This is a genomic window from Arthrobacter sp. TJ-254, from assembly GCF_058269175.1.
In genome coordinates, this window is sequence record NZ_JBZCNF010000005.1 from 113,148 (window position 1) to 338,070 (window position 224,923).

At 66.1% G+C, this 224,923-nt stretch carries 220 protein-coding genes, 1 tRNA gene and 4 pseudogenes (1 of these 225 running past the window's edge); 85 read left to right on the forward strand and 140 right to left on the reverse strand.

Annotation, left to right across the window (positions count from 1 at the left end; all coding sequences use genetic code 11):
* Positions 1-646: the 5' end (the start) of an AMP-binding protein gene (locus AC4D14_RS14790; RefSeq protein ID WP_490903417.1), read on the reverse strand. 962 nt of this gene lie to the left of the window's left edge; the window shows 646 of its 1,608 coding nt (coding positions 1-646); its start codon is at positions 644-646; its stop codon lies beyond the left edge, outside the window.
* A 150-nt stretch (positions 647-796) separates the two neighbouring features.
* A complete protein-coding gene (locus tag AC4D14_RS14795) occupies positions 797-1,825 on the reverse strand; it encodes an NAD(P)-dependent alcohol dehydrogenase (RefSeq protein WP_490903418.1) in 1,029 nt (342 codons plus the stop codon).
* Between the two features lie 89 nt (positions 1,826-1,914).
* On the opposite strand from AC4D14_RS14795, the gene AC4D14_RS14800 reads away from it, so the two are divergent.
* On the forward strand, positions 1,915-2,622 hold the full coding sequence (locus AC4D14_RS14800; protein ID WP_490903419.1) for a TetR/AcrR family transcriptional regulator: 708 nt from the start codon (positions 1,915-1,917) through the stop codon (positions 2,620-2,622).
* A 67-nt stretch (positions 2,623-2,689) separates the two neighbouring features.
* Here AC4D14_RS14800 and AC4D14_RS14805 read toward each other — a convergent pair whose 3' ends face one another.
* Genes AC4D14_RS14805 through AC4D14_RS14815 form a run of 3 tightly spaced genes read right to left on the reverse strand, consistent with a single transcriptional unit; the run spans position 2,690 to position 5,800 of the window.
* Positions 2,690-4,174 carry an APC family permease gene (locus tag AC4D14_RS14805; protein WP_490903420.1) on the reverse strand — a complete coding sequence of 495 codons (1,485 nt, stop codon included), beginning with the start codon at positions 4,172-4,174 and terminating at the stop codon, positions 2,690-2,692.
* Complete coding sequence (locus AC4D14_RS14810) at positions 4,171-5,352, reverse strand: glutathionylspermidine synthase family protein (RefSeq protein ID WP_490903692.1); 1,182 nt, start codon at positions 5,350-5,352, stop codon at positions 4,171-4,173. The genes AC4D14_RS14805 and AC4D14_RS14810 overlap by 4 nt, the downstream gene beginning before the upstream one ends.
* Position 5,353: 1 nt before the next feature.
* Entirely contained in the window at positions 5,354-5,800 is a 447-nt protein-coding gene (locus tag AC4D14_RS14815) for a tRNA-dihydrouridine synthase (protein ID WP_490903421.1), read from the reverse strand.
* A 522-nt stretch (positions 5,801-6,322) separates the two neighbouring features.
* Between AC4D14_RS14815 and AC4D14_RS14820 the strand changes: the two genes are divergently transcribed.
* A complete protein-coding gene (locus tag AC4D14_RS14820) occupies positions 6,323-7,636 on the forward strand; it encodes a glycosyltransferase (RefSeq protein ID WP_490903422.1) in 1,314 nt (437 codons plus the stop codon).
* 97 nt (positions 7,637-7,733) lie between these two features.
* Positions 7,734-8,423, forward strand: a complete 690-nt coding sequence (locus AC4D14_RS14825; RefSeq protein WP_490903423.1) for a M23 family metallopeptidase — start codon at positions 7,734-7,736, stop codon at positions 8,421-8,423.
* 16 nt (positions 8,424-8,439) lie between these two features.
* Here the strand turns inward: AC4D14_RS14825 and AC4D14_RS14830 are convergent, their stop codons facing one another.
* A complete protein-coding gene (locus AC4D14_RS14830; RefSeq protein ID WP_490903424.1) occupies positions 8,440-9,231 on the reverse strand; it encodes an HpcH/HpaI aldolase family protein in 792 nt (263 codons plus the stop codon).
* Positions 9,221-10,039: a cation efflux transmembrane domain-containing protein gene (locus AC4D14_RS14835; RefSeq protein ID WP_490903693.1), complete on the reverse strand. Its 819-nt coding sequence runs from the start codon at positions 10,037-10,039 to the stop codon at positions 9,221-9,223. The genes AC4D14_RS14830 and AC4D14_RS14835 overlap by 11 nt, the downstream gene beginning before the upstream one ends.
* A 331-nt stretch (positions 10,040-10,370) precedes the next feature.
* Here AC4D14_RS14835 and AC4D14_RS14840 point away from each other — a divergent pair, with 331 nt between their 5' ends.
* Entirely contained in the window at positions 10,371-10,865 is a 495-nt protein-coding gene (locus AC4D14_RS14840; protein WP_490903425.1) for a hypothetical protein, read from the forward strand.
* A gap of 19 nt (positions 10,866-10,884) precedes the next feature.
* On the opposite strand, the gene AC4D14_RS14845 is transcribed toward AC4D14_RS14840, so the two are convergent.
* Positions 10,885-11,529 carry an NAD(P)-dependent oxidoreductase gene (locus AC4D14_RS14845; protein WP_490903426.1) on the reverse strand — a complete coding sequence of 215 codons (645 nt, stop codon included), beginning with the start codon at positions 11,527-11,529 and terminating at the stop codon, positions 10,885-10,887.
* Positions 11,530-11,636: 107 nt separating this feature from the next.
* Positions 11,637-12,497: an EamA family transporter gene (locus tag AC4D14_RS14850; RefSeq protein WP_490903427.1), complete on the reverse strand. Its 861-nt coding sequence runs from the start codon at positions 12,495-12,497 to the stop codon at positions 11,637-11,639.
* An 85-nt stretch (positions 12,498-12,582) separates the two neighbouring features.
* Between AC4D14_RS14850 and AC4D14_RS14855 the strand changes: the two genes are divergently transcribed.
* Complete coding sequence (locus AC4D14_RS14855) at positions 12,583-13,440, forward strand: LysR family transcriptional regulator (protein ID WP_490903428.1); 858 nt, start codon at positions 12,583-12,585, stop codon at positions 13,438-13,440.
* 102 nt (positions 13,441-13,542) lie between these two features.
* Here AC4D14_RS14855 and AC4D14_RS14860 read toward each other — a convergent pair whose 3' ends face one another.
* Positions 13,543-13,884, reverse strand: a complete 342-nt coding sequence (locus AC4D14_RS14860) for a DUF1048 domain-containing protein (protein WP_490903429.1) — start codon at positions 13,882-13,884, stop codon at positions 13,543-13,545.
* A gap of 2 nt (positions 13,885-13,886) precedes the next feature.
* Positions 13,887-14,216, reverse strand: coding sequence for a PadR family transcriptional regulator (locus AC4D14_RS14865; protein ID WP_490903430.1), 330 nt, complete (start codon positions 14,214-14,216; stop codon positions 13,887-13,889).
* A gap of 200 nt (positions 14,217-14,416) precedes the next feature.
* Between AC4D14_RS14865 and AC4D14_RS14870 the strand changes: the two genes are divergently transcribed.
* The gene (locus tag AC4D14_RS14870; RefSeq protein WP_490903431.1) at positions 14,417-15,025 is read left to right on the forward strand and encodes a hypothetical protein; all 609 of its coding nucleotides are present in this window, start codon (positions 14,417-14,419) and stop codon (positions 15,023-15,025) included.
* A gap of 10 nt (positions 15,026-15,035) precedes the next feature.
* On the opposite strand, the gene AC4D14_RS14875 is transcribed toward AC4D14_RS14870, so the two are convergent.
* The 6 genes from AC4D14_RS14875 to map (AC4D14_RS14900) form a co-directional block, all read right to left on the reverse strand.
* Entirely contained in the window at positions 15,036-15,476 is a 441-nt protein-coding gene (locus AC4D14_RS14875; RefSeq protein ID WP_490903432.1) for an SRPBCC family protein, read from the reverse strand.
* Between the two features lie 158 nt (positions 15,477-15,634).
* Positions 15,635-17,113 carry a D-serine/D-alanine/glycine transporter gene (gene cycA / locus AC4D14_RS14880; protein ID WP_490903433.1) on the reverse strand — a complete coding sequence of 493 codons (1,479 nt, stop codon included), beginning with the start codon at positions 17,111-17,113 and terminating at the stop codon, positions 15,635-15,637.
* A 248-nt stretch (positions 17,114-17,361) separates the two neighbouring features.
* Positions 17,362-18,858 carry an APC family permease gene (locus AC4D14_RS14885; protein WP_490903434.1) on the reverse strand — a complete coding sequence of 499 codons (1,497 nt, stop codon included), beginning with the start codon at positions 18,856-18,858 and terminating at the stop codon, positions 17,362-17,364.
* Between the two features lie 144 nt (positions 18,859-19,002).
* The gene (locus tag AC4D14_RS14890; protein WP_490903435.1) at positions 19,003-19,692 is read right to left on the reverse strand and encodes a DNA alkylation repair protein; all 690 of its coding nucleotides are present in this window, start codon (positions 19,690-19,692) and stop codon (positions 19,003-19,005) included.
* 97 nt (positions 19,693-19,789) lie between these two features.
* Positions 19,790-20,425, reverse strand: coding sequence for a HutD/Ves family protein (locus AC4D14_RS14895; protein ID WP_490903436.1), 636 nt, complete (start codon positions 20,423-20,425; stop codon positions 19,790-19,792).
* Between the two features lie 24 nt (positions 20,426-20,449).
* A complete protein-coding gene (gene map / locus AC4D14_RS14900) occupies positions 20,450-21,238 on the reverse strand; it encodes a type I methionyl aminopeptidase (RefSeq protein WP_490903437.1) in 789 nt (262 codons plus the stop codon).
* A 70-nt stretch (positions 21,239-21,308) separates the two neighbouring features.
* Here map (AC4D14_RS14900) and AC4D14_RS14905 point away from each other — a divergent pair, with 70 nt between their 5' ends.
* The 5 genes from AC4D14_RS14905 (at position 21,309) to AC4D14_RS14925 (ending at position 24,915) form a co-directional block, all read left to right on the forward strand.
* A complete protein-coding gene (locus tag AC4D14_RS14905) occupies positions 21,309-21,578 on the forward strand; it encodes a helix-turn-helix domain-containing protein (RefSeq protein WP_490903438.1) in 270 nt (89 codons plus the stop codon).
* Between the two features lie 70 nt (positions 21,579-21,648).
* Positions 21,649-22,023, forward strand: a complete 375-nt coding sequence (locus AC4D14_RS14910) for a VOC family protein (RefSeq protein WP_490903439.1) — start codon at positions 21,649-21,651, stop codon at positions 22,021-22,023.
* 128 nt (positions 22,024-22,151) lie between these two features.
* On the forward strand, positions 22,152-22,514 hold the full coding sequence (locus AC4D14_RS14915) for a PadR family transcriptional regulator (RefSeq protein ID WP_490903440.1): 363 nt from the start codon (positions 22,152-22,154) through the stop codon (positions 22,512-22,514).
* The gene (locus AC4D14_RS14920) at positions 22,514-23,866 is read left to right on the forward strand and encodes a permease prefix domain 1-containing protein (protein WP_490903694.1); all 1,353 of its coding nucleotides are present in this window, start codon (positions 22,514-22,516) and stop codon (positions 23,864-23,866) included. The genes AC4D14_RS14915 and AC4D14_RS14920 overlap by 1 nt, the downstream gene beginning before the upstream one ends.
* A gap of 191 nt (positions 23,867-24,057) precedes the next feature.
* Positions 24,058-24,915 (forward strand): metal-dependent hydrolase, encoded by an 858-nt coding sequence (locus AC4D14_RS14925; protein ID WP_490903441.1) that lies wholly within the window; start codon positions 24,058-24,060, stop codon positions 24,913-24,915.
* Positions 24,916-24,925: 10 nt separating this feature from the next.
* Here the strand turns inward: AC4D14_RS14925 and AC4D14_RS14930 are convergent, their stop codons facing one another.
* From AC4D14_RS14930 to AC4D14_RS14940, 3 genes are all read right to left on the reverse strand, one after another.
* Positions 24,926-25,252: a GYD domain-containing protein gene (locus AC4D14_RS14930; protein ID WP_490903442.1), complete on the reverse strand. Its 327-nt coding sequence runs from the start codon at positions 25,250-25,252 to the stop codon at positions 24,926-24,928.
* Positions 25,253-25,389: 137 nt separating this feature from the next.
* A complete protein-coding gene (locus AC4D14_RS14935; RefSeq protein WP_490903443.1) occupies positions 25,390-26,370 on the reverse strand; it encodes an arsenic resistance protein in 981 nt (326 codons plus the stop codon).
* Positions 26,371-26,475: 105 nt separating this feature from the next.
* On the reverse strand, positions 26,476-28,347 hold the full coding sequence (locus tag AC4D14_RS14940; RefSeq protein WP_490903444.1) for a glycerophosphoryl diester phosphodiesterase membrane domain-containing protein: 1,872 nt from the start codon (positions 28,345-28,347) through the stop codon (positions 26,476-26,478).
* A 253-nt stretch (positions 28,348-28,600) separates the two neighbouring features.
* Here AC4D14_RS14940 and AC4D14_RS14945 point away from each other — a divergent pair, with 253 nt between their 5' ends.
* Positions 28,601-29,119: a TetR/AcrR family transcriptional regulator gene (locus tag AC4D14_RS14945; protein WP_490903445.1), complete on the forward strand. Its 519-nt coding sequence runs from the start codon at positions 28,601-28,603 to the stop codon at positions 29,117-29,119.
* Positions 29,116-29,778 (forward strand): GAP family protein, encoded by a 663-nt coding sequence (locus AC4D14_RS14950; protein ID WP_490903446.1) that lies wholly within the window; start codon positions 29,116-29,118, stop codon positions 29,776-29,778. The genes AC4D14_RS14945 and AC4D14_RS14950 overlap by 4 nt, the downstream gene beginning before the upstream one ends.
* A 37-nt stretch (positions 29,779-29,815) precedes the next feature.
* Here the strand turns inward: AC4D14_RS14950 and AC4D14_RS14955 are convergent, their stop codons facing one another.
* The gene (locus AC4D14_RS14955; protein WP_490903447.1) at positions 29,816-30,319 is read right to left on the reverse strand and encodes a MarR family winged helix-turn-helix transcriptional regulator; all 504 of its coding nucleotides are present in this window, start codon (positions 30,317-30,319) and stop codon (positions 29,816-29,818) included.
* A gap of 128 nt (positions 30,320-30,447) precedes the next feature.
* Between AC4D14_RS14955 and AC4D14_RS14960 the strand changes: the two genes are divergently transcribed.
* The 3 genes from AC4D14_RS14960 (at position 30,448) to AC4D14_RS14970 (ending at position 32,585) form a co-directional block, all read left to right on the forward strand.
* Positions 30,448-30,936 (forward strand): nuclear transport factor 2 family protein, encoded by a 489-nt coding sequence (locus AC4D14_RS14960; protein WP_490903448.1) that lies wholly within the window; start codon positions 30,448-30,450, stop codon positions 30,934-30,936.
* A gap of 80 nt (positions 30,937-31,016) precedes the next feature.
* The gene (locus tag AC4D14_RS14965) at positions 31,017-31,979 is read left to right on the forward strand and encodes an NADP-dependent oxidoreductase (protein WP_490903449.1); all 963 of its coding nucleotides are present in this window, start codon (positions 31,017-31,019) and stop codon (positions 31,977-31,979) included.
* 78 nt (positions 31,980-32,057) lie between these two features.
* Positions 32,058-32,585, forward strand: a complete 528-nt coding sequence (locus AC4D14_RS14970; protein WP_490903450.1) for a YbhB/YbcL family Raf kinase inhibitor-like protein — start codon at positions 32,058-32,060, stop codon at positions 32,583-32,585.
* Between the two features lie 53 nt (positions 32,586-32,638).
* Here the strand turns inward: AC4D14_RS14970 and AC4D14_RS14975 are convergent, their stop codons facing one another.
* Entirely contained in the window at positions 32,639-33,469 is an 831-nt protein-coding gene (locus AC4D14_RS14975) for an alpha/beta fold hydrolase (protein WP_490903451.1), read from the reverse strand.
* A gap of 275 nt (positions 33,470-33,744) precedes the next feature.
* On the opposite strand from AC4D14_RS14975, the gene AC4D14_RS14980 reads away from it, so the two are divergent.
* Positions 33,745-34,494, forward strand: a complete 750-nt coding sequence (locus AC4D14_RS14980; protein ID WP_490903452.1) for an SDR family NAD(P)-dependent oxidoreductase — start codon at positions 33,745-33,747, stop codon at positions 34,492-34,494.
* 214 nt (positions 34,495-34,708) lie between these two features.
* On the opposite strand, the gene AC4D14_RS14985 is transcribed toward AC4D14_RS14980, so the two are convergent.
* Both AC4D14_RS14985 and AC4D14_RS14990 read right to left on the reverse strand, forming a co-directional pair.
* Positions 34,709-35,179: a nuclear transport factor 2 family protein gene (locus AC4D14_RS14985; protein WP_490903453.1), complete on the reverse strand. Its 471-nt coding sequence runs from the start codon at positions 35,177-35,179 to the stop codon at positions 34,709-34,711.
* A gap of 149 nt (positions 35,180-35,328) precedes the next feature.
* Positions 35,329-36,234 (reverse strand): alpha/beta fold hydrolase, encoded by a 906-nt coding sequence (locus AC4D14_RS14990; protein WP_490903454.1) that lies wholly within the window; start codon positions 36,232-36,234, stop codon positions 35,329-35,331.
* A gap of 247 nt (positions 36,235-36,481) precedes the next feature.
* Here AC4D14_RS14990 and AC4D14_RS14995 point away from each other — a divergent pair, with 247 nt between their 5' ends.
* Positions 36,482-36,889, forward strand: coding sequence for a YciI family protein (locus AC4D14_RS14995; RefSeq protein WP_490903455.1), 408 nt, complete (start codon positions 36,482-36,484; stop codon positions 36,887-36,889).
* A gap of 5 nt (positions 36,890-36,894) precedes the next feature.
* Complete coding sequence (locus AC4D14_RS15000) at positions 36,895-38,037, forward strand: RNA polymerase sigma factor (protein ID WP_490903456.1); 1,143 nt, start codon at positions 36,895-36,897, stop codon at positions 38,035-38,037.
* 21 nt (positions 38,038-38,058) lie between these two features.
* On the opposite strand, the gene AC4D14_RS15005 is transcribed toward AC4D14_RS15000, so the two are convergent.
* Both AC4D14_RS15005 and AC4D14_RS15010 read right to left on the reverse strand, forming a co-directional pair.
* Positions 38,059-38,472 carry an arsenate reductase ArsC gene (locus AC4D14_RS15005; protein ID WP_490903457.1) on the reverse strand — a complete coding sequence of 138 codons (414 nt, stop codon included), beginning with the start codon at positions 38,470-38,472 and terminating at the stop codon, positions 38,059-38,061.
* Positions 38,473-38,544: 72 nt separating this feature from the next.
* Entirely contained in the window at positions 38,545-39,444 is a 900-nt protein-coding gene (locus AC4D14_RS15010; RefSeq protein WP_490903458.1) for a metalloregulator ArsR/SmtB family transcription factor, read from the reverse strand.
* Positions 39,445-39,473: 29 nt separating this feature from the next.
* Here AC4D14_RS15010 and AC4D14_RS15015 point away from each other — a divergent pair, with 29 nt between their 5' ends.
* On the forward strand, positions 39,474-40,181 hold the full coding sequence (locus tag AC4D14_RS15015; RefSeq protein ID WP_490903459.1) for an aquaporin: 708 nt from the start codon (positions 39,474-39,476) through the stop codon (positions 40,179-40,181).
* A gap of 89 nt (positions 40,182-40,270) precedes the next feature.
* On the opposite strand, the gene AC4D14_RS15020 is transcribed toward AC4D14_RS15015, so the two are convergent.
* Entirely contained in the window at positions 40,271-40,882 is a 612-nt protein-coding gene (locus AC4D14_RS15020) for a DNA alkylation repair protein (protein WP_490903460.1), read from the reverse strand.
* Between the two features lie 99 nt (positions 40,883-40,981).
* On the opposite strand from AC4D14_RS15020, the gene AC4D14_RS15025 reads away from it, so the two are divergent.
* On the forward strand, positions 40,982-41,902 hold the full coding sequence (locus AC4D14_RS15025) for a ribonuclease Z (protein WP_490903461.1): 921 nt from the start codon (positions 40,982-40,984) through the stop codon (positions 41,900-41,902).
* 76 nt (positions 41,903-41,978) lie between these two features.
* Here the strand turns inward: AC4D14_RS15025 and AC4D14_RS15030 are convergent, their stop codons facing one another.
* From AC4D14_RS15030 to AC4D14_RS15060, 7 genes are all read right to left on the reverse strand, one after another.
* Positions 41,979-42,872: a potassium channel family protein gene (locus tag AC4D14_RS15030; protein WP_490903462.1), complete on the reverse strand. Its 894-nt coding sequence runs from the start codon at positions 42,870-42,872 to the stop codon at positions 41,979-41,981.
* Positions 42,873-42,963: 91 nt separating this feature from the next.
* Positions 42,964-43,731: a hypothetical protein gene (locus AC4D14_RS15035; protein ID WP_490903463.1), complete on the reverse strand. Its 768-nt coding sequence runs from the start codon at positions 43,729-43,731 to the stop codon at positions 42,964-42,966.
* Positions 43,728-44,327, reverse strand: coding sequence for an RNA polymerase sigma factor (locus AC4D14_RS15040; protein ID WP_490903464.1), 600 nt, complete (start codon positions 44,325-44,327; stop codon positions 43,728-43,730). The genes AC4D14_RS15035 and AC4D14_RS15040 overlap by 4 nt, the downstream gene beginning before the upstream one ends.
* A gap of 280 nt (positions 44,328-44,607) precedes the next feature.
* On the reverse strand, positions 44,608-45,504 hold the full coding sequence (locus AC4D14_RS15045; RefSeq protein WP_490903465.1) for a dihydrodipicolinate synthase family protein: 897 nt from the start codon (positions 45,502-45,504) through the stop codon (positions 44,608-44,610).
* 89 nt (positions 45,505-45,593) lie between these two features.
* On the reverse strand, positions 45,594-46,496 hold the full coding sequence (locus AC4D14_RS15050) for an EamA family transporter (RefSeq protein ID WP_490903466.1): 903 nt from the start codon (positions 46,494-46,496) through the stop codon (positions 45,594-45,596).
* Positions 46,493-47,233 carry a B3/B4 domain-containing protein gene (locus AC4D14_RS15055; RefSeq protein ID WP_490903467.1) on the reverse strand — a complete coding sequence of 247 codons (741 nt, stop codon included), beginning with the start codon at positions 47,231-47,233 and terminating at the stop codon, positions 46,493-46,495. The genes AC4D14_RS15050 and AC4D14_RS15055 overlap by 4 nt, the downstream gene beginning before the upstream one ends.
* Positions 47,226-47,831, reverse strand: coding sequence for a helix-turn-helix domain-containing protein (locus AC4D14_RS15060; RefSeq protein WP_490903468.1), 606 nt, complete (start codon positions 47,829-47,831; stop codon positions 47,226-47,228). Before AC4D14_RS15060 ends, AC4D14_RS15055 begins: the two co-directional genes overlap by 8 nt.
* 229 nt (positions 47,832-48,060) lie before the next feature.
* Between AC4D14_RS15060 and AC4D14_RS15065 the strand changes: the two genes are divergently transcribed.
* The 4 genes from AC4D14_RS15065 to AC4D14_RS15080 all read left to right on the forward strand — a co-directional run bounded on the left by AC4D14_RS15065 (position 48,061) and on the right by AC4D14_RS15080 (position 51,201).
* The gene (locus AC4D14_RS15065; protein WP_490903469.1) at positions 48,061-48,414 is read left to right on the forward strand and encodes a hypothetical protein; all 354 of its coding nucleotides are present in this window, start codon (positions 48,061-48,063) and stop codon (positions 48,412-48,414) included.
* A gap of 2 nt (positions 48,415-48,416) precedes the next feature.
* Entirely contained in the window at positions 48,417-49,610 is a 1,194-nt protein-coding gene (locus tag AC4D14_RS15070; RefSeq protein WP_490903470.1) for a cupin domain-containing protein, read from the forward strand.
* An 8-nt stretch (positions 49,611-49,618) separates the two neighbouring features.
* The gene (locus AC4D14_RS15075) at positions 49,619-50,506 is read left to right on the forward strand and encodes a ferredoxin family protein (protein WP_490903471.1); all 888 of its coding nucleotides are present in this window, start codon (positions 49,619-49,621) and stop codon (positions 50,504-50,506) included.
* 125 nt (positions 50,507-50,631) lie between these two features.
* Complete coding sequence (locus AC4D14_RS15080) at positions 50,632-51,201, forward strand: GIY-YIG nuclease family protein (RefSeq protein ID WP_490903472.1); 570 nt, start codon at positions 50,632-50,634, stop codon at positions 51,199-51,201.
* Between the two features lie 55 nt (positions 51,202-51,256).
* On the opposite strand, the gene AC4D14_RS15085 is transcribed toward AC4D14_RS15080, so the two are convergent.
* The 6 genes from AC4D14_RS15085 to AC4D14_RS15110 form a co-directional block, all read right to left on the reverse strand.
* On the reverse strand, positions 51,257-51,613 hold the full coding sequence (locus tag AC4D14_RS15085; RefSeq protein ID WP_490903473.1) for a cupin domain-containing protein: 357 nt from the start codon (positions 51,611-51,613) through the stop codon (positions 51,257-51,259).
* The gene (locus AC4D14_RS15090) at positions 51,610-51,900 is read right to left on the reverse strand and encodes a DUF4287 domain-containing protein (protein WP_490903474.1); all 291 of its coding nucleotides are present in this window, start codon (positions 51,898-51,900) and stop codon (positions 51,610-51,612) included. Before AC4D14_RS15090 ends, AC4D14_RS15085 begins: the two co-directional genes overlap by 4 nt.
* Positions 51,901-51,980: 80 nt before the next feature.
* On the reverse strand, positions 51,981-52,826 hold the full coding sequence (locus AC4D14_RS15095; protein ID WP_490903475.1) for an aldo/keto reductase: 846 nt from the start codon (positions 52,824-52,826) through the stop codon (positions 51,981-51,983).
* A gap of 53 nt (positions 52,827-52,879) precedes the next feature.
* On the reverse strand, positions 52,880-53,260 hold the full coding sequence (locus tag AC4D14_RS15100; protein WP_490903476.1) for a hypothetical protein: 381 nt from the start codon (positions 53,258-53,260) through the stop codon (positions 52,880-52,882).
* Positions 53,257-53,961: a hypothetical protein gene (locus AC4D14_RS15105; RefSeq protein WP_490903477.1), complete on the reverse strand. Its 705-nt coding sequence runs from the start codon at positions 53,959-53,961 to the stop codon at positions 53,257-53,259. Before AC4D14_RS15105 ends, AC4D14_RS15100 begins: the two co-directional genes overlap by 4 nt.
* A gap of 190 nt (positions 53,962-54,151) precedes the next feature.
* Entirely contained in the window at positions 54,152-54,736 is a 585-nt protein-coding gene (locus AC4D14_RS15110; protein WP_490903478.1) for a TetR/AcrR family transcriptional regulator, read from the reverse strand.
* Between the two features lie 26 nt (positions 54,737-54,762).
* Here AC4D14_RS15110 and AC4D14_RS15115 point away from each other — a divergent pair, with 26 nt between their 5' ends.
* From AC4D14_RS15115 to AC4D14_RS15125, 3 genes and pseudogenes are all read left to right on the forward strand, one after another.
* Positions 54,763-55,992, forward strand: a complete 1,230-nt coding sequence (locus AC4D14_RS15115; RefSeq protein WP_490903479.1) for an MFS transporter — start codon at positions 54,763-54,765, stop codon at positions 55,990-55,992.
* A gap of 249 nt (positions 55,993-56,241) precedes the next feature.
* A pseudogene (locus AC4D14_RS15120) lies at positions 56,242-57,211 on the forward strand (low temperature requirement protein A); the annotation flags it as partial.
* Between the two features lie 219 nt (positions 57,212-57,430).
* Positions 57,431-58,024, forward strand: coding sequence for an HD domain-containing protein (locus AC4D14_RS15125; RefSeq protein ID WP_490903695.1), 594 nt, complete (start codon positions 57,431-57,433; stop codon positions 58,022-58,024).
* Positions 58,025-58,121: 97 nt separating this feature from the next.
* Here AC4D14_RS15125 and AC4D14_RS15130 read toward each other — a convergent pair whose 3' ends face one another.
* On the reverse strand, positions 58,122-59,078 hold the full coding sequence (locus tag AC4D14_RS15130) for an SDR family NAD(P)-dependent oxidoreductase (protein ID WP_490903480.1): 957 nt from the start codon (positions 59,076-59,078) through the stop codon (positions 58,122-58,124).
* Between the two features lie 115 nt (positions 59,079-59,193).
* On the opposite strand from AC4D14_RS15130, the gene AC4D14_RS15135 reads away from it, so the two are divergent.
* The 3 genes from AC4D14_RS15135 to AC4D14_RS15145 all read left to right on the forward strand — a co-directional run bounded on the left by AC4D14_RS15135 (position 59,194) and on the right by AC4D14_RS15145 (position 61,498).
* On the forward strand, positions 59,194-59,541 hold the full coding sequence (locus tag AC4D14_RS15135; protein ID WP_490903481.1) for an ArsR/SmtB family transcription factor: 348 nt from the start codon (positions 59,194-59,196) through the stop codon (positions 59,539-59,541).
* Between the two features lie 73 nt (positions 59,542-59,614).
* Positions 59,615-59,956 (forward strand): mycothiol transferase, encoded by a 342-nt coding sequence (locus AC4D14_RS15140; protein ID WP_490903482.1) that lies wholly within the window; start codon positions 59,615-59,617, stop codon positions 59,954-59,956.
* Positions 59,957-60,073: 117 nt separating this feature from the next.
* The gene (locus tag AC4D14_RS15145) at positions 60,074-61,498 is read left to right on the forward strand and encodes a dihydrolipoyl dehydrogenase family protein (protein ID WP_490903483.1); all 1,425 of its coding nucleotides are present in this window, start codon (positions 60,074-60,076) and stop codon (positions 61,496-61,498) included.
* 115 nt (positions 61,499-61,613) lie between these two features.
* Here AC4D14_RS15145 and AC4D14_RS15150 read toward each other — a convergent pair whose 3' ends face one another.
* The 7 genes from AC4D14_RS15150 to AC4D14_RS15180 form a co-directional block, all read right to left on the reverse strand.
* The gene (locus AC4D14_RS15150) at positions 61,614-62,195 is read right to left on the reverse strand and encodes a dihydrofolate reductase family protein (protein ID WP_490903484.1); all 582 of its coding nucleotides are present in this window, start codon (positions 62,193-62,195) and stop codon (positions 61,614-61,616) included.
* A 64-nt stretch (positions 62,196-62,259) separates the two neighbouring features.
* Complete coding sequence (locus AC4D14_RS15155) at positions 62,260-63,099, reverse strand: helix-turn-helix domain-containing protein (RefSeq protein WP_490903485.1); 840 nt, start codon at positions 63,097-63,099, stop codon at positions 62,260-62,262.
* A 429-nt stretch (positions 63,100-63,528) separates the two neighbouring features.
* Entirely contained in the window at positions 63,529-63,684 is a 156-nt protein-coding gene (locus tag AC4D14_RS15160; RefSeq protein ID WP_490903486.1) for a hypothetical protein, read from the reverse strand.
* A gap of 162 nt (positions 63,685-63,846) precedes the next feature.
* On the reverse strand, positions 63,847-64,134 hold the full coding sequence (locus AC4D14_RS15165; protein ID WP_490903487.1) for a hypothetical protein: 288 nt from the start codon (positions 64,132-64,134) through the stop codon (positions 63,847-63,849).
* Positions 64,135-64,516: 382 nt separating this feature from the next.
* Complete coding sequence (locus AC4D14_RS15170; RefSeq protein WP_490903488.1) at positions 64,517-64,714, reverse strand: hypothetical protein; 198 nt, start codon at positions 64,712-64,714, stop codon at positions 64,517-64,519.
* 112 nt (positions 64,715-64,826) lie between these two features.
* On the reverse strand, positions 64,827-65,228 hold the full coding sequence (locus AC4D14_RS15175) for a hypothetical protein (RefSeq protein WP_490903489.1): 402 nt from the start codon (positions 65,226-65,228) through the stop codon (positions 64,827-64,829).
* Between the two features lie 438 nt (positions 65,229-65,666).
* Positions 65,667-66,413 carry an SDR family oxidoreductase gene (locus tag AC4D14_RS15180; RefSeq protein WP_490903490.1) on the reverse strand — a complete coding sequence of 249 codons (747 nt, stop codon included), beginning with the start codon at positions 66,411-66,413 and terminating at the stop codon, positions 65,667-65,669.
* A 438-nt stretch (positions 66,414-66,851) separates the two neighbouring features.
* Between AC4D14_RS15180 and AC4D14_RS15185 the strand changes: the two genes are divergently transcribed.
* Positions 66,852-67,529, forward strand: coding sequence for a VldE C-terminal domain-containing protein (locus AC4D14_RS15185; protein ID WP_490903491.1), 678 nt, complete (start codon positions 66,852-66,854; stop codon positions 67,527-67,529).
* A 125-nt stretch (positions 67,530-67,654) separates the two neighbouring features.
* Positions 67,655-68,683, forward strand: a complete 1,029-nt coding sequence (locus tag AC4D14_RS15190) for an ion channel (protein ID WP_490903492.1) — start codon at positions 67,655-67,657, stop codon at positions 68,681-68,683.
* Between the two features lie 44 nt (positions 68,684-68,727).
* Here AC4D14_RS15190 and AC4D14_RS15195 read toward each other — a convergent pair whose 3' ends face one another.
* The gene (locus tag AC4D14_RS15195; RefSeq protein ID WP_490903493.1) at positions 68,728-69,774 is read right to left on the reverse strand and encodes an alpha/beta fold hydrolase; all 1,047 of its coding nucleotides are present in this window, start codon (positions 69,772-69,774) and stop codon (positions 68,728-68,730) included.
* 362 nt (positions 69,775-70,136) lie between these two features.
* Here AC4D14_RS15195 and AC4D14_RS15200 point away from each other — a divergent pair, with 362 nt between their 5' ends.
* From AC4D14_RS15200 to AC4D14_RS15230, 7 genes are all read left to right on the forward strand, one after another.
* The gene (locus tag AC4D14_RS15200) at positions 70,137-70,865 is read left to right on the forward strand and encodes a DJ-1/PfpI family protein (protein WP_490903494.1); all 729 of its coding nucleotides are present in this window, start codon (positions 70,137-70,139) and stop codon (positions 70,863-70,865) included.
* A 79-nt stretch (positions 70,866-70,944) separates the two neighbouring features.
* Positions 70,945-71,124 carry a hypothetical protein gene (locus AC4D14_RS15205; RefSeq protein WP_490903696.1) on the forward strand — a complete coding sequence of 60 codons (180 nt, stop codon included), beginning with the start codon at positions 70,945-70,947 and terminating at the stop codon, positions 71,122-71,124.
* Positions 71,125-71,202: 78 nt separating this feature from the next.
* On the forward strand, positions 71,203-72,486 hold the full coding sequence (locus AC4D14_RS15210) for a class I SAM-dependent methyltransferase (protein ID WP_490903495.1): 1,284 nt from the start codon (positions 71,203-71,205) through the stop codon (positions 72,484-72,486).
* Between the two features lie 51 nt (positions 72,487-72,537).
* Positions 72,538-73,230, forward strand: a complete 693-nt coding sequence (locus tag AC4D14_RS15215) for an LmeA family phospholipid-binding protein (RefSeq protein ID WP_490903496.1) — start codon at positions 72,538-72,540, stop codon at positions 73,228-73,230.
* Between the two features lie 161 nt (positions 73,231-73,391).
* Positions 73,392-74,417 (forward strand): DUF808 domain-containing protein, encoded by a 1,026-nt coding sequence (locus AC4D14_RS15220; RefSeq protein WP_490903497.1) that lies wholly within the window; start codon positions 73,392-73,394, stop codon positions 74,415-74,417.
* 54 nt (positions 74,418-74,471) lie between these two features.
* Complete coding sequence (locus AC4D14_RS15225; protein WP_490903498.1) at positions 74,472-75,074, forward strand: hypothetical protein; 603 nt, start codon at positions 74,472-74,474, stop codon at positions 75,072-75,074.
* Between the two features lie 205 nt (positions 75,075-75,279).
* Positions 75,280-75,840: a hypothetical protein gene (locus AC4D14_RS15230; protein WP_490903499.1), complete on the forward strand. Its 561-nt coding sequence runs from the start codon at positions 75,280-75,282 to the stop codon at positions 75,838-75,840.
* Positions 75,841-75,859: 19 nt separating this feature from the next.
* On the opposite strand, the gene AC4D14_RS15235 is transcribed toward AC4D14_RS15230, so the two are convergent.
* Positions 75,860-76,837: an alpha/beta fold hydrolase gene (locus tag AC4D14_RS15235; RefSeq protein WP_490903500.1), complete on the reverse strand. Its 978-nt coding sequence runs from the start codon at positions 76,835-76,837 to the stop codon at positions 75,860-75,862.
* 314 nt (positions 76,838-77,151) lie between these two features.
* Complete coding sequence (locus tag AC4D14_RS15240; RefSeq protein WP_490903501.1) at positions 77,152-77,673, reverse strand: general stress protein; 522 nt, start codon at positions 77,671-77,673, stop codon at positions 77,152-77,154.
* 99 nt (positions 77,674-77,772) lie between these two features.
* On the opposite strand from AC4D14_RS15240, the gene AC4D14_RS15245 reads away from it, so the two are divergent.
* Complete coding sequence (locus AC4D14_RS15245) at positions 77,773-78,315, forward strand: MarR family winged helix-turn-helix transcriptional regulator (RefSeq protein ID WP_490903502.1); 543 nt, start codon at positions 77,773-77,775, stop codon at positions 78,313-78,315.
* A complete protein-coding gene (locus AC4D14_RS15250) occupies positions 78,302-78,820 on the forward strand; it encodes an ester cyclase (RefSeq protein ID WP_490903503.1) in 519 nt (172 codons plus the stop codon). Before AC4D14_RS15245 ends, AC4D14_RS15250 begins: the two co-directional genes overlap by 14 nt.
* 28 nt (positions 78,821-78,848) lie before the next feature.
* Here AC4D14_RS15250 and AC4D14_RS15255 read toward each other — a convergent pair whose 3' ends face one another.
* Genes AC4D14_RS15255 through AC4D14_RS15270 form a run of 4 tightly spaced genes read right to left on the reverse strand, consistent with a single transcriptional unit; the run spans position 78,849 to position 83,717 of the window.
* Positions 78,849-80,102 (reverse strand): AI-2E family transporter, encoded by a 1,254-nt coding sequence (locus AC4D14_RS15255; RefSeq protein WP_490903504.1) that lies wholly within the window; start codon positions 80,100-80,102, stop codon positions 78,849-78,851.
* Positions 80,103-80,153: 51 nt separating this feature from the next.
* Complete coding sequence (locus AC4D14_RS15260) at positions 80,154-81,152, reverse strand: formylglycine-generating enzyme family protein (protein ID WP_490903697.1); 999 nt, start codon at positions 81,150-81,152, stop codon at positions 80,154-80,156.
* The gene (locus AC4D14_RS15265) at positions 81,086-82,807 is read right to left on the reverse strand and encodes a sulfatase-like hydrolase/transferase (RefSeq protein WP_490903505.1); all 1,722 of its coding nucleotides are present in this window, start codon (positions 82,805-82,807) and stop codon (positions 81,086-81,088) included. Before AC4D14_RS15265 ends, AC4D14_RS15260 begins: the two co-directional genes overlap by 67 nt.
* Positions 82,808-82,820: 13 nt before the next feature.
* Positions 82,821-83,717 carry a bile acid:sodium symporter gene (locus AC4D14_RS15270; protein ID WP_490903506.1) on the reverse strand — a complete coding sequence of 299 codons (897 nt, stop codon included), beginning with the start codon at positions 83,715-83,717 and terminating at the stop codon, positions 82,821-82,823.
* Positions 83,718-83,896: 179 nt separating this feature from the next.
* On the opposite strand from AC4D14_RS15270, the gene AC4D14_RS15275 reads away from it, so the two are divergent.
* Complete coding sequence (locus AC4D14_RS15275) at positions 83,897-85,594, forward strand: SulP family inorganic anion transporter (protein WP_490903507.1); 1,698 nt, start codon at positions 83,897-83,899, stop codon at positions 85,592-85,594.
* A gap of 153 nt (positions 85,595-85,747) precedes the next feature.
* Here the strand turns inward: AC4D14_RS15275 and mnhG are convergent, their stop codons facing one another.
* Genes mnhG through mbhE form a run of 6 tightly spaced genes read right to left on the reverse strand, consistent with a single transcriptional unit; the run spans position 85,748 to position 91,313 of the window.
* Positions 85,748-86,116: a monovalent cation/H(+) antiporter subunit G gene (gene mnhG, locus AC4D14_RS15280; RefSeq protein ID WP_490903508.1), complete on the reverse strand. Its 369-nt coding sequence runs from the start codon at positions 86,114-86,116 to the stop codon at positions 85,748-85,750.
* Positions 86,113-86,370: an MrpF/PhaF family protein gene (locus tag AC4D14_RS15285; protein ID WP_490903509.1), complete on the reverse strand. Its 258-nt coding sequence runs from the start codon at positions 86,368-86,370 to the stop codon at positions 86,113-86,115. Before AC4D14_RS15285 ends, mnhG begins: the two co-directional genes overlap by 4 nt.
* Positions 86,364-86,732 (reverse strand): Na+/H+ antiporter subunit E, encoded by a 369-nt coding sequence (locus tag AC4D14_RS15290; protein ID WP_490903510.1) that lies wholly within the window; start codon positions 86,730-86,732, stop codon positions 86,364-86,366. The genes AC4D14_RS15285 and AC4D14_RS15290 overlap by 7 nt, the downstream gene beginning before the upstream one ends.
* Positions 86,729-88,189, reverse strand: a complete 1,461-nt coding sequence (locus tag AC4D14_RS15295) for a monovalent cation/H+ antiporter subunit D family protein (protein WP_490903511.1) — start codon at positions 88,187-88,189, stop codon at positions 86,729-86,731. The genes AC4D14_RS15290 and AC4D14_RS15295 overlap by 4 nt, the downstream gene beginning before the upstream one ends.
* Complete coding sequence (locus AC4D14_RS15300) at positions 88,186-88,602, reverse strand: sodium:proton antiporter (RefSeq protein WP_490903512.1); 417 nt, start codon at positions 88,600-88,602, stop codon at positions 88,186-88,188. The genes AC4D14_RS15295 and AC4D14_RS15300 overlap by 4 nt, the downstream gene beginning before the upstream one ends.
* Positions 88,599-91,313 carry a hydrogen gas-evolving membrane-bound hydrogenase subunit E gene (mbhE, locus tag AC4D14_RS15305; RefSeq protein WP_490903698.1) on the reverse strand — a complete coding sequence of 905 codons (2,715 nt, stop codon included), beginning with the start codon at positions 91,311-91,313 and terminating at the stop codon, positions 88,599-88,601. The genes AC4D14_RS15300 and mbhE overlap by 4 nt, the downstream gene beginning before the upstream one ends.
* A gap of 462 nt (positions 91,314-91,775) precedes the next feature.
* Here mbhE and AC4D14_RS15310 point away from each other — a divergent pair.
* Positions 91,776-92,099: pseudogene (locus AC4D14_RS15310) on the forward strand (hypothetical protein); the annotation flags it as partial.
* Between the two features lie 10 nt (positions 92,100-92,109).
* Here AC4D14_RS15310 and AC4D14_RS15315 read toward each other — a convergent pair.
* Entirely contained in the window at positions 92,110-92,463 is a 354-nt protein-coding gene (locus AC4D14_RS15315; RefSeq protein ID WP_490903513.1) for a DUF202 domain-containing protein, read from the reverse strand.
* A 2-nt stretch (positions 92,464-92,465) separates the two neighbouring features.
* A complete protein-coding gene (locus AC4D14_RS15320; RefSeq protein WP_490903514.1) occupies positions 92,466-92,897 on the reverse strand; it encodes a YidH family protein in 432 nt (143 codons plus the stop codon).
* Positions 92,898-93,052: 155 nt separating this feature from the next.
* Between AC4D14_RS15320 and AC4D14_RS15325 the strand changes: the two genes are divergently transcribed.
* A complete protein-coding gene (locus tag AC4D14_RS15325) occupies positions 93,053-94,303 on the forward strand; it encodes a phospholipase D-like domain-containing protein (protein WP_490903515.1) in 1,251 nt (416 codons plus the stop codon).
* A gap of 29 nt (positions 94,304-94,332) precedes the next feature.
* Here AC4D14_RS15325 and AC4D14_RS15330 read toward each other — a convergent pair whose 3' ends face one another.
* The 3 genes from AC4D14_RS15330 to AC4D14_RS15340 form a co-directional block, all read right to left on the reverse strand.
* Entirely contained in the window at positions 94,333-94,776 is a 444-nt protein-coding gene (locus tag AC4D14_RS15330) for a hypothetical protein (protein WP_490903516.1), read from the reverse strand.
* Between the two features lie 179 nt (positions 94,777-94,955).
* The gene (locus tag AC4D14_RS15335; protein WP_490903517.1) at positions 94,956-96,551 is read right to left on the reverse strand and encodes an SLC13 family permease; all 1,596 of its coding nucleotides are present in this window, start codon (positions 96,549-96,551) and stop codon (positions 94,956-94,958) included.
* Between the two features lie 401 nt (positions 96,552-96,952).
* Positions 96,953-97,111, reverse strand: coding sequence for a hypothetical protein (locus AC4D14_RS15340; RefSeq protein WP_490903518.1), 159 nt, complete (start codon positions 97,109-97,111; stop codon positions 96,953-96,955).
* A 430-nt stretch (positions 97,112-97,541) separates the two neighbouring features.
* On the opposite strand from AC4D14_RS15340, the gene AC4D14_RS15345 reads away from it, so the two are divergent.
* Positions 97,542-98,312: an alpha/beta fold hydrolase gene (locus AC4D14_RS15345; protein ID WP_490903519.1), complete on the forward strand. Its 771-nt coding sequence runs from the start codon at positions 97,542-97,544 to the stop codon at positions 98,310-98,312.
* A 40-nt stretch (positions 98,313-98,352) separates the two neighbouring features.
* On the opposite strand, the gene AC4D14_RS15350 is transcribed toward AC4D14_RS15345, so the two are convergent.
* A complete protein-coding gene (locus tag AC4D14_RS15350) occupies positions 98,353-98,916 on the reverse strand; it encodes a hypothetical protein (protein ID WP_490903520.1) in 564 nt (187 codons plus the stop codon).
* Positions 98,917-98,989: 73 nt separating this feature from the next.
* Here AC4D14_RS15350 and AC4D14_RS15355 point away from each other — a divergent pair, with 73 nt between their 5' ends.
* Positions 98,990-99,601, forward strand: coding sequence for a TetR/AcrR family transcriptional regulator (locus tag AC4D14_RS15355; RefSeq protein ID WP_490903521.1), 612 nt, complete (start codon positions 98,990-98,992; stop codon positions 99,599-99,601).
* 321 nt (positions 99,602-99,922) lie between these two features.
* A complete protein-coding gene (locus tag AC4D14_RS15360) occupies positions 99,923-100,360 on the forward strand; it encodes a VOC family protein (protein WP_490903522.1) in 438 nt (145 codons plus the stop codon).
* Between the two features lie 37 nt (positions 100,361-100,397).
* Here the strand turns inward: AC4D14_RS15360 and AC4D14_RS15365 are convergent, their stop codons facing one another.
* Complete coding sequence (locus tag AC4D14_RS15365) at positions 100,398-101,351, reverse strand: AraC family transcriptional regulator (protein ID WP_490903523.1); 954 nt, start codon at positions 101,349-101,351, stop codon at positions 100,398-100,400.
* Between the two features lie 81 nt (positions 101,352-101,432).
* On the opposite strand from AC4D14_RS15365, the gene AC4D14_RS15370 reads away from it, so the two are divergent.
* Positions 101,433-102,239, forward strand: coding sequence for an SDR family oxidoreductase (locus tag AC4D14_RS15370; protein WP_490903524.1), 807 nt, complete (start codon positions 101,433-101,435; stop codon positions 102,237-102,239).
* Entirely contained in the window at positions 102,236-102,676 is a 441-nt protein-coding gene (locus AC4D14_RS15375; protein ID WP_490903525.1) for an anthrone oxygenase family protein, read from the forward strand. The genes AC4D14_RS15370 and AC4D14_RS15375 overlap by 4 nt, the downstream gene beginning before the upstream one ends.
* A 386-nt stretch (positions 102,677-103,062) precedes the next feature.
* Here AC4D14_RS15375 and AC4D14_RS15380 read toward each other — a convergent pair whose 3' ends face one another.
* Positions 103,063-103,323, reverse strand: coding sequence for a hypothetical protein (locus AC4D14_RS15380; RefSeq protein ID WP_490903526.1), 261 nt, complete (start codon positions 103,321-103,323; stop codon positions 103,063-103,065).
* Between the two features lie 176 nt (positions 103,324-103,499).
* Between AC4D14_RS15380 and AC4D14_RS15385 the strand changes: the two genes are divergently transcribed.
* Positions 103,500-103,955: a GNAT family N-acetyltransferase gene (locus AC4D14_RS15385; RefSeq protein WP_490903527.1), complete on the forward strand. Its 456-nt coding sequence runs from the start codon at positions 103,500-103,502 to the stop codon at positions 103,953-103,955.
* A 230-nt stretch (positions 103,956-104,185) separates the two neighbouring features.
* Here the strand turns inward: AC4D14_RS15385 and AC4D14_RS15390 are convergent, their stop codons facing one another.
* The gene (locus AC4D14_RS15390) at positions 104,186-104,896 is read right to left on the reverse strand and encodes a hypothetical protein (RefSeq protein WP_490903528.1); all 711 of its coding nucleotides are present in this window, start codon (positions 104,894-104,896) and stop codon (positions 104,186-104,188) included.
* Positions 104,897-105,296: 400 nt separating this feature from the next.
* Complete coding sequence (gene ppk2 / locus AC4D14_RS15395) at positions 105,297-106,169, reverse strand: polyphosphate kinase 2 (RefSeq protein ID WP_490903529.1); 873 nt, start codon at positions 106,167-106,169, stop codon at positions 105,297-105,299.
* A 450-nt stretch (positions 106,170-106,619) separates the two neighbouring features.
* Here ppk2 and AC4D14_RS15400 point away from each other — a divergent pair, with 450 nt between their 5' ends.
* Together AC4D14_RS15400 and AC4D14_RS15405 are read left to right on the forward strand one after the other, a co-directional pair.
* On the forward strand, positions 106,620-106,847 hold the full coding sequence (locus AC4D14_RS15400) for a hypothetical protein (protein WP_490903530.1): 228 nt from the start codon (positions 106,620-106,622) through the stop codon (positions 106,845-106,847).
* 100 nt (positions 106,848-106,947) lie between these two features.
* Positions 106,948-107,421, forward strand: a complete 474-nt coding sequence (locus tag AC4D14_RS15405; RefSeq protein ID WP_490903531.1) for a hypothetical protein — start codon at positions 106,948-106,950, stop codon at positions 107,419-107,421.
* Positions 107,422-107,806: 385 nt separating this feature from the next.
* Here the strand turns inward: AC4D14_RS15405 and AC4D14_RS15410 are convergent, their stop codons facing one another.
* The 14 genes and pseudogenes from AC4D14_RS15410 to AC4D14_RS15475 form a co-directional block, all read right to left on the reverse strand.
* A complete protein-coding gene (locus AC4D14_RS15410; RefSeq protein ID WP_490903532.1) occupies positions 107,807-107,992 on the reverse strand; it encodes a hypothetical protein in 186 nt (61 codons plus the stop codon).
* 80 nt (positions 107,993-108,072) lie between these two features.
* Positions 108,073-108,210, reverse strand: a complete 138-nt coding sequence (locus AC4D14_RS15415) for a hypothetical protein (protein ID WP_490903533.1) — start codon at positions 108,208-108,210, stop codon at positions 108,073-108,075.
* A gap of 150 nt (positions 108,211-108,360) precedes the next feature.
* A complete protein-coding gene (locus tag AC4D14_RS15420) occupies positions 108,361-108,597 on the reverse strand; it encodes a hypothetical protein (RefSeq protein ID WP_490903534.1) in 237 nt (78 codons plus the stop codon).
* Between the two features lie 677 nt (positions 108,598-109,274).
* Positions 109,275-109,436: pseudogene (locus AC4D14_RS15425) on the reverse strand (RHS repeat-associated core domain-containing protein); the annotation flags it as partial.
* Between the two features lie 1,636 nt (positions 109,437-111,072).
* Positions 111,073-111,276: a hypothetical protein gene (locus AC4D14_RS15430; RefSeq protein ID WP_490903535.1), complete on the reverse strand. Its 204-nt coding sequence runs from the start codon at positions 111,274-111,276 to the stop codon at positions 111,073-111,075.
* Between the two features lie 161 nt (positions 111,277-111,437).
* Positions 111,438-111,629 (reverse strand): hypothetical protein, encoded by a 192-nt coding sequence (locus AC4D14_RS15435; RefSeq protein ID WP_490903536.1) that lies wholly within the window; start codon positions 111,627-111,629, stop codon positions 111,438-111,440.
* A 708-nt stretch (positions 111,630-112,337) separates the two neighbouring features.
* Complete coding sequence (locus AC4D14_RS15440; RefSeq protein WP_490903537.1) at positions 112,338-112,805, reverse strand: hypothetical protein; 468 nt, start codon at positions 112,803-112,805, stop codon at positions 112,338-112,340.
* 623 nt (positions 112,806-113,428) lie between these two features.
* The gene (locus AC4D14_RS15445; protein ID WP_490903538.1) at positions 113,429-113,791 is read right to left on the reverse strand and encodes a hypothetical protein; all 363 of its coding nucleotides are present in this window, start codon (positions 113,789-113,791) and stop codon (positions 113,429-113,431) included.
* Positions 113,788-113,964 carry a hypothetical protein gene (locus AC4D14_RS15450; protein WP_490903539.1) on the reverse strand — a complete coding sequence of 59 codons (177 nt, stop codon included), beginning with the start codon at positions 113,962-113,964 and terminating at the stop codon, positions 113,788-113,790. Before AC4D14_RS15450 ends, AC4D14_RS15445 begins: the two co-directional genes overlap by 4 nt.
* A gap of 61 nt (positions 113,965-114,025) precedes the next feature.
* Positions 114,026-114,151, reverse strand: coding sequence for a hypothetical protein (locus AC4D14_RS15455; protein ID WP_490903540.1), 126 nt, complete (start codon positions 114,149-114,151; stop codon positions 114,026-114,028).
* 685 nt (positions 114,152-114,836) lie between these two features.
* Positions 114,837-114,950 (reverse strand): annotated as a pseudogene (locus tag AC4D14_RS15460) (RHS repeat-associated core domain-containing protein); the annotation flags it as partial.
* A 278-nt stretch (positions 114,951-115,228) separates the two neighbouring features.
* The gene (locus AC4D14_RS15465; RefSeq protein WP_490903541.1) at positions 115,229-115,426 is read right to left on the reverse strand and encodes a hypothetical protein; all 198 of its coding nucleotides are present in this window, start codon (positions 115,424-115,426) and stop codon (positions 115,229-115,231) included.
* 452 nt (positions 115,427-115,878) lie between these two features.
* Positions 115,879-116,016: a hypothetical protein gene (locus tag AC4D14_RS15470; protein WP_490903533.1), complete on the reverse strand. Its 138-nt coding sequence runs from the start codon at positions 116,014-116,016 to the stop codon at positions 115,879-115,881.
* A gap of 1,909 nt (positions 116,017-117,925) precedes the next feature.
* Positions 117,926-118,360, reverse strand: a complete 435-nt coding sequence (locus tag AC4D14_RS15475; protein WP_490903542.1) for an RHS repeat-associated core domain-containing protein — start codon at positions 118,358-118,360, stop codon at positions 117,926-117,928.
* Between the two features lie 1,056 nt (positions 118,361-119,416).
* Here AC4D14_RS15475 and AC4D14_RS15480 point away from each other — a divergent pair.
* The 3 genes from AC4D14_RS15480 to AC4D14_RS15490 are packed head-to-tail and all read left to right on the forward strand — an operon-like array spanning position 119,417 to position 122,885.
* Positions 119,417-120,556, forward strand: coding sequence for a Gfo/Idh/MocA family protein (locus AC4D14_RS15480; RefSeq protein WP_490903543.1), 1,140 nt, complete (start codon positions 119,417-119,419; stop codon positions 120,554-120,556).
* A complete protein-coding gene (locus AC4D14_RS15485) occupies positions 120,553-121,473 on the forward strand; it encodes a sugar phosphate isomerase/epimerase family protein (protein ID WP_490903544.1) in 921 nt (306 codons plus the stop codon). The genes AC4D14_RS15480 and AC4D14_RS15485 overlap by 4 nt, the downstream gene beginning before the upstream one ends.
* An 8-nt stretch (positions 121,474-121,481) precedes the next feature.
* Entirely contained in the window at positions 121,482-122,885 is a 1,404-nt protein-coding gene (locus tag AC4D14_RS15490; RefSeq protein WP_490903545.1) for a nucleoside permease, read from the forward strand.
* 411 nt (positions 122,886-123,296) lie between these two features.
* Here AC4D14_RS15490 and nrdF read toward each other — a convergent pair whose 3' ends face one another.
* The 6 genes from nrdF to AC4D14_RS15520 form a co-directional block, all read right to left on the reverse strand.
* Positions 123,297-124,271 (reverse strand): class 1b ribonucleoside-diphosphate reductase subunit beta, encoded by a 975-nt coding sequence (nrdF, locus tag AC4D14_RS15495; RefSeq protein ID WP_490903546.1) that lies wholly within the window; start codon positions 124,269-124,271, stop codon positions 123,297-123,299.
* A 142-nt stretch (positions 124,272-124,413) separates the two neighbouring features.
* Positions 124,414-126,579, reverse strand: a complete 2,166-nt coding sequence (gene nrdE, locus AC4D14_RS15500; protein ID WP_490903547.1) for a class 1b ribonucleoside-diphosphate reductase subunit alpha — start codon at positions 126,577-126,579, stop codon at positions 124,414-124,416.
* Positions 126,576-127,034, reverse strand: coding sequence for a class Ib ribonucleoside-diphosphate reductase assembly flavoprotein NrdI (nrdI, locus tag AC4D14_RS15505; protein ID WP_490903548.1), 459 nt, complete (start codon positions 127,032-127,034; stop codon positions 126,576-126,578). The genes nrdE and nrdI overlap by 4 nt, the downstream gene beginning before the upstream one ends.
* A 43-nt stretch (positions 127,035-127,077) precedes the next feature.
* Entirely contained in the window at positions 127,078-127,323 is a 246-nt protein-coding gene (gene nrdH / locus AC4D14_RS15510) for a glutaredoxin-like protein NrdH (RefSeq protein ID WP_490903549.1), read from the reverse strand.
* 367 nt (positions 127,324-127,690) lie between these two features.
* Entirely contained in the window at positions 127,691-128,224 is a 534-nt protein-coding gene (locus AC4D14_RS15515) for a DoxX family protein (RefSeq protein WP_490903550.1), read from the reverse strand.
* A 242-nt stretch (positions 128,225-128,466) separates the two neighbouring features.
* Positions 128,467-129,027, reverse strand: coding sequence for a class I SAM-dependent methyltransferase (locus tag AC4D14_RS15520; protein WP_490903551.1), 561 nt, complete (start codon positions 129,025-129,027; stop codon positions 128,467-128,469).
* A 215-nt stretch (positions 129,028-129,242) separates the two neighbouring features.
* Here AC4D14_RS15520 and AC4D14_RS15525 point away from each other — a divergent pair, with 215 nt between their 5' ends.
* The gene (locus AC4D14_RS15525; RefSeq protein ID WP_490903552.1) at positions 129,243-130,172 is read left to right on the forward strand and encodes a LysR family transcriptional regulator; all 930 of its coding nucleotides are present in this window, start codon (positions 129,243-129,245) and stop codon (positions 130,170-130,172) included.
* Positions 130,173-130,292: 120 nt separating this feature from the next.
* A complete protein-coding gene (locus tag AC4D14_RS15530) occupies positions 130,293-131,276 on the forward strand; it encodes an SDR family oxidoreductase (protein ID WP_490903553.1) in 984 nt (327 codons plus the stop codon).
* A 1-nt stretch (position 131,277) separates the two neighbouring features.
* Here AC4D14_RS15530 and AC4D14_RS15535 read toward each other — a convergent pair whose 3' ends face one another.
* Positions 131,278-131,931 carry a class I SAM-dependent methyltransferase gene (locus AC4D14_RS15535; RefSeq protein WP_490903554.1) on the reverse strand — a complete coding sequence of 218 codons (654 nt, stop codon included), beginning with the start codon at positions 131,929-131,931 and terminating at the stop codon, positions 131,278-131,280.
* 89 nt (positions 131,932-132,020) lie between these two features.
* Between AC4D14_RS15535 and AC4D14_RS15540 the strand changes: the two genes are divergently transcribed.
* Positions 132,021-133,451, forward strand: a complete 1,431-nt coding sequence (locus AC4D14_RS15540) for a dihydrolipoyl dehydrogenase family protein (protein ID WP_490903555.1) — start codon at positions 132,021-132,023, stop codon at positions 133,449-133,451.
* Between the two features lie 11 nt (positions 133,452-133,462).
* Here the strand turns inward: AC4D14_RS15540 and AC4D14_RS15545 are convergent, their stop codons facing one another.
* On the reverse strand, positions 133,463-133,966 hold the full coding sequence (locus tag AC4D14_RS15545; RefSeq protein ID WP_490903699.1) for a GNAT family N-acetyltransferase: 504 nt from the start codon (positions 133,964-133,966) through the stop codon (positions 133,463-133,465).
* Between the two features lie 80 nt (positions 133,967-134,046).
* Here AC4D14_RS15545 and AC4D14_RS15550 point away from each other — a divergent pair, with 80 nt between their 5' ends.
* Positions 134,047-135,144, forward strand: a complete 1,098-nt coding sequence (locus AC4D14_RS15550) for an FUSC family protein (RefSeq protein ID WP_490903556.1) — start codon at positions 134,047-134,049, stop codon at positions 135,142-135,144.
* Here AC4D14_RS15550 and AC4D14_RS15555 read toward each other — a convergent pair.
* The 3 genes from AC4D14_RS15555 to AC4D14_RS15565 all read right to left on the reverse strand — a co-directional run bounded on the left by AC4D14_RS15555 (position 135,141) and on the right by AC4D14_RS15565 (position 138,255).
* Positions 135,141-136,178, reverse strand: a complete 1,038-nt coding sequence (locus AC4D14_RS15555; protein WP_490903700.1) for an App1 family protein phosphatidate phosphatase — start codon at positions 136,176-136,178, stop codon at positions 135,141-135,143. The two genes, AC4D14_RS15550 and AC4D14_RS15555, sit on opposite strands and share 4 nt — an antisense overlap.
* A 188-nt stretch (positions 136,179-136,366) precedes the next feature.
* Complete coding sequence (locus AC4D14_RS15560; RefSeq protein ID WP_490903557.1) at positions 136,367-137,122, reverse strand: hypothetical protein; 756 nt, start codon at positions 137,120-137,122, stop codon at positions 136,367-136,369.
* A gap of 218 nt (positions 137,123-137,340) precedes the next feature.
* On the reverse strand, positions 137,341-138,255 hold the full coding sequence (locus AC4D14_RS15565) for a glycerophosphodiester phosphodiesterase (RefSeq protein ID WP_490903558.1): 915 nt from the start codon (positions 138,253-138,255) through the stop codon (positions 137,341-137,343).
* 550 nt (positions 138,256-138,805) lie between these two features.
* Here AC4D14_RS15565 and AC4D14_RS15570 point away from each other — a divergent pair.
* Both AC4D14_RS15570 and AC4D14_RS15575 read left to right on the forward strand, forming a co-directional pair.
* The gene (locus AC4D14_RS15570) at positions 138,806-139,237 is read left to right on the forward strand and encodes a hypothetical protein (RefSeq protein WP_490903559.1); all 432 of its coding nucleotides are present in this window, start codon (positions 138,806-138,808) and stop codon (positions 139,235-139,237) included.
* 167 nt (positions 139,238-139,404) lie between these two features.
* The gene (locus AC4D14_RS15575; RefSeq protein ID WP_490903560.1) at positions 139,405-140,595 is read left to right on the forward strand and encodes a glycosyltransferase; all 1,191 of its coding nucleotides are present in this window, start codon (positions 139,405-139,407) and stop codon (positions 140,593-140,595) included.
* Between the two features lie 95 nt (positions 140,596-140,690).
* On the opposite strand, the gene AC4D14_RS15580 is transcribed toward AC4D14_RS15575, so the two are convergent.
* The 12 genes from AC4D14_RS15580 to AC4D14_RS15635 all read right to left on the reverse strand — a co-directional run bounded on the left by AC4D14_RS15580 (position 140,691) and on the right by AC4D14_RS15635 (position 153,013).
* Positions 140,691-140,766 (reverse strand) — tRNA-Ala (locus AC4D14_RS15580).
* A 92-nt stretch (positions 140,767-140,858) separates the two neighbouring features.
* Positions 140,859-141,539 carry a histidine phosphatase family protein gene (locus AC4D14_RS15585; protein WP_490903561.1) on the reverse strand — a complete coding sequence of 227 codons (681 nt, stop codon included), beginning with the start codon at positions 141,537-141,539 and terminating at the stop codon, positions 140,859-140,861.
* On the reverse strand, positions 141,536-141,952 hold the full coding sequence (gene rsfS / locus AC4D14_RS15590; RefSeq protein WP_490903562.1) for a ribosome silencing factor: 417 nt from the start codon (positions 141,950-141,952) through the stop codon (positions 141,536-141,538). Before rsfS ends, AC4D14_RS15585 begins: the two co-directional genes overlap by 4 nt.
* Before the next feature lie 18 nt (positions 141,953-141,970).
* Positions 141,971-143,233 (reverse strand): hypothetical protein, encoded by a 1,263-nt coding sequence (locus AC4D14_RS15595; protein ID WP_490903563.1) that lies wholly within the window; start codon positions 143,231-143,233, stop codon positions 141,971-141,973.
* A gap of 7 nt (positions 143,234-143,240) precedes the next feature.
* Positions 143,241-143,891 (reverse strand): nicotinate-nucleotide adenylyltransferase, encoded by a 651-nt coding sequence (nadD, locus tag AC4D14_RS15600; RefSeq protein WP_490903701.1) that lies wholly within the window; start codon positions 143,889-143,891, stop codon positions 143,241-143,243.
* A gap of 92 nt (positions 143,892-143,983) precedes the next feature.
* Positions 143,984-144,217 carry a hypothetical protein gene (locus AC4D14_RS15605; RefSeq protein WP_490903564.1) on the reverse strand — a complete coding sequence of 78 codons (234 nt, stop codon included), beginning with the start codon at positions 144,215-144,217 and terminating at the stop codon, positions 143,984-143,986.
* Positions 144,218-144,319: 102 nt separating this feature from the next.
* The gene (locus tag AC4D14_RS15610) at positions 144,320-145,693 is read right to left on the reverse strand and encodes a glutamate-5-semialdehyde dehydrogenase (protein ID WP_490903565.1); all 1,374 of its coding nucleotides are present in this window, start codon (positions 145,691-145,693) and stop codon (positions 144,320-144,322) included.
* A 96-nt stretch (positions 145,694-145,789) separates the two neighbouring features.
* Positions 145,790-146,920, reverse strand: coding sequence for a glutamate 5-kinase (gene proB / locus AC4D14_RS15615; RefSeq protein WP_490903566.1), 1,131 nt, complete (start codon positions 146,918-146,920; stop codon positions 145,790-145,792).
* Between the two features lie 7 nt (positions 146,921-146,927).
* Entirely contained in the window at positions 146,928-148,511 is a 1,584-nt protein-coding gene (gene obgE / locus AC4D14_RS15620) for a GTPase ObgE (protein ID WP_490903567.1), read from the reverse strand.
* A 120-nt stretch (positions 148,512-148,631) separates the two neighbouring features.
* Entirely contained in the window at positions 148,632-148,892 is a 261-nt protein-coding gene (gene rpmA, locus AC4D14_RS15625; protein ID WP_026545518.1) for a 50S ribosomal protein L27, read from the reverse strand.
* 58 nt (positions 148,893-148,950) lie between these two features.
* On the reverse strand, positions 148,951-149,259 hold the full coding sequence (gene rplU, locus AC4D14_RS15630) for a 50S ribosomal protein L21 (RefSeq protein ID WP_159619839.1): 309 nt from the start codon (positions 149,257-149,259) through the stop codon (positions 148,951-148,953).
* A gap of 286 nt (positions 149,260-149,545) precedes the next feature.
* Complete coding sequence (locus AC4D14_RS15635) at positions 149,546-153,013, reverse strand: Rne/Rng family ribonuclease (protein WP_490903568.1); 3,468 nt, start codon at positions 153,011-153,013, stop codon at positions 149,546-149,548.
* A gap of 433 nt (positions 153,014-153,446) precedes the next feature.
* Between AC4D14_RS15635 and AC4D14_RS15640 the strand changes: the two genes are divergently transcribed.
* On the forward strand, positions 153,447-154,124 hold the full coding sequence (locus AC4D14_RS15640; protein WP_490903569.1) for a vitamin K epoxide reductase family protein: 678 nt from the start codon (positions 153,447-153,449) through the stop codon (positions 154,122-154,124).
* A 93-nt stretch (positions 154,125-154,217) separates the two neighbouring features.
* Here the strand turns inward: AC4D14_RS15640 and dxs are convergent, their stop codons facing one another.
* From dxs to AC4D14_RS15655, 3 genes are all read right to left on the reverse strand, one after another.
* On the reverse strand, positions 154,218-156,224 hold the full coding sequence (dxs, locus tag AC4D14_RS15645; protein WP_490903570.1) for a 1-deoxy-D-xylulose-5-phosphate synthase: 2,007 nt from the start codon (positions 156,222-156,224) through the stop codon (positions 154,218-154,220).
* 163 nt (positions 156,225-156,387) lie between these two features.
* On the reverse strand, positions 156,388-157,710 hold the full coding sequence (locus AC4D14_RS15650) for a class I SAM-dependent RNA methyltransferase (protein WP_490903571.1): 1,323 nt from the start codon (positions 157,708-157,710) through the stop codon (positions 156,388-156,390).
* A complete protein-coding gene (locus tag AC4D14_RS15655) occupies positions 157,707-159,683 on the reverse strand; it encodes an APC family permease (RefSeq protein WP_490903572.1) in 1,977 nt (658 codons plus the stop codon). Before AC4D14_RS15655 ends, AC4D14_RS15650 begins: the two co-directional genes overlap by 4 nt.
* A gap of 204 nt (positions 159,684-159,887) precedes the next feature.
* Between AC4D14_RS15655 and AC4D14_RS15660 the strand changes: the two genes are divergently transcribed.
* Both AC4D14_RS15660 and AC4D14_RS15665 read left to right on the forward strand, forming a co-directional pair.
* On the forward strand, positions 159,888-160,562 hold the full coding sequence (locus AC4D14_RS15660) for a potassium channel family protein (protein WP_490903573.1): 675 nt from the start codon (positions 159,888-159,890) through the stop codon (positions 160,560-160,562).
* Positions 160,559-161,239, forward strand: coding sequence for a potassium channel family protein (locus tag AC4D14_RS15665; RefSeq protein WP_490903574.1), 681 nt, complete (start codon positions 160,559-160,561; stop codon positions 161,237-161,239). Before AC4D14_RS15660 ends, AC4D14_RS15665 begins: the two co-directional genes overlap by 4 nt.
* Positions 161,240-161,263: 24 nt before the next feature.
* Here the strand turns inward: AC4D14_RS15665 and AC4D14_RS15670 are convergent, their stop codons facing one another.
* From AC4D14_RS15670 to dut, 4 genes are all read right to left on the reverse strand, one after another.
* The gene (locus tag AC4D14_RS15670; RefSeq protein ID WP_490903575.1) at positions 161,264-161,986 is read right to left on the reverse strand and encodes a DUF3159 domain-containing protein; all 723 of its coding nucleotides are present in this window, start codon (positions 161,984-161,986) and stop codon (positions 161,264-161,266) included.
* A 16-nt stretch (positions 161,987-162,002) separates the two neighbouring features.
* On the reverse strand, positions 162,003-162,344 hold the full coding sequence (locus AC4D14_RS15675) for a single stranded DNA-binding domain-containing protein (protein ID WP_490903576.1): 342 nt from the start codon (positions 162,342-162,344) through the stop codon (positions 162,003-162,005).
* Complete coding sequence (locus tag AC4D14_RS15680; protein WP_490903577.1) at positions 162,337-163,107, reverse strand: DUF3710 domain-containing protein; 771 nt, start codon at positions 163,105-163,107, stop codon at positions 162,337-162,339. Before AC4D14_RS15680 ends, AC4D14_RS15675 begins: the two co-directional genes overlap by 8 nt.
* A 93-nt stretch (positions 163,108-163,200) precedes the next feature.
* Entirely contained in the window at positions 163,201-163,710 is a 510-nt protein-coding gene (dut, locus tag AC4D14_RS15685) for a dUTP diphosphatase (protein ID WP_490903578.1), read from the reverse strand.
* Between the two features lie 176 nt (positions 163,711-163,886).
* Here dut and AC4D14_RS15690 point away from each other — a divergent pair, with 176 nt between their 5' ends.
* Positions 163,887-164,351: a DUF3093 domain-containing protein gene (locus AC4D14_RS15690; RefSeq protein WP_490903579.1), complete on the forward strand. Its 465-nt coding sequence runs from the start codon at positions 163,887-163,889 to the stop codon at positions 164,349-164,351.
* 37 nt (positions 164,352-164,388) lie between these two features.
* Here AC4D14_RS15690 and AC4D14_RS15695 read toward each other — a convergent pair whose 3' ends face one another.
* Entirely contained in the window at positions 164,389-164,682 is a 294-nt protein-coding gene (locus tag AC4D14_RS15695; RefSeq protein ID WP_490903580.1) for a DUF4193 domain-containing protein, read from the reverse strand.
* A 235-nt stretch (positions 164,683-164,917) separates the two neighbouring features.
* Here AC4D14_RS15695 and sepH point away from each other — a divergent pair, with 235 nt between their 5' ends.
* Positions 164,918-166,180 (forward strand): septation protein SepH, encoded by a 1,263-nt coding sequence (gene sepH / locus AC4D14_RS15700; RefSeq protein ID WP_490903581.1) that lies wholly within the window; start codon positions 164,918-164,920, stop codon positions 166,178-166,180.
* Between the two features lie 212 nt (positions 166,181-166,392).
* Here sepH and AC4D14_RS15705 read toward each other — a convergent pair whose 3' ends face one another.
* From AC4D14_RS15705 to AC4D14_RS15720, 4 genes are read right to left on the reverse strand one after another with little or no spacing between them, the layout of a single operon-like run.
* Positions 166,393-167,118: a thymidine kinase gene (locus AC4D14_RS15705; RefSeq protein ID WP_490903582.1), complete on the reverse strand. Its 726-nt coding sequence runs from the start codon at positions 167,116-167,118 to the stop codon at positions 166,393-166,395.
* Positions 167,111-168,331, reverse strand: a complete 1,221-nt coding sequence (locus AC4D14_RS15710; protein WP_490903583.1) for an alkaline phosphatase family protein — start codon at positions 168,329-168,331, stop codon at positions 167,111-167,113. Before AC4D14_RS15710 ends, AC4D14_RS15705 begins: the two co-directional genes overlap by 8 nt.
* Before the next feature lie 5 nt (positions 168,332-168,336).
* Positions 168,337-169,014 (reverse strand): DUF5998 family protein, encoded by a 678-nt coding sequence (locus tag AC4D14_RS15715; RefSeq protein WP_490903584.1) that lies wholly within the window; start codon positions 169,012-169,014, stop codon positions 168,337-168,339.
* 55 nt (positions 169,015-169,069) lie between these two features.
* A complete protein-coding gene (locus tag AC4D14_RS15720; RefSeq protein WP_490903585.1) occupies positions 169,070-171,835 on the reverse strand; it encodes a bifunctional acetate--CoA ligase family protein/GNAT family N-acetyltransferase in 2,766 nt (921 codons plus the stop codon).
* A 97-nt stretch (positions 171,836-171,932) separates the two neighbouring features.
* On the opposite strand from AC4D14_RS15720, the gene AC4D14_RS15725 reads away from it, so the two are divergent.
* Positions 171,933-174,440: a DNA gyrase/topoisomerase IV subunit A gene (locus AC4D14_RS15725; protein WP_490903586.1), complete on the forward strand. Its 2,508-nt coding sequence runs from the start codon at positions 171,933-171,935 to the stop codon at positions 174,438-174,440.
* Positions 174,441-174,531: 91 nt separating this feature from the next.
* On the opposite strand, the gene AC4D14_RS15730 is transcribed toward AC4D14_RS15725, so the two are convergent.
* From AC4D14_RS15730 to AC4D14_RS15745, 4 genes are all read right to left on the reverse strand, one after another.
* Complete coding sequence (locus tag AC4D14_RS15730) at positions 174,532-175,515, reverse strand: GNAT family N-acetyltransferase (protein ID WP_490903587.1); 984 nt, start codon at positions 175,513-175,515, stop codon at positions 174,532-174,534.
* On the reverse strand, positions 175,502-179,086 hold the full coding sequence (cydC, locus tag AC4D14_RS15735) for a thiol reductant ABC exporter subunit CydC (protein ID WP_490903588.1): 3,585 nt from the start codon (positions 179,084-179,086) through the stop codon (positions 175,502-175,504). The genes AC4D14_RS15730 and cydC overlap by 14 nt, the downstream gene beginning before the upstream one ends.
* A gap of 86 nt (positions 179,087-179,172) precedes the next feature.
* Positions 179,173-180,195 carry a cytochrome d ubiquinol oxidase subunit II gene (gene cydB / locus AC4D14_RS15740; RefSeq protein ID WP_490903589.1) on the reverse strand — a complete coding sequence of 341 codons (1,023 nt, stop codon included), beginning with the start codon at positions 180,193-180,195 and terminating at the stop codon, positions 179,173-179,175.
* A 41-nt stretch (positions 180,196-180,236) separates the two neighbouring features.
* The gene (locus AC4D14_RS15745) at positions 180,237-181,823 is read right to left on the reverse strand and encodes a cytochrome ubiquinol oxidase subunit I (protein WP_490903590.1); all 1,587 of its coding nucleotides are present in this window, start codon (positions 181,821-181,823) and stop codon (positions 180,237-180,239) included.
* Positions 181,824-182,041: 218 nt separating this feature from the next.
* Here AC4D14_RS15745 and AC4D14_RS15750 point away from each other — a divergent pair, with 218 nt between their 5' ends.
* Both AC4D14_RS15750 and AC4D14_RS15755 read left to right on the forward strand, forming a co-directional pair.
* On the forward strand, positions 182,042-182,410 hold the full coding sequence (locus AC4D14_RS15750; RefSeq protein ID WP_490903591.1) for a BlaI/MecI/CopY family transcriptional regulator: 369 nt from the start codon (positions 182,042-182,044) through the stop codon (positions 182,408-182,410).
* A 6-nt stretch (positions 182,411-182,416) separates the two neighbouring features.
* Positions 182,417-183,400 carry a M56 family metallopeptidase gene (locus AC4D14_RS15755; RefSeq protein ID WP_490903592.1) on the forward strand — a complete coding sequence of 328 codons (984 nt, stop codon included), beginning with the start codon at positions 182,417-182,419 and terminating at the stop codon, positions 183,398-183,400.
* A gap of 35 nt (positions 183,401-183,435) precedes the next feature.
* Here AC4D14_RS15755 and AC4D14_RS15760 read toward each other — a convergent pair whose 3' ends face one another.
* Entirely contained in the window at positions 183,436-185,544 is a 2,109-nt protein-coding gene (locus tag AC4D14_RS15760) for a DNA gyrase/topoisomerase IV subunit B (RefSeq protein ID WP_490903593.1), read from the reverse strand.
* Positions 185,545-185,721: 177 nt separating this feature from the next.
* On the opposite strand from AC4D14_RS15760, the gene AC4D14_RS15765 reads away from it, so the two are divergent.
* Both AC4D14_RS15765 and AC4D14_RS15770 read left to right on the forward strand, forming a co-directional pair.
* Positions 185,722-186,084 carry a DUF1622 domain-containing protein gene (locus AC4D14_RS15765; RefSeq protein WP_490903594.1) on the forward strand — a complete coding sequence of 121 codons (363 nt, stop codon included), beginning with the start codon at positions 185,722-185,724 and terminating at the stop codon, positions 186,082-186,084.
* Between the two features lie 121 nt (positions 186,085-186,205).
* Positions 186,206-186,427 carry a DUF7455 domain-containing protein gene (locus AC4D14_RS15770; protein WP_490903595.1) on the forward strand — a complete coding sequence of 74 codons (222 nt, stop codon included), beginning with the start codon at positions 186,206-186,208 and terminating at the stop codon, positions 186,425-186,427.
* A gap of 163 nt (positions 186,428-186,590) precedes the next feature.
* Here AC4D14_RS15770 and AC4D14_RS15775 read toward each other — a convergent pair whose 3' ends face one another.
* On the reverse strand, positions 186,591-187,781 hold the full coding sequence (locus AC4D14_RS15775) for an RNA polymerase sigma factor (RefSeq protein WP_490903702.1): 1,191 nt from the start codon (positions 187,779-187,781) through the stop codon (positions 186,591-186,593).
* Between the two features lie 293 nt (positions 187,782-188,074).
* A complete protein-coding gene (locus AC4D14_RS15780; protein WP_490903596.1) occupies positions 188,075-189,427 on the reverse strand; it encodes a DUF4192 domain-containing protein in 1,353 nt (450 codons plus the stop codon).
* 143 nt (positions 189,428-189,570) lie between these two features.
* Between AC4D14_RS15780 and AC4D14_RS15785 the strand changes: the two genes are divergently transcribed.
* Positions 189,571-190,887 carry an MFS transporter gene (locus AC4D14_RS15785; RefSeq protein ID WP_490903597.1) on the forward strand — a complete coding sequence of 439 codons (1,317 nt, stop codon included), beginning with the start codon at positions 189,571-189,573 and terminating at the stop codon, positions 190,885-190,887.
* Positions 190,888-190,899: 12 nt separating this feature from the next.
* Here AC4D14_RS15785 and AC4D14_RS15790 read toward each other — a convergent pair whose 3' ends face one another.
* Genes AC4D14_RS15790 through AC4D14_RS15800 form a run of 3 tightly spaced genes read right to left on the reverse strand, consistent with a single transcriptional unit; the run spans position 190,900 to position 193,444 of the window.
* Positions 190,900-191,529: a LysE family transporter gene (locus tag AC4D14_RS15790; RefSeq protein WP_490903598.1), complete on the reverse strand. Its 630-nt coding sequence runs from the start codon at positions 191,527-191,529 to the stop codon at positions 190,900-190,902.
* Between the two features lie 4 nt (positions 191,530-191,533).
* A complete protein-coding gene (locus AC4D14_RS15795; protein ID WP_490903599.1) occupies positions 191,534-192,880 on the reverse strand; it encodes an MFS transporter in 1,347 nt (448 codons plus the stop codon).
* Positions 192,881-192,940: 60 nt separating this feature from the next.
* The gene (locus tag AC4D14_RS15800) at positions 192,941-193,444 is read right to left on the reverse strand and encodes a hypothetical protein (RefSeq protein ID WP_490903600.1); all 504 of its coding nucleotides are present in this window, start codon (positions 193,442-193,444) and stop codon (positions 192,941-192,943) included.
* Positions 193,445-193,575: 131 nt separating this feature from the next.
* Here AC4D14_RS15800 and AC4D14_RS15805 point away from each other — a divergent pair, with 131 nt between their 5' ends.
* Positions 193,576-194,883 (forward strand): hypothetical protein, encoded by a 1,308-nt coding sequence (locus AC4D14_RS15805; RefSeq protein ID WP_490903601.1) that lies wholly within the window; start codon positions 193,576-193,578, stop codon positions 194,881-194,883.
* A gap of 21 nt (positions 194,884-194,904) precedes the next feature.
* Here the strand turns inward: AC4D14_RS15805 and AC4D14_RS15810 are convergent, their stop codons facing one another.
* Positions 194,905-195,888 carry a proteasome assembly chaperone family protein gene (locus tag AC4D14_RS15810; protein WP_490903602.1) on the reverse strand — a complete coding sequence of 328 codons (984 nt, stop codon included), beginning with the start codon at positions 195,886-195,888 and terminating at the stop codon, positions 194,905-194,907.
* 213 nt (positions 195,889-196,101) lie between these two features.
* On the opposite strand from AC4D14_RS15810, the gene AC4D14_RS15815 reads away from it, so the two are divergent.
* The 3 genes from AC4D14_RS15815 to sucB all read left to right on the forward strand — a co-directional run bounded on the left by AC4D14_RS15815 (position 196,102) and on the right by sucB (position 201,196).
* Positions 196,102-197,646 carry a leucyl aminopeptidase gene (locus AC4D14_RS15815; RefSeq protein ID WP_490903603.1) on the forward strand — a complete coding sequence of 515 codons (1,545 nt, stop codon included), beginning with the start codon at positions 196,102-196,104 and terminating at the stop codon, positions 197,644-197,646.
* A 192-nt stretch (positions 197,647-197,838) separates the two neighbouring features.
* The gene (gene lpdA, locus AC4D14_RS15820) at positions 197,839-199,221 is read left to right on the forward strand and encodes a dihydrolipoyl dehydrogenase (RefSeq protein ID WP_490903604.1); all 1,383 of its coding nucleotides are present in this window, start codon (positions 197,839-197,841) and stop codon (positions 199,219-199,221) included.
* A 154-nt stretch (positions 199,222-199,375) separates the two neighbouring features.
* Positions 199,376-201,196 carry a 2-oxoglutarate dehydrogenase, E2 component, dihydrolipoamide succinyltransferase gene (sucB, locus tag AC4D14_RS15825; RefSeq protein ID WP_490903605.1) on the forward strand — a complete coding sequence of 607 codons (1,821 nt, stop codon included), beginning with the start codon at positions 199,376-199,378 and terminating at the stop codon, positions 201,194-201,196.
* Positions 201,197-201,477: 281 nt separating this feature from the next.
* Here the strand turns inward: sucB and AC4D14_RS15830 are convergent, their stop codons facing one another.
* Positions 201,478-205,017, reverse strand: a complete 3,540-nt coding sequence (locus AC4D14_RS15830; RefSeq protein WP_490903606.1) for a S41 family peptidase — start codon at positions 205,015-205,017, stop codon at positions 201,478-201,480.
* 93 nt (positions 205,018-205,110) lie between these two features.
* Here AC4D14_RS15830 and AC4D14_RS15835 point away from each other — a divergent pair, with 93 nt between their 5' ends.
* Complete coding sequence (locus AC4D14_RS15835; protein WP_490903607.1) at positions 205,111-205,998, forward strand: TIGR01777 family oxidoreductase; 888 nt, start codon at positions 205,111-205,113, stop codon at positions 205,996-205,998.
* Between the two features lie 3 nt (positions 205,999-206,001).
* Here the strand turns inward: AC4D14_RS15835 and AC4D14_RS15840 are convergent, their stop codons facing one another.
* Positions 206,002-208,026: a serine/threonine-protein kinase gene (locus AC4D14_RS15840; RefSeq protein WP_490903608.1), complete on the reverse strand. Its 2,025-nt coding sequence runs from the start codon at positions 208,024-208,026 to the stop codon at positions 206,002-206,004.
* Between the two features lie 106 nt (positions 208,027-208,132).
* Here AC4D14_RS15840 and lipB point away from each other — a divergent pair, with 106 nt between their 5' ends.
* The 3 genes from lipB (at position 208,133) to AC4D14_RS15855 (ending at position 210,674) form a co-directional block, all read left to right on the forward strand.
* Complete coding sequence (gene lipB / locus AC4D14_RS15845; RefSeq protein ID WP_490903609.1) at positions 208,133-208,855, forward strand: lipoyl(octanoyl) transferase LipB; 723 nt, start codon at positions 208,133-208,135, stop codon at positions 208,853-208,855.
* Positions 208,852-209,853: a lipoyl synthase gene (lipA, locus tag AC4D14_RS15850; protein WP_490903610.1), complete on the forward strand. Its 1,002-nt coding sequence runs from the start codon at positions 208,852-208,854 to the stop codon at positions 209,851-209,853. The genes lipB and lipA overlap by 4 nt, the downstream gene beginning before the upstream one ends.
* 71 nt (positions 209,854-209,924) lie before the next feature.
* Positions 209,925-210,674, forward strand: a complete 750-nt coding sequence (locus AC4D14_RS15855) for a DUF4191 domain-containing protein (protein ID WP_490903611.1) — start codon at positions 209,925-209,927, stop codon at positions 210,672-210,674.
* 184 nt (positions 210,675-210,858) lie between these two features.
* Here the strand turns inward: AC4D14_RS15855 and AC4D14_RS15860 are convergent, their stop codons facing one another.
* Positions 210,859-211,290 carry an RDD family protein gene (locus AC4D14_RS15860; RefSeq protein WP_490903612.1) on the reverse strand — a complete coding sequence of 144 codons (432 nt, stop codon included), beginning with the start codon at positions 211,288-211,290 and terminating at the stop codon, positions 210,859-210,861.
* Positions 211,291-211,619: 329 nt separating this feature from the next.
* On the opposite strand from AC4D14_RS15860, the gene glnA (AC4D14_RS15865) reads away from it, so the two are divergent.
* Positions 211,620-213,044 (forward strand): type I glutamate--ammonia ligase, encoded by a 1,425-nt coding sequence (glnA, locus tag AC4D14_RS15865; RefSeq protein ID WP_490903613.1) that lies wholly within the window; start codon positions 211,620-211,622, stop codon positions 213,042-213,044.
* 84 nt (positions 213,045-213,128) lie between these two features.
* Here the strand turns inward: glnA (AC4D14_RS15865) and AC4D14_RS15870 are convergent, their stop codons facing one another.
* The 3 genes from AC4D14_RS15870 to AC4D14_RS15880 all read right to left on the reverse strand — a co-directional run bounded on the left by AC4D14_RS15870 (position 213,129) and on the right by AC4D14_RS15880 (position 215,538).
* Positions 213,129-213,626 carry an SRPBCC family protein gene (locus AC4D14_RS15870; protein ID WP_490903614.1) on the reverse strand — a complete coding sequence of 166 codons (498 nt, stop codon included), beginning with the start codon at positions 213,624-213,626 and terminating at the stop codon, positions 213,129-213,131.
* A 4-nt stretch (positions 213,627-213,630) separates the two neighbouring features.
* Positions 213,631-213,969 (reverse strand): ArsR/SmtB family transcription factor, encoded by a 339-nt coding sequence (locus tag AC4D14_RS15875; RefSeq protein WP_490903615.1) that lies wholly within the window; start codon positions 213,967-213,969, stop codon positions 213,631-213,633.
* A 372-nt stretch (positions 213,970-214,341) separates the two neighbouring features.
* Positions 214,342-215,538, reverse strand: a complete 1,197-nt coding sequence (locus AC4D14_RS15880) for a hypothetical protein (RefSeq protein WP_490903616.1) — start codon at positions 215,536-215,538, stop codon at positions 214,342-214,344.
* A gap of 481 nt (positions 215,539-216,019) precedes the next feature.
* Here AC4D14_RS15880 and AC4D14_RS15885 point away from each other — a divergent pair, with 481 nt between their 5' ends.
* Complete coding sequence (locus AC4D14_RS15885; RefSeq protein WP_490903617.1) at positions 216,020-218,155, forward strand: acyltransferase family protein; 2,136 nt, start codon at positions 216,020-216,022, stop codon at positions 218,153-218,155.
* Between the two features lie 92 nt (positions 218,156-218,247).
* Here AC4D14_RS15885 and AC4D14_RS15890 read toward each other — a convergent pair whose 3' ends face one another.
* Complete coding sequence (locus AC4D14_RS15890; protein ID WP_490903618.1) at positions 218,248-221,256, reverse strand: bifunctional [glutamine synthetase] adenylyltransferase/[glutamine synthetase]-adenylyl-L-tyrosine phosphorylase; 3,009 nt, start codon at positions 221,254-221,256, stop codon at positions 218,248-218,250.
* 23 nt (positions 221,257-221,279) lie between these two features.
* Entirely contained in the window at positions 221,280-222,620 is a 1,341-nt protein-coding gene (gene glnA / locus AC4D14_RS15895) for a type I glutamate--ammonia ligase (protein WP_490903619.1), read from the reverse strand.
* A 210-nt stretch (positions 222,621-222,830) separates the two neighbouring features.
* Here glnA (AC4D14_RS15895) and panB point away from each other — a divergent pair, with 210 nt between their 5' ends.
* Positions 222,831-223,706 (forward strand): 3-methyl-2-oxobutanoate hydroxymethyltransferase, encoded by an 876-nt coding sequence (gene panB / locus AC4D14_RS15900; RefSeq protein ID WP_490903620.1) that lies wholly within the window; start codon positions 222,831-222,833, stop codon positions 223,704-223,706.
* A gap of 20 nt (positions 223,707-223,726) precedes the next feature.
* On the opposite strand, the gene AC4D14_RS15905 is transcribed toward panB, so the two are convergent.
* Entirely contained in the window at positions 223,727-223,897 is a 171-nt protein-coding gene (locus AC4D14_RS15905) for an SPOR domain-containing protein (RefSeq protein WP_490903703.1), read from the reverse strand.
* Positions 223,898-223,982: 85 nt separating this feature from the next.
* Between AC4D14_RS15905 and map (AC4D14_RS15910) the strand changes: the two genes are divergently transcribed.
* The gene (map, locus tag AC4D14_RS15910) at positions 223,983-224,861 is read left to right on the forward strand and encodes a type I methionyl aminopeptidase (protein ID WP_490903621.1); all 879 of its coding nucleotides are present in this window, start codon (positions 223,983-223,985) and stop codon (positions 224,859-224,861) included.
* Positions 224,862-224,923 lie beyond the last annotated feature (62 nt).

A 224,923-nucleotide genomic window follows, 5' to 3' on the forward strand; every position in this document is an offset into this window, starting at 1 on the left:
CGCTGCTCCGGACATCCAGCCCGAGTTCGATGTAGTGGCGGAATGCGGCAAGTGCCCGGAGGGGTACGGGGACGCCTTTGGGCGTTCCCGTCGTCCCTGAGGTGAAGATGAGGACCAGGGGCCCCTCACCTCCGACAGCTTCAGCAGGGATGCCGGTCGGCTGGGCTTCAAGCAGCGGGGCGAGGGCGAGGTCCGGCGCCTCGGCACGTCCGCCGACGATGACCACGGCGGCGGTCGGTTCCTTGATCTTCTCGCGCTGGTCGGCGTCGGTGATGACAACCTTGGCGTTCGAGGACGCCAGCCGGAATTCGATTGCCGGCCATGCAAACGCGGTGAACAGGGGTACATGGACTGCCCCGCGCCTCCAGATAGCCATCAGCATGACCACAAGATCCGCTGATTTGCCCATGAGGGTAGCGACGGCATCACCCGGGCCGACACCGAGGCCGGCCAGGGCGGCGGCCCCCCGTTCCGAGCGCTCACGAAGCTGACCGTAGGTGATGTCCTCGCTGGAAAGGTCGGCCTCGACAATGGAGAAGGCGATGCCCGCCGGATCATGCGAATCGCACAACAACGACGCCGCACAGGCTTCGGGATCGGAGTACCGGGCGAGGACGGCTTCGACGCTGAGGACGGTTTCGGTCATATGGCTGGTCTCCTCCTGTGGTCACTGCCGCGTCCGGGCGGAGGCACTCCTTGCTCCGATCCCCAGCCGAGGCACTATTGGCCCAGACTCGCAGCAATCCGCTCAAAAAAGAAGAGCAGATCCGAGCGCTGCCGACCGCAGCCGACGGGATCAGATGGTGATTGCCACTTTTCCGCGCGCCTTGCCAGCGTCGAAGTAGCGCATGGCGTCGGGAACCTGCTCCAGCGGGTAGGTCCGGTCCAGGACCGGGGTGAGGGACCCTGCTGCCAGGAGCCCGGCCAAGTGTTCGAGGTCGGCCGTACCCACTTTGCCCATGAGCATCATGAGCCGCTGGCTGATGAATGGGGAGAGGACAAGTGCCCGGAACTGGCGGTCAAGCCCGCCGGTCCAGGACCCGCCTTCCTCGCCGCCGGTGAGCACCGCCGTTCCGGTGCGGGTGAGGGCCCGGCGCAGCCGGGCTGGGGCGGGGTTTCCTGCGATGTCGATGATGACGTCGTAGCGCTCGGCTCCGTCCGCGAAGTCCTCCCTGGCGTAGTCGATGACGCGGTCGACACCGAGAGATCGCACAAGATCCATCTTGCTGGTGCTGCAGACGCCCGTGACATCGGCACCGGAGGCCTTTGCCAGCTGCACGGCAAAGGTGCCGACCCCGCCCGAGGCACCGAGGATCAGTACCTTCTGCCCCGGCAACACGGGTCCGGCCGCGCGGAGGGCCTGCAGCGCGGTGCTTGCCGAGACCGGAACCACTGAGGCCTGTTCGAAACTGAGGTTGGACGGCTTGCGGGCCAGCCTGCGTTCAGCTGCCGCCGCGTATTCGGCGAATGGGCCTTTCCCGACGCCGAAGACTTCATCGCCGACAGCGAATCGCGTGACCGCCGCTCCGACCGCTTCAACCGTTCCGGCCAGATCCAGGCCGGGCACCGGATTCCGGGGGGCGCGGATGCCGTAGGCAAGGCGCAGGGCGTAGGGCAGCCCCGTTGTCACATGCCAGGTTCCCCGGTCCAGTCCTGCGGCATGGACCCTGACCAGCACTTCGTCCTCCCTGACCTTCGGCCGGGGGATCTCCGCCAGATGCAGCACGTGCGCGGGGCCGTAGGCTTCCTGCACGATCGCCCGCATCGGGGCCGCAGGCGTGGCGGTAGGCGCGGTCTTTGCGGAGTGCGTACGGTCAGCTTCCATGGTTGGTTCCTTTCAGGAATCCAAGAGATTCGTACAGTGTACGACACGGTAACGTACAATGTACGAAAGCGCTATAGCCCGGAGGATCAATGACATCGGATACGCAGGACCGCCCCGCCCACCGCGTTCCGCTCAGCCGGGAGACGGTCCTCGGCTGTGCGCGAGACCTTGCCGATGAATCGGGACTCGCCGCACTGACCATCCGCTCCCTTGCCCGGCGCATGGGGACCAAGCCGATGTCGCTCTACCACTATGTCGCCAACAAGGACGCGATCCTGGACGGCATCGTCGACACTGTCTTCAGCGAGATCCAACCGCCCTCCCCGGGGGGCGGTTGGCGGGATGAAATGCACCGCCGGGCACATGCGATGCGCGAGGTGCTCAAGCGCCATCCATGGGCGGCGGGACTGCTCGAATCCCGATCCTCCCCCGGCCCGGCAACACTGCTACACCACGAGGCGACCCTGGCCACCCTGCGGGCGGCGGGCTTTTCGGTGAAGCTGACGGCGCACGCCTATGCCCTGCTCGACAGTTACATCTACGGATTCGCCCTCCAGGAAGCGGCGCTGCCGTTCAACGGGCGGGACACCGCGGCAGAGGTCACAGCACCGATTGTTGAACTCTTCTCGACCGGCGAGTATCCCCACATGGTCGAGATCGCCACCGAACACGTGCTTAAGCCCGGATACGATTTCGGTGATGAGTTCGACTTCGGACTGAGCCTGATCCTCGACGGCCTCGCGCGGCTGATTCCCGGGTCCGGTGGGGAACCGAAAGGAACCCGGCACGAGCACTGACGCCTCGTCGTTGGTTTCCGCGCTGTAAGCCCTGGCAGGCTACCGCACCCGCGCGCCGGAGCGGTGGTCAGCCGGGCGTCGGGCCGTATGCGTCGAGTGCCAGGTCTGCGGCCTTCCGCCGTCCCGCAGAGGCGTACCAGAGGGCCATCAGGCCGACGCCCAGGAGCAGCGCGCCGACACCGATCACGAAGGTTCCCCCGACACCGAGGAAGACGGTGCTTCCGTAGGCGGGGTCGAGCATGTCCACTGCGCTGAGCACGAACGCAGCAGTCATCATCAGCGCCCCCAGCAGCGGAAGGATTCCCTTGTACACGAGGTTCCGGGTGCTCGAGCGCAGCGTTCGCCGGAAATACCAGACGCACGCGAAGCCGGTGAGGCCGTAGTAGAAGGCGATGAACAGTCCGAGGGAGGCGATCGAGTCGGCAAGGAAGTCCTCGCTGATCAGGGTCATCGCCACGTAGTAGGCGGAGGCGGTGACTCCCATCAGCACCGTCGAGAACGTGGGCGTCAGGTATCGCGAATGGACGCGGGCGAAGCGGTCGGGAAGCGCCCTGTGGGCGGCCATCGAGAGGGTGCCGCGCGCGGTGGGCAGGATCGTTGTCTGGGTTGAGGAAACGGCAGAGATCAGCACAGCCAGCACCACCACCCAGGACCAGTCGCCCAGAACGGCCGCGCTGATTGCGTAGAAGACATCGGCTGCATTCGCCTCGTTGCCGAGGCCCAGTCCAACGGATCCGGTGCCTGCGAAGGCCATCACGACCACGCTGACCCCGACATAGGTGAGAAGGAGGACGACCGAGGAGATGAGAGCGGCCCGGCCCGGTGTGGTCCGCGGGTTGCGGGTCTCCTCGTTCAGTGCGAGGCAGGTATCCCAGCCCCAATAGATGAACAGGGCCAGGAGCACCGCATAGGTGAATGACTGCAGGCTGTCCACAGCGAACGGGTTGAACCATTCAAGGGAGACCGGTGTGAGGTCGAAGGCCTGTCCGGCCCCGATGCGGTAAAGGGCGAAGCCGGTGAAGAGGGCGAGGGCCGCGTACTGAAGAATGATCAACGTCCGCTGCATCTTCTCGGAGAGGTCGATGCCGCGGTAGTTGGTCCAGGTCATTGCGGCGATGAAGGCAACGCCGGTGATCGTCACCAGCAGCGTATTGTCTGCCAGCCCGGGATTCACCAGACGCCAAAGATACTGCCCGGCGATCTGCGCGAGGTTGGCGAGAACGACGATCCCTGAGAGGGCCAGGGCCCAGCCACCCATCCAGCCGGTGAACTTTCCGAACGCCCGCGAGGCCCATGTGAAGGTGGTACCGCAGTCCGGAGTGTCATTGTTGAGCTCGCGATAGGCATATGCGGTGAACAGCATGGGAAGAAAGGCGGCGATCAGGACCACAGGTGCCTGCACGCCCACGGCAAGGATGATGAACCCAAGGGTGGCCGCCAGGGAGTAGACCGGCGCGGTCGAAGACAGACCTACGGAAACGCTCCCCGCCAGCCCGAGATCGTCCGCCGACAAACCCTTGCCGCGCACAGAAGGGGTCAGTGGCGCGCTCATTTTCTGCCCAGGTCAGGGGCGGGTGCGTCGATGATGTTGGGCACGAAGCGGCAGAAGTAGTCGGTCACGTAACCGTCGGATTCGCGGATGCCGACGCCGACGGATTCGCCGTCGACGACCCAGGCGCCGAGAACCGGGTGGTTGCCGTCGAAATCCGGAAGGGGGCTCCATGCCTGGTAACACCAGCCTTCGGCACCGTAGTCGCCGGGCTGTTCGATGTCCACGCCCTTGGCATGGATGCGGATATTGTCCCCTTCGCGCCCATGGAGGGGTTTGGCCACCCATTCCTTCAACCCGTTGGGGCTGTCGAGGAAGGACGGAAGGAGGCTCGGGTGCCCCGGGTAGAGGTGCCAGAGTGCGGCAAGGAGTGCCTTGTTCGAGAGGAACATCTTCCAGGCCGGTTCATACCATCGGGTCATCACCGGCCAGTCGCGGATGTTCTTGCCGAAGTCCTCCTTCATCATGTGTTCCCACGGATACAGCTTAAAGATATTGCTGATGACGTTCTCGTCAAGGTCGACGAACCGCTTGGTGCGGGCGTTCCAGCCGATGTCGCTCATGTTGATGCCGACGGTCTCCCACCCTGCCTGGTTGGCGACGTCGAGCATGTACGCCGCGGTCATCCAGTCTTCGCCCGACTCTTCGACTTCGGTGTGCGCCACATGCAGCCGTGCCCCGTCGAGGCCCCCGCGCTGCTTCTCCCACGCACGGACAAGGGCTTCGTGGATGCCGTTCCACTGGTCGTTGCGGGGCATTACATCCTGCAGCCAGTACCACTGCGCAATCGACGCTTCGATCAGTCCGGTGGGGGTATCGGCGTTGTATTCGAGCATCTTCGGCGGGTTCACGCCGTCGTAGGCGAAGTCGAAGCGCCCGTAGACGCCGGGTTCGCCGCGGGCAAGGGACCCTGCTGCGAGCTTCAGGGCTTCCGGGCTGATGCCGATGTTGCCCATTGCCCCGGTCGCCAGGTAACGGGCGGCCTCGATGCACATGCCGTGCAGTTCCTCGGTGACCTTTTCGAGCATCTCGACTTCGGCAAGGTCGAACTGGTAGTAGGCGCTTTCGTTCCAGTACTCGATGGAGGATCCGTCGGGAAGGACCGTCGTCGAAAAGACGAGGCCCTGGCTTTCGATTTTCCGTTTCCAGTCGCGGCGCGGAACGGAGGGGATGCGTTTCACCTCAGCCACCCATGCTTCCGGAGCGGCCGCCGCTGCCCGACTTGGCACTGTCACCGAAGCCGCCCCGGCTGACCGCCGACGACCCCGAGGCAGGCAGACCGCTTCGAGTCGACGCGCCGGCCGGAACCGTGGTGACGCCCCCTGCGAGCTGGGACCCGACGGGAGGAATGGACCTGCTGATGGCAGCGTTGCGCGCCCCCATCGCGAAGAAGTACCAGCCGTACACGCCCGAGGACCGGCCTTCCTCGCTGCACTTGCTGTCCTCGACCCGCTCCTCGGTGGTGCGGTCCTGGCAGACCTGGGCGTAGTCGGCGTCGATTACTTCACCTGAAGGTGAGCATCCGGTGAGGACGGCGCTTGCAAGAAGCGCCGTCACGCCAATGGAAAGGGACGCGCTTCGGCGGCTCCTGCGCGGGTCGGCCGCTGCGGGGCCCTGGATGTCGGTCATGATTGGCTTCCGGTGGCTGGGATGGAGGTCCTGGCGCCGTGGACTCTGGCCCAAACCACCCAGAGGCACATCCCGGACAGGAGCACGCACGCGATTGCCATCGCCGGTACATATCGGGCAATCGAGTTAATCGTGTACACGAACAGGGGCAGGATCAAGACCACCGCCGTGCTCCTGCTGCGAGCGTGGACGGCCGGGGCGCGAACCACCAAGCCGGTGGAACTGGTCCCACGCCATCGGCCATCGTGCAATCGGTGCTCGCCACATATCCCCCTGATTTCAGTGCGCAGTCGACGCGCTCAGTCTGCCATGAGCGGGCAGAATTCCCTGCACTACACGACCCGGAGTCTTGAGCGACGGATCGGACTGCGCATCCAGCACATGGAGGATTGATCGCCGCGTAGACAGACTTGGAGCAACAGTGCGCGGCGGTCCGGGCCACGCGAACCCGGGTGTTCCGGACCCCCTTGCTGCGCAATACTTAGCTACACATCCGAGAAGGTCAAGCGGTCGGAGCACCTCATGGCATCCCTCATCCTCTGTTCCACACCTGTCCACGGCCACGTCACCCCGATGCTTGCTGTGGCGTCCGGCCTGGTGAAGCGCGGACACCGGGTCCGGTTCCTGACGGGGAGCCGCTACCGGGACCGGGTCGGCGCCACAGGGGCAACATTCGTGCCGCTTCCCGCAGAGGCGGACTTCGACGACAGTGATCTCGACGCTGCTTTCCCCGGTCGGCTTGGCCTCAAGGGGCCCAAGGGCATCCGCTTTGACCTCCAGGAAATCTTCATGCGGGCGGGAAAGTTCCAGCATGCGGCCATTACGGGATTGCTGGCTGAAGAATCCGCCGACGCCGTCCTTGCCGAGTCGCTGTTCATGGGGGCCCCACTCCTGGTCGCCGAGCCGAACGCCAACCGGCCCGCCGTCATCAATTGCGGCATCGTACCGCTGAGCCTGGCCAGCCGCGACACCGCTCCCTTCGGGCTCGGCATTCCACCGATGCCCGGGCCGTTGGGGCAGCTGCGGAACCGGATCCTGCGCTCAGTCTCCGAAAAGATTGTCTTCGCGCCCGTCCAGAAATACGCGGACGCCATGTCCCATGAGGTGGTCAACGCCCCCTTCCCTGCGTTCTTCATGGATTGGCCCCGCGCTGCGGACCACGTGGTGCAGTTCACCGTTTCCGAGTTCGAATATCCCCGCTCGGACCTGCCCGACACCGTCCACTTCGTCGGACCGGTGTCCCAGAGCGTGAAGGGAACCTCTTCCCCGGCCGGAGACCGCGGGTTGCCGGACTGGTGGGACGAACTCGAGGCGGGCCGCCCGGTGGTTCACGTGACCCAGGGAACCGTGGCGAACAGGGATTTCAATGACCTGATTCGCCCAACAATCGACGCCCTGGCCCACGACGACGTCCTCGTGGTCGTCAGCACAGGCGGCCGGCCCGCCGAGGATCTGGAACCCCCACTGCCCAGCAATGTGCGCGTCTCCTCTTACCTCCCGTATGACGAACTGCTGCCCAAGGTCGATGTGGTGGTCACCAACGGAGGGTACGGGGGTGTCCAGTTCGCGCTGCGCCACGGCGTACCCCTGGTTGTGGCGGGGGAAACCGAGGACAAGACGGAGGTGTCGGCACGGGTCCAATGGTCAGGAGCGGGCATCAACCTCCGCTCCAACCGCCCAAAACCCGAGGGCATCGCCAAAGCTGTCCGGACCGTGCTGTCCACGCCCAGGTACAAGCAGACAGCCGCCCGGCTGGCCGTCGCAATCAAGGCCTCCCGCGGAGTCGACGCGTTGGCCGACCTCGTGGATGACCTTCCCAAGCCAGCGATGCGCTAGTGCGGATGAGTCCGGAGCAGCGGTCCGTTCCAGGGCCTCGACGGGGATGCGTCCCGTGACCGGAGGGCGGGCCCCACAGGGCCCGGCATCTGGCGGGGTGTTGATTTCGCTGCCGTTCGAAGGCAGGTGGCTGGCGCAGAACAGCCCGGCTAGGCGGGTCCCGAGCCATGGGACGAACCTGCTGGGCGGGCGCTATGCCATCGACTTCGTTGCCGTTGATGACCGCCGTCGGACCTCACCGCGCACAGATTGGCGGACTTTCCTCGCCTCCGAACCACGGGAGCGGTTTTTCGCCTACGGCCTGCCGATCCTGGCCCCCGGCGACGGCACCGTTGTTGGGGTGCACGACGGCGAATTCGACCACGACGGCCGGCGTTCACAGCTGGCCCTGCTGCCATACGCGTTGGGCCAGTCCGGGCGGCTCCGGAAGGGAGCGGCCGCGGTCGCCGGCAACCATGTCATTATCGCACTGCGGCACCCCGGGGCCTATGCGGGTCTGGCCCACCTCCAGGCCGGTTCCATCCGTGTGGCCGTCGGCGAGGAGGTGAGGGCCGGCCAGGCGGTTGCCGCGTGCGGCAACTCCGGCAACTCCACGGAACCGCATGTCCACCTCCAGGTGATGGACAGTCCGAACCTGTCGGTTGCCCGCGGTCTTCCAATCGCGTTCCGGCGCTTCCGCGAGTGGCCGCCGGGCTCCAAGGATTCCCGAATCCGGGATGCCGGCCTGCCCGGCGAGGGAGCCGTCGTCGAACCGTTGCCCGGGCCGGCTGCTGACGCATCCGGCTGAAGGAAAGCGCAGGATATCAGGGCCGTTGCCCGCCGGGGCGGGAATGCGTCGGTGTGAACTCGAGGACGGCGCGGGCTCCTGCCGCGATGACCGCGGCATCCGTCGCCACCGCGATGCGGTCATAACCACGCGCGCGGAGCATGCCCGCGCGCTCCGGAGTGCCGGCGAAAATACCGGCGCCCAGCCCCGCCCGGGCGGCTGCGGCGGCGATCGTGGCCAGGGGGCCACCCTCGTCGGCCAGAAGGGCGTCGACCGTGGTGCCCAGCGAAAGAGAGAGATCGAACGGACCCACGAAGAGAAGGTCGACCCCGGGAACGGCCGCGATGGACTCGATGTTCGCCAGGGCCGCAGCGGATTCGATCATGACTGCAAGTTGGGGTGCCGCCGCGTGGGGCGCTGGCGCCTCACGCCCCCACAGCGGTGCCAGCGGGCCCCAGCTGCGGGAACCCTGCGGCGGGTATCTGCCGGCCTCGACCACCAGGCGGGCTTCGTCGGCGTTGTCGATCTGGGGCACGATGACGGTGGCGGCACCGACGTCGAGGGCCAGGCCGATGCCGGCGGGGTCGGCACCTGCGACACGGACCGCGAAGTTCATGCCGGCACCCTGGAGGGCTCGGCCGTTGTCGATCAGCGAGCGCCGATCAAACTTGCCGTGCTGGGCATCGAGGGCAATCCAGTCGAAACCGGACCGCGCGAGCGCCAGCACGGTGTCGACGTCGTCACCGAAGCACCATACGCCTGAGGAGCCGGGCCCGATCACTCCCTGAGGCGGTGTCGCAGGGGTGCTGGAAGCGGTGTCACTGTCCATCCCGCGGACCTCCCCGAGGCGCGGTCCGCCCGCCGTCAGGTGGGGCGAGCGGCCTGCCGGCGCAGCAGGAACACGACCGCGCTGAAGGGTTACCCGCCATCGGCTCAACGACCAACCCGACAGGAGGAGCCGTGGACGGGCCGGGGATTGCGGCGGTTATCCCCCGCCTGTCCGGGGCGGGCAGGCGTCCGGCATTCTGGACCGGCAACGCGCAGCACGCATCACCCTTCCAGGCCTCGCGGCCCTCCTTCACGGCGACCGCGGCAATGACGAGCGCAGCCACCGGATCGGCCCAGGACCAGCCCAGCGTGGAGTTGAGCAGGAGCCCCGCCAGCAGGACGCCGGAGAGATAGGTGCACAGCAGGGTCTGTTTGGAATCGGCGACGGCGGACCGCGACCCAAGCTCGCGTCCAGCGCGCCGTTGCGCCCACGAGAGGAACGGCATAATGACCAGGCTGGCTCCGGCCAGGGCGATCCCGACAGGCGAGTGCCGGGCTTCGACGACGCCGGTCAGCGCCCGCACTGCATCGACCGCGACAAAGCCTGCCAACCCGAAGAACGAGAACGCGATCAGGCGCAGCGCCCTCTGCTCACGTGCTTCGGGATCGCGTCCTGCGAACTGCCAGGCGACGGCCGCCGCGGACAGCACCTCCACCACGGAGTCAAGTCCGAACGCGATCAGCGCTGCGGATGAAGCGAGCGTCCCGGCACTGATCGCCACCATCGCTTCGACGACGTTGTAGGTGATTGTCGCCGCCACCAGGATCCGGATGCGCCGGGACAGAAGGCGGCGCCGGCCGTCGGCCAGCTGCGGTGCACCCGTCCCGGTTCCCCGCGGGCGGTGTCCAAAGGCGTTGCCGGGCCCCGGGAGGGAACCCGAATGGGTTGGCATCTCCACCCGCCACACGATACCCGTTTCTCGGACAAGGGGCCGGGGTACGGCCCGGGCCCCTAGGCTTTCTCCGCGGGTGCGGTTATGCTTCAGCTCACTTTGGCCGTCCGGAGCGCAGCGCCCACCAGGCCAGGCATCGGGGGAACACATGAGCGCGAAGCACCGATCCGACACTGCCATGGCCGTTGACCCCGTGAACGCTCCACCGGGCGCGCCGCCCAGGCCGTCGCGGAAGGCTGTATGGGCGGTGGTGGCCACTGCAGTCGGCCTCGGCGCCATATGGGTGCTCGACCCCGGCCCGTTGGGAAGGACCTATGCCTCGCACGCCGCGGTGTGCACGCCGCAACCCGCAGCGGGTGACGCGGCAGTCGGCCTAATCCTGACCAATACCTCGCCGCACCCCGTCACCCTTGAAAAGGTTGAACTGCTGGAGCCGCGGGGGCTGAACCTCGTCGATGCCCACCTCATGCTGGTGCCCGACGGTCCCGGCTCCACTTTCGGCGTCGGGTCCACCGTTCCACCCGATGACGAGCAAAGCGGATGGTGGGCTTCAGCCCAGCCGGCGGTTGGAAGCGGGATTCCAGCCGGGACCACCGGCAATATCGTGGTCGTGTTGGCCAACGGCCCCGAGGATGGTGACGGGGTCGCGCGCGGCGCCCTGCTCACCTACTCCACCGGGCTCCGGAGCTACACCCTGAGCTACGAGTACGAAATCACCATCGCCAAGGATAAGTGCTTTTGAGACGCCGCCGTGGTGCTTGTCAGTGGGCGGCGTGGAATCGCTGCCGGCGGTATCTGGGCCGCTCGATCTCGTCGACGATGGCCCGGGCGAAGTCGGCGGCCGAGATTGTCGATTTCCCTTCGGCATCCTTGAGGACGACATCCTCGCTGAGGCGGTAGGTGCCCTTGTCTTCGGCGGGAACCCACGCGCCGAACTCGATGGGTGGACTGACGTAAAACCAGTCAAGGTTCTCGGGAGACGCCTTGAGCATGTCCAGCAGCGCGATACCGGTCTCAACTTCGGGCCGGACCTGGTCCGGAACGTCGCTGATGTCATAAAGCCTCGGGCCGTCCGGTGCCACAAGGAGCGAGGATGCTCCGCCGACTACACCAAGGCGGATGCCGGCGTCGGCCGTCAATCCGATCAGATTTTCAACGAGGCCCTCCTCCTTTCCCACCATGTCCCCTCGCGGCGCGACTGCTTCCAGGATGACATCGCGGTCGGCGACCACCTGGGCAAGGAAATCCGGATCGAGAACCGAGCCGGCGATGTACCTGACACCCTCCAGCTGGTCCGCCGGCGGATTGCGGCTCACCGAGACAACATCATGTCCGCGGCTTTGCGCCTCCTTCACGACTGCGCTTCCTGCATAGCCGGTGCCGCCCAGAACGGTGATGCGTGCCATCTCGTGCTCCTTCGATCGAAACTTCCCGATGTACGGAATTTAACACTCTCGGACCGTTCCGTCGTTTCCTTTCTGTAATGATCGTTCACGGGAGCGCCCGCCGACTCCTAACGCTTTGGGTTGTTGCCGCGGAGGAGCAAAGCGGAAGCGTTTGCGCCGACAATGAGCAGGACTCCTGCCCATTCCATGATCCCCAGTGACTCGCCGAGTGCCACCGCACCGATGGCCGCGGCAAAGACGGGATTGATGCTCATGAGGATCCCGAAGAGGTTCGCGGGCACCCGCCGCAGGGTGACAAGGTCCGCGACGTAGGGCACTACGGAGGCGAGGATTCCGGCGACGACCGCGCACATGACGGCGAAGGCGTCGGGTCGTTGACCGATGAAGACGATGAGGGCGATCGGGATGAACAGCATTGCGGAGACTCCTGTAGCCGCTGCGGTTCCCTGGACGCCGGACACCCGGCTGCCGATCGTTTTGTTGAGCAGGATGTACGCGGCCCAGCTGAAGGCGGCGCACAGGCCGAATCCGATGCCCACGTAGTCTGTTGATGCTTCCGGACGGGTGATTGCAACAACGCCCACCCCGGCAACCCCGGCGCAGATCAGGCTTCCTTTGCTCCGTGGGGTAAGCAGGGCGACGGACAGGGGCCCGAGGAACTCCAGAGTCACTGCCAGGCCGAGCCCAATGCGGTCGATTGCGGCGTAGAGGGAAAGGTTCATCGTTCCGAAGACAACCGCGAGCAAAAGGATGGGCCACCATTGGCGGCGGGTCAGACTGCGGATCCGCGGCCGGATCAGGGGCACGAGCACCGCCGCGGCGATGAACTGGCGTACCGCGACAACACCGATCGGCCCCATGCCTGGAAACGCAAGAGAACCGCTGGCGGCGCCGAGTTGGTTTGAGAGCGCACTCGCCACGAGCGTCGCCGCCGCCCGGCCCCTGCCTCCGGTCTCCACTTTGTCCATTGGTGCATTCTGGATGGCCGCACTGCATCCACATAATGCATAACTGGAGCCATTGATGCACCAAATGTATGAATAGAATCGGCGCATGGACTTCGAGTTGCGGCACCTGCGCTCCTTCATCGGAGTCATTGACACGGGTAGCTTCACCGATGCGGCAATAGAGCTGGGCATCTCCCAGGCTGCCGTGTCCCGTAACGTCGCTGCCCTGGAGCGCGCCGTCGGCGTTCGGCTGATGCGGCGGACCACCCGGAGTGTCGAACTGACTCCTGCGGGCGAGCGCGCGGTTCACCACGCCCGCCGCGCTCTCGCCATTCTTGAGGACCTCCGCCATGAGGCGGTGTCCGGCGGGAAGACGGTCCGGATCGGCTATGCCTGGTCCGCCCTCGGCCGACATACTCCGGACTTTCAGCGCAGATGGGCTGCAGCCTTCCCGGACACGGAACTCCGTCTCATGAGGACAAACACCGCGACGGCGGGACTGGCCGAAGGGACGAGCGATTTCTCAATCCTGCGGCGTCTGCCGGATCCCGCCGTCTTCGAACTCGTGCTCATCGGGGTGGAGAAACGATACTGTGCGATGGCCGCCGAGGATCCCCTCGCAGGCAAGCGAAGCGTCACCCTCGCCCAGGTTGCCGGTTCTACTATCGCCCTCGACCTCCGCACCGGCAGCACCCAGCTCGACCTGTGGCCCGATGGCGGGCGGCCTGCGGACTCCATAGTCACAAACGACGTCGACGACTGGCTGACGGTCATCGGCAGCGGCAAGGCCCGCGGGATTACAGCCGAATCCACGGCCCACCAGTACCGCCGCCGCGGCCTTGTTTATCGTCCCGTCCGCGACGCGCCTCCCGTCCCCGTCTACGCCGCGTGGTCCAGGGCCGATCCGCCCGCGGCGCGCAGAGACGTCGTCGAACTGCTGGTCGGCCTCTACGTCGAGACATGAGTGACGGGACTTCTCGGATCCTCCGGCGAAGGCACACAAATGTCCCGCACACTGATCGCAGGCTCGAAGGTTCGGCCTGCTGCGACCATGCTGCTCATGGGCTTACTCGCCCCCGGTGACGCTCTGAATTGCTTGGGTGAGCCGTTTCCGCTCCTTGATCATCCATTGACCCGCCGGATAGTTCAGACGGAACACCTCGGCAAATTCCACGGGATCTTCACCCACGATCGCTCCCACCGGGGTTCCGCTTGCCGCGCTCTCATCGAAGAGGTCGCCCAGATCCTCCAACATCGTCAGCAGCTCGTCGCTCTTCCCCGGCCCGAAGTACATCAAGTACCGCTCCAACGCCCCGATAGCGGTGCGGTAGCCCGCCGGAAGCTCTTCCGTGCGCGCCTTGTACTTCCTGTACCGCTTTTTCTCATCGATCATCCGTGTGATGAACACTCTCATCCCTCTCGTTCTCGGAGCTGTTCGAGCCGCTCGGACAGGAAGCTCCATGTTGTCCAAAAATCCTCAAGGTACTTCTCACCCTCACTGTTGAGCGAGTACACCTTGCGTGGGGGTCCCTTCTCCGACGGACGCTTCTCGACGTCGACGAGCCCCTTCTGCTCGAGCCTGACGAGCAACGCGTAAACGGTGCCCTCGGCGATATCGGAGAAACCCCTCCCCCGGAGCAGCGTCGTAATCTCGTATCCGTACGCCGGCTGCCCTCTCAGGAGGGCAAGGACGATTCCCTCGAGTGTCCCCTTGAGCATCTCCGTCATCTGCCTGCCCAACGGTCACCTCCTACTCAGTGTTACTAGCTACTAGTCCATAGTAACGCTAAGTAGTGAGGGTGCAAGCCAGAACGGTCGAACTGCGCGCGGCAGCCAGGCCACGGGGAAACGCTTCGGATTGCTTTGAGCAGCCGCTGCCCGCGGTGGCAAGCTCGTTTGTGGCACTAGTGAGCAGGCGCACCGCGGCGGGGTGAGAGAAAATGAACATCCAACAGGCATGGGGCTCGTTGGTGGGCCCCGAGACTACACGCTTCGACACCGTTATGTCTCTCGGACTCGGCACGCTCGGCGCCTTGATCGCTCCGCGCCTCTCGCAGGGACCGCGGTCAGGCTTCCGCAACCTGGTCATTGCCGCTCTTGCGGCCGATTTGTGGGGTGGAGCTTGGGCCAACAACACCCTGGCCTGCGCGCGCTGGTATGAACGGCCAGGGCAGCGGGACACCGATCACCTGAGATTCGCTTCCTTCCATCTTCACCCGTTTGTCCTTGCGGCCCTCGACCCGAACGATGGGGCGGACGTTTCGACATTGCGCCGCGCGGCGGGCCGTTACGGGTTCCTGATCATCGCGACGGCGCTCATCCGGCGCGCGTCGCGCCGCCGCCCGCTGGCGGCCGCCCTGACCCTCCTGGGGATCGCCCTCGATGCCAGGGTTGGCCGATCAGCGTCCGCCCCGTGGTTCGGCCCGGTCTTCTACTCCAAACTGCTGTTGGGCCACGCCGGGGCGGCGCTGTGGCCGGACTCGAAGATCCTTACCGGCCGGGACAGCGACCGGACTGCGGAAGTCGATGTGCCACCGATCGTCCATTGATAATTGCGCCTTACGGGCCCTGGTGCTCGGCGAAGCTCTTGAACGCCTTCATATACCCGTAGCTCTGCCTTGGAAACATGGGCCGAAAGAGCAGCCCGACAACCTTCATTGGCCCCTTGAAGCGGAACTCGTTGTGCGCGACCCAGCGGGTCGCGGCGGGGCCGGCCTCAGAGAACTCATTCCGGGTGAGGTTGTGGACGCCCTTGGCCTCATAGATCCCATCGAAATGGTGGGGAAGATCCCGCCGGGTGATTGTCTCGGTCATCTCCATGGTGCCTTTGCCCTGCCGGAAGATCAGGCGGGAGGTGGCCCCGGGCTGCCCTGGCTCACCCGATACGTGTTCGAAGGACAGCAGCCCCTTTTGCCACTTGGGCAGGTTGGCGGGATCATCGAAAATCTCGATGAAACGGGTCAGGGGAAGGTTGACAAGGATCTCTTGGGTATACCGCATGGTTCAGTATAGGAAGCCCCGGGCGACAAACGCGGCGCCGCCCGCTGCAGCCGGGCTCTTGGTACTCCCCGTAAACAATGAAGGACCGCCCCATGCGGGAGCGGTCCTTCACGGTGTGCGTCCGGGCTACCGGCCGCACGCTCAGAGCGGTGTTCGGCTCAACCTACGGGGTCGAGCTGCCCGGCGCGTAGAGCCTTGTACTCTTCGATCCGCGCCTGCTGCAGGGGCGTCTGCCGGTTGAAGTACCAGGCCACGCCCAGAATCAGGAACCAGATCGGTGCAACGACCAGGGCAAGGCGTGTATCGGCTGCCTGGGCCAGTGCGACAAGCATGAACCCGAAGAAGCCAAGGACGACGTAGGGCATGAACGCGGATCCCGGCATCTTGAATGCAGACGCCTCATGCAGCGCGGGCCTGCGACGGCGGAACACGATGTAGCTGATGAGGATCATCGACCAGACGAACATGGTCAGCACCGAGGCCACCGAGGTGACTACTGTGAACGCTTCGATGACGGAATCGCCCGCGTAGAGCAGGATCAGTCCGGCCAGAAGGAAGATGCAGGAGAAAAGCAGTGCGTTCTGCGGAACCTTGCGGGTGCTCAGCTTGCCGAAAGACTTCGGCGCGTTGCCGTCCTGCGCGAGGCCGTACACCATGCGCGACGTCGAGTAGATTCCGGAGTTCGCGCTTGAGGCGGCAGAGGTCAGGACGACGAGGTTGATGACAATTGCCGCGATCCCGAGCCCGGCGAGCGAGAACATGCCGATGAACGGGCTGGTGGCGGGATCAATGCTGCGCCACGGGTTGACGGCCATGATGACGACGAGCGCGCCGACGTAGAACAGCAGCACCCGGATGGGGATGGAGTTGATCGCCCGGGGCAGGTTCTTTTCGGGATCCTTCGTTTCGGCGGCTGCGGTGCCGACGAGTTCGATGCCCGCGAAGGCGAAGATGGCGATCTGGAAACCAAGGACGAAGCCGAAGATTCCATGGGGGAACATTCCACCGTCGTTCCAGATATTGGCAAGAGCGGCCTCCTGGCCGCTCGGCGACGTGAAGTGGGTGGCGATCATGACGGCGCCGGTGACGATGAGGGCGACAATGGCGACCACCTTGATGATGGCGAACCAAAATTCGGCTTCACCGAAGGCTTTCACTGTGGGGAGGTTCAGGAGGACCAGGACGACCGGCGTGATCAGGGCTGGAATCCAGAGCGGTGTTCCGGGTGCGAGCTCGTCGACGTAGCTGGCGATTGCCACGATGTCGGCGACACCGGTGACCACCCAGAAGAACCAGTAGGACCAGCCGGTGAAGAACCCTGCCCAGGGCCCCAGCAGGTCGCCGGCGAAGTCGCTGAAGGATTTGTAGCTGAGGTTGGACAGCAGGATCTCCCCCATGGCGCGCATGACGAAGAACAACATAAAGCCGATGATCATGTAGACGAAGATGACGGACGGGCCGGCCAGGGAGATCGTCTTGCCTGATCCCATGAAGAGGCCCGTGCCGATCGCTCCGCCGATTGCGAGCAACTGGATGTGCCGGTTGCTCAGCGCCCGGGTGAGATGGGGTTCTCGATCGTTCGAGCCAGCGGTGTGCACCGTGGAAACGGGCACAGCGCTGCTGGTGCGTTCAGACATAAGGGGTGTTTTCCTTCCGCAGGCGGCGCTATGCAGTGCATACCGCCGCGACCGCGCGGGTTGTGACGAACAAGACAGACCTAAAACCCTGCAGCCTGCCCGATCGAGAGTCAAATCCACGGACGGGGGTACCCCCGGCCCAGCCTTGCCCCCGTTCCTCACTCTGGCCAGCGCCGACGCTCACCCCCACGCCCACACCTGCCCTCCGAAAACCTGCGGTGCCGGCTTGCGGCAGGTGCTGTCAGCGCCTAGTGACCGGACTGCGGTGGCGCGGCATCGGAGCCGGGACCGGAATCATGCACGGCGGCGGGCTCACCGCCGCCAGTGTTGGTCCTCTTGTTGACGAACCATGTGATCGCCCACAGAATGACGCCGATCGCCAGCAGTCCGCCGGCAATCTGGTACTGGATCACGTCCCGCCCGACCCAGGGACCGGCGAGGAAGGCACACAGCAGGGCCGCGATCAGGGGTACCGGCCCCGGGGAGGTGAAGAAGACCTTGCGATTGGGATCCCGCTTGCGCCGGAGAATGACGCAGGCCACGTTCACAACGGTGAACACGCACAGCAGCAGGAACGCCGTGGTGCCGGAGAGGTTCGCGACGACGTTGCTCTCCGGGTCGCTTGTGACGTACAAGATGAGCCCGAGCGCGAGGACGGTCGAGAAGAGGATGCCGGCCCACGGCGTCCGGCGTCCCGGCAGCACCTTGCCCAGGGGCCGCGGCAGGACGTTCTGGCGGGCCATACCGTAGATCATGCGGCTGGCCATCAGCATGTTGATCAGGGCGGTGTTCGCGACGGCGAAAACCGCAAGGAACGGGAAGACATTGTCGATCGGGAAGTCCGGGGATCCCTTGTGCACCACTTCAAGGAGTGCGGCCCCTTCGGCCTCCCGGATGCCTTCGAGCTCCGTCGGGGTAAGCACGGTGACCACGGAGACGGCCACCAGCATGTAGAGGATCACGGCGATGCCCAGGCCCGTCAGCATGGTGCGGGGGAAGATACGCTCCGGGTCCTTCACTTCCTCGACCATGTTCACGGAGTCCTCAAAGCCAACCATGGCGAAGAACGCGATGGAGGTGGCTGCGGTGACCGCGAGGAACAGGCCCTTGTCCTGGTAGTCGGAGAACACTGTGACCTGCTGGAGGTTCCCCTCCCCCTGGGCAATGACGTAGAAGCCGACGCCAATCACTATGCACAGGGCGATCATCTCGACAAGCGTGAGCAGAACGTTGAACTTCACGCTCTCCCCCACTCCGCGCAGGTTGATCGCCGCGAGCAGCAGCATGAAGCCCATAGCCACGGCGGTGATGACGCCCTGCCCCGGCACGCCCATCCACCCGTTGATCTCGAGGCCTCCGAAGAAGTTCTGAGCCAGAACGTTGGCGGAGGTCGATGCACTCGTGATGCCGGAACAGACGACGGCGAAGGCGACGAGGAAGGTCACGAAGTGGATTCCGAACGCCTTGTGGCAGTAGAGGGCCGCACCGGCGGCCTGAGGATACTGGGTGACCAGCTCCAAATAGGAAAAGGCCGTCATTGTGGCGACGATGAAGGCGAGGAGGAACGGCAGCCAGACGAGCCCTCCGACGGTTCCGGCCATGGTGCCGGTGACCGCGTAGACGCCGGCGCCAAGTATGTCGCCAACGATGAACAGCAGCAGGAGCTTGGGCCCGAGGACGCGTTTGAGCGCGGGTTCGTCACCTTCGCGGGTTGGATCGGTTACTGGTTCAGAAGTCGTGCTCATGTTGACCTCCACAGCTGGGACGCGGTTCCGTGGGAAACAGCGGCCGGACTCCGGCCCGGGTATGACCTACTTCACTCCTCGCAGACCATCTTGGCAATGGCCAGTGCGGAAAACATCGCGCTTCACGACCTTGCGCGCATGCGATCAGCGTGGCCGGAGGTAGGGGTTGCGGATGGCCTTATCGAGCTTTTCGGTGGCCGCGCGGACTGCTGTTCGTGACATCATGCCGGCATATTCGTCGAGGTGGGCCAGAAGCCGTGGTTGATCGATATCTCCGACATATCGGAGCATCCATGCAACGGCCTTCTGGACGAGTTCCTCGCTGTCGTCGGCGAGGACTGCCGCGATCTTCAGGGTTTCATCCACCTCGCCTCGCTTGAGGAACGCGGCGGTGGCCACGATGGCGCTGCGCCGTTCGGGCCAGAATCCGGACTCGGCGAGGTCATAGAGAGGAGTGCGCGGCTTGTCGAGGAGCCAGCTTCCGAGCACCTGGTGTGCGGCGAGATCAACGAGGTCCCACGAGTTGATGCGGTCGTGCCGGCGAAGGTACAGCTCGTAGAGTTCCTGGTGCCGACCGGTTGTGACCTTCCTGGCCGTGGCCGCCTTACCCATGATTGAGCAGGCACCGGCCCGCACCTCGTGGGTTGGGCTCGCGAGCAATTTCTCCAACTCGGGCACCGGCATGGCCAAGGCGGTCTTGGCGAGATTGAAAACGTCGCCCATCCGCACGCCGATGAACGAATGGTCGCCGGGAAAGTATCGTCCGTATCTGATCCGCTGATCGTCGGTGGCGATCTCGCCAAGCGCACGTTCGAAGGCCGCTGCGGTATCCACTCCCCGCCACCTCCTTCACCCGGCCGTTCCCGGGGTTTGAATGACCCGGCCGCCGCGGCTGGACCGGAGCCGATTCCGGCGGACCCGCGTCCGGCCATTAAAGCCCTGGAATTCCACCGCCGTCACGATATTCGAAGGAAACAACGGCAAGTACACCGCTGCCGGTGATCCCGGCACTGCCGCGATGCGTGCCGCGGACGGTGTCGTAGGTGCTCAACTCCGCGTCGGTGCCGCCGACCCGCACAACCGCCCGGCCGGAAAGCAGGACGGCAAAGGAACCACGGGGCACCTCGTGGGTTGGCCTGTCGAGAAGGTCGAGGATTGCCACCTGTGCCCTTACGGCGTTCGGGCGGGCGATGACGTTGAGGGCACGCACCGGTCCCGCCGGCAGATTCGCCGTGACCGGTGCGCCGCCCGGGAATCCGAACGGGCTGTTCCGCAGCACCTGGTGTTTCCTTCCTTCGACCTGAAGGACAACCCGCTCGCCGTCGACCACCGTGAAGATCCGCTCAGTGTCGGGGAAGAGGGAGAACGCGCCCGGCTGCTCGATCTCGGCCATACTCAGCCGCCAGGTGAAGTGCCCGGTCGCGTCGCCCGCGCTGGCGATTTCCCGGGTGGTGCCGGCCCCGTTGCGCCAGCGGCCGGGACGCAGCCCGGCGAACCGCAGGATGGCATTCGGGGATCTGGAACTGCCGGAGCCTAGGTTGTCGACCTTGGATAAAGGGGCCTTCATTGTCGAAACGTATCAGCTTGGGAGTTACGTCCGGAGCCGGCTGACTTTGCGGTTCCGGGTGAGGACGATCGGGCGCTCCTCGGTGATGGCGATCGTGTGTTCGGAATGGGCACCGCGGCTTCCATCGGCACTGCGCAGCGTCCATCCGTCCGGATCGACGCGGAGCTTATCGGTACCCCGCATGAACCAGGGTTCGATGGCCAGGACCAACCCCGGCTTCAGTGGATAGCCGCGGCCCGGCCGGCCCGCATTGGGCACGTGCGGGTCCCCATGCATGGTGCGCCCGACACCATGGCCGCCAAATTCGAGATTCACCTTGAGGCCGGCCTCGCGTGCGACGCTCCCGATTGCATAGGAAATGTCACCGACCTTGTTTCCTGCCACTGCCGCGGAGATTCCGGCCTCCAGCGCGCGTTCGGTGGTTTCGATCAACTCAAGGTCTTCCGGGCTGGCGTTGCCGACGACGAAGCTGACCGCGGAGTCGGCCACCCAGCCGTCGACGTTCGCCGCGAAGTCGAGGCTGAGCAGGTCGCCGTCTTGGAGATTATAGGAGTGGGGCTTGCCGTGAAGAACGGCGTCGTTCACCGACGTGCACAGGACATACCCAAAGGGCCCGGAGCCGAAGGTGGGCGCGTACTCGAGATAGCACGACTCTGCCCCGCGCTGCCGGATCAGCTCGTGGGCCAGTGCATCAAGTTCAAGCAGATCCGTCCCCACGACGGCGCGGGCTTTCAACGCCTGCAAGGTTGAGGAGACGAACTCCCCGGCGGCAGCCATCTCGGCGACTTCCTTGTCCGTGTGAAGTTCAATCAATTCGCCGCCACCCCTTCAGTCCCAAAATTCCCACTACCGGTATAACTATACCGCCACTAGACTGGACGCCATGGTCCGGATTCCACTTACTGCCGACGAGATCCAGCGCGGTCAGGACCTCGGCTCGGCGCTGCGCGCCGCCCGTGGCCCCCAGACGATGGCCGACGTCGCCGGAAGGGCTCAGATCTCGGTTGAGACGCTCCGCAAAATTGAGACGGGTCGAAGCCCCTCACCGGAATTCTTCACCATTCAAAGAATCTGCTCGGCACTCGGCATCACCATGGATGAACTTGTCTCCAACAGGCCGGAGCCACGACTTCGGATCGCTTCCGCGTCATAGCACCGGTATCTGCCGCACCCGGTTCCACGGTGGAAACGGCGTCAAGGCCCCACGATTTGAAAGGAAAGCGATGATGCTTACCCACAACAAAGCCTTCAGCGGCCTCGCGGTGCGCGACCTGCAGGAGGCCCACCGGTTCTACGGTGAAACGCTTGGTCTCAAGACATCCGAGGAGCATGGCTTCGTGTGGCTGCACCTCGCCGGCGGGCGGGACACCCTCGTGTATCAGCAGCCCAACGCCGTCCCGGCCAGCTTCACGATCCTCAACTTCGAAGTGGAGGACATCGACGCGGCCGTCGACGCGCTGGTGGCTCGAGGAGTGCGTTTCGAGCGCTATGACGAGATGCCCCAAGACGATAAGGCCATCATGCGCGAAGGTGGGCCGTACATCGCCTGGTTCAAGGACCCGTCGGGAAACGTGCTGTCCATCCTGCAGGAACGGTAGCTCCGCCGCTGTGATTCGGTCCTGCTCCCTGGGATCGCGACCCGGCGGCAACCCCTGCGCCGGGACTGTTTGCTATACCTAGAACTCCTATGGTCCAATGCCTAGTAGATCTAGGTATGGGAGGCGTCATGCGCATCGATAAGGACCTGGTCGCCGCCTCGGCAACCCCGCTCGTGCTGGGGATATTGTCGGACGGCGACCTCTACGGCTACGCAATCCTCAAGAGGGTGAGCGAACTGTCGGGCGGAGGCATGCAGTGGACCGACGGAATGCTCTATCCGTTGCTGCACCGGCTGGAGCGTCTCGGCTACGTGTCGTCGTCGTGGGGCACATCCGAGGCCGGGCGCCGGCGCAAGCACTACGCGATCACCCCAACGGGCCGCGAGGCGCTCGCCGACCGGCAGGAGCAGTGGACAGTCGTGGCCGATGCCCTGCGGCAGGTGTGGCAGACCGCGCAGCGGCCGCCGTCAGTTGTTGAGGGGTGGGCGTGATGGAGACGCACGCCGAGCTGGAGGCCCAGATCGACAGGTGGCGCGGGTACGTCCAGCGGCGTCAGGCGATCTCCCCCGCCGACGTCGACGAGTTGGAGGACCACCTGCGCGAACAGGTCGCCGACCGACAGGCGACCGGGCTCGACGACGAGGAGGCCTTCCTCGTCGCCATCAAGCGCCTGGGCAATCTCGACGCAGTCTCCCGGGAGTTCGCCCGCGAGCACTCCGACCGGCTGTGGAAACAGCTGGTGCTCGTACCTGAAGACGCCGAAACCACAAGCACACCGCCGTGGCGCGAGCTGGCAATCGTTCTCGCTCTCGCCGTCGGCGCGGGCGTGGCGGTCAAGGCGGGCCTTGTCCTTTTCGATGGCGAGGGCTCAGTGCTGGCCCGCAATCTCGGTCTCCTCGTCTTTCCCTTCCTCGCCGGCTACTTCGTCTGGAAGCGCCGGCTCGGCGTCCGGGCGGTCCTGCCGCTGCTCGTGCCGTTCGCGGTGCTGGCCATCGTGCTCAACGCCTACCCTTTCGCTCAGGGGGGTTCCACCGAGCTGCTCGCCGTCCTGCACGCCCCGGTGGTTCTGTGGCTGCTGGCCGGTGTGGCGTACGTCGGCGGGAGGTGGCGCTCCGACACCCGACGGATGGACTTTGCACGGTTCACCGGCGAGCTGGCCATCTACTACGCGCTTCTCGCACTGGGCGGCGCCGTCCTGATCGGGCTCACTCTGGCGGTCCTCCAGGTTGTCGGGATCGATCTCGAGCCGGCCCTTGAGGGCTGGATCCTTCCGTTCGCCGTCCCGGGGGCGCTCCTTGTTGCCGCCTGGCTCGTCGAGGCGAAACAGAATGTTGTCGAGAACATTGCCCCCGTCCTCACCCGGGTATTCACGCCGCTGACGATCGTGATGCTGCTCTCCCTCTTGGCTGTGCTGACGGTCTCCGGCGGACTGGTAGACGTCGACCGCAACCTGCTCATCCTCATGGATGCGATTCTCGTGCTTGTCCTGTGCCTGCTGCTCTACTCGATTTCGGCCCGCGACTCGCTCGCCCCTCCCGGCGTGTTCGACGCCCTGCAGTTGGTCCTCGTCGCCGCAGCCATCGCGGTCGATGCGGTGATGCTCACCGCGATGCTGACCCGCATCGCCGAGTTCGGGTTCAGCCCGAACAAGATCGCCGCGCTCGGCCTGAACCTCCTGCTGCTGGTGCACCTGATAAGGGCAGCCTGGCTCACGGTCGGATTCCTGCGCGGCAGGCGCCCCTTCACCGCCCTTGAGCGCTGGCAGACACGGTACCTCCCGGTCTATGGCGCCTGGGCTGCCGTGGTGGTCGCGGTCTTCCCGCCCGTCTTCGGCTTCGCCTAGTCAGCACACCGCACCGCCGGAAGCCCTCCACCTGCCCAGGTGGAGGGCTTCCGGCTGAAACCACGCGTCACCTGAGGGTCAGGAACGAAGGCCAAAAGCAAAATGACGGTGGCAGCGTGAAGGATGGTGAAGCCCTTGTGCCAGCGCACCCTGGGCCGCACGAACATTCTCCAGAGGAAGGACCACCCGCCATGATGGGAGCCCACCACGCCGCCTGCGGCGCAGCTGCCTGGGTTGCTGCCACCACCCAGATCGAGGTGGGCCTTGGGCCGTTGAGCGGAGCAATCGCGATCATGCCCGAGTCCTTCAGCATCGGATTCGGCTTGCTCAACGTCAGCCCGCTCGGTGTCGTCACCGGCGCACTTGTCGCAGCCGGGGCAGCACTCCTCCCCGATGCCGACCACCACAACGCCACCATCGCCAATTCGCTGCCCCCGCTGTCGAACCTTGTGTGCACCGGCATCGGCAAGATCTCCGGCGGACACCGCCGGGGGACACATTCCCTGATCGGCGTCGTCGCTTTCGTGGCCGTCGCCTTCATCGCCGGGCTATGGACGGCGGAGACCGAATCCTTCGGGACCGTCTACCCGGGAGCCGGCCTGCTGACGGTACTCCTCGTCTCCTTCGCCGCCAAGGCCTTGAAGATCATCCCCGACAACCTGCGCAAGTCGCCGTGGGCCGTGGGGCTGGCCGCCGGAGCGTTCATCACTGCCTTCGCGCCCGAGGAACAGTTCTGGTTTCCGATTGCGGTTGGCCTCGGCGTCGTTGTCCACATTGTCGGCGACATGATGACCACCGGCGGCTGCAACCTCCTCTACCCGCTCAGGCTGCGCCCACCCCGGGCAGTGGCATCGCTTCCGGTGGTGAGCTGGATGTGGAGGAGAAACGGGCACTTCTCGGTGCCCGTGCTGGGAAACGCAGGATCAGTCCGTGAGTGGTGTCTTCTCGTGCCGGTCTCTCTCTACGCCCTCGCCGGCGTCGGCGTGTCCATGACCCGCGTCGACGGTGTGGCGCTCCAGGCGCTGGCGGCGGCGGGTGGACTCGCCTGACTGGGCCTCGTCAGGTGCCGGGCGCGCGGTAATTGACCTCCCCTGCCATTCGGAGGGCCTCAATCGTTTCGTCGACGGTCATCAGCACCGTCGTTTCGAACGAGCTGAGGGCGCCTCCCCCGCTGATTGCCATCGCCACGGCGGCCATTGACACGTTGTCGGGGGCCTCCCAGAGGTTGTAACCATCGTGGGCTCCGAAGGCGTACCAAAACCCATGCAGCCTTCCTCCGACCGATTCAATGTACGCCTGGGCGGCTTTCCCGCGGTCCTCTGGGTTGCTCATCAGCCTGGCCCAGGTCTCGGGGGTGTAGCTGAACTTCGAGAGATAGAGCGGCATTGTTCATCCCTTCCTTCGCTGCCAGCGGTGCGGATTTCCCAAGGATGGCAGCCCGAGGTTGGGCCAGCAACGGGCTCCGTCCCCGCTGGGACACTCTTGACCGGTGATCCGAAGTGCCACTTCGCGCACGCCGGGCCTCAGCCGCGCAGCACCCTGGGGTCCGCTCCGGTGATGCGCGGAACGAACCGGACGTAGCAGACCATGCCGATGAGCTCCACGAGGGTCTGCGTTACGACGACGAGGGGAACCAGGCTCAGCGCCTCCGGCAACGCCAGCGCGAGCGGGAGCACCACCAATGAATTTCGGGTGGCACCGCTGAAGATCACGGCCGTTGTACTGGGCGGATCCAGTTTGGCGAGCCGTGCCGCGGCTCTTCCGACGGGCGCCATCACCACCAGATACGCAACATAAACCGGAACAACGGCCAGCAGGGACCGAAGTTCATTCCCAACACCGCCGATCTGCGAGCCGATGACGACGGCGAGGGTCAGCATCATGATCGGCACCATCGAAGCCTGCATCACGGCCATGAGCTGGCGGCCACCGGCTGCCCGCCGCGACCACCACTGGGTAGCAGCAGCGAGCAGGAGCGGGATGATGATCAGGACCACAAGTGCCTCAATGAAGGGCCGGGGGCTGATTGCCAGAACGAGGCCCGGCCCGATGAAGAGCAGAAGATATACGGGCAGCAACAACATCTGCGCCAGCATGAGCAGCGGCGCGGCGGCGAGCAGCCGGTCCCCGGAGCCGCCTGCCAACCCAGAGAACACGATGACGTAGTCAATGCACGGTGTCAGCAGCACCAGCATTACCCCGATGAGAAGCGCCTGATCACCCGCAATGAAGCGGGACAGGGCAAAGACAACGCCCGGGACCAGCAGGAAGTTCAACACGAGCACCGTCACCATGAACCGGAAGTCCCGCACGGCCTTCCCGATCGCCGCGAACGGAATCCCGAGGAACGTGGCGAACAATAACAGCCCTAGCACAGGATTGATCACCAGCTCGAGGGGGCCGGCCGCAGACGGAACCGCCCGTCCGAAAATCCCTCCCATGCCGATGGCCAGCAGGTAGAGGCCGACCTGGCGGCGCTCCATCATCCCTACCAACCGAGTCATGCGCACGCATCCAGCCTAGGGCGAACCAGTGCGGGCCACCGCCGGACGCACGCACGTGCCGGAGAGCTTACCCACCACGCGGGCCGGCCCAAGCGGACGGAGTGCCTAGAAAAGCGTGAACCTGTCGAGGGAATCGCGCAGCCGGGGAGCCGACCCGCGTTCGTCATCGATGCTCTTCCGCTGGCTTCTCACGAGGTCCGGACGATCAGTGATGATGCCGTCCACCGGCACCCGCAGGAAGGATCGTATGGCTTCGGGATCGTTCACGGTCCAGACCCAAAGCTCCTTGCCACTGCCCCTGGCGAGGGCAGCGAGTTCCTCGGTGAAGAAAGACTGCTCGACCACCAGAAAGTCGCCGGGCTCCTCGTCCAGCGCTCCCACGTTGGCCCCAACGGTATAACCAACGCGGAGTTCGGGCCGCTTCTGTTTCAGTTCGTTCACCACCTTGCTGCTCAGCGAGTGGTAGATATGGTTCCCGGTGGCTCCGATCGAATCGAGTTCGGCCAGCAACCTCTCCACCACCATGGGGGACTCGTGCCCGTGCAGCTTCAGTTCGATCAGGAGCGTCACTCCAAGCTCCTCCGCGCGCAGGACGTAATCGATGAGGGAAACCATTGAGTCGGTGAAACCCCCGACGCTCACCGTCATCGACTCGGCCTCATCCAGGGTGAGCTCATAGGTGTTGACGTTCCGGCCGGAGACCAGCCACAGGTTTACGTCGTGGCTAAGGATGAACCGCCCGTCCCGTGTTTCCTGGGCGTCGATCTCGACATAGTCCGGATGGACCGCCCTGGCCGCGGTGAGGGCGCTGAGCGTGTTCTCCACTCCACCGGCCGTGAACCCTCGGTGGGCAACGATGTCGGGGGAGCCTGGGTCGGTGGGCGCGCTGCCCTGCGCGGGGAGGACCGAGACCGACTGCACGGCCGCCGCACCGACAACGAAGAGTGAAACCAGGGCAAGCGCGAACCTCCGTCGGTTGGGCCTGTGCGCCGGATCCTCCACGTCGATCGATGGATCCGGCGGACCAGGGCCTGCGCCAACGTTGTAGGCGGCGGTGAGCGAGTGAAGAACCACGACGAGCGCGAAGTCCAGAATGACGACAGCCCCCACAGTCGCAATGCCGTACCCCGCCGCTGCCACGGCTGCGGCGAACGGTAGATCCAGACGGTCCGCAAGCGCGGCGGCGAGCACCACCGCCTCGGTCAGTGCCGTAGAGAGCGCTGTCGCGGCGGCGGCGATAACGCCGATGGCGGCGGCAAGACGCCACGACTGGCCGCGGGTTGCTGCGAGGCTGCCGGCCGCCGCCCGGCCCGGCGACTTTCCTTCAATGACAAGGAGCGGAAAGGTAAATATCAGGCGGAGGTTCACATAGAGCAGCGCCGCGACGATCGATCCGTACAGTGCCGCACTCACTGGAGCTTTGAGCATCTCGCCGCTGATGAACAGCGGCACGGCGATGCCACGGGTGACCGTTGAAAACAGCCCGAATCCGCCAAGCGGCATGATCAGCAGGACGTAGATGATGAGCAGGGGCGATTGGTAGTGAGCGATCGCCCGGATTGCCCTGGCCACTTCGCCGGCGACGTGCCGTGGGAACAGGGACCGCCCGGCCTGCTGGCGGTGGACGAGGACGAGCAGGGTCACCAGTTGCAGGCTCACCACGGCAAGTGCGACGGCGATCAACAGGAGCATCAATGACAGCGCCACAGGGTTTGCCAGGACTGCGCCGAGGTTCTGGTCGGTGATCCGGGGCAGCCCCGCCGCCGCAAGGGCGAGGCTGAACAGTACCGACAATGCCGGGAGGGCCAGGAGAATGGTCCCCCCGTTGAGAACCAAGGATGCGAGAAGGAGTGGAAGAAACCCTTTCCGCGTTTCGGCAATGGCCTTCTGGAGGCAGGCACGAAGGGGCAACGAGGCGCGCCGAACCCGGACTTCGGGCGCACCGGAGGTGTGGGCGATCCGCTTGGCCATATACATGGTCAATCCCCGCCAGCGTCCACAGGTGCGCCTCTGCCCATGCCCTACTCATCCCCCATTGCCTTGATCACCGACCGCGGCGGCCCGGACGGGCTGTTGTCCTGCGCCGGTCTCCAACTATGGGTTCATCCTGCCTCACTGATCGCACTGACGAGGTTCTCTGGCCACATTTATCTGCGCGGCATGGCGTCGGCGGCGTGACGCGGAACGAACGGTACCGACCGACTAGTCGGTTTGGTGGTAGGATCGCAGCATGTCAACTCGCTCGAAGATCCTGGCGGCGGCCCGCGAACTAACTGCCCGGGACGGCCAGATACCGTCTCTCGACCAGGTGGCCGAGGCCGCCGGCGTTTCCAAGGGCGGGTTGATGCACCACTTCCGCTCGCGTGCTGCACTGGTGGAAGGCCTGGCCGTTGACGCGCTCGAGGAGGTGAACCGGGCAATGGAGGCAGCGGCGGCTAAAGGGGAAGCCGTGAAAACCTGGCTGCGCCTGTCGACCCCGAGCAGTCAGGAGGCGGATGTGTACCGAGCAATGCTGACGGCTTTCAGCGCAGTGGCTCCGGGAGCGGATGCGGTGCTCCGGCGCGCCGGGGAGGCGACGGCTCATTGGCAGGAACTTATTGCTGTCGAACTGGGCAGCCCGATGAAGGCGCTTATCGTCCGTCTGGTCGGTGACGGACTGGTACTGAATTCCGTCGCGGGAACGCCGGTGCAGGATGTTGGGGCCTTGATAGACCTCCTGAGCCGACCGGATTGGAAGGACAACCCGTGAATCCGGCACTGCTGGGAGGAATCGGCGGACTGGCGGCACTCGATTCCCTCAACCCAGCCACGATTGTCGCGATAACGCTGATTCTTTTGACGGTCCGCCAGCGGCCAGTCTTGTCGGCTCTAGCCTTCGCAGCCGGCGCGATGCTCACCGTCTTCCTTCTGGGAGCCGTCATTTTCACCAGTGCCGCCACCGCCGCCGATGCGCTGGCTGATGGTCTTGGCTGGCTGCGCCGCATCGTGTTTCTCGTGGCCGCGGTCGCGATACTTGTTGCCGCCAGCCGCCGTCTGCGCGCCAGGGAGCGCAAAGCCATCGCACTCCCCCGTTGGTTCACGGCCGGGACGGCGCTCCCCCTCGGAGTTGTGATGACCGGAGCGGACTTGCCCAATGCCTTCCCCTACTTCATCGCGATCGAGCGCATGGTTGCAGCCGACACAGCCCTCGGAACCGGGCTCTTGATCCTCGCAGGGTATTCATTCATCTACTGCCTGCCCTGCCTGCTTCTGCTCCTGCTCGGCGTCATGCATGGCGAAAAGGTCCGTCGGCGGCTGAGCCGGATTTATGACAAGCTCTCGACCGGCACGATCCCGCGTTCGATACCCCTGGCCCTCCTCTACTTCGCCCTCGCGTCCGCCGTGGCGGCCTTCGCCATCTGGCCGTAGGCCGCCGAGAAGGCGTATTCCCGGCTGGACCGATGCGTCATAGGGGAACCGGCTGGCTCTCCGGTGGGGATTGCATCGCCGCAGTGGGTCGGGTCAGCAGCTGAAGGGCGGTACGCACCGTTGTCAGTTCGTCGTCTGTCAGCGAACCCAGAACCTCAGCCAGCCACTCGCGGCTCTCGCAGAGGTTCTTTGACATCTCGAAGCCCGCGTCCGTTGCACCGATCAGTTTGATGCGGGCATCGCGGGGATCCGCGAACCGGCGCACCAGCCCCAGTTCAAGAAGCTTGTCGGCCTTGGCTGTGATGTTGGACGGATCGCAGCCGAACTGCTCGGCGATCTCCCGCATGGAGGACGGCTTCAGGGCGGCGAATCCAAGGACCCGCGCCTGGGCCAGTGTCAGGCCGGCGCGCTCGGCGGCGCGCTCGAAATCGAGGAGAAACTGGCCCACAAACTCCAGCATGGCGAATCGCACTTCCGGGAACTGGCCCCGGGCCATGTCTCCACTCAAGGTCTCCGCCGTAAAGGGCCGCTGGGTAGTCATTGAGCAAGTATACATGAGACCTTCAATCGATTACCTGAGAACATCAGGTAAATGCATGATAGTCTCGACCATCTTGGAGAAGGGGCTTGCGTCCTTCCTCCGCCCTCCAACGACTAAAAGGACCCAGCGTGAGCGCAGAACGGCAAGTACAAGAAGTCATGGCCCGCTACACCCGCTCGACCGACCGCCGCGACGGCGCCGGGCAAGGGGCGCTGTTCACCGACGACGCCGTCATTGAGATCTTCGAGAAGACACCATCCAATACCTACTCACCTGTAGGCCCACCAATGGTGGGAGGCTCGGCCGTCGCCTATGCCGTTGAGCACTTCATGGCGCCCCTTGCGCCCGGCGAGTCCAGCCACCATCTGCCCGTCGACCACATCATTGAAGTCTCTGGGGATGAAGCGCACTTCAATGCGCAGTTCGTTGTCTTCAAGGTTCAGGGAGCGGTCCGGCCCCGGGACGGCTGGCCCGCCGGAGTGCTGGGCGCCCAAGGTACAGTCACGCCAATCGAGGCCGGTTACTACGACACGGACCTGCGCCGGATTGACGGTGAATGGAAGATCATCCATCACCGGGTCCTGCTCGACCTGCCGATGGCCTTGCCCGGGGCGTAGCGCACCAGCGGCCCTCCGCGCCTGTGCCCCGGTGCAGGCCACGCCGCACCGAACGGAAATCTGAGGAAAGAATGAAACGAATGGTGTACAGGTCCTTCGGCGGACCCGAAGTGCTCACTCTCGAAGAGGCGCCAACACCGAGGATGGCCCAGGATTCGGTACTCGTCCGGGTCAGGGGCGCGGGCGTGAACCCCGCTGACGTCGCCATACAGCATGGAGCGATGAAGGACTCAATGGACACCGTTTTTCCGGTGACCCCGGGCTGGGACTTCTCCGGAATCGTCGAAGCAGCAGGACCAGGGGCAACAGAATTCGCCCCCGGAGATGAAGTGCTCGGATATACGCGCCAGCCCATCCTCCATCAGGGAACATATGCCGAAATGCTTGCGACACCGGTTGGAACACTCATCCGCAAACCCGCGTGCCTGACCTGGGTCGAGGCGGCCGCACTGCCGCTGGGCGGGCTGACCGCATACCAGTCCATCGTCCACACACTCGGCGTCACGCCATCCGACACCGTGCTCGTCCATGGAGCCAGCGGCGGCGTGGGGTCCCTCGCCAGCCAGATTGCGATCGCCCGGGGTGCGCGCGTCATCGGCACGGCGTCGCAGGGGAATCACGCCTATCTCGCCTCGATCGGCGTGGAGGCCGTTCCCTATGGGCCGCGCGCAGTTCAGGCGATAAGGAACCTCGCACCGGCTGGGGTCGACGCCGTCTTCGACGCAGCGGGGCACGGCTCGCTCGGCATGACCGCCGCCGTCGGCTCGGAGAAGGTGCGCGTGGCGACCATTGCAGACACCGCCCCTGGCGCGACGACCGTCTACGCTCGCCTCGTCCTCCAGGACCTGCTGGACCTGACCGCATTGGCCGAGGACGGCAGGCTCCTGCCGCGCGTGGGGGCAACCTTCCCCCTTGATCAGGCCGCACAGGCGCAGCGCCTCGTCGCCGATGGTTCCGCACGCGGCCGGGTTGTCCTGCTCCCGTCCCCGATCCCCTCACCAGGGGATTCCGCCGGGGCTGCGGATGGGGCTCGAGCCGCCTAAATTATGATCACGACAGCCACCGCCACCCCTGCGCCTGCCCGCCAAGCCATTAACCACCCACCCAATAAGGAGACAGATATGACACGCGATCCCTACGCCGAATTGCCCGCAGTGCCCAACTTCGAGGTGACCAGCAACGACGTCGCACACCTCCAGCCACTCGCCCTACCCCAGGCATCGGGCGTTTTCGGCGCCGGCGGGGAGGACGTTTCTCCGCAGCTGTCCTGGCGGGGATTCCCCGAAGGAACTAAAAGCTTCGCCGTCACCGTCTACGACCCCGATGCGCCGACGGCCAGCGGGTTCTGGCACTGGGGCGTTTTCAACATCCCCACTGATGTCACTTCCCTGCCCAAAGGCGCAGGAACCCAGGATGGCGCGGCGCTGCCGCAGGGCGCGGTCCAGATGAGGAACGATGCTGGGTTCAACGGGTATGTTGGCGCTGCACCTCCCGCCGGCCACGGCCCCCACGAATACCACATCGTGGTTCACGCCATCGATGTTGAGAAGCTCGAGCTGCCCCCGGAGGCCGGAATCGCCCTGCTCGGCTTCACCCTGTTCGGCCACACGCTTGGACGCGCACGCATAATCGGAACCTTCGAACAGTGACCTGCCCTGAGGTGGGAGGACGCCTCCCACCTCAGGCAGCGTGCAGGCCGCCGTCAGCCGACGGTGTTGAGGAAGTCAAGCAGGTCCTGGTTCAGCCGATCCTTGTGCGTGTCCGCCAGACCGTGCGGCGCCCCCTCGTACACCTTGAAAACCGCTCCGTCGATCATGGCCGACGACGCCTTCCCGCCGACCTCGAACGGAACGATCTGATCCTCATCACCATGAATGACGAGGGTCGGCACGTCGAACTTCTTGAGGTCTTCCCTGAAGTCCGTTGCGGAGAACGCGGCAATGCTCTCATAGGCATTCCGGTGTCCCGAGGCAAGGCCCTGGTTCAAAAAGGACGTCTGCACACCCTCGCTGGCCGCCCCGGGAACCCTGTTGTTGCCAAAGAACGGCCCGGCGGCCAGATCCTTGTAGAGCTGTGCCCTGTCGGCGAGCGAGCTCTCCCGCAGCCCGTCGAATGTCTCGATGGGAACACCACCGGGGTTGTCATCTGTCTTGAGCATGAGGGGCGGAACCGCGGAGATGAGCACGGCCTGGGCAAGACGGGACGTGCCGTGCCTGCCAATGTACCGCGTGATCTCCCCTCCCCCGGTCGAGAAGCCCATCAGGGTGACGTTCGTCAGGTCCAGGGAGTCCATCAATGCGGCGAGGTCGTCGGCGTAGGTGTCCATTTCGTTGCCGCCCCATGTCTGGGTCGACCTTCCGTGGCCGCGCCGATCGTGGGCGATCGCCCGGTAGCCGTTGCTGGCAAGGAACAGTTGCTGGGACTCCCAGCTGTCAGAGTTCAGCGGCCAGCCGTGGGCCATGACGACCGGCCTGCCCGTCCCCCAGTCCTTGTAGAAGATTTCGGTCCCGTCTTTGGTGGTGACAAAGCTCATCATTGCGCCTTTCATCGTTGCCCACAGGTGGTTCCAGGTATCCGGTTCAGCCGGCCAAGCTCGATCACTCCGGCACGCCCGGTGAGGCAATGGTGGCAAAGAAGCCACTGCCTCGACACAAGGCGGACTGAATCGGCACAAATGTGACGTGCCCCTAGATGCGGCTCCTCCCGGGAAGGGAAGCGACGGAACGCCGCAGAAGCGGGGAATATTTGGAAGCCCCTGGTTCTTGTCTAAGTCGTACAAAATAATCGTCCAACGCAAGGAATTCCCCCATGTCCGAGAACACCAGCCTCGCCGGCAAGACCGCCCTCGTCACCGGCGGCTCCCGCGGCATCGGAGCCGGCATCGCCCGCTCCCTGGCCGCCCGGGGCGCCACCGTCGCCCTGACCTACTGGAACTCCCCCGGCCCCGCCGAGGCCCTGGTCGCGGAGATCACCGCCGCCGGGGGCAGGGCCGTGGCCGTGCGCGCCAACGCGGCCGACCCCGATGCCGCCCGCCGGGGCGTCCGGGACGCCGTGGATGCCCTGGGCTCCCTTGACATCCTGGTCAACAACGCCGGCGGCGGCTGGTTCGAGGCCTTCACGGAAACCCCGGACGAGCACATCGAGGCCACCATCGACCTCAATATCCGCGGCACCGTGTACACCACCCAGGAAGCCCTCAAGCACCTGCCCGACAACGGCCGGATCATCACCATCGGCTCCATCAACGCCCTCAGCATCCCCTTCACCGGCGGTGCGATCTACGGCATGAGCAAGGCCGCCCTGGTCGGCTTCACCAAGGGCCTGGCCCGGGACCTCGGGGCCCGGGGCATCACCGCCAACCTCCTGCAGCCCGGCCCGATCGACACCGACGGCAACCCCGCCGACGGCGAAGCGGCCCCCATCATGGCCGGCATGACGGCCCTGAAGCGCTTCGGCACCCCCGCCGACGTCGGAGCCCTCGTCGCCTGGATCGCCAGCGACGCGGCGAACTACCTCACCGGAGCCACCATCTCCAACGACGGCGGCTGGACCGCCTGACACCCCACAACCCGGACCAGGGCACCCCGCCCCGGTCCGGGTTGTGAGGAGCCGGCCACACTCACCGCAACCATCGTCTTCGACGACCACGTGCGACGGAAAGCTTAGTTCGAGCGTCGTCGACCCCGACTGATTCCCGACCCTTCAGCATCAGCCGCTTCCCCTTGGAAGTTGCAGGCGGATCGTTTTGGCCGCCCGCGCGTGAGGGTCCTTCCTACAGTCCGAGCCCGGTCAGGTCGGGGTGGTCGGCTGGGCGGCGCCCGGAGCGGTCCCAGTGGAACAGACGGTCGGCTACGTCAATGACCTGATCATTGATGCTGGCATGCCGGTGCCGCATCAATCCCTCGGGCGTGAATTCCCAGTTCTCGTTCCCGTGGGAGCGGAACCACTGTCCCGACGCATCGTGGGATTCGTAGACGAAACGGACGGCGATACGGTTCTCCGTGTAGGCCCACAGTTCCTTGATGAGGCGGTACTCATGCTCGCGGTTCCACTTCGCGGTGAGGAATTTGACGATCTCGTCGCGGCCCTGGAGGAAGGTGTCCCGGTTACGCCACCGGCTGTCCACCGTGTAGGCCAGCGATACCTTTACCGGATCACAGGTGTTCCACGCATCCTCGGCTTTGCGCGCTTTCTCAACAGCGGTCTCAAGAGTGAACGGGGGCAATGGAGGGCGCGTTTCCATGGTTTTCTCCTAAACAAAGGCAAATCTGAGGCATGTGATCGCAGGTATGGCCGGCCTCCATCTCCAGGAATCAATCGGCCGAGCATCGCCGGTGAGGCCTTCAGCGGCGCCCTGTCATCGCCCTCCAGACGGTTAGGTCCTCCGAAGGGTCAGGCCACTTTCCGCCTGAGGAAGTCCCTGATGAGCCCGGCGATCTCGTCTCCATGGGTCTCAAGGGCAAAGTGACCTCCGTCGAGCAGGTGCAGCTCGGCGTCGGGGAGGTCGCGGAGATAGGCCTTGGCCCCCTCGGCCCCGAAGATCGGATCGTTCTTCCCCCAAGTGATCAGGGTCGGCGGAAGATGGGTGCGGAAGTACTCCTGAAACCCCGGGTAGAGATCGAGGTTGAACTGGTAGTCCCAGAACAGCTGCAGCTGGATCTCCGTATTGCCCGGACGCTCCATCAGGGTCTGATCCAAGGTCCAGGTCTCCGGCGAAAGGCGGTCCAGGCGGTCCTCCGGAACCCCGAAGGTGTACTGCCATTTGGTCCGCTCGGGCAGGAAGTACTTCCGCACGCCGGCCTCGTTGGCGGGCCGGTCCTTGGCGTGGGCGAACAGGATGTCCCAGAACGGGGTGAACCCCTCCATGTAGGCGTTCCCGGACTGCACCAGCAGGGCACTCACCCGCTCCGGCTGGTTGCTGGCAATGCTCAGCCCGATGGGCGCGCCGTAATCCATGATGTACACGGCAAACTTTTCCAACTTCAGCTGATCCACGAACTTCACGGTGATCTCGGTCAGGTGCTTGAAGGAGTATTCGAACCCGTCGACCTGCGGCGCATCCGAGAACCCGAAGCCGATCATGTCCGGAGCGACCAGGTGGAAATCCGCTGCCAGGTCCGTGATGAGCCGGCGGAACATGTGCGACGAGGTGGGGAAACCGTGAAGCAGCAGGACGGTGGGGTTGGCAGGGTCTCCTGCCTCACGGTAGAACACCGTGTGCCCGTCGACCCGCGTGGTGTGCGTACGGGTAACGCGCGCGGAGAGGTCCGGTGGAGCCACACCTTCAGTAGTCGTCATCGAAGTTCGTCCTTCCTAGACATCAAGAGACCACCTGAAGTGCAACGCTGGCAGGAACGGATGGGGCAGTCAACGATGTGGCGGCCGCACGGGCTTTATGACACCACGCTCCTTCCGGCGGCCGCACTCGGCTCTTGGGAACTGGCCCGAAAGTTTTCCGTTGCAAATGTCGAGAACCTTCGCGCTGCTTCGTCCTTGGAGTGAATACGGCCACAATGGGCTGTGTCGCAACGTCAAGGAGACCACGATGGCCAAGTACTTGTTGCTAAAGCACTACCGCGGTACACCGGCAACGGTGAACGACGTCCCGATGGACCAGTGGACGCCCGAGGAGATCTCGGCCCACATCCAATACATGGACGACTTCGCCGCCCGGCTACAGGACACCGGAGAGTTTATCGACGGCCAGGCCCTTTCCCCCGAGGGAACCTTCGTCCGCTACGACGGCGAGGGGCGCCCGCCTGTCACCGACGGCCCGTTCGCGGAGACCAAGGACCTCATCGCCGGATGGATGGTGATCGACGTCGACAGCTATGACCGCGCGCTCGCTCTGGCCGGTGAGCTGTCCGCGGCTCCGGGCGCCGGCGGAAAACCGATCCACGAGTGGCTCGAATTGCGCCCTTTCCTGTCCATGCCTCCCACTGTCACGGAGTAGCGCCGATGGATGAGGTCCTCCTGCGGACCCTCACTCCCGAGGTGATCGCGGTCCTTGTCCGCCGAGGAGCTGACTTCGCGTCGGCCGAGGACGCGATGCAGGAGGCCTTGGTCGAAGCCGTCCGGATCTGGGCGGAGCAACCACCGCGGGATCCGAAGGGCTGGTTGGTCACCGTCGCCTGGCGAAAGTTCCTTGATGCTGTCCGTGCAGATACTTCGCGGCGTCAGCGGGAGCAGCGCTTCGGGGCCGATCCCTCCCCCGGACCGGGAGAGGCAGCGGACGACACACTCCAGCTTTACTTCCTATGCGCCCACCCGTCCCTTACCCCGTCCTCGGCGGTCGCACTTACGCTGCGTGCTGTCGGCGGCCTGACGACGGCGCAGATTTCCCGCGCCTACATGGTTGCTGAAGCCACGATGGCGCAACGCATCAGCCGGGCCAAGCGGACCCTCGCAGGCGTCCGGTTCGACCAGCCCGGTGACGTGGGCACGGTGTTGCGGGTCCTCTATCTCGTCTTCAACGAGGGCTACACGGGTGAACTCGATCTCGCTGCCGAAGCGATCCGCCTGACGCGCCAGGTGGCGGCTCGAATCGACCACGAGGAGGTGGCGGGGCTGCTGGCGCTCATGCTGCTCCACCACGCTCGGCGTCCTGCGCGCACCCGCGGCGACGGCAGTCTCGTGCCGCTTGCGGAGCAGGACCGCGGTCTCTGGGATACCAGGCTGATCGCCGAAGGTGTCGACCTTCTGCAGAGGGCCCTGGCCCGTGACCGCCTGGGCGAGTATCAAGCACAGGCGGCGATCGCCGCGCTCCACGCCGACGCGGGGTCGGCCCAGGAGACCGATTGGGTGCAGATTGTCGAGTGGTACGACGAGCTGGTGCGGCTCACGGACAGCCCGGTGGCGCGGCTCAACCGGGCCGTCGCTGTTGGCGAGGCCGACGGGCCGCTGGCAGGCCTGGCCGACCTGGCGCAGCTCGACCCCTCCCTCCCCCGCCACACGGCCGCCGTGGCGTACCTGCACGAGCAGGAGGGTGACTTGGTGACCGCTGCGCAGCTTTATGCGGCGGCAGCCCAGAAGGCGCCGAACCTCCCCGAACGCGACCACTTGACGCGCCAGGCCGCCCGGCTCAACGCTGCAATCCGCTAAGCGGCGCCTATGCGCTTTTTCTCACCGGGACCCGGACGGAAGCAGCTCGGACAGCAGCTTCTGGATGCGGGTCTTAATGTCGTCACGGATTGGGCGGACTTCGTCAAGGGACTTGCCCTTGGGATCGGTGAGCTCCCAGTCTTCGTAGCGTTTCCCCGGGAAGACGGGGCAGACGTCGCCGCATCCCATGGTGATCACGACGTCGGAGTCGCGGACCTGCTCGGTGGTCATCAACTGCGGGACAGCCTTTGAGATATCGATGCCCTCCTCGGCCATCGCCTGAATCGCCATTGGATTGATCTGGTCACCGGGCTCCGAGCCACCGGAGCGGACCTCGACGGCCCCACCGGAGAGCTCGCGCATGTAGCCCGCGGCCATCTGGGAGCGGCCGGCGTTATGGATGCAGACGAAGAGCACCGTCGGTTTGTCGGTCATGGGGGTTCCTTACTCTCGGTTACCCAAAGCATAGATGTACATCTATATATCGGCCAGCAGCGGCGCAGTTTTTCACCGGGGGTTCATCTCGAGCGAGGTCAGTAATTCCCGCACGCGGGCCTCAATGTTTTCCCGGATGCCGCGGACCCGCGCCAGCGGAAGGCCTACAGGATCCTCGAGGTCCCAGTCGAGATAGCGCCGCCCCGGATATACCGGGCAGGCGTCCCCGCACCCCATCGTGATGACGACGTCGGCCGCGCGGACCACCTCATCGGTGAGCGGCTTAGGGAATTCACCCCCTATCGGCACACCGATCTCATCCAAAGCAGTGACGATCACGGAGCGCACGGCGTCCGCCGGGGCCGACCCCGCCGTGCGCACACGCACCCGGTCCCCCGCGAGGTGGCGCAGGATGCCCGCCGCCATCTGTGACCGGCCTGCGTTCTGCACACAGACGAACAACACTTCGGGCACCCGGTCCGGCCCCGGCAGACCCTGCTTCGCCAGCGCCGAGAGCCTGTCGGCGGCGAAGCGCGAGGTGCGTGAGGAAAGGCGGCGGGCGGCCCCGGAGCCACCGGCGAGCAGGGCGTGGCTTTCCCGGACATAGCGGGCGACGGTCTCAGGGGCGAAGGTGCCGGCGAACCGTCCGGCAAGGTCGGTCGAAATGCGATCGAGCACAGCATCGGTCACCGGCGTCTCCTGTTCGCCCTTGAGCACCTCCGCTACGCGGTCCGCCTGGCTTGGGGGAATTGAGTACCAGACACTGCGGCCGTCCGGCTCCCGGTCCAGGAGGCCCTCCTCCAGCAGGACACGAACATGGTGACTGACTGTGGGCTGCCGAAGTTTCAGCTCGGCGGCCAGGCTGCCGACCTGCCGCCTGCCGTCCGGGCTGTCCATGATGAGCGACATGATCCGCGCGCGCGTCGGGTCGGCGAGCAGTCGCAGTTCGGCAGCCGTTCCCGGAATACGCATAGATGGCAGTCTATGCATATGCTTTCCCGGTGACCACTCTTCCCGCAGCCACCTTCCGCCGCGCCTCCGCTGAACTGATCGGTTCCGCCGCCCTCGCGGCGATTGTGGTGGGCTCCGGCATCGCCGCCGCCGGCCTCTCCAACGACGCTGGCCTGCAGCTGCTCATCAACGCTGTCGCAACCGCCTTCGGGCTCTTCGTGCTCATCACCGTGCTCGGCCCGCTCAGCGGCGCCCACCTGAACCCGCTCGTGTCCATCGTTGACTACGCATTCGGACTGCGCGGCCGGCGCGACCTCGCCCAGTACATCGCAGCGCAGGTCATCGGCTGCATCGCCGGCAGCGTCCTCGCGAACCTCATGTTCGACCTTCCGGCCGCTGCGTGGAGCACCACCGGCAGGATCACCCCCGGCCACCTGGTCGCTGAAGTGGTTGCCACCGCGGGGCTGATCTTCGTCATCTTCGCCCTCGCCCGCACGGGCCGCGCGCATTTCGCCGCAGGAGCCGTAGCCGCCTACATCGGTTCCGCCTACTTCTTCACAAGCTCCACCAGCTTCGCCAACCCGGCCATCACCATCGGCCGGATGTTCACAGATACCTTCGCCGGCATTGCCCCCGGCTCCGCGCCCCTGTTCATCGGAGCACAGGTTCTCGGCGCGCTTATCGGGTACACCTGGGTCAGGTTCCTCACCTCCCGCGCCCCCGTTGACACGGCGGAAACCGCTCTGGCGGCTCACTGACACGTCGGCGGCCTCGACCCGGTCGCGGGGCCACCCGATCCTCCCAACGCTGCCCTGCTCGGCGGAATCAACCCACCACGAGAAGTTCGCTAGGTGCCGATAGCTCTCCGGACGAGGTGAATCGCCTCCTCCACCTCCTCGACCCGCCCGTCCTGTGCCCCCGTCACCGGCCGTACGGTGCGCCGAAAGGCGGCCTCGTCGCCGTTCCCCCTCCGGAAGGCGGGCAGGTGGGCAAGCACCGCAGCGCGGCGCAGCCACGCGTCGTTAGACGCCGCCCACCGTTCGAGGACAGCCCGGGCCCGCAGGGCGTCCTGCCCGCCGAGCCGAAGGAGAAGGGGCCCGACGACGTCGACCGCCAACGGATCCGCGACATCGCGCAGGGGTGCCGAGCGCAGAAAGCCCTCGATGCGTGTGAGATCAGAGGAACGGAGCAAGGCAAGGTTCGACTGCAGTAGCACCACCGCCGCGAGCCGGCGCTCAAAGACGGGCCGGGACCAGAGCTCGGATGCGAGGGCCGCGACCTCGTCGTGGGAAAGCCCCGGATAGCGTCGGGCGGCATTGCGGATGGTGCCGCGGACCGCCCCCACTGACGCCCCGTAGTACCCGAGCACGCTCCCGAGGCGCCGTTCGTAATCCTCGGCGCGCTCCCAGGTGCTTTCGTATTGAAGGGACTCGTCGATGAAGTCGGCGGCGTCATTCATGCCTTCAACCCTAGGACGTGCCAGCAATGCCGGCGGCTGCCCCTCCGCTCGGCGGCGAGGACCGTCGCGCCGGCACCCGCACGATGGCAGACTGGGGCGATGCGTGAGCTCGTCGTCCTCGGTACTGCCTCCCAGGTTCCCACCCGGACGCGCAACCACAACGGGTACTTCCTTCGGTGGGAGCGCGAGGGGTTTCTTTTCGACCCGGGCGAGGGAACGCAGCGCCAGATGATCCTCGCGGGAGTATCGGCGAGCCGCATCACACGGATCTGCCTTACGCACGTTCACGGAGACCACTGTTTCGGGCTGCCCGGGGTGCTCTCCCGGATGGTGCTCGACGGCGCCGGGCACCCCGTCCATCTCCATTACCCGGCGTCGGGCGAAGATGTCGTCCGGTCGCTGGTAGCGCTGGCCACCCCGGGACTGGACCTCCGGCTCCATCCCCACGCGGCCGCCGGGCCGGTCGCAGAAAATCTTGAGGTGCGCCCCCTGCTTCACCGCATCGAGGCCTACGGGTACCGGCTGACCGAGCCGGACGGCCGGAGCTTCATTCCGGACCGGCTCGCGGCCGCCGGCATCGCAGGACCCGACGTCGGGCACCTACAACGCGCGGGAAACCTGCGCGGAGTACGGGTGGAGGATGTCAGCGTCCACCGGCCGGGCCGGCGCTTCGCGTTCGTGATGGACACCGCACCGTGCGCGGGCGCGGAGGAGCTGGCGGAAGGCACCGATGTGCTGGTGTCCGAGTCAACCTTCAGCGACAACGATGTCGCTCTCGCGGAGCAGTACCGGCACCTCACGGCCGGTCAGGCCGGCGCCCTAGCGGCCAGCGGCGGCACCGGAACGCTGGTACTGACGCACTTTTCATCCCGGTACGACGACGTCGAGGAGCTGGCCGCGCAGGCCCGCGCCAAGGCGGGGGCCGCGACTGTCATCGCTGCCGCCGACCTCGACCGGATCCCGTTTCCACAACGCCGTGGCCCGGACGTCATCAGTGGATTGGCCAAAGCCCCAAGCTGATCCCTACGGGGTATGGACCCGCCAACGGCTGGTTCAGCCACCTTGGAATCCCACCAGGCAGGGTTCACGCCTGGCGTCAAGCGGTGTGGGAGTCGCGGACCCGACGGTGTCGGTGGTGCGTCGTGTAGCTGTCGAAGACCGCCGACGAGGTATCGCCTGAATGCCCGAATTTTCCGCGAAGGACCTCCGCGAGATCCTCTAGTGCTGCGTGTAGCATCCGTCCGGCGAAACGGAGTTCCCTGTCCTCGCTGCGTTGGGCCTCGCCTGCCAGTTCCTGGGCGTAGGAGATGGTTTCCGGGAGGGATCCCCTCTGTTGCACCTCGTGGAAATAGTAGCTTTCGTAAAAGCTCAGCAGATCAATGCTCACCGAGGCGACGTGTCGGGCCAACGACTCAAGGAGCCCGGCAGCATGACGGGGATCGAGTGGGGACAGTCCTTCCGGACCGGTTGCTTCCCTGAAAAGGTTCAGGTCGTGGGCGAGAACCCGGCGTCGGCTGAGAGCCGGGTACATCTGCAGAATCCAGGACACCGTGGCCGTCAACAGCCCGAAACCGGTTACGGCCTGGAACGCAGTGAGCAGCCGAAGCACTGCACTTCCCGCAACGATTTCACCGAACCCCACGGTGGAGAGCGTAACCATCGAAATGTATGCCGCTTCCGCAAGGCCACCCTGCTGCGGCACGCCGTCGGCATAGATGAATCCTTCGGGCAGGTGCGGCAGGTATAGGAAAGCCCACCCGACAACGGCCAGGCCCGCCCACGCGCCGATGACAGCGGCCATTGCTAAAGGTGCTGCGACGGCGGAGGACTGCCCCCTCACCCTTCGTGAAAAGAGCCAGAATCCACGCATGATGGTCCGGCACACCGGCCCCGACCCGTAAGGGTAAAGGATCGTGTGGAAAACGTCTGCGAGCATCAGCAGGATGAGCCCGGCCCCCGCCACAGTCCAGAGTGCGTCGGAGATGTCCATGCCTCATCTTAGGGACCGTCCTGCCTCGACCCGTATCAGGGCACCGGCGTGCGAGTCCTGGCATACCATCCCAAGAGCGGAGTAGTTCGGGTTACGGATCTCCTAGGGTGCCGTCTCCTATGATGAATTCGCCGATGACGGTTCTCCCATCGGCGTCATACACCGGCACCGAGAAGGTCTCGCCTTGGTGGGCCTCCTGCCAGGCGAGTGCCTCTTCGGGGCTCTTGAAGTCCGGCTGGACGTCGAGGTCCGCCGGGTAGGCATAGCCCTGCTCCCCCGTCGTGGCGATGACCGCCACGAGGTCCGGCGAGCCCTGCTCATTCGCGACGCCGTAGGTCTGACCGTTCTCGTTCACCGCCCATTCCGTGGCGGTCTGGTTCACGTAGGTGGCGTTGAGCCGGTACCGAACGTCCGGGGCGCTGGTGCGGATCTCGGTCGAATGTTGTCCGGGGCTGAGCGGCAGCGCGTATAGGGCCGGCGGCGAATCGACGTCTTTGATGGTGCATCCCATGGACGCCCCGTCCTCCCAGTACAGGGTGCCGGCGCTCAGGCAGGTCAGCTCCGTGGAGATGTGGGTTGCGCCGTCGGGCGCCGGCCCGAGATCCACGGTGTGCGTTCCGGTGTGGACGCCCTCGGCCGGGGCGGCAAGTTCCGTGGTGATGTCCCCGCCGGGGAGGGTGAGGAATCCGGCCGCTGCCGCACCGACCCCGCCGGCCAGGCCTATGCCGGCGAAGATCCCCGCTCCGACCCACCAGCGGTGACGCCGCAGGGCCCGGTTCGGTGCGGCGTCGTTCACGCGGCGCACCAGGACCGCCCGCAGCCCCTGGCTGAAGGTTTCATCCATGGGGTGCGGGCTCATGGTCTTCCCTCCTCGACGAGATGAACTGGGGCGGCAGCGGGCCGTATCGGCAATCCGGCCTTAATCCGGTGCCGGGCCCGGTGAAGCCTGGTCTTCGCCGCTTCCGGCGTCAGCTTCAGGAGCCCGGCGGCCGCGGCTATGCCATATCCCTCCAAAACCACCAGGGTGAACAGCTGTAGATCCAACGGCTTGAGCGCCCGCATGGCAAGGGCCAGCTGCTCGTCGAGGCCCTCCAGCGGGTTCTGGTTCAGGTATTCATCGGCCGGGTCCGCTGCCGACGGCGAGCGCGGGATGGAGTCGATCAGGCGCCGGTACCGCCCCGTGGAGCGGCGCAGGTTCATCGCGCAATGGGTGGTTGTCACCAGAAGCCACGGCAGCACCGACCGCTCGACCAGGGTGACCTTTGCCCTGCGCCGCCATAGCTCAAGGAATGCTGTCGCGCTCACATCCTCGGCATCCGGCCGGCTCCGCGTCATGCGCAGCGCATGCCGGAACACCCGGTCATGGTGCCGGTCGAACAGGACGCCGAAGGCGTCACCGCTGCCCTTCAGGCTCCTCGACCACAGGCCTGCGTCGTCAGGATTCTTGTCCCCCATACCCTGTAGTGTCCGCCCGGCCGTGGGAAGTTACACCCAGCGGCACAAACTTTCGGAAAGAACCGTCGGTTCCGGGCCACAGCTCCGAGTGAGGAGCGAAAGCACGTCCTCTCCTCGGAACGCTCCCTGAAGTCCCACAACCGAGCGTGTGTAGGTAACAACGATGCCTGGTGGGCACGGGCATCAAAGGGGTTCCCGAAGAAAACCCGAGAAACGGCACGCGTTGAGTCAGAGGATTACTAGCCACACTTTCGTTTGGAGCGGTGCCGCCGCCCGTGAGCTACTCGAAGAGCCCGAGTTCATCGAGGACCTCGGAGACGCGCACCCGCTGATTCCTGTTCAATCCCTGAATGGGCAGCGGGAGGCTGTTGTCCGGGGCGAGTCCCAGCAGTTCTGCGATCGCGGCGACGACGCGGATGCTTCCGCCGTATTCGGTGAAGAGCTGCCACAACGGGGTGAGCCGTTCGGACTCGGCAGCGGCGTCGGCGATCCGTCCTTCCTCCACGGCCCGGGAAAGTCGCAGGGCAAGGATCGGCAGGGTTCCTCCAATGACGGAGTACCAGGTGTCGCATCCCGCAGCCAGTCCCGCAACCGCTGCAGCGTCTCCGGACACCCCGATCGTCACATGCGGAGGGATGGCCGACCGGATCTCGTTGATGCGCGCCCGGGCCTGCCCGGGATCCGCTGGAACGGCGGGGATCTTGATCGATGCAATCCCGGGCAACGCCGCAATTCGTCCGTATTGCTCGGTTGTGAAGGTGAAGTGGGTGGTGCCGGGGTTGTCGTAGACGACGACGGGCAGCGGCGAGTATTCGGTGACCGTCCTGAAGAGATTGAACACGTCGTCGTCGGTAAGGGGCTGGTAGGTCATCGGGGCGAGCAGGAGACCGGAGGCTCCTGCCTGCTGCGCCTGGTCGGTGTTCGAGAGTATCTGCGATGTCCGCAGCGCCCCGACGCCGACAATGACCGGGGTCTGCCCGGCGTGCTCGACCGCCAGGTGGGCGACGCGGGCACGCTCCTTGGTGCTCAGGTACGCGTAGGAGCCGGTGGAACCAAGCGCAGTGATCGAATCGACCTTCGCGTCGCTCAGCCGTGCCACCAGGCGGATGAAAGCGGGCTCATCCACCGCATCGTCAGCGAGCGGGGTAAGGGGAAAGGCGCTCAGACCTGTAAACATCTGCTGACTCCATTTCTAATGCCGGCTGCCACAGGCGGTACTCTGCCGGCGGCACTCGTGCCGATGACGGGTATCAGCCACGCCATGGACTACCCAACCGGGTCGGCTTCGTTCGGGATGGATGGGTGCTGGACAGCTCCTCTGCGGCGTCCTCCTCGTTGCGCGGCGGCGCCGGCGAGGACAACGAGGAGGATCCCCAGCAGTTGAACAAGTGAGGGTTGCTGGTGCAGCACAATCAGCCCAAGGAGCAGCCCTATCGCTGGCTCAAGCGCCATCAGGGTTCCGAAGGCGTTGGCCGTCATGCGCCGCAGGGCGAGCATTTCGAGCGCGAACGGCAGCACGGGCAGGAGGAGGGCCAGTCCTGCTGCCACCGCGAGGATCTCGAAGCTCAGGTGTCCTGCCGCCTGGGGAATCCCGACGACGGCAGCGGTTACCGCGGCCACGGGGATGGTCAGGGAGAGGGACGAGATGCCGCTGAAGCGGTCCCCGACGTGTTGGCTGAGCACGATGTATAGCGCCCACCCGATGGCGGCGAGTCCGGCATAGAGAAGGCCGATTGGGTTGACCGTCCCCTGCCAGGGCTCGGTCAGCAGCACCACTCCGCCCAGCGCGATGATTGGCCAGATCAGGGTGCGCGAGCTGTGGCTGCGCACCGCGGCGACGGTCAGAGGACCGAGGAACTCGATGGCGACCGCGGTGCCCAGCGGAATGTATTCGAGCGCGGCGAGGAAACCGACAGTCATGAGCCCGGTCATCACCCCCAGCCCAAGCAGCACGGGTACGTCACGGCGGCGCACCTGGCGCAGCGGCGGACGGGCCAGAACCAGGAAGATCAGCGCTCCCATGCTGAGCCGAAGCCATGCCGTGCCGGCGGGCCCGACCGACCCGATCAGGCCCACGGACAGCGCCGAGCCCAGCTGCACCGAGAGCATCGCCGCCACAGCGAGCCCCCATGGTGGGACGGGAAGCCGTGCGGGAGCGCGGTCGGTCATGGCTCGATCCCGGACCCGATGCCGGGAGCTACCAGTCGGCGGGTGATCTGAACATCCGGGCCCAGCCGGGTCAGATGCGCCGCGAGATTGTCCCCCGCCGCGAGAAGGGCGTCATCGGTGAGGGGTGCGAGGGCATCGAGGATGAACAGCGCCGTTGTGGTTTCGTCGGTGAGTTGAGTGCGCCGTCCCTGCCGCCAGTTCCAGCGCCGGCAAGTCACGCCGGCGTCATCGCGCCACACCACTTCCCCGGGGTCGGGATGCTCGGTGACGGGCTCACCGTTACTGGTGGTGTCGAAGGGTTCCCGTCCGGTTGCGCGGACCAGCGCCGGCGGCCCGGAATAGCGCATCAGGTCCTCGCCGCCGAGCGGGACCTGGTGCAGCACCGAGACGGCGTTGTAGATGTCGGTCAGACGATTCACCCGGGGCAACCCGGACGCCGCCCGGCGCAGGAGTGCCTCCAAGCTGTTGCGGGTGCGGTTCGGTTTCGCCCCGAACCCCTGGTACGCCTCGCGCCACGCTGCAACATGTGGCAGTCTGTCGACGGATCGATCCGTGAGGGCTTGTCGTGCGGTAGTCTCCGCCGTTTCGAGCAACTCCTCGCTGTAAGCATCGCTCGTGCCGGGGACGAGTCCGTCGGCGGCCACCAGCAGCGCCCGGTAATCGGGGCGCAAAGAAAACACGGCGGCATCCACCTGGGCGCCGTCGAGGAATCCTTGAAGTTCTGTCCGCTCAGACATTGACGGTCTCCGGTTTGTGCCCCGACCCGACTCCAGGCTCGAAGACGGCCAGGGAAAACCTGGCGGTTTGCTGGCCCGGATTGGCGTAGGAATGCTCGACGTCGCCCGGGAAGGTCATCGCGTCACCCTCGCCGAGGACAATCGACTGGTCGGCGACCTCGATGGTTATCGAGCCCTGCCGGACCTGAAGTAGCTCCTTGGTGCCAGCCGAGTGGGCCTCGCTTCGGTGTTGCTCCCCTGGCTCCAGTGTCCAGTCCCAAAGCTCAACCACATTCGGCGATTCGGTCCCCGCCACCAGCACCCCGCGGCCACCGGACGCGCCGGCCCACAAGGCAGCACCATCCCCTCTGCGGGTGATCTTCACCGGCTTCGGTCGAGGAGGTTCCACCAGCGCAGGTAACCCAACCCCGAGGGCGTCGCTGATCCGCAGCAACGTGCCTACGCTGGGGTTCACAAGCCCCTGCTCCACGTTGACCACCATCCGGCGGCTCACTCCGGCCGCGACCGCCAATTGGTCTAGCGTCAACCGTCGCAACTGCCGTTCCGTCCTGACGCGGTCCCCGATCGCCGACGCGAGAGACGTTGTACCCTCATCCATGAGTGCAGCATAATGCACTTTCAGTGCAATGTGAACCAAGTACCAATCGCCCGGCACCTCTTTAGCCGCACTGCAGCTCAGCTGGCTGAGCAGGTGAGCACATTCAGCAGCCGAAGGACCTGTTCCCTCGGATCATCTGTACCGATAGTGTGAACACGAGAAGCGTCAACGAAGGGCCGCCCGGGGTAATCAGGTAGGCACGAGGAATATTCAACTCCCAGGAGGAAATATGACTGAACCACAGCAGGATCCCAGCGAACAGGAGATCGCGGCGGACAGTGGCGTGGCCGGTGCCCACGACGGCGGTGCCGACGGCGGAGCAGACAGTGGTGCCGACGGCGGCGCCGACAGTGGTGCCGACGGCGGAGCCGACAGTGGTGCCGACGGCGGCGCCGACAGTGGTGCCGACGGCGGCGCCGACAGTGGTGCCGACGGCGGAGCAGACAGTGGCGCCGACGGCGGAGCAGACAGTGGCGCCGACGGCGGAGCAGACAGTGGCGCCGACGGCGGAGCAGACAGTGGCGCCGACGGCGGAGCAGACAGTGGCGCCGACGGCGGAGCCGACGCGGGAGCGGGCATCTGAGCTTGAGTACTCCTCCTGAGGACCTCACGCGCCCCGGCGCTGGGGTTCTGGAGACACGCCTGATCGACATCGACCGCGAGAGGTTCGCGCGTGACGTCTGGGGGCGGACAGCGTTGCTCACGCGCGGCGCGGGCGACTTTTCCGACCTGTTCTCCGCCGGGGCCGTCGACGAACTGGTCTCCCGCCGGGGACTGCGCACGCCCTTCCTCCGTGTCGCCAAAGGCGGCTCCACATTTCCCGATTCCTCCTTCACCTCCCCGGCCGGCGTCGGTGCCACCATTTCCGACCAACTCGATGACACCGCCCTGTGGCGGAAGTTTGCCGACGGCGCCACCCTCGTCCTGCAGGCACTGCACCGCACGTGGGAACCGATCGCGGACTTCAACGCCCGGCTGAGCACCGAGCTCGGACATCCGGTGCAGGCCAATGCCTACATCACCCCGCCCCAGAACCGGGGGTTCGACGATCACTACGACGTCCACGATGTCTTCGTTCTGCAGATCCAGGGCACCAAGCGCTGGATCATCCACGAGCCGGTCCTCCCCGACCCCCTCCGTGACCAGGTGTGGACCGATCGTCGCTCCGCCGTCGCCGACGCTGCGAAGGGTGAGGCCTACATCGACATCGTGCTCGAGCCGGGCGATGTCCTCTACCTCCCGCGTGGCTGGCTGCATGCCGCCCAGGCGCAGGGCGAGGTCTCCATCCACCTCACGCTCGGCATCCACAGCTGGACCCGCTACGCACTGGCCGAACAACTCGCCCAGGCCGCACTTGCGATGCTCCACGATGATCCCGAGATGCGCCGGACGCTGCCGCTGGGCATCGACGGACCGGCCGGGGACGTCGACATCGTCCGCAAACGCCTGGCCGCCGCCGTCGCCGACGCCGATTCCGCTCCTTTATTTCACCGCACCAGTCGGGGCCAGGGACGCCCGGCACCGCTGGGACCGCTGGCCCAGCTCGCGGCCGTCGAAGGTCTGGGTCCCGAGTCCGTGGTGCGGCTGCGCGGTGCGCTGGAAGCGCGGCTTGAGGGATCGCGCCTGACCACCCGTGTGGGCTGGCTTGATTTCCCAGAGACCGATCTGCCGTCTGTGAGGCGCCTGCTCGACGGCGGGGCTTGCACCGCGAACGATCTCGGCGGCGAATTCGTCGAGAGATTGCTGCGCGCGGGGGTTCTCGTTCCCGCGGGACGGTGACGACCGCCATGGAACGCTTTTTCTGCGCCGACGGTGCCCGGCTGCGGAGCGACCCGATGGCCGGCACAGCGCCGAACGACGTCGTCTGGGTCCTCGTCGAGTATCGCGGCAGGTGGCCGTTCAACAGCTTCGACGGCCTCGCCCTCGAGCCTGAGACGAAAGCCCTCGTGATCTCCGCCGCTCAGGCGGCGCGGGCGCGGGTGCTGCTGGTGCGGCGGACCGGCCGCCGTCGACGCGACGGCCCCAACCGATGGGCCGTCCTGCGCCATGACGGGTCCGGCGCCCATCGTCAGCAATGGGGGTCGTGGACGCGTGACGAGGATCTGGCGGAGATTGCCGCTGCCCTCAGCAGACCGGGCGAGCTCGGCCACCCGCCGGTCCTCCTGGTCTGCACCCATGGCCTGCACGACACCTGCTGCGCGCTGCGGGGGCGGCCCATTGGACGTGCACTGAGTGAACGCTGGCCAGAGCTGGTGTGGGAATGCTCGCACGTGGGCGGTGACCGGTTCGCGGCCAATGTCGTCGTCGCGCCCGACGGCGTCTACTACGGCGGCCTCGACGCCGAGTCGTCAGTCGCAACGGTCGAAGGGCACCTCGCCGACTCCATCCACGCGAAGCACCTGCGCGGCTACACCGATCTCCTCCAGCCCCAGCAGGCCGCTGTCGCGGCTGTGCTCGAACGGTTCGGCCCGGCCGGACGGCGGGACTATACGGTCGCCGGGACCACCCGCCACGGTGATCTCTGGCGGATCCGCCTCACCGCTCCCCCGCCCCACCCCGCACAGACCGACGTCGAGCTGCGGGTCCGCCGCGCCCCACCGAACCAGCTGACCTGCCGCGCGCCGGCACCGGGCTCGGTTATCGTGTACGAGCCGGTTTCGATCCATTCAGGCTGAAGCAGCGGTTCCCGGATTCAGTTGGAACGAGGCGGTCCCACTGCCTCGTGAGGGGCCCAACCTCCGCTCCCCCGTGAGGCTTGCATGAGTCTGAAAGAAGCGGCAGCATCGAATGCGTGTTCGAAATGAAGCAGAGTGACCGCCGATGCGTGCTGCCCGGGGAGGACGGACAGCCGTGCGGCCGGCCCGCCGGTGCCTCACCGTTCGCACTCTGCTCGGCGCACGTGGCCGCCGTCATGGAATGGGCGGACGCTGAAGTAGGCACCACCGACGCGATGCCGGCCCCCTGCCGGGCCTGCGGGTCGCGGATCGGCGTCCGGTATCCCTCCGGCTGGGCATGCGCGGCATGTGAGTGGCGCGTGGGGGACATCGTGGACGAGGGACTGCCGCCCCCGCGTGTGGACGTCGTCTACTACATCCGCTTCCGAAACCGGATCAAGATCGGGACGACCGCGAACCCCCGCCAGCGGCTCGCGCGGCTCTGGCACGACGAGGTACTGGCGTTCGAACGGGGGGATCGGCTCGTGGAGCACCGCCGCCACGAGCAGTTCGCGGCCTCGCGGCTGGACCGCTCGGAGTGGTTCATGCCGTCGCCCGCACTCGAGCGGCACATCGCCGAACTCGCCGCGGGCGTAGATGATCCGTGGGCGCGCTACGCCCGCTGGGTCGGAGAGGCAATCGCGCTGAGGGGATGATCCGCAGCGGGGTTGACGCCGGTTCCGCTGGACGCTCCAGCGATGAGGATGTGGCCTAGGGTCCACTCGGTGCAGGAGATACGAACTCCTGAACAATTTCGGGGGATGCGTGGATGCAGATCATCTCGAGGTTCTCGGTACCGCTGTTGCGGAACCGGTGGCGTGCGCCTGCGTGGACCGTCACAATCGCGCCGGTACCGGCGCGGAGCTCTTCCCCGTCGGATTCAATGACTGCTTCGCCCCGCAGCACCACCCACGTCTCGGTGTAGGGGTGCCAGTGGGTGTCGGGCCCTCTGCCGGGGATGGTGTCCACCCAGAAGAACGAGACGCCGGCACCGTGGTCGGCCCCGACGAACAGGGCCGTTCCGGTGTTGTTCTGGCGGAGCTGCTCGCGGTCGGTAACGGTGGTCATGAGGGTTTGCTCTCCCTTCCGTCAAGCCACAAAGTCTCGGACTCGTCCCGGTGCGAGCCGGTTGTTCCGACGTGTTTCTTGTCGATTACGGCGCCCTTCTTGATCACGTGAACGAGCGCCATGCCGTGGCCGCGTCCCAGGCCATAGTCGGCTTTGAGCCATTCGAGGATCTCGCCGGCTTTGCCGTTGTGCTCGTCGAATCCCTTACTGTTCGCGATGTCGAGTAGCTGGCGGGGCGTGAGTCCCGTCTTGTCTTCAATGGTGTCGAGGTACGCCTGAAATGACATGTCGTCATCCTTCCGTTTCCGCCCGGCTGCTGGCAATGGAAGTGGCAGAAATGATTGGCGGCAGATCGGCCCAGCGAGAATCAGCTGACGCGGACTGATCCCAGCCGCACGGTCATTCCGGGGTCGCGGTGGTCGAAGAACTGGGACGCGCCGGTGTCGAGGGTCGCGATATGGGCCATCTCATCCTCGGTGAGGGTGAAGCCGAAGACATCGAAGTTCTGCACGATCCGGTCCAGGTTCACGGACTTGGGAATGACGACGACGTCGCGCTGGATCAGCCAACGGAGCACCACCTGAGCCACGGAGACCCTGTGGGCTTCGGCGATCGGAGTGAGCTCAGGGTGGCTAAACAGGTCATTTCGACCTTCGGCGAAGGGGCCCCAGGACATGATCTGGACGCCGTGCTCCTTCATGATGCGCTGGTCATCGACACGCTGGTAGAAGGGGTGGTTTTCGATCTGGTTCACCGCGGGGGTGACTTCGTTGTTGGTGATGAGGTCTACGAGGCGGTCGGAGTGGAAATTGGAGACGCCGATCGCCCTGGCACGGCCGTCCTTATAGAGGCCCTGCATGGCCCGCCACTCGCTGTAGTAGTCACCGTAGGGCTGGTGGATCAAATAGAGGTCGACGTAGTCCAGACCGAGCCGCCGCAGGGAGGTGTTGAAGGCGTCGATGGTGTTCTGTTCGCCCGCGTCCTGCACCCAAAGCTTGGTGACGATGAACAGTTCCTCGCGGGGGATCCCGCTGTTGGCGATTGCCCGGCCGACGGCCTCCTCGTTCCCGTAGGCCGCAGCGGTGTCAATGAGCCGGTAACCGGCCGAAAGGGCGTCCGCAACGGCCTTCTCGGTTTCATCGTCAGGGATCTGGTAGACGCCGAAGCCGAGGATCGGCATCTCGACGCCGTTATTGAGGGTGACTGTCTGCATCTGGTTTTCCTTTCGGAAGTAGCGGGTGGGAGGGTGCCGGTAGGCACTGGGTCTCAGCCGGTGCGAATCCAGCCGTTATCGTCATGCGGGCGCTGCCATGCCTGCCGCGGTTCCACCCACTCGCGGGCGACGTCGGTGAGCCAGATCGTGGTATCAGGATTCCACCCGGCAATGACGGAGGCACGGTCGGCGTCGATGCGCAGGGCGCGGGTAGCGCATCGGAGATAGCCGAGAACCGTGAGGTGGACAGCGTCCCAGTCATCCGCGACCCGTTCCCAGTCCGGGATGAGCCACGTGCCCTCACGCCCTGTCGTGCGGAACCAATCGTGGCGGCGCGAGGACGTGACGTCGAGCGGATATTTCCGGCAGAGGCCGGCCCAGTCATCCTCGTCTGCGACCTCGAAGGTGCGGCCGGTGCCACGGACGGGGATCACCGTAGCGCATTCCTCTCCCATGGCGTCCTCAATAGGCTTAGTCCCGCCGGCACCCGGCTGACGGTTTGCAGAAGACCCTGCGGGAAGGACCACCACGTCCCGGACCAGGGTGCGCGGGGATCCCGGGGACGGTCGCGCCCGGCCCGTACCTCTTCGATCCGCGCACCCCGCGCCCACGCAACCAGCGTCTCGCGCGTACTGCGGGGCAGGGGGGCCGGGTCCTCGACTGACCGCCAGTCGATGTGCCACTGCTCGCGCTGGCGCGGTTGGGTGAACGACTGTCCGACGTTGGAGGCCATGACCTGCACGGCGAATGGACGGAGAGCATCGCGGATCACTGCGAGCGCTGCGAGGGTGTCTTCGCCGTCGGGTTCCTGCCAGTAGCGGGCATTGCCGACCGATGCCTCCAGCGCTGCCTCAATCTGGTGCCCGGTTGGGGTGCTTGCCCGGGAGGTGCTGAGCCTTACGGCAAGCTCATCGACCGTCATCGAATCGGGGGGCCAGCCGGATTCGGGCGCCAGTCCGTCTTCGTCCATGGTGGTGAAAAATACAGTGGTGCGTGAGGTGCCGGCGGAGGGGTCGAGGCCGCTGCTGAGATACATCACCGGGCCCCTCAGTTCCGGATTCAGCTCCAGGGCCAGCTCGAGGCACAGCCGGCGTGCTCTTGGACCTTCGAGGAGCGTCTCTTCCGACACCGTCATTCCGTCATCCTGCCATGCGATCCATCAGCCCGAGGCCAAATGGACACTGCAACCCTCCGGGTCCTTGCCGAACTGTCTTCCCGCGGAGTAGTTTCCCACCGCGGATTGTCGAATCAGGACTCCGTTTCATCGAGAAGGAAGGAGAACACTCGGCGGCCGTCGGGTATCACTTTCATGGGACACCCCTGGGTCAGCTGGTGGAAGCCGCAGCGGTGTCGATAGCCGTGCCGGCGGTTTGACGTCCGAGGCCGATCGCGGTTTCGGTATTCATTCCGCGCAGAATCATCCCGAGCACACCGGTGTAGATGAGAACCAGTTGCGCGGCCAGGGAGTCTGCGCCGTCCGCGCCGACGAGAGGGACTGCGAGCTCCGTCAACCGGTCCATCAGCAGTTGTGTGTCTCTGGAGAGCGCGTCCTGGAGTTCCTGTCCCTGATGGGAGGATTCCGCTGCTACGCCGAGGAACGCGCACCACCGGGCAGCAGTCGCCCCCGTCCGGTATCGATCGAGGGCTGGGAAAACCGCCAACAGCTTCTCCTTTGGCGTGGAAGCGTCATCGACGGCCAGCTGCCACGTCTCATCCCACCGCACCAGGCGACGTTCAAGCGCCTGAGCGATCAGGCCCTCTTTGTTGCCGAAATGCGCGTATAGCGTCGCCGGGGCCACATTCGCATGCCGGAGGATCTCATCCACGGGCGTTGCAGCAACCCCTTGCGTGAAGGCGAGATCGTCGGCGGCGTCAAGCAATCGTTCCCGTGCGCTGGGATGTACTTTCATGCCCCCATCCTATAACGTTCGTTTCAATGAAACGGTCGTTACATACACAGCAGACCAATGCGGGCCCGATGTTCACAGCGGCATGCGTTGCGCTCATTGCCGCCACGTATGGCTTGGCAAGACTCGGGTACGGACTCTTCCTTCCCGCCTTCTCGGAAGCTTTCGCGTTGACTCCGACGATCGGCGGTCTCCTGGGTTCCGGCGCCTCGGCTGCATACTGTGTATCGGCGATATTTGGCTTCCGCTACGCGCCAACCCACCCCCGCACTGTTACCGCCCTGGCCGGATTGACGGCCACTCTGGGAAGTGCGGCTATCGCCGCCGCACCCGGCACAACCACCTTCGTTGGAGCCGTCCTGCTCGCCGGCATGGGTGCCGGATTCGCATCGCCCGCGCTGGTGGAACTCGTGCAGCGCAATGCCGAAGCAGACGCGCAGGACAAGCTGCAATCGATCGTGAACTCAGGGACGGGTTTCGGCGTCGTCGCTGCCGGAGTCCTCGCCCTGGTCCTGGGATCCTCGTGGCGCCTTGCATGGGCATTCATTGCTGCTATTGCGCTCACTGCGATGATCGGCGTGCTGCGCGCGGATGCCTCGCGATCTGCCTCCCGCCGGAGTCCCCTGCCACCCCGCACCACGAGGTCACCACACGGAACAACGGGGCCGCGTCTGCTCCAGCGTCCCATCGCAGCAGCGTTCATCTTCGGTATTGGCTCCTCGGCGATCTGGGTCCATGGCCGGACCTTCCTCGAGGAGCAGGGCCGACTGAGTGTCGAAGCCTCTGCCACCGCGTGGGTAGCACTGGGCATCGGAGGAGCCGCCGCCGCGCTCACGGCCTCCTGGTTGGCGACGCACACCGTCCGAACGACGTGGCGGGTCGCGGTACTGGCCGTTGCGCTCGCGACCGGCTCTTTCGCTATAGCACCGCAAAGTGCGGCCCTCAGCTTCAGCGCGGCGGCGGTGTTCGGACTCGCCTATACCGCGGCATCGTCAGTGCTCATCATCTGGGCAGCACAAACTGCGGCCAGCGGTGCCGCCGGCACCTCGGTGCTGTTCACAAGCCTCGTCATCGGACAAGCGGTGGGATCAACGCTGATCGGTGCGCTGATCGAAGCACTGGGTTTCGGCCCGGCGTTCGCCGTCGCTGCGGCTATTTGCGTTATCAGCGCATTCGGAGCCATGGGCCGACTGCAGCAAGGGGACGCGGCTGGTGCACGCCGTACTCTGGGCACTCCGGGCTCAACCCCACCGCGGTGACGGCGGGTGATCTGTTCGACGGGTCCGCCAATCGCAAGCACCGGAATCGGGACCTCGGGGCCCGCCCGATCATCGGCTATGCCTCGGTAGCGTCTTCACCTTTGAGGGTGCGTCATCATCCCTCTATTCTGTTTCCCATGCCTCTGCTGCGTAGGAGCGTGCCCGCGGCACGCATCTCGGACGGAATCCCACCGCGTCACCACCTTTGAGCTCTTCTTCGACCTCGTTTTCGTGTTCGCCTTCACCCAAGTGACCGCATTGATGGCGCACGAGCACTCGTTCCTCGCTGTCGTGCAGGGCCTCATCATCCTCGGGCTGCTGTGGTGGTCATGGGTGTCCTTTTCCTGGCTCGCAAACCCGACACACGTCGACGAGGGCATCATGCGGTTTGGCTTACCCGCCGTCATGATTGCCGTCTTCATGGCGGCTCTGGCTACCCTGAAGCCTTCGAGGATCTCAAGGGTGGGCTTCACGGTCCCCTCGTTCTTGCCTTGTCCTCCGTCGCTGTACGCCTGCTGCACCTCATCCTGTACGCCTACGCCGCCGGCGACGACAAGCCGCTGCGGCGCCAGGTCGGCAAAATGCCCGCAGCGATGGGGCTTGGATCAACGCTCGTTATCACCGGAGCGCTGATCGGCGGTCCCGCCCAAACGTACTTCTGGCTCGCAGGCGTGGCCATCGACTCCGGCCTTACCTACCTCACCTCGCGGCACGGCAACTGGCGGATCCACTCGGCCGCCCATTGGACCGAGCGGTACGGGCTGGTCATCATCCTCGCGCTCGGAGAATCCATCGTGGCCATGGGGGTCGGTGCGTCCGAGGAGCCCGTCAGCATACCCGTCCTGATTGGGGCCACGGCCGGTGTCGGCCTCTCCATCGGCCTGTGGTGGCTTCATTCGACGTCACCGCTATCGCAGCAGAACACCGCTTTGCGGCCCTGCGCGGACATGCACGCGCCTCTGCGGCTATCGATGCCTACACATACCTGCACCTGCCCTTGGTTGCAGGCATCGTCCTGACTGCCCTCGGCATCGAAGATGCCTTGGCACATGTGGAGGAAGTAGGAGACTTCAGGCTGGTCGGGGCATTCGCCCTCTTCGGGGGGCCGGCGCTGTACCTGGTGGGAAATGCAGTGTTCTGGCGAAGGGTCGGAGGTGAATGGAAGAAGTGGCGCCTGGGCGCAGCTGTGGTGCTCGTGGTGCTTGTGCCACCTGGCACGCAGCTCGCTCCACTTGCCGCTCTCATCACTGCAGCACTCATCACCACCGCCGTAGTAGCAGTCGAAAGCCTTCTCTATGCCGAAAAAGGGAGGCAATACGAGCAGGCGCGTCGACGCCGTCCTGACCTACCCGAGAAGCCTGAACCCCTGAGATCGTGCGGCCCGCGTGCGACGAGCACTGCGGCCGGGCAGAGGTGTGCTCCTGTTATGCTCCCCCGCATGAGCAGCGACGATCACCTGGTCCGTGCGGTGAAGGACGTCCTATCCCACCGCCTCCACCCAGCCATCATCAATCACAGCTTGAGGGTCTTCGAATACGCGGTGGCAATCGCCGAGCATGAAGGATGTGTCGTCGATTCCCAATCCCTGCAGATAGCCGCACTGTTCCATGACGCCGGCACCGCGCAGGAATACGATGGGCCTCTCCGGTTCGAGATTGAAGGCGCTGACGCAGCCGCAGCTTTCCTTGCCACGGAGGGCTGGGAGACGTACCGCGTCGACGCTGTGTGGGAAGCGATCGCCCTTCACACCTCCCCGCAGATCGCCGAGCGGCGTGGGCCGCTCACCCGTTACCTCCGGCTCGGGGTCCGCACCGACTTCGGCGATGAGACCCTGATGCCTGACGCGGGCCGTCATCGATCCCAGGCCGAAGCGATGCATCCTCGACTTTTGATCGAGCAGGAACTGGGTGGTGCAGTGGTGACGCAGGCATTGCGGAACCCCGCCAAAGCACCGCCGGCCTCGTGGCCGGGCGCACTGCTGGAGGCTCATCTAGCCGACCCGGGCAGACCGGGTGTCAACCCTGCCTTCTGATCTCCTGCCGCTCCGCGGAGTTCCCGTCCGCAGGAGTGCCGCCGTGGTTCCACCGGTGTGCGGCGGATTCCCCGCGCCGTAGTCCGGCACGGAAGGCCTATCGAAGGGCTCCAGATCCCAGGTTCCACAGGCGCTCTGCGGCTTCCGGATCAAGCGCGTGCTGCGCCACCCCGGTGGTGCGGCCTGCCCCGTCGGCGACGGTCTCAGCTTCCTGGTTGTCCTCGAAGTAGCGCCCGCTGACTCCCTCGAGTGCGGGGTGAGCAGCCAGAAGGACCGAAGTTGCCGCCCCCTGCTGCGGCGTTTTGAAATGTGCTCCCTCGATGCGGTTTCCATCCTCGTCCATCGCACCCAAGGCACGAAGGGTTGCGTCGTCGAGGTGTCGCTGCAGATTGGTCGTGATCCAGCCGGGCATCAACGAGTTCGCCGTGATGCCGTCACCGCTCCACTGCTGGGTAATTCCTACGGCAAGGAGCACGTCGGCCGTCTTGGACTGCGCGTAAGCGCCCCATCGGTCATACTCCCGGCGACCGTAATGTGGGTCCTCAAAATCGAACGCCGAGCGCAGGTGCGCAGTGGAGCTGATGGTGACGACGCGTCCGGCTCCGGCCGCCCGAAGATGGGGATACAGCCCTACAGCCAGGGCGAAGTGGCCCAGGTAATTGGTTGCGAGCTGCAGCTCCCACCCGCCGAGGGTGACGTTCCGTTCCGGGAGAGCCATGATCCCGGCATTGGCAACCAACCCGTCGAGTGGCCCCTCCCACGCTTTCGTGAAAGCCGTGACCGAGCGCAGGTCAGCGAGGTCCACGGATTCAGCACGCGCTCCGCCTGCACCCGGGCGTTGGCTCAGGTCAGCCACGAGCTTGTCAGCTGATGCCGGGTTTCGGGTAGCAATGGTCACGTACGCACCCGCCCCGACCAGTGCGCGAACGGTCTCGGCCCCAATGCCGGACGCGCCGCCCGTCACCACGTAGTTCCGGCCCGACAGGTCGACTCCGGTGAGCACGTCCGCGGCGGTCGCGCGCGCATCAAAGGGAGTGGTCAATAGTTCTTTCATTGCAGTGCCTTTCCTGCACTCGATGCCTGATCGGAGCTGGTCACATCGAGCACGATGCCCCGAGAGTCGGTTCGACGTGTATCAAACAATTAAATGCTGGGCTATGGTTTCATATATGTCAAACAATCAGGGGTTCGTGCAGTCGGAGGCCTTCCCCGAGCCAACAAGCAGCGAGATCAAACTCATCTCGGTTTTGAAAGCCCTCGCGGACCCGGTCCGGCTACACATCGTGCAGCGCCTGGCAGACGGCAACTATCACCCCTGCAGCGTCGGTGAGTACGACCTCGACATTCACAAGTCGACACTGTCCCACCACTTCAAAACCCTTCGGGAAGCCGGGATCACCTCAACGGCTGTCAGCGGGCGCGAACACGCAGTGAAGCTGCGCAGTGAAGACCTGGACCGCCGCTTCCCGGGCGTCGTTCCCAGCATCCTTCGCGCCCACCAAGCAATCGCACGCTAACCCTCGGTCAATCCACTCCCCGAACCCTTGAAGACCCTGTCCGGGACTTATTGATGACGTTCCTACTCAGATCTTGAAAGCTCCCAATGGCCATCCACAACTCCCGCCGTGGAACGCCGTGGACTGGGACAACGACGCCGACTGGGACTGGCGCACGGCCAGCGAGGAGACTCCCGAACAGCTTTACGGACGATGGCGCGGCGCCGTGGTCCGCTCCCGCGCGCTGTTTGCCGAGGCGTTGACGGCCGGCGGTCCGGCACGCCGGGGCACATTCGCATCCGATCCCACCATTGAGCTTCCCAGCCTGCGCTACATCCTGCTCAACATGATTGAGGAGCATGCCCGCCACAACGGTCATGCTGACCTGATCCGCGAGTCGGTGGACGGGCTGGTCGGGCAGGATCCGCCGGATTAGAAACTGCCGCCAGGGCGGGGCCTTGATCTTCGCGCTCGGCAGCGGAATGGGGAGATTGAACAGAAACAAGCAGACTTGTTCTGGTGCGCACCGGCTGCAGCGGGCCATCCTTGTGTGATGGACACCACACCCGCAACCATCGCCGCCGACGTCGTCGTAATCGGTTTCGGCAAGGGCGGCAAGACCGCTGCGTCTACGCTCGGGCATCTCGGCAAGCGGGTCGTCTTGATCGAGAAATCCCCGCTGATGTACGGCGGAACGTGCCCGAATGTCGGCTGCGTGCCGACCAAGGCGCTCGTCTACCACGCGCACAATCGTCGGGAGGAGGACTCCGCCCGGGAGTGGTATCGCCGCTCGGTCACCACCGTGCACCAGCTCACCTCATCCTTCCGGGACGTGAACTACAACGTCCTCGACGCGCACGACTCCCTCACGATCCTCACCGGCAAAGGGACGTTCGTCGACCCGCACACCGTGAGCGTCGACGTTGACGGCCGCCAGGTCACCGTCACGGGGGACACAATCCTGATCAACACCGGTTCAGAGCCGATCGTCCCGGATATCGCGGGCATCCGGGACAGCGCCCACGTGATCACAAGCACCGACCTCATTCACAGGACCGATCTTCCCGCCCACCTCGTGATCATCGGCGGCGGATACCTGGGCCTTGAACTCGGCGCCGTGTACCGGACATTCGGTTCCGAAGTCACGATCCTCGAGATGACATCCCAGATCCTCCGCCGCGAAGACGACGACGTCGCCCAGGTCGCCATCGGCATTCTTGAGAACCAGGGCATCAACATCGTCACGAACACCAACGTGCTCGAGATCCGGGATGGCGTGGACGGCGCCGTCGTCACCTACGAACGCGATGGCAAGCGATACACGGTCGAAGCAGATGCCGTGCTCCCGGCGACTGGCCGGGCTCCGGCGACGGAGGGGCTCGGTCTCGACGCCGCTGGGGTGACCACCGCGCCCCGGGGTGCCGTCGTGGTCGACGGGCACCTCCGGACGAGCCAGCCGCACATTTTCGCGCTCGGTGACGTCAACGGCGGGCCCCAGTTCACCTACGTCTCGCTCGATGACGCCCGCATCGTGCTTGACCAACTGATCGGTGAGGGAAAGCGCAGCACCGCCGACCGCCACTCGGTCCCGCGCACCCTCTTCATCTCGCCGCCGCTCTCGACCGTCGGCCTCACCGAGAGGGAAGCGCGGGCTGCCGGCCACCGGATTAAGGTGGGGAGTCAAAATGTCGGTGAGATCTTCGCGATGCCGCGGGCCTACATCGTCGAAGAGATCCGAGGCATGATGAAATTCATCATTGACCTCGACACCGACCTGATTCTCGGTGCGGCATTGCTCAGCGTCGACTCGCAGGAAATCATCAACGTGGTTGCCCTCGCGATGCGCAGCGGAACCACGGCGACGCAGCTGCAGGAGTCCATCTACACGCACCCGAGTTCCACCGAGGCCCTCAATGACGTCATCGGAACCATAGTGCGCACCGACGCACGAGAGAACCCGGAGGCCGAAGCGGCGTAGGCGCGCTGGGCCGCCACATGGCAGGTCTTAGTTGGGGCTTGTAGCACTCGCAGGATCAGCGGAACTCCTGCAAATCCGCTCGCAGTGGACTTCTTCGCGCACCCGCTCTGATCGGTCAACGGCGCACCCGATAGCGCAGATGAAGCACCCGGCTGCCCTGAATCACCACGTCAGGTTCCTCCAACACCTGCTGCGCGTGGACCGGCCCAAAGTAGCGCTTGCCGGACCCGAACACGACGGGTACGACGTCCATGCGCACCTCGTCGACCAGGCCCGCGGCAAGCACCTGGCCACCGACGTCGCCGGCGGAGACCTCGACGATGCGGTCACCCGCAAGCTCCTGCGCCTTGGCCACGGCTGCTCGGACGCCGTCGACGAAGTGAAACGGCGCCTCCGGCTCCCAGCCCTCGGGCTCCGGCCGGTGCGTCACGACGACAACGTGGTCGATCCCTCCTGGGGGCTTCCCGCCCCAGCCGTCAGTCATGTCGAAGACGTGACGGCCGACGACAGTCGCCCCGATCTGGTCCCAGTACGGCCGGGTGTAGTCGTAGGACGCTTGTGAGACCTTCAACTCGCCGCTCTCGTCCAACGGCACGTCACCGCTGAGCAACCAGTCAAACAGCGGTCCGGGCTGGTCGTTCTCGTCTGCGATGAAGCCGTCTACCGACACCGAGCTGTACATGACTACCTTGCCCATTGGCGCTCCTCTGCTTGGGATGCCCTCAGGTTAGAGTTTCGCGGGCTGTCGCTCTTGTAAGAAATCAATCGGTCGGCAGCGGCCAGCTGTCCAGTACGTGGCCGGGATGTTCGCGCAGGAACCGCCGCCGGACTTCGACGTACCGTGTCGGTGTTAACCCGGTAAATGCCCGGAACTCGTGGCCGAAGTGGGCCTGATCGAAGTAGCCTGCGCTGCTGGCGAGGTCGGCCCAGTCGATCGGTTCGGCGGGGTTGATCGCGAACACGGTGGCGGCGAAGCGGTAGGTGCGGGCCAACCGCTTCGGCGTGACGCCGATGAGCGCCTTGAACCGCTGTGCCAGGTGAGTACTGCTGACACCGGCTGAAACCCTCAGGTCGTCGATAGCCACTGCCCCGCCGGTCGCAGCAATGATGCGGCTCGTATGGCGGACCAGCCCCAGGCCGGCCGCGTCGCCTAACCGTCGCATCAGCTCCTCCTCGAGCAGCGTCAGCATCTCGTGAGGTCCCTCGGCCGTAGCCAGCCGGTCTCGCAGCTCGGCGATGGCGGATCGACCCCAAATCTGCTCTACCGTCACCGGCCGGTCACACAGCTCGGCCGCGGGCATTGGCAGGAACGGCGCCAGCCCCCACGGCTTGAAGTGCACGCCGACGGACCGGGTCCGGGGTGGGTAGCCGAACTCCACCGCGCGGGTGGGCATCGTGACCACGCAGCCGTCGGCGTACTCGGCCGTCTCGATGTCGGTGCCGGCGCGGATGCGAAACGGCGCCCCGAGGTTGACGATGAGCAACGCCGCCGGCATCGGCGGCAGCGTCAGCCGGGCGTACGGCGGCGCACCTTCCAGGTAGTAAAGGTCGTCGATCAGCCCGTCCAGCGGCGGTCGCGGCACTCTGGACACGTACTCCACGCCCACAGTATCGCCGACGCCCCGCCCCGAGTACACCCTGCATTGTGAGAAGCCGAAGAAGGTGGACCAAAGCGATCGGAATCGGCAACCCGCCCTCGCAATTTCAGGAGGCAATTCCCATAACAGATGATGACTTGAACCGCACGGTACGGTTTGCGGTTCGGTTCGTTATGGCGCTTGCTTGGGAAGCGGCATCGACCGCCAGCGAAGGCAAGTGGTTTATGGAGCTCGACCCAGGAGGTGTAAGCACCTACAGGCCCGGCTCCCGCAAGAATTCAAGCGCCGATCGGTGAGTCGCACAGTCCAGCGCCAAGGCGGGGTTCGGGTTCAATAGGGTCTCCCACCGCGACCGATACGCAGGGCTCCCCTCGTGCTGTAGATAAACGTCCGCGGGGCTAGCGCCCGACGTGGGCGTGTTGCCGGCCAGCATCAGTGCGTCGTTCCCTTATTGCGCCTGAAGAAGTACCCGGCCAGAATCAGGCTCATGACCAGGAGCACCGTGTAGAGGCTTTTTAGGAATAGGCCGTCACCGATAAAGATCATGACGATCGAAACGATTGCCAGCAAACCATACAGAACAACCATCAACCGGTCTCCTCGTGCATGTGTCCCAGACCAATAGAACCGGAATATGTGAGAGTGCCCCTTCTACGCCGCAGGCCATGCCCGACCGCACCTGGGACCGCGGCGGGACCGCGAGGCACACTCACCGAATGGGTTGCGCAGGTGCGCCGGGACCAGCGTCGTCTACGAGTAGCGTCCCGTGAAAGTTGATCCGCGGTTGACCTCGGTGAACTCGAGACCGACAACTTCCCCGTCCTCCACGAGCCATCTCAGCTCATAACACGCTCGGTAGCTCGGCGGCCAAAAGGAACAAAACCGTCCCTTGTCATCGATGTACCACTCACCCAGCGTTGGCGACCCGTGCTCGATGTAGGTTGTCGCACCACTCGTATCGAAGGTCTGTGTGGCTCCGTCATCGTAGAGGAAGCCCCCGGCCGTGACCGCATCGGCGATCTCCTCTGCCTGCACCATTTCCCGATCCTTGATTGGCCGCTTCTTAGCAAAGTCCGACACCGAAACCTCCCTGATCCTGAGCCGCGGAGTATCTGCTCGGTTCACCCGGCCGGACACCAGTCAATTGCCGGCCAGAAGGGCACCTCGTAGCCAGTTTCCGCCTCGGGGCGGGGTTCAGCAAGTGCCACCCGCGGACCCTCTTTCCCGATGTGGGGGGCTCTGGTCGAGGACGAGTTCGATCTGCATGTCCTGCTTGCTTTCTACCCCGGTCCCCCGCCCGTCGACACCTGTAGAAGCAGGTTCTCCGAGGCCTCGGAAAGGACCGCTCAGGACGGTCCGGTCACTAAAAAACCCACCGGGCGGCCGGTGGGCTTGGTGGCTGAAAACGGGTGTCCTGGGCTCATCGCGACTCGAAGCGGATTGCGGCGCGGACGCGGGATGAGCGCGAGCCGATGCGGTTGGTCCTGCCGGTCTGGTGCTTTCGCGCCTTCTGGTCGGCGTGGACGCCGGCGGCGCCGGAGGCGGCAAATGCCGCGCGGCGGGAGACAAGCTCCGCGGGGAGGGCTAAACCGGACTTCCGGTTCTTGGGCTGTGCCATGCTCGTGCCTTTCGAGTGGGTTGGTGATTACACCCTCTCATGCGGGCGGCGCCCTCCTCCTTCGTCGCCGGTGGCCGCCCTAGTAGCTCAGCACTGCCCAAGACTGGCCGGTTTAGTCGTCGTACTGTCCGGTTGGTTTGGCTTGCTCCCTGAAGATCGGGCCGATGAGCTGGAAAGTGCCCGCTTCGCATGCCTGGGAGAGGGACCGTTCCTCCCTATCGAGGCGTGCCACCTCGGCGGCGGGATCCCCTCTTGTAAAGAGCTCATCCCTCCGGCTCGATGAATAGTTCCGAACAAAATAGCCGTTGCCATCCACCACTTCGTCTACGGTGAAGCCTGCTGCGGTCATTCTGGCGACGTACCGCCGGTACGCTTCCTCGTACTCCTCGCGGGTCACGTACCCCTTGGCGAGGACACCGGCCTCGAAATCGGAGAGCCTTTTGACCTTGAAGACCCTGGCGACCCCGGCATGCATAGGATTTTTCAGGGCGCGCGGGCTGTGTTCCGGAATCATCGGTTCTCCTCTGATGTGCTGCTGGGCAGGATGGTCAGTGTGTTCCGCGGCCGAGTTTGCTAGTAGCCCGACCCCCGGGCGGGAGTGCCGCCGGCGGACGCGGCGTCGGCGAACCAGTGAGCATCAAAGGCAGAGGGACTATGGCCCGTTCCCCCGTCGTCCGCATGCGGACCCCCTCAGGTGGCGACGGCCGATATCGGAACCTCTGCTGCGGAGCCTACCGCCCGGATGCTTCGGATGGTGGCCCGGTATCAGTTCGTCATCCAATCGTCACGCTTCCAGCCCTGCGGGGTCGGCCGGCTACTCGGGAGGTGGCGGAACATCGGATGCGGGTACGTCAGCGCCTGGCCACTATCAGACCCAGAAAACGGAGCGAGCCCGCGTCAGTAGGACGTCGACGGGAAGAAGAACGGGCGGAAATAACCGTGAGGACCGGAGTCAGCCGTCGGCGAGGAGAGCATCGGCACGGCGGGGCGAGAGACGGTGCAGGAGGATGAACGCTTTCGCTTTTCCTACGTGAATCTCCGACCGGTCAGCCCGCAATCCGGCAAGGATCTCGCGGGCGGCTTGCTCGGCGCTTATCTTGCCGGTGCCGCGGCCTGCGGTCATTGGCGTGTCGACCAGGGGCAGAACGACATCGACGGCCCTGACGGTGGGAGCATCCACGGCCAGCTGGTAGCGAAGGGCCTTCGTGAACGTGCGCAGCCCGGCCTTGGCCGCTCCGTAAACCGCTGCGCTGCGCTTGGGCGAAATAGCGAGGCCGGAGGTGATGTTCACGATTGCGGCATGCTGTGCCTGAATCAGGTGCGGCAGCGTCAGGGCGGTGAGCTTGATCGGAGCGACCAGATCGATGGTCAGCTCGTGGTCGATATCGGTGAGCATCTGGGGCGCCGGCCGGGTGGTCAGGTGATAGTTAAGTTGTATCCCGGCGTTGTTCACCAGCAGCGAGAGCCCACCTAACTGCTCCACCACGGTATCGACAATCCCCGGCAAATCCTCCGCGCGGGCAAGGTCAGCCGCCAGCGTGCGAAGGCCCGGAATGCGCGCCGCGGCGGCGTGGAGGCGTGCCTCGTCCCGGCCAACAATGAGCACATCACTGCCTGCCGCGACCAGTTGACGGGCCAGTTCCAGGCCCACCCCGGAGCCGCCACCGGTTACAAGCGCCTTGAACCCCTGGAGCTCCATGCGAGGTCCTCTCTCACACCGGACAGTGATGTTCTGTTGTGGGTGCGATGGCGACAGACAGCCGAGCGTGGTGGAAACACCACTAGCGCCCAAGACTAGGAGGGTACTAGCGGCGGGGGCAACTCTTCAGTCGAAAGCTCCTCACTTTTTGTGGGAGGTGCGGGACGAATTTCCGCGCCACCCATTGTGTTTATGCCTCTAGGATCGCTCCGACGGCGTTAGTCACTTCTCGGAGAGGTCAGTTGTCTGGGAACCATCAACTGAGCGATCGAGTTAACGCTTGAGCTGCTCCCTCCTCCGCTTGGCTGCAGCACCTCACCTCAATGAAAGGGCTGTGTGAACGTGAGCAGAATCGCCGTGCAGCGCTCTGGGAGCCGGTTTCGCCCGTCTCGGCCACTTCTGGGAATTCTCCTGCTCGGAATACTCGCGTCAGCCCTGGTGCTCCTCGGGCCCAGCCTGCTCAACAGCATGCGCGCCGGGGACGGCTCGTTGCTGGGAAGTTCGGAATGCACCGTCGAAACCGCCGATGGAGAAGTCGGGCTCAACCGTGAAGAGGCAAAGCTGGCCACAACGGCTGTGGCACTCCTGGCCCGCGGGATGGAGGCCCCGGACACATCCAGCATCGATGAAACGGCGCTGCAGCGGCTGGCCGACGGGCCTTCCGAAGACGCAGGTCCCAGCCTGACCTGCCGAGGCTCAGCCGCAAACGGCTTGCCCGAACAGCAGCTGACCGCCTCCGGGCTGACGCCCCGCGCCGAGCAGGTGCGCGAAGCCATGACCGAGGCGTTCGGCGACCAGAGTCTGGGCGGCTTTGCCCCAGGCGGCGTCGATCAAGGGCACGGAGGGGACTCGACCCACTACGACGGCCGGGCCATCGACATTTTCTTCCGGCCGGTGACCGAGGAGAACCGGCGTGAGGGGTGGATACTCGCTCACTGGCTGGTCGCCCATGCTGAGGACCTGAACATCCAGTACGTTATCTTCGACGATCAGTTCTGGAGCGCACACATCCCTCGCGGGCAGTGGCACGACTACGACGCACCCGAGCCCGGCAACGAGATCCTGCGTCACCTCGACCACGTGCACGTGGACGTGCTGGCCGGAGACATCGGCTGAGGAGCAGCTGAAGGCCCTGGTGAGGCCCGTCCTGCTTTCACAGCGACGGGCTTGGGCAGCGTCCGGGCGGATTCTGGAGGGTAGGGTCAGACGGTATTGTCCCGCGAAAGGAAAGGAACGCAGGGGTGCCATTTGTACTGTTCCGTCTGATCCGCCAGCTCGGGCGTGCGCGTTTCTGGGTCTTGCCGGCGTTCATCATCATCGCTGTGTTCCTCACCAGTTGGCCCCTCATGGTTTGGGCCGAACCATCCAGCAACTCAATCACTTCGGCAGAGAGCTACTGGTGGTGGTTCCTGGTCACCGCCGCCACGGTCGGATACGGCGATTTCTTTCCAACGACGGTCGGCGGTCGCCTCGTCGGGATCTATGTCATTGTCGGCGGCATCGTTACGTTGACCACCTTGTTCACCAGGATCGCCATGGCGATCGAGAATGCGAAGGGACAACGCATGAAGGGCAACCGGGATGTGAATATGTCGGACCACCTCGTGATCGTGGGCTATACGCCAGGGCGCACGGAGCGGCTGATACAGGAGATCACCGCTGACAATGCCCATGCGGTTGTCCTGTGTGCCGGGGAGGACGTGCGGGAGAATCCGATGCCCGAACAGCCCGATCTTGGCTTCGTCCGGGGTGATCTTGCCGAGGAAAGCGTGCTGCGCCGTGCCGGGGTGGACCGGGCCGCGCGCGTACTCATCGACGCCCGCGACGATAACGAAGCACTCGCCGTCACGGTGGCCGTCACGCATGTGAACCCCAAGGCTCACACGGTCGTCACGCTGCGCGATATGGGCCGCGCCCGCAGCTTCTCCTATGTCGACGCCAACGTCCGCTGCGTACAGTGGCACTCACCACGCCTGGCCACTGAAGAGCTGGAAGATCCCGGCATCGCCGTCGTCTACGCCGACCTCATGAGTCACGGCGGCCGGAACACGTACAGCACGCGGCTGCCTGAGGCGCTGCCGCGGGTGAACTTTGGACAGATCCAGGAGGCTTTGGGACGGAACTTCATCACCACGGTGCTCGCTGTCCAACACGAGGGGACAATCATTAACCCCGGTTGGGATACTGAGCTGCCCGTAAGCGCTGTCCTGTACTACGTCGGCGAGCGCAGGCTCTCCCACGAGGACATCGTCCACGCCCTCGCCCGCTGACCCGGCCCTCCCAGGACCTGTCGGGAGGTTCAGCACCGGAGCACCTATTTCTCCGGCGAGCACCCGGAATTCACGGAGCTTGCAGTCCGCAAGGCGCAGACGACGTCTAGAATCGCCCTGGTGGTCGCGGCTGCGTCCTCCCGGTCGGTGGTGATCAGCGACGCATGGGTGGATCCGTCGACGACGCGGTGCAGGCTGTTGGTCGACAGTGCTGCGAGGGCTTCCTGTGAAGCGGCCCAGCCGGGCTGGCTCCCCGTGCCTGCGGTCAGGACGAGCAGGGGCTTGTCGGTGAAGCTCCTCAGAGCGGCAGCCTGCTGTACCGAGGATCCCGCCTGCAGGTATTCGACTACCGTGCTGCCCAGATGGCCGGGCGTGGCCACTCCCAGCAGCCGGCCGAGACCGAGCCGCGCGGCGGCCGTGCTCAGGGCGGAGATCCGGCTCGTCGTGTCTTCGGAGCCTGGGCCTGTGGGAGGGGCCGGTTCTGCTTCCTGCTCCGATGCCGGTGCCGGTGCCGATGCCGGTGCCGGTGCCGTCGAGTCCACCAGGACCAGTCCGGCCACCTCCTCGGGATAACGGGCGGCAAAAGTGAGTGCGTAGAGGCCGCCGAATGAATGCCCGGCCAAGACGTACGGTCCGGGCTCGTTCCCGTGCTGCAGCAACGTGTGAAGGTCCGCCGCGACCTGCGCGCCGTCCTGGAGTTTGGGCGCCGGATCGCTCCACCCGCGGCCCGCCCGGTCGTAGACGCAGACCCGACGTCGATCACCTGACCCCGCGTCGGAGAGGCTGCCGCGTCCGTTGCTCCGCGCACGGTTTCGAGGCCGCCGGCCAGTGAACCCAGAACCAGCACCGCGAAGACCGGGTAGAGCAGGAAGCGCCCGCTCCGGCTGTGAAGCCGCCGATTGGCCTGGACGATCATCCAGACCGCCAGCCCCAGGAAGGTGGGGGGCCACACCCACGCGAGCACCCCGCGCATCGGGGAACCGAAGGCCACCAGGAGGAACCCGCCCAGTCCCATAAGGAGCGCCGGAACGAAGGCCCACTTTTGTGGTTGATCCGTAAGTCCCGCCGATAGCACCCCCACCAGGCCCCATCCCAGCGCAAGTCCTATCAGGATGGCGCCGGTGATTCCGCTCTCGGTTGCCGGAATGAACGGTGCGGCAGCCAGCAGCGCTGCAGCAAGCAACCCGGCAGCCAACGAGCCGGCCACAATCCACCCAATCGGTCCCCTCGGTAAGGGATCAGGGCCGGAGGAACCATCATGGCCCTCGGCTATGGGGCTCGTGGGAGTGGCAATCACCGGGGGGTCAATATCCTGCACATCGGAAGGTTGAAATTCGGACATCGGATAAGACTGCCAAGCCGGAGCAGCGGACGGGAGGGGTAAAAATGACCACCTTGAAAAGGATTCTGCAGCAATGGATTTCGTTGCTCCGTCCGTGGGTACAGTGGCCTCATGCACCGTGTCGTTGCCCTGGCCCTGCCTGAGGTCGTCGCGTTCGACCTTGCCATTCCGGCGCAGGTATTCGGCCACGAGGATGAGCGGCAGCTGTACTCCTTCGCGGTCTGCGCCGCAGAACCCGGCCTGGTCCGAACGACGACCGGTTACGCCATCCATGCCGCTGAAGGGCTCGAGGCCCTGCTTTCGGCTGACACCGTCCTGGTGCCCGGCTTCAGCCCGCTCGCCGACCCTCCCCGCGAGGTATCCCAAGCACTTCGGAACGCTTCGGCGAATGGTGCGAGGGTGGTATCCGTCTGCACGGGCGCTTTCGCACTGGCGGCCGCCGGGCTCCTCGACGGAAAGCGCGCGACAACCCATTGGAGAAACGCGGAACGTCTGCAAACCCTGTATCCGGCAGTCGCCGTCGATGCCGGTGTGCTGTACATCGACGAGGGCTCTGTTAGCACCAGCGCCGGCGTCGCGGCCGGAATCGACCTGTGCCTGCACCTTGTCCGCACCGACCACGGTACTGAAGCCGCCAACCGCATTGCCCGGCGGATGGTCGTGACCCCTCACCGCGAGGGCGGACAGACACAGTTCATCGAACGCCCCTTAGCTGCGCCTACGATCCACTTCGAAGAAACGTGTCGCTGGGCCATACAACATCTTGCCGAGCCACTGACAGTCATCGACATGGCCGTCCACGCGGCTGGGCGCCAAGCAGCTTCGCCCGGAAATTCCTGACCAAGACCGGAACGACTCCCTGCGCTGGCTGACAAGCCAGCGCATTGCCGAGGCATGCCGTCTGCTGGAAACAACCGACCTGACCGTACAGGCAGTTGCCGCCAGGACCGGTCTGGGCACGTCCGCCAACTTCCGGCTTCGCTTCATGCGCGAATTCAACACCACGCCCTCCAGTTACCACCGCCTCTACCAGGGTCGAACCCGGTCGGCGATGACGCAACGGCCGCATGGACGAGAGCTCCACCCGCAGCGCCGTTAACGAAGAACCTCCTGCCTCCTCACAGTTACGCCGAACTGCCTCTGGTTCCCCCGGGCAAGTCGTAGTAGACAGGGGGGCATGGCAAAGAGATCGGGAGTGGCACCACGGTTGGCGGAGGCCTTGGGAATTGTTCTTGGCATCCAGGAAATTCCGCTGAGGCTGCGGGCCTGGGACGGTTCAGAAGCGGGGCCCGCCGCTGCCCCCGTGATTGAGTTCCGTTCCCGGAGGGGACTGCGGCGAATGCTGTGGTCGCCCAATCAGCTCGGGCTAAGCCGTGCGTATGTGGCCGGAGACATTGACGGGCCCGGTGACCTCTTCGAGAGCTTTTCGGTGCTCAGCTCAGTGGGCAAATTCGCCGAACTGAAGGCTTTCCGCCCGCCCACCTTGGGCGAGCGTGTGAAACTGCTCCGTGCCGCCGTCCGGGTTGGTGCGCTGGGACTTCCGCCTGCCCCACCGCCAGAGGAAATGGACGTCGCCCGCTCGGGCCGGAAACACTCCAAGGAGCGCGACGCCGCGGCAATCTCCCACCATTACGACGTCGGCAATGACTTTTACGCGCTCGTGCTCGGTCCGTCGATGGTCTACTCCTGCGCTGTCTGGGCAGACGAAAAGGTCGGTTTGGACGCGGCACAGGAGGCAAAGCTTGACCTGGTCTGCCGCAAACTTGGCCTTCGACCCGGCATGCGGGTGCTCGACGTGGGGTGCGGCTGGGGCAGTTTCGCCCTGCACGCCGCAGAGAAGTACGGCGTCGACGTCGTGGGCGTCACGCTCTCGAAAGAGCAGGCGGCCCTCGGGCGGAAGCGGGCGGCCGACGGCGGCTTCGCCGACCGCATCGAAATCCGGGTTCAGGATTACCGCGATGTTCACGACGGTCCGTTCGACGCGATCAGCTCTATCGGCATGGCCGAACACGTCGGCCGAGAGCAGATCGGCAACTACGCGTCCCACCTGTACGGTCTTCTGCGTCCCGGCGGGCGGCTGCTCAACCACGCCATTTCATGGAACGCCGGTGAGATGCCGCCGGATCCCGACTCCTTTATCCCCCGCTATGTCTTTCCTGACGGTGAAATGCTCAGCCTCGCGGTTATGCTCGGAGCCCTGGAATCGGCCGGGCTGGAAGTGCTCGACGTGGAAGCGCTGCGCCGGCACTACGGGCTGACGCTTCGGGCCTGGGTGCACAACCTTGAAAAGAACTGGGATGAGGCGGTCCGCCTCACGAGCGAAGGTCGGGCCCGGGTGTGGCGGTTGTACATGGCAACGAGCGCACTCGGGTTCGAGCGGGGACTGAACGGCGTCAACCAGGTGCTGGTGCAGCGTCCCGGAGGAGAGGAGCCGCCATTGCGGCTCCGGGAATGGATCTAGGCCGGCTTGCCGGGTTTCGCGCCCCGGACCGTGAGCCATCAGACTGTGCTCATGGACTGGACGCGTGTGAAGGACTGGCTGATCGGTGCTACTGGGATGGTCCTCGCCCTGGGGGTCACAGTTGTGATCCTTTGGTGGGTGGTAAGTGACCCTGCCGGTGGGGGCGCGGCGGGGCCGATGCCGTCGTCGACGGTGGGCGCTGGGCGTCCGCCGGGCATACAGCCTCCCGCCGACCTGCGCGATGACGAAGTGTGGCTCGCCGACCTTGAACTAGACGCCGGGACAGTGGTTTCCGCGGGCTCGACGCTCCGCGACGTCCGGGCCGTCGGGCGGGACGTTGTCACGGGGCCGGACGGGCTGGTCGCCGCGCGGCTCGCCGTAGACGCGACCGTGCCGTTCGAGGACGTCGCCGACGAACTTGGTGGCGGAGCCGTGGTCCGCGCCGCGGACGGCGGCCAGGCCATGGTGCTTCGCACCGTCGAGGCCCTGGGCCGCGAACTTCGCGTCACCGCGACCGGCACAGTCGAGGTCGAGTCGGGCAGGCTCGTTGTCGAGCCGCGCTCGATCGACTTTGGCGGGCCGGACTTTCTCTCCGACGCCACCGCCGCCGTCGTGCGCGGGCTAGTGACCATTGAGCACGACATTGAAGGCCTGCCCGAGGGCCTCGTGCTCCGGGACGTCGCCGTCCAGGACGACGGCTTCCGTGCCAACCTCCGGGGCGAGGACGTCATGCTGGTCCCTTAACATCAAGCGTCCGTCCGGCTCCATCGCGCAATCAGCTCGAACGGACGCCAATCCCCGTCGACGGACTGCCCGCCACCGTATACTCGGAGCATGCCGATCACGCACCTTTACCGTCGCCTCCACGACCAGCAGTCCGCGCTCGAGCAGTGCGGGAGCGACCTGTGAGCGGCGGTCTAGTCGCTCTGCTAGACGACGTCGCAGCCCTCGCCCGCATAGCGGCCGCCTCGGTGGACGACGTCGCTGCCGGGGCCGCCAAGGCCGGGACCAAGGCCGCCGGCGTGGTGATCGACGACGCCGCCGTCACCCCGCAGTATGTGTCCGGGGCGGACCCGTCCCGCGAGCTGCCTATGATCAAGCGGATCTTCTGGGGCTCGCTCCGGAACAAGCTGCTGATCATCCTGCCGGCACTGCTGCTCATCAGCGCCTTCATCCCGTGGATCATCCCGTTCATCCTCATGGCGGGCGGCACCTACCTCTGCTACGAGGGTGCCGAAAAGGTCTGGCACAAGGTCCGCGGCCACCACGCAGCAGACAAAGAGGCGCCGGCGGTCGAACGGGGCCCGGAGGCGGAGACCAAGGTCATCAAGGGCGCCATCACCACCGACTTCATCCTGTCCTGCGAGATCATGGTCATCTCACTGAACGAAGTGGCCAGTGACTCCTTGTGGGCCCGGGCGCTCATCCTGGTTGTCGTGGCGATCGTGATCACAGTGCTCGTGTACGGCGCCGTGGGGCTCATCGTCAAGATGGACGACATCGGCCTGCACCTGACCACCAAAGACTCGGCGGGCTCCAAGCGCTTCGGCGAGCTGCTCGTCAAGGGCATGCCCGCCGTGCTGGCCGCGATCACCTTCATCGGGACGATCGCCATGCTGTGGGTTGGCGGTCACATCATGCTGCAGGGGGCGTACGACCTCGGCTGGCACGCGCCGTATGACCTGGTCCACGTCCTCGAGCATCCCTTTGCCGGAATCGCGGTGGTGGGCAGCTTCCTCGCCTGGCTCGTGAACACTCTGTGCTCGGCCGTCCTCGGACTCGCCTGGGGCCTCGTCGTCATGGCTATCGTGCACCCGCTGGTGAAAGTGCTGCCGTTCGGCAAGAAGAACGGCGGGCACGAAGAGGGCGATGTCCGCGCCGCGATCGCCGGCTATCGGCCGGAGAAACATGGTTCCGACCCCGCCTCCTAGGCTCGCTGGGGACCGGAACTGGTACTGATTCCAACCGTGAGGGCGGGGGATTCCTTGGATCTACTGGCTGGCCTAAGCCGCGACGAACTACGTGTCTTTTGCTGGGTCGCGCCCACCGTCTTCGCGCTCGTGGCCGGCGTGTGGCGTCCGCGCAGGCTTCACTGGACTGCGCTCGGTGCGGTCCTGCTCTTCGCGGCCCTCAACGCGGGTGCCGGTATCTATGTCCTGAACCATTTCCGTGATTCGCGCTGGTCTGCAGAGGGAGAACGGCCGCTGAGCGCTCCGTCATTTTCCGAGACGCCGGTCGTTGGGCAGTTCCTGGGGCCCCTGGACTCCACTCTCAACGAGGTGGTCGGTGGGGTGAACGAGTTCCGCGTATTCAAGCAGGCACTTCCCACAGCGCTTGAGTTCTTTGCCGGGTCCGGCTGGGCCCTGCTTGTGGCTTTTCCGCTTGCCATTCTCGCCGCCGGTGTCAGTTTCGCCGTGGCCAGACGTCGAAAGGCGGACTTCGAAAGATACCGGGCCACCGTTGACCAGCTGAGAGTGGAGCTTGAGCAGGTCAAGCGCCAGATTTCTGCAGGCAATTCGATCGACACGGTGCCGACTGCACAAACCGAGGACACTGATCTGCGGCCCGGACTGACACGCAGAGGATAATTCGGGCCGGTATCGTACTAGCGTTGGTCCAACTAATCCAGTGAGTTGGCAACCCGGAGTGCACCCAGTCGGGCACGGCGCGAGCGTTTCACCAGTCGACCGTGCCAGGGACGGCACTGGTCGGGACGGCCGGATTGCGTTCGATTCGACGCCGGACGGCCGCTCACCGTTGGTAGGATCATTCGAATTCAACCGAAGGAGAGCCGTGACTGCCGACGACCCCTCCCCGGAGGACTCGAAATACCTCACTGAGATGGGGATGACCGAGGTCGAGCCAGGGCGCTGGGTCAGCGCGCCCGCGGCGGGCTCACCCGATATGCAAGAGTTTCTCGACAACATGAGTCCCGCCGAGCGGGAGCAGTTGGACCTGCTGATGCGTGATGGCCGCGTACAAAACAAGGTGCGGATGCAGCAACCGGGCGAGGCCACAACCGTGTCGGTCCAGCCCGTTCCCAATGAAATCGGTGCAGCTCCCGGCGACGCCCAGCTGGCTGTTTACGCAGCGATCCGCGAAGACAGCGTCGGCATACTCGAATCACTTGACCCCGCGGCGGTCAACGACATGCTTGACGAGACCATGAACCGCTACCCGCAGTTGCTGCCCCCTGACGGCATTGCCGCTGCACTCCGGCAGATGGGCATCAAGTGCCGGACCGTGGACCTGAATCCCTACGTCGACCGGCGAGCATTGCCCCCTGAGGTTCCTGGCTTCCGGATTGCGTTGTTCGAGTTCCCTTCCGGCACGCACCGCTGGGTGCGCACCTAGTTAGTGCTCGATGCGGCCACTATTGGGATGGTGCTGGTTTTGGCTGTACTTGCTCGCGGGCGGCCGCTTGTTCGGTGCGCCCCTTTGCGACTTTCGCGTCGTCGTCCTGGATGTTTCCCGCGATCTCGATGACCGCGCCTTTGATCTCCCGCGCTATTGCTGATGCTTTTTCCGGCATGGAAAAGCCCTGCTCTTGGGTGTCACCAGGCAGTGGTGGTTTCATTTCAGGGGGGTGGGCGGTGGACAGACCGGCGTGTTGGACGCAGAGGCGCCCCACTTCCCGGGCATAGGCGTGCATGACTGAATGCGCTGCTCCGTTAATTTCCTGTGATCGGGCTGAGTGCATGAGGGACGTGAGCTTATCGATCCAGTCCCGGGGGCAGACGGCGTCGTGCTCACCCCGGACAATTAGGGTGTCGGCATTAACCCGCTGGGCGGTCTGGTCGATGCGGTAGTTCATCATCTGGGGTAGGACGAGGAAGAACCAGGAGAATCCGCAGGACAGGTAGGCGGCGACGGCGAGGAACTTCACCCGCAGCGATTCGTGCCAGCTGGCTCGTGCGAACCGCACTGCTTGGGTGAAGATCCGGTTCGCTTCCGGGTCGATGACGGGACTGATCAAGACCAAGGTGCTCAGGTCGGGGCGACGGGCAGCGAGATCCACGGCAATCTGCGTTCCCATGGAATGCCCGACGATCACGGGGTCCTGAAGGTTCGTTTCAATGAGGACACGTTCGACAATGTCCGCATAGTCATGGATGGACAGGGCTTTCCCTCCATGAGGGACACCGCCGAAGCCAGGGAGGTCCAGGGCGTAAACCGGACCGTATTCTTTCAGGTGCGGTGCGAGCTGCTCAAAATAGTGGGACGACACTCCGATGCCCGCAATCAGGAGGAACGCACGCGTTCCGGGGGTGCGCACCGAACTGACCCTCGCCCAGACCGTGCCTGCATGCACGCGGTCAACATGGACTTTATCGTGTTCCTGGGGGTTCATTACCTGTCCTCCCGGCGCATCAACGCAGTCGCGCTTGGTGATGGTTTTCCATCCTAGGGGCATGGGGATGGTTGGAGTTGTGAGGTTGTCTGCGGTGAGGTGCAGGAGGGTGGAGCGTCGATCACCTTGCCCGTCATGTGGACACCCTGGTGGGAGCAAGCTGGGATGGATCCGGAAGCCAAGTGCTCGTGATGGGCCCCGACGAGTCCTCGAAACCAGTTCAGCTCCTTCATTTCCGGAACGTTGTGCCACGGTTGCCCGCCGGTCCGCCCAGGGATCGTGACGCGGGTTTCCCGGGCGGACCCGCTCAATGATCAGCTTTTGGTGGCCACTGCTAGGGCGTCGGCGTAGTACGGGGTGTCGACCATGACGGCGTACCGGGCGGCTTTAATGCTCTTGACGCTGCTGAAGTCCCGTCCGCCGCGGGTTGCCCAGTGGGTTACGAACCCGAAGACCGCCCCCCAGAACGCGGCGAAGACGGCGCTGCCGAGGATGACGGTCAGCCAGATCACTCCGGGGGCGAAGATGCCCAGGAGCAGGCCGAAGAGCAGGCCGAACCAGGCGCCTCCCGCCGCTCCGACCAGGGCTGCCCTGCCCTTGGTCATGCGCCCGGTGACCTGTTCCTCGGTGCGGATGTCCAGGCCGACGATGCGCACGTGCTCGACCGGAAACTTGCTGTCCGAAAGGCTGTCGACGAGCCGCTGGGCCTGCGCGTAGTCCGTGAACTCGCGCAGCACAGCCGATGCTCCATTGACGGGCTGGTCCTGGATTCCAGCACTGGATGTAGGGAAAGTGGAGGTATTGGAGGCCGGGGCCGGGGAGGAAAAGTGCGACATGGCGGTGCCTTTCTGTTCGAATGATTGATGTGGTTGGTAAAACCATACTATCCGCGTTTAGTTTGGTTGGCAATACCAAATATCGGGTATGCTGGTTTCATGGAACCTGAGCAGATGAGCACGAGCGCAGACGCGGAGGAGCAGACTCCCGGGGTGCAGGTGCGGCACGGATTTGCGCAGCTGGCCCATTGGGCGAGCCGGCCCGATGTGCGCCGCTATTTGTACGGGTCCGCTGGCGTCAGGCTGTCCCCGGCGGATGCCGGACTGCTTGAATTCCTCACCAAGAACGGACCGACGCGGATCTCTGACCTCGCGGCTACCCAGGGGGTGGATAAATCGACGATGACCCCGCAGGTCCGCCGCCTTGAGGACAGGGGGTTCATCGTCCGGGAGCCCGACCCCACGGATCGACGGGCCACGCTGCTGAGCACCTCCCCCGCCGGCCTGGAGGTCCAACAGCGCATCGGTGCGGCCGGGGCGGCCGTCTTGGATGACGTCCTCTCCAGCTGGTCAAAGGAGGACCGGGAAGCCCTCGGATCCCTGATGGTCCGGTTCGCTGATCAACTCGCCCAACACCGGTCCCTGGACCAGGAGGACAGCCCCGCCCATGCCGAAAAGGAGGATGACCGTGCCACGCTCTGAACTGGAAGGCAGATTCGAGGCAATCATTGCCGCCATCACCGCCGGTGACCTCAACGCCCTCGACCCGCTCATCAGGTATGACATCACCGACCACAGCTTCATTCTCGGCCAGAGCGGTGGGCTGCGAGGCATCAAGTACTGGGCAAAAACCCTCCGCAGCGCGATGCCGGATCTGACCGCCACGGTGCAGGACACCGTCAGCGGGACAGACAAAATCGCAGCGCGCGTCCGCTGGGCGGGCACCCACACCGGCGATCTGCCCGGCGCCCCGGCAACATACTCGTACCTGGAGTTCGAGTCTTTTTACATCCTGCATTTCTCCGACGGAATGGCGGTGGACTGGTGGGATGGATCCGACACCCGGGAAGCGCTGCGCAGCCTCTCCCGGCGGGCCCGGCTCCTTGAAGCGAAAAGCATCATCAACCGTTCCTCGCCAAGGCCATACCACCAGCGCTCCCCGAGGCCGCCTCAGGGTGCGAGGCGGCGCCCGCTTTCCCGGGTGTGAGCACATCGCGGGCCCAGATGAGAATCGGCTATCGGGCGGCGGGGTTGCGCCGGAAGCGCTGGAACCGGGCCATGACCTGTTCCCGGGTCAGTTCATGGCGTCGGGCGTGCTTTTTGATTTCCCACGGGTAGTAGTACGGCTGCCAGGGAATGTTGTCGTCTGTCCACTGCCGGCCCACGAGGTACCGGACGAGGCTGTTGAAAAACGCCACTACCGGTACCGCGAAGAGGGCCCCGGCGATGCCGAAGAGGATGGAGCCGGCGGCCACCGAGAGGAATACTGCCAGCGGGTGCAGGGACACGGCTTTGCCCAGGAGCAGCGGCTGCAGGACATTGCTCTCGAGTTGCTGGACGAGCAGCACCACCGCGAGCATCAGCAACGCGGTCGTCGTCCCGTTGGCGACCAGCGCCACCAACACCGCCATCGCCCCCGTGACGACCGCCCCGACGATGGGAATGAACGCGCCCAGGAACACGAGGATGCCGATCGGCAGGGCCAGGGGCACCCCCAGGAGGGCCGCGCCAAGTCCGATCCCCACGGCGTCGACGGCGGCTACCAGGCTTTGGGCCCGGGCGTACTGCACCAGGGCGGTCCAGCCGTGCCGGCCTGCACCATTGATTGCCGGTTGGGCGCCTTGGGGAAACAGGCGGACCAGGAACAGCCAGATCCGTTCCCCGTCCAGGAGGAAGAACAGCAGGGTGAAGAGCAGAATCACAAGGCCTGTGACGATGCTGCCTGCGGTAGAGCCGAAGGACACGGCCCCGGACAAGATGGCCTCACTGTTGTTCTGGATCGTGGCGCCCACGTCGTTGATCCAGTCGTCAATACTGTCCGCGCTGAGGCCGAGCGGCCCATCTTCAAGCCAGCCCAGCAGTTGCCGGGTACCGTCCACCACACTGTCTGACAACTGCGCGAAGCCGTACACGATCTGCCGCCCCGCCACCACCAGCAACCCCACCACGAAGCCGATCAGGCCCAGCAGGACGATCGGTGCAGCGAAGCCATTGGGTATGTGTTTGCTGCGCAGCCACCTCACCAGGGGAAAAAGCAGGCCGGCCAGCAGGCCCGCGATGAGAACCGGAATGATGACCACTGTGAGCGTCGAGAGCAGGTATCCCAACAGCCCCGCGGCGGTAAGGATGATGATCAACCGCCATGACCATGCAGCGGCCACCCGCACCGGCATGCTCACCCGCTCTGCGGGACCCCCCGGCAGCGGGACAGGGTTTCGATCGGGCTTCGGGCCGTTGGAACGCCCGGCGCCGGGCGATGTCGAAGACATGGCATCATTCTGGCATGACAGCCCATCACCTTCACCGGCTGCCCCGAGGGTTCAGCGGTGGTCAAGGTCGTCCTGGGCACACCGGAATCCGATGTGCGTCGTGGCGGTGTCGCGGTCCTGAGGCTGCCGCGCGGCGGGGCGGTAGCGCAGGCAGTACTCCGGGGCGCAAAGGTGGGATCCGCCCTTGACCACGAAGCGATCGCGGGGGTGTGTCGGGCCGGTGTGCGGCGTGCGGGGATTGGAAGGCACGCAGCATGGGGAGCCGGTCTGCGGGTGGCGGTTGGTCCACCGGTCGGCCGTCCACTCCCAGACGTTGCCGATCAGGTCCAAGGCTCCGTAGGGATTGGTCGGATAGGTGCCCACCGGGGAGGTTGTGGGCCATCCGTCCTCGCCGGTGTTCCAGTAGGGAAACGGTCCCTGCCAGGTGTTGGCCAGATGTTTGCCGTCCGGGCACCGCTGGTCGCCCCAGGCATAGGACGTGTTAGCGGTTCCCCCGCGGGAGGCGAACTCGTGCTCGGCTTCGGTAGGCAGGCGTCGTCCCGCCCAGGCCGCGTACGCGGCGGCGTCATCCAGGGACACCTGGGTGACAGGGTGGTCGGACCGGTCGTGGAGGGCGTTGGCGACGGATCCCTCGGGGCGCCGCCAGGAGGCCCCCGGCACCCAGGACCACCACCGTGAGGGATCGCGCAGGGGCACTGGTCCCCCGGTGCCGGTGAAGACGAGCGCGCCGGGCACCAGCAGCCGCGGGTGAACCCCGGGGTAGTCCTGCGGATCCGGAGCCCGCTCGGCCACGGTGAGATATCCGGTGTCCTCAATGAACCGCGCGAACTGCTCCACGGTCACGGGAGCACGGTCCAGCAGGAAGGAGGAGACGCCCACGGTGTGGACGGGCCGTTCCTCCGGATAGAAATCCTCTGAGCCCATCGAAAAGGTGCCGCCGGGAATCCGGACCATCCCTGGCGGGACTGTGGAAGCTGAGGGGCTCAGAATGCGTCTCCATTCCGTGGCGCGGCCGCGGGACCGGGCTTGGTGGGCTGACCTCCGCCCGATGCTACCGACTCGATGTCCTCGCGCCGGTAGCGGACCTCCCGGGTCCCGAACAGATGCAGGTCGAAAGGGGGCCCGTCCCCACCCAATTCGGTGTCGATGAGGTACACAAGCTTCTCAAGCATCGACCCGACCAGTTGCTCGTCGTAGTCGGGGTGTGAGGGATCCCCAATGTTCTGCAGCTCGCCGGGGTCGTTGAGCAGGTCGTAGAGGGCCACGTCGGAGGTGGCGTGCAACTGCTGAACCGTGCGTGGGGTGCCGTACCGGGTGGGGGAAAACCAGCGCACGAGCTTGTGCCGTCCGTCGGAGACTGCACGGAAAAAGGTGCGTTTGTCCATGTCCGGGGCACCATACTTCCTGCCGGCTGCGAGGCAGTCCTCAAGTGTCTTGGCCGGCCCGTCGCCCAGCTGGGACAACTCACCCAGAGCGCCTTGGATGGCCCATTCCGGATCCAGCATGTTGAGCCCATCCCAGCTGGTCAGCGCACCGTCACCTGGAATGGAGGCGGAGCCGCGCGGTGGCTCCGCCCACCCGGGAGCCTCGAACAAGTGCCGCAGGTTCCGGCCCTTCAACGCCGGATAGCGCTCACGGAGCCCGGTTCCATCCAGTCCGGCCCACGACAGGAAGGTCGTGGCCAGATCCAGGTGGGAGCCGACGGCGTCGGAGTGGATCCCGCGGGGCCCGTGCGGCGAAACCACCGTCATGTTCACGATCGAGGCCTCCTGGAAGGGGATGGCTCCCTTCTGTGCCATCCCGTGCGCTCCGTTCATTTCGCCGTGGTCGGAGGTGAGCACCACCACGGTGTTGCGCCACAGGTCCTGGCGGTCCAATTCCTCCAGAATCTTCTGGAATTCAACATCGACCATGCGCAGGCAGTTGATGAGGTAGTTCCTCCTGACCTTCCAGAGGTCCTGCCGACCGGTCGGGATCCGGCCGTAGTTCCACTCGGTGTTGCGCTTGTATGAGCGCACCCCAAAGGGTTGGGCGTCCAGGTCATCGTGGAAATTGGCGGGAAGTTCGACGTCGTATTTGCGCATAAAGCCCAGATCCTGCGGCCCGTGGGTCAGCGGAGCGATCGTGCCGTTGGCGTGGGCATGCTCCTCCTCGCCCGCACGCAGGAACATGATGTCATGGGGGTTCACCATTGAGGAGATCAGCAACCAGGGCCGGTCCTGCGGGCGCTTGTGGCGCAGCCAGTCGACGGTTTCGAAGGCAACCGCGCCGTCGAGCATTTCACCGTGCAGCGGGGCGCCCCAGTTATCTCCCCAGGACTGGTAGTCCGAGAAACCGTAGTCCTCCAACGCCTCCGCGGAGTGCTCCGGGTGGGACAGGTGCCATTTGCCTTTAAACGCGGTGTAGTAACCCTGCTCCCGCATCATCGTGCCCACCGTGGGGATATCCGGGTCCAGCACATCGGTCCACGCGAAGTTCGTGTTGTCCCACAAACCGACGTTCTTGGCGTGCTGCCCCGTCCACATGGTGGCCCGGGACGGGGTGCACTGCGGCACCGTGCAGTACTGGCTGCCCAGGCTCACCCCGGCCCCCACAAGCCGCTGGATCGCCGGCAGTTCCACCCCCGGGGGCAGGTCCATGTGCACGTCCCACTGGTCCATGCACAGCGCTAGGATGTTCGGTCGTTCGTCGCGGCCAACGCTCACGGTTGCGTCCTCCTTATCCGTTACCCCAAGGTTTCCCCGGGCTGTCTGCGGCCGCGGGGATCAGAAAACTGAAGCTGTTGTCCCTGCTCATCAGCTTCGCCGCAATGATCAGCATCACCACGCAGAAGGTATTGAGCAGGATGATGACCACCAGGACGCGGGGGTCATCGAAGCTGTCCTGGGCGACGATCAGCGCCGCGGCGGTGCCGCGCTGAGCCGTGCTCAGCCCGCCGACGTCTTGGAGATGGTCGTGGCCGTCGCCCATGGTCCACCCGAGGAACAGTGCCAATACCAGCACCACCATGCCCACGCCAAGGGCCTTCCACAGCCCGGGGTCGGCCATGCTGGGCAGGTATCCAATAATGGTTGCGACGATCAGGACGTACAGGGCAATGGTGGAGATTCTCGCGACCCAAGGCTGTACGACGGTGACGAGGCCCTCCACGAGCTGCACCGCGAGCATTCCTGCAGCAAGCGGCAGGAACATCTGTGTCAGCAGTCCTCTCACGACCGCCCAGGTGTCCACTGCAAGTCCCTCCAGCGCGAGGGGCAGCAGCACCGGCAGGACGATCACCGTGGCGACCATCAGGACCAGCAGCACTGTGGCTCCCAGGGCGACGTCCGACTCGGAGATGTTGGTGAGTTTGATAAGGAATGGGGCCCCTGCTGCAAGGGAGAACAACACCAGACCCGCCGCGTAGATGGGTTCCAGGTCTGCCAGCTCGACGGCGGCGATCATCAGAGCCGGCACCACAACGAGGTTGAGTAGGAGCATGCGCAGCAGGAACGCCCGGTTGGTCAGGTGCGCGAGCAGCCGTGCGGCCTTCTGGGTCAGACCTACGTTGAGCATGGAGGTGATCACGAACACTGTCACAGCCCACGATCCCAGGGTCTGGAAGAATTCGAACACTGCGCCCATCCATGGTCGTCCGGCGACCCTGTCCCGGTCCGGACCGGTGTCGATCGGCTCATACTACAGGCGACGACGTCTCTGCGTCAGGTGTAACCCGGCCGGTAAAACGCCGCGCTCCAAGCGCAGGACGCATAATATGACCACAGACCGTAAACGTTCCGGGATCGGGAGGGTACGTGCCGGAGGATGCCAGGACATCGTCTGGGTTCCTGCCCCGACTGAAGGATCTGCCTGGAGACGCGCTGGCCGGGACCGTCAATGCTGTCGTGAGCGTCCCCTCCGGGATGGCTACCGCGGCGCTGGCCGGGGTAAACCCCGTCTACGGCCTTTACGCCACCGTCGTCTCCCCTACCGTGGGCGGGTTCTTCGCCAGCTCCCAATTGATGCAGATCGCCACAACGGGCGCTTCCGCCCTCGCCGCTGGGCAAGCCATCGCCGCCTTCCCGCAGGAGCAGCGCGGACCGGCCCTGTTCCTGCTGGTCGCACTCAGCGGCCTGTTCCTCGTGGCCTTCGGCCTGCTCGGCGCCGGCAAGCTCATCCGGTACGTCTCCTACCCGGTGATGACGGCCTTCCTCTCGGGCGTGGCGGCGGTCCTCGTGATGGATCAGGCGGCGCAGTTTGCGGGGTACACCACCGAGGCGAACACCAGTCTGGGAGCCTTCGTCGAATTGGTCCTGCACTTGGGACAGTTCAGCTGGAACGCTGTCCTGATTGGGACCATCGCCCTCCTGATCATGATTGGCCTGGGACGCACGCCGCTTGCGAACACCGCATCTTTGTTCGCCCTGGCCGTGCCCAGCCTGATCGCCTTCTGGTGGCAGCCGGGCAGTGTTGAACTCGTCCAGGACATCAGTGAAATCCCCTCCGGGCTGCCCCCCTTCGCCGTTCCCGATCCGACCCAGATCACCCCGGGCCTGGTGGCCTCGGCATTCGCCGTTGCCGTTGTCATCGCCATTCAGGGCGCGGGCGTGAGCCAGGCCATCCGCAATCCGGATGGTTCTCGCGCCGACACCTCCCGTGACATGCTCGCCCAGGGGCTGGGTAACACGGCCGCCAGCTTCTTCAACGGTATGCCTACCGGCGCTTCAGTGAGCCAGAGCGCGCTGAACGCACAGGTCGGGGCACGCAGTCGCTTCGCCATGGTGTTCCACGGTCTGGCCATGCTGGCCATCATCCTGGTCGCCTCAAACTTGGTAGGCCGGGTTCCAATGACCGTGCTTGCCGCGATCATGATGGTCGCAGGTTTCCAGGCCATTAAGTTCGCCGACATGGGTTCGATCTGGCGGGTGGGAGGAACCGCGCGGTGGGCCATGGCCATCACCTTCCTTGCGACCCTCCTTACCTCGATCCCGGTGGCTGTGGGTTTGGGCGTAGTGCTGACCCTCGTTCTGTTCATCTACCAGGCCGGGCAGCTGACCGAGGTGCACGAACTTGTCCGCGAAGGCGACGGGCAGATCCACGTCAAGGAAGCCCCGTCGGCGCTGCGCTCCGGTGGGGTCACCGTCCTTGACGTCTATGGCCCGCTCTACTTTGCTGCGGCGCGCACGCTGCGAGAACGCCTTCCGAAGCCTGACTCCGCCCAGGACGCTGCGGTCGTCCTACGCATCCGCGGCAACAGCCAAATCGGTGCGACCTTCATTGAAGAAATCGCCGGTTACGCCCAGGAACTCGGCAGGCACGGCGGGCGGCTCTACCTATGCGGCATGACGCCCGACCTTGCGGAGAAGATCCGGCGCGCTGACCGGCTCTCGCTTGACGAGGAGTTGGTCCTCGTCCCCGGCGAGGAGATCCTCGGTTCTTCCCTACGGGAGGCCGTACGCCAGGCGCAGGCCTGGGTTGACAGCCGTTCCGGGAACGCGGAGCCCTTGGCGTAACCCAGGACCTCATGCCCCGCACCGTGCACGTTGACACGGTTTCCTAGGTCTTTTCTAGGTGGTCGCCGGGTGCATATGACGGTGAGGTAGCCGGGGCGGCATGACCGGAGCGGTCGTGTGTGCTGCCGGGCGCCGGAGAGCCAGGGTGAGCGCTCACGGTTCGGAATTGGAGCTGTCCTCGGTGAGGTTGCCGAGGTCCGGGGCGAGTTCGTCGTAGGCAGTGCTGGGATCCAGGGGCGTGTGCACCCGGTATGCCGCGCGGGAGAGTGCGAAGCTTCCGGCCGGAACGGTGATGAGTTGGAGGATGATCGCGGCAAGGGCCTTAAAGTGGGCGCTGAGATCGGCAACCAGGAGGGCACTTCCGGCCAGGACACAGACGACGCCCAGTCCAGCGGCCTTGCCGGCGGCGTTCATTCGCGAGTAGGCGTCAGGCAACCGCACCAGTCCCAAACCGGCGAGTCCGATAAGCAGGAGGCCGAGCAGGAGCAGGAGCACGCTGAGCACCTCGGCAATGCCCGTCATGGGGAGTTCCGATCGACGAGTCGGGCCAGGGAGATGCTGGCGAGAAACCCGACGAGGGTGGCCACGAGCGCCAGATCGAAGAACATCGGCTCGTCGAAGCGCACTGCGGCCAGTGCAATGACCGCGATGAGCACGAAGTAGGCCACATCGGCGGCGACTGCCCGGTCGGCGTTGGTGGGTCCTACCACCATGCGCCACAGCGTGGCGAGCAGGGTCAGGCCGAGCAGGATGAACCCGGCATTGAGGATCACCATGATGCTCCTGTGGATTGCGGAAACACGGAGTCGAGCATGCGCTTCTCCATGTCCTGGATCTGGCGGCGGAGAGCCTCGGCGTCCGGAGCGTGCAAACCGTGCACGTACATCACCGGAGGCGAGGTGTGCACTTCCAGGACCAGGGTGCCGGGGGTGAGCGTGACCAGCGCCGTCAGCAGGGCCACGGGGTTTTCGCGGGATGAGCGCAGCGGCACCCGGACGATCCCGGGCACGACACGGGGCCGGGGTGCGAGGACGTGCCGGGCGACCGAGACGTTGGCGCTGATGAGCTGGCCGAGGTACCACAGGAGGAACCAAAGCAGCCGCCCCAGCCGGGCCGGCAGGCGTAACAGCCGGTTCATTGGGCGCCCCCCACAGCCTGCGCATACTCCGTGGCGTCCAGCAGGGCGGTGGCCGCCTGTTCGGTCCAGGGCAGCAGCACCTCAGCGCCCACGCCGAGGGCCAGGGAGATCACCGTGAGCACCAGGGCCGGGAGGGCAGCTCCGACAGGCACCCGGCGTCGTTGTCTTTGCTGTTCCGGTGGTTCACCCCAAAAGGTGCCGAGCCAGATCTTCACCATGGAGGTGAGGGTCAACAGGCTCACCGCGACGGCGGCCGCCGCACCGACGTACTGTCCCTCGCTCACGGCGGCCACGACCAAGGCGAACTTCGCCACGAACCCGGAGAACGGGGGCAGCCCGGCCAGGGACAGGGCGGCTCCGATGAAGGCCACCGCCAGCAAGGGTTCACGGGCGCGTAGTCCCCCGAGCTGGTCGAGGTGGTCGGTGCCGTATCCGTGGTGAACCGCCCCTGCCACCAGCAGCAGGGAGGCCTTCACCAGCACGTACTGGATCAGATAGTAGATTGCCGCGCCCAGTCCGGCGATCCCGAACAGGGCGATGCCCAGGACGATGTATCCAATCTGGCTGACCATGTGGAAGCTGAGGATCTCACGCATGCTCTGCTGCCCCACGGCCCCCAACACGCCCACAACCATGGTGATCACCGCGATGGCCACGATCAGCAGGTGGTAGCGCGGGTCCCCGTCGAAGACCACCGCATAGACGCGCAGCGAGGCGTAGAGACCGACCTTCGTCAGCAGTCCGCTGAACAGGGCCAGCACGGCCGGATGGGCGTGGGGGTAGGAACGGGGCAGCCACCCATGCACGGGCACGACGGCGGCCTTCACCGCCAGGGCCAGCATCACCACCCCGGCGGCCACGGCCACCAATGGAGACTCCAGGGCCCGTCCGGCCAACTGACCGAGGTTCACCGTGCCCGCAGCCCCGTACACCAGACCGACTCCGGCGACCAGGACGGTGGAGGCCAGCAGGTTCACCGGCACATAGACCCGGGCCGCCGCCAATTGGTCGCGTCCACCCTGGAGGGTCAGCAGCACGTAGGAAGGCACCAGCATGATTTCGATGCTCACGAACAGGTTGAACAGGTCCCCGGTCAGATATGCCCCGTACACCCCGGCGGTGAGTACGAGCACCAGTGGCCAGAAGTGCGGATGAGCGTCCGATCCGGTGGCGGCGGCGAACCCGGTGCAGGCCAGCACGACGACCGCGGACATCGCCAGCAACAGCGCGGAAAGCGGGTCGGCCACCAGTGGGATGGCAATGCCCGCCGGCCAGCCGGCGATCTGCTCGACGACGATGCCCCCGCGCGTTTGAGTCAGGAGCAGAAGGCTGAAGGCCAATACCACCGCGGTGAGGGTGAAACCGACCGCCCGGTGGACCCACCGAGCCGGGACAAGCAGCAGTACGGCGGCGCCGAGCATAGGGGCGGCGACCGGCAGGGCCAGCACAGCGTTCATCGGCCCTCCTGCTCGGGCCCGGCACGCCCGGACATATCCGGCCGCGATGACGCATCCCGGGGCGTCGCTTTAGCCGTGCCGACGCCCGGGGGATCGTCCTCGGGAGAGGGTGCGTCGTCATCGGCGCGTTCGGAGGTGCGCAGGGCGAGCACCAGCAGGTAGATGGTGATGCCGAAGGTGATGACGATCGCCGTCAACGCGAAGGCCTGCGGCAGGGGGTCGGCGGCCTGGGCCGGGACGCCGTCCCCGACCAGGGGTGGTTGCCGCCGTTGGAGCCCTCCGGCGGCGAGCAGGATCACATTCGCCGCGTGTCCCAGCAGCATGAAGCCAAAGACCACCCGGACAAGTTCCCGCTGCAACACCATGTAGACCCCGGCGGCGGCCAGCAGGCCCACGACGATGGCGGCGCTCATGCGGGCCTCCCCAGACGGTCGACGGCGCGGATGACGAGGGCCAGGACGGTAAGGAACACCCCGACGTCGAAGACCAGGGCAGCGGTGAGTTTGACCGGACCCAGCGCCACTGCACCGCCGGTCAGGAAGGACCCGGCCCAGATCAGGCCACCGAGCCCGGTGAGCACGGCCAGCCCGATGCCGACTCCCAGCATCCATGGGACAGCCCGGCGGAGGTGGACCATGCCTCGTGCCCCTTCGGCCAGGTAGCGCAGGGCCACGGCGGTACCGGTGACCAAAGCGGCGATAAACCCTCCCCCGGGATCGTTGTGGCCGCGCAGCAGGAGGTATCCGGCGAAGAGCACGAGTACCGGTGAGAGCAGCCTTTGGATCCGGGTGAGCAGCACGGGTTGTCGGGGCTCCCGCTCGGCATCCTTAGCCGACCAGGTGTGCAGCAGTATGCCGACGCCGACGGCCACCATGGCCAGCACCGTGACCTCCCCCAGCGTATCGAGGCCCCGGAAGTCGACCAGAACGGTGTTGACCACGTTCGTTCCACCGGTCTGTGCCTGTGCCTCCTCCAGCAGGTACTGCCCCGTGGCGGAGAGATCGCGCTGCCCGGTCAGGGCCAGCGCCCCTGCGGCGGCGGCCAGCCCGGCAGCAACGGCCACCACCGCGGTCGCGGCCCCGCGCGGCCGGGTGGGGCGGGCGAAGGTCGCGGGCAACTGCCTTAGGACCAGGACGGCGATCAGAACCGTGAGAATCTCCACGAGCAACTGGGTGAGGACCAGGTCGGGGCCTCCCGCGAACAGGAACCACACGGCCATCAAATAGCCCACCACGCCCAACAGCGCCACCGCCGCGAAGCGGGACCGCGTGAGTGCCAGCATCAACACCGTGGGAGCCAACAGGGCGATGACGAACCAGTCCTCACGACGTGTGGTTTCCAGCTGCTGTGGCAGCACTGGCGCAGCAATCACTGCCACTAGGGCCAGGGCCAGCAGCCCGCCGAGGACCGGACTCAGCTGCCCGGCGGTCGAACTGGTCTGGGAAGGACGCCCCACCGCCGCCCCAAGACGCAGGGTTCCTGAATAGAGGGCGTCGAAGGCTCCGGCGCCGGTGACTGGCATGTGCCACCGCTGCAGGCTTCGATCGATGCGATCCCGGCGCAGGTAGAGCACCGTCCCCAACGCCAGGGTCGCCGCGGACAGGCCCAGTGCCGGGGTGAACCCGTGCCAAAACTCCAGATAGTACGTGGCGTCCTGCCCCTGGGGTGCGACATCGCTGACGACGCGGTTGACCAAGGGGGTGAGTACGCCGACTCCAATACCCAGCACCACGGAGATCACCACCGGCACGGCGGCGGGGGCGAGGAAAATCTTGGAGGGCTCGTACAGTTCGCGTTGGAGCAGTGGCCCGGCGAAAGCCCCGACAAAGATGCGCGCGGCGTAGGCGAAGGTGAGGGTGGCGGCCAGCACCGCGAAGGCCGCCGCAGCGAATCCCACCCACGCCGGTCCACCGGTGCGTCCGGGGGCGTCCAGGAACGCCTCGTAGAGTGTCTCCTTACTCACGAACCCCAGCATGGGTGGCACCCCAGCCATGGACAGGGCAGCGATGCCGGTCAGGCTGGCGGTCACCGGCATGACACGGCGCAACCCGGAAAGCTTTCGAATGTCCCGGCTGCCGGCTTCACGGTCGATGATGCCCACCAGCATGAAGAGGGTGGCTTTGAACAGCCCGTGGGCGAAGGTGTGGGTGGCGACGGCCCCTAGAGCTGCGGGGGTGCCGACGCCAGTCGCGGCGACCAACAGGCCCAGCTGGCTCATGGTCGAGTAGGCCAGCAGCGCTTTGAGGTCATGCTGGCGCAGCGCGAACAGCGCCCCGACGATGGCGGTGGCCAGCCCAACGGTCAGCAGGACATAGGTCCACACCGGTTGGTCACCGTAAATCGGTGCGAAACGCAGCAGCAGGTAGATGCCGGCCTTGACCATGGTCGCCGCATGCAGGTAGGCGCTGATCGGGGTGAGGGCGACCATCGCCCCGGGCAGCCAGAAATGGAACGGCAGCTGGGCGGACTTGGTGAACGCCGCGAGGATGATCAACACCTCTACCGCAGGGGCATACCCCGAGGAGTGCAGCAGCTCAGGGTTGGCCAGTACGGCGGAGAGGTCCGTTGTGCCGGTTCCGGCGGTGAGGACGGCGAGTCCTCCCAGCAGGGCCAGCCCGCCCGCCCCGGTGACGAGGAACGCGCGCATGGCCGGCTTGGCTCCGGTGGTACCCTTTCCGCCGATGAGGAAGAAGGAGCAGATCGTCGTCAGTTCCCAGCACAGAAACAGCGTCAGCACGTCTGAGGCCATGACCAGCCCGAGCATTGCGGTGGCGAAGCCGGTCAGCAGGGTGTACAGCCGGACCGCAGGGGCCTCTGGTTCAAGGTAGCGGGCGCTGTAGGCCATCACCAGGGCGCCCACCCCGAGCACGAGCAGAGCAAACAGCGACGCCAATCCGTCCAGGCGCAGCGCGAAATGCACCTCCAACGACGGAATCCACGCCCAGGTGGCGGTGGGGGTTGCGCCCGCCGTCACTTCCGGCAGTTGCGCCACGACCAACCCGGCGGCGAGGAGGAAGCCCGCAGCAATTGGATACCCGGCGTTGCGGCCGAGCCCCCGGACCAGCAACGGTGCGGCCAGTGTGAGCACCACCAGCAGGACCAGAGGCAGGGCCGGGGACTGCATCACCACTCGGCCCCGGTTCCAAGGCCGGCGAAGCACGGAGGCAACAACCCGTCGGCCGACCCGTCCTGGGCCACCGGCGCGGGGGTGCGCCCGCGGCCGATCAACCCGTGGTTCCCGCTGGCCAGATGGCGTTCGCAATGCCGCACGTCACCGATCATTGCAGTGGCGCCTTCCTCGAAAGGTGTGGTGCGAGACGCAGGGTGCGGCTGGAGTGCTTTGCCGCTCCGTCCAGGAGCCGTAGCGGCTCATGGTCAGCGAATTACCGAGCTTGCCTGAAAGCACGGTACTTGCCCTTCCCTGCTCTCCGTCAAGGGATCGGTACTCATTGCTTTTTGCGACGAGGCATCGGGCTAAATCATCATGACCGACGGTGGTGGCAGGAGGGTGACCGCTTCGGTGGCGTGCCTCCAGGATCCGTCCGGGAACGATCAGCCTGGGTGATGACGTGCAGCCCGAACCGGCCTTGGGCAATATGGTGGCAGCAACATCGCCAACATCCCGCTCATCCCCGGCCTCTCGGTACCCATCGCTCCGTTGGCGGTGAAGCACCAATTGATGCGTTTCCACCTGCCCTTGTTGGTAGCCCTGTCGGTAATACTGCTCCTGCGCTCCGTCGACGGCCGAATCAGGACGGTGGACGTATTGATCCTGGTCATGGTGGCGATCCTCAACAGAGGAATGACCGTTATGCTGGGGCGGCGCAGAAACACGCCGCTGCTGGATGTCGCGGGCGATGTTCTGGAGGATCGCCGTCGATCGGGGCTGGGTACCGCGCCCTACTGCTGACGGCGGGCCGCTAGCGGAGGGGCAGCGCAAGTACGGTGTAGAGCGCCGATGCTCCAACGAGCATGACGCCGAAGGTTGTAAGCCCGACGCCGATGACATCGGCGTCGATCTGCGTGGTGTGGATTCCATTGGCGTGGCGGCGGTAGCGCCGTACCTGGCTGACCTCCACGGAGGCCGCTGCACCGAGCGTGAGAGCCATCATCAGCACGGGAACCCATCCGTATAAGGGGACCCATCGCAGGAACAGCGCCCCGGTGACAATCATCGCTCCAGTGGTGCGGTGCCAGGCCAGGGACGTACGCTCGGGCTGCAGACCGGGGTCGGGAGGGGTCCATACGGTGCGGGCCGTCCTCTTTCCCTGCACGGTCAAGACATCCGCGTGATAACGGAAAGGAGGATGACCGCGGCGGCGAGAACTCCACCCAAGGCCAGCACAGGAACGAGGGCGGGCAGCGGCAGGGGTTTCTTGAGCCTCATGGCCCGCTCGACCCGCAGCCAGCGCACAGCCGCACCGAGGGCAACGATCATGGCCAGGACGAGCAGCAGGACGGCAAGGACGGTGCGGGTTTGGGGCAGGAAGAGGCCGGAGGTGAAGGCCTCAACTGCGATGCCGCCGGCCAGCAGAGCCAGCGCCGTCCTGGTCCAGGCAAGGAAGGTCCGCTCGTTGGCCAAGGTAAACCGCGGATCGGGTTCCTCTCCCCCGCGCAGGACCGCGGCCGCAAGGCCGCTGCGCGGCGGTGTGTCCTTCGCCGCCTTATCCTGGGTGGATTCTGGGGGATTTTCAGACGAATGAGTCACCGATTCATGGTACGGCCTGAATGCCAGCGACCGCCGGGAACTCCGGATTCGAGACCAGCGGCGGGAGGCTTTGAGTAGCGGATCAAGCGATCCGAAATGGTATGCGGCCGGCAGATCGCTGGCAGTCCGTCGACGGGCGTGGATAGGCTGAACCGGTGGATGCTACTTCCCTGTTGCAACCGCGTACCCTGCGCACCGTGGCCCTGCGCGCCCTCGGTGGTTTTATCGCGGTTCAGGCGACCGTGATCGCCACGCTGATCGCCGCGGACGCGCTCAAGCGCCGATCCCGGGTGCGGCGCTCCCGATTCCCCCGGCCTGGCATGTTCGAGCACATGGTGGGCGACACGGGCACCCGTATTCATACCTACGGGGAGGATCTCTACCGCGACATGCTCGCCGCCATCGAGGGCGCGCAATACCGCATTCTGATGGAGACCTACCTTTGGAAGAATGACGGCGTAGGCCGGCAGTTCCGGGACGCGCTCAACGCCGCTGCAGACCGCGGCGTCGAGGTGTACCTGATCTATGACGGCTTCGGCAACCTGGTGGTGCCCTCCTCGTTCTACCGTTTTCACCCCGCCGTGCACGTCTTCCGTTTTCCTGTCGTGCGCCGGCGTCTGCTCTTCACCCCGTTGCGCGCCACCGGATTGACCCACCGCAAACTACTGGTGGTTGATGATGAAACTGGATTTGTTGGCGGATACAACATCGGGTCCCTGTATGCCACGCAGTGGCGCGACACCCACGTCCGCCTCACCGGACCGGCCTCATTTGAACTGGGGCATTCCTTCACCGCCGTGTGGAATCATCCCTGGGGGCCGCAGCCGAAATTGCCGCACTTGCATCCAGCGGCATGGAATTCGCAACTGCATGCCGTCAACAACATCCCCGCCAACCTGGTTTACCCCATCCGCAGTGTCTATCTGGACGCAATCCACCGCGCCCGGAGACACATCTATCTCACCACCGCCTACTTCATCCCGGACCAGCAGATCCTCACCGCGCTGATCGAGGCAGCCCGGCGCGGCGTCGATGTGAGGGTGATTGTGCCGGAAAACTCGAACCATGTGCTGGCCGACTGGCTCTCGCGCGGCTTCTACTCCACGCTGCTGTCCGAAGGGATTACGCTGCTTCTCTACCGCCACGCCATGATCCACGCCAAGACCGCGACCGTGGACGGGCAGTGGTCCATCGTGGGCACCGCGAACATTGACCGGCTGAGCCTCGGTTTCAACTACGAGAGCAACCTGATCGTCCACGATCCGGACTTTGCCGCGGACATGGAGGAAATTTTTGCGACCGACAGCGCGAACTGCCTGGAATTGTCCTCCCAACTGTGGGAACAACGCCACCCCGCCGCCTGGTTCGCCGAAACGGTTCTCAGGCCCCTGCGACCCTTCCTCTGAGTGAAGTCCGGCACCTATCCTGACTGTGATCAGAGGATCCGTTTTTTCCCAGCTCGAACGATTCTCACCCAGAGGCATCCGAACCCGTCGAGATTGATTTCGATTCTCCCGTTGTCCCCGAGGCTGACCGGTTCGTCACCGAGCAGGTCCACAAGGTGTGTCACGTTTTCGCTGTCGGCGAGTGTGAAGGAGATTGTGCAGGCGCCGGCCGCAAAATTGTGAAGTGCAACGACCTGCCCGGTGGAGCCGGTGAGCGAGTGCGCAATAACGCAGGGTTGTTCCTGCTCGAGGAGCTCGAACCGGCCCCACCCGATCTCGGTTGATTTCTTGTACGCGGCGATGAGCTTGCGGGTGATATTGAGCAGGGAATCGGGGTCGTGTTGCTGGGCGGAGACGCTGACATGCACGGGAGAGGAACCTCCCTCGACGACCGGCAGCGGCAGCTTCGACAGATCGGCGTGCGAGATGCCCATTGGGTTCGTCGGACCACTGCATGGGCGTGCGGACCGCCCGTCGGCCCCTGAGACGACGGCCGTGGTGCGTACGACAGTCCGGTGGCTGGTGAGAGCAAAAACCGCGCCCCTGCGTCTTGTAGCCCTCGCCCCGGGGCGTTCCAGGCACCCGCCGGCGGTCGTTCCGTTGGTGTGGGCCCTCAGAACGGCCAGATGATCGGCACGTACAGCACCGCGGCGGCAAGGAAGACGAGCGTGAGCGGCAGGCCGAGGCGCCAGTAGTCGCCGAACCGGTAACCGCCTGGCTGCAGGACCATGAGGTTCACCGGTGTCGCAATCGGCGTAAGGAAGGACGCGGCGCCCACGACGGTCAGGGCCATCATGAACGGCTGGACACTGACCCCGAGTGTCTGCGCCAAGGTAAGTGCGACGGGGGCAATCACGAGCACTGTCGCGACGTTCGAGATTAACTGCCCGATTGCTACGGTCAGCAAGCACACGACGAGAAGCGCAAGGTGCGGGGAGCCGCTGCCGATGAGCCGGAACACGAACTCTGCGATCACGTCGGCGGCCCCCGACGAAACGAACGCCCCTGATAGAGGGATGAGCGCTGCGATCAGAACGACGGTGTCCCACGAGACCGCTCGGAAACCCTGGGGTACGGTGATCACGCGCGCGACCACGAGCGTGCACGCCGCAATCAGCCCAGCGATCACCGGGGGGACGACCCCGGTTGCCAGCAGGGTAATCGTGATGATGAGCACCGCCAGGCAGCGTTTCCATCCTCGCCCGAGCGGAACGCCCCGTTGCAGGCTTCGCGAGGAGTCGATCGCAATCACATCGGGCGACTGCGTGTAGCGGTGGAGTGCATCCCATGGGCCGCGCACGAGGACTGCGTCGCCGGCCTGAAGGGCCAGTGCCCCGGGGGGCAGACCGGTGTTTGGGCGCACCGATTGGCTGTCGCCTCGGCGGAGCGCGAGCACGACCAGGCCTTCGTCGCGCGTCGTCATCCCGGGACAGACGATCCGTCCGATTAAGGTGGAACGAGGAGCAATAAGCACCTCGACGACTCCGGTGCCCCCGGTGAACATGCGTCCTGCGTCGAGATCCGCCGTGTAGCTCTGCCGCCACGCACGTACTCGATCACGCGGATCGGTCGCAGTATCGGCGAGCCTCTCGGGAACGCGCTCCGGAAGCAGGCGCTCGCCGAGCGTCACGACAAGAAGGGTCGTAGCCAGCACTAGGGGGATCCCAACCAACGCGAACTCGAAGTATCCGAACTCCCGACCGCCGGCACTGGCTGCGGCCTCGGAAACGATGATATTCACGGGTGTCCCCGTGAGAGTCAACAGCGACCCCGCGCTGGATGCGAACGCAAGCGGAATTAGCATTCTCGAAGGAACGATACCGGCCTGAGCCGCGGCGATCACCGCGACCGGAAGAAGCGCCGCGACGGCGCCATTGATGCTGATTACAGCCGCCAGCAGCGCGGCAACCCCGGTCATGGTCGCGAGCAACCCGGAGCGGCCAAGTGACGAACGCTTCTCGAACCACTGACCGATCCACGCGGTAATCCCAGTGGCATTCAGTGCCTCGCTGAGCACGAATAGCGACGCGATGAACAAAACAAGGGGATCACTGAAGCCCATCAGTGCCTCATCGAGTGGGAGCACGGCCGTCGCCCATAGCGCCATGGGCACGAATAGCGCGACGGCGACGAGTGGCACCCGATTGGTCACAAAACCCGCAACCGCCAGAGCCAATATTATGAACGTCGCGATCCTCGGATCGATCATGTGCGCCCTCCTGAAAACTAGGATGCCACACGCGTGTAGCCCCTCATTCACTGAGGGCAGGGCCGCACGCGCACCTGCACATACAACCCGCTTCGGACGAAAGAACCGCCCCTGCTCAGCGACCTGCAACCTCGGACCATGACCTTACGAGGAAGCTTGTAGGTTACTCACTGGTGCTCCCGGAGGGACGGTTCAGGGGTTGGCCGGCCGGTCCGCGAAGCCGCGCACGCGCTCGAACACGAAGCCTGCGGTGTCCCACTCAGGACGATGTTGAATTGACCGCCAGCCGACGAGAAGAGCAATCACTGGTTTTGTCCCGGTGCTACCCGAAGGGCCCAGGCAGCGGTTCCGCAGACGCCTTCCTCATGCGCTCCTCGGTCCAAGGCCTCTCCTCCCCCGGGTCAGGGGTTTTCTGCACGGTTCCACGGGTCGCGATTGGAATTAGGGCCCGACTTCTGTACCGAGGTCCCGCCGATCAACAGCGCCGCAAGAACACCTGCACCGATGGCCGCAATCACCACCCGGCGCTTGGGATCCGTGCGTCGCGCTTGAGTGTCCATGGTTGGAACCCTAGCGAGTCACCGTCCACCCCGCACTGCTTCGCGAAGGTTTCATACTGGCAGCTCGATTCAAGGTCGATGACATCATTGGTGCTGTTTACAGCCAGTTATCACGCGAAGGGTAGGGTGGCGGAATTTTCACTGGGCCGCTCCCAACTCGTCCCGTCCTTGGCTCATGGTGCGGAGTCCACTACAGAGGTCCGGATCGAGGTCCAGGATTCGACAGTGCCTGCAGGAGCGCCTGGATAGTCCTTCAATAGGACGTATTGTTCGCGGTTCATTTGCCATGCTGAGGGGTCGATGATCAATGTCCTGCCGGGACCGTCCGTTGGGGCAAGACATTCTTTTCGCTGTCGCAAAAGACCCAGCTCATGCGCGCCGCTGATCTGTCGAGGCAGGATGTAGCTACTATCAGGAGGAGGAGACACTGATGCAGGAATCGGGATCCGAGAAGTCGCTCCCAGTCGAACAAACCTGGTTCGCTGAGTATGGGCAGGGCCCTCCGGCCGTGCTCCTGCATCCGGGCGGTGTTGATGCGCGTGCCTTGCAGGCAACCGTCGAGGGGGTGAGCCCCTACTTCCACGTTTACACGCCTGAGCGTCGTGGTCATGGACGCTCGCCGGACGTGGAGGGGCCAATGTCCTATGAGTTGATGGCGGAAGACACCATCGCGTTCCTCGAGGAACACGTTGCTGAACCGGTGTCCCTCATCGGGTGCAGCGACGGGGCGGTCGTCGCCCTTGCAGTGGCGATGCGGCGTCCTGACCTTGTCCGTCGTCTTGTGTGTGTTGCGGGCGTATTTCACCGCGACGGCTGGATGAACGGCGTTCTCGGAGGAGAGGTTCCCGACTTCATCCGCCAGGGATATGGAGAACTCTCACCGGATGGTGTTGATCATTTCGATCTCGTGCTGAGCAAGCTTGATCACATGCATGCCACCGGCCCCGCCTACACCGTTCAGGACTTGGCGAAGGTGGCGATACGGACGCTGATCATGGTCGGCGATGACGACGAGGTCTCCGTTGAGCACGCGTTGGAGATGTACCGGGCGCTTCCGAACGCCGAGCTGGCCGTCGTCCCCGGGACATCCCATGGCCTGCTTGTCGAGAAGCCGGAACTGTGCAATTTGCTCATCAATGACTTCCTGATGAAAGAGCCCGTCCAGACCTTCGCTCCAATCCGACGGGCCCAAAACAGGTGAGATGGGAGCCACCTCCGTTGATTCGATGATTTCACTTCGGTCAGGAGGAGGCGGCGGAGGTGTTATGGCCGGACGATAGAGCTGGCTTGCGGGGCCAGATGGTGTAGCTGAGTGCCCAGATGAATTCGACCGTGACAATGATCCCCAGTATGCGGTTCCACCCGGTGAGTGCTTCGGTGCGGGTTGGGTCGTTGACCCACGTGGTGATCAGCACGAGAATGCCTGCTGCGATGAGCACGGCGCCGAGGGTCCGCATGAAATCGCCCCAGCACCGCTGTGTGTACTGCCGCCCCGTTACTTTCAGCGGGGCGGGTCCGCCTGCGAATCGGTGGACGAAACGCGTGTCCGCCCAAGCAATCATCCGGTGGCCGTACGTCACGGAGAACCCGATATAGATCGCCGCCAGCCCGTGGTGCCAGGAAGCCGTCGCCCCCGAGACCAGGTGCACTGTGACCGCGGCCAGGAGCACCAGATCAATCAATGGGGCACTCAGGAGCAGGGCCGCGCCGAGGCGTTTGGCTCGGAGGATATACCGGGCGGCCAGCCCGGCAACGATGGCGACCCAGAAGCCGATCTCACAAGCGATGATTAGAGCCAGAATCACGACTTCCCCCTTGCTGGTACAACTGTGTTACGAAGTTATCACACAGATGTGCCAATATACTCGTGTGCCGAAATTGATCGACAGAACCCTCCGGGAGCGGTCCGTGGGCGAGGCGGCCTGGCGGGTGGTTGTCCGAGACGGGATCGCCAAGCTTTCAGTTCGCAATGTCGCCGCGGAGGCTGGCATCGCTGCCGGTTCACTGCGGTACCTTTTCCCGACACAGGAGGCGCTGCGCGCCTATGTGCTTGACCTCGTTCGTCAAAAGGTCACTGACCGCATAGCCGCGATCCAGCCACAGACATCGATCCGGCGGACCGCGGAGGATTACTTGTCCCAGCTCCTACCGCTCGACACCGAGCGGCGGGTGGAGATGGAGGTGTTTTTCTCCGTTGGGGTCCTTGCGTTGACCGATCCCGTGCTCCGGCCAGCTTACGACCGCGCCCACCGCGACCTCCAGGAAGGATGCCGTCAAATACTCGCGCTGCTCGCCACCGATCCCGGATATGGCGCACTAGATCCTGAAACCGAGACCGCACGGACCCACGCCGTTATCGATGGGCTCGCTCTCCATCTCATCCGACATGGCCAGAACGAAGACACCAGCTGGGCGATGAAGGTACTCGCCCGTCATTTGGACTCTCTTGCCTCTGGTTCAGGTGCCTCCGCCCAAAATTCCGCCCGATAGAGGATCGGTAGTGGGAGCCGTTTCTCACCTCCACGGTGAGCGCCGGCTCATCGACGGCATCCTTCTTGGCGAAGAACGCCTTGCTCACCGCTGCCAGAACCGGCTGCCTCTGCCTGACAAAGTGTCCGCGCAGGGATTTCCGCGTCGGTGACCGTCTGGGCAGCACGGGCCTCCGCGGGGGCGTGAGAGATAAAGAGGACCGTCCGTCTCGGCGGCACAACCACATCACATCGCTCTACTCCCCACACGGCGATGATCAAACCCACCTCGGAAGGGCAATACTGCAGGAAGAGGCCGCCGCGGCTTGGTAGCGTGTGGCGCATGCCCATCAAACTCGAGAACGTCGGCATCGCCGTCCGCGACCTCGAAGCGACCATCGCCTTCTTCACCGACCTCGGGCTCACGGTCCTCGGCCGCGACACGGTCAGTGGAGAATGGGCCGACACCGCCGTCGGCCTCGACGGCAACCACGCCAACATCGCCATGCTCCAGACACCGGACGGCAACGGCCGCCTCGAGCTCTTCGAGTACCTCCACCCCGCGGCGATTGAGACGGATTCCACCCGGCCCAACGAGATCGGCATGCACCGCGTCGCCTTCTCGGTTGACGACCTCGACGAGGCCCTCGAGATCGCTGCAAAGCACGGCTGCCATCCGCTGCGCGGCGTGGCAACATACGGTGACGTCTACAGGCTCACCTATGTCCGCGGCCCCAGCGGCATCATCGTGATGCTCGCCGAGGAACTGCACAAGACCTGACCGTACGTCGATCCGTCAGCCGGACGCATCTTGTGCATTAGTCCGGCCGGTCCGCCCTTCCACCCGACAGAACCGGGCGGCGGTGGCGAAACTCGGAAGGCGTGACTCCCACGTGCCTTTTGAAGGCTGTGCTGAATGAATAGGCATTGTGGTAGCCGACGCTGCGGGAGACCTGCGCGACGCTGGCGGTCGGAGTCTGCAGCAGGTCGCCTGCGAGTGTCAGGCGCCAGCGCGTGAGGTAGCTCATCGGAGGTTCTCCGACGCTTGCCCGGAAGCGGGCGGCAAGGGAGGCCCGCGAGATGTTGACGCGGCGTGCGAGGCTTTCCACGGTCCAGGGGGCGTGCGGTTCAGCATGCAGAAGTTCAAGTGCCCCCAGGACGACCGGGTCGTTCGACGCAAGCCAGGTAGGTTCAGTCGGACGGCCAGGGCTCTCGAACCAGCGTCGTATGGTGCTGACGACGAGGACGTCGAGGAGGCGATCGACGACGACCTGGGCAGCGGGGTCGTCGTGCGAGATTTCACGTGCAAGCAGACCGACAAGGGTCCCATCGGCACGCTCGCGCCGAACGACGGCGAGCCGGGGAAGCGCGCGGGCGACGAGCCCGCCGGCTTCGTCGGGACGTTCGTACGTTCCCACAAGAAGTGAGGTTTCGCCATGGTCGGAGTTCCCCCATCGCCGGATGCCGCGGCGGAACTCCTCGCGGAGGTCATGTCCGTCCGCAGTGGTGCACTCCTGCCCGGGGCCGATCTCGATCGAGGGCGTGCTGGCGGCGGCATCGGTCACCGCGTACGGTTCGGGACCGCGGATGAGGGCAACGTCGCCCTCCTCGAGCAGCACCCCATCAATGCGGGCCTGACCGCCGGTCACAGCGAGCACAGTGAGGGCGGCGTTGTCGCGGACGTTGATCCCCCAGGGGGCGCTCATATGCATCGACAGTGCGAAGGCCCGCACAGCACGGGGGCCGTCGAGAAAGTGCGTCAACGGGTCCATGGGGAAGACCCTAGACGATGACGAAGGTTGTGGCGAGCCCTGCCCATTTTTCATCCAGCGGCGCGGGCGTCTACTGGATTCATGACTATTTCAATTCTCGGTGGTGCCGGACGCACCGGATCCCGTATCTTCGACCGGCTTGATGCCCTCGGACTGGCTGTGCAGCTGGCTTCCCGCCGCACGGGCTTCGACTGGGACCTGCGCGGCACCTGGCCCGACGCGCTGCACGGGGTGTCGGCCGCCTACGTATGTTTCAGCCCCGATCTTGCCTTCCCCGGAGTGCCCGCAAAGATGGCCGCCCTTGGCCGGCTTGCCGCCGCTGAGGGCGTTGGGCGGCTCGTTCTGCTGTCGGGCCGTGGCGAGGAAGGAGCCCGGGCCAGCGAGGCGGCCCTGCGGGAAGGGGGCGTGCCGACGACGGTTCTACGGTGTTCATGGTTCCAGCAGAACTTCTCCGAGAACTTCCTCACCGGCCCTGTCCGCCGGGGCCGCCTGCAGCTGCCAGCACCCGACGTGCCCGAAGCGTTCGTCGATCTTGACGATGTCGCCGACGCGGCGGTCCTCGCCCTCACCCGGACGATTCCGGAGGATGCCACCTATGAACTGTCCGGCCCGGAACTGCTCACCTTCGCTCAGGCCGCCGCCGTCCTCTCTGCCGCCTGTGGACGGCGCGTCGCCTTCGAGGCTGTCGACGTCCCGACCTTCGTCTCCGACCTGGCCGCGGACGGCATACCAGAGGACGAGGCCGGACCCCTCGCCCACCTCTTCACAGAGATCCTCGACGGCCGCAATGCTTCCCTCGGCACCGGCGTCCAACAACTGCTGGGGCGGCCGGCAGCATCGTTCAGCACCTACGCACGGGCGGCGGCGTCGTCAGGGGCCTGGTCATGATCCAGGTCGCCGCGGTGGCGGGGGCCGGTCTCGTTGGTGGCGTCTACACGGCATTCTCCGTGATGGTGATGCCCGCCCTACGTCGCGTCGATGACGAGGTTGCGTCGACCACGATGATTGCGATCAACCGTGCAGCCGAACGTGGACCGTTCATCCTAGTTTTCGGCGCCGCTGCTGGTACGGCTCTTGGACTGGCTGTGACAGCAGCGTCACGCGGAGCCGCCGGGGACCTGGCCCTTGCTGGCGCCTCCCTCGCCAGCACGGTGGTGACCATGGTGGTGAACGTTCCCCTCAACCGCAGGCTCGAACGCGACGGTGTCAGCTTCTGGCCGGTCTACCAGCGGCGTTGGACCGCAGCGAACACGGTACGTGCTGCGCTTGCCACGGCCGCCGTCGTTATGGCCGGCACGCAGTGGATCCAGAACCATCCGTTCTGACGCGGGAGCGCTACATCTTCGTTCAATAAGGATTCCCATACGCACTCCTCTTGGTTCGGTGCCACGGGGCAACCAGAGGCACCAGCAAGCCCTGGCCATGGGTGAGGGCGCCGGTTCGCCGCGCACTGCGCTTACGCTCGAGGTACGAGCACAGCGGCCCCTCTTCCAAACATCGGCACCCCAGCTATCCGGGCTCTGGCACAGGCGGGCATAGAGACCATGGACGATCCAAGGTCAGTCGATTTCAGCCATCTAGCAACGCTTCACGGAGTTGGACCCAAAGCCATCCGGCTCCTGCAGGCAGCCCTGGACGAGCAGAGGACTAGGCAGTGGGCATGGTCCGACTCAGGTGAACGCTGTTGTCAGCTCGGTCAGGGCCTCGATCCTCATATCGGCGAGGTCGACTTCCGGGCGTTGGGCGTGGATGTGTCCCCATGGGCCGCGGCGGAGGATGCGACGAAGTCCGCATCGAAGCCCGCTTCTCGCAGCTGCGTTTCAACCCGGGTGGGCTGGTTGCCGGCGATCCCGACCACGAGGCCGGCGTCGCTGGCCGCCCGTAAACAGGTGAGCGCATCGGGGTAGAGGTCTGCTTGCTCAATTCCTTGAGAATCCGCAGCACGCCTGATTCGTCCAGGCGCGGGACTCATCGAAAAAGGGTTTCCCCCACGTCGAACACCACTGCGCGGACTCCGGCGGGGATCCTGGTTTCTGGCATAGAGCGATCATCCCATCACGCCGGCACGATCCGAACGCCCGGTTTCGAACCGGAAGCTGGAAAGCTGGACTAACGGGCGGGGACATCGCTCATGAGTAGGATCAGCAGATGCTCATACGCCGGGCCAATCCAGACGACGTGGAAGACGTGTGCGACATCAGTACTGCCAGTGGCCTGGGAAACTGGGGTGCGGACATGCTCACGTCAACGCCTGAGCGGCTCGTGGTCGTCGCCGAAGTTGAAGGCATTCTTGTCGGCATCGCGAAAACGCACTTCCACGCAATTCCTGACGATGATGCCCCTGCCGGCCATTACCTAGGAGGTGTACTGGTCGATCCCTCCCACAGGCGTCAGGGCGTGGCATCAGCACTAACCCGTGTCCGACTGGAGTGGATTTGGTCCCGTCCCGAGAGCGCTTACTACTTCGCGAACGAGCACAACGCGGCGTCCATACGCATGCACGAGACCTTCGGCTTCCGTCCCCTTGGTCGCTTTTCGGTCATTCATGGCGTCACGGCCGACAACGGACACTCAGTGCTCGTCCTCTTCGAGGCGTCCCGCTGAGGGGCCCTTTGCCCCCTGCACACAAAAGGGCAGGCGCGCATGCGGGACATTCCAGCAGAATTGTGAACGAGGCACAGTACCTCGGGGGTCTGTTCTCACCCGTCATTGGCCAAATGCGCGCAACAACGAAAGACCCCGGAGTGATATTGGAGCACCAAGTCAGAGAGGGCAGAGAGCTCTCTCGGCGCTGACCCGCGGGTGCTCGACTTGCTGGAACAGAACGGCGTCGCCTACGTTATCCACCTGCCATGACTCATTATTTGAATCTGTCCCAAGCCCAGGCCGCGGCCGCCTTCCAGGAGTTCCTTGACGAACGCGGTGCAGCGCTGGAGCGCCTGCGGGATGTCCTGACCGCCGAGGGACGGGATCCCGGCTCCCTGCTCGACGAGACGGTGGAAAGCCTGATCCCCCTGTGGCGGTGGATCCTCGCCCGTCTCACCGGGCCCACTTCCCCCGGCGCCACAGATCCGGCGTCGGTGCCGCGGGAAGCCTGGCCGTCGTGGGAGCGGTACACCATGGAGGAAGAACGCGTCCTGTCGTTTGAATCTCTGGTCCTGCTGGACGGGCTGGTGTCCTACCTCGCCGTCGTGATCCGCGGCCATGCACTCTCTGCGCGGTGGGATACCGCCCGCCACCGGGTCAAACGCTACGCCTACAACAACCACCCGGTCCTGGTCAGCGGCACCGGTGAAAACCACAACTTCCTGCCCGAGATTCCCGCGTCGGCAGCGCGCGCCCTGCTCCTCGGGCTGCGTGAAGTGCCGGTGGACAGGATCGAGCGCTACGCACGCACCACCATCGACGAGTTGAACGCCGGGGACAGCGGCGCGGAGGAGGATCCGGCGGGCGCGGATGAACCGCTCGTCGAGGTGGAGGACCTGGGGGAGGATGCAGTGCGGGGGCGTGAACTTGAGGTGTCGTTGCGGGAGGACATCGCCCACGAGCACTCCCGGGTGGTGGACCGGCTCGTCAAGACCCTAGCCAAGGACGACGGGATCACCGGCGTCGTCCGGGAAGACCGCGAAGTACTCCTCGTCGCCACCCCCCCGACTGGACCACCGCACAACTCCGGGAATGGATCATCGGCTACCTCCAAGACAACATTCACGACTAGAACCGTGGCACCACTGGCCCCCGCTTCAGTCGAGTTGCAACGTGACGTAGTACACCACATACCCACTGCAGGGTCAGCCGTCGCGGTGGAGGATCCACCAACATGGGAGCGGCCGGAGAGAAGACCGACTAGAAGCGAGAAGAGGCACCTCGTTGAAAGACTTCCCACGCAGCTCCCCATGCGGGCTGGGGCATCTCCCTCGCCGCAGCAGTCAACGATTGATCCACTCAGCGGGACTTATGCTGGGCGGATTCCTTTTTCTTGCCCTTCGGCGCTTTTTCCGACTTTTCGATCTCGTAATGCTGGGGCACGAACCGCTGGCGGTCCATCGGTGGTCGCTTGTAGATGCGGTTCTGGCGCTCGGGTAACTCGATGTCCGGCAACTCCGGCTGCTCGTAAGGCAACAGCGACAGCAGGTGGGCCATCAGATTGAGCCGGGCCTCCTTTTTGTTGTCGGCGTCCACCACCCACCACGGGCTGCGCTCGGTGTCACTGAACTCAAACATCTTGTCCTTGGCCTCGGCGTAGTCAACCCAGCGCGCCTGCGCCTCAAGGTCCATGGGGCTCAGCTTCCAACGCTTAGCCGGGTTATCGATGCGGCTCTGGAATCGACGGCGCTGCTCGGAGTCGGAAAGGCTCAACCAGTACTTCACCAGGACGATCCCATCGGAGATCAGTGCCTCCTCGAGCATGGGCACCGTGTCAGCGAATTGGGCATACTGTTCGTCAGTGCAGAAGCCCATCACCCGCTCCACCCCGGCCCGGTTGTACCAGGACCGGTCGAACAGCACCATTTCGCCGGCCGCCGGCAGATGGGCAATGTAGCGCTGAAAGTACCACTGCGAACGCTCGCGCTCCGTCGGCGCCGGGAGTGCAACAACCCGGCAGGAGCGCGGGTTGAGCGCACCGCTGATGCGTTGGATCGTTCCGCCCTTACCGGCTGTGTCGCGTCCTTCGAAAATAACGACCAGCCGCGTCCCGGTTTTGCGCACCCACTCCTGCAAGGCGACCAGTTCCTCCTGCAACCGCAGGAGTTCCTTTTCGTAGTCCTTCTTGGATAGGACCTGGGAGCTTGCCTCATCGGGCGTTTTCTTGACCACACCTCATATCCTGCCCCAGGCCGGAGCATTCGGGGAGGTGCTTCCCCTGTCCAGGCCAAAGGACCGCAAGAATTGACATTCTCCGGGAACCCTTGGCGCAGATTCTCGAAGCTTCTCGCACCTAATATTCATGCACCGCATGGCCCCAGTTCGAGAAGCCGTGCACGCCTTCCAACAGGGGACCGGCACTTCGGGGAGTGGGCGGACCTCAACAGGGACTGCCAAAACTTCCGCTCCGAGGTACTGATGCTGGAAAGCAAGTTGCTGTCGGCTACACCTCGGCCAAGCAGTGCGCCGTGGCCCGGGGCCGGTGGGTGACGACCTAGGACACCAAGATCCACACCTTGGCCACGCCGGTGCAGATCGACCATCTGGTCCCGGTGCATCAAGCCCGGGGGGTCCGGTGCCCGCTCCTGGACGCAGGCACGCCGGGTCGCGTTCCACAACGACATGGGCGACGGCAGGTCCTTCAACGCGCAGACAAACGCACTGAACCAGGCGAAGTCGGCGTGCGGCCCGGAAAAGTGGCTGCCGCCGGCCATCCGCTGCTACTACATCGCCCAGAGGGTGGCGGTAAGGATCCGGTGGAGTATGAAGGTCGACACCAGCGAACGGGCCGCGCTCATCCGCTGGGCCGACGCCTGCGCCGATGTCCCAATCAAAATCACTCGAGCCTAGACACGAGACAGCGAATTCCTGCACAAGCCCCCTAGAAAGGTGGAGGTCATGGGACAGCCGCGGGCCGGCAACCCGGGAGTCCCCCTATGCTGCGTCCTCCATGGCCACGACCTCGTTCAGGATCGCGTACAAGGGTGCTCAGACGTCAATCAAGGCGACCGAGCAGCCGCTTCAGCGCTCCGGGGCGACCCTGTGGATCCTCAAGGGCGGCAGCCACAGCTACATCGACTTCGAGGCGATCCCGGAGCACATCGGAGGCCTCTCCAGCGGCGAACGGCGGTTCCTGCTACTGGCCGCTTCGATCGGCGGCGTACCGGAGGTGAGCCTCTCGGAGGTGATGCCGAGTCTGGACCGGGAGCTGCTTGAGCTGGTCCTGGCGGCGATCGCCCATGCCGCCGGCAGCCACGAGCAGTCCGGTCTCTGCGAAAAACACCGACGGCACCATGTCCCTGACCAGGCACACGTCACTGTTCCCCTGGCCCAAGGCCTAGGGCTGGTTCAGCTCCCCGCCGGACTCTGCGACGCTCCTTCGTCGACGCGACCGCTCAACCACGATTACGGTACCGGCGCCTAAGGCAAGAAGGAGCGGTATTACGAAGAGGAGCGCTGGGTTGGTGTGTAAAGCGCCGGAGGCACCGAGCGCGATCATCGCCAGAAGAACGGGAATCATTATCGCAAGCCTAAACTTCATCATCAGCTCCTATGCGCTGTCGAACCGCCAAATGAAGGTGTGCCGATGTTGTTCCTCAGCCTACGTTTACACCGGTTCCACTCGCGGCTTGGTCGATCCTGCCAGACCACCGAAGTCAGCGTGCTCCGGCGGCCAACTCTCCGCCCCATCACTTGACTCCGATCCGGTCACCCAGCCGAGTCATCGAATACAACCATGGTGCCTAGATCGGGGGCGCCGCGGAGCCAACGGCCGGGAGTAGACTCCGGATCGCTGCGGGAGCTGGATTCTAGCTGGTGGCCAGATACAGGAATGGCGAGATGAACAGCCCCGTCCCAAGAAGCAGGATCATCATCCGGAACTTTCGTTCCTGGCCGAGGGGTTCCCCACTATTCCCAGGATTGCGCATCGCCCAGACGATATTAATCGTCATGGCCAATAAACCGATGAACGCCAGTGCAAATGAGATGTACATGAAGCTCCTATCCGCAAGAGAAGAACGCGAAGACACGGACACTGCCGCTGAGGCTCAAGCCTCCTATCGAATAGTGGGGCTTACTCGGTTCCGTTGTTTCGGACGAGGCGACGTGCGTTCACCGCTGCCGCGACCATGCCGAGCGAGAGAAGCATCAGGAGTATTCCTCGTGCCACTTCACCGGAGATTAGTACGACTGTCGAGAAGAAGACCATCACGCCAGCTACTCACGGACCTATTCGGGCAGCAAATCGCTGGGTCGGCGAGACCGAGCGCGGCCGGGAGGGAACCCTTCTCCTCGGGCTCAGATTCCTCCTTCAGACAGGTCCAAAATGGGTTCAAGGCCTCAGGGCCCAAGCCTTGGCGCTTCATGCGAACATCCCTAGCAATAAAGCGCGCAGGTCCGCTTCATGCTCCTCGGTCAAGGACTTGCGGAAGGCGAACCCACCCATGGCGGCGATCTGGCCCTGTAGATTCAGCTTCAACCGCAGCCTCTCCTTGCTCGTGAGGGGAAGTGGGATGTCCTGAACCACTCCTTCCTCAACACGCCTCACTGGCTGGCTATGCAGACTACCCTGCTCTTCGATTCGGGCCGTGGTTTGCATCCCCCGAGTCTGATCCACTTGAGTCGAAGTCGAACCATAGCAAGCAAAAGCCGAAAGTGACGCCAGAGAGAATCCATCCAAGGAATCCGATACTGAAGCCCACGAGCGGGATCAACGCTAAGCCCGCAACAGGGAGCAACGCCAACACGACTTTCTTCCACGTTTTACTGGTTCTTTTGAATACGGTAGATCTCCTGAGCCCAAGCATCACGGCGAACATAAGGGAAAGAGTGATCAACCCGAGTGAGCCCAAGTCGACCCGTCTGGCTTCTTCAGGGGAGCCGGGGGCCAGCCTCGGAAGGAGTACTAGGACTGCAGACGTGAGCGAAGCCAGCGCGATTAAGAAGGCGATACGACGTCTATACGTCATTGAAGACTCCTCGGAAACAGGCGGGCGGGGGCTGAATGGCCCACGCCCGCTCCAACATTCATTACCAGAATGTCGGAGACGACAAGTAGTTACAGCCAAGACTTCCGAACCAACTACTAATACCGGTGGCCGTCGCTACCTTCGCCAATCCTCTCCATTCAACTCTCGTGGCACCGGCCATCAGACTACGAGCGCCGAGGACAGGAGTTGCCCAGAACGCGAGCGTCTCCAGCCGACATGCGAAATTGTTGTCAGGATGGTTCGAGAAGTCAGAACCGCCCGATGCCCAATTATCGCTGTATGCGCCTCAGTCGCAGCTGTTGTTGAACTGGCAGGTAGCAAGGCCTGAGGCGTCCGTGTTGTTCACCGGGTTGTTCATTGGGTAGCTGTAGTGGGGGTCCTGGCCGGAGGGGTCGAGCTGGGTGAAGCGGCCCCGGACAGGGTCGTAGTAGCGGGCTCCCATTTGTAGAGCCCGGTGGCGTTGTTGTACTGGCCGCCGACGAAGCGGAAGGCGTTGGCCGGAGTCGTCCCTTTGATGCTTCCGCCGGTCCTACCTCTCCCGGCTGGGCAATCTGCTGCTCAGGAAAATGTTGATCGCCCACAGTATGAGAGCTAAGCCCAAGAGGGCAGCCACTTTCAGGGGCGTCCCACCTTCCACCCAGGCGATAAGCCCGATTGCCACCGCGCAGAACGAACCGAACCGTAAACCGTACTGGGCGGACCAGACCCAATGCTCGCGGTTTTGGGGGCTAGTCATAGCCCTGCACATCCTAGCGAGGCGGCAAGCCCCGGTACTCGCCGCAAAGAACCTGGACGACACCACGTCGCTGATCAGGCACTCGACCCTGTTCCCGTGGCAAGGCCCAGCCGTCACACAGCAGCTTGTCGGCTCTCACCACATGGCTCGAAGTGTCCCGTCGGCGCTGTCCCTGGGACTGCAGGCCACTGGGCAACAAGCGACGAGAGGTGAGCCGGCCCGAGAGCCAAGCCAATCTACAACCTGTCCAGCACTCAATTGCTACGTGTCGGTCGGCAGCCCAGCCCTCTCCCTCCTGCGCTTCCGGTGACCACGAAGGACGAACCAGGCCATGCAGAGATATAGGACAGTTCCAACTAGAACCCCGGGCAAAAACCCAAACAATTCGTAGACAACCCATCCCACTGGCGGAGGGAAAGTCAACAAGATCAATCTCCATGTACTGAGTTCACGTCCAGTGATGTTCAGTGACTCCGACTGGCGCCGGAGGTGCTGTGAGATCGTCCCTGGCGGCTGGCATGCACCGCGTTGCGTTTTTTTCATCGCGGAGCCTCCACGGACCCGCCAACATTTGAAGTGCGGTCCTTGTTTGCTCGATCAGTGATCAAATGTTCTGTTCCGATCGTTCGCCGGCTACCGATTGAGTTCCGCATCGATGTACCAACCCATCCTGTCGTGTGCATGCACCTCGCCCGAGGTGCATGCCTCTTCCGGCTTGGCACAAATGGTCATACCTGCTGGAACCTTCTGAGGGAGTATCAGCCGTGGGAAACCGTTATTCCGCTGGTAATCAGTTGGAGAGCTTTTTTTGTTTCTATCGCCTTATCTTAAGGATGAGTGCGGTTATCGGGATGAACGTAACCGCCACCATTACGAATCCCCATACTGTGTCACCTGAGGTGAAGGAGGTAATTGTAATGATGCCGAGGATGACTGCACCGATTACGCTCATTACTATCCCAGCACGATCAGTTTGGGACCAGTGCAGGTCTCTCTTTTCGTTGGAATCCCGGTTAACCATCTTCGTTGCGTTCCTCCTCGGCCGCCATGCCGGCCCTCATAGTCCCAAGAAAGAGACCGGCAGCCTCAATTGCAAGAGACGCGGCCCACAGTCCGGTGTAGAACGCTCAGAGTTGCGAGCCTGCAGTGATGGTACCGCCTGCCGAGGCACCTGCGACGAGCGATGCCATTCCGATGCACTCAGCAGTGGCCAGCCCGCTGGGCCCCAAAACCACAATCCCGATCAAGATCATGAGGATGAGGCCGATCAATCCAGGCACAAGCCCTTGCGACCGATACTGCGTCGGCTTCTCCCTCCCGCTTCTCGATGGCGTCGCGGAGTCATTGATCATAAGCGAACTCCTGTCTCATAGGCATGGATCACGATGGCTGCGAAACACACCGGCAAGATGAGGGTCGCTATCTGAAGGGCCCGGCGTGCGTCATTTTGTCGTCCCTGGCGATTCGCTTTGGCGTATCTGAATAAGAAGGTGAATCCGGCGATGACCGCAACGATTGATACGGTCAGTGCGGCTGCTGCAGTGGTGCTCATGCAGGCCTCCTAGTCAATGGCATTGTCGCCCAATCGTGAGATGCCTGCGCCGAGAAGGAAAGAGCCGGCGCCTATTGCGCACCCGCCGACATAGTCTCCATCGCGACGATCACCAGCAGTGCCGAATTCATGCATGATTCCCGCAATCACCGACGCGAGAATCAGGAGTCTTCATCCGTGACCCGGTTCTTTCGGCCGTTGATCAAATCCTGCAGATTCGCCTCATTTTGCCTTGCGCGTTCGCTCCCCCATCGCACTGCGTACTGGCCGCCGAGCATGATGGCGATGACCGTGACAGCCCCGCCGACTAGCCCGTAATCTCGCGACAACAACCAGACAAAGATGCCAATCATGACCAGAAATCCTATGCTGATAAGCAATCTCTTGATTTTGCTACCTCCTCTGCTGTTGACGTCATCGACGCAATTCGATCGAGATAAACGCCGCGGGCTCCTGCCCCGGCTCCCGATATTGCGCCCATTGCAAAGCCAGTTAGAGCGGCCTCGTTGATCCCGTTTTCGCTCCTGCCGTCGATCCTAGCGCCAGCTGCGCGGTCGGTTTGATCAGGCATCAGCCATCAGCACTCCTTTTCGTCCCAGACCTTGGCACTGCCTGCGCCCAGATCCGCGCCGAGTTCGTACGCTCCGACACCAGCACCGATGACTCCACCCATGCTGCCGCCAACCGGCTCGTTTCTAAGCGAGTACCTCGAAACACCCAGTTACGGACGAAAGAGTCTCTGCGGTGCTGCCGTGCTGCAGGGCCGCGGCTCGGGAAGCGAAAGCTAGAGCAATGCTCGAAACGCCAGCACTACACCAAGAACGATGCAGAAGCCTCCAAATAGCCAAACTCCTCGGGCAATGAGCCGCTCCGCAGTCTGCGCCCGATTTTTCATAAAGGGGTAATCAGTGAAAAGCCTCAGCATAGCTTTCCTGTAGGGCCGCCTCAGAACGATCAGGACCACTCCAAATACGGCAATCACGACGCCGGCCATAAGCACTTCCCCCTGCGTTGAAGGACATAGCGGAGCTCCAGTGCAATGACGATCCCCATCAGGCTGGTCAAGCGAAGACCTGCAAAATGGTCACGATGCCGGCCCAGGCGAGCATCAGGGCCACGCCGAAGATGACTCGCGAGAGCACCCAGCAGCGCTCGGACGGCCGCAGGGAGCGGTAGAGCACCGGGATGCCGCACCGCGTCAGAGGCCGTGCCACGGTTTCCTTGGCGCGGATAGCCCACACTGCCACGGCGATCATGATTAGCCCGGCCCACCAGTAGGTTTTGGGGTTGGGCAGCACCGCGGACAGGGATCCCCCGAAGACACCCAACAGGGCGATCGGTAGACCGAGGCTGAGGACGGCGCAGGCAGCCAGACGGCTTTTCGCGAATTCGAGGTCCTGTGAGCTTCGCTTCATCAGCCCGGTCATCGATCCCGCAAGCCGCGCCCAGGGGGAGGCGAGGAAAAACAATGCGAGTCCCAGACAGCAAATCCACAACCCCAGGACGACGGTCCCGGCTGAATCCGACATAGCCCCCACCTCCTTCGAATTTTCGCGGACACCGGCCGAGGCCTCATGGATCTAGTCCCTACCAATCACTTCGGCTCTGATCCGTGCCGCTTCCTCCGTAGGGCGAGTGTAACGATAGTGCCTAAAAGCACCGATACCAGCAAGGTGAATATCGCTGCTGCTGGGAGACCGAAGTGATCACTCATAAGCCGAAAAATCGCGGCAAGAACAGCCGGTGCTACTAAAGCGAGTAGCACAATTGGAACCTTCATCCTCTGAGAAGCTGCCCCGTCTGATGGTTCCGGAACGATCCCTGGGGGCTTTGATCTATCGCTGAACATCCAACCACTCACCTGTCGTTTCCTCTGTAGGGCAACCTCACTCAAGGGGCATCCGAATGCTCCTTGCCGTACGCCGTCTATGGCGCCGCGCGTCGCAGCCGTTGATGCTTCCGCAGGTCCTACCGCTTCCGGCTGGGCAGTCTCCTGGTCAGGTAAATAGAGATCACCCACAAAACCAGAGCCCAACCCAAGAGGGAAGCCACTTTCAGCGCCGTCCCACCTTCCATCGAAGCGATCAGTCCTATTGCAAGCGACCCTAACGACCCCAACCGCAAACCGTACCGCGCGGACCGGATCCAATACTCACAATTCATCTGGGGCTTCGCTCCGTGATCTGTCATCGGGTGCTTCCGCACGCCGGCGGGTCAGAAGCGATTGGATGAGCCAGGAGATGAGTAGGGAGATCACTGGAGGCCAGAAGCCGTGCACTCTGGTCATCACGGCACACGCCACTGCAAACGCAACCGCCGTCACGTTGAGCAAGATTTCATCGTCCCTACCCTTCAGCCTCGCCGTGAGGATTCCTACACCAACCCCCACCACGATGTAGATCAGGTACTCGATTACCATCTCCCCTCCTTTTCCAGCTACAGCTTCACGCACCAGTAGACAGCTACTGCTAATGAACTCGTTGCCGGGCGGCACCCAAACGAGCTGACCGCTCATTCCATCAGTGGGTCAGCGACGAGTAAAGCTCCGGCCAGGGCGAACAGAATTCCTCCGACGATGATCACCCGCTGGAGGACCGGGAGCACCGTTTTGGGGTCACCCCGGAAAACCCGAACCGCGATCAGCAAGGCAATCTGGGACTCGGCAAGGGAACCCCTCAAAAGGATCATGGCGATCCCGGCCTAGGCGACGACGCCCGGCAGGTAGGCGGGATAGCTGAGCATAGCGGACCTAGAGTCCGTCGATGACGAAGACAACACCGACCACGAAAACCATCACGCCATAGACGAGGTACATCATTCTTTGGCGTTTGATGAAAGCGGTGCGGTCCTTACCCGGCGAGATTTGCTTGATCACCCTGTCTCCGGTCCTGAACATTTTATTTTGGGCTAGGAAGGCCAGCGCCCCGAGCGTAATCATTGCTAGACCAAAAATCAGGTGCTCAGACAAATCCCACTCACCTAACCGATCGGGCCATAAGAGTTATGCATGAGGGAGCAGCCGCCGCCGTGCCCCAGCCCGACCCCGCTCTCTTTATGGGTAATGATTCGGCGTTGCTTGGGTGACTTCACCGTTCCTCGCTCGCGCAGTGAGGAACGGCGCGCCGATAGTACATCAGAGAACACGCCGCTCGAAGGCGCGCGGCGTGTTCTCTGATGTACTATCGCTTTTTTCGAGGCACCATCTGAGATGCCACCCCAAGGAATCCGCAAGCTAGAAGCAGCCAACCAGCCAAACGAAACTCGGCGTCTTCCCCGAAGATCACGATGCCCACTCCGAGAATGAAAATTAGTGCCATAACCAAGGTCAGAGCTTTATTCACCGGGTTTGATCGCATTCTTTCACTGTACTTGCTACGCCGATAACTCCTCCGGCTAGACCTAAACAAGTGCGGCGGCAACGGAAAACCCAACTGGTCCTGTGACCGGAACAGAAGCAGCGGAGATCGCGAAAGCCAGAAGTCCGAGACCAAAGGCTACGGCTGACCAGAAACGGCCGTCACTAACAAGACCGGTGGGGGCTGTCATGTTGCATGGGTTGTTCATGGCGTCGGCGTGGTGGGGGTCCTGGCCTGAGGGTCGAGCTGGGTGAAGCGGCCCAGGACAGGGTCGTAGTAGCGGGCTCCCATCTTGTAGAGCCCGTGGCGTTGTTGTACTGGCCGCCGACGAAGCGGAAGGCGTTGGCCGGAGTCGTCCGCTTGATGCTTCCGCCGGCCCTACCTTTCACGGCTAGGCAATCTGCTGCTCAGGAAAATGTTGATCGCCCAAAATACGAGAGCTAAGCCCAGGAGGGCAGCCACTTTCAAGGGGGTCCCTCCTTCCACCCAGGCGACAAGCCCGATTGCCACCGCGCAGAACGAACCGAACCGTAAACCATGCCGGGCGGACCGGATCCAGTATTCACGATTCTTCTCGGATTTCGCTCTATTACCCGTCATGCAAACCACCTCGACTGGTCGTTGTTGCCTGCCGACCGATTCAGGAGTGTGAACACCACCAGGGTGACGATGGCTACGGCACCCATCAGCCAGATCATCACGGGGATGAAGCTCGGCTGCAGGAACCCTGCGATCCCTAAGGCAAGAATCAAGAGGAGCCCCGTGAAAGCAAAGACAGCCTTGTGGTTTCTCATGGCAAATCCCCAATCCCAGCCGCCCGCTCGACGGCTAGTTGAGAAGACACCGCCATGCGCTTTTACTTTCCTCACGATCGGCTATTCCGACTCATGACGAAACCGATCACGAACATTGGTATACCTATAAGGATCAAGAGGACAACGTTCTCCGTGATCACGCATGTGACAACGAGCGACAACAGGACGACGATCACGATTGCGTAGCTTGCCCTACGTGGCATTGATGGTCGGCCCAAGGAATCTTCCCACTCCCACAGTTATGCTGCCGATGGCGGCGCCGGCGAGGGCACCTTCCAAAACTTCTTCGTCTGGTTTACCTTCCAGCGTGCCTCCTAATGCTCCGCCAAGTACTGCTGCTTCGATCGCACACCCGATTCCAGCCGCGGCTGCACATCCGGCTATCAAGATACTGCCGAGAGCGGCTCCAGCCTCCTATCGAATAGTGGGGCTTATTCGGTTCCGTTGTTTCGGACGAGGCGACGTGCGTTCACCGCTGCCGCGACCATGCCGAGCGAGAGAAGCATCAGGAGTATTCCTCGTGCCACTTCACCGGAGATTAGTACGACTGTCGAGAAGAAGACCATCACGCCAGCTACCCACGGACCTATCCGGGCAGCGAATCTCTGGGTCGGCGAGACCGAGCGTGGTCGGTCTCGATCAGGCATCAGCCATCAGCACTCCTTTTCGTCGTCCCAGACACTGGCGCTGCCTTCGCCCAGGTCCACGCCGAGTCTGCACCCTGCGACACCAGCGGTGAGGTATCGGCGGAGGCTCTCACGCTACCTCTCGCCGGTTCCATTTCCGATGATGTAGACGACAAGCCAGGATGCACCGACAAGCAGTCCGACTGAGCTCAGGGACCAAGCAAGATTCAGAAGGGTTGAGGAATCATTCCCCGACAGTCCTGCTATGCAATACAGCAACACACCTAGGAAGAATAAAACGAAGCCCGACAGTGAGGCGCGTTTAGCGTATTCGAATTTTGATGCGTTGATGACGTCACATCCTTAGCCCTGGGATGGAAACACTGGCCGACCTGTGGTCGAGCACGGCGGCCACCGAGTCCAACTAGCCACCGTCGATACGCCAGCGGCCCGGCCAACGTAGAAAGACCGCCGAGATGGGCCAACAAAGACGAAGAGCTTCGCCCTGACTTTGCCACTGAGCACTACTCCCCCGCCGACTTAGCTGAGTCCAAACTCTTGCTCCTGTCGAGTATGAAAAACAGAATGAACATGGAATTCAGCGCCAAGACCAACCCCGCGAGGTATGGAGAGAAGCCTGCAAGGATAACCACAACGGCAACTGTTGCACATATCGCCGACGCCGTAATTGACAGGTTGAGCGATCGTCTTGAAGCTGACTGGGACTCTCGTTTGAATCTGATGAGATGTGCTATCAGTCGGCAGACGATCACCAAGGCAGCGCACGAAACCGCGAGGAGCGCGACCGTGCTGCTTGATCCGTCCTTCGACGCTGCAATGACGAGAGTTAGCGCAGTGCCGCAAATTACCGAGACGAGAGCCAGGGCGACAACGGTCATCGCTTGCTCTTCCGCTGCTTATCGTCCGCGGTAGTAGGCATTCGTCACCCTTTCATGCTCGAGAGGCGGCCCGGATCCAATACTCACGATTCGCCTCGGGCTTCGCTCCGTGATCTGTCATCGGGTGTTTCCGCACGCCGGCGGGTCAGAAGCGATTGGGTGAGCCAGGAGATGAGTAGGGAGATCACTGGAGGCCAAAAGCCGTGCACTCTGGTCATCACGGCACACGCCACTGCAAACGGTATCCCCGTGAAGTAGAGCAAGATTTCATCGTCTCTACTCTTCAGCCTCTCCGTGAGGATGCCTACACCAACCCCCACCACGATGTAAATCAGGTACTCGATTACCATCTCCCCTCCCCGTTCTAGCTACAGCTTCTCGCACCATCCGGGACTGGCCGCCAATGTAGCAGAAGGCCTTGGCCTGCGCTTCGGTGCCATTGATGCTTCCGCCGGCCCTACCTCTTCCAGCTGGGCAATCTGCTGCTCAGGAAAATGTTGATCGCCCACAATACGAGAGCTAAGCCCAGGAGGGCAGCCACCTTCAGGGGAGTCCCACCTTCCACCCAGGCGATAAGCCCGATCGCCGCCGCGCAGAACGAACCGAACCGTAACCGTGCCGGGCGGACCGGATCCAGTATTCACGATTCTTCTCGGATTTCGCTTTTTTACCCGTCATGCAAACCACCTCGAAAAATTGCAGAGGCTAAGTCCGGCTCTTGGCTTACACGGAAAAGAGGCGTCTACGGTGCTCGCGCCGGAGGTCGGCATGTTATTTACTAATCGCGGTGCGGTGTGCCATTTTTGCGTTTGTGGTAGTACCTCATAAGGAACAAACTCAGGGCAAGGAGAACGACATTTAGGGCCTTTACGAGAACCCCCTCACCAATGAAGACCATTACGATCGAAACGATTGCTAGCAAACCCGGCAAAATTATCACCGAAGGATCCTCCTTATTTACAGCTTACTAGTGTTCCCCAGGTAGACATGCCGAATGAAAGTGCGGCAACGCCAAACCCAATTGGGCCGCCGAACACCGTAGCTCCGATAAGGGTCAACACTGATAAAACCGATCCAGCGTACGAAGAGACGCAACCCCAGCCACCGGAGTCCTCAAAGGCATCCAAGCCGGTCGGATGAACTATGTTGCAGGGGTTGTGCATGGCGTAGGTGTAGTGGGGATCCTGACCGGAGGGGTCCAGCTGGGTGAAACGTCCCATGGCCAGGTCGTAGTAGCGGGCTCCCATCTTGTAGAGGACGGTGGCGTTGTAGTACTGGCCTCCGACGTAGCGGAAGGCGTTGGCCGGAGTCGTCTCGTTGATGCTTCCGCCGGCCCTACCTCTCCCGGCTGGGTAATGGGCCGGGCCGAGAACGGGTTCACCTTGCACCCTGCGTCAGGCCGGCTTCGCAAAAGCCCCGAACAACCGCCCCAGGCGGTGAATCTCCAGCTCCACGCGCACATCGGCCCAAATCGGCCCAACGAACTTCACGTGCGTCCACCCATCCCCACCCCGGGTGACCGTGACGAGGGCTTCGCGGGTCTTCCGACGCCAGAGCGAGCGAATGATGTCACCTTCACTCCGGGTGTCAGCGTAGGGCCCCGACCTCGATGCCTCATCCCACCAAGCTTTCAGCGCCGGCCCACCTCCCCCCGGGGGCAGCCATGCCGGCTCGAGTTTCTCGAGCCCGTCGCGTGATCCTACCCAACTACGTCGCCAATAGGGCATGTTGACTTCCGAACGGGCCGTGGTGACCTCCCGCGGATAACAACAACAGCGGAGGCGACCAGCAGCGGTTCGCCATCCTAGTCAAAGCGGGGAGCCCATCGACCAGGAACATAAGCTCCGGATAGTGAGAATCGATCCGGAACCGCATTGGACCCGCCCGCAAAGCGCCCGCTGAGGGATGGGCAATAGGGACACCGTCAGGCACCCGATGCAAGCACCCGCCGGTCTCTTCGGAATAGCCACGGATGACCGGCAACCCTCCTCAATGGCGGGACAATCTGAAGGGTCCTAAGCATAGGGTGGGGGCCGCTTCGAGAGATTGATGCTGGCGGTGTGCAGGAGCCAATTCGGGCGTTATGGCATCAAATTCCGCAGGTCGGGACATAAGGACAGGTGCAACATGGCATTGACTTCACAGGTCGCCAGGTCGATGGCAGCTACGTCGTACTCCAGTGCAAGGAGTACAGAGGTTTCACTGCGGTGAACCTTCGGGACGCAGTCTCGGTCTTCGTAAAAGGCAGGCGCCCTGTCCGGGCATCACGGCTCATCCTAGCGATGGCCTGCGGCCAGCAGGAACGCGCCCAGAATGATACTCCGAACTTGAGGAAAATCCATTCCTCTTTGGGGCCCTTTCCGGCCCCCGATAATTGCTACCCCCTGCCGTCGGTAGCCGCGACAGTCGTTGACATCGGCGGGCGTTATACCTAAGTTGCCCTCATGGAGGCTGAATCGACGTCTCCTACGGTCAAATCTGTTGGGACGTCCGGCGTCGGAGGCCTGCGGTCGGGAATCATTGGACCGGGGTTCATCGGAGAAGTACACGCCCGCGCGGTCCGCGCGGCGGGTGGTGTCGTGACCGCCGTCGCCGGCTCCTCCCCCGAGCGCTCCGCCGCTGCGGCCGAACGGTTTGGCGCGGCATGGGGCGCCCCGTCGGCAGAGGCCCTGGTGGAGTCGGACGACGTCGATGTTGTGCACATCTGCACACCGAACCACTCGCACGCCGCGTTGGCGGAGTTGGCCCTGCGAGTTGGCAAGCCGGTGATCTGCGAGAAGCCACTGGCCACGACCGTCGATGAGGCCCGGCGGATGGTGGCTGCAGCGGACGAGGCCGGAGTCGTGGCAACGGTGCCATTCGTGTATCGGTTCTACCCCACGGTGCGTGAAGCGCGGGCCAGAATCGCTGCCGGTGAGGCCGGCAGGCTCTGGCTCCTGCACGGGTCGTATCTGCAGGACTGGCTGGCCAACCGGGACACCACGAACTGGCGGGTGGACCCGGCCCTGGGCGGGACCTCGCGGGCGTTTGGAGACATCGGAGTGCACTGGTGCGACCTGATGGAGTTCGTGACCGGTCATCGCATTGTCTCGCTGACCGCGTCGACGGGCCACGCGTTTCCTGAAGGTCGTGGCGACGGCGGCCCGGTCGCGGGCGGCACTGAGGACGGCGCGGTGGTGCTTTTTGACACCGATCGCGGAGCGCGTGGCTCGGTGGTGGTCAGCCAGGTGTCGCCGGGGCGGAAGAACCGGCTGTGGTTCTCCTTTGACGGAACACTCGCGTCGTACGCCTTCGACCAGGAGTCACCGGACTGGCTGTGGGTCGGCGGGCAGGCCGAGAGCCACATTGTTGCGCGTGGACCGGACACGCTCTCGGCGGCGGGGGCGCGGTACACGCGGCTGCCGGCCGGACATCCTCAGGGCTACCAGGACTCGTTCAACTCATTTGTGGCCGATACGTTCGCAGCCATCGCGGGACGTCCGCCGGACGGGTTGCCTGGCTTCGCTGACGGACTGCGTGCCGCCGTCCTGAGTGAAGCCGTCGTCGACTCCGCGCACCGGACATGGGTGGAGGTGGCGGCATGAAACTCGGTTTTTTGACGGCATGCCTGCCGCAATGGAGTCTCGCGGAGATAGCAGCCTGGGCCGGTGAGAATGGCTACGAGGCGCTGGAAGTGGCTGCCTGGCCGGCGTTGGGGAACCGACCGTTCACTGCGAGCCACATCGACGTCAGCGAATTTGACCAGGGTAAGGCGGATCAGGTCCTCGAGGTATTCGATCAGCACGGGCTCACATTGTCGTCGCTGTCGTTCTACGACAACAACCTGCATCCGGACCCGGAGCAGCGGGCACAGATCAACCGGCACGTGGAGAAGTGCATCGGGGCGGCGGCGCTGCTGGGCTGTCCCACGGTCGGCACCTTCATCGGTCGGGATCCGTCGAAGCCGGTCGCGGACAATCTCACCGAGGCGGAGCAGGTGTTTGCCCCGTTGGTGGAGCGTTCCGGCGAACAGGACGTCAAGATCGTTATCGAGAACTGCGTAATGGAGGGCTGGCACCCCGACGGCTACCCGGGCAACCTCGCCTATTCGCCGGAGCTGTGGGAGTGGATGTTTTCCCTCGGCCTTTACCTCAACTACGACCCATCACACCTGATGTGGATGGGCATCGATCCGGTTGCCGCCCTGCGCCCATACGTTGACCGGGTTGCCCACGCACAAGCCAAGGACATCGAGCTGTTCCCGGACCGGCGCAACCGCTACGGCTGGCCCGGCGTTTCCGTCAACCGGCCCGACCCGTGGGACGTGGGCTGGTGGCGGTACCGCGTTCCCGGACTGGGCCAGGTCGACTGGACCCGGGTCGTCGACACCCTCTACGAAGGCGGGTTCAACTTCGTGCTGTCCGTCGAGCACGAAGACCCGCTGTGGGGTGGCACAGAAGACCGGATCGAGACGGGACTGCGCGTCGCCCACCGAACGCTGCGCCCGCTCATCGTTTCTTAGGAGATGTCATGACACAAGACCGAAGCTCGGCGAGCCAAGACCCGCGTCAGGGAAAAGATGCTGATACGCCGTCGACCGCCGACCAAAACAACGAGAGTATTGCCGGCGGGATCCGATTGCGGCTCTCGCTGATGATGTTCCTGCAGTTCTTCATTTGGGGTGCCTGGTTCGTCACCATGGGGACCTTCCTGGGCCAGGGCCTTGCGGCCTCCGGCAGCCAGATCAGCCTGGCCTATCTGACCCAGTCCCTGGGAGCGATTGCGGCCCCGCTCATCATCGGGCTAATCGCCGACCAGTTCTTTGCGGCGCAAAAGATCCTCGGGGTCCTGCACATCGCCGGAGCCGCCCTACTCTGGTTCGCCTCGACGATGACAGACTTCGGCACCTTCTTTCCGGTCATCCTGGCCTACATGATCCTGTACATGCCCACGCTCGCACTGGTCAACTCGATTTCATTCCGCCAGATGCAGGATCCGGAGAAGCAGTTCCCTGCAGTGCGCGTCTTGGGCACGATCGGTTGGATCGTTGCCGGCGTCACCATCGGTTGGCTCGGCTGGGAACAAGGCGGTCAGTTGTCGCTGACCTTCCAGATGGCAGCCGCGGCGTCGCTGCTTCTCGGGATTTTCAGCTTCACCCTCCCCGCGACGCCTCCGTCCCGAAAGGGCGGAAAGTCCAGCATCGGTGACATGCTCGGCTTCGAAGCCCTCGGATTGCTCAAGTCCCGCTCCTACCTGGTTTTCTTCCTCTCATCCATCGCCATCTGCATCCCGCTCGCCTTCTACTACAACTTCACCAACCTTTTCCTCAATGAGGTAGGCGTCGACGCCGCAGCCGCAGTCCAGTCCCTCGGGCAAGCCTCCGAAGTGGTCTTCCTCCTCGTGCTTCCGTTCCTGCTGAAGCGCTGGGGCGTGAAATGGACCCTCGCCATCGGGATGGCGGCGTGGGCCCTGCGCTACGTCTTCTTCGCTTTCGGCGACACCGGCGGCCTGTATTGGATGCTGCTGCTGGGCATTCTCCTGCACGGGGTGTGCTACGACTTCTTCTTCGTCGCGGGTCAGATCTACACGAACAGGTTCGCCGGCGACCGGTTCCGGAGCGCCGCCCAAGGACTCATCACCCTCGCCACGTACGGCATCGGCATTCTCATAGGCTCGCTGTTGGCCGGACCCATCGTCGACAACTTCGCCATCCCCGACAACCACGAGTGGCGCCAAATCTGGCTCGTGCCCGCCGCTATTGCAGCCGTCGTCCTGGTGGCCTTCCTGCTGCTCTTCCGGGACCGAGACGCGCGCACTACAGACGCCGGGCTGGGACTGGAAACGATGGCGACAACACTAGAGGCCCCGGGAGCAACACTTCCCGCTCCTGATGCCCGGCAGGGCACCAGGCAGCGCCGTCCGAGGGGAAAATAGCCAGCAGCACGAACCCGTGGACCGGCCGGTCAGTCATAAGATTTGTCGGTCACGCCTGGGGTGAGCGGGGGGGGGTGGCATCATTCACCAGCCTTGACAGGGTCCTCACTGGCCCACCCTATGACCGCGTGCCGGATTTATCATCGCTATGGCCTGACTTCGCTCCGTAGCCGCGCATAGCTGGCCTCTCGATTCAGTCTTGTGATGAGGTCACCGTCCGGTTCATGGGTTAAACGAAAAGACGCACCTGGTCGAAAACCTCCTACCAGGTGCGTCCGTTCAGGATCATGTCCGCATCTCACACGGTCATTTGGCGAACTGACTTGTCAATTGGCCAACTAACTTGTCATCTCAAACTCACAAGCTCAGCTGGCCATCAGTGTGTCAACTCGCACGCCTCTCACAAAGACCTTAGAAATCCCAGTCGTCGTCCTCGGTGTTGACGGCCTTGCCGATCACATACGACGAGCCCGAACCGGAGAAGAAGTCGTGGTTCTCGTCAGCGTTCGGCGAGAGCGCCGACAGGATCGCCGGGTTCACATCGGTCACGGTGGAGGGGAACATCGCCTCGTAGCCCAGGTTCATCAGCGCCTTGTTGGCGTTGTAGTGAAGGAACTTCTTGACGTCCTCGGCCAGGCCGACGGAGTCGTAGAGGTCGTGCGTGTACTGGACCTCGTTTTCGTACAGCTCGAACAGCAGTTCGTAGGTGTAATCCTTGATCTCCTGCTTGCGCGCCTCGGACTGGCCCTCAAGACCCTTCTGGAACTTGTACCCGATGTAGTAGCCGTGCACGGCCTCGTCGCGGATGATCAGGCGGATCAGGTCCGCCGTGTTCGTCAGCTTCGCCCGTGAAGACCAGTACATCGGCAGGTAGAACCCGGAGTAGAACAGGAAGCTCTCCAGCAGAGTGGAAGCCACCTTCCGCTTCAGCGGGTCATCGCCACGGTAGTAGTCCGTCACGATCTGCGCCTTCTTCTGAAGGTTCACATTCTCGGTGGACCAGCGGAACGCCTCGTCGATCTCCTTGGTGGAGGCCAGCGTGGAGAAGATCGAGGAGTAACTCTTGGCGTGCACCGACTCCATGAACGCGATGTTGGTGTACACCGCCTCTTCCTGCTGCGTGATGGCGTCGGGGATCAAACTGACGGCACCAACGGTGGCCTGCACGGTGTCGAGCAGGGTGAGCCCGGTGAACACGCGCATGGTGAGCTGCTGCTCGTCCGGAGTCAGGGTTGCCCAGGACTGGACATCGTTGGACAGGGGAACCTTCTCCGGCAGCCAGAAGTTGTTGACCAGCCGGTTCCAGACCTCGACATCCTTGTCGTCCTGGATACGGTTCCAGTTGATGGCCTCAACATGGCTGAGAAGCTTCAGTTTTTCGGTCATGACTCCGACTCGCTTTCTGAGGTAAAACTTGTTTCGGCTGAGTCTTCGATGCAATACCTGCAGTCGGCTTTCTCAATGCCTTCGTTGTGGAATGTCTGGCGGGTGGGTCATTCCCTCGGAATGACCCACCCAATTTAGTTGCCTAAAGCATGCAGCTGACGCAACCATCTACCTCGGTCCCTTCCAGCGCGAGCTGGCGGAGACGGATGTAGTAGATGGTCTTGATGCCCTTGCGCCACGCGTAGATCTGCGCCTTGTTGATGTCGCGGGTCGTCGCGGTGTCCTTGAAGAACAGGGTCAGTGACAGGCCCTGGTCCACGTGCTGCGTCGCCGCGGCGTACGTGTCGATGATCTTCTCGTAGCCGATTTCGTATGCGTCCTGGTAGTACTCCAGGTTGTCGTTCGTCAGGTACGGAGCCGGGTAGTACACGCGGCCCAGCTTGCCTTCCTTGCGGATCTCGATCTTCGAGGCCACAGGGTGAATCGAGGACGTCGAGTTGTTGATGTAGCTGATCGATCCTGTCGGAGGCACGGCCTGCAGGTTCTGGTTGAAGATGCCGTGCTCCATGACCGAGGCCTTCAGCGCACGCCAGTCCTCCTGCGTGGGGATGTGAACGTTTTGAAACAACTCCGCAACGCGCGGGGTCTCCGGAACCCAGGCCTGGTCGGTGTACTTGTCGAAGAACTCACCCGAGGCGTACTTGGACTTCTCGAAGCCGCCGAAGGTCCGGCCGGTCTCGATGGCCAGCAGATTCGAGGCGCGGATGGCGTGGTAAACCACGGTGTAGAAGTAGATGTTCGTGAAGTCCAGGCCTTCTTCGGAGCCGTAGTGGACCCGCTCGCGGGCCAGGTAGCCGTGAAGGTTCATCTGGCCCAGGCCAATGGCGTGCGACTGCTCGTTGCCCTTGGCGATCGAAGGGACCGAGGTGATGTTGGACATCACCGACACGGCCGAGAGGGCCCGGATCGCCGTTTCGATGGTGCGCCCGAAGTCCGGCGAGTCCATGGTCTTGGCGATGTTCAGCGAACCCAGGTTGCACGAGATGTCCTTGCCGGTCTCGGCGTAGGAGAGGTCGTCGTGGTACGTGGTGGGCTCCGACACCTGCAGGATCTCCGAGCACAGGTTGCTCATGATGATCTTGCCCTCGATCGGGTTGGCCCGGTTCACCGTGTCCTCGAACATGATGTACGGGTAGCCGGACTCGAACTGGATCTCGGCGAGGGTCTGGAAGAACTCGCGCGCCTTGATCTTGGTCTTCTTGATCCGGGCGTCGTCGACCATCTCGTAGTACTTCTCGGTGACGTTCACGTCGGAGAACGGCATGCCGTAGACCTTCTCGACGTCGTACGGGGAGAACAGGTACATGTCCTCGTCGCGCTTGGCCAGCTCGAAGGTGATGTCGGGAACCACGACGCCGAGGGAGAGCGTCTTGATACGGATCTTCTCGTCGGCGTTCTCGCGCTTGGTGTCGAGGAACCGGTTGATGTCCGGGTGGTGGGCGTGAAGGTACACCGCGCCGGCGCCCTGGCGGGCACCGAGCTGGTTGGCGTAGGAGAAGCTGTCTTCGAGGAGCTTCATCACGGGAATGACGCCGGAGGACTGGTTCTCGATCTGCTTGATCGGCGCGCCGACCTCGCGGATGTTGGTCAGGGCGAAGGCGACGCCGCCGCCGCGCTTGGACAGCTGCAGGGCCGAGTTGATGGAGCGCCCGATGGACTCCATGTTGTCTTCGATGCGCAGCAGGAAGCAGGAGACCAGCTCGCCGCGCTGGGCCTTGCCCGCGTTGAGGAAGGTGGGTGTGGCCGGCTGGAAGCGGCCCTCGATGATCTCGTCGACAAGCTGGGTGGCGAGCGTCTCGTCACCGTTGGCCAGGTGCAGGGCGACCATGCACACGCGGTCCTCGTAGCGCTCGAGGAAGCGCTTGCCGTCGAACGTCTTGAGCGTGTACGAGGTGTAGAACTTGAAGGCGCCGAGGAAGGTCTCGAAGCGGAACTTCTTGCCGTAGGCACGCTTGTAGAGGTCGCGGATGAAGTTCATCGTGTACTGGTCGAGGGTCTCCCGCTCGTAGTACTCGTTCTTCACGAGGTAGTCGAGCTTCTCCTCGAGGTCGTGGAAGAAGACAGTGTTGTTATTGACGTGCTGCAGGAAGTACTGGTGCGCGGCCTCCTTGTCGGCCTCGAACTGGATCTCTCCGTCAGGCCCGTACAGGTTGAGCATGGCGTTGAGCTCGTGGTAGCCCAGGTCCTTGTAGCGGGCATCGATGCTGTGCTTTGTCGCTCCAGCCGTGTCCGTCTCTGCAACACTCATTTCCAAAACTCTTCCAATCCTTGTTGTACCCGGTCTACGTCCTCTGACGTCCCCATAAGTTCAAACCGATATAAAACGGGAACCCCGCATTTGGCGGCGACGATATCCGCTGCCAGGCAGTAGGTTTCGCCGAAATTTGTATTACCCGCTCCGATAACTCCGCGAAGGAGTGAGCGGTTTTCTTCATTGTTCAAAAATTTGATGACCTGCCGCGGCACCGCTCCCCTGCCGGACTCTCCACCATAGGTGGGCAGGACCAGCACGTAGGGCTTCAGTGCCCGAAGGGTTGGTTCCTTCGTGAGCAGCGGCAACCGGGCCGCCTGTGCGTCCAGCTTGGTGACAAACCGGTGCGTATTGTCCGAGACCGACGAAAAGTAGATCAGGGGCGCATCGGTAACCCCGCCGGGAGCGTGCTGCTCCAAGCGGGGTGTCAGGGTATCCGCGGTGGTGGTCATGATCGGCGGTGAGGGCCGGCCTGGTCCTGAAGGAGCAGGGAAATCAGGCGACCGAGGTGACGGCCAGCTCGGCCAGCTCGTTGATCTTGTCGGGGCGGAAACCGGACCAGTGATCCTGATCGGTGATGACCACCGGAGCCTGCATGTAGCCCATTGAACGAAGGCGTTCCAGCGCCGCGGGATCCTGTGAGATGTCCACGGTCTGGTAGGTGATGCCCTTCTTGTCCAGAGCCCGGTAAGTGGCGTTGCACTGCACGCATGCTGGCTTGGTGTAAACCGTTACGGTCATGTCCCTGTCCCCTTCTTAGTCCTGCTGTGTTGCTGTGTCTGCGGGTGTTGGTGGAGCGTCCCGAAAAGGGGGAAATTCCGGGGAACTTCCGGCCCTGTGGTTCCTGCCCGGCCAGCGGTTGATTCGATATCTAGATACTACATCTAGTGCGGGCTGCCGATACAGACCCCAAGATGATGTATTACAAGTATGTCATTTTGGCGGCCCTGAGTCCACATGTAATCCACAGGCAGGGTCCTCCCCGACCCGCGGATTTCCGCACTTTCGCACCCCTGAGTGCACACCCTGTGGAGTACTTGCACACAGCAAAAAATTGCTTGTGTCGTGTCTTCTTCGGCGTGTCGCAGGGCAACGAAAAAGCTCGCCCTCAGCTCCCCCGAGTGGTACCCGACCTCCGGCGCGGGACGCGGCGCGGAGGCCCTCCTTCTGCTCCGGTCCGCCGGTTCCGGTACCCACGGATGCTGGGCTCCAGAACGAACAGCACTGCCGCGAGGAAGACCAACTGGATGAGGGTGCGGGGAAGCAGTTCGGTAGCGGGACTGCCGCTGACGGTGAGGCCGGCGGTGGCTGCGTAAACGTTCGCGGGAAACATCGCCAGCAGGAGCAGGAAGAGTCCTGCCGCGGCCCATGGCGCGGTGCGCCGGTGGAGCAGCCCCACTGCGCCCAGGAGCTCCAGGATGCCGGTGACGGTGACGAGCAGTCCGGGGTATGGAAGTACCGGTGGGACCATGGCGATTAGGTCCCCGCGCATGTCGTTGAAGTGTGCCGTGCCGGTGAGCAGGAACATGGCTGCCAGCCCGCCCCGCACGCACACCCGCCATGACCTCAGTGCCCGCACTCCCGCTGTGCCGGCTCCCCGGAGCACGAGGGTAACCACTAAAAGGGTGATCAGGGGTGCCATTGCCGGCTCCTTCGACGCGGCTGAGGAATGCTTATGCGAACCCTTGCCTTTTCCGGCACCACCCTTGCAGGAAAATGTACAAAGGTCCGCTCGTCCCAATTAATCTATACCCGCATATTCGCGACCGACAGGGCCAATAGCACAGGGCCAATAGCAGCTACGCACAGCCGCGCCGGTCTCCACCCGGACTCCCCGCCGCGGCCCGCAAATGGTGCCGTTCCCGCCGGGGCCGTGAACGCCGGTTATGCCCTGCGGTCGAGGATGAGCTGGTGCACGTCGAGGTAGCCGGCCTGGAATCCGGCCCGGCAGTAGTGAAGGTAGAACCGCCACATCCGCTCGAATGTCTCGTCGAATCCCAGGACCGCGACGTCGTCGTGCCGGGCACTGAAGCGTTCCTCCCAGAGGCGCAGCGTCTGCGCGTAGTGGTCGCCCATCGACAGCCGTTCGCGCACCTGCAGGCTCGTGAAACGCTCGGTAGTTTCCTCGATGGCCCGGAGCGAGGGGATGAAGCCGCCCGGGAAGATGTACTTCTTGATCCAGGTGTAGCTTCCGCGGGCCGCAAGCATCGCCTCGTGCGGCACGGTGATGGCCCGGATGCCCGCCCTCCCGCCCGGGGCGAGGACGCGGTCGAGGGTTTCGAAGTAGACGGTCCAGTATTCGTGGCCGACGGCCTCAATCATTTCAACCGACACGACGGCGTCGTACTCTCCTTCGACCTCGCGGTAATCCTTGAGCTCGATCCGTACCCGGCCCCCCGCGCCCGCCTCGGCAATGCGGCGCTCGGCGAGCTCCCGACTCGGCACGGATAACCGGAGTGCTCATCTCACTGCCTCCTGGACTTCTCGGTGCGGCCCGGGGCCGAGGACAGCGTGGAGCCAGAGCGTAATCATCAGCACCGCGAGCAGGAGGTAACACGGGGAAAAACGCTCGGTGGTATCGGCTATTGTTCGGAGTCGAACCGCGCAGCGGTTGCTCCGCTGCATTGCGGGCGTTGGATGAGGCAGGGAAAGGACGGCGCGTGGTCAATCCGGTTCATCTGCGGACCCTGCTCGAAGTCATCCGCCACGGGTCCTTTTCGGGTGCCGCCGCCACTCTTGGCTACACGGCGTCGGCGGTGTCGCAGCAGATGTCCGCGCTGGAGAAGGACACCGGGGCCAGGCTGTTCGAGCGCAGTGCCCGCAGCGCGGTCCCCACCGAGGCCGCCGTAGTCATGTCCCGCCACGCGGCGAAGGTGCTCACCGACATCGACGCGCTGCTGGCCTCCGCCACCCGTACCCAGTCGGAGACCGCCCAGGAACTCCGGCTTGGGATTTTCCCCAGCCTTGCCACCTACGCCCTGCCGCGCCTGCTCTCCACGCCCCAGTGGCGGATGCTCGGCATCAACCTCAAGGTCTACGTCGCCGAGCCGGCCCAGACCATCCAGGGGCTCCGCACCGGCGGCGAGCTCGATCTCGCACTGGTCTACCAGGTGGGCCAGGCCGGCCTCGCCTGGCCCACGAGCGTGAGCAGGCAGTGGATCGGCGACGACGACTTCCGCGTCGTACTTCCTGCGGCCTGGGGCATCCGCCCCGGATCGCCGGTGAGCGCCGACCAGCTCGCCGACATGCCCTGGATCCTTCACCACCCCGGCACCGCAGATGCCACAGTCATCGAGCGGCTCTTCGCCAGCTGCAACCTGCACCCCCGGGTTGTCGCCTACTGCGACGACTTCAACGCGAGCCTTGAGATGACCGCCGCCGGGCTCGGGGCGGCGCTGGTTCCCGAGCTGGCAATGCTCAACCGGCCTCCGGGAATCGTGGCGCTCGACGTTCCCGAGATCCGCCTGGCCCGCAGTATCTTCGCCCTGCAGACCAGTGACCGCCAGAGTACGAGGGTGCGCCTGTTCATGGACCAGCTGGCCGACATCCTCAAGGAACAAAGCATCGAGCCCAAGCACATTCCCTCGTAAATTCCAGCAGGCTTTCCGCCGGGAAAAACGTTGTCGGCCTCCGGGCCTCTCGCTAGCCTCGGAAACGGGCATGCCGGCTTCCTGCCGCATGCGGATGATGCAGCGTCGAGAGGAAAGCCAGTGGGCAAGAAACAGCGGGTCGTCGTCATCACCGGCGCGTCGAGCGGGATCGGCCGGGCCGCCGCGCTCGCGTTCGCCAAGACCAACGCACTGCTCGTCCTCGCCGGCCGCCGGGAGGAGGCGCTCCTTTCCCTGGTGGAGGAGTGCGAGATCTACGGGGGGCGGGCGCTGGCCGTACCCACCGACGTGAGCGACGCCGATGCCGTCGATGCCCTTGCCGACCGCGCCGTTGCCGAGTTCGGGCGCCTCGACGTGTGGGTGAACAACGCCGCCGTGACGCTGTTCTCCCCCTTCCTTAAGGTGCCGCTCAGGGATTTCGACCGGGTGCTCGACGTCAACATCAAGGGCTACGTCTACGGTGCGCGGGCCGCCCTGGCGAGGATGCGGGAGCAGGGCTCGGGCACGCTGATCAATGTTTCGTCGATCGTGGGCGAGGTTCCGCAGCCGTACACCGCCTCCTATTCGATGTCCAAGGCCGCGGTCCGTGCCCTCGGGGTGAGCCTGCGCTCGGAGCTGCTGCTCGACAAGGCCCGGAAGGTCCACGTGTGCACGGTGCTCCCGCCGACCATCGATACCCCGATCTTCCATCAGGCCGCTAACTACACGGGCCGCCGGGCGGTGGCTATGCCCCCGGTGTACAGTCCTGACAAGGTTGCCTCCGCCCTCGTGGGCCTCGCCGCGTCGCCGCGCCCCGAAGTGGTCCTGGGCCGCTTGGGCCGATCCCTCGTCCGCCAGCACCGGTTCAACCCGCGGCGGGTCGAAAAGATGATGGCCCATCAGGTGGAGAAGACCCATTTGTCCCGCACCGAGCCCGCTGAGGACACGAGCGGGAACCTCTACGCCTCCTCCCTCGACCCCGACACCGCCGGGGTGACCGGCGGCTGGAGCGGGAAGCGGAGGACCCTCCAGCGCTCGCTGGCCAGCGCCGCCCTGCTGACCGGGGGCGGATTGGTCGTTCGGCGCCTGCTGCAGAACCAGCCGTAGGTTACGAAGCGCGGCGGCCCACCCGCACCTGCAGGTGTCCGCCGCGCGCGGCCCGGGCAACGACCTCGATGCAGTCCTGCTCCACCGCCGTCCACGGGTGTGCGGTGATGTCGGCTCCGCCCAGACGGCAGGCGGCCCGGGCAAGCGGTGCGGCGAGGGCAAAGCGGCCAACCGGCTCCTGCATGTCAACGACGCCCAGCATTGCCTCCGGCGCGCTGAGCCCAAGCATCGTCTCCCACGCCGCCTGCCACCGGGGCATGAGGGAAAGGGAATAGGTGGCCAGGGACGCATTGAAGCGCGGCCGCGCCCCCGCAGCCGCCACCCGTTCCGCGAGCTCCTCCGGACCGGCCTCCGTGGCGTCGGCCTGCAGCAGGATCACGTTCGTCCAGCCGTTGCGCACCGCTTTCCGGCGGGCCTGGGCAAGCATGTCGGCACTGCGGTCAATGCCAACGATCACTCCCCCTGGCTGAATGCGTTCCTGCAGGAGCCCGAAGTTGAGCCCGGTGCCGCATCCGACGTCGAGGACCTGGTAACCGGGCCGCAGGCCAAGCGCCCCAATGCCGAGCAGGCGTCCAACACGGTAGACCGGATACTCACCGGAGAGGAGGTCATAGAAGGGGGCGAAAGTTGTGTATTTGTCCGGAATCGGCCTCACTCCTGGCATTGGGCCGGCACCAGGCCGCCGGCGGACGACAGCTACAGCATAGGCTGGGATCCCGAGCAGCCGTTGAGAAGGTGGATCCGATGGACTCTCCCGATGCAGTGATCGACCTCTTGGTGATCGGCGGTGGAACCGCCGGCCTTGTCGGAGCCACGACCGCCTCCGGCCTTGGCGCCAGCGTGACGCTCGTGGAGCGGCTGCGCACCGGCGGAGACTGCCTGTGGACCGGGTGCGTTCCGTCGAAGACCCTCCTGTGGGCGGCTGCGGCGTCGGAGCGGAGGCGGACCCTCACCGGGGAGGGGGATGACTACGGCGACGTCAGGGCACGCGTCTCGGCAGCGATCGCGGCGATCGAACCCGACGATTCACCCGAAACACTCCGGGCGGCCGGCGTCGCGGTCCTATCCGGCACCGCCCGCTTCACCTCCCCGCACGAAGCCGACGTCGACGGCCGCAGGATCCGCTTCCGGCAGGCCCTCGTCGCGACCGGCAGCTCTCCCCTGATTCCCGACGTTTCGGGACTGGGTGCGGCGAACGTCGTCACCTCCGAGACCGTCTGGGAACTCGAGGACCTTCCCGGCCGCCTCGTCGTTATTGGCGGCGGGCCCGTCGGCTGCGAGCTGGGCCAGGCGTTTGCCCGTCTCGGCACGCAGGTGACAATCCTCACCCGATCAACGCTGCTGCGCCGGGAAGGCGGCGACGCCGCGGCCGCGGTCCGCGCGAGCCTGCAGGCGGACGGCGTCCAGGTTATTGAGCACGTCGGGATCGACCACGTTGAAAACCACGACGACGGCAGCAGCACCGTCCACACCCGGGACGGCCGCACCTTCGGAGCCGACGTCATCCTGTCCGCCGTCGGACGCCGCGCGAGGACCGAGGACCTGGGGCTGGAGCTCGCCGGCGTCGACTGTGACGGATCGGGCCGGATCCTGGTGGATGCGACAATGCGCTCGTCCCGTTCCTCCATCTGGGCCGCCGGTGACGTGACTGCCTATCCGCAGTACACCCACCTCGCCGGCGTGCACGGAAGCACCGCGGCGTTCAATGCCGTGCTCGGGATCCGCCGCCGTGTCAGCAGGGCCATGCCCCGGGTGACCTACACCTCGCCGGAGGTCGCCGCCGTGGGCGTCACAGAGCCCGCCGGGCCCTGGCACACCACATCGACCTTCCACTTTGCGGACAACGACCGCGCAATCACCGAGCAACGGACGCCGGGGTTCGCGCGGATCATCATCGACCGGAGGGGAAGGATTCTCGGTGGCACCATCGTCGGGGCGCGCGCCGGGGAGTCCCTTGGGGAACTCACCCTCGCCGTGGAGCGGAAACTCACGACGCGCGACCTCACTGCCGTGACGCATCCCTACCCGACCTACAACGACGCCCTGTGGAACGCGGCGATCCAGCACGTGCGCGCCGGGCTGCGGAGGCCGGCGCCGAAGACGGCGCTGGATGTCCTGCGCCGTGTGAACCGCTGGCGCGGCAGCCGCTCGGAAGGCGCCGGCCGGCAGGCTTGAACCGCCGGGCGTCACCGCCAGCGCCTTCGCATCACGACCCGGGGCCATGCCGCCAGCCCGTGTGCCGCTTCGGAGGAGATGATCCGCCGAATTCCTTCGGACCATTCACTCTCGGGAACGCGCTCGAAGCCGAGCCGGGCATAGTACGGTGCGTTCCACGGCACGTTCTCGAAGGTCGTGAGCGTTGCACCCTTGAGACCGGCGTCCTCGGCCCACCGGGCAACCTCCTCGATCAGCGACCGCCCGAGGCCGAGCCGGGCGTGATCCGGGTGGACGGTGACCTGCTCGATGTGGGCGTGCCCGTCCACCTCGCCCACCAGGAGGTAGGCAACAGGCGTGTCAGCATCGTCGGTGGCAACCCATGCGCGCCCGGCCTCCTGGAAGACCGCGAGGTGGTCGAGCTCCGGCGGCGGGTCGTCGGCGATGGCAGCCATGCCGATGCTGCGGAACGCCTCGCCGGCCGCGGCCTCGATTGCCCGGAGCCTGTGGAGATCGCCCGGGCGCGCCATTCGCATCACGCCTCAAGTCAACCAGAAGCCGCCAGCGCCGGATCCGTATTCAGGGGCAATCCAGCCGGCTTTGCAATACTGGCCCGATGGCTACACTTCCAATTCCGGCCCGTACCCGGCTGAAGGGACGCCTTTCCACAGTGCTGCGCCACGCGCGGCTGCAGCTCGCCCTCAAGGCGGCGCTGGCCGCGGGCATCGCCTGGTGGGTCGCACAGCTGGTGCCCGGCGTCGCATCCGCCTACCCCTACTACGCGCCGCTCGGTGCGCTTGTCAGCATGTACCCGACCGTCGCCGGGTCCGCCCGGACGGCAGTTGAGACGCTGACCGGGCTGGCGGTGGGCATCCTCCTCGCTTTTCCGGTGATCTTCCTGGGCAACGCCTCGAGCGTCACAGTGGCCTTGGTGGTCGGCGCCGGGGTCCTTTTGGCGGGGCTGCCCCGGCTTGGCGCGGGCAGGGACTGGATCCCGATGGCGGCCCTGTTTGTCCTGCTGCTGGGCGGCGACAACGCCGGGAACTATTCGCTTGGGTATTCGCTGCAGATGCTCGTCGGCGTCGGCGTGGGCTTGGCGGTCAATGCGTTGGTGTTCCCGCCGCTTCACCTCAATGGTGCGGCCCAGGGGCTGGAGGACCTTCGGGCAGCACTTGCCCGCCAGCTCAGGGACATGGGGGCGGCCATGGAGGAGCAGTGGCCGCCCGAGCATGAGGAGTGGGCCTCACGGAGCAACGGGTTGCTCGGGCTGAGCCAGGAGGTTCGCGCGGCGGTGCAGCTGGCCGACGCGAGCCGACGCGGAAACCTCCGGCAGCGCCGGCACCGCAGGGACGTCGATGCCGACTACCACGCGCTCCAGTCAATGGAACGGGTGGCCTTCTACGTCGAGGACATGACGGAGGTCGTCTCTGACGCCATCTGGCGTTCCGAAACCCGGGCGCCGCTTCCCGTGTCCCTCGCCGCTCCGCTGGCCGCAGCCATCGGCCTCACCGCCGAAGCGATTGAGGTGTGGGACGCCCACGATGACTGCCTCATCCGGGCCGAGGCGGCAGTCGATGCGCTGATGCAGGGCGTTCATGCGAGCGCTGCTGAGAAGGAGCGGATCGACGCCGCAGCGGCCTCCGGCATGGCGCTGCGGAGGATCCTGCTCACCATCCGGCTTGACACCCACCCGGCTCAGCCGGTGGAGGGCTAGTGCCCGCCTTCGGCGTGGGAGTCCTTGTCGATGATGCCCAGCGCCTCAAGCTGGTCGGACATGCCGGCGCCGTCGGGTGCGTAGATCCAGGGGATGCCCGGGGTCTGGGCAGTGTGGTCGGACTTGGAGCGTCCACCTGCCAGCACAGCTTCACTGATTGACAGCTGCCGGATGGCGATGGCGCGGACCCTGTCGGGGTGGCGTTGGGCGAAGTCGCCGTAGATCGCTTCGTCGTGCTGGCCGTCGTCGCCGACCAGCAGCCACTTCACCGAGGGGAACTCCTCGGCCAGGCGTTCGAGCGAAGTGCGCTTGTGGTCCTGGCCGCTACGGAACCAGCGGTCGCGGGTGGGCCCCCAGTCGGTGAGCAGTTTCGGCCCGGCTGGGTAGAGGTTGCGGGAGAGGAAGCGGGTAAGCGCGGGCGCGACGTTCCATGCACCGGTCGAAAGGTAGAGGACCGGAGCAGCGGGCATGCTGCGTGTGATGCGCTCATAGAGCACCGCCATGCCCGGGGTGGGGGTACGGGCATGCTCGTCAAGGACGAAGGTGTTCCAGGCTGCAAGGAACGGGCGGGGCAGCGCGGTCACCATGACGGTGTCGTCGATATCGGACACCACGCCGAAGTCCACCGAGTCATCGACAACGCGCATAGGTGCCTCCGCCATCCGGGAATCCCCTGACGTAAGGCGCGCGGTGTGCCACCCGGGCGTCAGGGAGACGTCGAGGCGGACATCGATCACTCCGCCGTGGTCGGCCTGCACTTCGAAGGTGGATCCGTTGACGACCACCTTCACGACGGCGTTCTGCACCGGGGCGCTGGTGAAGTTCCTCCAGCCGCGGATCCCCTCCTTCAACGGCTTGAGCGGGCCGGTGCCCTCAATCGGCCCGCTGTCGCGCGGGTGGGCAAGAACCACGCGGGCGAGTACGCGCACCCAGCTCGTTGTGCCGTAGCCGGTGTACGGGATGACTGTTTCGACGTGGCCCCGTTTGCGTGCAAGCTTCCGCTGGAAGGAAAGCCAGGCGTCGTCGAGCCGCATCCCGAGGTGGGTCCGTTCCTTGATCTGAGCCCCGGGAACGTTGGCGCCCGGCTTTTCAGGTTCGGGCGGCGTTGATTCAATTACCCTTTTCTCTTCGGGCTGACGGTCGACTGGCTGCTCGGCAGGACTCGGTGACATGCTCCCCAGTCTGCCATGCCCGGCCGTGTTCGGCGTGTGCTGTCTGTGGTTCAGCCGGCCGGCCGCAGGGAGGTGATCATTTTCTTGATGTCCTTGTATTCGGGGGTTTCCGTGTAGGCCTGGGGTGTGTCAACATGCATTGGATTCCCCGGTGTCGTGTCGAAGGGATCATAGATGCCGGAGAACGTTGCACCGCTGGGCGGCCAGGTGAAGAAATGGAAGATGGGGCACGCCTTCTCCCCGGTCGGCTCCGGACCGGAGGTGATCCCGTACATTGCGACGATCATCTTCTTCGGGTCCGTCTGCGTGTTGTCGGTCCGGGTTTCGAAGGTGAAGCGCGGCACTCCCCCCTCCTGCGCCAGTGCGGGCAGCGGCTCGGAGTCCACCACGGAGTAGTAGTACATTTCAGTGCATTCGGCCCCGGTGACCATGTTGGTGCGCAGCGTCGCGGCGGGCTTTCCCCTATCGGTAACCACCTCGACGGAAACCCCGCCCGGCGCGGCGTCCTCCGGTTTCTCCTCGAGGGTCCACGTGTCGGGATGGTCGAAGGTCAGGCTGCCGTCCGTCGTCGTGTACGTGGTCCAGCCAGCCGCCGGCTCCGTGGGGGACTCCGTGGCCGGCGTCGGATCTGCTGTCGATGGCGAAGCAGACGGCGTGGCGCCTGAACCGCCGGCAGGCGTGATCGCCGCCGGGCTGCTCCCGGGATCCGCGCCGGGCTCCGATGCCGGCGGCCCGCAGGACACCAGGAGCAGGGCAAGCCCCAGGGCTCCGGAGCGGACGATGGTTGACGGTCTGGGACGGCGCATCACAACCTCCTCTAGCTGCGGATGATCCGATAATTGTCCGACCGAGGTGTGTCCCAATAAATGAATTTGTCCCGATTGTCACTCAACCGTTGCACAGGATCACAGGACCGCCGCGGACCGGTCCATCTGGCCCTGACGCGACAAGCCCGGTGCCGCGAGGTGCCGCCAATCAGCGGCACGTCCGACACCGGGCCGATGGCTCCAGTGAGACTGGTCGTTTACCGTGCAGCCTTCGCGTCCGTCTTGAGGACGTCGGCGAGAACGGCGGGCTTATTGGTGATGATCCCATCGACCCCGAGCCCGATCAGTGTGCGCATGCGGGCCGGGTCATCCACGGTGTACGGCCAGGTTTCCATCCCGTACCGGTGAACGGTTTCAACGAAGTCCCGGCTCACCCGCGTGTTGCTCGGGTTGATCTGGTCCGCCCAGGTGGACAGTTCGGCATACTCAGCCGCCTTTGGCGGGCCGCCGAGCAGACCGGCCGGAACCTCGGGTGCGATCCGGTTGAACTCGCGCATGAAATTCCAGTCGAAGGACTGCACAACGAGCCGCCCGGCTCGGGCATTGGCGTTGAGCCACCCTTCGGAATCAAGTTCGGCGGCGATCTCGGCACCGATTCCCGGATACAGCTCGGGGCTCTTCACCTCAAGCAACAGGCCCGCCCTGCCGTGCAGGGTGTCGAGGACCTGCTGCAGTGTGGGGACCTTTGTTCCTTCGAAACGGCTCCCGAACCAGGACCCGGCATCAAGCGTCTGGATCTCCTCAAACGTGAAGTCAGCGACTCGATAGGGTGCGCGGGAGGGGAATTTCTCCTCGACGTCGGTGGTACGGCCAAGGGTCGTGTCGTGGATGACGACGAGTTCGCCGTCCAGGGTCCGCTGGACGTCGATCTCGACGAAGTCCGCCTTCACCGCCGCCCCCAGGTCGACGGCGGGGAGCGTGTTCTCCGGTGCGTCGGCCGAGGCCCCCCGGTGCGCGATGACCGTGATGTCGCGGGTGTGCTCCGGTGCCTGCGCTGATGCCGGGCCCACCCCGGCGGAGAGGGCGGCGAGCGTGAGTGAACCGGCAAGGACGGAACGGAAGAACTGCTTTTGTCGATCATGTGTGCTCGTTTGTGCAGCCAAAGGCGTCACGGACAATCTCCTCGATAGGAAGGTTTATCTAAATTGCGCGTCAGTCACTGCTGACCCAAAAGACTCTTCCGTGCTCATATGGCCATTGCGCAACGGGCGTTGAACCGCAGCGTAAACATCGCCATCGATTGCGTAATAAAGGGTGAACGGAGCACAAAATCGCGCTTCCTGTCATTGTTTTCCGACCGCGCGGACGTCGGATCAATTGATCCTCCAGCCCTTTTTCCATGACGTGTCCGCGGGGGCCCGAAGCTAGGGACTATTGGCCCTTTTTTTCACGGCAGGCTGCGACTTAACTTTGCATTACACCACTTGAGGCGGTGGAGGAACGGCTTTGCTGGGGAAGTTCGTACCGACAAGTTGAAAACCGAATCCGTGCGCGCAGAGCTGAGCGGCCCCGGCAATGAAGCCTGGATCCGTAACTGATCCGTGTGCACTTTTCCGGGCGCCACACGGAAGGAATCGCCGGACATCCCGACGTAGCCCGCAGGTCACGAAGGCGTATGCCTGATCCACATTTGTCCGGCATTCACGAAAGAGGAACCCGATCATGAAGAAATCCCTCAGCTGGCGGTTGTTCATCCTTGTTGCCGGGACGCTGTTTGGCCTGCTCGCGGGCATGGGCCTTTCAGCTCCCGCAGTTGCTGCCCCCGTCCAGGTTGCAACCACAGGAGGACACCACCACGACGACGGTGAAGAACTCACGTTGAAGGTCAACCGCGACGGCAAGCTGAAGGTCATCGGCGAAGATTACGATGCCAAGAAGGTATACGTGAAAATCGTCCAGACCAATCACAAGGGCAAGGACAAGGTAATCGACGAGCGTTACGTGCGCACGCACCACGGTGATTTCAAGTTCAACAGCAAGAAGGCCAAGTGCGGTAACGACTACCGGGCTTACACCTACAGCAAAAAAGACGGCTGGGACAAGAGCAATAAGGTGAAGATTGAATGCGACAATGGCGGTCATCACCACAAATAAGAGGCACCTTGACCAGGCCGGACTGGCCGGATAGGCGTCAGTAAGAAGGCAGGGGACGGACCGGTGGTCCGTCCCCTGCTCATGTCCGCCGCGGTCTCTGTCGCTTTTCCGCACGATACCCTTGTGCGGTTCAAGTCGAAAACGAACGTCGCAGGGGGCGGGTACCGATGAAAATCATGATGCTCACCGCAGGCTCGCGCGGAGACGTGGAGCCCTTCGTAGCATTGGCGCACGCGGCCGCCGCAAGGGGGCACGATGTTCGCCTCGGCGTACCGGATCATTCCGGTGCTGCGACGACGGACCTCGACGTGGTGAGCCTCAACGTCGATTTCGCGCAGCTCATCAGCGACCAGGGCGTTGCCCCGGTGGCCGCGGCACGCGCGTTCCGGACGGTGCTGCGTCCGGCGGTGCAGCGCATGCTCACGAGCGCCGTCGAGAAGACACTTGCCTTCTCGCCCGATCTGGTCGTCTACCACCCGAAGATCCTCACTGCACCGCACGTTGCCGGGTCGCTCGGGATCCCATCGGTCGTCGTCGAATCGGTCCCCTCGCTCACCCCAACGCGGGAGTTTCCGGCACCCGGTATCGTTACGGCGGACCTGGGGCCTTTCAATCCGCTCACCTACAAGGCGGTGTCCCTCGCCGCAGGGATGTTCCGGCGGGAGATCAGGACGGCGTGCAGGGCCCTGCCTGCCGCTCCCCCGCCGCCCGCCCGGGGCCGGGCCTCGGTTCTGCCGATCAGTCCGCAGTTGCTCACCAGGCCGCGTGACTGGCCGGCAGACGCGCATCTGACCGGGTTCTGGGACAAGGTGGTGCCGCCCGGGGAGCCGGACCCCGAGCTCGAGGCATTCACGGCCGGAGGCAGTTTTGTCTACGCCGGATTCGGTTCGATGAAGGCCGGTGACCCGGAGCAGCGGGCGAGGGTGGTCATCAACGCGGCCCGCGGGCAGGGGTTGAGGGTGGTGGTCACCACCGGCTGGGGAGGACTTGAGGTCCCTGATACCCACCACGGTGAGGATGTGCTCGTGCGTCAATCGGTGGTCCATGAACACGTTCTGCCGCGGGCCGTGGCGGCCCTGCACCACGGCGGAGCGGGAACCGTGCACGCCGTCGCGCGTGCGGGCGTCCCTTCGGTTGTGGTTCCCTTCATTGCCGACCAGCCGTTCTGGGGGCGCCTTCTCCACCGCCGGGGGCTTGCACCAGAACCAATTCCGTTCCGCCACCTGACCGCAGCCCGGCTCGGGGAGGCGCTGAGCTTCACGGAGTCGCTGCGCGGCCACGCACGGGAAGTGGGCGGCAACATCCGCAAGGAGAACGGCCTGGCCGTTGCTGTCGGTGTGCTCGAGGATCTGGTGTAGTTGGCAGGTGGATGGTCACCTAGTTTCCGCGAGCCCGTTTCCGTCAACGAAAAACCGCCAGGACCTGGGAGATTTCCCTGATCCTGGCGGTTAATTGGTGGAGCTGAGGGGACTCGAACCCCTGACCCCCTGCATGCCATGCAGGTGCGCTACCAGCTGCGCCACAGCCCCAATCCTTGCCGCTTCCGCCTTACCGGCCGGAGCAACTTGTTCAGTTTAGTAAATTTTCCCGTCCCTGCAAAATCGGCGTCAAAACGCCGATCTCAGCCCTCCAAAGGCTCGGCGGGAAGGGATCCGAGACCCACATTGTGCTCCCGCAGCTGCCACGAATACAGTGCGTCGGGCCGGCGCACCTGTTCGTCGACAACGGACCAATGGCAATTTGAGACTCCCGACAGGGCACCCCAGGTCGACGACGGAAGACCCATCATTGCCGCGATTCCGGCCCGGATGGCACCCCCGTGGCTGACGACGACAATGAGCTGCCCGGGTTCCAGGGCGCCCACTGCCTCCGTGGTCGCCTCAAGCATGCGCTGCCCCACGTCTTCGCGGTTCTCCGCTCCCCCAGCCCTCACCGTGGGGTCGCCACCGCGCCAGGCGGCGTTTTCCTCGGGAAAGCGTTGGTCAATCTGGTCGAAGGTCAGCCCCTGCCATGCCCCGGCGGCGGTTTCCCTCAGGCGTTTATCCAGCGCCACGTCGAGACCGGTGAGGTCGGCGAGGGCGTACGCGGTATCGGCTGCCCGGCTGAGGTCGGATGACACAATGCGGGCGGGGTCCAGGCGCGCCAGCAGAACCGCCGCACGGGCGGCTTGGCGCCTCCCTACGGCGTCGAGTGCTATGTCTTCCTGGCCCTGGAACCGCCCGCCGTGGTTCCATGCGGTGCGCCCATGCCGCCAAAAAACGACCCTGCGCGCGGCAGGGTCGTCATGGGTGTGTCGATTCACTCCGCCTCGGGGCTGGCGGCAGGTGTGGTGCTTTGAGGAGAGCTCTGCAGCGATCCCTCAAGCTGAAGGTCGACGGAGGGGCAGTCGTTCCAGAGGCGCTCGAGGGCATAGAACACGCGGTCCTCCTCGTGCTGCACGTGGATGACAACCTCTGCGTAGTCGAGCAGCACCCAGCGCCCCTCGCTGCGTCCCTCACGCCGGACCGGCTTGAGGCCCTGCTTCGAAAGCTCTTCTTCAATGCCGTCGACAATCGCATTAACCTGGCGTTCACTCGGCGCCGAAGCGATGAGGAAAACGTCGGTGATCGCCAGCCGTTCGCTGACGTCGATTGCGATAATGTCCTGGGCAATTTTGTCCACCGCGGCGTGTGCCGCGGTACGGGCAATCCCGATGGACGATTCGGTAGCGCTCACTGATCTCCTTGTGTGTGGTCAGCCGCCGAAGCTGCCGACAATCATCATGATTCCGGTTAGTAGTGCCAAGACACCCAACCCGAGAATTGAATACTGCGTATATTTCGTGCGCTTGACCCGCGCCAACCCGGCAGTCATTGCGTCGAGCGGGTCGAGTCCGTGCGCGGCCCTGGCATGGACCGGCGTGCCGCCGTCGGCTGGCTGCCCCGACGCCATCGACTCCGCGCGTGCGAGCACGCGGGAGCGTCTGTCGGAGCGGGGGCTGCCGCCGTGAGGGTCGGCGTTTCGGGCCTGCGGCGCAGGCGCGCCGGTGACCACGGGGATGTGGGACGTCGTCGGAGCCTTGAGTACCGGGCGGTTGACGCCCGGCACGCGGACGTACTCGGCCGGGGCGACGATCGAGAGGTTGTGCGCCGTCGTCGGGTCGTTGACCTGCGGACGGCGTTGCTGGTTCTCTTCCGAAAGCTGCTGGATCTTCTGCGCCCTGCTGTTGAGCACCGCGGCACGCTCGGCGAGGGCCTTCTGCTGGGCGAGGAGCTCAAGGTCGACGGCGAAGGGGTCGTCGTTGTTCGCGGCCTCCATCATCGCGACCTGATTCCGGGCCTGGCCGATGATCGCTTCATGGGCCGCAAGGGCCTGTTCCACACTGAGGTCTCCGGTCGGAAGTGCGCCGGCCCGGGCCTCGGCGGAGGCATCGGTCTGGGGGTCCGCGGTGTCGAGCCGGCGGCGCCGGTCCCTCCGTCCGCCTGGCCGTACTCCGTTCATTTCCCTTCGGCGCTCAACACCGTCCCAGACCTCCGCCGGCTTTACGGCGGTCGAACCGGAGGGGCCAACCTTCACAGTTGGCGCACCGGGCTCAGGCGTGCTTCCCGCACCAACAGCGGGGGCAGGCGGGCCGGACACCGGGGCTGGTGCGGAGAATGCCGGATCGGCGGGCTCCGTCCCGGTCTGTGCGGCTTGCTGCTGCAGGCGCAGCTGCCGTCGGGTGGGCATTGCCTCGCGGACGACGGCGTCGGGCGTGCCGGACTGTTCGGCAAGCGCCCGGTAGGTGCGGAGGGCTTCCCGGTCGCGTGCCCGCGCCAGCGAAACCCGCTCCCGCGGCGAGGCGGAGGCCGGCGCGTCGACGGGCGTCTGGGCTGCCCGCCTGCTTCGCCGGACCTCCCCCGCCGCGTCGGTTGCTGCTCCGCCGGAGGTGTTGCCGGCGTCGGATGAGGCCCCAGGAGCATCCGCGGCCTCGGCGTTGGCGCGGATGGTGGGGTCGTCGTCGTTAGCCTTGCTCATTGCCTTCTCATCCGCTTGTCTGCTGGACCGCACCGGATGTGCCGCCACGGTGCGTCGCCCCCAGGGGGGCACTGTTGGTCGGCGTGCCGACGGGAGCCTCACCCGTGCTGCGGTAGAGGCCGTGCTTGCCGATGTACTGCACCACCCCGTCCGGAACCAGGTACCAGACGGGCTCGCCCTGTGCGACCCGCCGCCGGCAGTCCGTCGAGGAGATGGCCATGGCCGGAACCTCAAGGAGGCTCACGTCGTGCCCACCCCCGTCGAGTTCATGGCCCGGGCGGGTCACCCCGATGAAGTGCGCCAAGGACCACAGCTCCTCGACGTCCTTCCAGGAGAGGATTTGGGCCATCGCGTCGGCCCCGGTGATGAAGAACAGCTCGGCCTCGGGACGCTGCGCCCGCAGGTCCCGCAGGGTGTCGATCGTGAACGTGGGCCCCGGCCGGTCGATGTCGACGCGGCTTACCGTGAAGTCGGGGTTCGATGCCGTAGCGACAACGGTCATCAGGTACCGGTCCTCGGCGGGGCTGACATCGCAGTCGGCCTTCTGCCACGGCTGGCCGGTGGGGACGAACACCACCTCGTCAAGGTCGAAGACCGCAGCTACCTCGCTCGCGGCGACGAGGTGGCCGTGGTGGATGGGGTCGAATGTTCCGCCCATGACACCCAGCCGCCAGGGACGCCCGTCCCGGTGCCTTCTGGGCTCGCCCATGGGCGGCCGCTTCCCTCTGTCCGTCGAATCACCCAAGGTATCTAGCGCCGGGCTTGGCCGTGGTCGTGCTTGTTGGGGTGCTGCTTGTGGGGGTCGAGGTGCTCTTCCGTCGCTTCGTGGCGGTTGCCGAGGTTGGAAAAGGAGACGGTGACGATCATGAGGGCCAGGAGGCCTCCCATGACAATCAGGGCGTAGGTGAGAGCCGGCATCGGCAATTCGGCGTGCTCCGCGACCTCGCCTGCGAGAAGCACGGCGTCGGCGTAATGAGTGAGCATATTTTTCCCCTTGAATCTATTGTCGGCCCGCCGGGGCACCCAGGCCGGCGCGGAGGTTCCCTACCATGTTACGCGTTGCCTGAACGGCCGGGTGCACACGCCTCACTCGCGTACCTGCCCCTCCCCCTGGATGATCCACTTGGTGGTGGTCAGTTCGGTCAGCCCCATGGGCCCGCGGGCGTGCATCTTCTGGGTGGAGATGCCCACCTCGGCGCCGAGGCCCAGTTCACCGCCGTCAACGAAGCGCGTCGACGCGTTGACCAGCACGGCGGCCGAATCGACCCCGGCGATGAAGCGTTCCGAACTGGCCAGACTGTTCGTAATAATCGCTTCGCTGTGCCCGGTGCTCCAGCGCCGGATGTGATCCATTGCCTCATCGACCGAATCGACCGTTGCCACAGCGAGGTCGAGTGCCATGTATTCGGTGGCCCAGTCCTCGTCGGTTGCCGCTGCGGCGGAGACCCCTTCCGGGAGGGCGGCGCGGGTCCGCTCGTCCGCGTGCAGCCGCACACCCGCCCCGCTCAGGCGCCGAAGCACCTCGGGCGCCGCGGCGGCATCGCGGTGAATCAGCAGGGTCTCCACCGTGTTGCACACGCTGGGGCGCTGGGTCTTGGCGTTCAGCAGGATGCGTACCGCCATTTCGGGATCGGCTGTTGCGTCGAGGAAGATGTGGACGTTGCCTTCGCCCGTTTCGATGACGGGCACCGCGGCTTCCCGCACCACCGTCTGGATCAGCTCCCGCCCGCCGCGGGGAATGAGAACGTCGATGCGCCCTCGTGCGGCCATGAGCGCCGCGGCGCCTTCGCGGCCGTACGCGTCGACGCTCAGCACGGCGTCGGCGGGAAGGCCCAGCTCCTGCAGCGCATCGCGGATGATCCCGATGAGTGCGGCGTTAGTGTGTTCCGCGGCGCTGCCGCCGCGAAGGATCACGGCATTGCCGCTCTTCAGGGCGAGGCCTGCGATGTCGACCGTGACATTGGGCCGCGCCTCGTAGATCGCCGCCACGACGCCGAGGGGCACCCGCACCTGGCGCATGCGCACGCCGTTGGGGAGGGTCTGCCCGCGGACGGCGGCTCCCACCGGGTCGGGGAGGACGGCGAGTTCCTCAAGGGCGCTCGCGAGTCCGGCGACGCGGGCTGGGGTCAGGGTGAGCCGGTCAAGCAGGTAGGCGGAGGTGCCCTTCGCCTCGCCTGCCGCGACGTCGCGGGCGTTCGCGGCGAGGACCGCGTCCTGGCGCTCCACGAGGGCTGCTGCGATCCTGCGCAGCGCCGCGTCCTTGCGGGCGCGCGTTGCCGAGGCCAGCGTCCGGGATGCTTCCCGGGAGCGGTCGGTGATGCCGTGAACGGCCGCTGTGACCTCCACCGCAGCGTCATTCCGGTTACCGGCGGGCGGCTCCGTGGAAGGGGCCTCCTGCGGGGAAGCGTCCGCTGTGGTGCTGCGGGCCATGACGCCGGGCGCGGTGTTCGTGTCAGTCATGTCCCAAGTCTAGCGAGGGGTGCGCCGTCGCTCCTGTGGAGTCCGGCATGCGGAAGGGCCGGCGGCCGGCCCGGCGTGCCGCGCGCTGATCGGCCCCTAGATGACGACAAGGTCGTTGACGTGGACCACCGAGCGCTCGTACTCGTGCCCCATTTCCTTCGCGAGGTCGCGCGTGGATCGGCCGAGCATTGCGGGCAGTTCCGTTGAGCTGTAGTTGACGAGGCCCCGTGCCACAACGCTGCCTGCAGTGGTCACCATCTCGACGGGATCGCCGGGCTCGAAGTCCCCGCGTACTGAGACGATGCCGGCGGGAAGCAGCGAGCGGTGGTTCTCCCCCACCGCCTTGGCTGCGCCGTCGTCGAGGACGAGGGTGCCCTGGATGCGGGCGAGGTGGGCCAGCCACAGGCGACGGATCGGCTGGCGCCTGCCGTTGGCGCTGAACCAGGTTCCGACGTCGGCCCCCTCGAGTGCCTGCGCGGCGTTGGCGGCGGAGGTGACGAGGGCGGGGATTCCCGATTCCGCGGCGATCGTTGCAGCCTCGACCTTCGTGACCATCCCGCCGGTGCCGATTCCGGCCTTGCCGATCCGGCCGATCGTCACGCCCTCAAGGTCGGCGGGGGAATCCACGCGGGAAATCCGGCGGGCACCTTCCTTCGGTGGACCGTCGTAGAGCGCGTCGACGTCCGAGAGCAGGATCAGGGCGTCGGCCTTGACCAGGTGCGCCACGAGCGCGGCGAGCCGGTCGTTGTCGCCGAAGCGGATCTCGTGGCTCGCCACAGTGTCGTTTTCATTGACGATGGGCACGACGCCGAAATTGAGCAGCCGTTCCATGGCCCGGTGCGCGTTGGCGTAGTGTGACCGGCGGATGAGGTCGTCCGCGGTGAGCAGCACCTGGCTCACGGTGACCCCGTGGGCGCCGAAGGCCTGGGTGTAGCGGGCCATCAGCAGGCCCTGCCCAACGCTCGCCGCCGCCTGCTGCGCCGAGAGCTGGGCCGGACGCCGCGAGAGCCCCAGCGGCGCCAGGCCCGCGGCGATGGCGCCCGAGGACACCAGGATCACCTCGGTGCCGGCGATCCTGCGCGCGGCGAGGATGTTGGAAAGGCTCACCAGGGCCGCGGTGGAAATCCCGCCGGTGACCGAGGTCAGGGAAGAGGATCCAACCTTGACCACGATCCTGCCGGCATCCCTGAGCCCGGCACGCTCAGTGAGCGGGTGTTCAGCGGCCATGGCTCCCCTACGCTTGGTCTCCGGCGTCGTCCGGCTGCCGTACAGCCGGGCTCTGCTTCTTCTTGTTGACGGATTCGGTCCAGATCCCGGCCTTGCGGTCGGCTTCGAGGTCGGCGCGGGCGGCGGCCTTGGCCTCCTTGCGCTCCTGGTACTCCTCGCGCTTCTGCTCGCGGGTGGGGCGGACGTATTCGGCAAGGCGCAGGTCGGTGCCGCGCGGACCGGCCAGCAGCTCCGCACCGCCCATCATGGTGGGCTCCCAGTCGAACACGACGCCGTCGCCCTCACCGATGACGACCGTGTCGCCGGGCTTGGCGCCGGCCTTGAACAGCTGCTCCTCGACGCCGAGCTTCGCGAGCCGGTCGGCGAGGTAGCCGACCGCTTCGTCGTTGGTGAAGTCGGTCTGCTTGACCCAGCGCTCGGGCTTCTCCCCGAGCACCCGGAACAGCGGCAGGGCGTCCTTTTCCTCGTTGCGGATGCGGAATCCGGCGGAGTTGACGGCGCGGGGGCGCAGCACGGGGGGCGCGACCTTCGGCGGAGCGGCCTTGACGGCGTCGCGGGCGGCCTGGACGATCTCGGCCATGGCGAACCCGAGCTGGCGCAGCCCCTCGTGGCTCGCTGCGGAGACCTCGAACACGCGGTAGCCGCGCGACTCGAGTTCGGGGCGCACGAAGGCGGCCATGTCACGGCCGTCGGGCACGTCGACCTTGTTCAGCACCACGAGGCGCGGGCGCTCGTTCAGGGGAACGACTTCGCCGTCGGACCCGGCGAAGCTCATGTCGACGGCGTACTTGTCGAGTTCGCGTTCGATGACGGCGAGGTCGTTGAGCGGGTCGCGGTCCGTTTCAAGCGCGGCCGTGTCGAGGACGTGGACCAAAGCGGCGCAGCGCTCAACGTGGCGCAGGAAGTGGTGCCCGAGCCCCTTGCCTTCGCTGGCGCCCTCAATGAGCCCGGGGACGTCGGCGATGGTGAACCGGGTTGCGCCGGCCTGGACCACGCCCAGGTTCGGCACGAGCGTGGTGAACGGGTAGTCGGCGATCTTGGGCCGGGCAGCTGACATCGCGGCGATCAGGCTCGACTTGCCGGCGGATGGGAAGCCGACCAGGGCGATATCGGCAATCGACTTCAGCTCGAGGACGACGTCGCGCTCATCACCGGGGATGCCCAGCAGGGCGAACCCGGGGGCCTTGCGCTTCTGGGAGGACAGCGAGGAGTTCCCCAGGCCGCCCTGCCCGCCGGCGGCAGCAACGAACTCTGTGCCTTCTCCGACGAGGTCGGCCAGGACGGTGCCGTCCTTGGACTTCACGACGGTCCCGTCGGGGACGGGAAGGATGAGCGTCTCGCCGTTCTTGCCACCGCGCCAGTCGCCCATGCCGTTGCCGCCGTTTGTGGCGTGCCGGTGCGGGGCATGGTGGTAGTCGAGCAGGGTGGTGGTCTGCGGGTCGACCCGCAGGATCACGTCTCCGCCGTCGCCGCCGTTGCCGCCGTCGGGCCCGCCGAGGGGCTTGAACTTCTCGCGCTTGACGGACACGCAGCCGTGGCCGCCTGTGCCGCCGGAAACGTGCAGGACTACTCGGTCAACGAAGCTGGCCACGTTGATCTCCTTCTAAAATGCTTCACTGTGCCGGGTCTAATCGGCTTAAAAGAAGGCGGGGCGAGCCGTTTCGGCTCACCCCACCTCAATGCTTGGAGCATCGTGCGTTGGAAGCGGGAATTACTCCGCGGCTGCTCCAACGATGTTCACGACGCGGCGCCCGCGGCGCGTACCGAATTCAACGGCACCTGCCTCGAGGGCGAAAAGCGTGTCATCCCCGCCGCGGCCAACATTGGCACCGGGGTGGAAGTGGGTTCCGCGCTGGCGGACGATGATCTCGCCAGCCTTGACGACCTGGCCGCCGAAGCGCTTTACGCCGAGGTACTGCGCGTTTGAGTCGCGGCCGTTGCGAGTGGAGCTCGCGCCCTTCTTATGTGCCATGAGTTATGCCTGCCTTCGCTGAAGATACTGTTTGACCGACCGAGCAACCTGAAGAAGGTTACGCGATGCCTGTAATTTTGACTCGGGTCAGCTCTGAACGGTGACCCTGGCGCTTCTTATAGCCGGTCTTGTTCTTGAACTTCTGAATGACAATCTTCGGGCCGCGAAGATTCTCGACGATCTCGGCAGTGACAGTAACCTTCTCGAGGTCCTTCGCTGCTGAGGTAACCTTGTCGCCGTCTACCAGAAGGAGGGCAGGCAGCGCAAAGGTGCTTCCTGCCTGACCGGTGACGCGGTCAAGGGTAACGAGGTCTCCAACGGAAACCTTTTCTTGGCGGCCGCCTGCGCGGACAATCGCGTACACCACTTGGGAACTCACTTCTCTCGACATTCTTGACAACTAATTTCAAAAACTGATTGCGCACTGGGCTGGCATCCTTCGAGGACGCGCATCAAACACCGTGTCTGCGCTGTGGATCTACACCCCGGAAACACCGGTTGGAAGGCGATCGCACCGAAGATCAAGGTTACGCCAGCGGAGCACCTTCCCGCAAATTAGGCCAGGCTGCGGCGCGCCGGAGCGCGTCAGCCGGTAACCTGCCGACCCGGGGCCGGACCCGTTCGGGTTCCGGCCCCGGGGGCTGCGCGCGGGTCTAGAGCTCCGAGGCCGGGATGCCTACCCCGAGGATCATCGGCTCGGCTTCGTCGGCCGCGGGACGCTGGACGGGCCCGCCGGCACGTGCCACGTGCTGCTGGCCGTTCTGCCGCCCCTCCCCCTGCGGGGAATCCGCAACGGTCTCGATTGCGGCGCTCAAGGCCGTTCCCTGGGCACTGCCCGCCCGGCGCCTCGCCTTCCGGCGGGGCTGCTGGGCCGGCTGCTCGCTGGCCGCAGGGCTGGCCGCAGGCCTGGTCGTCCGCTGACCGGTTCCTGCATCGGTTCCTGCATCGGTTCCTGCATCGGTTCCGGCATCGGTTCCGGTGACGTCGGTTTCCGCGCTGCGGACGGCGCCTTCGTCGGCGGCACCGGCGTCGGCGTTTTGCGCCTCAGTGGTGCCGGTGACCTCGACGCGCGCCGCGGAGGCCCTCCGGCTGCTGCGCGTGCGCCGCGTGCCGGCTTCGGGTGCGTCGCCCGGCTTCCGGTCGAACGCCTCCGCGAGGCTGTCCAGAGTGAGTTTCGGCCGTTCGGCATCGGCCGTGACCGACACCTCCGCGCGGGGCAGGGTGACCGTTTCACCGTTGATGGTCAGGACGGCGCCGGACACCTCGACAGTGTTCTCCGGTGCGGCCTCGTCTTCGTGGCCCTCATGGGCGGCGTGGGTCGCCGCGGCGATGCTGGCCAGGGCGGCACGTGCCGCTTCGGCCTTCGCTGCCCGCTCCGGGCTGTCGACCCGGGCCTCAGCCACCGGCTGCGCCTGCTGCTCCTCGGCCTGCTCGGATCCGCGTCCGCGGCTCCGCTTGCGCTCGCTGCGGGACATCTTCTCCTGGCGGAGGTGCTGCTGGTGGTTCTCGGTTGAGACGGCGTGACGGCGGTGTTCGACGGGCTCGTCCTGGGTGACGACGCCGCGCCCGGCACAGTGCTCGCAGGTCTCCCCGAATACTTCGAGCAGCCCGGTACCCATGCGCTTGCGGGTCATCTGGACGAGGCCCAGCGAGGTCACCTCGGCCACCTGGTGCTTGGTGCGGTCGCGGCCGAGGCACTCGACAAGGCGGCGCAGGACGAGGTCCCGGTTCGCTTCGAGGACCATGTCGATGAAGTCGATCACGATGATCCCGCCGATGTCGCGCAGCCGGAGCTGGCGCACCACCTCTTCGGCGGCTTCAAGGTTGTTCTTGGTCACCGTCTCTTCGAGGTTTCCGCCGCTGCCGGTGAACTTTCCGGTGTTGACGTCCACGACGGTCATCGCCTCGGTGCGGTCGATGACGAGCGAACCGCCGGAGGGCAGGTAAACCTTCCGGTCAAGGGCCTTCTGGATCTGCTCGTCGATCCTGCTTGCCGTGAAGATGTCCTCGTTCGAGGTCCACTTCTCGAGGCGGCCCACGAGGTCGGGGGCAACGTACATGACGTATGCCTCGATCGTGTCCCAGGCTTCCTCGCCCGACACCACGAGCTTGGAGAAGTCCTCGTTGAAGACGTCCCGGACCACCTTGATGGTGAGGTCGGGCTCGCCGTAGAGCAGCTCCGGGGCAAGGGTCTTGGTCGAGGAGGACTTACGCTCGATCTCCTCCCACTGGGCCCGCAGCCGGTTGATGTCGTGGGTCAGTTCCTCTTCGCTTGCGCCCTCGGCGGCGGTGCGCACGATCACGCCGGCGTTCTCGGGAAGCCGGTCCTTGAGGATGCGCTTGAGCCGGTTCCGCTCGACGTCGGGCAGCTTGCGGGAGATGCCGGTCATCGATCCGCCCGGCACATACACAAGGTAGCGGCCGGGGAGGGAGATCTGGCTGGTGAGCCGTGCACCCTTGTGGCCGACTGGGTCCTTGGTGACCTGAACGAGCACCGAATCGCCGGACTTGAGCGCGAGCTCGATCCGCCGGGGCTGGCCGTCGAGTCCCGCGGCGTCCCAGTTGACCTCGCCGGCATAGAGCACGGCGTTGCGGCCGCGCCCGATGTCGATGAATGCTGCTTCCATGCTCGGCAGCACGTTCTGGACCTTGCCGAGGTACACGTTGCCGATCAGCGAATCCTGCTGCGTGTTGGACACGAAGTGCTCGGCGAGGATGCCGTCCTCGAGGACCCCGATCTGGATCCTGTCGTCGCGCTGGCGGACGACCATCTGCCGGTCGACCGATTCGCGCCGGGCCAGGAATTCGGCTTCCGTGATGACCTGGCGGCGCCGGCCGGTGTCGCGGGATTCGCGCCGCCGCTGCTTCTTCGCTTCGAGGCGGGTTGAGCCCTTGACGCTGGTGACCTTGTCGGACGGCGCCTCGCTGCTCTGGCGCGGGGCGCGGACCCGGGTGATGGTATTGGGCGGATCATCGCCCTCTCCACCGGTCAGTTCGAGGTCCTGATCCCCGCGGCGGCGCCGCCGGCGGCGCCGGGAGGTCACTCCGTCGGCTCCCTCGGCCGGTGCGCGCGGCGTGCCGTCCTCGCTGTCGAGGGACTCGGAGGAGTCGTCGCCTGCGTCGTCCTGGCCGTTGTCGGCGCGGCTGCGTCCGCGGCTGCGACGGCTGCGGCGGCGGCGTCGGCCGCCGTCTTCGGCGTCGGCGTCGTCGTCGTCATCCTCTGCGTCCTCCGGGGATGCGGCGGTGACCCTCACCGCGGGAACCGCCGCGCTCAGGTCGGGGGCGTGGAAGAGGAGGGCGAGCGGGGACTCTGGAATGGCGAACGGATCGGCGAAGGCGGGCACGCTGCTGGGCTCGGCGGCCTCTGCCGGGGTCTCTTCCGCGGCACCGGCGGTGGCGTCGGTGGCCTCCTCGGCGTCGTCGAGCGGCTTGCCGTCTTCCGGTGCGCTTGACGGGCCGGTGGCCTCCTCAGCGGGCTCCGCCGCCTTGGCGCGGGTCGCACGTGGGGCGCGGGGGCTCCGGCGTGCGCGGGCCGGCTTCTCGGTGGCCGCTGCTTCGGCGTCTGCGTCCTCGGAAGGTGTGGCCGGGGCCGCTGCCTCAGCGGCTGCTTCGGCCACGGGCTCGGCCATGGCTTCCGTTGCCGGCGGCGTGGACGCGGCGGGGCCGGCCTCGGCGGTTGCGGCCCTGCGGCGGGTCCGCGTGGCCTTGGCCTTCACGGGAGCGGCGGTTTCGGTGGCCTCGGACGCGGAGTCCCCGGATGCAGGCGCGGCGGGGACCTCGGAAGGCTGGCCGGCCGGGGTCTCCGCGGGTGCTTCGGCTGTCTTGCGTGCACGGGTCGGGCGGCGGCGTGGCTGTTCGGCTGACGGTTCCGGCTGTGACTCGGCACCTGAGGTGTCGGCACCCGCGGCGGTGGTGGCTGCTGCGGCAGTGGTGGCAGCCGAGGTGGTGGCTGCTGCGGCGGTGTCGGCGGCTGGCTGCGCCGCGGCGGCCGGAGCGCCGGCGGGCGACGATGCCGCACGCCGCACCCGTGGCGCTTTCTTGGCGGGCGGGGCCGCGGCCACCTGCTCCGTGCTGTCCGCCGCTGTTGCCTGTTCGTTCGACTGCTGTTCTGACTGATCCATGTATTAAGCTCCAGCCCCTGCGGCACCGGCCACATTCCAGCGCCCAAGGGGGCAGTATGTCGGCCGTCCGCGGGCCTTACGCCCTTGCGGCGACCGGAAGTCGTCATTGTGTCATTTGAGGTCGCACCGGCAATGGGGTGCGGCATCACTCAAAGACCAGCGGCGCTTTTCCAACTCATCCGTGGTCTTCACGGTGCGTCTGCGCGGCGGATTCCGATCACCCCCACCGGGATTGGTGGGCCGGTGTGCCGGAAGCATCGCCTGCAGAGTGGAAGCCTGTCACTGGACCGGAACGGGAATGTGGTTCCCGCACCAGCCACCGCAATTGTCTCATACCGGCGTGAAAAACCGCCGGTCGGGCGGCTAGACTCGCGGGACCGGCCGCGGGCGGAAGACCCCCGCGGCCCGCCGGTTTGAGGATCAGGGAACACGCATGGCGCACCAAATGCAGCACCCCTCCGGGGAGGGAGGTTCCCCGTCCCCCGGGCGGGGCACTTCACAGGACGGGCCGGGCCCGGAGCCCCGGCGCGGGAGCGGACCACCTTCCGACCGCCGGTTCGCCGCGGTGCTGATCATCGCCGGGATTCTCGGCTGGCTGGCCTCCGCGCAGCTCACCCTGGAGCGGCTCGCCGTCTACGCCGACCCCGGGTACGTCACGAGCTGCGACCTCAGCCCGTTCGTCTCCTGCGGCGCAGTGTTCCGGACCTGGCAGGCGCAGGTTTTCGGTTTCCCGAATCCGCTGCTCGGGATCGTCGCGTTCGCCGTGGTGGCCACCACCGGCATGGCGCTGCTCGCCGGGGCGCGCCTGAACCGCTGGTACTGGCTGTGGTTCCAGGGCGGGGTGACCGCCGGAGCGCTCTTCACGGCATGGCTGTGGTACCAAGCGCTCTTTGAGATCTCACTGTTGTGCATCTACTGCATGGTGGTGTGGGCGGTGATGATCGTGCTCACCGTCCGGGTCACCGCACGCAATGCCTCCTCCGGGGTCCTACCGGTGGGACGGGGCGCCGCCGGCTTCGTCTCTGAGTGGGCCTGGGTGATCATCACGGTGCTGCTTCTGGCGGCAGCGGCGTCGGTGTTCCTGCGCTTTGCCGACGCCCTGGTGGGGTGACAGCACCTTCCCTCGCATCCAGAACGCACAACGGACGGACTAAGCGGGCCCCGACGCGTTGGTTGTGCGTCCTCGATGAGCGGACGCCGTAGCTCAGAGCTGCGGCAGCTGACCGGTCGAGGACTCCTGCCCGGACGATGACTCGTGGGCCGTGGAGGTCTGGTGGCCGGCGAGCGGGCGTGCCACAGGGACCTTTGTGCCAAGGACCTGGCCGACGACGTCGTGCGCCACCTGCTGCGCGGTGAGGCCGACCCGGGCGAGCACCTCGCCGCGCGAGCCGTGGTCGAGGAACTCGACGGGAAGCCCTACCTCGTTCAGCGCGGTGTCGACGCCTGCTGCACGCATCTCCTGGCGGATCCGGGAGCCGACGCCGCCGGCCCGGACCCCGTCTTCGATGACGATGACGATGCGGTGCTCGGCGGCGAGTGAGATGACGGAGCGGGGAACGGGCAGGACCCAGCGCGGATCGATAACCGTCGAGCTGATGCCCTGGGCGCCGAGGCGGGCCGAGACGTCGAGGGCCAGTTCGCTCATTGCGCCAACGCTGACAATGAGCACGTCGTTGTTGCGTGATCCGGCAGGACGCCGGGCGAGCACGTCCACGCCGTCCTCGAGGCGCTCGACGGCTTCAACCTCAGGCCCGACCGTTCCCTTGGAGTAGCGCACGACACTTGGGGCGTCGGAGATCGCAACGGCCTCGCGCAGTTCCTCGCGCAATCGCGAAGCATCCCGCGGCGCCGCAAGGTGGAGCCCCGGGACGGCCTGGAGCATTGCCAGGTCCCACATGCCGTGATGGCTCGCGCCGTCGGGCCCGGTCACTCCGGAGCGGTCGAGCACGATCGTCACCCCCGCCTTGTGCAGGGCGACGTCCATGAGCAGCTGGTCGAAGGCCCGGTTGAGGAAGGTGGCGTAAAGGGCGACGACCGGGTGCAGCCCGCCGAACGCCATGCCCGCGGCGCTTGTGAGGGCGTGCTGTTCGGCGATGCCTACGTCGAACACCCGGTCCGGGTGCCGCGCGGCGAACCGGTGCAGCCCAACCGGGATGAGCATGGCACCGGTGATGCCCACGATGTCGGGGCGCTCATCGGCGATGTCCGCGATTTCATTGGCGAAGACGGAAGTCCAGGACTGCAGGGCACCCGATTCGACGGGCTCCCCCGTTCCCGGGTCGATGATCCCGACGGCGTGGAACTGGTCGGCCTCATGGGCTCGGGCCGGCGCGTACCCGTGACCCTTCTCCGTGATCGCGTGGACGATCACGGGGCCCTCGTAGTTGCGGGCCAGGTGCAGCGCCTGTTCGACGGCGCCGAGGTCGTGGCCGTCGACAGGGCCGACGTACTTCATGCCGAGGTCCTCGAAGAGGCCCTGGGGCACCCACCAGTCCTTGACGCCCTTTTTCGTCGCGTGGAGGCTCTTGTAGGCGAACTGCCCGGCGGTGCCGCCGTTCTGCAGCTGGCGCTTGAACCAGTCGAGGGTCCGCTCGTAGGCCCGGTGCGTGCGCACCGAGTCGAGGGCCGGACGCAGCGAGGCGAGGTAGTCGGCGACGCCGCCGATGGTCGGAGCGTAGGAGCGGCCGTTGTCATTGACGACGATCACCACGCGCCGGCGCTTGTCGGCGGCGATGTTGTTGATCGCTTCCCAGGCCATACCGCCGGTGAGTGCGCCGTCGCCAACGAGGACGACGGTGTACCGGTCGCCTTCGCCGTTCAGGACGCGCGCCCGGGAGATGCCGTCGGCCCAGGACAGCGACGACGACGCGTGGGAGCTTTCAACGATGTCGTGGACCGACTCGGCGCGGGAGGGGTAGCCCGAGAGGCCTCCCTGCTGGCGCAGCGTGTCGAAGTTCTGCCGGCCCGTGACGAGCTTGTGGACGTAGGCCTGGTGTCCGGTGTCGAAGATGATGCTGTCGCGCGGTGAGTCGAACACGCGGTGGATGCCCAGCGTCAGTTCGACGACGCCGAGGTTGGGGCCGAGGTGGCCGCCGGTGCGGGAGACGTTGGTGACCAGGAAGTTGCGGATTTCCTGGGCAAGGGACTTGAGCTGGTTCCCGGAAAGCCTGCTCAGGTCCTGCGGGCTGCGGATCGTTCCCAAGAGTCCCATCGGCGCCTCCTCAGTTAGTGCGGTGCGGCGACGACATCGCCAGTCAGTGCTTAACTCTAACGTTCCGCCCCGCGCGGACGTGCCCGGACCCGGCCGGAGCCCGGGCTGGACAGGCTTCCGCCCGGCGGTGAAGGCACGTCCGCGCGGGCGGCGCACGGCCGGATCAAGCGGCGGCGGGCGGGGCGAGGACGGCGAAGGATTCCATGTGGTGGGTGTGCGGATACAGGTCGAACACCCGCAGCGACTCGAGCGTCCAGCCCTGGGCGGTGAACAGCCCGAGGTCCCGGGCGAAGGAGGCCGGGTCGCAGGAGACGTAACCCACGGTGCGGGGGGCCGCCGCGATGATCTGCCCGACAACCCGTTTGCCGGCACCGGCACGCGGGGGGTCGAGGAGGACGACGTCGAGGGGTCCGCTGTGCCCGTGCAGCACCTTGTCGACGCGGCCCTGCACAATGCTGACCTGGTCCTGGCCGTGCAGGTTCCGCCGGGCGTCACGGCTGGTGCCCGGTGAGCCCTCAACCGAGAGCACGGATCCGGAGCTGCCGGCTGCGGCCGCCAGCGGAACGGTGAACAGGCCTGCTCCGGCGTAGAGGTCGGCCACGTGCTCGCCCTCGGCCACCTGGAGCCCCTCGATGACGGCGTTGACGAGCACGGAGGGTGCCTGCCGGTGGATCTGCCAGAACCCCGGCCCGGTGACCCGGTACTCGTGCCGGCCCACCCTTTCGGACAGCCAGGTCCGGCCCTTGAGGCGGGTGATCGTCCCCGTTTCATTGTCGAGGACGGCCACCGACGCACCGGTGACCTGCGCGGCGATGGCGGCGGGCCGGCGTGCCGGTGACCCGGCCCGTGGGACGAGGAGCACGAGGGGTTCCCCGCCGCCGGAACCGGCGGCGACGTCAACCCGCTCCATTCCGGAGAAGTCGATGTCCCACAGCCGCAGCTCGTTGACGGCTGCGACCGCAAGCGGCATTCCGGTGACGGTCACCAGTTCCTCGGAGCGGTGGACGTGCATGGCGAGGCGGCCTCCGGCGGTCACGGCGAAGGCGGCGCGGGTGCGCCAGCCCAGGCCGTCGGGTGCCTCGCCGGGGGCGGCTTCGGCCTGCACCTCGCGGTCCATCCGTGCGATCCGGGCGAGCTGCTCGGAGAAGATCGCCCCCTTCAGCCGCCGCTGTTCAGCGAGCGCGATGTGACCGAATTCCGCCCCGCCCACCGGTCGGTGTCCGTGCAGTGCCGCGGCGAGGGCATCGGCGGGGGCCCACGGGTGCTGAACCCGGTGCTCGGACGGAGCGAGGACCTCGACGGTGTCCGCCCGCCAGTAGCTGGCGCCCGGTTCCTGCTCGGTCAGGCGGACCCTGACCCTCTCGCCGGGGAGCGCGTGGCGGACGAAGACCACGCGCCCTTCGTGCCGTGCAACGGTGTGGCCGCCGTGGGCGGCGCGCTCGACGGTCACCTCGAGCAGGTCTGCTTCCTGGCTCTGCGCGTTCATTTCACTTCCTGGGGTGCGTTGGCGTCTGCGGAGGACGAGAGCTGCCAGGGGACGCTGGCAACCATGACGCCCGGGACGAAGTGGAGCCGCGCCTTGATGCGCAGGGCCGTCTGGTTGTGCACCAGCTGCTCCCACCACTTGCCCACAACGTATTCGGGGATGTACACGACGATCAGGTCCCGCGGAGATTCGCTGCGGATCGTCCTGATGTATTCGAGGATGGGAGGGATGACGTCACGGTAGGGCGCCGCAAGCACCGTGATGGGGACGGGGAGGTCGTAGCGCTCCCAGTCCTGCAGGATGCGCCGGGTCTGATCCGGGTCGATGTCGACGGTGATCGCGTCGAGCCGCGACGGCCGGGACGCGCGGGCGAAGGCCAGTGCCCTCAGCACCGGCTTCCGCACGTGGGAGACGAGGACGACGGCGTGGACCCTCGCCGGCAGTGCCCGCAGGGACTCGGCGTCGTCGATCGCCAGCTCGGTGGCCACGTGGTCGTAGTGGGCCTTGATGCTGCTCATGATGGCGAACAGCACCACCATGGCCAGCACCGCGATCCAGGCCCCGTACTCGAACCGGGAGATCAGGATGACGACGAGGACGGCGGCCGTCAGCACGAAGCCAAGGATGTTGATTGCCCGCGAGCGGTGCATGCGCAGGCGCCGCTGTTTGCCGACGGTGCTGCGCAGCTCCCGCGACCAGTGCTTGATCAGGGCCAGCTGGCTGAGGGTGAACGAGACGAAGACGCCGACGATGTAGAGCTGGACGAGCTGCGTTACATCGGCCTTGAAGATCAGGATCAGCACCACCGCGCCGAGGCCAAGGGCGAGGATTCCGTTGCTGAAGGTCAACCGGTCCCCCCGGGTCTTCAGCTGGGCGGGAAGGTGGCCGTCGGCGGCGAGCACGGAGGCCAGGGCGGGGAAGCCGTTGAAGGCGGCCTGCCCGGCGAGCAGCAGCACAAGCACCGTGGTGCCCACCACGAGGTAGAACGGGAAGGAGGCGTCCCTGAAGACCACCTCGGCGAGCTGGCTGAGGACCGGGCTCTGCACGTAGTTTTCGGGAACGGGCTGGCCGTCGATGCGCAGGTGCGCGGCCGGGTTCTGCACTACGTGGACCCTTGCGGCGTTCGCGAGGTAGATGATGCCGGCGGTCATTGCCGCCGCCACCACGCCAAGCACCAGCAGCGTCGTTGCGGCGTTGCGGGCCTTGGGCGGCTCGAAGCGGGCCAGGTTGGCGCTCGGCGCCTCGACGCCGGTGAGCGCGGCGGCCCCGGCTGAGAAGGAGCGGAGAATCAGCAGCGCGCCGCCGAGCCCCACGAGGCCGGCGTCGTATGCGGCGTCGGGCAGGATCTCGAACCCGGCCGTGGGAGCCGCCTGGAGCGTTCCGGCGGCCTTCTGGAAGAGCCCGGCGGCGCACATGCCGAGGATGACGGCGGCGAAGAGGTAGGTCGGGACCGCCATGGCGCGGGCACCGTTGGTGAATCCCCTGAGGCTGAGCAGCACCAGCGCCACCACGCCGCACACAGCGACGGCCACGCGCATCTGCGCGAGCCCCGGCGCAAGGTCGGCAAGGTACTGGGCGGCCGCCGAGACGGAAACCGCCACAGTGAGGACGTAATCGACAAGGAGCGCCGAGGCCACAACTGCACCGGCCCTGCCGCCGAGGTTCCGGCGGGTGATCTCGTAGTCGCCGCCGCCGGAGGGGTACGCGTGGAGGGCCTGCCGGTAGGAGGCGATCACCACGAGCAGCACAACGATCACCGCAAGGCCCACCCAGGGGGCGAGGGTCACCGCCGCGACCCCGGCCAGGGCGAGGGTCAGGATGATTTCGTCGGGCGCGTACGCCACGGAGGAGAGCGCATTCGCCGAAAAGACGGGCATCGCCCACCTTTTGGGCAGGGTCTGCTGCCTCAGCCTGTCACTGCGGAAAGGCCTGCCCACCAGGACGCGCTTGGTGGCTCCCAAAAAAGTCAGCACAGCCCAAAGACTAGCGCGTTTGCGCGGCACCTCAGCCATTAGGCTTGGGGTGTACGGCGGTCGTCGGCGCGGCGGGGAGGAGCTTTTCCCCTCAAGCCGCCGAAGGCCGTCAGCAGCCGTGCACGGCCCGGCGATACGCCGGGATCAAGCCGGGAAAACAACCGGCCTGGCGCCGGGCGACGCAGGAGACAGGGGTGCCTTTCGGTGGCTCATTTCGTGATTATGGGGTGCGGCAGGGTGGGTGTCAGCCTCGCGCACACCCTCGATGAATCGGGCCACAGCGTCGCGATCATCGACCAGGACGACCGCGCCTTCCGCAGGCTGCGTGGTTCCTTCGGCGGCCGCAAGGTCACGGGGGTGGGCTTCGACCGGGACACCCTCAAGCATGCGGACATCGAGAACGCCTACGCCTTCGCCGCCGTCTCAAGCGGCGACAACTCGAACATCCTTGCCACCCGCGTGGCGCGGGAAACCTTCCACGTCCCCCACGTGGTGGCCCGGATCTACGATCCCGGCCGGGCCGAGATCTACCAGCGGCTGGGCATCCCCACCGTCGCCGCCGTGCGGTGGAGCGCCGACCAGGTGCTGCGGCGGATCCTTCCCGAGCAGAGCATCGGCGGTGACTTCCGCGAAACGTCGGGGCGGCTGATCCTCGGCGAGCTTGTGCTCAATGATGCCTGGATGGGCCACTCGCTGCAGGACATCGAAGCGGCGGCAGGGGTCCGGATCGCGTACCTGACCCGCTTCGGGGAGGGCGTCCTGCCCACCGCCGAGACGAGCTACCAGCAGGGTGACATCCTGCACGCCATGATGAAAACGACGGCGACCGACGAAATAGGCCGGATTCTCGCCAAGCCACCCGAGGAGGAAGCCGAATGAAGGTTGTCATAGCCGGTGCCGGGAGTGTCGGGTCGTCGATTGCCCGCGAGCTGCTCTCGAACAAGCACGAGATTCTGCTGATCGATGAGAAGCCCGAAGCGATCGCGCGGAGCGGGCTCAAGGGCGCAAAGTGGCTTATCGGTGATGCGTGCGAACTCACAACGCTCAAGGACGCACAGCTCGACGAGGCCGACGTCGTCGTTTCGGCAACCGGAGACGACAAGGTGAACCTTGTCGTCTCACTCCTGGCGAAGAGCGAGTTCGGCGTCAGCCGCACGGTGGGGCGGGTCAACAACCCGAAGAACGACTGGATGTTCGATGATTCGTGGGGGGTCGACGTCGCCGTCAATACGCCGCGGCTGATGACCGCCCTGGTTGAGGAAGCGGTCGAGATCGGTGACCTGGTGCGCCTGCTGACCCTTCAGACAGGCGTCGCGTCGATCGTTGAGTTCACCGTTCCCCAGGACTCCCCCATGATCGGTCACCGGCTCGGGTCGCTCGGCCTGCCGTATGACTGCGCCGTTGTGGCGATCCTGCGCGACGAGTCACCGATCACCCCCAGCAGCGACGACGTGGTCGAGGCCGGTGACGAACTGTTCTTCCTCGCCACCATCGCCGTCGAAGACGAGCTCCGGCGGGCCCTCTCCGCCCGCAGCAGGCCGGACGCCGATCAGTAGGAAGGAAAAACCCGGCGGCCGGCGTCAGCTCCGGTCGGCGGGCGGAACCGAAGCGGGGCGGGAAATGAGCCAGGCCAGCCACAGCCCGAGGGCGTAAAGCGGAAGGCCCATCGCCACGCGCGTCGAGCCAAGGGCCGGGATGTTTCCGGCAAGGTAGAGCGGCAGCTGGACGGCGAGCCGCAGTGCCAGAACCGACACGATGATCCAGGTCGCGATGGCGTAGGCGCGCACCCGGGCCGGCTCCTTGCGCCACTCGATGCCCTCGCCGCGGATGAATCCGAAGAGGAGGCCGGCGACGGGCCAGCGCACGGCGATCGACACCACCATTGCCACGATGTAGATGCCGTTGATGTAGAAGCCGGGAAGGAAGAAGTCCTCGGCGTTGCCGGTGCGCAGGGCGACGAAGGCGCAGAAGGCGATGCCGACAAGCCCGGACAGGGCCTGGGTGAGCGGCTTGCGGGAGATCAGGCGGATCGCGGAGAACACGGCCGCGGCGGCCAGGGAGGCAATGAGGGACAGCCTCAGGTCCTGGGTGATGGTGAACAGCACCGTGAAGACGAGCCCGGGGACGATGCTCTCGGCGAGTCCCTGCACTCCGCCGATTGAGGAGAGGACGTCGATGTGGCCCTGCGCGTTGCGTCGTACCCCTGACCGGGCGGCGTACTGGGATGCCAGGGCCTCCGGCGTCGGCTGCCCGCCGGCGCCGCCCGCGCTTGAGGGGCCTTCGGTGTGCTGGTCCTCGTTCATTTACAGTGCCTCTTCACTACGGAGCCTCAGGGCGTCCGATGATTTCATAGCGGGGGTTGTACACGGTTGGCAGGCCCTCCACAGCGCTGGCCATGCCCTCAAAGGCGATTTCGGCGCCCGGCTCGATTCCCGGGACGCGCCGCTGGCCCATCCACACCAGGCGCACGCGTGCTCCCTCGAGCCGCGGATCGCCTTCGATCCGCACGATCGCGGTGAACCGCGGTGCCGCCGAGCGGGGCTGGATGGTGACGCCGTCGATCAGCCCCCGCCCGCGCACCCGCCCACGGCCGATGCCGGGCCCTGCACCCGGCTCCTGCCGGGTGGCCCGGTGCGGTCCTGGCCGGGCTGAGCTAGCCAATCTCGGTGATTTCGGGGCCCCGCTGGAGCGGATCGATTCCGGGACGGGCCGGCTCCGGAGCCGGCGGCGTCGGCGAGGCTTCCTTGGGCAGGCGCAGCTGGAGCAGCTCCCGCGGCGGAAGCGGGTGGTCCCCGCGCACCACGACGACGCTGCGGAACAGCCGTTCGACGGGCGCCGCAGCGTCGGCGTCGATGGCGGCGGGGCCACCGAAGACGCCGCGGAGGAACCAACGTGGACCGTCGACTCCGACGAAGCGCGCGATCCGGACGCCGCTGCGGCCGTCGGGGGTCTGGGCCGGCAGTTTAGCGATGAGTTCGGTGCCGAAGTTGCCCTGCCGCTCCTCGATGGTTCCGCCCTGCGACCCGACGGACACGCCGATCTGCTGGCGGATCTCGTCCCACACTCCTTCGGAGCGGGGCGCGGCGAATGCCTGCAGCTGAAGCGTTGAGCCTCCGAGGTCGAGGGTTACGGCGATGACGCGCTTGGTGCGCTCTTCGACCTCGAGGCGCAGCTGGAGCCCCTCGGCGGCGCCGATGCGCAGCGCGCCAAGGTCGATGTAACCGTGGTCGGAGTCCTTCTCCGAGGAGTCGAACGGCCCCGTGATGCTCCGGTCGGTGTCCGTCGTCGAGCCTGCGGCTGCGGAAACGGGCTCAGCGGCGTCGCCGGCGGGCGCTTCATCAGGGGCCGCGGTGCCGTCCGTCCCGGCGTCGGGGGTGGATGCTTCAGCATCCTGCTTTTTCTTCTTCAGGCGCCCAAAAACCATTGCTGGGTCCCTTTCTGTGGAGGTGTGGAACAGGAAAGCATCGTGCGCTTCCGGGCTTTGGGGGGCTCGGCTGAGGCCGCGCCGGGGCGCACGTCACTCACCGGGGGCCTGCGGGGCAGCGGGCGGGACGACGGTGTAGCCGCCCGTTGAGCCGAACCCTCCGGCGCCGCGCACCGACTCGGATAGAGCGGTAACAGGCACGAAGACGGCCCGTTCCACGCGCTGCACGACGAGCTGCGCGATGCGGTCACCGCGGGCAAGGTGGACCGTCTGGTCAGCGTCGGTGTTCAGCAGGCACACCAGGATCTCGCCGCGGTAGCCGGCGTCGATGGTGCCCGGCGCGTTGACGATGGTCAGCCCGTGCTTGGCCGCGAGCCCCGAGCGCGGATGGACGAAGCCCGCGAAGCCTTCGGGCAGGGCGATGGACACGCCCGTGGGGATGAGCCTGCGCTCCCCCGGGGCGAGCGAAAAGTCGATGCGGCTCCGCAGGTCCGCTCCGGCATCACCGGGCTTCGCGTAGGCGGGCGGTTCCAAACCGGCGTCGAGCATCACGATCTCCACTGCCAGGTCCTGCTGCGTCTCAAGCACGTGCGTCTCCAACATGGTGCGTCGAATGAATTTCCCGGCAGCGGCATCCGGCCCCCGCGGCCCGCGCGCGGGCCAGCCCGGTGTGGTGGGTTGGCCGCTTCAGCGTACAGCCTTCCACTTTAGCGCCTGAGCGGCACGGTCGGCGTGGGAGCCGGGATGAAAGAACCTCGAAAAAGTGCAAAGGTAGTTCCATGCCACCAACCGCCGAAGGGTCAGTCCAGGACGTCGCACTGTACGAGGAGAAGCTGTGGCCCTCGCTGTGGATCTGGCTGATCGCAGCGGGGGTCGCGGGCGCGTCGATCGTGACCTTCGCCCCCATCGACCTCGCCGTCGGATTCGCCGCCGCAGCAATCATCGCGGTGGTGCTGGCCACCCTGCTGGTCCTCTCAACCCCGCGCATCCTCGTCACCCCCACGACGCTTACCGTCGGCAGGGCGAGCATTGAGCGGAAGTATCTCGGCGCCGTCCAGATGTTCACCGGCGACGAAGCCACGCACCAGCGCGGGCCCGGGCTCAACGGCCTCGCCTACCTGTGCATCCGCGGATGGATCTCCCCGGTGGTGCGGATCGAGGTCGTGGATCCCGAGGACCGCACGCCGTACTGGCTGACCTCCTCGAAACACCCCGAGAAGCTGGTCAAGGCGCTGACGTCCTAGGGGTCCGTCCCGGACTGTCAATCCCGTCGCCCTGGAGTCAGCCTTCGCAGTCGCTGCAGTACAGCTGACCGTTCTTTTCGCGGGCGATCTGCGAGCGGTGCCGCACGAGGAAGCACGAGGAGCAGGTGAATTCGTCGGCCTGCGCCTGCAGGATCTGGACCGCGAGCTCCTCGCTCGAAAGATCGGCCCCGGGCAGCTCGAACGAGTCGGCCATCTCGGTTTCGTCCTCGTCAACGAGAACCGTCTTCGGGGCCGGTGCCTTCAGCTCCGGAAGGGAGTCCGCGCTGACATCGTCCTCGGCCTGTCGCGGCGCATCGTAGTCGGTGGCCATAATCCTCTTTCCCCCGGTTCCTCGAAGAGTCCTGACGCACCCGGCGGCCGCAGGTAAGCGGCGGTCCGGTGCTGGGGAAACAATACCCACATCTGCACCATCATCGAGGTCCTTGGCGCGGCTAATCCCGCTCCGGGATCAGAAGATCCGCGCCACACCAGCGGGTGTAGTAGGAATGCCCGGCATTCAATGGCACAGTTTTAGGTAGTAATGACCGTCGGCTGGAGGATATTTAATGCAGGAGCTACGCCTGGTGGGTGTCCATGAGGATGGCGAACATCTGCTGCTAAGCGGCGATGGAGGGTCAACCTTCCGTCTGCCGATCAATGAAGCACTCCGCGTGGCTGGTACCCGGCAGTCGACGAGGGTGGCTCCCGCTGCGCCCGCCGGCCCCACCGGGCAGGGTGCGCACCTGACGCCGCGGGAAATCCAGGCCCGGATCCGCAGCGGCGCCACCGCCCAGGGGATCGCCGACGAAACCGGCATCGAACTCTCCTCGATCCTGCGCTATGAGGGGCCGGTACGCGCCGAGCGCGACTACATGGCCTACCTCGCGCAGAAGGTCGAGGTTGCCTCGGCCCTTCCCTCCCACGACGGATACCGCTCCGCTTTCGGGGAGAACCCGGCCCAGCTCGGCGAAATGGTCGCCTTCCGCCTTGAGGCGTACGGGGTTGACCCAGAGAGCGTCGAATGGGACTCCTGGCGGCGCACCGACGGTGCCTGGAACGTCGTTGCCCGCTTCACGCTTCCCGAGGGCGCGGCCGTGAACGTCGGCGAGGAGCCCCCGGCCCAGTGGACCTTCAACCCGTCGCGCAAGACCGTCGTGAATGCCAACCGTTGGGCGCAGCTGCTCAGCGAGCTCGAACCGCTCGACGGCCCCCTTCCCGCCCGGCGCCTCAGCGCCGTGGCCGACCGGGTCTTTGACTTCGAGGCCGAAAAGGAAGAGGAGGCGGCCCCCATCCCCGCCGACGACGCCGACGGCCTGCTCGATGTCCTGCGCTCGCGGCGCGGCCAGCGGATTGGTGTCGACGAGGACGGCGATGACACCCTCGCCGAACTCCTGACCCGCGGCAGCATCCCGGCGGCGCATCCGCGCGACGGGATCGACAACGGTGACGAGCCGGCGCCCACGGCCGAGTCCCCAGCCCCCGGCCTCAGCCTGGCTCCCCCGCTGCCCGAGCACGAGGACGACGAGCAGCTGAGCCACCACTCCGACGGCACGCCGCGGCTCTACGACGGCGTGAGCACCGACACGCGCGAGATCAGCATCTTCGCCCGGCCCGCACGCCCGACCGGAGAGACCCCTGCGGGGCAGGCCGGGACGTCCGAAGATCCCCGGGAGGCGCAGGGCTCCGACAGCCGGCGCGCCGAGGGCGGAGACGAAAAGCCCGAGGGTGGCCGCGGGAAGGCCGAGGAGGCAGCGGACCGCAGGATCAAGCCGAAGCGCTCGAGCGTCCCGAGCTGGGACCAGATCGTCTTCGGCACCAAGGGCGACTAGCGTCCGGCGCGGCCACCACCCGCTGCCGCACGGGCGCCGCTGGGCTCGCTGGCTGCGGTCTCCAGAGCCCGCCGATCCCCGCCCGCCCTGGCGATCCCCGCCCGCCCTAGGGCGGAGACCCTGTCGGGTGCCGTCTTCCCGGCTGAGTCAGGCTAATCAGGCTGGATGTGCCTGGATGTGTCTGGACCTGGCTAAACCGGTCCAGGTCCGTCCTAGATCCGGACGGGTTCGCCAACGGGCGGTGCGTCGAAGGGCAGCGGCATCTCATTGCCCACCAGGGTGTTCGAGGTGCGGGCGGTCTGCCGCCGCATGTGGTGCCCGCGGCACAGTGTCTCGTAACCCGTGACCGGGCCGGCCCCGGACGCTGCGGTCGCGGAACCTGCGGCACCGGCGTCCGTGAGCGCATTCTGCTCCAGGTCGCCAACGACAACCTGGTCCCCCTCGACAACCATGACGCCGTCAACGGTGCGCGCATTGTGGGTGGCGCGCTTTCCGCACCAGCACAGGGCCTCGACCTGGAGGGTCTGGATGCGGTCGGCCAGCTCGATCAACCGCTGCGAGCCGGGAAACAGGCGGGTGCGGAAATCCGAGGTGATGCCGAAGGCGAACACGTCGATCGCCAGCTCATCGGCCACGCGGGCCAGCTGCTCGATCTGCTGCCCGGTGTAGAACTGCGCCTCATCACAGATCAGGTAGTCCACCCGGGCGCCCCGGGTGAGGCGCCCGGTGATCTCCACCCAGAAATCCGTTGCCGGGAGCACCTCGACGGCTGCGGTGCTCAACCCCAGCCGGCTCGAAATCATCGACTCGCCGGCCCGGTCGTGGGAACTGAACAGCACTCCGTTGCGCCCACGCGCCCGGTGGTTGTGATCCATCTGCAGGGCAAGGGTCGACTTGCCGCAATCCATGGTTCCACTGAAGAAAACCAGTTCAGCCACGCTTCTGCCTCCCGGCGGTGTTCTTGGTGCCGGCACCCTTGGGCTTGCCGGCGGGTCGGTTAAGGGTCAGGAGGGGAACCTCGCGCTCGGCGCGCGTCATCGACCCGTGCTGGCCGACGACCTCGAGGGCGGCCTCGGAGACCCGCCTCGTGTCGTACAGGGCAATGGGTTCCCGTGCGGCGATGAGCAGGTCGCCGATCCGCGGCAGCACCGGCTCATCGACCGGGCCGAACAGGCCGGCCTCGACCGCCTCCGTGCGGGTCAGCACCCACGCGTGGCGCCCGTAGGCGTCCTGCCAGCGCTGGCGCAGCTGCGCGCGCCCGTCCGCGGAAAGCTCCGGCTCGCAGTACAGATGCACCATCCGGGGTTCCCCCGCGGTGTGTGCGACACCGTCGACGAGGCCGGGATCGGCCGAGTAGTCGAACCGCGCCTCGGGCGCTACGTCGACCATGCCGTGGTCGGCCGTCAGCAGCAGGAGGGTGTCCGGGGGAACCGACCGGGCGAGGGTGCGCATCGCGGAATCGAGGTCTTCGAGGCGGTCCACCCAGTCCGCGGAGTCGCTGCCGTGGCGGTGCCCGGCCTTGTCGAGGTCGTTCAGGTAGAAGTACATGAGCATCGTCGGCGATCCTGCCAGCAGCTCGGCGGCCGCCCGCACACGCGCCTGGACGGTGCCCGCGGCCTTGAACGTTCCCCCGCGCAGGGCGGCCCGGGTCATCGGGGAATCGGCGAACCGCGGCTGGCTGACCGTGACCACCGGAATCTCCGAGGCGGCCCGTTCGAACACCGTGGGGTGCGGCTGCCACGTGAACGGGTCAACGCCGGCGTCCCAGCCCCCAAGCATGTTCACCACCTTGTCCTGGGCGGGGTCTAGCACGTCATAACCGACCATGCCGTGCTTCCCCGGCGGCAGTCCGGTGCCGAGGCTGGCCAGGGAGGCGGCCGTCGTCGAAGGGAACGCGGCGCTGAGGGTACGGGAGCCCTCGAGCCGTCCGCGCAGGAACGGGGCGTGGCCGCCGCGCTTCCTCAGCAGCGAAAGCCCGAGCCCGTCGACCATGACGACGCAGACCCGCCGGGCGGCCGGAAGGCTGAGGGCATTGGAGAACTGTTCGAGGCCCAGCGCCGCGGCCGCGCTTGTCATCACCTCGGCCACTGTTCCGCTCCCGTAGGCCGGGGCCGCCGGAAGGGGTTCGCGGTGCACCGAAAGGGTCGTCATCGGCCCTACCGGTCGTGGTGGGCCCGGGTGAAGCGCCCGCCGAAGCCCGGCTGGCGCCGGCCCGTGCGTTCGGAGGTGAGGACGACGCCGGGGGCAACCGAGCTTGCGGTGTTCACCTTGCGGAGTGCGCGGGCGAACGACTTGGCGTTCTGGACGGCCTGGACGCCGTCGGCTTCGGCGCTGACGCGCAGCACGATGTCCTCCTGGGCGATCGTGCCGGTGTACCCGTGGTCGGCGTCGCACTGGGGGTCCCCGCACGCTGCCGGTCCCATGTCGAGGCGCTGGCCGCCCGACCACGCGATGGCCAGGGTCATCTCGCGCGCCTGGTCCGACGGCTTGTAGTCCTGGGGCTGCGCGTAGAGGTAGCTCAGGACCACGGAGCGGATCTGGCTGACCGGCACCGATTCGGTGGAGATCTGGGCTGTGACCTGCTCACCGGCGTCGTCGAGCTGCTGGTCATCGACGTGGGTGATGACGAGCATGTCCTCGGTCAGCACCAGCACGGTGATGTGGCGGTGCACCTCGGTGCGTTCGAAGTGGGTTTCGAGGTGGACAACGTGCGAGAGGGGTTCGCGGCCGTCGAGGGCGTCGTGGACGACGTCCGCCACGAGGCGCGGGTAGAAGCCCGCGCGCTCAAGTGAGGCGTCAAGGTCACGGCGCTGCGGGGAAAGCGAGAGGGTCATTAGTCCAGTTTCCCCTACCCGCCCGCGCTCTGCCTAACCCGCGGTCCTGTCCGGCCTAGTCGCGCATCGCACGCCGGGCGCTGTCGGTGCGCTGGCGGGGATTGCCCACTTCGATGCGGGCGCTGAGGATAGACAGCCCCGCGGTTGAGACAAGGACCGGGTTGAATTCGAGAAGGGCGATCTCCGGGTGCCGGTCCTTGAGCAGCGCCACCCGGGCCACCAGGTCCTCAATGGCCGCAACGTCCGCGGGAGGGAGCCCCTGGTAGCCGAAGAGCTTGATCGAGGCCTTCGGCGAGCGCACGAGGTCCGCCACGTTGACGGTGCTCAGCGGCGGCACGCCGTGCCCCCAGTCGTCGAGGACGTTCACCGCGTCACCGGCCAGGCCGAAGGAAAGCACCGGGCCCAGCAGGGGGTCCTCGATCGCCCGCAGGGTGCACGCCTGCCCTGAGGGTGCCATTGACTGAACCTCCATGCCGAAGCTGCCGAAGGGGGCAAGCGCCTTCTCCATCTGCAGGATGTTCCGGCGCAGCGACTCCGCGTTGTCGATGCTCAGCCGCACTCCGCCCAGGTCGAGTCGGTGCCGGAGGTGCTCGTCCATCGTCTTGAGCGCCACCGGCCACCCGAGGCGCTCGGCCGCGGCGACGGCGTCGTCGGCGGAGTCGAAGCTTTCCGAGGGCAGCAGGTCGATGCCGTAGGTGGCCAGCAGGGCAGCGCTCTCCGGGCCGGTGAGCCGGGTGAGGCCGACGCCGGTGACCCGGGTGAGGATGGCCTCGAGCTGGGCGTCGGCGGCGTCGGCGTCGGTGCCGGGCACGTCGGTGAACTCGCCGTGGTCGCGGGAGCGCCAGGCGGTGTAGCCGACCACCGCGCCAAGGGCCGACACGGCAGCACCCGGGCTGGCGAAGCACGGCACGCCGCGCTGCAGGTCGGTGCCGGCGCGGGCGTCGTCGGCGGTTCCCGGCCCGTCGCCCTGGCGCCGGCCGTTGGAGGTGGCCTCCGCCCCTGCCTGCGGCTGGGCGGCAACGAGGCCGTCGAGCTGCAGTGCCGCGTCGAGGATTCCGGTGAAGGATGCAACAACCGGCTTGCCGAAGGCCTCCCCGCAGGCCTGAAGCCGCGCCGCTACGGCCTCGGCCGTGAGCCCGCGTGCCGGGAGGGTGGCCAGGATGAGCGAGTGGACCGATTCGTCGGCCAGGGCCGCTGTGAGGGCCGCCTCGAGGGCGGGAAGGGCAACCGACTGCCCGGCGTCGAGGTCGAGGTCCGCGACGACGGCTGCAACGGTCATGGCGTGGGCGGCAACCGCGTCGGCGACGACCTTGCCGAGGGCCGAGGAGTTGCTGAATACCGCGACCCCGGGGCCGGCCGGCAGCGGCTGCGAGGCGACGATCTGCGCGACATCCATGAGCTGTTCGGTTGTCTCGACCTGGATCACCCCGGACTGGCGGAGCATCGCGTCGAGCGCCCCGGCCGGGGCCTGCGTGACGCGCACGGCATGCCCTGGGGGAAGCTGCATTCCGGTGGTCCCGGACTTCGCGACGATCACCGGTTTGGTCTGGGCGAGGCGGCGTGCGATCCGGGAAAACTTGCGCGGGTTGCCGATCGATTCGAGGTAGAGGCCGACGGCGCTGGTCGCGGCGTCGTCTTCCCAGTACTGCATCGCATCGTTGCCGGACACGTCGGCCCGGTTGCCGGCGGAGATGATCGACGAAACGCCGAGCCCGCGCCGGCTGGCCGCCGAGTAGAGGAGCACCCCGAGGCCGGCGGACTGGCTGAACAGGGCGAGGCTGCCGCGCCGGGGCAGCGCGGGCGCCATCGACGCGTTGAGGCGCACCGCAGGGTCCGTGTTGACGAGCCCCAGCGAGGCCGGCCCCACAACCCGCATGCCGTGCGCCCGGGCCGTGTGGACGAGCCCGCGCTGACGGGCGAGGCCCTGTTCGGTGTCCTCCGCGTAGCCGCCCGTCGCGACGAGCAGGCCCCGGACGCCGGCTGCGGCGCACTCCCCCACGACCTTGTCCACCTGGTCGTAGGGGACGGCGATGATCGCAAGGTCCACGGGCCCGGGAATCTCCGCCAGGGAGGCGTGCGACACCATGCCTTGAAGCTCGAAGGCCTCCGGGTTCACCGCGTAGACGGTCCCGGTGAACCGGCCCTCAATGAGGTGTTCGAGCAGGGAGTACCCGACGGTCCCCCATTTCCTGCTGGCGCCGATCACCGCAATGGAGGACGGCGTCATCAGTTTCGCGACGCTGCGCGCCTCGGCCCGGTGTTCGCGCGCCTCCATGACGGCCTGGGACTTGCGGGTGGGGTCGATGTCGAAATTGAGCATGACCACGCCGTCGTCGAAGTGGCGCTTCACCTCGTAGCCGGCGTCGGCGAAGACGCTGATCATCTTCCGGTTTTCGGGAAGGACCTCGGCGGAGAAGCGCCGGATCCCGTTTTCGCGGGCGGCCGTGGCGAGGTGCTCAAGGAGGATCGAGCCGACCCCGCGGCCCTGGTAGGAGTCCGACACGTTGAACGCGACCTCGGCCTCGGTCGGGTCGTCGAGCCGGTCGTAGCGGCCGATCCCGATGATGTCGGCTCCGCGGGTGATCACGAACGCCACGCGGTCGTGGTGGTCGACCTCGGTGAAGCGCTTGAGCTCCTTTTCGCTGAGCTTGGCCTTGTAGGTGAAGAACCGCAGGTAGATCGAGTTCTCGGACTGGCGCCCGTGGAATGCCTGGACGGCGTCGGCGTCGGAGGGGGCAATGGGGCGCAGGTGCCCCGTTCCGCCGTCCCGCAGGACGACATCAGCCTCCCAATATTCGGGGTAATGTCCGTCTGCCACCATAGACTCAGCGTAGTGGGCATCCTCCGCAACCGTCAGTAGAGCGGACCTGCCCATGCGAGAAACAGCCCCAGATCCAAGTTGAGGAACCACCACCGCCATGGCCAAGCGCCAAAATTCAGCCCCGCCCGCAGACTTCACCGAGAACATCATCGACATCGATGTTGAATCCGAAATGCAGGACTCGTTCCTCGAGTACGCCTATTCGGTGATCTACTCGCGTGCGCTCCCCGATGCGCGCGACGGCCTGAAGCCGGTGCAGCGGCGCATCCTGTACATGATGACCGACATGGGGCTGCGCCCCGACCGCGGGCATGTGAAGTCGGCCCGCGTTGTCGGCGAAGTGATGGGCAAGCTGCACCCGCACGGCGACGCGGCCATCTACGACGCGATGGTCCGCATGGCCCAGGACTTCTCGCTGCGCCTGCCGCTGATCGACGGGCACGGAAACTTCGGATCGCTCGACGACGGCCCCGCAGCCCCCCGGTACACCGAGGCGCGGCTCGCCGCCCCGGCGCTGAGCCTGACCGACCACCTCGACGAAGACGTCGTCGACTTCGTCCCCAACTACGACAACCAGCTGATGCAGCCTGAGGTGCTCCCCGCGGCGTTCCCGAACCTCCTGGTCAACGGGGCGAGCGGCATCGCCGTCGGAATGGCCACCAACATGGCCCCGCACAACCTCGGCGAGGTGATTGCCGCCGCGCGCCACCTCATCGCGAACCCCGACGCCGGGCTCGACGACATCATGCGCTTCATTCCCGGACCCGACCTGCCCAGCGGCGGCAAGATCGTGGGCCTCACCGGGGTCCGAGACGCCTACGAGACCGGCCGCGGCTCCTTCAAGACCCGCGCCAAGGTTGAGGTTGAACAGCTCTCCGCGCGCCGCACCGGGCTCGTCGTCACCGAGCTGCCCTACACGGTGGGCCCCGAGAAGGTCATCGAGCGCATCAAGGACGCCGTCAACGCCAAGAAGCTCCAGGGCATCTCCGACATCGTCGACCTCACCGACCGGATGCACGGCCTGCGCCTCGTGATCGAGCTGAAGAACGGGTTCAACCCCAACGCCGTCCTCGCCCAGCTCTACCGGCACACGCCCATGGAGGATTCCTTCGGCATCAACAACGTTGCCCTTGTCGACGGCCAGCCGCGCACCCTGGGCCTGCTCGAGCTCCTCCACGTCTACATCAACCACCGCATCCTCGTTGTGCGCCGCCGCACCGCCTACCGGCTCGGGCGCAAGAAGGACCGCCTCCACCTCGTGGAGGGACTGCTGATCGCCATTGTCGACATCGACGAGGTCATCCAGATCATCCGCTCCTCCGACGAGGCGGCCGCTGCCCGGGAGCGGCTCATGTCGATCTACGACCTCTCCGAGATCCAGGCGAACTACATCCTCGAGCTGCGCCTGCGCCAGCTGACCAAGTACTCGCGCATCGAGCTTGAGAAGGAGCAGGACCAGCTCCGGCGGGAGATCGAGGAGCTGGAGCGCATCCTCGGCTCCGAGGAATTGCTGCGGGCACTGGTTTCCGATGAGCTCGCGGTCATTTCCGCTGAGTTCGCCACTCCCCGTCGCACGGTGCTCCTCGAATCGGAGGCAGCGGCCCCGCTGAAGGGCTCGGCGCTGCCCGAGGCCGCCGGCCGGGGCGCCAAGGCGGTGCTTCCCCTCGAGATCGCCGACGACCCGTGCTGGGTGGTCCTTTCGACATCGGGCCAGCTCGCCCGCACCGGGGACCGCGAACCGCTCGGGGAGGGACAACGGATCCGGCATGACGCCTTCCGGTCGATCATCGCCACAACCGCCCGCGCCGAGATCGCCGCGGTGACCTCCGCCGGCCGGATGATCCGGCTGCAGGTGATGGACATGCCGTCCCTGCCGCCCACGGCCGGGGTTCCAAACCTGGCCGGCGGGGTGCCTGCCCGGGAATTCATCACGCTCGAACGCGGCGAGACCCTGGTGGGCCTTGCCCCGCTCAACACCGTGCTGGCCCTTGGCACCGCCCAGGGCGTGGTCAAGCGGGTCTCCCCCGACTACCCGCTCAACCGGGACGACTGGGAGGTCATCTCGCTCAAGCCGAAGGACTCCGTGGTCGGCATCGCCCCCGCCGGGGACGACGACCAGCTGGTCTTCATCACCCGCCAGGCGCAGCTGCTGCGCTTCGCCGGTTCGGCTGTCCGCCCGCAGGGGCGCACCGCCGGAGGGATGAGCGGCATCAAGCTTGCAGTGGGCGACACCGTTGTGTTCTTTGGCGCGGTGGCCGCCGACGACCCCGCCGCCGTCGTCGTGACCCTCGCGACCTCCAGCGACGCGCTGCCCGGCACCTCGCACGGTTCCGTAAAGGTCACCGAGTTCACCGAGTACCCGGCCAAGGGCCGTGCCACCGCCGGGGTGCGGGCGCACCGGTTCCTGCGCGGCGAGGACGCGCTTGCGCTTGCCTGGGCGGGCCACGGTCCGGCGAAGGCGGCAACGGCCAACGGCGTCGCACGCGCCCTGCCGACCGAGCACGGCCGCCGCGACGGCTCGGGGATCGCGCTGACCCAGCAGATCGAGGCCGTCGGCCCCGGCCTGGCCTGGCAGGCGGAGGAGGACGGCGCGCCCTCGGCCTAGCCGCAGCCGATCACGCCCTTCGCACCGCAAAGCGACGAACGCACCCGGATTTCCGGGTGCGTTCGTCGTTTCCGGGTGCGCCCGGCGCGGGTCAGGTCACCGTGAGGTCGAACACCAGCGAGCGCTGCGTGGGAACGTAGCCCATCCGCTCGTACAGGCCAAGGGCGCCCGAGGGGTTTTCCGTGTCAACGCCCAGGCCGGCGCTGTCCATGCCGCCGTCACGGAAACGCTTCATTGCCTCCGCCAGCAGCGCCGGGGCAAGGCCGCGGCCCCGCCAGGCGCGGCGCACCCCCAGCAGGTCCGTGTACCCCTCGGCGCGGCCGAGCAGTTCAATCGAGCCGGGGTCGTAGCTGGCCATCTGGTAGGCGGCCACCGCCCCGGTCTGCTGCTCCACGAGGGCCAGGCTCCAGTCGGCCCGGAACTCGGGGTGGGCGGTGACGAAGCCCCATGCCTCCTCGTCGCGCGGTTCGCTGCCCCAGTGGTCCCCGAAGGCGTCGTTGTGCGCGAGCCTCACCTCCTCCGAGATGGCCTCGTTGAAGGTCACGAGGTCCAGCTCCGCCGGAAAGGGAAGCTCCGGGATCGGTTCAGTGAGGGGGCGGGTCATTTCGGTGAAGTACCTGACGACGGTGCTCCCTGTGAGTTTGAGCAGCGCCACGTGCGAGGGGTTGCTCTCCTCCACGTAGGTCCGCAGCACCCCGCCCGCCACGCCCGCGCCGGCGAGGCGCGCCCGCGCGCGGCGCTGCTGCCAGGCGAAAACGGCCCGCCCAATGCCGCGCCGCCGCCACGCGGGATCCACCCCGCCGGCGCTGTGGGTCTTGACGGAGCCGGGATTCATGAGCACCCTTCCGAACGCGCGGACGGTGCCCTCAGCGTCGACGCCGAGGATGGTGTCTTTGCGCGGATCGTTCTTCGAGGACGCCAGGGCCTGCTCCAGGTCGACGCGCTCTTCAATCCAGTCGGGCTTGTCCTCGGCCGCCATCCGCAGGATCAGACCATGCCACTGGTCGATGTCCTCCGCCGTGATGGGACGCCAGGAGAGGGAGTCGGGCAGGGCGGAAGTCTCAGACGCGCTCATACGCCCAGCGTAGGTCACCCCCGCGGGAGTGAACATCCCCGCCGGTCTCGCCTCCGATCCGCACCCCCTCCTCGCACAGGGCAGCCTCACTGACGTCGTGGGTCACGAGCAGCACTGCCTTATCGGTCAGTCCCAGCCGCAGGTCGTGCAGGAGCGCGCGGGCGCCGGCCGAATCCAGGTGCGCGGTGGGCTCATCGAGCAGCAGGACGTCGGCGTCGGTCAGCAGTGCCCGCGCGACGGCGAGCCGCTGCCGCTGTCCTCCGCTGAGCCGGCTGCCGCCCGCTCCCACCCGCGCGTCGAGGCCGTCCTCGAGCTGGTCAAGGAAGGACCCGAGGCCCACGGCGTGCAGCACCCGCACGAGTTCGGCTTCGGGGATTGGTGAGCCGTCGTTCCGTGCGAGCTGCAGGTTGGCCCGGATGGTCGAGTTGAAGAGATGGCTCTCCTGGGGGCACCACGCGATCCTGCGCAGCACCGGCTCCCCTCCGGCCACCGCCCTGCCGTTCACCAGGAGGCTTCCGGAGGCCAGCGGCAGGAACCCGAGCATGGCTCCGATCAGGGTCGACTTGCCGCTGCCCGAAGGGCCCGTCAGGGCCGTCCAGCGGCCCGGCGCCAGGGAGAGGGAGACCCCCGACACGACCGGACGGTCCGATCCGTAGCCGACCGCCGCGTCCTGCAGTGCGAGGGAACGAATGGGTCCGGTGCCCGTGCGGCCGTCGGGACCAGGCTGCCCCTCCCGCGCGGAGTGGACTTCTCCCGATCGAATTTTTTCCCCGGGATGCCGCGGGCTTCCGGAGCGGCCGCGGCGGGGGGCGTTCCGCCCGGCGCACACCGTCCGGGTTTGGGAGTGCGCTGGGCCGTCCTGCCGGGTGCGGCGCGGCGCAAGGATGGGATGGATCCGTGCGGCGACCGCCCGCAGCGGCCCCCAGTGCTGCACCGCAGCGGCCGCCGCCCCGAAGGGTTCGATCAACGCCAACTGCATCAGGGCGACGACGGCTGCGGTTTCGGCCGGCACTCCGCCGGACACCGACAGCACCCCGAGTGCGCCGGCGGAGCAGGCGAGCACGACGAGGCCCTGGCCCGTGCCTGCAGCCCAGGCCACGCGGCGCAGGCCCCGGGCGGCAGCGTGATCGAGCGCCTTCCAGCGGTCCAGCGCCCTGCCCGCGGCAGCGTTCACCGCAAGGTCGGGGGCGGCGCGCAGGAGCCGCGCTGTGTGCTCCAGTGACTCTGCCCTCCGCGCCAGGTTTGCGGCACCGGCGGCCCGGTCGGCCAGAACCGCTGCTGCCGGTGCCGCACCCAGCGCCACTGCAGCGGACGCAAGCTGCCACCCCAGCGCCTCAGGAAGCAGCAGCGCAGTGGTCAGGATGGCGGCGGCTCCGGTCAAGAGCGCCGTCAGCGGCGGCAGGACCGCACGGGGAGTCAGGTCGCGCAGTTCGTCGACGTCCCCCACCAGGGACTCGATGCCGCCGGATCCGCGGGAGACAGTGCGCCAGGACTCCGACCGGCCGAGGAGGCCCTCCCACACGCGCAGGCGCACCTCGTCAGCCCGGGCGAAGACGGCGCGGTGCAGGGCGAGGCGCTCGCAGTAGCGCAGCAGGGAGCGTCCGATGCCGAAGAACCTCACCCCCACGATGGCGGTGAGCAGGTACAGGATGGGTGGTTGCTCGCCCGCCCGCACGATCAGCCAGCCGGACAGGGCCGTCAGTGCCACGGCGAAAAGGGATGCGCCGAGGCCAAGGCCTGCGGCACCGAGGAAACGCGGCTCCCACGGCCGGACCAGGCTCAGGACGGTCCGCAGACGGGCGGCGGGCCCGGGATGCACCGGGGGTTCGCTGTCCACTGCGGCGGGGGCCGGACGCCCGTCGGCCGCCGGGTCCGGACCTGCGGCGCCCATCCTGCCGGAGTCCGAACGGCCAGCTTGCCCGGAGGCAACGGCAGTGCCGGGTGTCCCTGGGGCACCCGGCGCCGCGCTGGAGGCCGAACCGCCGGCCGCGGCAGGGGGCCCGCCCAGGACGACGGCGGCGTCGGCGAGTGCTGCGGTCTCCTCGTCGTGGGCGATCAACAGCACCGTGACGCTCCCGCGGAGCCCGCGCAACACCGCGCGGATGGCTTCCGTTGACGCCGCGTCGACATGGGCCGTGGGTTCATCGAGCAGCAGCAGGCCTACCCCGGGCTGGTGCCGGGTGCGCAGGAGGGCGCGAGCGACGGCGACCCTCCGCGCCTCGCCGGGGCTCAGCTCGCCGGTCCGCCGGCCGAGCAGGCCCTGCCCGCCGACCGAGGCGAGCCCGTCGGCGAGCGCGCGGTGGCCGACGGGCAGCCCGGTGTACAGGGCGAGCTCCTGCTCCACGGTGTCCTGGAGGAATTCCGGGTGCTGCGGAACCCAGGCCACCGAACCGGGCGCCGCGCCGGAGAGCGTGCCCGTGACCTCCAGCCCGGGAGGCGCGGCAGTGGTGCCGGCGAGGAGCGCCATGAGGGTGGACTTGCCGCTCCCGCTGGGGCCGGTGAGGGCAGTGATGGTTCCCTCCCCGAGGGTGAAGCTGAGTCCCGAAAACAGCGGCGCACCTGCTCCCTTGAAGCGGGCCGTGAGATCCCGGACCGCGACGGGCGCCGGGGCCCCGTGCCGTCCGCGGCTGGCCCGGGGAGCCTCAAGGATGGCGCGGACGCGCCCGCCGGCCTCCCTGCCGTCCTCGCTGGCGTGGTGGGCGGCCCCGACCTCGCGCAGCGGCGTGTAGCACTCGGGTGCCAGCATCAGCGCGAGCAGGGCGGTTTCGAGCCCGAGGTCGCCGTGGATCAGCCGCACACCGGCGAAGACGGCCACGACGGCCACCGAGATGGTGCTGATCAGCTCAAGGGCCAGTGAGGAAAGGAACGCGGTGCGCAGTGTTGCCATGGTGCGCGTCGAGGAGCTGTCGGCGATGTCGCGCAGTGCCCGGGTCTGCTGCGCGGCCCGCCCCAGGCCCACAAGCACCGGCAGGCCCCTGGCCAGTTCGAGCAGGTGGTCCGACAGGCGTGCCAGGGCGGCCGCGGCATCCCGCGTGCGGTCCTCGGTGTGGAGCCCGATCAGGATCATGAACACCGGGACCAGGGGAACTGTCAAGAGGATGATGACGGCGCTGACCCAGTCGGCGGCGAGTATCCGCGCGCCGATCAGCAGCGGGACGACGCCGCAGGTGACGAGTGCGGGAAGGTACTGGGTGTAGTACTTGTCGAGCCCGTCGAGGCCGCGGGTCAGCAGCACGCTCAGGGCCCCCGTGCCGGCGGCAACGGGAGCACCGGGCACAGTGTGCCCGCCGGTACCCGCTGCCGGGAGGGCGGCGGTGCCGCCGTCGCCGACGATGCGCTCCAGGGCGGCGTTGCGCAGCCGCTCCTTCACACCGACAACGAGCCGTGCGGCGGTGACGTCCTGGCCCCAGGCCGCAATGGTGCGCAGCGCGACGCCGGCGGCGCCCTCGAGCAGGAGCGTTCCCGGCTCCAGCCGCCCGTCGGCGAGGGCGGCGAGCCCAGAGGCGAGGGTCTGGGCCACGAGCACCAGCCCCGCGGCCTTTGCCGCGGCGAGAGCGCCGAGCAGGTACACCGCCGGCGCCGACCCGACCGGACCGGCCGGACCTTCGGGAGGTTTCCGGCGGGGCCTTTCCGTTCCGGTCCGCACCCCCGGGGTGCTCACAGCGGGGTCACGGCGTGGGCCGCGGGGATGCTGCGCTCGGAGATCCGGCGGCGGAACACCCAATAGGTCCAGCCCTGGTAAGCCAGGATCAGGGGCAGCCCGAAGGCCGCCACGATGCTCATGACGGTGAGCGTGTACGGGGAGGACGACGCGGTGTCGACCGTCAGGTCGAACAGCGGATCGAGGGTCGAGGGAAGCACCACGGGAAAGGCCGCGGAGAAGATCGCGCCCATCGTCAGTACCATGGCGGAGCCCAGCGCCGCGAAGGCCCGGCCGTCGCGGTTCCGGCGGGCCGAGCGCAGGGAGGTGACGGCGCAGCAGCCGGCAAGGACGAGTGCGGCGGCGGTCAGCAGCGTTCCGCCCCGGACCTGCACGACGACCGCCCAGGCGAGCATCGGCAGCAGCGCGACGGGCAGCAGCCGCCGCATCACCCGCAGCGCCGTGTGCCGCACGTCGCCGTCGGTCTTCAGCGCCAGGAACGCCGCAGCGTGCACGAGGCAAAAGAGGACGACGGCGGCGGAGCCGAGCAGTGCGTAGCCGCTGAACCAGGCGAAGGGGCCCCCTTCGCGGTCGCCGTTCGCATTGATGGGAAGCCCGGTCGTGGTCAGGGCCAGCGCTGCTCCGATGCCGGCGGCGGCCGTCAGGGAACCCAGCGCGATGGCCCAGTCCCAGCGGTTCCGCCATGCGGGGCTGTCGACCTTGCCTCGCCATTCGAAGGCGACCGCCCGGAAGATCAGGCCGAGGAGCACTGCGAGGAACGGCAGGTAGAGCGATGACAGCAGGGAGGCGTACCAGAGGGGGAACGCCGCGAACATGGCGCCGATGGCTGTGATCAGCCAGACCTCGTTGCCGTCCCAGACCGGCCCCACGGTATTCAGCAGGACCCTGCGCTGGGAATCGGTGCGGTAGACGAGCTTCATCAGCATGCCCACGCCCAGGTCGAAGCCCTCAAGGAAGAGGTAGCCGGCCCAGAGGACGGCGATGAGGACGAACCAGATGGTGGGAAGTGCCTCGGACATGCGTTGATACCTTTTTCTGTCTCAGCCGCGGAGGACGGCTCTTAGTACGCGAAGGAGAGGACGTCGCCGTCGTCGGCGCGGTGTGCGCCGCCGTCGTCGTGGGTTTCCGGGGTGTGGGCAAGTTCGGGCATGGCCGCGGCCACCCCACCCCGGACGTAGGTGAAGAGCAGCCGCACCTCGATCACCAGCAGCACCGCGTACACGAGCGTGAGGGCCACGAGGGAGGTGAGGAGTTCGGCAACGGTGACCCCCGGCGAGACCGCGGCGGCGGTGAACATGAAGACGCTGTCGATGCCGGCGAAGTCTGGGTTGGGTGCGACGACGAAGGGCTGGCGGCCCATTTCGGTGAAGATCCAGCCGGCGGCGTTGGCGCCGAAGGGGGCGAGGATGCCGAAGACGGCGAGCCGCATGAGCCACCGCGACTGCGGGACCGTGCCCTTGCGCAGCACCCAGAAGGCGGCGGCTGCCGCCATTGCGGCGACCGCGCCGAAGCCGATCATGATGCGGAACCCCCAGTAGGTGACCTCGAGGACGGGGAGGTACTCGATCTCGGTGCCCGCGCGCTCGCCGTAGATCGGGTTGTCCGGCAGGTGCGTGCCGTATTTCTCCTGGTATTCGGGCACCAGGGTGTTCACGCCCTTGACCTCGGTGGTGAAGTCGCCGTTGGCCAGGAAGGAGAGCACCCCGGGCACCTCGATGAGTGCCACGATGTCGTCGCAGCTCTGGGAGCCGAGGTTGCCGATGGAGAGTACGGAGAATCCGGTGCCGTCGTGGCAGGCGGCCTCCGCGGCGGCCATCTTGATGGGCTGCTGCTCGAACATGAGCTTGCCCTGCAGGTCGCCGGAGACGGCGGTTCCGGCGAAGGCGATCATGGCGACGACGGCACCGAGCCGGGCCGAGCGCAGCCAGACGCGGTGGTCGGTCGCGTCCCGGGACGGGGCAGCGGGGGTGCCGGCGCCGGCCTGGACCCTGCCCTCCGCGTCGACGGTGTCGATGCCGTCGTTGCGGCGCTTCCAGAGGTGGTACCAGCTGATGCCGAGCAGGAACGCCCCGGCGACGGCGAGGGCGCCGAACACGGTGTGGGGGAAGGCCACGAGCGCGGTGTTGTTGGTCAGCACCGCCCACACGTCGTTCAGGACGGGGCGGCCGTCCACCAGTGCGTACCCGACCGGGTGCTGCATCCAGGAGTTGGCCACGAGGATGAAGTAGGCGGAGAGGACCGAAGCCAGGACGGCGGCCCACAGGGACAGCAGGTGGAGCAGCTTGGGCAGGCGCTGCCAGCCGAAAATCCAGAGGCCGAGGAAGGTCGACTCCACGAAGAAGGCGAGAAGGGCCTCCATGGCCAGGGGTGCGCCGAAGACGTCACCGACAAACCGGCTGTATTCGCTCCAGGCAAGGCCGAACTGGAACTCCTGGACCAGCCCGGTGGCCACGCCCATGATGAAGTTGATGAGGAAGAGCTTTCCCCAGAAACGCGTCATCCGCAGGTATGCCGCTTCCCCGGTGCGGTACCAGAGGGTCTGCATCACCGCTACGAGCAGGCCGAGGCCGATGGTCAGCGGGACCATGAGGAAGTGGTAGACGGTTGTGATTCCAAACTGCCACCGGGCAATCTCCAAGGCTTCCATAGGGCCCTTTCACGTTCTCCGCGCTCCCGCGGCATCGTTTCTACAGCTCGTAGAAAAGTTTCTTCTACATAGCGTAGAACAATTTTCGGAGCGATTCTACGAGGTGTAGAAAGGTCGGCCGAAACGCGGTATGTTATACCCATAGGCAGTCCCGGGGCTCCCCCCTTAGGTGATCGGCACCGCCGACACGCGACATCGGATTTCGTCAAAGGAAGATCATGGCAACACTTGGAGACCTCGAACGGACAGTAATGGACCTGCTGTGGGGAACCCCCGGAGCAATCACCGCAAATGAGCTGCGCGACGCCATCGCCCTCGTTCCCGAAGGAGCCGAAACCGGCCGGGAACTGGCGGTCACGACTGTCCTGACCGTGCTGTCCCGGCTCGAGAAAAAGGGCCTCGTCCAGCGCGAACGCAACAGCAGGCCGCACCGGTACAAGGCCGTCACCAGCCGTGCCGACCACACCGCCGAGCTGATGCACGAAGTGTTCGCCACGGCTCCCGACCGTGAAGCGGTCCTGGCCCGGTTCATCGGCAGCGTCTCGGAGGCCGAAGCGCAGACACTGCGCAAGCTGCTCGGCAGCTAGCACACCGTGTTCTGGGCGTCATACTTCTTGGCCGCCCTCGCGGTGCTTCTCGCGTGGCCGGTGCCCATCGCTCTCTCCCGTGCGGCATGGCCGGCCAGGTCGCCGTTCACCGCCATGATCCTCTGGCAGTCAATCGCCCTCGCCGGTGGGCTCTCGATGATCGGCGCGATGCTGGTGTGGGGCCTTGAACCGCTCGGGGACAACCTGCTCTCCGCCGCGGGCGGGCTGTGGCTCGTCCTGGCCGAGGGGCGTCCGGCTGAAACCCTCGGGGTAGTGCACGTCTTCGCGTTGAGCGCGGCAACCCTGCTCGGAGCACACCTCGTGTTCACCCTCATGCTCACCTATGTGCGGATCCAGCGGCAGCGCCGGCGCCACCGGGACATGCTCGGGCTGCTGAGTTCACCGGCACACGACAGCCCAGCCACCCTCGTGATCAACCATCCGGCCCCGGTGGCGTACTGCCTGCCCGGCGGGTCGCGCTCGGTCACGGTCCTGTCGGACGGGCTCCTTGAGCTGCTCTCCCAGGAGGAACTCGACGCCGTCCTCATCCACGAGAACGCGCACCTGCAGCAGCGCCACCACCTCCTGCTCTGGGCCTTCGCCGCGTGGCGGGCGGCGCTGCCCTGGCTGCCGACGACCCGACTGGCACAGGCGGCAGTCACCGAGCTCATCGAAATGCTCGCGGACGACCAGGCACTCCGCCGGGTGGATGAGGCGGCGCTGGTGCGTGCCATCGCGGTTGTCGCCTCCGGGTCCCCCGGCGCGCTGCCCGATGCGTCGGCCCCGGCCGTCGAAAACCTGCAGCCCCTGGCGCCGGCCGGGGAGGGCGCACCGGAGGACGCGGTCCACACGACCGTTCACCGCCTGCGCCGGCTGCTCACACCGCTGAAGCCGTTGTCGATCCTCCAGCGCGGAGCCGCGCTCGGCTCCGCCGGGCTCCTGCTCGTCGTGCCGCCGCTTGTGCTGATCGCCCCGGAACTGCTGGGCTGACGCAGGCGGCGGCCCTCACGGCCCGGCCGCCCGGCTCAGGCGTCGATGCGCTCGCGGTCGAGCGTCGCCGCGCCGGCCACGATGAAGTCCTTGCGCGGTGCGACGTCGCTTCCCATCAGCAGTTCGAAGACCCGCTCCGCCGACTCCGCCTCCTGGATGCGCACGCGGCGCAGCGTCCGGTGCCGGGGGTCCATTGTTGTCTCCGCCAGCTGGCCGGCATCCATTTCGCCAAGGCCCTTGTAGCGCTGGATCGGTTCCTTGAACCGCTTGCCCGCCTTCTCCATGGCGGCAAGGAGCCGGTGCAGCTCCTGCTCCGAGTAGGTGTAGACCATTTCGTTGGGCTTCGAGCCGGGATTGATCACCTCGACGCGGTGCAGCGGCGGCACAGCCGCATAGACCCGTCCCGCCTCGACCAGCGGCCGCATGTACCTGAAGAACAGCGTCAGCAGCAGGGTGCGGATATGCGCGCCGTCGACGTCGGCGTCGGTCATGAGGATGACCTTCCCGTAGCGCCGGGCGTCGAGCTGGAAACTGCGGCCCGACCCGGCCCCCACCACCTGGATGAGGGCCGCGCACTCGGTGTTGGAGAGCATGTCGCCCACCGAGGCCTTCTGGACGTTGAGGATCTTGCCGCGGATGGGCAGCAGCGCCTGGTAGTCCGAGGACCGGGCGAGTTTCGCGGTTCCCAGGGCGCTGTCGCCCTCGACGATGAACAGTTCGGAGCGTTCGGGATCGTCGATCCGGCAGTCGGCCAGCTTGCTGGGCATCGAGGAGGTCTCGAGGGCGTTCTTGCGCCGCTGGGTCTCCTTGTGCACGCGCGCCGAGATACGCGACTTCATCTCGGCCACGACCTTCTCGAGCAGCTGCGCGGACTGGGTCTTGTCGCCGCGGGCCGTTGAGTTGAGCCGTGCCGTAATCTCCTTCTCCACCACCTTTGCCACGATCGCCTTGACCGCCGAGGTGCCGAGGATCTCCTTTGTCTGCCCCTCGAACTGCGGTTCGGCGAGCCGGACGGTGAGCACGGCGGTGAGACCGGCGAAGACGTCGTCCTTCTCGATCTTGTCGTTGCCGGCCTTGAGCTTGCGCGCGTTCGCTTCGATGACCTTGCGGAAGGTCTTCAGCAGCGCCTGCTCGAAACCGCTCTGGTGGGTGCCGCCCTTGGGGGTGGCGATGATGTTCACGTAGCTGCGCATCGTCGTCTCGTACCCGATGCCCCAGCGAAGGGCGATGTCGACGTCGCAGTCGCGTTCCACTTCAGCCATATGGCTGTGGCCGCGGTCATCGAGCACCGGCACCGACTCTCTGAACCGCCCGGAGCCCTGGATCCGCCACACGTCGGTCACTGCGGCGTCGACGGCGAGGAACTCGGCGAACTCGGAAATGCCGCCGTCGTGCTGGAAGACCTCTTCGACCGGTCCGGCCTCGCCGGGCGTGCCGGGCAGCCGCCGTTCGTCGCGCAGGGTGATCCGCAGTCCAGGCACCAGGAAGGACGTCTGGCGGGCCCGCGCCTCGAGCTCCTCATAGGAGAACTTGGCGTCGGGGGTGAAGATCTGCCGGTCCGCCCAGTACCGGATGCGGGTGCCGGTCACGCCGCGCTTGGTTGTCCCCACGACCTCAAGGCGCGAGCTGTCGAGGAACGGCTCGAACGTCGCCGTCGGCGAGACCGACTTCCCATCGATGAACCGGCCGGGCTCGCCGCGGCGGAAGGACATCTTGTACGTCTTGCCGCCCCGGTCGACGAAGGCATCGAGCCGGGCCGAGAGAGCGTTGACCACGCTGGCGCCGACGCCGTGGAGGCCGCCCGAGGCGGTGTAGGAACCCCCGCCGAACTTTCCGCCTGCGTGAAGCTTCGTGAAAACGACCTCGACGCCGCTGAGCCCGGTCTTCGGTTCGGCGTCGACGGGGATGCCGCGGCCGTCGTCATGGATCTCGACGGAGCCGTCGGCGTGGAGGATCACCGTGATGCTCTGGCCGAAGCCCGCGAGTGCCTCGTCGACCGAGTTGTCGATGATCTCCCACAGGCAGTGCATGAGCCCGCGCGAGTCCGTCGAGCCGATGTACATACCGGGCCGCTTGCGGACCGCCTCAAGGCCCTCGAGGACGGAGAGGTGGCGGGCGGTGTAGTCGGAACTTAGTGGGGTCACGTTTGGGCGATCTCCTCGGCGGGTTGCGGCACTATGAGCGGGCCCGGCCGCCGAAAGCGGCCGCCGGACACCACTGACCAGCTTATTACCCGCCACCGACCACTCGGCGCAGGCTGGCCCGGCGGTGCCGCCCGGACTGTAGGGTCGAGCCACAATGCCAGCGCTGTGAGGAGAACAATGGACTTCCTTGAAACCATGGAAACCGTCGGCAAGGCCGTCGACGCTGCGGGCGTGATCGCCATTGTGATTGGAGCTACTGTCTCCACAGTGCTCGCGGCCGGGGCCCTGCTGCGCCGCCGCGCCGACACCTACGAGACCTACCGCCGCCGCCTCGGCCGGTCGATCCTACTCGGGCTCGAGCTGCTTGTGGCCGCCGACATCATCCGCACGGTTGCCGTGACACCCACCTTCGAATCCGTGGGCGTCCTTGCTCTCGTGGTACTGATCCGCACCTTCCTCAGCTTCTCGCTTGAGCTCGAGATCACAGGGCGTTGGCCCTGGCAGAAGCGAAACGAGCCCGAGACGGCGGCCAATCAGTAGCTTGCGGCCACAAAGTCAAGAAAGTGCCCGGGTACGCCGGGAGCGAAAGACCACCAACCCTGCGAAGGATCGGCAACGAATAATGGTTATATGAATACACGATCCACATGAGGAGGCATTCATGACCACTGCAGTAGCAACCCGAGAGTTAACTGCCCAGCACCGCTGCGACCGCTGCGGAGCCCAGGCCTACGTGCGCGCGGTCCTTTCGTCCTCCGGTGGAGAGCTTCTGTTCTGCGGCCATCACGCCCGCAGCGTCGAAGCCAACCTGAAGCCGCTCACCTCTGAGTGGCTCGACGAGACTGAGCGGCTCAACGAGAAGCCCGTCGTCAGCGAAGCCTGAGTCCGGATTCCACCGGGCCCCCTCCGTTCGGGGCGGCCCGGGTGTGGACGGGCATTGATAGACACAAGGAAGGCCCCCTCCGCGGAGGGGGCCTTCCTTGTGTCTATCGGCCGCCCTGTGACCGGGCGGCTGCGCTGTGACCGGGCGGCTGCGCCGGGGTCTGTCAGTCGAGGTAGTCGCGCAGCACCTGTGACCGCGACGGGTGGCGCAGCTTGGACATCGTCTTCGATTCGATCTGCCGGATCCGCTCGCGCGTGACTCCGTAGACCTTGCCGATTTCGTCTAAAGTCTTCGGCTGGCCGTCGGTAAGGCCGAAGCGCATGGCGACGACGCCGGCCTCGCGCTCGGAGAGCGTGTCGAGCACCGAGTGGAGCTGCTCCTGAAGCAGGGTGAAGCTGACGGCGTCGGCGGGAACCACGGCCTCGGAGTCCTCGATGAGGTCGCCGAACTCGGAGTCGCCGTCCTCGCCCAGGGGCGTGTGCAGTGAGATCGGTTCCCGGCCGTACTTCTGGACCTCGACGACCTTTTCGGGGGTCATGTCGAGCTCGAGGGCCAGCTCTTCCGGGGTGGGCTCCCGGCCCAGATCCTGGAGCATCTGGCGCTGCACGCGTGCGAGCTTGTTGATGACCTCGACCATGTGGACCGGGATGCGGATGGTGCGCGCCTGGTCGGCCATGGCGCGCGTGATCGCCTGTCGGATCCACCAGGTGGCGTACGTGGAGAACTTGAAGCCCTTGGTGTAGTCGAATTTTTCGACCGCACGGATCAGGCCCAGGTTTCCTTCCTGGATCAGGTCAAGGAAGAGCATTCCCCGTCCCGTGTAGCGCTTGGCCAGGGAGACGACGAGGCGCAGGTTCGCCTCGAGGAGGTGGTTCTTGGCGCGCTTTCCGTCATGGATGACCCATTCGAGTTCGCGGCGCAGCTTCGGATCCATGTCCGGGTCGGCGGCGATCTTCTCTTCGGCGAACAGTCCGGCCTCGATGCGCAGGGCGAGGTCGACTTCCTGCTCGGCGTTGAGCAGTGCAACCTTGCCGATCTGCTTGAGGTAGTCCTTGACGGGGTCGGCGGTGGCTCCGGCCGAGACGACCTGCTGGGCGGGGGCGTCGTCGTCGTCCGCGTCGGAATAGACGAATCCGGTGGTGGTGCCCGTTTCCGCCTCGGCGGCCTCGGTCTTTACTTCCTCGATGTCCAAGTCCGCCGGTGCGTCGGGGATCTCAGGAATCTCATCGACTGCGTCGACGGGGCTGGTGGCGTCGGGTGAAGCCTTCACCGGCGTTTTGGCTGCGGCAGCCTTGGGGGCGGCCTTCTTGGGAGCGGCCGCCCTGCGCTTTGTTGTGGTGGGGCCAGCTTCCAGTGAAACTGGCGCTGCTGTCTTCTTGACCGACACAGAGAACCTTTCAGACGCGGTGTGCGGTGCCGTCAAGGGGACAACACCACTATGACCCTGTCAAGTCCGTGCTTGATTTCAGACGGAAACCGGGGACTGGAGTCCTTAGAAAGGACTCGTTCCTCGGACTGCGCTGTTCCCGGTACCTGCGCTTCACGCAACAGACACCGGAGCCAACACGGCTCCATTTGATGCACGGACCCCACCGGGTCTCGTTTAGATTGTCTCACGCTTTGGCGGTGCACGTGAATTGCCCCCGGCTAGGGGCGCGGCCCGGGGTGACGTCCGCGGGCCGCATCCGCCCCCGGCCCCCACGCGGAGTGGCGGCGCCGCGCCCACAGGGGCACGCCGCCATTGAGGATGAGTTCCCGCAGGAGCCGGGCGAGCCGGTAGCCCGGTTCGGTTGCCTCGGCGTGATCAAGATAGGCGCATGCCCGCGAACACCGCCCGCGGGCGTACTCGAACCACGCCAGCATCGAGTAGGCCGCGGCACCCGCCTCCCCCGCGGAGAGCCGTCCGAGCTGGAGCAGCAGGGCCGAGGCGGCGTCGACGCGCTCCCAGCGGGGCCTGCCCTCGTACCGTCCCGCGAGCAGTTCGGCGAAGACGCGGGCCGCCTCCTCGGACCCGCGCGGGTCGAGGGGCACCGGATCGGAGCCGCCGGACGCCGCACCCGGCCCGGGTGCCGGCGGCAAGGGCAGCGCCGGCTGCTCCGGTTCCAGCGCCCGGGGCCCTGCCGGCCCGGGTGCCGGCTGCGGGGGCACCACAGGATCCAGCCGGGGTCCTCCCGGCGAGGAATTCTGCAGCAGCGCACAGGCGCGGGCACCCCGGACGGCGGCGTCAAACCCTAGGCCGGCGAGGACGAGCACCGAGTCCCGGATCGCCTTTGAGGTAAGGCTCGCCAGCAGGAATGCCGCGGTGTCGGGATCCAGCTTGCCCGGCTCGACGGCGTCGGGCCGGGCGATGTGTTCATCCCATGCCTTAAGGGTGGCAAGGAACTGAGGTTCCGTCTGCCAGCGCCCGGCGCAGGCGCGCGCGTAGGCGCTGACGCGGTGCCCGACTGTTTCGCGCAGGGCCGGGTCCGGGGGCGCCGAGGCGAGTGCCCGGTCGACGGCGAGCTCGGCGGAGGCGGAGACACTGCTGCCCCCGAAGATCAGTTCCACGCTGAGCGCGCTCTCCTCGATCGAGGTCACGGGGCGGCCGGGCCACGGGCAGCAGTCCGGGTCCACGCAGAAATACTCCCGCCAGTGGGTCGCCGAGACCAGCCAGGCGTCTTTGAGCGGCATCCGCGCCGCTGCAAGTGCCTGCCCGAGGGCCTCTGCCATCGCCTGGCGCGGAGGGGTGGCCGGAGCGTTCCAGCCCTCGTCGGTATAAAGGACCATCAGCGTCGCGTCGGCTCCCTCGTCGGAGCACAGGTAGGAGCAGACTCCCGCAGCGAATGCCCGGGGATCATCGCCGGGAGGCGGCAGGTCCACACGGAGCGTCGCACCAATGGTCCGCCCGGAGAGGGTCACCATGACCAGGCTCTCGACGGGCCCGAAGCCCAGTGCGTGGGGAATATAGGCGAGGATGTCGGCCGGAGACGTGATGCGCAGGGGCGGAGAGTCGGTTGCCATCCCTTGAGCATTCCCCGTTGACCTCCCGCCGCGGCGGCACCCGACGGCTATGTGGAGAACCTTTGAACGGTGTTCGGGATGCGGCGGCCGGAGACGGGCCGGTTTCGACGCTCTGCGTGTATTAGTAGGTACATGAGGACGATATGAGCGGGAACCAGCCGACATCGCGGCGCCCCGCCGAAGGAATCGACGCGGCCCTGGCAACGGCGGGCGGTGATCCCCTGCAGCGGCGCGTGGTTCGTATCCTTGCCGCGGCGCAGATCCTTGGTGGGATCGGCATGGGTGCCACCCTGTCGCTCGGTGCCCTGCTTGCCTCCGAGATTTCCGGTTCCACCGCCTGGTCGGGGATGGCCGCGACAATGAGCACCCTCGGAGCCGCACTGCTGGCTGTCCCGCTGGCACGCCTCGCCCAGGCTCGGGGACGCGGGATCTCCCTGTCCTCGGGGGCGCTGATCGCAGGCACCGGCGCTGTGCTGGCCATCGTCGCGGCAGGGCTGTCGAGCTTCCCGCTGTTGCTCATCGCGCTGATGCTGCTCGGCGCCGGCTCGGCGACGAACCTCCAGGCGCGGTTTGCAGCAACCGATCTCGCCTCGACGGGAACCCGCGGCCGGGACCTGTCCCTCGTCGTCTGGTTCACCACGATCGGGGCGGTCCTCGGCCCGAACCTGTTCGAGCCCGGTGAAGCGCTGGGGGCCTACCTTGGACTGCCTCCGCTGTCTGGAGCCTTCGCGTTCTCCGCTGCCGCCCAGGTGGCCGCGACTGTCGTATACCGGGTGGGCCTGCGCCCGGATCCCCTGCTGACCGCGCTCCGCCTCCGTGGCCCCGTTCACGACCAGGCGTCCCGGCAGGGCGGGATTTCCATCCTGCGCAGCAACCCCCTGGCACGCTACGCGGTGGTCAGCGTGGCACTGAGCCACGCCGCAATGGTGGCGCTGATGTCGATGACCCCGGTGCACCTCCGCGACCATGGCGCCACGCTCGCCGTCGTCGGCCTGACCATCAGCCTTCACGTTGCCGGCATGTACGCCCTCTCCCCCGTGTTCGGCTGGTTGGCCGACCGCGCGGGAAGGACGGCCGGCATCCTCACGGGTCAGGTGCTGCTGCTCGGCGCACTGCTGCTGGCATGGGCCGGTGCCGATTCCGCCGCGGCCGTCACCGTCAGCCTCATCCTCCTGGGCCTGGGCTGGTCCGCCTCGGTCGTGGCCGGGTCGGCGCTGGTCGCCGAATCCGTCGAGGTGGAAAGCCGCTCGGCCCTCCAGGGCGTCTCCGACCTGTCGATGAACGTGGCGGGGGCGCTGGGCGGGGCGCTCGCCGGGCCGGTCCTGACAGTTCTCGGTTACTCCGGGCTGGGCCTTGTCGTGACGGGGCTCGTTGTGGTTGTCCTCCTGTGGACCGGGCTTCGGGCCGGCCGTGCGATGCGCGGCCGCGGTCCAGCCGGGCCTGAGCTCCCCAACGCCTGAGAACCGTGGAGGTCAGGCCCCGGCAGCGGTCTTCACTGCCAGGAGCATCACGATCGATCCCCCGACCAGTGCCGTGAGGCGCCGACCCCTCCTGCCAAGCAGGACGCGGCGGAATGACGCCCCGGCGCCGGCGAGGAGAAGCTGCCAGCTGGCCGATGCGCCAACGACCCCGGCAAGGAACAGGCCCCGCTCGGGAACCGATTCGACGGCGCTGAAGGCCCGTCCCGCGATCAGGGCGGTGAAGTAGATGACCGTCGTCGGGTTTGTCAGGGTGAGCCCCGCAACGGCGAGGAACGCACGGGCGGGGCTCACGGAGCGTTCCTCTCCTGCGGGCTTTGCCCGCGCCGCCTGGTCGGGCCGGAACGCCGGGCGCAGCAGGATCAGTCCGACCGCCGCGAGCACCAGGGCCGAGACGACCCGCAGGGGTACCTGAATGGGTTCGATGACCGACCCCGCGGCCGCGCCGGCCAGGAGCGCCGCCGCCGCGTAGACGCCGTCGACCGCCGCCGCACCCAGTCCCCCGCCCGCGGCCACTTTCCAGCCGCGGCGCGCCCCGAGGGACACCAGGTACACGCCCACCGCCCCTAACGGAACGGCGATCCCATAGCCTGCGGCTGCGCCCGCAAGGAATGCCTCGATCACCGGCCTACGTCTGGTTTCCCTCAGCGCTGCGCCGGACCCGTTCGGCGCGCCGGCGGGCGCGTTCCCGGGCGAGCGCTTCCCGGAGCGGCGGCACGACCACACCCTGCTCGGCCATCTGGCGGCGCACCGTGCGCCGGACGATCAGTATCGCGGCCGCACCCGCACCAAGGATGACGAGCTGGAAGGCCATCGCAATCCGGAACGAGCCAAGGGCGTAGAGGTCGTTCCCGGAGAAGCCGGCGGCGTACAGGTAGTCAAGGATCAGCCCGATTCCGTACATGGCGATCAGCGAGGCAGCGAAACCGCCGATGTTCACGATGCCGGTGGCCGTGCCCATCCGCGACGACGGGTTGAAGGTGCGCGCGAAGTCGAAGGCGATCATCGACCCGGGGCCGCCCAGGGCCAGCGCCACGATAAGCAGGGCGAGCAGCCACAGCGGCGCCGTCCCGGGCATGAGCAGGACGGCAAGCCAGGCGCATGCGATCCCTGCCGCGATGGCCAGGACCATGGTCGAACGCCGCAGGGGGTGCCGGGAGACATAGAGCCCAAGCAGCGGGCCAGACACGATGCCCACGGCGACGAAAAGCGTCATGAGCGCCGACGCGCCAACCGGGTCCACCCCTTCGGCCCGCACCAGGTAGGGGTAGCCCCAGATCAGCACGAACACCGTTCCGGGGAACTGAACGGTGAAGTGGGACCACAGCCCGAGGCGGGTGCCCGGCTGGCGCCAGGCCCGTGCCAGGGAGATCCCGGTCTGGCGGAGGCCTGCAGCCGCCCGGGGTTGCCGCTGCGGGGCATCGCGGATGAGTGCCACCGCGAGGACGACGGCGAGCGCCGACATCGCGGCGGCCGAGAGGAACGCGGTGCTCCACCCGGCGGCGCCGAGCAGTGCGGCGAAAGGAACCACCGACACAACCTGGCCCAGCTGCCCAATGATGCCGGTGCACTGTGTCAGCACGGGGATCCTGCGGGGTTCGAACCAGGCGGGAAGCAGCCGCAGCACCGAAATAAAGGTCATCGCGTCGCCCGCACCGACAAGGAGCCTCCCTGCAATTCCGCCGGTGATCGTCTCCGAAAAAGCAAGCTGCACCTGCCCCAAGGCCATGAGCAGCGCCCCGGCGAGGATGAGGAAACGCGGACCGACCCGGTCCACCAGCACCCCCACGGGAATCTGCAGCGCCGCGTAGACGAGCAGCTGCACCACCGTGAAAATGGAGAGCGCCGAGGCGCTGGCTGAATAGCGCTCCGTCGCTTCGAGCCCCGCGACGCCGAAACTCGTCCGCTGGGTCACGGCAATGAGGTAGGCGACCACCCCTGTCCCCCACACCAGCCATGCCCGGTATCCGCTCACCCCTCCATTATTGGTGGAGGAGCCCCCTCCTGCGCACTCCGGCCGGCGCGGCGGACGCGATCAGGCGCTGCGCAGGCCTGAAGCGTCGAGCAGGACGCCGGCCTGCCGCACGTGCGGCTCGCACTGCTCGCCGTTCGGGTGCACCGCCGTCGTACTCACCTGCGCCTCCCAGCTCTTTTGCGTGCCGTCGGAGTGGCTGACTGTTGCTCTCACCGTCAGGTCGCCTTCCGGGAGTCCCTCGATGACGGCGAAGCCGGCGCTTGTGCCGTCGGGGCTCGACTCCGCCCAACAGGTGAGGGAGTCACAGCCTTCGTTTGAGATGTAGGTTCCCGGATGAAGTTCGACGTCCCCTGGCCGGCACTGGTTGTTCCAGCAGGCTTCGAGCTCAACCGCGGTCACGGTGTCGGCGGTGTCCGCGGCGACCGTCACGCTCACTCCGTCGTGGGCGCCGATTTCGGTGCACGCAAGCGGGGCCGCCCCGCCCTGCTGCCCGCATCCCGCCAGGAGGAGCGCGGCGGAAACCGCGAGCCATCGGAGCGGGCGGGGAAGCACTGGCGATTTCATGCCTCAGGGTAGCGCGGCCGGCCGGGCTGCCCGCCTGGCGCGGCATTGCAAACCTGCAACGATGGCGGAGCTTGAGGTTACACTCGGAGCGGCGGAGGCGAAAACCGGCCCGCTGACATGTTTGGGGGATCATGGGCAGCAGTCGTGCGCGCATCGTCGCGCTGATCATCGTGCTTGGGGTGCTGGTAGCCGCGCTCGCTTCGATGGCGGGCAATGACTACCTCCTCTTTGCGCTGCTCCTGGCCGGCGGATTCGCGGCCCTAACCGGCTTTCGTCGGTTTTTGATGTATCTCGCCAGGGTGCTGCTGATGCGGGCGGGGAAGGCGGCCCGCGGCAAGCAGGCGGGCGCGTTCCACTACGCCGGGCGAAGCCGTCCGGGTGGAACGCCGTCCGGCGCGGGTGGCTCCCGGGCGTCACCTGGGTCGGTCTACACCGTCGACTCCCCGGCGGCTCCCCGGACCGCAGGCGAGGCGTTCGAGCAGCACGTCCGGCAGCGCGAGCCGGAACTGCGCGACCGGCGGCTTTCGCTGATCCTCGCGGCGCTCCTGATCCCCGCGGCCGTGCTGACATGCCTTGCCGCGCATTGGACCGCAATCGAGGCGCTCTTCGAGGGCCCACCCCTCGGGGCGTGGCGAGGTCTCCTTGCAGTTATTGGGATTGAAGTCCTCGCGGTGGGGCTCATCGCCCTTGTGCTGGGCAGCCGGTACGCGCGCGGCTCGCTCGCCTTCTTTTCGATCGCACGCGAGCTGCCTCCGTTCACGGTTCTGCAGGGCCGCCGGGATGCCCGATTCCTCGAGGCGCTGAGGCAGGTCCGGCCCGGCGTGGCAGGCCTTCCTGAACTTTTCACGGTCTTCACCGACCGGAACGGCGTCCTGCTGCTGGGCGGAGGGGCAGCACCGCGGGTCGTTGCCGCATTTCACTGGCTCCACGTGGCGGAGATCCGCCTCGCACCGCAGGGCTTTCCCTCCTCGCGGCGAGGATCGGGCCAGCAGCGCGTTGAGCTGCTGATCAGGCACAAGGGAGCCGACGTGGGCTTCAGCTTCGAGGTCGAGCGGGCCAAGGTTGCGTGGAGCGAGCACGGATTTGTCAAAGCGGATCCGATTGGCGCCGCCGTCACCACGCTGCAGGGGGTGCGCATGAACTGGCTGGTGCCTCCGCTGGGCTCCGGCGCGGGACACGGCCATGCGGACCCGGGGGCCGGATCCTGGCCTGCCGATGAAACGTCGAAACGTATCAGTCTGCTTTCGGGGACCGCGCCGCTTGCCGGAACCGACCAGGAACGGATGGCACTGACTTACGAGGTGATGCAGCGCGCACCACTTGAACTGGCCAGCGCCCGGGCGGCGTGGCGAAAGCAGGTCCTGACGCGATGCATCCTCGCAGCCGCGGCACTGGGCGCGGTCACCGGCCCGGGGATCCTGCTCGCCTTGATTGGCTAGGATCCCCGGCTGGAGCAGCTGCTACAGCGACGGGGGCACGCCATCGCCGCGGTCGGTGTCGGGCTCGGACCCGTTATCGCGAAGCAGCGTTGATTCCTCTTCGGCCTGCGGGCTGGCGAGGTAGGCCTCGACCTCGGCGCCGATTTCCTCGGCGCTGACGAGCTCGCTGTTGTCCTTGACGAGCAGGGAACGCCGCTCGACGCTTCCCGCCCGCTCGTCGTAGCTTTGCTCAAGGGAACTGACCACTGACTGCACCTCGGGCGAACCGTCGACCTGCCGGGCCACCTGGCGCTCGACCTCGCGGCCCGACTCCCGCAGCCGGTCGGTGGGAAGCATCAGCCCGGTTGCCGCGCCGAGGTACTCGAGACCGGCGACCGCAGCCGGCGGATATTCGGCCTCGGCGAGGTAATGCGGAACATGCACGGCGTAGCCAACGACGGCGAAGCCGGCCTCAATCAGCCGCAGTTCGAGCAGGTGCCCAACCGATGCAGGAACATCCATGACGGGCCGCCAGGCATTCATTCCTTCGATAAGGGACTCGCGGTTGCCATGCACGGTGACGCCGATCGGACGCGTGTGGGGAACGGGCATGGGGATTCCCTGTATCCAGGAGACGTGCGGGACCTGGTACTCGACGGCCAGGGACCGGACCGCCGCCACGAAACGCTCCCACTGCAGGTCCGGCTCCAGGCCGGTGAGCAGCAGGAACGGCTCGCCCAGGCCGTCGTAAAGCCGGTGGAGTTCGATGGACGGCGCCTGGTAGTCCCGGAGATGGTCCTTGTCGAACACGATCCGCGGGCGCCGGCTCCGGTAGTCGACGAGCTGGTCGGTATCGAAGATCGCCACCGGGTCGCTGTCGAGGGTATCCAACAGCTCTTCGCCGACCTGAGACACCACCTGGCCGGCGTCGGACAATCCGCCGAGGCTCACGAGCAGCGGCAGTCCCAACAGGTTCTCCGGGCTCAACTCGGTGTTCAGATCAAACAGTGTGCGTGGATCCAGCATTGCTTCCTCCCTGCGGATGGACTCCGCGCATTCATGCGCGCGTCCTTTTCTTCCTCGTCTCTTCAACGCCGACCGCCCCCGCTTTCATTCCGCGGGTGCAATTGCACGGCGACCGACAGACTACGATCAAAGTACGGGCTCCGTGCTGCCCTGCACCGGATCCCCAATCAGTCCAGTCCCTGGAATCTCATCTGGAAATGAGGAATTACCTTCGTGATGAAGCCAAGCGAGCCCACCCTGACGGCCGTCGCCAAAGACCTGAAGAAAATACCAAGTGACGCCCTGGTTATCGGGGTCGGCAAAACTCCCGAGGGGCCGGTGCTGCTTGACAGCCCGCTGTCGGCGAAGGCCGCGCGGGCGCTCGGCGATTCCCTCCAGGTGCTGGGCATCACGGGGGCTGCCGATGAGGTTCGAAGGATGCCTGGCCTGCCCGACACCGGATCCGACTCCCTCGTCCTCACCGGGGTCGGCGCGTGGAAGCCGGGCACGGCGCTTTCCGCCGAGACCCTCCGGAGGGCTGCCGGAGCGGCGCTGCGGCAGCTGAAGGGCACCGGCACCGTCGTCGTTGCGCTGCCTGCACCGACCGTCGGGGAAGCTACGGCGGTCGCCGAAGGGTCAGCGCTCGGTGCCTACACGTACGAGGGCTACCGCTCCAACCTCGGCGCCGACGGCTCGAGTGTTCCCCCGAAGGACAACGGCGTTGGCGCCGTCCTGATCCACACGCCGGCAGCGCACGATCCCGCCCTGCCGGCGGCCCTGCGCAGGGCCGCCGTACTGGGCAAGAGCGTCAACGCCACGCGCACCCTGGTGAACCAGCCCCCCAGCCACCTCTACCCCGAGACCTTCGCCCAGGCGGCGAAGGACCTTGCGAAGGGCCTTCCCGTCAAGGTCACGGTCATGGACGAGAAGAAGCTCGAACGCGACGGCTACGGCGGAATCCTTGGCGTCGGCAAGGGCTCGTCGCGCCCGCCGCGCATGGTGAAGGTCGAATACTCCCCCACCAAGTCCAAGGTCCACCTGGCGCTCGTCGGAAAGGGCATCACCTTCGACTCCGGTGGACTGTCCCTGAAGCCCGCCGCCGGCATGCAGACAATGAAGCTCGACATGGCCGGCGCGGCCGCCGTCCTCAACACCCTGCTGGCCGTCGCCGAGCTCGGGCTTCCGGCGAAGGTCACCGCCTGGCTGTGCCTGGCCGAGAACATGCCCTCGGGGACCGCGCAGCGGCCCGAGGACGTCCTGACAACCTACGGCGGACGCACCGTCGAGGTCCTCAACACCGACGCCGAAGGCCGCCTCGTGATGGCCGACGGCCTGGCCGCCGCCAGCGAGGAACGCCCCGACGCGATTCTCGACATCGCCACCCTCACCGGGGCCCAGGTCGTCGCGCTGGGCAACCGGGTCTCCGGGGTCATGGGCGACGAGGGTGTCCGCGACGCAGTCAAGGCAGCCGCCGACCGCTCCGGTGAACAGTTCTGGCCGATGCCGCTGCCCGAGGAACTGCGGGCCAGCCTCGACTCCCAGGTCGCCGACATCGCCAATATCGGCGAACGTTCCGGCGGAATGATGACCGCCGCGGTCTTCCTGCGGGAGTTCGTGGGGCAGGTCGACGGCGAGAAGATTCCGTGGGCGCACCTGGACATCGCCGGGCCGGCCTTCAATGAGGGCTCGCCCTACGGGTACACGCCCAAGGCCGGAACGGGTGTGGGAGTGCGCACGCTCCTCGCCTACGTCGAGGACGTCCTGGAACGCGCTTCCTAGACCCCGCCGCTGCTGCCGGGGCACCGCCTCCGGCAGCAGCGTGAGTCTGCCCACAAGCGCCCGACATTGCCCCATTTCAGGTGGTCGCGGGCGGAATCTGGGGATAGGGTAAAGCCTGATCACCAAGCAATTTGGCACAATCAATCACCGACGCGCTTCGGCGCGTCACTGCTTACGCGAGGGAGCGTCAAAGTGGCCGATACGGCAGCTGCGCAAGAATTCGACATCCTGATCCTCGGCGCGGGAAGCGGTGGCTATGCCGCCGCACTCCGGGCGGTCCAACTGGGTTTCACCGTTGGCCTCGTTGAGAAGGGCAAGCTGGGAGGCACGTGCCTCCACAACGGCTGCATCCCCACCAAGGCGCTCCTGCACACTGCAGAGGTGGCCGACAGCGCCCGCTCGGCAGGCAAATACGGAGTCAACGCCACCTTCGAGGCGATCGACATGGGCGCCGTCAACGCCTACAAGGAAGGCATCGTCGCCAGCAAGTTCAAGGGGCTGACGGGCCTGATCAAGTCCCGTGGCATCACCGTGATTGAAGGCGCCGGCCGTCTGACCTCCCAGAACACGGTCGAGGTCAACGGAATCTCCTACACCGGCAAGAACGTCATTCTCGCCACCGGCTCCTACTCACGCACCCTCCCCGGGCTTGAGATCGGCGGCAAGGTCATCACCTCGGACCAGGCCCTGCAGATGGACAGCGTTCCCAAGAGCGCCATCATCCTCGGCGGCGGCGTCATCGGCTGCGAATTCGCCTCCGTCTGGGAGTCCTTCGGCGTCGACGTCACAATCATCGAAGCCCTCCCCTCCCTCGTGCCCAACGAGGACGCGACGATCGTCAAGGCCTTCGAGCGCGCCTTCAAGAAGCGCGGCATCAAGTTCAACACCGGCACCCGCTTCAAGGCCGTTGAGCAGCACGACGACGGCGTCACAGCCACCCTCGAGGACGGCAAGACCTTCAAGGCGGACCTCATGCTCGTCGCCGTTGGCCGCGGCCCCGTGACGGCCGACCTCGGCTACGAAGAGGCCGGGCTCACCCTCGACCGCGGCTTCGTCATCACCAACGAGCGCCTCCACACCGGCGTCGGCAACATCTACGCAGTCGGCGACATCGTCCCCGGCCTGCAGCTGGCCCACCGCGGGTTCCAGCAGGGCATCTTCGTGGCCGAGGAAATCGCAGGCCTGAAGCCGGTCATCGTCGAGGACCTCAACATCCCCAAGGTCACCTACAGCGAGCCCGAGATCGCGTCGGTCGGCTACACCGAAAAGGCAGCCAAGGAAAAGCTTGGCGAAGACCGGGTGGAGACCCAGGAGTACAACCTGGCAGGCAACGGCAAGAGCTCGATCATCGGAACCGGCGGCCTCGTCAAGCTCGTCCGCGAGAAGGACGGGCCCATCATCGGCATGCACATGCTCGGCAGCCGCATGGGCGAGCAGATCGGCGAGGCCCAGCTGATCGTCAACTGGGAGGCCTACCCCGAGGACGTCGCCCAGCTCGTCCACGCGCACCCCACCCAGAACGAGGCACTCGGAGAAGCCGCACTGGCCCTGGCCGGCAAGCCACTCCACAGCTAACCAGCAGCACCCACCACCTGAAGCGGCCTGCAGCCCGGAGAAATCCGGGTTGCACTAAGCTCGCAGGTATTCGCACCAGCAACCTCAGCTGACCCGGCACCACTGGTGGCACAGCTGCCAATGAACGAATCTAATAAGGAGAAACGGGGACAATATGTCTGAATCCGTGAACTTACCCGCTCTCGGTGAAAGCGTCACCGAGGGAACCGTGACGCGCTGGCTGAAGCAGGTAGGCGACACCGTCGAAGTTGACGAGCCCCTCCTGGAGGTTTCCACCGACAAGGTGGACACGGAAATCCCTTCACCGATCGCCGGCGTCATCGAGGAAATCCTCGTCGCCGAGGACGAGACCGCCGAGGTTGGCGCGCCGCTCGTGCGCATCGGAAGCGGTTCGAGCGACGGCGCATCGGGCGGATCAGACGCAGCGGCCCCGGTTCAGGAGCAGGAAGCGCCGGCGCAGGCCGAGGAACCTGCCGCACAGGAAGAGGCACCGGCTGCCGAGCCGGCCGCACCCGCCCAGGAGGAAGCACCTGCGGCGCAGGAGTCCGGAAGCGATGCCGGAACCGAAGTGACCCTCCCTGCGCTCGGGGAAAGCGTCACCGAAGGCACGATCACCCGCTGGCTCAAGGCTGTGGGCGACGACGTCGAGGTCGACGAGCCGCTGCTCGAGGTTTCAACGGACAAGGTTGATACGGAAATCCCCTCCCCCGTGGCTGGAAAGCTCCAAGAGATCCGCGTGAACGAGGACGAAACGGCCGAGGTGGGCTCCGTGCTCGCCGTCATCGGCACCGGCGGTTCAGCACCGGCGAAGGTTGAGGCTCCCCGCGGCGAACCCCTTGCGGCCGGCGAAGCCGAGACCCGCGAGACCGCCGTGGCCGAGCCTGCCTCCGACGGTGCCACAAAACCGGCACCGACCACCTCTGAGCCCGCCGAAGAGGCAGCTCCCGAACCCGCGAAGCCTGCCGCCGAGAAGGAAGCGGCACCCGCCGCACCCGCCCCGGCACCGGCCGCGCCCGCTGGCGGCGACGCCTCGGCGTACGTCACCCCGCTTGTCCGCCGCCTGGCGAACCAGCACGGCGTTGACCTTTCGGCCGTCACCGGAACCGGTGTGGGTGGACGGATCCGCAAGCAGGATGTGGAGGACGCCGCCGAGGCCCTGAAGGCCAAGGAAGCGGCACCGGCAGCTCCGGCCGCCGCACCCGCCGCTGCAGCGCCTGCACGGGCCGCAGCGCCTGCTGTTGAGGCATCGAAGCTCCGTGGAACCGTCGAGAAGGCTCCTCGGATCCGGCAGACCATCGCAAAGCGCATGCGGGAGTCCCTCCAGGTCTCCGCCCAGCTCACCCAGGTGATCGAGGTCGACATGAGCCGCATCGCGCGGCTGCGGAACACGGCGAAGAACAGCTTCCAGGCGCAGAACGGCGCCAAGCTCACCTTCCTGCCCTTCATTTCCAAGGCCGTGACCGAAGCGCTGAAGCAGCACCCCAAGCTCAACGCCTCCTTCGACGAGGAAAAGAAGGAAATCACCTACCACGACGCCGAGCACCTCGCGATCGCCGTGGACACCGAGAAGGGCCTGCTGGTTCCGGTCATCCGCGACGCGGGCAACCTCAACCTCGGCGGTCTGGCGAAGAAGATCGCCGACGTCGGCGCCCGTACCAAGAACAATCAGATCGGGCCGGACGAGCTCGCCGGCGGGACGTTCACGATCACCAACTTCGGGTCGGTCGGCGCCCTGTTCGACACCCCGATCATCAACCAGCCCCAGGTGGCGATCCTCGGCACCGGGACGATCGTCAAGCGCCCCATCGTCGTGACCGACGCCGACGGCGAAGACACGATCGCGATCCGCTCCATGATGTACCTGAGCCTCACGTACGACCACCGCCTGGTGGACGGCGCTGATGCCGGACGGTTCCTGCAGACCCTCAAGGCCCGCCTTGAGGGCGGGGCCTTCGAATCGGAGCTTGGCCTGTAGCCTCGCTAAGCACCGGTTCCTGGTGAACCACGAACAAGGGCGGCGTTCCCCTCACGGGAACGCCGCCCTTGTTGTTTGTCTGTGCAGTGGTTTGTCTGGGCAGTGTTTTATCTGGGCAGTGTTCTTCCGGCGCCGTTTCATCCGGCGCCGTTTCATCCGGCACCGTTTCATCCAGCACCGTGCTGATGCGGCGGCACCCAGTGCCTCAGCCGCTTGCCGGGTGCCCCGCGGACCCGCGGACCCGCGGCCGTTCCACCACCGCAGGGCCGCGAGAAGCAGGCTCAGGCCCCCGGACGCGCGGGCAGCGGAGCGGGCCGGCGCGACGGGTAGCCCTGCTTGGCCGGTGGAACATCGGTGGGCAGCTCACCGAGCATCTCCTTGAGGATTCCCACGCCGTGCTCCAGCTGCGGGTCCTCCCCTGCCGCATACGCGTGAGGTGGGTAGGCAACCTCGATGTCGGGGTCGACGCCGCGGTTCTCAACTCCCCATCCCACGCCGCCGGTCATCCAGAAGGCATAGCGCGGCTGGGTGACTCCCGTGCCGTCGGCGAGGCTGAACCGTCCATCGATGCCCACAACGCCGCCCCAGGTCCGGGTGCCGATCACGGGCCCGATTCCGCGCAGCTTCGCGACCTGCGTGATGATGTCGCCGTCGGAGCCCGCGAACTCATCGGCGAGGACAACCACCGGTCCGCGCGGCGCGTGCGCCGGATACGTTCCCGGTTCTTCCCCGCGGGGGAAGGCCCATGCGGTCACCTTCCGGCCGATCAGCTCGGCGACGAGCTGGGAGGTATGGCCGCCGCGGTTCCGGCGCACGTCGACGATCAGGGCATCCCGCGCTGTCTCGCGGTCGAGGTCGCGGTGCAGCTGCGCCCAGCCGTTGGCGACCATGTCGGGGACGTGGAGGTACCCGAACTTCCCTTCGGACACCTGATGCACGATGGCGCGGTTGCTGCTCACCCAGTTCTGGTAGCGGAGCCGTTCCTCGCTGCGCAGCGGCACAACGGCAACGCGGCGTCTCTGGGCGCCGGCGCCGTCGTCGTACCGGGTGACCGTCAGCTCGACGGTCCGCCCGGCCGCGGCCGTGAGCAGCACCGAGGGGCCGTGCGCCGGCGGCACGGGAATGCCGTCGACTGCTTCGATGATGTCACCGGCCGCCACGGCCACGCCGGGAGCGGTCAGCGGCGAGGCCGCCTGCGGGTCGGAGGACTCACCGGCGAAGATGCGCTGCACGGCCCACCCGCGCGGCGTGGGCACCAGGTCGGCACCGAGGAAGCCCTGGTGCCCTCCCGGTTCGGCGGTCAGCGCCGGGCTCACATAGGCGTGGGAGGTGCCGAGCTCCCCGTGGACTTCCCACAGGACGTCGACGAGGTCGTCGTGGGATCCGATCCGTTCGACGAGCGGCGCATACCGGGACTTCACTTCCTCCCAGTCGAGGCCGCCCATGTCCTCCGTCCAAAAGAAGTCGCGCTGCAGCCGCCAGGTTTCGGTGAATGCCTGCCGCCACACGTTCACCGGATCGAGGAGGATCCGGACCCGGTCAAGGTCGACATCCACCTTGTCCGGCGAGTCGGCGTCGACCTTGCCGCGGGTGGGAACCGCGGTGACCCGTCCCTGCCGAATGACGACGGCAGTGCTGCCGTCACCGCTCACCCGGTAGGAGTCGGCCTCCGCGACGAGGATGTCGACGGAGCGCCGGGCAAGGTCGAACCGCTCAAGGCGCCGCGCCGGCGCCTGGTCGGCGGGCGTGGCCCGCCCGTCTCCGGTGACGCCGCCGCTCTCCCCCGCGGTCCACAGCAGGGCGCCCTTGACCGAGGCCAGCGACTCATAGCTTCCCTGCGCGGCGGGCACCGGGATGATCCGTTCCGAGATGCGCTCGGGGTCGACGGCGACCTTCACCGGTTCGCCCGCGCCGTTTCCGGATTCCTCGGACTTTGACTCCCCCGCGTCGGGTGCCCCGTGCACAGCCGGGCCGAAGGGCGACGGAGTTTCGGCGGCGAGCGCCACAAGGAAAGGCTTGGTCGATGCCGGGAAGCTCAGGTCGAAGCGGTGGGTGTCGTAGACCGGGTCGAAGCTGCGGTCGGAGAGGAACGCGACGAACCTGCCGTCGACGGTGAAGACCGGTGAGTGGTCCCGGAACCGGCCGTCGGTAAGGTCGTGGATCGGTGCCTGCTTCTCGGCCATGGCGACGCGGACGCGGGTGCGGGAGCCTTCGCTGGCAACCGGTTCGGCCCACACGATCCAGCGCGAATCAGCGGAGAAGGAGATGTCGTCGATCGCCCCGTGGGCCGAGGAGGCCAGTGTGAAAAGCTCGCCTGCCTCGACGTCGAGCACCAGGAGGCCCCCGGCCTCCCCGGCGACGGCGACCTTGCGCCCGTCGGGGCTGGCCGCCAGTTCACTGACCCGGAACGGTCCATCGAACGGAAACGACTGGAGTGCACCTGCGGTCGACCGGTCCTGGGCCGCGACGGCGTCGACACCCGGATCGGTTTCACCGTTGGTTGCGGGTTCGGCGGATGCGGTCTCGGCGCGAGGCTGCGGGTCGGCGGCGGAACGCAGTGCCCCCTCGCCGGCGGGCAGCCGCACCGCACCAGATGCCGGCACGGGCAGCGGCAGGGAGGGCTCGGCAGCGGTTTCGCCTGCGTCATCGGTTGCCGGGGCGGAACCGTTTGAGGATCCGTTCGCGCGCGGATCGGCGGCGGCCTGCGGCAGCGGCCCTGCGCCGGCGCCCTCAAAGACCTTCCGGACGAAGAGCGACTCCTCCCCGCCGTGGTCGGCGACGTAGACCACGCTTTCGGCGCCCAGTGGGCGTCCAAGGCGCGCACGCACTCCGGGCGTCGCGTCGATCACCCGGGAGGGCCCGTCGCGGTGCAGCAGCCAGTGAAGCGTCCCGTGGCTTTCGACAACGCTTGCGGTCCCGGAGGCCGTCGGCACGGCTCCGGTCAGGTGGCGCTTGACATTGAGCAGGTGCGGCCTGCGCGCCGTTGAAGCCGAGCCCAGCTGGATGTCGAGCCGTGTGGCTGCCGCATCGGGTTCGAGCGAGGACAGCATCCAGAGTTCGCCTGCCGATTCAAAGACCACCCGTGAGCCGTCGGTGGAGGCATGGCGGACGTAGAAGTCTTCGTTGTCGGTGTGCCGGCGCAGGTCGGTTCCGCGCACGTCGACCGAGTAAAGGTTCCCGTAGCCCTCGTGGTCGGACAGGAAGGCGAGGCGGGTGCCGACCCACATGGGGTCGGTCAGGTTCCCGTCGAGTTCGGGCAGGAACCGGGTGAAGTCACCGCTGCCGCCGGCGTCGATCCAGAGCTTCCCGGCTGTTCCTCCGCGGTAGCGCTTCCACCAGGCCTGCTCACGGGTCATGACGCTGCCAATGACGGTGGTGCGCTCGTCGCCGATCGCGGGAGCGCTGACAATCGTATCGACCGGTCCGTAAGGCAGCACCGTCTGCGCCGACCCGTCGAGCGGCACACGGTATGCCCAGGACAGGCGGGGATCCTCGTGCCGGTAGGCGCTCGTCGCCAGCACCTCGCCCTCGGGCGTGAATCCCTTCACCCTGGTGCTCTGGTGGCCCCAGTATGTGAGCCGGCGGAAGCCGCCCCCGTCCACGTCGGCCGCGACAACCTCGGGAGCCCCTGCCTGCACCACCGTCCACGCGATCACGGCGCCGTCGGGTGAAAAGCGCGGGCTGCGCGCCGGCAGCTGCAGCGCCGAGATCCGCCATGCCCTGCCCCCGGCCAGCGGAGCGACCCAGACATCGTTCTCGGCGACGAAGGTGACCAGATCACCGGAAAGGTGCGGAAAGCGCAAGTAGTTTGAGGAACCCATTGACCGATCATAACCACACGCACCGACGCCCTCCGGAGCACGCGGTGCTGCCCGCCTGTTCCCCCTGCTGGACGCAGGTGGTTCGATGGGACAATGCGCATCCTCATCGCCGGAGCATCGGGCACCATCGGCACCGCCCTTGTCCGTTCCCTTGCCCAGAACCACACCGTCACGCGCCTGGTGCGGCGGGCCCCCAAGGGACCGGATGAAAGCCGGTGGGATCCGGCCGCCGGAACGCTCGACCAGTCGGCGGTGGAGGCCGCCGACGCCGTCATCAACCTTTCCGGAGCGGGGATCGCAGGCGGGCTGTGGACCCGCAGTTACAAGGAGGTCCTCTACTCCTCCCGGATCAGGCCCACCCGCACCCTCGTGGATGCGATGCGGAAGGCGGTCAGCCCGCCTGCGGTCTTCATCAGCCAGTCCGCATCGGGCTACTACGGCGACCGCGGGGACGAACGGCTCAGCGAGAATTCCGGATCGGGGAACACCCTCCTCGCGGACATCTGCCGCCGGTGGGAAGCCGAAGTCAGCCGCGCGCCGTCCCCGGTCCGTACCGTCACGACCCGCACCGGCATTGTGATGGCTAAGCAGGGCGGGGCGCTGCCGGCGCTCCTGCTCCCGCTTCGCCTCTACGCGGGAGGTCCGCTGGGCAGCGGCGACCAGTGGTGGCCCTGGATCACCCTCGAGGACCAGGTCCGCGCCGTCGAATACCTCCTTACCTCTTCCGTTGAAGGGCCGGTAAACCTCGCCGCGCCCCAGCCGGCGCGCCTGCGGGAACTGGTTGAGGCACTGGGCAAGGAGCTGAACCGGCCCACCCGGCTGCGTGTCCCGGAGTTCCTGCTGCGCCGGACGATGGGTCTGCTTGCCTACGAACTGCTGCTGGTCAGCGCGCGCATGGAACCGGAGGTCCTGCAACGCTCCGGGTTCACCTTCGGGCAGAGCACGCTTGAGGATCTGGCGGCCTGGGTGCGGCGCGCCTGACGTTCACCGCGCCCCTGGTTGCTCATGGACCGAGTAGATCCTCCAGGTGTCGCCGTCGTGGTGAAGGACGAAGACCAGGCGCTGCTGGCTTGCGGCGGCCGGGCTGGCAGTGGGAGAACCATCGGCGGCGGTCTCCGTATAGGCCGACACCGCCGCCGTCGCGGCGACTGCGGCGGCCGTCCCGCTTGTTCCGGCCGCCGCTCCGTGGTCCTGCCCGGGGTCCGGGCGGCTCTGGCCCCCGGATGCCGCAGCGCCCATTGGCACGCTCCGTGCCGAGGTGATGCCGACCGTCAGGCCCTCAAGGTGCCGCCCTGCGGCGGCGAGCGCGCGCACCGCCTCGTGGTCGGCCGCCATGGCGGGTGAACCCGCGACATTGACCCGCTGCAGCAGCTGTGGATTCGCCCGCGCAAACGCTTCGGCACGCAGCGCCGCAAGGGCGGGAAGCACCCGAAGGGGATCCGACGCAGCCAGGGCACCGCGCAGGCCCTGGCCTTTCCGCGACCGGCTGCCTTCCGATCCCGGGCTGCCCGGGGCCATGCCGGTGGTGCGATCTCGCCCGCGGCCCGGTTTTGCAGGGTTCGGCGACAAGCCGCTTGGTTCCAACCTGCTTGGTTCCAACCTGCTCGGTTCCAACCTGCTCGGTTCCAACCTGCTCGGTTCCGACCTGCTTGGTTCGAACCTGCTCGGTTCCACCAGGCTGGGCGGTTCTGCGCCGTCGGGCGCGGCAGCCGCGTGTGGGGGCATGACGGCGCCATCTGCCGTCGATGTAGCCTGCCCGGTCCCCGGGTTCGTCGCGGTTCCCGGGTTCGTCTCGGTGGCGGGCGGCGGCCCGGCGGTGGATCGCGGTTCGGGGCCGGGCACCGGCCTGCCTGCCTCCGCAGGGTGCCCGAGCGTGCGGTCCTGCCCGGCGGACCCGATGCCTGCCACGAGCACCCCGCCCAGCAGCAGGACGCCCAGCCCGGCACCCACTGCGGCCCTGCGGATCCGCCCGTTCCGCCCACTCCGCCCGGAGCCTGAAGGGGCACCGGGACGGGTCATGGGTGCGGCGCGGGAACCCGTGCCTGCCCGGAGGGCCGTGAGGCCACGGCGGCCGCCGCCCCGTCTCCCCCTTTTCCTGCTGCCTTCCTCAAGCAGCACCGAACGGCGGGTGCGCAACTGCGGCAGGACGCTCTCGTGGACAGCCGCCACGAGGTCCACCGGAACCGCCGTGCCCGCGCGCAGCAAGCCGCGGGCGAACGCGTCGGCCCGGGGCCGTCGGACCGGGTCGTCGGCCAGGCCCTGTTCGATCAGCTCCGCCATGCGCGGGGGCACTTCCGGTACAAGCAACGGCAGCGGCGGTCTCTGGTCAGTGGGCCGGGGCACTCTGCCGGTCAGGGTGAACCAGGCGACGGCGGCGAGGGAGAACACGTCGGCATCGGAGTCGGGGCGGCCCGCCGCACCGGGGCGGAGGTCCTCGAAGCCGGGCGTTCCGAAGGCTTCCCGGCCGCCCTCCCCCAGCCACCGCCCCAATCCGAGGTCGGCCAGGAGCGGCTTGCCCTCCTCCGTGAAGAGGATGTTGCCGGGCGAAACATCCCCGTGGACGGCGCCTTCGGCGTGGAGATGGCCGAGCGCCTGGGCAATCGGGGCAAGCACCGTCACGGCTTCTCCCACCGGCAGGGGTCCGCGTGCCCCGATCAGTTGGGCGAGCGAACCGCCCGGCGCATAGTCGAGCCGCACCCCGGGGCCCCGCGTCGTGGGGAGGACGTCGTGGACCTTCAGGAGGTGGTCGTGGCGGAAGGCTCCAAGCAGCCCGACCTCGCGTTCTGCCGCCTCACGGTCAATGCGCCGGGCGCCGTTTTCCCGATGCGGCACCTTCAGTGCGTACCGCGTCCCGGTGTCCTCGGCGGTCACGAGCCAGACCTCCGACGCGCCGCCGAGGCCAAGCAGCCGGCCGGTGGCGAACCCCTCGGCCTGGGGCGGTTCACACTCGATCACGGGGGTGTCCACCGTGTACTCAGGCACATCGCCATCGCCCCAAAACGCGTCCATGCGCTCAGGTCTAGTACAACGGGCAGATTCCCGCTCGCGTTATCCACAGGGCGCCGGCGCGCCCGTTCCGTCGCCACGACTCCAAACGGGGGTCTACCCTTATCCCATGACTCTCGAGTTCGCCCGGGTTGGCCTGCATCCGGACTACGTTGACTATGAAACCGGATGGAAGCTCCAGCGTGAGCTTCACGAGGCCGTCATCGACGGGCGGGCCCCCAGCACGGTCCTGCTCCTTGAACACTCAGCGGTCTACACGGCAGGCAAACGCACCGAAGACCACGAACGCCCGTTCGACGGCACGCCCGTCGTCGCCGTTGACCGGGGCGGGAAGCTCACCTGGCACGGTCCCGGTCAGCTGGTGGGCTACCCCATCGTTGCCCTGCCCGAGCCCACGCGGGTGGCCGATTACGTGACCATCCTCGAGGACGTGCTCATCGCCGTCCTTCGGGACTACGGGCTTACCGGAATCCGCATCGAGGGCCGCTCGGGCGTCTGGATCGCGGCTGACGCCACCGGGCCGGACCGGAAGATCGCCGCCATCGGAATCCGCGTCAACCGGCGGGTCACAATGCACGGTTTCGCCCTCAACTGCAGCAACAGCCTGGCGCCGTTCCAGCAGATCGTCCCCTGCGGAATCACCGACGCCGGCGTCACAAGCATCTCCGCTGAACTCGGCCGCACCGTGAACCCCGCCGACGTGGTGGCGCGGGTAGAACAAGAACTGCGCAAGAATGAAGCTGCCTTGGTACTCGATGCCACGGCCAGCGCCCTTTCCGACGGATCAACCGACAACGCTGGCGCAGACCAGCCAAAAGGAGCTTTACTGTGAGCCTGGCACCCGAGGGACGCCGACTGCTGCGCATCGAGGCGCGCAACGCCGAGACCCCGGTCGAGCGCAAGCCCGACTGGATCAAGGCGAAGGTCAATATCGGACCCGAATTCGTTTCGATGAAGAACCTGGTGAAGAAGGAAGGGCTCCACACGGTCTGCGAGGAAGCGGGATGCCCGAACATCTTCGAATGCTGGGAAGACCGGGAGGCAACGTTCCTCATCGGCGGCTCGGAGTGCACGCGCCGCTGCGACTTCTGCCAGATCGACACCGGCAAACCGCAGCCCCTTGACCGCAGCGAGCCCTTCAAGGTGGCCCAGTCGGTGAAGTCGATGAACCTCCGCTACGCCACAGTGACAGGGGTCGCCCGCGACGACCTGCCCGACGAGGGCGTCTGGCTGTATGCCGAGACGATCCGGCAGATCCACAGCATGAACCCCGGCACGGGCGTCGAAATCCTCATCCCCGACTTCTCCGGCCGGCCCGAACATATCACCGCGATCTGCGAAGCGGCTCCCGAGGTTTTCGCCCACAACGTCGAGACGGTGCCCCGCATTTTCAAGCGCATCCGCCCTGCCTTCCGTTACGAGCGGTCCCTCGACGTCATCAGCCAGGGCCGCGACCAGGGCATGGTCACGAAGTCGAACCTCATCCTCGGCATGGGTGAGACCCGGGAGGAGATCTCGTCGGCCCTCCGGGACCTTCACGACGCCGGCTGCGACCTGATCACCATTACCCAGTACCTGCGCCCCAGCGAGCGGCACCTTCCGGTGGACCGCTGGGTCAAACCAGGAGAGTTCGTCGAACTGCGCGACGAGGCGGAGGAAATCGGCTTCCTCGGGGTCATGAGCGGGCCGCTGGTGCGCTCCTCCTACCGGGCCGGGCGTCTGTGGGCGCGTGCCATGCGCAAGAAGGGCTTCGAACTGCCGCCGGAGCTTGCCCATATCGAGGATTCGGGCTCAACGCTGCAGGAGGCCTCGAGCCTCAAAGCCGGGTAGCCGGCCCCCACCAGGCACTGCCCCCTTCCGCGGGCAAATGAGTATCCGGCATCACGTAGAATTGAGCCACTATGTCGCACAGCATCGATTCAGCAGGTTCCCCCGCGCCCAAACGGCGCCTCTTCTCCCGCAAGCCGAAGGCGAACAAGCCCGCCAAGACGGGGCGGACCAAGCAGATCATCGAAGTCTTCAAGATGACCCGGCGGAACGACCCGAACGTCGTCTGGCTGATGCTTGCTGCGTTCCTCGGCATCATCGCTGTCGGCCTGCTCATCGGCCTGCTGATCCAGAACGTGGTGACGCTGCTCATCATCGCCATCCCGCTGGCGTTCCTCGCCGCGGTGTTCATCCTCTCGCGCCGTGCAGAACGCGCCGCGTTCTCCCAGATCGAGGGCAAACCGGGTGCTGCAGGTGCCGCACTGAGCGTGCTGCGCCGGGGCTGGATCCTCGAGGAGCAGCCGGTGGCAATGAACCCGCGCACCCAGGACGCGGTGTTCCGGGCAATCGGCCGGTGCGGAATCGTCCTGGTGACCGAAGGCCCTTCCACCCGCGTCAAGCGGCTCGCCGACGACGAACGCCGCAAGATGGCGCGTATCTTGCCAAACGTTCCCGTTCACATCATCCAGGCCGGCCGCGGCGAAGGGCAGGTGCCGCTTGCCAAGGTGGCGCGCACAGCTCAGAAACTGAAGAAGACGCTCACCAAGCAGGAGGTTCAGGCCGTCAACAAGCGCCTGAACGCCCTCGGAACACGTCTGCCCATCCCCAAGGGCGTCGATCCGTTCAAGGCGCGCCCCGACCGCAAGGCAATGAAGGGCCGCTAACGCTCCCTCGCTCCAGTCAGGTGGCGGACTCCGCTGAGCTACGGCTCGGCAGGGTCCGCCATTTTGTTTGGATCGCATGCACTGCGCAGTAATGACAGGAAAAACCCTCTCGGGGCCGTCATTACTGCACTGTGGATGTCGAGAACGTACCGGAGATGGGATGTCGGGGACGGGCCGGAGATGATCAGATGCGGACGAGGACCGTTCCGCGGACGCGGTCGTGGAGGCCGCGCTGATCTGGGTCGAAAATCACTGCCGGTATCACCAGGCAGATCAGCACGGCACGGATGACGGCGGTGAGGTAGCCGGCGGGGCGTCCGTCGAGGGTCTGCACCTGCATTCCCATCACCCGGTGGCCAATGCTGTAGCCGAAGAACCCGACGAGCAGGATCTGCTCGATGAGGAAGATGTAGGTTGTGGCAAATCCGTCCCAGCCGAAGAATGCAGCCGAGATCGCCGAGCACAGTGCCCAGTCGATGACCAGCGCCCCAAACCTCCGGCCGAAGCGTGCGATCGAACCCGGACCGTGCTGGGGACGGCCAAGCCGCTTGCCCGGCCACTCCTGGATCGGCGGCGGCCCTTCAAGCCAGGACCCGACGTCGCTTCTGTTCACCACAGGCCCAGTTTACCCTCGACCCGGACGGCGGTGCCGCCGCGTCCGGGGACCGCGAACCGCTGCCGGCCGGGCACCCCCGGCCGTATCCGAGGACCGGGGCGGCCCCCGGCGGGTGCGGGACGGGTGCCAAATCAGGCTAGGCTGAAAGTGCAGCCACCATTAAGTAACGTGCCGGAAACAACCGTGACACTAACGGGAAACTGGGTGCTCCTAGAGTTGTGACCTGTCGGCGGCAGCAGAAGTACTGCCAGCGTTCACCCCTGCTCACAGTGGAGAGACGCTGCAGCGCCGGGCCGTTACCCCCGCTATGCGTAAGGAGCATAAAACCGATGTTCAAGAATGCGGACGAAGTCCTCAAATACATCGCTGACGAAGATGTGAAGTTCGTCGATGTCCGATTCACCGACCTCCCCGGGGTCCAGCAGCACTTCAACGTGCCGGCGAAATCGGTCGACGCCGACTTCTTCATCAACGGCCAGTTGTTTGACGGATCGTCAATCCGCGGATTTCAGGGCATCGCGGAGTCCGACATGCAGCTCATTCCGGACCCCACAACGGCGTTCATCGATCCGTTCCGCGTGGAGAAGACCCTCGCGCTGAACTTCTCGATCGTCAACCCCCGCACCGGAGACCCGTACCACCGCGATCCGCGCGGCGTCGCCGAGCGCGCCGAGGCCTACCTCGCGTCGTCGGGCATCGCCGACACGGCGTTCTTCGCCCCTGAGGCCGAGTTCTACATCTTCGACAACGTCCAGTACGAGTCCTCCCCGCAGGGAAGCTTCTACAAGGTCGACTCGATCGAGGCCCCCTGGAACTCGGGCCGCGAGGAGGTCGGAGGAAACCTCGGCAACAAGACCCCGTTCAAGGGCGGCTACTTCCCGGTCTCCCCTGTCGACAAGCAGGCGGACCTGCGCGACGCGATCTGCGTTGAGCTTGACCGTGCGGGCCTTGAGGTCGAGCGGTCCCACCACGAGGTCGGCGGCGCCGGCCAGGCAGAGATCAACTACAAGTTCACGACGATGACGCACGCTGCGGACGACCTGCAGAAGTTCAAGTACATCGTCAAGAACGTCTCCAACGCGTGGGGCAAGTCCGCAACGTTCATGCCGAAGCCGATCTTCGGCGACAACGGCTCCGGAATGCACTGCCACCAGTCGCTGTGGAACGGCGGAGAGCCGCTGTTCTACGACGAGCGCGGCTACGCCGGCCTGTCCGATGTTGCCCGCTGGTACATCGGCGGCCTGCTCAGGCACGCCTCCGCCGTCCTCGCGTTCACCAACCCGACGGTGAACTCCTACCGCCGCCTGGTGAAGGGTTTCGAGGCACCGGTGAATATGGTTTACTCCCAGGGCAACCGCTCCGCGGGCATCCGGATCCCGATCACCGGTTCCAACCCGAAGGCCAAGCGCATCGAGTTCCGCGCGCCGGACCCCTCGTCGAACCCGTACCTCGCCTTCGCCGCGCAGCTCATGGCCGGCCTTGACGGGATCAAGAACCGGATCGAACCGGCCGACCCCATCGACAAGGACCTCTACGAGCTCCCCGCCGAGGAAGCAAAGGACATCCAGAAGGCTCCCGGGTCCCTCGAGGAAGCGCTGCTCGCCCTCGAGGCGGACAACGAATTCCTTCAGGCCGGAGGCGTCTTCACCCAGGACCTCATCGACACCTGGATCGAGTACAAGCGCGAGACGGAGATCCTGCCGCTGGCGCTCCGCCCGAACCCCTACGAGTTCGAGCTGTACTACGGCGTCTAGCCAAACCGCCGATCGCGTTCGAACCAGAAGAGCCCTGTCACCCGCAGCAGCGGGTGACAGGGCTCTTTCGTTGGCGGGGTCAGGTCAGGTCCGCGCTGGCTCGGCCAGCAGGGCGTCGATCTGCCCGATCGCCTCCCTCATTCCCTCCTCCATGCCCATCGCCAGCATCTGCTCCAACTGCTCGGCGCTTTCGAAGGAGGTCACTGTGGTCATCCGGGTGCGGCCCTCGACGGCTTCAAGCGTCATGACGCTGTGCGTTGCCCCCATCTTGGCATCGTGCTCCCCGTTCTCATCGGCGAACCCGTCGTCGTACTCAAGGCGGCGGGGGGCATCGATCGCCGTGATCCGCCACCAGCCATGGAACTTCTCGCCCTCGGGACCGGTCATGTAGTAGCTGGCGGCACCCCCGGGGACGAACTCGTACCGCCCGAAGGTGGCAGGGTAGGTGGGCGGACCCCACCAGCGCTCGAGCTGGCGCGGGTCCTCCCACACCTGCCACACCCTCTCGACGGGGGCGTCGAACTCGGCGATGAAGGTGAGGCTAAGGGCCTCCGGGTCCTGATGGGAAGAAATGAACGTCATGGGACTACTCCTGTTCCTCAGCGAGAATTTCAGCCATCCGGTCGACGCGCTGCCGCCAGATCTGCTCGTACTCATCGAGCAGCCGCCGCGCCTTCCGCACACCATCGAGATCCGGCCGCACGATCTGCTCCCTTCCACGCTTCTCCTTGGTCACGAGGGAAGCGCGCTCCAGCACCGCCACGTGCTTCTGCACAGCAGCGAAACTCATGGCGTAGTGTGCCGCAAGACCGGACACCGAATACTCCCCGGTGATGACCCGTGCGACGATATCGCGTCGGGTCGCATCGGCGAACGCCTGGAACAGGCGGTCCATCTCGGCATCGCTCAGCATATCTACAACCATTTGGTTGTAACTTAGTCCCCGCTCCGCCAGCCGTCAAGAGAAAACATTCGGGCAAAGGAGAACCCGCCCGGCGTGGTGCAGGTGGCCGGACGGGCTCCGTTACCGTTGCTCAGAGACCTCAGCAACGGGAACGTCTTTCACAATATCCCCATTGGTCACAAGCGGCCAGCATTTGGAATCCTGGAGATTCACATTGTGGTCCTTTACGGATCCTGCCAGTCGGGCTGATTCCCGCACGGGTGCCCGTGCGCGCTGGGGCTGTTGACGCCATCCACTGCTGGCCGGCCCTGACGGCACCCTCCAACGACGGAACGGCCGCCCACCATACCGGTGGGCGGCCGTTCCGTTCACACTGTGGCTAAGCCGGATGCGTCAGCACCGGTTGCGCCGCTGCTCTGCGTTCGACGGGTTCTTGATGCAGGTCTCACCCGTGGTGCGCATGCTGGTTGTCACGACCGGGGTCCCGGGCGCCTCGGTGTCGACGACCAGGGGATCGATGTCCTCACGGGCAACGGTGACAACGGGCTCGGCAGGCGCCGTGGCGGTTATCACCCGGTCCGTCGTCTCGCCGTCCTCGACGGTGATGACCGGCGCGGTGGCCGTGCAGACCGTCTCGGACTCCGGGTCACCGGGCCGCGAGCCGCTGGTGACGACCGGCTCCCCCGGGACGTCGGCGGTGGTGGTGACGGGAGTACCCGCGCTTGGCGTGCGGGTGACTGTAGGCGTGCCGGGCACGGGCACATCGTCCTTGGTGAAGCTGTAGACCGTGGTCGTGGTCGTCGTCGTGCGGGTGGTCTGCTGGGTGGTCGTGGCCGTCCGGACCGTCGGCTGCGTGGTGGCCGTGGCGACCGCCGTCTGGAAGGTCGTCGTCGTGCACGACTCACGCTGCTGCGTGGTGGTGATCACTTTGGTGACCGGCGTGGTCGTCGTGATGAGCGTTTCCCGCGGCTGGGTGCTTGTTGTGACGCGCTCGCGGGGCGTGGTTGTGGTGGTGACCACCGTCGTCGGGGTCGTGGTCGTGGTCAGCACCGCGCGGTCGCACTTTTCAACCGACCGGTTGGCGTTGTCGTTGTTGACGCGGCGGCAGTTCGTGGTCGTCGGCGTCTCGGTCCTGGTCGGCGTTCCGTTCTCGGTCCGGGTGGTGGAGGAGGGAGTGCCGGCGACGACGACCGACTCACTTGTTGCTTCGCCGGCGTCGCGGTCTTCCTCGCTGACGACGGGAGTGCCCGTGCGCTCGGTCGTGACGCTCACAGGTTCATCAACGTTGCGATCTTCGGTGGTGATCTCAGGATTGGGCTGCCGGACGGGCTGCGAGGTGTCGACGGTGGTCGCTTCGCCGGATGCCCGGGAGGGCCCGAAGGCCACCGTCGGCTCTCCGGAGGGAGTGTCGAGGCCAACAACAGTAATGGTCGTCGTGCACCGCTGGTTGGAGCCGTTGCCCGACAGGGTGCCGCCGAGGGCTGTACAGGCCGCCTGGCGCTCGGCCGGCCCGGCGAGGGCAGGGCCAGCGGGGGCAAGCGAAACGACCAGGCCAAGGGTCGTTGCCGCCACAAGAGAAGAAAACCGCATTATGAAATCCCCTATTCAATGAACGCCCGCGGGAGCGGGGCATTGCCGACCCTACGGACGGTGAGAAGACCGCGGCAATGAAAAAACGTTGCTTTTGGAACTATCAAGTAGTGGATTTCCCATTAACGAGTAATTACCGTGGGCACCAAGTAATTACCGCCGGACTAAGGCAGTCGGCAGGCGAAGGGTGCTGAACGCCGGGGAAGGAGTGGATCCCCGGCGAGCTGGCTGCCGTCCCGCGGAGCGGGGCGTGCGCCGTTGGCGTCCAAAGCAGGCTGGCGACACGGGCATCGTGGGGTCCCGAGGCCGGGAAGCGTTCTTGTCTATACTCGTTTCGTCATCAAAAGGACTTGCACCCGCCCGGAAAACTACTCGGACGGTGGTGAGGCTTACGTCGTATCGCGCTGCCTGATTCACCCCCCTGAATTTTCGTACTCGCTCCTTTTCGTCCCGACACCCCAGCCCGACGAAGGGAGCCCCGATGATCAATAACGCCGTGCTGACGCAGCAGCGACCACGCCGGGCAGCGGCCGCCAAGGCCCCACGGAAAGACATCCAAGCGCTCCGGGCAATCGCAGTGGGCCTTGTGGTGATCAACCACCTCTGGCCTTCCCGGCTTCCGGGCGGCTATATCGGGGTTGACGTGTTTTTCGTCATTTCCGGTTTCCTCATCTCCAAGCACCTCCTCGGGGAGCTTGAACGCACGGGCCGGGTCCGGTTGACCGCCTTCTACGTCCGGCGGATCAAACGGCTCCTGCCCGCTGCACTCACCGTCTCGCTTGCCTCCCTCGCCGCCGCCTGGGTGTTCCTGCCCTTTCCACGGTGGACCACGATTGCCCAGGAAACGATTGCCGCAACCGTCTACCTCGAGAACTGGCTTTTGGCGGCGAAATCGATCGACTATTCCGCCGAGAATGCGGCGGCCACGACGGTCCAGCATTACTGGTCGCTTTCGGTGGAGGAACAGTTCTACCTGATCTGGCCGGTATTCCTGCTCGGGTTATTCCTTTTCGCGCACCGATTTCGCCTGCGGAAGGCACCGATCGTTCGTATTGGGCTGGCCCTGGCAGGAATTGCCTCACTCATTTTCTGCATCTACTTCACTTACGCAAGTCGAAGTGAAGCATATTTCGTGACACCGGCCCGGGTGTGGGAATTCGCGGCCGGAGGGCTGCTGGGCACGCTTGGTTCATCGGTCGTCTCCTCCTACCGCCGTGACGGGCGTCTGCGGCTGAGCGGGGCGGCGCAGTGGCTCGGCTGCGGGCTGATCCTCTTCTCCGCGCTGACCTTCAACGAGGAGACCCTCTTTCCAGGGGCGGCAGCACTCGTCCCGGTTACGGGCACCATGCTGGTGCTGTGGTCGGGGCCGCGTTCCCCCCGTTGGTCGCCCAACGCACTCCTGTCGGCCAGACCGGTGCAGTTCCTCGGGGATATCTCCTACTCCCTCTACCTGTGGCACTGGCCGCTGATCGTGCTCGCGCCAGGCATCCTGGACCGGGACCTCGGCCGGTGGGACAAGCTGATGCTCCTGGGCGCCTCGGTGGTGCTCGCCGTGCTGACCAAGAAGCTCATCGAGGATCCGGGGCGGACAAGGCTGCTCGCCCATTCACCCCACCGCCGCATCCTGGTGCTGACCGCTGCGGCGATGGCAGTTGTGTCGGTGGTCTCCAGTGCAATGGTGATCAATGCTGGCGGATTGCAGCGAGCCCAGAGCGCCGCACTGGACAAGGCCTCGGGCGGGCCGTGTTTCGGAGCCAAGAGCCTCACCGCCGGCAAGAACTGCCCCGATCCGTTTGGTCCGCCCGAAGTGGCCGAGGTGAGCGCCGCAGATGCGCCGTGGAGCACCGCGCCCGGGTGCAAGTCGGCAAGTGATCCTCTTGTCGTCAGTGAAACCAAGCTGCTGACCGAGTGCGACTTCTCCAAGGGTGCGGAAAACCCGGTGACGGTGTGGCTTGTGGGCGACTCCCACGCCGAGCACTGGCAGTCGGTGGTAACCGAACTTGCCCGCCAGAACAACTGGTCACTGAAGAGGAGCTTCTTCCCCGGGTGCCCGATCGTTGATGCGAGGAGAATCGCGTTCAAGGGCACTCCCGTGAATGATCCGAAGTTCGACGACAAGTGCGGGAAATGGGGTAGGGCTGTTTCGGAGCGGATCACGGCGGAAAAGCCTGACATGGTCTTCGTCTCCTCCTTCGGCGCAGGTGAAACGATCGACGACGGCAGCGGCCGCCCCCAGCTTGAGCAGTACCGCACGGGGTTTGCGAACCGGATCACGCCGTGGGCCGACGGCGGCAGCGACGTCTACGTGGTGCGCGACACTCCCCTCACCCTTGACCGCACCACAGCCGAGTGCCTCTCCAAGAACCCGGACACCCCGCGCAACTGTTCCACGGAAGGCTCGGAAGCCCTCGCCGTCGACCCTCTTGCCGAGGCGGCACGGGCTGAAGGATCAAGCAGGATCAAGGTGCTCGACCTCTCCGACCAGTTCTGCCCGGGAGGCCGCTGCTATGCCGCGATCGGCGGCGTCCAGGTCTACTTCGATGAGGACCACGTGACGGGCACGTACATGCGCTCGCTCATCCCGGAGTTCGCCAGGCGCTTCGACGCCGTGCGCTGACGCGCATGCCCACCGAACGGACCTGTTCGGTGGGCATGTCGCGCCCTGCCCAGCGATCGTCCTTAGCCGGTGGGCAGAAACGCCGGTGAACGTCAGGTGCCGTAGAAGTTGCGGTCGAAGATGGCCCTGCTCCGGCGGGTGAGCCGGAGGTAGTCCTCTTCGAGGACCGCGCCCTGCCCCGAGCCGTAGCCGCACCACCGCGCCACGGCCTCAAGGTCCCGGCGGGAGGACGGTAGCAGGTCCGAGTGGCGCCCGTTCCAGATCACGTTCGCCGCACGCACCCGGCTGGCCAGCAGCCAGCTCTTGCGCAGCGTTCCGACGTCAGCGGCCGGGAGCAGCCCGGCCGCCTCGATGGCGGCCATCGCCTCGAGGGTTGACGGAGTTCGCAGCTCGGGAAGGTCGGCGGCGTGCTGCAGCTGCAGGAGCTGGATGAGCCACTCGACGTCGCTGAGCCCTCCCCTGCCGAGCTTCAGGTGCCGTGAGGGGTCGGCGCCGCGGGGCAGGCGTTCGGCCTCCATGCGGGCCTTGATCCTGCGGATTTCGCGCACATCCGCCTGGCCGAGGGTCCGCGGATAGCGGATCGGGTCGATCAGCGCCATGAAGTCGGCGGCGAGCTCGTCGCTGCCGGCCAGCGGACGTGCCCGGAGCAGCGCCTGCGCTTCCCAGATGAGCGACCACCGCTTGTAGTACTCCCGGAACGAATCCAGGGAACGCACCAGTGGCCCCTGCCGGCCCTCAGGGCGCAGCGCGGCATCGATCTCGAGCACCCGTTCCGCCATCACCGGCGGCTTGCAGGGCTGGGTGAGGTAGGAGCCGAGCTGTCCCACAACCTTCTCCGCCTGGCGCTGCGCGGCCGCTTCGTCGGAACCGGGATGCGGGCGGTGGACATAGAGGACGTCGGCGTCGGACCCGTAGGTGATCTCGCGACCACCCTGGCGCCCCATCGCCACCACGACGACGTCGGTGATGCGCTCCTCGGCGCTGAACACCGCGTTCTCGGCGACGTGCAGGGCCCCGAGCACCGCGGCGCGGTCGGCATCGGCCAGCGCGTTGCCCACCTCCGCCTGGGTGAGCAGGCCGGCGCTGTCGGCGACCGCGATGCGCAGCAGTTCACGGCGGCGGATGAGCCGGATCAGCCGCATCGCTCCCTGCGGGTCCGGATGCCGGGACATCTTCGACCGGATTTCCTGCCACTGGGAGTCGAAGCTCTCGGGCATGAGCTCCGGGTCCGAGCCGAGCCACTTCGTTGACTCAGGGGAGACCTCGAGCAGGTCGGTGATGAACCGGCTTGAGGAAAGCACGTTGCAGAGCCGTTCCGCTGCCGCCTTCGAGTCGCGCAGCATGCCCAGGTACCAGTGGCTTTCGCCGAGCGACTCGCTGAGCCGGCGGAATCCGAGGAGCCCGGCGTCGGGGTCGACGCCCTCGGCGAACCAGCCCAGCAGGATCGGCAGCAGCTGCCGCTGGAGGACGGCGCGGCGCCGGATCCCTGCCGTGAGCGCCTCGATGTGGCGCATTGCGCCCTTGGGGTCGGAGTAGCCGAGGGCAGCGAGGCGCGCCTGCGCCGCCTCCGGGGTCAGCTTCACGTCCTCGAGGCTGAGGTTCGCCGCGGTATTGAGCAGGGGCCGGTAGAAAATCGATTCGTGAAGGCGCTGGACGAGCCGGCGCGTCCGCTGCCACTTGTCGAGAAGGCTCTGCGCCGTCGGGCGGACGGTGACCATCGATCCCTCGGAGGAGCGGGCGAGGGCGCGTCGGGAGGCGTCGTCGTCGGGCATCAGGTGGGTGCGGCGCATCTGGGTGAGCTGGATGCGGTGCTCCAGAACCCGCAGGTAGCGGTAGGCGTCGCCGAAATGAAGCGCGTCGGCGCGTCCGATGTATCCGGCGGTGCTGAGCGCGGCGATTGCCGAAACGGTGTCGCGCACCCGCAGGCTCTCATCCGCCCGGCCGTGCACGAGCTGCAGCAGCTGGACGGTGAACTCGACGTCGCGCAGGCCGCCGCTGCCGAGCTTGAGCTGCTTGGCTTCCTCGTGCTTGGGGATGTTGTCGGTCACCCGGCGGCGCATGGCCTGGACCGATTCGACGAAGCCCTCACGTTCGGAGGAGGTCCACACAAGTGGTGCAACGGCTTCCTCGTAGCGGCGACCGAGGTCTCGGTCCCCCGCGACGGCCCGGGCCTTGAGCAGCGCCTGGAATTCCCAGGTGTGCGCCCACCGCCCGTAGTAGCTCATGTGGGATTCGAGGGTGCGCACGAGCGGGCCGTCCCTGCCTTCGGGCCGCAGGTTGGCGTCGACCTCCCAGAGCGCGGGTTCGGGCCCTGGCGAGTAGACCCCGCGGGAGATGCCGCTGGCGAGGCCGGTGCCGATGCGGACCGCCCGGGCCTCCTCGAGCCCTGGCGCATCGATCACGTAGATCACGTCGACGTCCGAGATGTAGTTTAGCTCCCCCGCGCCGCACTTGCCCATGCCGATGACGGCGAGGCTCACGGCTGCGACGTCGTCGTGCCCGTAGGTTTCGGCAAGCTCGGCGCGGGCAACGGCAAGGGAGGCTTCGAGGGCGGCGGCGGCCATGTCCGCGAGCTCGCGGGCTGCAACGGGCAGGTAGTCGACGGGAAACGGATGGGAGAGGTCCCGCACGGCAAGCTCGGTCAGGTGCCTTCGGTACCGCACGCGCAGCTGCAGCTGCGCCTCGGGACCGGTGAGCGCGGCGACCGGCGTATCGGAGGAGGGATCGGCACCGACCGACTCCAGCAGCGACGCGCGGAGGCGCTCGGCGGGCACCGGGGCCGCGCTCGGGCCGGGCGCCTGGACCGCGTCGAGGTGTTCGGGGCGGCGCATCAGGAACTCGGCCAGCGCCTCCGAGGCGCCCAGCAGCCGGAACAGGGCCGTGGTGCGCGCCGAATCGGCCCCGATCATGCCGGCCAGTGACGGCTGGACGGCGAGCAGGCGCACGCATGACTGGAGGGCCAGGTCGGGATTGGCGGCGTTGGTCAGCGCGCCGAAGAGCACTTCCTCATCGATGCCGGAAAGCTCCGGGGCATCAAGGAACCGCGTGCTCTTCTCCAGGTCTGTGAACCCGGAACTGATCAGTTTCCTCGTCAGGCTCATGCGTACCCCACGTCCGGTTCCGGTTAGAGGATCCCCAGGTTGCGGCGCAGCTCGTAGGGAGTAACCTCGATGCGGTAATCGTGCCATTCCGCACGCTTGTTGCGCAGGAAATTCTCGAAAACCTGCTCTCCGAGGATCGACGCGACAAGCTCGGAATCCTCCATGGCCCGGATGGCGTCGTGGAGGCTCGCCGGCAGCGGGTCGTGGCCCATGGCGCGCCGCTCCGCCGGGGTGAGGCTCCACACGTCCTCCTCGGCTGCCAACGGAAGCTCGTACCCTTCCTCGATGCCCTTCAGGCCGGCGCCGAGCAGCACCGAGTACGCGAGGTAGGGGTTCGCCGCGGAGTCGATCCCGCGGTATTCAACCCGCGCGGACTGGCCCTTGTTCGGCTTGTACAAGGGAATCCGCACCAGCGCGGAACGGTTGTTGTGCCCCCAGGACAGGTAGCTTGGCGCCTCGCCGCCGCCCCACAGGCGCTTGTAGGAGTTGACGAACTGGTTTGTCACGGCCGTGAACTCCGGTGCGTGCCGGAGGATGCCGGCGATGAACTGCCGTGCGGTCTTGGACAGCTGAAACTCGGCGCCTGCTTCGAAGAACGCGTTCGAGTCCCCTTCGAAGAGGGAGAAGTGGGTGTGCATGCCGGAGCCCGGGTGCTGGGAGAACGGCTTCGGCATGAACGTCGCATAGCTGTCCTGGGTGAGCGCGACCTCCTTGATGACGGTGCGGAACGTCATGATGTTGTCCGCCGTCTGCAGGGCGTCGGCATAGCGCAGGTCGATCTCGTTCTGGCCCGGCCCGCCCTCGTGGTGGCTGAACTCGACGCTGATGCCGACCGACTCCAGCATTGCCACGGCCGTGCGGCGGAAATCCTGGGCCACACCGCCGGGCACGTGGTCGAAGTAGCCGGCCTGATCGACGGGGACCGGCTGCCCGTCCGGACCGAGGTCCGCGGACTTCAGGAGGTAGAACTCGATCTCCGGGTGCGTGTAGCAGGTGAAACCCATATCGGCGGCCTTGGCGAGGGTCTTCTTCAGCACCCCGCGCGGGTCGGCCGTCGACGGCTGGCCGTCGGGGGTGAGGATGTCGCAGAACATGCGCGAGGTCTGTTCCTTCTCTCCCCGCCAGGGCAGGATCTGGAACGTCGAGGGATCGGGCTGGGCAAGCATGTCGGATTCGAAGACCCGGGCAAGCCCTTCGATTGAGGACCCGTCGAACCCGAGGCCCTCCTCGAACGCGCCCTCGACCTCCGCCGGAGCCAGCGCGACCGACTTCAGGGAACCGACGACGTCGGTGAACCAGAGCCGCACAAACCGTACGTCCCGCTCCTCGATCGTGCGCAGTACAAATTCCTGCTGCCGGTTCATCAAGTCCCTCTTCCTACCGCCGCTGTTTCCGTCTCCTGCCGAAACCGGTCCCCTTCCTGCGCGGGAACCCACGGTTCACTCTACTGACACCGGAGCGGGAAAGCCTTCCACCGCGGCGCGTTCCCCGGGGTGCGGCCCAGGACCGCGTCCGGAACACTGCTCGATCAGCGGGCATCGGATGCCCCACCGGTGTGAAGTAGGCTCGGGTTTATGAGTTCCGCAGAGATTCCAGCCCCCTACGGTTCGGGCCCATCGGCTTCAGCAGAGAACGCGGCGGGAACCGCGCTGCCGGTCCGGAAGATCCGCACCCACCACCTGCGGCAGGCCAAGGCCGAGGGCAGACGTTTCGCGATGCTCACGGCGTACGACCAGTATGCGGCGCAGATCTTCGACGAGGCCGGGGTCGAGGTGCTGCTTGTCGGTGACTCCGCGGCCAACAATGTTCTGGGCCACGCGACTACACTGCCCATCACGCTCGATGAGATGGTGCTGTTCTCCCGCGCCGTCAGCTCATCGGCCAAGCGTGCGCTCGTCGTCGCGGACCTCCCCTTCGGCAGCTACGAGGTTTCACCGGCACAGGCCGTCCAGTCGTCGGTGCGCCTCCTGAAGGAGGGCGGGGTCCACGCCGTCAAGATGGAGGGCGGCGCCGAGTTCGCCGAGACGGTGGCGGCGCTCGTCAAGGCCGGCATCCCCGTCATGGCCCATGTCGGCTTCACGCCCCAGAGCGAGCACTCCCTCGGAGGTTACCGGGTGCAGGGCCGGGGGGACGCGGCACGCAAGGTTATCGACGACGCGGTCGCACTCGCCGAGGCGGGGGCGTTCAGCGTGCTGATGGAGATGGTGCCGGCGGACGTCGCCGCCGAGGTCGACGCAGCGGTTGAGGTTCCCACGATCGGCATCGGGGCGGGGGCCGCGACAACGGGCCAGGTGCTCGTCTGGCAGGACATGGCCGGTCTTCGCGGCGGCAGGCAGGCGAAGTTCGTCAAGCAGTTCGCCGACGTCCGCTCGATGCTGGCGCAGGCGGCTGCAACCTATGCCGACGAGGTGCGCGCGGGAACGTTCCCCGGACCCGAGCACTCCTTCTAGCGCCGGGGCCGTGACCGGCGCTAGAAGGAGTCCTCCTCGTCGGCGTCCCACGCCCGGTTGCGCTGCTGGACCTTCTCGAGCGCGCGTTCGGCCTCTTCGCGGGTTTCATACGGCCCGATCAGCTGCCGCCAGTCGGATTGGGCGTCGACCTCGACCTCGTGGGTGCGGACATTGAACCAGTACTGGGGCACCGTCTTCTCCTTACGCGTCATTGAGCGAAACCGACCGCAGGCCCGGCTTTCAGCTCTGAACCCTACCGCCTATAAGATCAAGGGTATGTCCCACTCTCCTGCGACCGCACCCGTTGGAACACTCCGGCGCGGCACGGTCAGCCCACGGCTCGCAGTACCCGCAGGTATCAAGCGCCCCGAGTATGTCGGGCGCAAGGCGCCCGTCCCGTTCACCGGCTCAGAGGTGAAAAGCCCGGAGATCATCGAGAAGATCCGCAGGGCGAGCAGGCTCGCCGCGCAGGCCGTCGCCGAGGTGGGCCGGCACGCGCAGCCCGGGGTCACAACCGATGAACTGGACCGAATCGGCCACGAGTTCCTCGTCGGCCACGGCGCCTACCCCTCGACCCTTGGCTACCGCGGGTACCCCAAGTCGATCTGTGCCTCGCTGAACGAAGTGATCTGCCACGGGATCCCCGACAGCACCGTCCTCCAGGACGGCGACATCCTCAACATCGACATCACCGCATACCTCGACGGCGTCCACGGAGACACGAATTCAACCTTCCTCGTCGGCGACGTCGACGAAGAATCGCGGCTCCTCGTCGAAAGGACCAAGGAGGCCCTGAACCGCGCCATCAAGGCTGTGGCGCCGGGCCGGGAGATCAACGTCATCGGGCGGACCATCGAGTCGTACGCCCGCCGTTTCGGCTACGGAGTGGTGCGGGACTTCACGGGGCACGGCGTCGGCGAGGCCTTCCACACCGGGCTGATCATTCCGCACTACGACGCGGCGCCTGCGTACAACCGCGTGATGGAGGCGGGAATGGTCTTCACGATCGAGCCGATGCTGACCCTTGGCACGATCGACTGGGACATGTGGCCTGATGACTGGACAGTGCTCACCAAGGACCGCAAGCGCACCGCCCAGTTCGAACACACGCTGCTTGTCACCGACACCGGCGCGGAAATCCTCACCCTCCCCTGAGTTTTCGCCCGCGCGCTGGACGCCGGGCACCCGACCACCCAACGGCAGGATCCGGCGCAGCC

Excerpts from the sequence above, each read along its gene's own strand:
- AC4D14_RS14795 (WP_490903418.1), bottom strand. The coding sequence starts at position 1,825 with ATGGAAGCTGACCGTACGCACTCCGCAAAGACCGCGCCTACCGCCACG.
- AC4D14_RS14800 (WP_490903419.1), top strand. The coding sequence starts at position 1,915 with ATGACATCGGATACGCAGGACCGCCCCGCCCACCGCGTTCCGCTCAGC.
- AC4D14_RS14805 (WP_490903420.1), bottom strand. The coding sequence starts at position 4,174 with ATGAGCGCGCCACTGACCCCTTCTGTGCGCGGCAAGGGTTTGTCGGCG.
- AC4D14_RS14815 (WP_490903421.1), bottom strand. The coding sequence starts at position 5,800 with ATGACCGACATCCAGGGCCCCGCAGCGGCCGACCCGCGCAGGAGCCGC.
- AC4D14_RS14820 (WP_490903422.1), top strand. The coding sequence starts at position 6,323 with ATGGCATCCCTCATCCTCTGTTCCACACCTGTCCACGGCCACGTCACC.
- AC4D14_RS14830 (WP_490903424.1), bottom strand. The coding sequence starts at position 9,231 with ATGGACAGTGACACCGCTTCCAGCACCCCTGCGACACCGCCTCAGGGA.
- AC4D14_RS14845 (WP_490903426.1), bottom strand. The coding sequence starts at position 11,529 with ATGGCACGCATCACCGTTCTGGGCGGCACCGGCTATGCAGGAAGCGCA.
- AC4D14_RS14850 (WP_490903427.1), bottom strand. The coding sequence starts at position 12,497 with ATGGACAAAGTGGAGACCGGAGGCAGGGGCCGGGCGGCGGCGACGCTC.
- AC4D14_RS14855 (WP_490903428.1), top strand. The coding sequence starts at position 12,583 with ATGGACTTCGAGTTGCGGCACCTGCGCTCCTTCATCGGAGTCATTGAC.
- AC4D14_RS14870 (WP_490903431.1), top strand. The coding sequence starts at position 14,417 with ATGAACATCCAACAGGCATGGGGCTCGTTGGTGGGCCCCGAGACTACA.
- AC4D14_RS14875 (WP_490903432.1), bottom strand. The coding sequence starts at position 15,476 with ATGCGGTATACCCAAGAGATCCTTGTCAACCTTCCCCTGACCCGTTTC.
- cycA (WP_490903433.1), bottom strand. The coding sequence starts at position 17,113 with ATGTCTGAACGCACCAGCAGCGCTGTGCCCGTTTCCACGGTGCACACC.
- AC4D14_RS14885 (WP_490903434.1), bottom strand. The coding sequence starts at position 18,858 with ATGAGCACGACTTCTGAACCAGTAACCGATCCAACCCGCGAAGGTGAC.
- AC4D14_RS14895 (WP_490903436.1), bottom strand. The coding sequence starts at position 20,425 with ATGAAGGCCCCTTTATCCAAGGTCGACAACCTAGGCTCCGGCAGTTCC.
- AC4D14_RS14905 (WP_490903438.1), top strand. The coding sequence starts at position 21,309 with ATGGTCCGGATTCCACTTACTGCCGACGAGATCCAGCGCGGTCAGGAC.
- AC4D14_RS14910 (WP_490903439.1), top strand. The coding sequence starts at position 21,649 with ATGATGCTTACCCACAACAAAGCCTTCAGCGGCCTCGCGGTGCGCGAC.
- AC4D14_RS14915 (WP_490903440.1), top strand. The coding sequence starts at position 22,152 with ATGCGCATCGATAAGGACCTGGTCGCCGCCTCGGCAACCCCGCTCGTG.
- AC4D14_RS14920 (WP_490903694.1), top strand. The coding sequence starts at position 22,514 with ATGGAGACGCACGCCGAGCTGGAGGCCCAGATCGACAGGTGGCGCGGG.
- AC4D14_RS14925 (WP_490903441.1), top strand. The coding sequence starts at position 24,058 with ATGATGGGAGCCCACCACGCCGCCTGCGGCGCAGCTGCCTGGGTTGCT.
- AC4D14_RS14930 (WP_490903442.1), bottom strand. The coding sequence starts at position 25,252 with ATGCCGCTCTATCTCTCGAAGTTCAGCTACACCCCCGAGACCTGGGCC.
- AC4D14_RS14935 (WP_490903443.1), bottom strand. The coding sequence starts at position 26,370 with ATGACTCGGTTGGTAGGGATGATGGAGCGCCGCCAGGTCGGCCTCTAC.
- AC4D14_RS14940 (WP_490903444.1), bottom strand. The coding sequence starts at position 28,347 with ATGTATATGGCCAAGCGGATCGCCCACACCTCCGGTGCGCCCGAAGTC.
- AC4D14_RS14945 (WP_490903445.1), top strand. The coding sequence starts at position 28,601 with ATGTCAACTCGCTCGAAGATCCTGGCGGCGGCCCGCGAACTAACTGCC.
- AC4D14_RS14955 (WP_490903447.1), bottom strand. The coding sequence starts at position 30,319 with ATGACTACCCAGCGGCCCTTTACGGCGGAGACCTTGAGTGGAGACATG.
- AC4D14_RS14965 (WP_490903449.1), top strand. The coding sequence starts at position 31,017 with ATGGTGTACAGGTCCTTCGGCGGACCCGAAGTGCTCACTCTCGAAGAG.
- AC4D14_RS14970 (WP_490903450.1), top strand. The coding sequence starts at position 32,058 with ATGACACGCGATCCCTACGCCGAATTGCCCGCAGTGCCCAACTTCGAG.
- AC4D14_RS14975 (WP_490903451.1), bottom strand. The coding sequence starts at position 33,469 with ATGAGCTTTGTCACCACCAAAGACGGGACCGAAATCTTCTACAAGGAC.
- AC4D14_RS14980 (WP_490903452.1), top strand. The coding sequence starts at position 33,745 with ATGTCCGAGAACACCAGCCTCGCCGGCAAGACCGCCCTCGTCACCGGC.
- AC4D14_RS14985 (WP_490903453.1), bottom strand. The coding sequence starts at position 35,179 with ATGGAAACGCGCCCTCCATTGCCCCCGTTCACTCTTGAGACCGCTGTT.
- AC4D14_RS14990 (WP_490903454.1), bottom strand. The coding sequence starts at position 36,234 with ATGACGACTACTGAAGGTGTGGCTCCACCGGACCTCTCCGCGCGCGTT.
- AC4D14_RS14995 (WP_490903455.1), top strand. The coding sequence starts at position 36,482 with ATGGCCAAGTACTTGTTGCTAAAGCACTACCGCGGTACACCGGCAACG.
- AC4D14_RS15000 (WP_490903456.1), top strand. The coding sequence starts at position 36,895 with ATGGATGAGGTCCTCCTGCGGACCCTCACTCCCGAGGTGATCGCGGTC.
- AC4D14_RS15005 (WP_490903457.1), bottom strand. The coding sequence starts at position 38,472 with ATGACCGACAAACCGACGGTGCTCTTCGTCTGCATCCATAACGCCGGC.
- AC4D14_RS15010 (WP_490903458.1), bottom strand. The coding sequence starts at position 39,444 with ATGCGTATTCCGGGAACGGCTGCCGAACTGCGACTGCTCGCCGACCCG.
- AC4D14_RS15020 (WP_490903460.1), bottom strand. The coding sequence starts at position 40,882 with ATGAATGACGCCGCCGACTTCATCGACGAGTCCCTTCAATACGAAAGC.
- AC4D14_RS15025 (WP_490903461.1), top strand. The coding sequence starts at position 40,982 with ATGCGTGAGCTCGTCGTCCTCGGTACTGCCTCCCAGGTTCCCACCCGG.
- AC4D14_RS15030 (WP_490903462.1), bottom strand. The coding sequence starts at position 42,872 with ATGGACATCTCCGACGCACTCTGGACTGTGGCGGGGGCCGGGCTCATC.
- AC4D14_RS15035 (WP_490903463.1), bottom strand. The coding sequence starts at position 43,731 with ATGAGCCCGCACCCCATGGATGAAACCTTCAGCCAGGGGCTGCGGGCG.
- AC4D14_RS15040 (WP_490903464.1), bottom strand. The coding sequence starts at position 44,327 with ATGGGGGACAAGAATCCTGACGACGCAGGCCTGTGGTCGAGGAGCCTG.
- AC4D14_RS15045 (WP_490903465.1), bottom strand. The coding sequence starts at position 45,504 with ATGTTTACAGGTCTGAGCGCCTTTCCCCTTACCCCGCTCGCTGACGAT.
- AC4D14_RS15050 (WP_490903466.1), bottom strand. The coding sequence starts at position 46,496 with ATGACCGACCGCGCTCCCGCACGGCTTCCCGTCCCACCATGGGGGCTC.
- AC4D14_RS15055 (WP_490903467.1), bottom strand. The coding sequence starts at position 47,233 with ATGTCTGAGCGGACAGAACTTCAAGGATTCCTCGACGGCGCCCAGGTG.
- AC4D14_RS15060 (WP_490903468.1), bottom strand. The coding sequence starts at position 47,831 with ATGGATGAGGGTACAACGTCTCTCGCGTCGGCGATCGGGGACCGCGTC.
- AC4D14_RS15065 (WP_490903469.1), top strand. The coding sequence starts at position 48,061 with ATGACTGAACCACAGCAGGATCCCAGCGAACAGGAGATCGCGGCGGAC.
- AC4D14_RS15075 (WP_490903471.1), top strand. The coding sequence starts at position 49,619 with ATGGAACGCTTTTTCTGCGCCGACGGTGCCCGGCTGCGGAGCGACCCG.
- AC4D14_RS15080 (WP_490903472.1), top strand. The coding sequence starts at position 50,632 with ATGAAGCAGAGTGACCGCCGATGCGTGCTGCCCGGGGAGGACGGACAG.
- AC4D14_RS15085 (WP_490903473.1), bottom strand. The coding sequence starts at position 51,613 with ATGACCACCGTTACCGACCGCGAGCAGCTCCGCCAGAACAACACCGGA.
- AC4D14_RS15090 (WP_490903474.1), bottom strand. The coding sequence starts at position 51,900 with ATGTCATTTCAGGCGTACCTCGACACCATTGAAGACAAGACGGGACTC.
- AC4D14_RS15095 (WP_490903475.1), bottom strand. The coding sequence starts at position 52,826 with ATGCAGACAGTCACCCTCAATAACGGCGTCGAGATGCCGATCCTCGGC.
- AC4D14_RS15105 (WP_490903477.1), bottom strand. The coding sequence starts at position 53,961 with ATGACGGTGTCGGAAGAGACGCTCCTCGAAGGTCCAAGAGCACGCCGG.
- AC4D14_RS15110 (WP_490903478.1), bottom strand. The coding sequence starts at position 54,736 with ATGAAAGTACATCCCAGCGCACGGGAACGATTGCTTGACGCCGCCGAC.
- AC4D14_RS15115 (WP_490903479.1), top strand. The coding sequence starts at position 54,763 with ATGAAACGGTCGTTACATACACAGCAGACCAATGCGGGCCCGATGTTC.
- AC4D14_RS15125 (WP_490903695.1), top strand. The coding sequence starts at position 57,431 with ATGAGCAGCGACGATCACCTGGTCCGTGCGGTGAAGGACGTCCTATCC.
- AC4D14_RS15130 (WP_490903480.1), bottom strand. The coding sequence starts at position 59,078 with ATGAAAGAACTATTGACCACTCCCTTTGATGCGCGCGCGACCGCCGCG.
- AC4D14_RS15135 (WP_490903481.1), top strand. The coding sequence starts at position 59,194 with ATGTCAAACAATCAGGGGTTCGTGCAGTCGGAGGCCTTCCCCGAGCCA.
- AC4D14_RS15145 (WP_490903483.1), top strand. The coding sequence starts at position 60,074 with ATGGACACCACACCCGCAACCATCGCCGCCGACGTCGTCGTAATCGGT.
- AC4D14_RS15150 (WP_490903484.1), bottom strand. The coding sequence starts at position 62,195 with ATGGGCAAGGTAGTCATGTACAGCTCGGTGTCGGTAGACGGCTTCATC.
- AC4D14_RS15160 (WP_490903486.1), bottom strand. The coding sequence starts at position 63,684 with ATGGTTGTTCTGTATGGTTTGCTGGCAATCGTTTCGATCGTCATGATC.
- AC4D14_RS15165 (WP_490903487.1), bottom strand. The coding sequence starts at position 64,134 with ATGGTGCAGGCAGAGGAGATCGCCGATGCGGTCACGGCCGGGGGCTTC.
- AC4D14_RS15170 (WP_490903488.1), bottom strand. The coding sequence starts at position 64,714 with ATGGCACAGCCCAAGAACCGGAAGTCCGGTTTAGCCCTCCCCGCGGAG.
- AC4D14_RS15175 (WP_490903489.1), bottom strand. The coding sequence starts at position 65,228 with ATGATTCCGGAACACAGCCCGCGCGCCCTGAAAAATCCTATGCATGCC.
- AC4D14_RS15180 (WP_490903490.1), bottom strand. The coding sequence starts at position 66,413 with ATGGAGCTCCAGGGGTTCAAGGCGCTTGTAACCGGTGGCGGCTCCGGG.
- AC4D14_RS15195 (WP_490903493.1), bottom strand. The coding sequence starts at position 69,774 with ATGGGGCCTGGTGGGGGTGCTATCGGCGGGACTTACGGATCAACCACA.
- AC4D14_RS15200 (WP_490903494.1), top strand. The coding sequence starts at position 70,137 with ATGCACCGTGTCGTTGCCCTGGCCCTGCCTGAGGTCGTCGCGTTCGAC.
- AC4D14_RS15210 (WP_490903495.1), top strand. The coding sequence starts at position 71,203 with ATGGCAAAGAGATCGGGAGTGGCACCACGGTTGGCGGAGGCCTTGGGA.
- AC4D14_RS15215 (WP_490903496.1), top strand. The coding sequence starts at position 72,538 with ATGGACTGGACGCGTGTGAAGGACTGGCTGATCGGTGCTACTGGGATG.
- AC4D14_RS15235 (WP_490903500.1), bottom strand. The coding sequence starts at position 76,837 with ATGAACCCCCAGGAACACGATAAAGTCCATGTTGACCGCGTGCATGCA.
- AC4D14_RS15240 (WP_490903501.1), bottom strand. The coding sequence starts at position 77,673 with ATGTCGCACTTTTCCTCCCCGGCCCCGGCCTCCAATACCTCCACTTTC.
- AC4D14_RS15245 (WP_490903502.1), top strand. The coding sequence starts at position 77,773 with ATGGAACCTGAGCAGATGAGCACGAGCGCAGACGCGGAGGAGCAGACT.
- AC4D14_RS15255 (WP_490903504.1), bottom strand. The coding sequence starts at position 80,102 with ATGTCTTCGACATCGCCCGGCGCCGGGCGTTCCAACGGCCCGAAGCCC.
- mnhG (WP_490903508.1), bottom strand. The coding sequence starts at position 86,116 with ATGACGGGCATTGCCGAGGTGCTCAGCGTGCTCCTGCTCCTGCTCGGC.
- AC4D14_RS15285 (WP_490903509.1), bottom strand. The coding sequence starts at position 86,370 with ATGGTGATCCTCAATGCCGGGTTCATCCTGCTCGGCCTGACCCTGCTC.
- AC4D14_RS15290 (WP_490903510.1), bottom strand. The coding sequence starts at position 86,732 with ATGAACCGGCTGTTACGCCTGCCGGCCCGGCTGGGGCGGCTGCTTTGG.
- AC4D14_RS15295 (WP_490903511.1), bottom strand. The coding sequence starts at position 88,189 with ATGAACGCTGTGCTGGCCCTGCCGGTCGCCGCCCCTATGCTCGGCGCC.
- AC4D14_RS15300 (WP_490903512.1), bottom strand. The coding sequence starts at position 88,602 with ATGAGCGCCGCCATCGTCGTGGGCCTGCTGGCCGCCGCCGGGGTCTAC.
- mbhE (WP_490903698.1), bottom strand. The coding sequence starts at position 91,313 with ATGCAGTCCCCGGCCCTGCCTCTGGTCCTGCTGGTGGTGCTCACACTG.
- AC4D14_RS15330 (WP_490903516.1), bottom strand. The coding sequence starts at position 94,776 with ATGGGCATCTCGCACGCCGATCTGTCGAAGCTGCCGCTGCCGGTCGTC.
- AC4D14_RS15335 (WP_490903517.1), bottom strand. The coding sequence starts at position 96,551 with ATGATCGATCCGAGGATCGCGACGTTCATAATATTGGCTCTGGCGGTT.
- AC4D14_RS15340 (WP_490903518.1), bottom strand. The coding sequence starts at position 97,111 with ATGGACACTCAAGCGCGACGCACGGATCCCAAGCGCCGGGTGGTGATT.
- AC4D14_RS15345 (WP_490903519.1), top strand. The coding sequence starts at position 97,542 with ATGCAGGAATCGGGATCCGAGAAGTCGCTCCCAGTCGAACAAACCTGG.
- AC4D14_RS15360 (WP_490903522.1), top strand. The coding sequence starts at position 99,923 with ATGCCCATCAAACTCGAGAACGTCGGCATCGCCGTCCGCGACCTCGAA.
- AC4D14_RS15365 (WP_490903523.1), bottom strand. The coding sequence starts at position 101,351 with ATGGACCCGTTGACGCACTTTCTCGACGGCCCCCGTGCTGTGCGGGCC.
- AC4D14_RS15370 (WP_490903524.1), top strand. The coding sequence starts at position 101,433 with ATGACTATTTCAATTCTCGGTGGTGCCGGACGCACCGGATCCCGTATC.
- AC4D14_RS15375 (WP_490903525.1), top strand. The coding sequence starts at position 102,236 with ATGATCCAGGTCGCCGCGGTGGCGGGGGCCGGTCTCGTTGGTGGCGTC.
- AC4D14_RS15380 (WP_490903526.1), bottom strand. The coding sequence starts at position 103,323 with ATGAGTCCCGCGCCTGGACGAATCAGGCGTGCTGCGGATTCTCAAGGA.
- AC4D14_RS15385 (WP_490903527.1), top strand. The coding sequence starts at position 103,500 with ATGCTCATACGCCGGGCCAATCCAGACGACGTGGAAGACGTGTGCGAC.
- AC4D14_RS15400 (WP_490903530.1), top strand. The coding sequence starts at position 106,620 with ATGGGCGACGGCAGGTCCTTCAACGCGCAGACAAACGCACTGAACCAG.
- AC4D14_RS15405 (WP_490903531.1), top strand. The coding sequence starts at position 106,948 with ATGGCCACGACCTCGTTCAGGATCGCGTACAAGGGTGCTCAGACGTCA.
- AC4D14_RS15410 (WP_490903532.1), bottom strand. The coding sequence starts at position 107,992 with ATGTACATCTCATTTGCACTGGCGTTCATCGGTTTATTGGCCATGACG.
- AC4D14_RS15420 (WP_490903534.1), bottom strand. The coding sequence starts at position 108,597 with ATGCAAACCACGGCCCGAATCGAAGAGCAGGGTAGTCTGCATAGCCAG.
- AC4D14_RS15430 (WP_490903535.1), bottom strand. The coding sequence starts at position 111,276 with ATGAGCACCACTGCAGCAGCCGCACTGACCGTATCAATCGTTGCGGTC.
- AC4D14_RS15435 (WP_490903536.1), bottom strand. The coding sequence starts at position 111,629 with ATGATTGGCATCTTTGTCTGGTTGTTGTCGCGAGATTACGGGCTAGTC.
- AC4D14_RS15440 (WP_490903537.1), bottom strand. The coding sequence starts at position 112,805 with ATGTCGGATTCAGCCGGGACCGTCGTCCTGGGGTTGTGGATTTGCTGT.
- AC4D14_RS15445 (WP_490903538.1), bottom strand. The coding sequence starts at position 113,791 with ATGAGCGGTCAGCTCGTTTGGGTGCCGCCCGGCAACGAGTTCATTAGC.
- AC4D14_RS15450 (WP_490903539.1), bottom strand. The coding sequence starts at position 113,964 with ATGATCCTTTTGAGGGGTTCCCTTGCCGAGTCCCAGATTGCCTTGCTG.
- AC4D14_RS15465 (WP_490903541.1), bottom strand. The coding sequence starts at position 115,426 with ATGAGAAACCACAAGGCTGTCTTTGCTTTCACGGGGCTCCTCTTGATT.
- AC4D14_RS15480 (WP_490903543.1), top strand. The coding sequence starts at position 119,417 with ATGGAGGCTGAATCGACGTCTCCTACGGTCAAATCTGTTGGGACGTCC.
- AC4D14_RS15485 (WP_490903544.1), top strand. The coding sequence starts at position 120,553 with ATGAAACTCGGTTTTTTGACGGCATGCCTGCCGCAATGGAGTCTCGCG.
- AC4D14_RS15490 (WP_490903545.1), top strand. The coding sequence starts at position 121,482 with ATGACACAAGACCGAAGCTCGGCGAGCCAAGACCCGCGTCAGGGAAAA.
- nrdF (WP_490903546.1), bottom strand. The coding sequence starts at position 124,271 with ATGACCGAAAAACTGAAGCTTCTCAGCCATGTTGAGGCCATCAACTGG.
- nrdE (WP_490903547.1), bottom strand. The coding sequence starts at position 126,579 with ATGAGTGTTGCAGAGACGGACACGGCTGGAGCGACAAAGCACAGCATC.
- nrdI (WP_490903548.1), bottom strand. The coding sequence starts at position 127,034 with ATGACCACCACCGCGGATACCCTGACACCCCGCTTGGAGCAGCACGCT.
- nrdH (WP_490903549.1), bottom strand. The coding sequence starts at position 127,323 with ATGACCGTAACGGTTTACACCAAGCCAGCATGCGTGCAGTGCAACGCC.
- AC4D14_RS15515 (WP_490903550.1), bottom strand. The coding sequence starts at position 128,224 with ATGGCACCCCTGATCACCCTTTTAGTGGTTACCCTCGTGCTCCGGGGA.
- AC4D14_RS15540 (WP_490903555.1), top strand. The coding sequence starts at position 132,021 with ATGGACTCTCCCGATGCAGTGATCGACCTCTTGGTGATCGGCGGTGGA.
- AC4D14_RS15545 (WP_490903699.1), bottom strand. The coding sequence starts at position 133,966 with ATGCGAATGGCGCGCCCGGGCGATCTCCACAGGCTCCGGGCAATCGAG.
- AC4D14_RS15550 (WP_490903556.1), top strand. The coding sequence starts at position 134,047 with ATGGCTACACTTCCAATTCCGGCCCGTACCCGGCTGAAGGGACGCCTT.
- AC4D14_RS15555 (WP_490903700.1), bottom strand. The coding sequence starts at position 136,178 with ATGCGGCTCGACGACGCCTGGCTTTCCTTCCAGCGGAAGCTTGCACGC.
- AC4D14_RS15560 (WP_490903557.1), bottom strand. The coding sequence starts at position 137,122 with ATGCGCCGTCCCAGACCGTCAACCATCGTCCGCTCCGGAGCCCTGGGG.
- AC4D14_RS15570 (WP_490903559.1), top strand. The coding sequence starts at position 138,806 with ATGAAGAAATCCCTCAGCTGGCGGTTGTTCATCCTTGTTGCCGGGACG.
- AC4D14_RS15575 (WP_490903560.1), top strand. The coding sequence starts at position 139,405 with ATGAAAATCATGATGCTCACCGCAGGCTCGCGCGGAGACGTGGAGCCC.
- AC4D14_RS15595 (WP_490903563.1), bottom strand. The coding sequence starts at position 143,233 with ATGAGCAAGGCTAACGACGACGACCCCACCATCCGCGCCAACGCCGAG.
- nadD (WP_490903701.1), bottom strand. The coding sequence starts at position 143,891 with ATGGGCGGAACATTCGACCCCATCCACCACGGCCACCTCGTCGCCGCG.
- AC4D14_RS15605 (WP_490903564.1), bottom strand. The coding sequence starts at position 144,217 with ATGCTCACTCATTACGCCGACGCCGTGCTTCTCGCAGGCGAGGTCGCG.
- AC4D14_RS15610 (WP_490903565.1), bottom strand. The coding sequence starts at position 145,693 with ATGACTGACACGAACACCGCGCCCGGCGTCATGGCCCGCAGCACCACA.
- proB (WP_490903566.1), bottom strand. The coding sequence starts at position 146,920 with ATGGCCGCTGAACACCCGCTCACTGAGCGTGCCGGGCTCAGGGATGCC.
- rpmA (WP_026545518.1), bottom strand. The coding sequence starts at position 148,892 with ATGGCACATAAGAAGGGCGCGAGCTCCACTCGCAACGGCCGCGACTCA.
- AC4D14_RS15635 (WP_490903568.1), bottom strand. The coding sequence starts at position 153,013 with ATGGATCAGTCAGAACAGCAGTCGAACGAACAGGCAACAGCGGCGGAC.
- AC4D14_RS15640 (WP_490903569.1), top strand. The coding sequence starts at position 153,447 with ATGGCGCACCAAATGCAGCACCCCTCCGGGGAGGGAGGTTCCCCGTCC.
- dxs (WP_490903570.1), bottom strand. The coding sequence starts at position 156,224 with ATGGGACTCTTGGGAACGATCCGCAGCCCGCAGGACCTGAGCAGGCTT.
- AC4D14_RS15650 (WP_490903571.1), bottom strand. The coding sequence starts at position 157,710 with ATGAACGCGCAGAGCCAGGAAGCAGACCTGCTCGAGGTGACCGTCGAG.
- AC4D14_RS15665 (WP_490903574.1), top strand. The coding sequence starts at position 160,559 with ATGAAGGTTGTCATAGCCGGTGCCGGGAGTGTCGGGTCGTCGATTGCC.
- AC4D14_RS15670 (WP_490903575.1), bottom strand. The coding sequence starts at position 161,986 with ATGAACGAGGACCAGCACACCGAAGGCCCCTCAAGCGCGGGCGGCGCC.
- AC4D14_RS15680 (WP_490903577.1), bottom strand. The coding sequence starts at position 163,107 with ATGGTTTTTGGGCGCCTGAAGAAGAAAAAGCAGGATGCTGAAGCATCC.
- dut (WP_490903578.1), bottom strand. The coding sequence starts at position 163,710 with ATGTTGGAGACGCACGTGCTTGAGACGCAGCAGGACCTGGCAGTGGAG.
- AC4D14_RS15690 (WP_490903579.1), top strand. The coding sequence starts at position 163,887 with ATGCCACCAACCGCCGAAGGGTCAGTCCAGGACGTCGCACTGTACGAG.
- AC4D14_RS15695 (WP_490903580.1), bottom strand. The coding sequence starts at position 164,682 with ATGGCCACCGACTACGATGCGCCGCGACAGGCCGAGGACGATGTCAGC.
- sepH (WP_490903581.1), top strand. The coding sequence starts at position 164,918 with ATGCAGGAGCTACGCCTGGTGGGTGTCCATGAGGATGGCGAACATCTG.
- AC4D14_RS15710 (WP_490903583.1), bottom strand. The coding sequence starts at position 168,331 with ATGACGACCCTTTCGGTGCACCGCGAACCCCTTCCGGCGGCCCCGGCC.
- AC4D14_RS15715 (WP_490903584.1), bottom strand. The coding sequence starts at position 169,014 with ATGACCCTCTCGCTTTCCCCGCAGCGCCGTGACCTTGACGCCTCACTT.
- AC4D14_RS15720 (WP_490903585.1), bottom strand. The coding sequence starts at position 171,835 with ATGGTGGCAGACGGACATTACCCCGAATATTGGGAGGCTGATGTCGTC.
- AC4D14_RS15725 (WP_490903586.1), top strand. The coding sequence starts at position 171,933 with ATGGCCAAGCGCCAAAATTCAGCCCCGCCCGCAGACTTCACCGAGAAC.
- AC4D14_RS15730 (WP_490903587.1), bottom strand. The coding sequence starts at position 175,515 with ATGAGCGCGTCTGAGACTTCCGCCCTGCCCGACTCCCTCTCCTGGCGT.
- cydB (WP_490903589.1), bottom strand. The coding sequence starts at position 180,195 with ATGTCCGAGGCACTTCCCACCATCTGGTTCGTCCTCATCGCCGTCCTC.
- AC4D14_RS15745 (WP_490903590.1), bottom strand. The coding sequence starts at position 181,823 with ATGGAAGCCTTGGAGATTGCCCGGTGGCAGTTTGGAATCACAACCGTC.
- AC4D14_RS15750 (WP_490903591.1), top strand. The coding sequence starts at position 182,042 with ATGGCAACACTTGGAGACCTCGAACGGACAGTAATGGACCTGCTGTGG.
- AC4D14_RS15765 (WP_490903594.1), top strand. The coding sequence starts at position 185,722 with ATGGACTTCCTTGAAACCATGGAAACCGTCGGCAAGGCCGTCGACGCT.
- AC4D14_RS15770 (WP_490903595.1), top strand. The coding sequence starts at position 186,206 with ATGACCACTGCAGTAGCAACCCGAGAGTTAACTGCCCAGCACCGCTGC.
- AC4D14_RS15780 (WP_490903596.1), bottom strand. The coding sequence starts at position 189,427 with ATGGCAACCGACTCTCCGCCCCTGCGCATCACGTCTCCGGCCGACATC.
- AC4D14_RS15785 (WP_490903597.1), top strand. The coding sequence starts at position 189,571 with ATGAGCGGGAACCAGCCGACATCGCGGCGCCCCGCCGAAGGAATCGAC.
- AC4D14_RS15800 (WP_490903600.1), bottom strand. The coding sequence starts at position 193,444 with ATGAAATCGCCAGTGCTTCCCCGCCCGCTCCGATGGCTCGCGGTTTCC.
- AC4D14_RS15805 (WP_490903601.1), top strand. The coding sequence starts at position 193,576 with ATGGGCAGCAGTCGTGCGCGCATCGTCGCGCTGATCATCGTGCTTGGG.
- AC4D14_RS15810 (WP_490903602.1), bottom strand. The coding sequence starts at position 195,888 with ATGCTGGATCCACGCACACTGTTTGATCTGAACACCGAGTTGAGCCCG.
- sucB (WP_490903605.1), top strand. The coding sequence starts at position 199,376 with ATGTCTGAATCCGTGAACTTACCCGCTCTCGGTGAAAGCGTCACCGAG.
- AC4D14_RS15830 (WP_490903606.1), bottom strand. The coding sequence starts at position 205,017 with ATGGGTTCCTCAAACTACTTGCGCTTTCCGCACCTTTCCGGTGATCTG.
- AC4D14_RS15835 (WP_490903607.1), top strand. The coding sequence starts at position 205,111 with ATGCGCATCCTCATCGCCGGAGCATCGGGCACCATCGGCACCGCCCTT.
- AC4D14_RS15840 (WP_490903608.1), bottom strand. The coding sequence starts at position 208,026 with ATGGACGCGTTTTGGGGCGATGGCGATGTGCCTGAGTACACGGTGGAC.
- lipB (WP_490903609.1), top strand. The coding sequence starts at position 208,133 with ATGACTCTCGAGTTCGCCCGGGTTGGCCTGCATCCGGACTACGTTGAC.
- AC4D14_RS15855 (WP_490903611.1), top strand. The coding sequence starts at position 209,925 with ATGTCGCACAGCATCGATTCAGCAGGTTCCCCCGCGCCCAAACGGCGC.
- glnA (WP_490903613.1), top strand. The coding sequence starts at position 211,620 with ATGTTCAAGAATGCGGACGAAGTCCTCAAATACATCGCTGACGAAGAT.
- AC4D14_RS15870 (WP_490903614.1), bottom strand. The coding sequence starts at position 213,626 with ATGACGTTCATTTCTTCCCATCAGGACCCGGAGGCCCTTAGCCTCACC.
- AC4D14_RS15875 (WP_490903615.1), bottom strand. The coding sequence starts at position 213,969 with ATGGTTGTAGATATGCTGAGCGATGCCGAGATGGACCGCCTGTTCCAG.
- AC4D14_RS15880 (WP_490903616.1), bottom strand. The coding sequence starts at position 215,538 with ATGCGGTTTTCTTCTCTTGTGGCGGCAACGACCCTTGGCCTGGTCGTT.
- AC4D14_RS15885 (WP_490903617.1), top strand. The coding sequence starts at position 216,020 with ATGATCAATAACGCCGTGCTGACGCAGCAGCGACCACGCCGGGCAGCG.
- AC4D14_RS15890 (WP_490903618.1), bottom strand. The coding sequence starts at position 221,256 with ATGAGCCTGACGAGGAAACTGATCAGTTCCGGGTTCACAGACCTGGAG.
- glnA (WP_490903619.1), bottom strand. The coding sequence starts at position 222,620 with ATGAACCGGCAGCAGGAATTTGTACTGCGCACGATCGAGGAGCGGGAC.
- panB (WP_490903620.1), top strand. The coding sequence starts at position 222,831 with ATGAGTTCCGCAGAGATTCCAGCCCCCTACGGTTCGGGCCCATCGGCT.
- map (WP_490903621.1), top strand. The coding sequence starts at position 223,983 with ATGTCCCACTCTCCTGCGACCGCACCCGTTGGAACACTCCGGCGCGGC.